The sequence below is a fragment of the Zavarzinella sp. genome (assembly GCA_041399155.1).
Taxonomy (GTDB): domain Bacteria; phylum Planctomycetota; class Planctomycetia; order Gemmatales; family Gemmataceae; genus JAWKTI01.
In genome coordinates, this window is record JAWKTI010000002.1 from 230,687 (window position 1) to 461,372 (window position 230,686).

Genomic DNA, 230,686 nt, shown 5'->3' on the forward strand with positions numbered 1-230,686 from the left:
GCTGACATGCCAAGAAAAGTCCGCAAGACCTGGAAAGATGTTGACACCGAAAAATTAAAAAGTTCTCAGATTGCCAAGATGTACCAAAACAGCGATCCGATTATGCTGCAGGCAATTGATGAAGCCGCCAAAGCCCTGGGTGCGGCAATTGGCAGCGTGGTAAATCTGGTTTCACCGGAAATCATCGTCATTGGTGGGGGGCTGGCAGAGGCACTGGGCGAACCGTTTCGCGAACACGTGTGGGAAATAGCGGAACGCTACATTCTGCCCGATGCGGCACTCAACGTACCGTGCGTATTAGCCAAACTGGGCGATGATGCGGGAATTACCGGTGCTGCTGCCTATGTGCAGGATCATCTGGCCAGCTTGACGCAAGGAGCAACGGAATAATGCACTTACCGCTGCCACTACCTGAAATTGCCCAACGCTATCAGCGAGCCTGCGATGCTACCCGTGCCGCAGGCAATATTGCATTAAAATATTTTCATGATCACCTGACGGTGGAATGGAAAGAAGACGAAAGTCCGGTTACTGTGGCTGATCGTGCTGCGGAAAAAGCCCTCCGCGAACAGTTAAAGCGGTTTTTTCCAAATGATGGCTTTTTTGGCGAGGAATATGGCGAAGAAAGTGGCTCCAGCCCATTTCGCTGGATTATCGACCCCATCGATGGAACGCGGTGCTTCATCCGCGGGATCCCCCACTGGGGAACACTGGTGGGTCTGGAATATCTCGGCCAGATAGTTGCCAGTATCTGTTACGCACCTGCAATGGGCGAATTCTACCGGGCGATGATCGGAGAAGGTGCCTGGCTGAATGATGCCCGCATTGCCGTTTCGCAGGAAAAAGAGCTTTCCAGATCGCTGATGTGTTACACGGGTGTCAAAATCTTCCGCAACTATCAGGTGGGTGATGCTTTTGAACGGGTGCTGGCACAGGTGGAAGGCGCACGAGGTTATGGCGACTACTACGGCTTCATGCTGGTGGCGCGTGGTTCATGCGATCTGTTGGTCGATTTTGGTTTGCACGCCTGGGATATTGCTGGACTACAGATGATTGTGACAGAAGCGGGTGGAAAATTAACCGACTGGTCTGGTGGAATCGATCTTTTCCGCCCGGATGTGGTTGCTTCCAACGGCCACCTTCATGCTGAAGTGCTGCAATTGCTGGATTACCAGAAAAGTAATGCTTAGAGCGAGCTTCGAGTAATTGTGATCATGGCTGTTTAAAGCTTATTGTCTTTCGGCCCCTTCAGGGCCAAAGACAGTTCAATATCTAGCCCTATTTCAATTTAAGATCAGTCGAATTGAAGTCAAAATATTGATTTGCGCTCTAATTGCGCTGGCTGGCGTAGTAGGCCACTTCATGCCCCACCAATAGTGCGAACTGCGGTTCGGGCAGCGTATATAGTGGGCCGGTCCAGGGGTGCAGGTAGATCTGGGCCTGTTGGTGCATGCCTCGGAGCAGATCGTGGTACGCACCGATGCTGATATGTTGCTGTGTGGTAACCGCCTGATACAGTTGTGGCAGGGGGTAATCAGGCGAAGTGCGGTCGCCCATGGCCCACTGCTTGAGTTGGTTCATCACAAAACCGGGAAGTGCTTCCATCGGTTTTGCAGCCTGATCCACCACCTGCGTGGGACGAGAAGGTACTGCGATTTTTCTGTCGGTTGCTAACTGACTGATACAGTCAGTCACCAGCAGTTTCAGGCTGCTGATTGCTGTTTCCAGGTGCTGTAAGGTCCCTTGAATATTGGCCAGTTCTTCCGATTTCAGTTCCAGCACACGAACGCAATCTTCAAGTAGCTGGGTGGGATTGGATTGGGCAACCAGATATTCCCGCCCTGCAGGTGTAATGGTGCAGATTTCGACGGGCTGTTTCCCACGTGTATCTTCACTGATGACCTGAAGCCAGCCAGCATTTTTCGCCTGATCGGCAGCAAATCGGGCAGTGGTATTCGCGGGGAACAACCCAGGTTCCCCTTTGGTGGCGAACAAGGCAAACCCCGCAGGTTCACTGACAGCTTTGCTGAGTGCATCCAGAATCATGCGGGTGGATTTATCAGACACGGAAGCCCCTCCAGGCGGCAGCCCACGCGGGGGAAGACAAATTTGTGCGCAAACGCTTGCTATGCAACCATTTGCAACAAAAAACCGCCCCCCACCGTAACTAGGAACATGGGACAGAAACTGTATTAGTTACTGAACTCAATTCGTCTTTTCGCCAACTGGCCCTGCAGGCGATCGACGATGCTGGAATGCATCTGACTGACCCGCGATTCGGAGAGATTCAATGTGGCACCAATCTCTTTCATCGTCATGTCTTCGTAATAGTAGAGAATGATGATCAACCGTTCGTTACGGTTCAATCCCTTGGTGACCAGCTTCAGAATATCGTTATTCTGTAGCCGGAAGGTGGGATCCACCGCCTTTTTGTCTTCCAGGATGTCAATTTCCCGGACATCTTTGAAGCTGTCTGTTTCGTACCACTTTTTGTTCAGGCTGACCACACCCACCGCGGTGGCTTCGCTGACGAAAGACTGCAGTTGATCCAGTGTGATTTCCAGCCGGGCAGCCAGTTCTTCCGGCCGTGGTGGGCGGCCCAGTTCTGCTTCGAGCGCTTTGCGGGCAGCTTCGAACTTGCTGGCTTTGGAGCGCACCAATCGTGGCACCCAATCCATCATGCGCAGTTCGTCCAGCATGGCACCGCGAATCCGTGGGACACAATAGGTTTCGAATTTTACCCCGCGTTCCAGGTCGAACGCATCGATTGCGTCCATCAACCCGAACGTCCCAGAACTAATCAGGTCGTCCAGATCGACCCCGTCTGGTAGCTTCGCCCAGATTCGCTCTGCGTTGTATTTCACCAGTGGAAAGTATTTTTCCACTAGAAAATTGCGGTATTTCAGGTCACAAGTTTCGCGATACGCTTTCCAAACCTGCATCGTATCCGACATATCCACAGTAGCAAGCATTGGGTTCCTCCCCCTGTGGAAGTGAATTGCACGGCACTCGATAATTGCCCCACCGTGGGAGCAATTCCCCGATCGAGGATGTTTGACCACCTGAAAACCACCCCCGGTTTTCACGTGGGACATCACGCCTGCGAATCCCCTTCCGTCCCCCGATTGTTCCTTACTTGGAACGAACCGTTCTCACCTCATTCGGAAATCTGACGTTGTTAAAAGCATGGAAAATTTTCAAAACCAGTTTTTCCCACTGTCGCAGGATCATCCCTGACCCTGCCACGTGGTACAACCGGCAATGTTTCCCCAGCCACTTCAGCTGAATCACTTTCCCCAAAGTGGTTCAACCAAAATATGCGACTGCTTTTGTGCCAACGGGTGCGGGCAATAACCGTCTTTGTGTGCTCTGTCTATGGAAAATAATTCAATTCTGAGAAGTGCGTGAGACCGGATTGTGAGAGGGATCTCATTTTTGTAGAACTTTCCACTCGCTGGATAGATTGTCTACAATTTAATGGGGATGAAATTTTCTTCAGTGACGTTACCATGGATGAACCTACGCTACCACCGGCAGAGAAGGTAAAGACCTTCCCCACCACACCCGGGGTGTATCTGATGAAGGACCATCAGGGCCGCGTCATTTATGTGGGGAAAGCCAAAAGTCTGCGGGATCGTGCGGGCAGTTACTTTACTGCACAGGCCAAGGTGGATCGACGCACGGCAGAATTGGTCAAACATATTGTGGATATCGATTTCATCCCCACCACCACAGAAGTGGATGCACTGTTGAAGGAAGCCCGCCTGATCAAGGATATTCAGCCACGTTTTAATTCTGATTTGAAAGACGACAAAACCTTTCCCTATCTGCAAATCCGCATTCGGGAAGATTTTCCGCGGGTAGAGTTCACCCGCAAACCCCGCAGGAAGGGGGTAAAGTTGTACGGACCGTTTGTCAGTGCCCGCAGCCTGCGTGCGGCAATCCAGGTGCTGCAACGGGTCTTTCAATTTCGCACCTGTTCGCTGGATATTCGTGAAGATGACCCCAAATGGCGTTTTTTTCGGCCCTGCCTGCTCCACAGCATCCGGCAGTGCACCGCACCGTGTAACAATCGTGTAACAAAGGAAGAATACCGCCGCCAGATCCGTGCGTTGCGGCTGATTCTGGAAGGCAAGCGAAAACGGCTGATTCGGGAAATGACGGAACAGATGCAGGAAGCCAGCAAGGCACTGAATTTTGAAAAGGCGGGGCGAATTCGTGATGAAATTGCCGCACTGAACAAACTGGAATTACGTGGGAAAAGTGACCACGATGTGCAGCCGGAAGCTTTCCATACCGATCCCAAAAAAGGGCTGGTGGGCCTGAAAAAAGTATTAAAACTGCCATTTGTGCCACGCACCATCGAAGGGATGGACATTGCCCACTTTGCGGGGCAGGATACGGTGGCATCGCTGGTGAGTTTTCTGGATGGCTTGCCGTTCAAGTCGGGCTACCGCCACTACAAAATCAAGTCGGTGGCGGGCATTGACGATTTTGCCAGCATGCGGGAAGTGGTCTCTCGTCGTTTTTCCCGCATGAAGCGTGAGGAGGCGGTTTTTCCGGATATTTTGCTGATTGATGGCGGCAAGGGGCAATTAAATGCCGCCTTGCAGGCATTTCAGGCGATCTTTGTTGAGCCACCTGTTCTTATTTCGCTGGCGAAACAGGAAGAAGAAATCTACCAGCCGGGGGAATCGGAACCAATCCGGCTCAGCAAACACTCCGCCGCATTGCGTCTTTTGCAATTTGTGCGGGATGAATCCCACCGTTTTGCCCAGCTTTACCACCACCGATTGCAGCGGAAACGCTTGAAAGAAGACTTCGAAAGTTCTCAGGAAGAATAACCATTCATGTCTCACCTGAACTTCACCACAATTTTATTTCAGATTGTCTCTCGATTGATTACAATTATCTAACAATCTCACATCAAAAGAGTTGCAACATGCAAAAACGGATCATTCTAACAATTGCACTAACCTCATTGAGTTGTTTTCTGGGTTGGTTCGCTGCTTCGGATCATCAGCCGGAAGAAATGCTGGCCCAGCCTGGGAAAACCGCCAGTCTGCAATTACCTAAACCCGATCCGCTGTTCAAAGGGAAGATTGGTGAAACTTACAAAGATTCCACCCCTGACTATCCTCTGCCGGTCAAAGCTCCTAAAGGTGCACCGAACGTTCTCCTGATTCTGCTGGATGATGTGGGTTTCGGAATGTGCAGCACCTTTGGCGGACCAGTACCAACGCCGCACATGCAGATGCTGGCAGATAATGGTTTGAAATACACTCAGTTTCATACAACGGCATTGTGCAGCCCCACTCGAGGTGCATTACTGGCCGGGCGAAATCACCATACCATCGCTACAGGCGTGATCATCGAAATGGGTACCGGTTATCCCGGCTACACCGGGATGATCCCTAAAAGTACAGCACTGATCTCCGAAACACTTCGTGATAACGGTTATGCGACCGGCATGTTCGGAAAGTGGCACAATACACCTGAACCAGATATCAGTCCTGCGGGACCATTTGACCGCTGGCCGACTGGCTTGGGATTCGATTATTTCTACGGCTTCAATCAGGGTGAAACCCACCAGTATTACCCGGTAATTTATCGTAATACGACATGGGTTCCCCAACCAAAAACTCCCGAACAGGGATATCATTTTACCGCAGATATGACCGATGAAGCGATTCGTTGGACGCAGAATGTTCGTGCAACAAGCCCAGACAAACCATGGTTTTCCTACTTCAGCACTGCGGGAGTTCATGCGCCACACCACGCACCCAAAGAATGGCGGGATAAATACAAAGGGAAGTTCAACCATGGCTGGGATAAACAACGAGAACTGACCCACGCTCAGCAACTGAAAGAGAAGATCATCCCTGAAGGAACAAAATTGACTCCACGTCCCTCAGATATCCCTTCATGGGACAGCCGCACTGCAGAGGAAAAGAAGGTCTATTCCGCACTCATGGAAAACTATGCGGCATACATGGAATACACCGATGCGGAAGTTGGACGATATATTGAAAGCTTGCGGAAATCAGGTGAGCTGGATAACACTCTCGTGATGTATGTGGTGGGCGATAACGGTGCCAGCGCGGAAGGTGGTCTCGAAGGTACTTTTAGTGAAATCGCGAGTCTACTAGGTCTGCAACTGGGCCTCGAGAGTACCGCAAAACGAATCGATGAAATCGGCGGACCCAGCAGTGAGCCCCACGTTCCTGTTGGCTGGGCCTGGGCAATGGATTCGCCCTTCCAATGGACCAAGCAGGTGGCCAGCCATTTCGGCGGCACGCGGAATCCGATGGTCGTTCACTGGCCCAATGGAATTAAATCGAAGAATGAGACGCGAACACAGTTCCACCATGTCATTGATGTCGTACCGACAATTCTCGACTGTTGCAACATCCCAGAACCGAAAACAGTGAACGGCATACTCCAGAAGCCGATTGAAGGGGTTTCCATGCGCTACTCCTTCGAGGATGGTAGTGCAAAGAGCAAACGCACGACACAATATTTTGAACTGGCAACGAATCGTGCGATCTATCACGATGGCTGGGTCGCATGTGCTCGTACTGGTGTACCGTGGGTTACTCTGGGTAAGAATCTTGAGATGATGCAGGCTGCACCATGGGAACTTTACAATATTGAAGAAGACTTCAGTCAGGCGGTTGATCTGGCGAAAGAAAAGCCAGAAAAACTCAAGGAACTCCAGGCAAAATTTCTTGAAGAAGCGAAAAAGTATGGGGTATTCCCGCTCGATCCACGTTTCAGTGAACGGATGGATCCAAAATTACGACTAGCAGGTGAGCCAAGAACCAGTTGGACTTATTTTGGCAACAATGTCTGGTTGCCCGAACCGATCGGCCCACAGCTTTTCCCACGTGGCAATACCATTACAGCAACACTCGAGATCCCGAAAGGCGGTGCAGAAGGTGTCGTTACTTGTGCTGGTGCATTCTCTGCAGGTTGGTCGCTCTACGTTATGAATGGCAAGCCAAACTTCCGTTACACAGGATTTGAGGTTTCTGATGTGACGATCAATGGAACCGAGGCAATACCTGAGGGCAAAGTAGAACTCCGCACCGACTTTACCCCTGATCCGGGTTCGAAAACTGGCGGTGGCACCCTCAAGCTGTTTGTGAATGATAAGCCCGCCGGTGAAGGAAAGATCACTCGCACTTTCTTCCGACACGGGCTGGAGCCGTTCGAAGTTGGCCGCGACTCGATCACACCTGTTGACCCTGCATATAAGAATAAGGGCACTTTTCCCTTTACAGGTAAGATCGAAAAGATCGTTTTTCAGCTGAAGAAGTAATTCAATTACATTATTATTGATCAGACAAATCAAAGAGAAACAACATGAGTTTTCGATTTCTGATACCGATCTTTATGGTATCTGGAGCGGGTTTAGTGGGATGGTGGACAGCGACGAATCATTTTGATGATATTGCTGCCCAGGAAAAGCAATCAGAACTGACCCCCGCTCAAAAAGCAACGGTGTTGCCTGTTCCACCAGGCCAGTTTCAAGGCCAGATTGGTGTCCGGGCAAAAGATTCCATACCAGATTTTCCACAGCCAGTGCAGGCACCTAAAGGCGCACCAAATATTCTGCTGGTTCTGCTGGATGATGTTGGCTATGGTGCGACAAGCACATTTGGTGGTCCGTGCAATACTCCTACGTTTACGAAGCTAGCCGAAAAGGGGCTGAAGTACAACCACTTCCACACGACCGCTCTTTGCAGCCCCACACGTGCCGCACTGATTACCGGTCGTAACCACCATTCTGCACACACTGCATGCATTATGGAAGCTGGTACTGGCTTCCCCGGTTACGATACCGTCATGGGCAAGGATACTGCAACGATTGCAGAAGTACTGAAGCAGGCGGGGTACGGAACTTCCTGGTTTGGCAAAAACCACAATGTACCAGACTGGGAAACCAGCCAGGCTGGCCCGTTTGATCGTTGGCCAACTGGTTTAGGTTTTGATTACTTTTATGGTTTCATCGGTGGTGATACCAGCCAATGGCGACCAAACGTTACCGAGGGTACTAAACCAATTGAACCTTACCTTGGCAAGCCGGATTATAACTTCGATTACGACATGGCGGATCAGGCCATTAAGTGGATCAACATGCAGAAAACAGTGGCACCTGACAAGCCGTTCTTCTGTTACTATGCTCCCGGTGCGACCCATGCCCCGCACCACCCCAAAAAGGAGTGGGTAGAAAAATACAAAGGCAAGTTTGACCAGGGGTGGGACAAAATCCGCGAAGAGACCTTCGAGAGACAGAAAAAATTAGGTGTTATCCCCGCCGATGCGAAGTTGACCCCACGTGCCCCCGGGATCCAGGCCTGGGACACCTGTTCGCCAGAAGAAAAAAAAGTCTTCGCTCGATTTATGGAAGTGTATGCGGGCTACCTGGAACAGACCGACCATAACATCGGACGGGTGGTCGACTCAATTGAAAAACTTGGGCAAATGGATAACACACTAGTTATATATATTGCTGGCGATAACGGTGCCAGTGCTGAAGGCAGTTTACAGGGTTTGTTGAATGAAATGACGTTCTTCAATGGCGAAGTCGAAGATATTAAAGAAGTATTAAAACGAGCAGATGAGATCGGTACCTGGAAAGCGTATAACCACTACCCGGTGGGTTGGGCTCACGCCATGTGCACTCCTTTCCAATGGACGAAACAGATTGCCAGCCACTACGGTGGGACAAGAAACGCAATGGTGATGTCTTGGCCAAAGGGAATTGCTGCGAAGAACGAGCTTCGTACCCAGTGGCACCACGCGATTGATATCGTGCCAACTTTGCTCGACGTGGTGGGGCTCCCACAACCAAGTTCGGTAAACGGCGTGACACAAAAACCGATCGAAGGTGTCAGTATGACGTATTCTTTCGCCAATCCCAAAGCGCCTGGCACACGGAAAACGCAATATTTCGAAATGTTCTGCAATTCAGCAATTTATCACGATGGGTGGGTCGCCTGTACCACCCCACCATTGCCGCCGTGGAGCCCCGCAGGCGCCGATAAAGATTTTATCACGGAATACAACTGGGAGCTATATGCCCCTGAAGACTTTTCACAGTCTAATGATCTAGCGAAGAAGATGCCTGACAAATTGTTGGAAATGAAATTGCTGTTTTTTGCAGAGGCAGCAAAGTATAACGTGTTACCATTTGATAACAGCAAAACGTCGAGGCTTGACCCAGCGATTCGTCCCAGCCTGACCCGAGGCCGTAAATCATTCACATATACGCAGGGGCAGAATCGAATCCCAGAGGGTGCCAGTCCGGATACCAAGAATAAATCATGGTCAATTACTGCTGAAGTCGATGTGAAAACAGACACGACAGGGATGATTGTTACACAAGGTGGTTTATTCGCTGGTTGGGGATTATATCTCGACAAAGGTAAACCAGTTTATCATTACAATTATGTCGATGTCAAGCATTACGAAATAGCAAGTAAAGAACCTCTGAAACCAGGCAAACACACTATTAAGATGGAATTTGTTTACGACGGCGGGGGTGCCGGGAAAGGGGGAACGGCGACACTTTTCGTAGATGGAACTGAAATTGCCAAAGGACGAATTGAAAAGACAATCCCTCTCCGGATTACCCTGGATGAAAGTCTGGATATCGGCTCGGATGCGGGCACCCCAGTAAATCTAAACTACGATGTCCCCTTTGAGTTTACCGGAAAGATTGAAAAAGTCGTGATTGAACTGAAGTAGTAAGAGATTTGCTTGTAGATAAAGTCTTTGTCTTCGCTTAGCGAACCTGGCAGGGTGCTTGCCAGTCCTTCTTTTTTCGTTACGATAATTGTCTGTTTGTACGTGCCGACTTAGCTCAGCTGGTAGAGCAATGCTTTCGTAAAGCATAGGTCTGGGGTTCGAATCCCCAAGTCGGCTTCTCTTCTCTCCCGTCATCAGCACCACTCATACGTTCGCAAACGTCGTAATTTGTAGGCTTTTGCGAATTTTCGCCAATTTTCGAGTCAACTTTTCCATAACTGTTCAAATCTTCAGGTATTGTCATAGTTTGCCTTGGATTGTCAGAATCGAAGGCAAACTGCAAGGCAAACTTTTTACCTGTGGGCAAGCCGTTTACTTTTTCCGCCAGGTCACTTAATTTTGTCCGTGCGTACCGTTTCATTGTCAATTTTGGGTCGGAATGCCGTGCCAGGGTCATTACCTGTTTGGTGTCTGCACCGCTCCGAATCAGGTTACTGATGAATGTGCTTCGCAGTGCGTGAAAGTCGCGTACTTCATCCCTTTCCGGCGAAGAAGTTTCAACCGGAATGCCTGCTGCGACCATATCCCGGCGGATCATCTTCGCGGCCTTTTCATTCCAGGTTCCCGGCCAGATCTGTTCGCCTTTCTGCTTTGCGGCCAGAAATGGCCTCAAATCGCTCGCCAGATCGATTGAAATAGGTTGAATGGCTGGTTGCGGTTCTTGCTGCTGCGTGCCTGCAAATGTACGACAGGCGGGCTGGCGGATAGGTCGAACGATTCCGGCTTAAGGATTGCAAGTTCAGATGCCCTGAATCGGTCCCCAGGGCCAGCCGGTACAACATGGCACGATCGGAACCAGAAAGTAATCTGAACGGCTGACCAGATCAGTCGAATCACTGTACTCGTTCGGTGAACGACTTTCATCTCTACTCCGACTTCAAAGCAGTGATAGAGAACGAGCGCTTCCGGTTCACTCCGACCACTGGTAGACACGAATGTAGTCAATCTGCAGGATTTGGGGAAAGGCTTCGGGTGGCAGCAAATCGGCACGTTGGCCGGTCTTTTCAAAGAAGCGACCATCAACAGCCACGTTGACGATCATATGAAATGGCTGGTCGAATGGTGCGCTCGAGTTCTCCTTTGCCGCTTCGGAAAACCACTCGGTTTTTTTTCGCGTCTTACACAAAGTCCCATCGACGTACCACTTGATCTCGTCTGCGTTCCATTCCAGAGCATAAACATGAAAGGCTTCCGCGGCATCTTGCTTTGGAAACTTGTATGCATGAGCAAGATAGGTATTGCGGGGCCAGGTTCCTCCGAAATGGAGTGCGCCGGTAGTTTCATGAACTGCACTGCCGCGAGATTCGATGATATCGATCTCGCCGCCCGCAGCCCAACGCCCATATTTCGACTCGGTGGGCAGCATCCAGACTGCCGGCCAGATCCCCTGGCCTTTGGGCATTTTGGCACGGATCTCGAAGCGTCCGTACTTCCATTCAGCCCGCTTCTGCGTTCTGATTCTGGCGGAGGAGTAGGGCTGCGTCTTGCCATCGCTCGTTGTGTGAGAGTCGCGGTCTACTGCGATCTTCAACATCCCATCCTTCACGAAACAATATTTTGGATCGGTGCGGTAGGCTTGCCGTTCATTGTTTCCCCCTCCGTAGTTGTTCTCTTCCTTCTCCCACTTGCTGTAATCCAGATCGGTGCCGTCGAACTCATCTGCCCATACCAGCACCCATTCGCGAGAAGGAGAGATCACGCGGTACTCACCAGCGGGATAGAGCCCACCAACTGGACTACCTGTGCCTTTCGTTGCAAAACCCACATTTTTCCAATCCGTACCTTTTTTCACCTGGAGCTGGTAATACTTACCGAGTTCAGTGGGGTAGCTCAGCGCAACTGCTGGCGACACAGTCAGTTGCGGTTGTGCATTGGCAACAGCGATGCAAAAAGTGGCGGAGACCAAGGTGAGGAACTTTGTAGCGAATTTCATCAGTTTCTTGTGGCAGAATCGTCCGCGATTGAGCAGAGTCGCGGAAGTTGACACGATGCGATTCCTGCTCCAATCGCCAGCCTGGACTGTATTCATTGTTTTACAACAATCGTCGTCGAGAAAAATACAATTAGGATGTAAGCAGATGGCGACACTGCAGGATGAAAAACGGAATTGTACTTTCAGAGAAGTCCTGGGCGTGCTCTTTTAGTGGGTGGGTTTGAAGCGTTTGGTGAAATCTTCCGGGCTGAGCTTGGCAATTTTTGCCAGTTCTGCCACGTGGCCAGCATCGGCAAAGTCGCTCTCTTCGAGACGCACCATGTAGCGGCGGGCACATTGGAAGGAATCGCTGTGGATGTTCACATTTCGTGTGCGCATCCGCGATGTTTCTGGATTGATCATTTCTTCGAACGGCAGTGGTGTTAACTTGCCGTCGATAATGCTGATGATGGCACCATACTTCGTGGCTTCGTCGCTGGAAAGAAACCGCATGGCACCAAAGCCCAGGTCGCGGGTGTATTCCGCATCGTAGGGAATGGGATCTGCGGAACGAAGTTCGTATCCCAGGTCTTTACTGATGAAATCAACCTTGAGGCCCAGTTCCGACAGACGTGCCCCCAGGTAATCCTTCACGATTCGGCCAAAGTCGAGTTCCCCCAACCGCAAGTGGTTGTGGTCATCGCGTTCGATTTTGCCATAAAGTTTTAATTTATCCGCACCAATCGCATTGATTAAGCCTTTCTCACCAATTGCCTCAATCAAACCTTCGGCCAACACGGCAACGCCATAATTTTTGTCGCCAAGTTTGCGTTTAATAATCGAACCGATGATCAGGTCCGCCACCGATTCCAGTGTAATCGGCTGACCGGCAAATTCTTCCGGAATAATTGTGATGGTGGAAGCACTGGATTTGCCAATGCCCAGTGCCAGGTGGCCTGCGGCTCGTCCCATGCTGATGATGATATACCAGCGACCGGTGGTCTTGGCATCCGCGTGCAGGGCTCGGGTGGTCAGCGTTCCCAGGTGGCGTGCGGTTTCAAAGCCGAAGGTGGGGGTGCCTTCCGGCAGAGGTAAATCGTTATCGATCGTTTTGGGCACGTGGCAGACGCGGATCATTTTGTCTTTACTGCCGGAGCCAGGACCCACCCGTTTGGCCACCTGGCTGCCGGAAAATGCCGTATCATCCCCACCTATCGTCACCAGGCAGGAAATGTTCATTTCATCAAGCACTTTCAGAACATTCTGCATGTCGGCTTCTTTTTTCGCCGGATTGGTGCGTGCCGTTCCCAGAATCGACCCACCTTGCAGGTAGTGCGCAGCTACCTCTTCTACAGTCAGAATGCGATTTTTGGTGGTAGAGCCTTCTACCAGATGTTTAAAACCATTTTGAAAACCGATTACTTCCATGCCGTAGGTCAGAATGGCATCGATGGTAACCGAACTAATCACGCCATTAATTCCCGGTGCGGGGCCACCACCGACAACAATCCCCAGCCGTTTTCCCTTCAACACTGTTTCCATGATTTCCTTGCAGGTTGCTAGTCATTTGAACAATGATGTGAATTTATGATTCCCACGGTACCGTGGGGAGCTGGAAACAGAAATGAGACTATTCTAATATTCTTGGTTGCGGTCCTAACTCCATGCGCGGTAAAGCTTTGGGTGGTTCCGGCGTATCTGCAGGCCGATACACACTTTGCAAAATCTCTGGCAAAGGCTCATCAGAGCGAAAACTGCTCAGGTCGATATTTAATGATTTTCTCACTAATTGATAGGCGGGATCGTCTGGCAGAAGTGCCTGATCTGTTGGCGGAATGGGCTGCTTTGCCTGCATCGAAGGGAAGACAAGTTCGCCCGGTTTCTTCGTGCTTGCTGGAGCAGGTTCCTGGGGTGCAGCAGCTTCTGGTACCTGGATGATGTTGGACACGTGCACTGCAGCAGGTGGCTGAAAATATCTGCCCACACCAAAAGCAATGACCAGCATACCGAAATAGGTAATACTTTGTAAGAATCGATTCATGTCGCACCATCCTGGCGTCGAAAAATCAAGAAAAGTTACCCTATTTTGACATCACTTCCACCATTTGTCCAGTGCAACTCAGAAAAATAGATGAAAATTATCTCACAATTCGAGCAAGCGACGGATTCAAATCAACTTTTGGCTTTTTCTACCAGCAGGCCCGCCAGACCGTCTGAACCCAGATGGATTGATTTTTTTTGAGCAGAAACGCGAATGGTGAAAATATCATCGAGTGAGTGGTATTCAATCACTTTAATTTTTGCACCTGGTATCAGACCAAGCTGCTGCCACCGGCGTAACCGATCAGGGTGGGAATCGGAAACTTCCCGAATCACCAGCGAATCACCCGAGTGGCAGTCCACAATCCTCTTCAATTCCCGTTTCGCCATCTGACCATCCACAGTGGGGATCAGATGACCATGAGGATCTTCTAATGGTTCTCCCAAGTGGGCAGCGATGGCCTGTTCCACGCGGGGCGAAATGGCATGTTCCAGTGCCTCCGCTTCCACATCCACCTCGCTCCAATCCAGCCCCAGCACTTTGGTCAACAGAAGTTCAATCAGGCGGTGCCTGCGTATCACTTGTAATGCCAGCCGAAGGCCTTCAGCAGTCAGAATTGCCCCCTGGCGGGCTTCATATTCGATCAGTGATGCCTTTGCCAGCTTTTTTAACATTCCGGTGACAGAAGAGGCACGGACATTCAGCAGTTCGACGATTTCGTTAGGTGTTACCTGATTACGATCCCCACCCAGACGGTGGATAGCTTTCAGGTAGTCTTGCACGGATCGACTAACAGCAGACATTTGCATCTACAGGGTTCAGGTAATCGCACTCTCAATTTACTAAGGATGGCACGATTGGCGATAGCGGAAATCCCCCACTCAGGTTGTAAAACAACGCAACGATACCAGAACGCCATAGATTGGCAGAAGAGAACAGATATGCTGGCAGGGAAACGTGCATTGATCACTGGGAGCAGCCGCGGGATTGGCCTGGGAGTTGCACAGGCATTTGCGTCGGCGGGTGCCACCATCTTCTGTTGTTCTGAGCAGCCCTATGAAGCCTGTATCGAGCTGCACCCATTATTGGGAAAGCAAACTGATCGTTATTTGCAGGTTGACCTTCGCACCGACCGTGGGGCAATCGAAGTGGTACAGCGGGCAGAGCAGATCCTGGGAGGCCTGGATATTCTGGTCAATAATGTGGGGACATTCAATGAACCACCTTTGCTGGATATTACACGTCACGATTTTGAGCGGATTTTTGGCATTAATGTCTGGTCGGCATTGGCATGCAGTCAGGAATTCGCCAGACTGGCAATCACTGCGAAGCGACCTGGTCGGATTTTGTTCACTTCGTCGCTGAATGGCAGCAGATCGGAACCTGCCCACACGCTGTACGATGCCAGCAAGGGTGCAATGAATGCGTTAATCCGGCAATTGGCGATTGAACTGGCACCCCACAGCATCACGACGGCGGGGATCGCACCCGGTTTGGTAGAAACCCCACTGACCGATTTTGGCCTGCGCTCCGATCCTGCGGTGCGGCAAATGATCGAACATCAAATTCCAGTGGGCAAAATTGCCACCGTGGCTGATATCGCCCACTGGTATGTGTTTTTAGCCAGCGATGCTGCCAATTATGGTACTGGGATCATTATTCCGGTGGATGGTGGGCTGGACGCACAGCAAATGGGCATGAGACCGATTGCGGAATCAGAAAAACATTAATATTTGTTAATAATCGGGTGTTTCGGCACTTACAAGCCAAATACTTTTTCCATTTGCTTGCGGATCGTCGTTAATCGTTCCAGCCCACCCCCACCAACTTCTGCGGTGGCCCAACCCGTAAAGCCAATATCTTTCAAGCCCTGGCGAACTTGATCCCACGGCAGGTCGCCTTCGCCGATATCGGTAAATTTATTGTCCTTACGGCTAAAGCCTTTCACATCGAGTTTCACGCACCGATGGCCGAATTCACGCAGCCAATCGCCCGGTTGACCGTATTTCCAGTGATTGCCGATATCGTAATACATCCCCACCCACGGACTGTTGAAACTATCGACAAATTCAACGAACTTTTTCGCCGATTGTTCAGGCGGGGCGTTGTGATCGTAGTGCATCTGATTCCAGACATTTTCAAACAGAATTGGCTGGCCAAGTGCAGCCGCTAGTGGGAGCAGTTTGCGGATCTCTTCTCGTGCTCGTGCGTCAATCACATCGGCGGCACCGTCTCCCCCACGTCCAATGACAATGAGCACGCCATTCCCACCTGCTGCGTGGGAGACGCGGATGCAATGCTCGATATTCTTCACGCCCGCAGCACGATCTTCAGCGTTTGGACTGGTCAACCTCTTGTTCCAGTGGGCATGGTTGATGGCGTTGTGGACAAACATGCCCGATTCCTGCACCGCCTGACGAGCCTGCTCTGGTGTAAATTCTGCCGCCTGATCGAAATCTACCCCATCAAACCCCGCATCTTTGGCAAGCTTTAATCGTTGTGCGATTGTCAGATCTTTCCCATCAAGTTTCTTGGGGATCATTCCCAACTTACAGGAAAGCAGAATCGTTTTTCCCGTGGGTGGGGTGATGATTGCAGCAGGTTTTTCCTGACCAAGACTGACCGAGTTACCAGCAAGTGCCGCAGCACCCACGGCAAGGGTAGAACCAGTAAAAAATTGACGACGATTGGTATCTGGCAGATTCATGAATGCAACTCTCAAATGGGAAAGAAGTTTTTGTTACAGCATTTTTTACAAAATATTCGCTGAATTGGATCCGTATGAAACTTTTGCCGCAAACTGGCCAACTTGTACCCACGTGGGTTGGAACCGCTAAGATAGATTGTGAAGATTTGTTTAACTATCCGGTAGTTGTGCGGGCCTGAACCATGCGTGATCCGTTTTCGTGGTCGTTGCCGTTGTTTCGCGCGTTTGGCATTCAGGTGCGAATCCACATCATCTATATCATCCTGACGCTGGGGTTGATTCTGCGAGCATATTCGCAGGATCCCCACCATTGGCTCGATTTCGTGCTGATCTGGGTCGTCATGTTGTTTGTCATTATTCTGCTGCATGAATTCGGCCACTGTTTTGCCGCACGCCGCGTGAATGGAGATGCGGAAGAAATTCTGATGTGGCCCCTTGGTGGGCTGGCATATTGCAGTGTGCCCCATACTGCGCGGGCCAATCTGGTTACGGCGGTGGGTGGTCCGATGGTCAACGTCTGGATCTGCCTGGCTGCCACGGTGGCCCTGTTTATTGCAGGCTTTCTGCCACCGATGAACATTTTCCAGTCGCGGCAACTCTACCAGCCGGAACTTCATCATTGGAAAACAGGCACTACCGCACTGCCAGGGTTTGGTAACCTGGCCTACTTTGAGGATGCGAATACTGGAAAATTAATCCACTCTTATCAGTTATTTCAATTAGATGATGGTAGTCTGGTGGCGATGAAGGATTCCAAAGCCATTCGGGTAATTGAACCGGAGGAGGTGCGTTATCCCACCTGGGTACTCTGGACGGCCCGCCTGTTCTGGGTAAGCTGGATGCTGTTACTGTTTAATCTGCTGCCCGCCTTTCCGCTGGACGGAGGGCGGATTCTACAATGCCTGATCTGGGGCCGCACCGACGACTTCAAGCAGGCGACGACGATCGCCTGTTATGCTGGTTTTGCTACCGCCTTTCTATTTCTGTTGATTTCTTTCTGGTTAAATGAAACCATGCTGTTGGCACTGGGCATCTTTATTCTGATTACCTGTTATCAGCAGTTACGAATGCTGGAAATGGGTGGCTATCAGGAAGCGGGAGCCTTTGGTTATGATTTTTCCAAAGGGTATGGAGCGTTTGGAGCAGATGATGACCGCCCACGGAAAAAACGGGAAGGCTTTATCCGCCGCTGGGTGAAAGCCAAGCGGGAAAGGCGACTTCGGAAGGAAAAAGAGCAACAGGCGGCAGATGAAATCCGCCTGGATGAATTGCTGGAAAAAATCAGTCGAGAAGGAAAAGATTCACTGACTTCGGAAGAACGACGTTTTATGCAACGAATGAGCGATCGTAAGCGAGATCGAACCCGCGATAACAGTTAACCTTCTAGTTTATGACGGAGCACCATTGTGGTGCAGCACGTGCCTGACAACCACCAGCCGCCAAAACTCGCCACATGAAATCGAGAAAACCAGGTCCGCTCTACTGGCAAGTGCCACCTTCCGCCACACCTGAGGTGGGGCAATCTCCGGCACCAATTTCGATTATTGTGCGTGCCAAAACGTCCAAATCGCCCCCACCAACACTGTGGGTACTCTCTTCCGATGCCCTCTCCACCTTAACGCAATTCTGCCAGCAGGAACACGAAACAACCATTCTGCAGCTCGATTCTGCCTGGCTGCAGACTCACTCCGGTACCTGTCTGGTGCTGCGAACATCCCGCAATACAGCGGGATTTGCAATTTCCATGCCCCAACTGCAGCCATTTTGCTCGCATGCACGCTTTCCGAACTGTTTTCTGCCAGAACAATGCATTTGGCACCCCCACATCCGGCGGGAATACCTTCGGCAGTGGCTTGATCAGACTGACACGGTATTCTGGTGGGTATTTGATGCTGAAATCCGTCGCTGGGTGATGCACAGCATGCCCAATGAGGCCTTTCTGCCATTAGCACAGCGTGTGCAGCACCTGGTGCCCACCACGATCGTGCGGCCAGAATTCATGCCGGACCTCAATTTTTTCGAGTTGGCCAATTTTATCACCCACGTTCCCTCTACTGAAGGGCAGAAAAAGGAGAAAAGCAGCCAGAAAAATCAGGATGTGGTGGTGCCACTGAGTGCTACCAACGTTCCCGTGGTAACGCCCGGTGTGGTGCCAGTGATGGAGCCGGAGGTAACGGTGACCAAACTGAAGGTGCCGGAAAATGCCCACCGTCCATTACTGGAACAATTAACGGCACTGCAGACCACCTTTGTTGGGATTTCCGGCGATTACCACCATCCCGACCGTAAGGCACTGTGGGAACCACTTGCCCAGCTATATGCCGCCAATGCCATGTGGCCGGAAGCACGTTTATGCAGCACCAATGCTGCCTGGTTAACGCAGAACAGTGCATTTTTGCCAGCAGCGGAACTGGATGAAAATCCGGAAGACCATTGGATTTACGCCTGTGCAATGAATCAACAGCACGCACTGCCCGCACCCGACTTGGTCCGACTGCATCTGGAAGAGCGGGAGAATGCGTTGCCCGTACGGATGGTGTGGCTGGCCTGGAAAAATCTTGCCAGATCCACTGGTGATCTACTGCTTCTGACACGTGCCCGCGACCGCTTATTGGCAGAGATGATGGATCACGGGCTGGTGCGGAATCGTGATTTTCCAGCTTTTGTGACACGAGCTGCCTCGGTGAAAGACCCCACGACGATGGAATCGGACCGGATTTTTGGCATGATTGAACTTTGTCGAAACTGGGCTTCCGCTGGGAAAGTGCTGCACCGCGATCTGCTGATTCGCAATACCTTTGCTGTGACGATGGCCCAGGGGGGCAACATGCAGGTGGCGAACTGGCTGGATACATCGTTGCGCACTGATTTCACAAAAAATAAGGCCATGTTCAACCGTTCGCAGGAATGGCTGATGGCGGCATTTCGCGATCGCATGGAGTTATCGCAACAACAATTGGCCTACAGCACCCCATTGTCAGATTCACGGCGACTGGAAATTGATCAGCTCGATCAGTTAGTTGCTGAAAAAAAGAAACGTGGGCGTTACGATCGACCGGTAGAACCGTCACATGAACAGCGACGCCAGGCAGAACGCTATCTTCAGATGTCCCGGATCCTCGATCCATCCTACCATCAGGACCCATACCGCGACATGCGGAATCAGACCAGTGCGATTCGCCTGGCAATGTATCAGTTGCTTGCAGGTAGCCGAATTACCATTCCGGGCACACGTCATATGCCAAAGCACTCCACCGAAGCGTGGCTGGCATTGATCAAATCAACCGATTCCGAGCAAATGAAAATGATTTTGCTGGAACATGCACTGCCACAAGCAATACGATTAGGAGATCAGTTTTCTCTGGATCTGTTTCAGACAATCGATCGGCTGTTTAAGAATCTGCGTCGCACGTTCGACCATGTGGAAAACGCCCAGCGGGTGCATGTGCTCTGCTGGGGAATCGTGGTGGCAGCGCACTGGGACCGCAACGACTGGTTTCTGCCACTGATCCGTTATTTGAAAAAGCTGATTGCAGAAACCAAGGGTGAAATTGCCGCTCGGCTGGCATCGATGCTGCCCGTAAATATCTTCCGTTTCTGGACCCGCCTGGGGCACAAACAGGCTGCCATCGAACTGCTCGAACAATTATCTGAATTAGTGTTGCAAGGGCTGTCTGTTACAGAATTGTTACAAAAGTCTGGCTTGAACCGCACTGTGTATTATGCGGCGATGCTGAAACTGGCCGAAGGCTGGATTTATTTTGAGCAGGTGGGGAAAGCACGTGAAGTTCTGGCCCACGTGCGTGCAGAATTGCTCAGCGGTCTGGGGGCCAATCCGAGAACCCACAATCAGCTCACGGTCAGCTATTTGAATTGTCTGGTTCAGGACGAACCGGATATTGTGTACCATGATCTGCGGGAATTTTTTACTAAATTGCCCATCTGGGGTATGGCAGACGACTGTTATTACCTGGCAGTGGTGGAAGCCGTGGCACTGGGCATTTCTAACGAACAGTTTAATCTGAACCACCAGCTCAAACGGTGGGTGGATGAAGATGAAATGCAGATCCGCAAGCAAATTCAGCGAGATCTGCAGCACTTTTGATAAATCGTTCGTTCGACTCACATTCTTGATAAATTCAGTTGGCAAACAGACCATCTCTCAGACAGAATAATCTGTGTTGAACTTTTCGAAAGGGGGAAATTCATGCGATTGATATTTGGTGGGTTCCTGCTTGCGGTGTGGGCGTTGTTCCCCACATGGCGAGCAGTTGCACAGGACCAATCGAAAACCACTGCACAGTGGTTAAAAGATTTTCAGGCAAATTGGGATGATTCGACCTGGGAGAAATCGTTTCGCACGGTACCAGGCAAGTTTATGCGCCCTTTAAACGATCAATGCTGGAAATTTCGCTTGATCGCCATGCAGGGGGTGGTAGCGAATGGCAAAGTGGGGATTCCGACATTGTTGGAAGCATTAAAAAGCACCAACGCAGATGTGCGAATATTTGCAGCGCAATCGCTTCGGTATCTGGCACCCGATGTTCCGGTTGAGCCGTTACTGGCTGCAGCAAAAAATGACCCTGATGCCACGGTGCGTCTGTATGCTGTGGATGCTTTGGGAATGAAAGGTGATCCGAAAATTGACTTTGATGCACTGCTGAGTGTTGAAAAGCAACGAGATGTGCGTATGCACCTGAATTACGCAAAAGAGCGTAAAGGCACTGCGGTAGATGCAAAAATGGTGCAACAGTTGATTCAATGGGATCCCAAATCAATTGCCACTGCTGAAGTTGGCAAAAAGGCACCTGATTTTGGTTTGCGATCGGTAACGGGCAAAGAGATCAAACTAAGTGACTATCGTGGAAAATCTGCGGTAGTGCTGGTCTTTATTTACGGCGATACCTGACCAGTCTGCCACGGACAGCTCGCGCAGTTGCGCGGCAAACTGTCCGAAATTAACGAACAATCAGCAGTTCTTTTAGCAGTAGATCCTCATGAAGTCTGGTCGGCAAAGTTTTTGCTGAAAGAAGTGGGCGAATCAACAGACACAATCCATTTTCCCCTTTTAATGGACCCCACCCAGACAGTGAGTGCGATGTATGGAGTCGCAGGTCAGATGAGAATCCATACCGAATGGAGCAATCGGCCTGCCACTTATATTATCGATCAGGAAGGTATCATTCGCTACGGTTTACGTGGTACGACATTCAATGACCGACCCAGTACGGCCATGGTGGTGTCGCAGCTCAAAGCACTACCGAAGAAAAAATAATCTTGGGCATCAATGAAAAATGAGAATTTACCCATAATTATTTAGTTGTATTATAAAACGCAATTTATTTCCCTTGTGATCGGACAGCAGTAAGCACCTTCTGTATTGCTCTAGAAATCCCATTTGTACACTAGTGTAGCATCAGGTGGTTGCGATTTTTGAAAATTTCACAAAAAAGTTTTTCTTTACGTAAGTTCTTGATTCATAAGAATTTGCAAAGAGAGAGCATGGGAGTTTTCGTTCTGATATTGAACAAAATTACATTTTTAATTTTTCACGTGGATATATTATATATGTGAAAACTATTTCACGCTACGATTTGATCTTTGACAACTTGGTTTTTATCTTCCCTCTGATTGGGGAAATTTCGACCACGGTCGATTAATTTCCTTCCGGCTTTTCCGGCAGTGGCAGAGTTGGCACCGTGGGAATGGCAGGTTCAATGGGGCGGTCTTGATCATCCAGCAAACGCACAGGGATAACAGGCACCTTGGGAGATTCGGGTAAATTCGATTTTTCCTGGTTCTTGCGAACTGCTTCCTCCGCCTTTTCGAGCAGATTTTTCAAAGAAACCCGAAAATCAGCGTAATTCACGCTCAGAAAATCCCGCTCTTCCGTGCGGCTTTTCAGCAGCGATTCCTGGGCAGCAACCTGCTCGGAAAGTTGTTTATTGGTGCTGCTCAGGCGGGCATTATCCGATTCAACTACCAGTAGTTTTTTCTTCATTTCGTCGCGGGAGGCCACCAGTTCGCGGTAGTTGTCTTCCACCTGAACAATTTTCTCTTCCATCGCCTTGATTTTTGCATCGTTGGATGGGCGGCTGGCAGTGCTGTCTGAACAGGCACCCAAACTGGCCACGAACCCTACCACAATCACCCGCAACAGCATCTGGCCACCACGCATAGTCAAATCCCCATTTGATTTTCAAAGCCCCCACAAGGACAAACCAACTGGGGCATCAGAACTGGCATCGGCAAATGAGGGTGCGACTCTGTACGCACCATTCTGCTCAGAGTGCAGCACATCATTTCTTCACAACGCACGATTGCACTAACTGGCACGATTGCACGTTGAAGTGTTGCAAGGCATTTTGCAGGCAGTCGCTAACGTCTGTGCCATCCGCACAATCGTTACAAACTGACGGCAGAAAACTTGCCAAAAATGGCTAATGTGCGTAAGAGTAAAAGTTCATGCTGGTCTCCGATCAGCCACTGTTTGCCTGAAAATCAGGCACACTGTGCGCAAACAAATAGCATCAAGAACCAGAATTAGCACCATGATTCACGTCGAAAATCTGACAAAATACTACGGGGACTATGCCGCAGTCCGTGGCATTTCTTTCGATGTCGAACGCGGGCAGGTCGTTGGCTTTCTTGGGCCCAACGGTGCTGGCAAGTCGACGACGATGCGAATCCTGACGGGATACATCACTGCCACTTCCGGTAAAGCCACGATCGATGGGAAAGATGTTTTCTGGAACCCGATTGCAGCTCGTCAACGAATTGGATATTTGCCGGAAAGCTGCCCACTGTATCTGGAAATGCGGGTGGAAGAATACCTGCAATTTCGTGGTGGGTTGAAAGGGCTTTCCCGCACCGAACGCAATCGACGAGTCGGTTATGTACTTGATCGCTGCTGGTTGCGCGATGTGCGGCGACAATTGATCGGCACATTATCGAAAGGTTTTCGTCAACGGGTGGGGCTGGCAGATGCTCTTATTGCCAACCCGCCAGTTCTGATTCTGGATGAGCCCACGGTGGGGCTGGATCCCACGCAGATTCGGGAAACCCGAAAGCTAATCAAAGAACTCGGCAGCGAGCACACGTTGCTGCTTTCGACCCACATTCTGAGTGAAGTGGAAATGACCTGCCAATCTCTGATCATTATCTATCAGGGTAAGGTGGCAGCACAGGGCACACTGGAAGGTGTCCGCAGGATGTATGGAAACAAACCATTAGAAGATATTTTTATTCAGATCACCGGTGCGGTGGATTAGTTCGGCGTATTTTCAACGACCCCAAGAGCCAATCATGAAATCGATGTTAACTCTCGTTCGTCGCGAATTCGCTGCCTACTTTCAATCTCCCATTGCGTATGTCGTGTTCACCGTATTTCTGGTGTGCATGGGGGGATTGTTTCAGACGACAGTCGATCGGTTGACCCCACGTGGCCCCAGCGGTGTGGAGTTTCCGATGCTCGTTTATTTTGAAAACGAGTATTTCTGGCTGATCTTTATTTTGATCCCACCCCTGCTGACAATGCGACTGTTTGCCGAAGAGCGTGGTTCTGGTACGCTGGAAATGTTAATGACGGCACCCATCCGCGACTGGCAGATTGTGGCAGGCAAGTTTATCGCGTGCAGTGCGTTCTATAAGTTTCTGTGGCTGCCCACGCTGATCTTCTGGCCCATTTTCATGGACCTGCACCCCACCTGGAACCTGCAGGCAGGAATCACGGTTTACAGTATTATGATGGCCGTGGGTATTGGGCTTTTGCTGCTGGGTCTGGTGATCATGCCATGGAACCGCTTCTGGACAGGTTACCTGATTGTGGTGGTTGGCACCATCCTGGCAGCAGGCTTCGGCTATCTGCACTACACCAAAAATGTCGTCCACATTGTGGATCTGCAGGCTGGGATCGACCCGTATCCCATCTTCACCTCGTATGTGGGAATCATGTGTGCGGGAATTTTCTTCCTTAGCATCGGCATCTTTATCAGCAGTCTGGTGAAAAGTCAGATGGTAGCTGCATTACTGTCGGTTGTTACAGGCATTCTGCTGGTGGGTGTGGGGAAAGTATTGCTGCCCCAGTTCGATCCGTCTGGTTTGCCCCACCGGATACTTGGGTTCTTTACCGTGTCGGAGCATTTCACCAGCGACTTTGGTCGTGGGTTGATTGATACACGTAATATTGTGTTTTACCTCAGTGGTACATTCATGATGCTGTTTTTAACGGTGCGAAGTGTTGAATCGCGTCGTTGGCGCTAAACTGTTTTTTGAAACGGCTGATATTGATTACCACTGGTTATTTTAGGATCATCCAACCATGAAGAAAGACGAACGACTCAGACTGGGCTTTTCGGGATTTGCCCGTCTTCTAATTCGATTTCTTGGTTTGCTGGGCCTGCTGGCTGCTGCGGTGGGGTTGTTTGTGGCCCGCCCAAACCTGCCCGTGGGTAATATCGATCTGTCCTGGCCATACATTAGCAGCCTGATGCACGATTCCAAACAGGTTGTGCGGGTGGCCATCTGGTGTATCGTCGCAGGCACGGCAGCATTTGCACTGGCCGTAACGATTGAACTTCTTTCGGCCTTGTTTGGCTCCGCCCGTCGCAGTGCAGTGGGCTTTAATGCCACCTTACAGTCCGCACTAATTGTCGGTGTGGTGGTAGTGATCAATATCTTTTCTTTTCAGTATTTTCTGCGATTCGACTGCACCCGTGATAAAAAGTTTACCCTGCCACAGGATGTGGTGCAGCAGCTCAAAGCTCTGAAGCAGAAAACCACTGTGGTAATTGTGCAGAAAAAAGCTCAGGGCCCACGTTTAGGTGGGGAACCAGATCGTTATGATGTGGCTGCAGAACTTAAACAAATTGAAAAAATCAAGGATCTGATTGCCCAGTTCCGCCAATTAGGTGGGCAGTTTTCGGTAGTGTCGCTGAATATTGAATCTGACGACTACGAAAAGGAATACGAAGCACTGACGGCGAATCGCCCAGGTATTGGCGAGACAATCCAGGAACTGCCCCAAAGCAGTATTCTGTTTTACGCAGACGATCTAGTGAAAAAGTTGCCCCTGGCTGAAGCGACCGCACGCAAAGAACAAGGCCTCAAACTCTACCACTCTCGAGTGGAGGGTACTGATGATGCGTTGGTTTATGAAAATACTATCCCCTGGATGTCTTTCGATGAGTTTTATCGCTTAGACAAGAAACTTTCACAGGAAGCCAACAAAGACGCAGAAGGTACCCCACGTGGGAATCTGGTGATGTGGCCCCAGCCGATTCAAGCGTTTACCAATCGGGTGTTTTCTGTGCAGGAAAAGAAGCCACGGATTGCGTTTCTGGCTTCCCACGAATGGCTCTCAACCACTTCATCTACTGGTGCCCAGCAACAATATACTTCAGCTGGCTTACGAAAAACACTGGAAGCCAATGGCTTTGAAGTGGTGGATATCATCCTGAAGAAATTCACCCGTGGGCAGCCACCCAGCCCAGCAGCTTACAACCGCACAGAAACCGAATTTTTCCGTCAGGAAAATACGCTGAATGCCACCAAAGCTAGTCTGGCTGAAGAACGCGAAAGTCTGGAAGAGTTAACCCGCCTGCAAAAAGACTTTCAGTCACTGTCACTAGATGAATTGAAGACGAAGTATTTCAATGAGCAGGCCGGGGAATTGACAGAAGAACTTCGCACAGCACAGTTAAATCGATTTGTGACGGTGATGAAATCCACCCAGGAACGAATTGACAATCTCAATCAACAACTTGCAGATACTGAAGCTCGTCTGAAAATATTGGCAAGCGATGAACGTGCGTTTGAAGATAATCGCGTTAATGACGTTTATTTGAAACTATCAAGACAATTAGCCACGTGTGATATGGTCATTATCCCACGGTGGACACTGATTAACCTCTCTGAAGAAGAATCGATTCCAGCAAGTTTGTACAGCCTTTCCACAGAACAGGTCCGGGCAATCCAGGACTTCATGAAAAGTGGGAAACCTGTAATGGCATTGCTGGGAGCAAACCTGGAACCGAATTCACCCGCACCAACGGGTTATCTGGACGATTTTGAAAAACTGCTCGCTGACCGTGGTGTATACCTCAGCCAGCAGGCGGTGCTGTTTGATCGCGAAATCGAATCATTCAGTGCACGACAGGGTGAAGATCTTCTCGGTGGTGCTGCTGCAGAGATCCCACCTGTTACCTTTCCTGAAAAATCAGACAATCCGATGGCAATGATACTACAACGCGTTGCCGATAGTGTGGCAGGGAAAATGTCGTTGGTGGTGCGCCATCCGATGCCGGTATACGTCCACCAGGCGGTGGAAAAGCAACAGGGTTTCCCTGCCAGCTTTATCGACACTTCTGCAAATAGTTGGAATGAAAGCTCGCCATTTCCAGAAGTCCGGCGTATCAGTCCCACCCAGGCGGTATTGCGTTTACCACGCTATGAGGCCACTGGCTTTGGCGATCCTGCCTATGACACGCTTGCAGCCGAGCGACGTGGCCCGTTCCCAGTGGGTGTGGTTGTCGATGCCCCCATTCCAGTAAGTTGGTACGATATTTCGTTGACCGAACAGATTGGTGCTACCACATTCGCTGCCCCGGGAGACTTTGGGCTTTCCAGTGCTTTGCTTACCGCAGCAGCGTGCGTGTCCAAAGGCGATGCAGATAATTCGACACTGATGAATCGGGCGAATTCCCGCATGATTGTCATTGGGCAGGGGGGTGTTTTCACTGGAAAGGATCTGGAACCCGCACAGGCAGAATTACTTCTGGCCAGCACCAACTGGCTGCTGAATCGCTCCGATCGACTGCCCACCAGTGAAGGGAAGGCCTGGTCCTATCCGCGTGTGCAGTTTCATGGCAAAGCTGCCTACTATTGGAGTTATGGCCCCCTGGCGTTTCTACCAATATTCTTTGGCATTTTTGGTGTCTGTGTCTTGTTACTCCGCAACATCCGTTAGGTTCGTTGTGTTGGAAATTAAAGGTAAGGTCAGCCTCGCAGGAGGAAGAATCTAATGAACCTGAAAACAACGTTTGCTGCAATTATTCTGGCCGCAGGTGCTGGTGCACTGCTGTATTATCAACAGCCGGCCGCGGAAAAATTACGCCTTTCCACCCCCACGGAAAGCCCAACGAAAAGCGACTCGGCGGTGGTGCTGGCAGGTATCACACCAAAGTCGATCACTGCCATTACAGTGTTGGTGCCCAGGCAACAGCCACTCGTACTGGTGCGTAATCCAGCTAGCGGGCAGTTGGAATCGGAAGGGACCTGGCCATTACGTACTCTGGAATTGAATAATCTGGTACAGACGATCTGTTCGCTGGAGACACGTTTTGCCCCGATTCCGATTACCGACAGCACCAAACTTGCCGATTATGGTCTGGCGAATGATCAATCGGTCATCACTATTCGTGTGCTCCAAGGTGAAAAAGAACATCGATTAACCCTGGCACGTCCCAGCCGTAGTGATTCGGACAATCCTTTTCTGGTGCCAAGTTACATTCGTGTGAATGATGCACCAGAAATTTTGCGATTCAGCCCGGAAACTTATGCCAGCTTCGACCGCTCGCCAGAAGACTATCGTCGACGGCAGTTGTTCCCTGCGGTGGAACGGGTAAAGGTGACCGATACGATCAGCAGCGATCTTCAAGCAGCGACTACCAGCTTGTTGAATGATACGGTGGCGGAAATTGAAGTGGATGGTCCAAAGGGGGGATATACCTTGTCCCACCCGGTGCGGATGCCTGTCCCTGCGAATCTTACTGATAAAAACAATGCAGAAAATGCCATTCTGGCAAGCACCCTGGCAGATACATGGGTTATTACCCAGCCAGTTTCCGATAAGGCAGACCCGGAAAAGTTACGGAAGATTCTGGCTGCAATCCCAGATTTGTGGGTAGAGCAATTCCTGGTGAATCCGGATTCCCTGGTGGCACTCAGTAGTATTCTGCCCACGGGTATTGCCGATTCTCCTTTGGCGGGCTTTGCCCGTGCTGGGATGGCAGCAAAACTATTGCAGGAATATCAGACGGCTGGCCCATTTTTAAATCGCGCGGGATTATTGCCTGCATCAAAACCTCATCGCCTGCTGGTACGCTTCAACGATAACACTGAACGTGAACTATGGATCGGAAAAATCAGCCGAACGACAACGCGAGAAGAACCGGGTGCCCCACCAATGTTCCCAGGTGCGCCACCATCACCTGGGCGGACGGTCATCGAAAATTCGTACTATGCCAAACTGGCCAACAACCCACTGGTTTTTGAAATTCGTGGGGATCATATGGAAGAAATTTTCTTCCTGGACAAGCCGTTCGATCCGATGCAGCCCCCACCTGCACCCACAGGTAGTGCGTATACCCAGCTGCGGGATACCAACCCACTGCGGTTTCTGCCCGATCAGGTTGCCAATGTCACCATTCAGGGACCGAAGCAACAATTAGAACTTCGCAAAACATTTGGCAAAGACGATGCAAAAGTGGAAGCCAACCGCAACGATCGCTGGGATATTGTGCAGCCCTTTGCGGGTCTTGCAGAAACGAAACAGGTGGATGATTTGCTGAATCCGCTATCATCACTTTCTCCCACCGCAGAAAATACGGTGGAACGCTCGCTTCTCCACACCTTGACAGGTGGCATGGGTGCTTCTGATCTGGCAGTGCTGGGTTTGGCGAATCCCACCCGCATTACGATTACCAGCAGACCGATCTCTACGGTTGCCCAACGCACCCTGCTGGTTGGGAATACAGCGAACGGTCAAACGGCTTTGCAGCAACCAAACAGCGACCGGGTATTGTTTGTTGAAGAAAGCAGTACCAAGCCTGTATTGAATGATGCCCGAGCTTATCGTTCGTTGAAGCTGTTTGATCTTACAAAAGCCCGTGTAGAAGCGATGAATGTTACCCTGCCAAAATTGAAATACCAATTGCAGGAACAACCGGGCAAGGAAACTACCTGGAAAATTATGGCTCCCGTGGTTGCTGAAGCTGATACAGCCAGAACAAAGAAACTTTTTGAAGATATCGCCAGTGTGGAAGCAACTGAATACCTGGGAGATCCGTTTACAGCCCAGGATAAAGAAGCCATTGTACAGGCGCTTGGTGTCTTTGGTCCCGCTGTGCGGCCAGCTTTGGAACCTCAGTACGGTTTTGAAACGCCCACCGCAAAGGTCCTTTTGCAATTCACTGGCCGCGGTGCATTGCCACCTCAAATGGTCGTGATCGGTGCGGTGCGGCCTGGCAAAGAAGAATATTTCGCCAGAATCGAGAATTCGGCGAATGTCTTTGGGATGAAAAAGGAACTTGTCGATCAGTTGACTGCTGGTTCACTGGCATTGCTTCCCACCCAACTGGTCAAGGCAACTCCCACGGATCTGTCGAATATTCGAATCCAACCCACGGCACCACCCGCCTACCGGCTGAATCAGGTGGGGCCAAGCTGGAATGTAACGGAACCGTTTCAGGCGGTGGCCGATTTTAATGTGATGAACGACATCACAGCAGCACTGGCAACATTAAGCGCAGATCGCTTTATTGCCCACAACGTTGGGAATCCTGCGGAATACGGCTTTGATATGCCCACGTTACAAGTGGAATTTACAGTCGATGAACGCACTGGTGAAGGTGCAAATGCAAAATCGATAATCAGCACCAGAACCTTGCAGATTGGCAAAGCTGTGCCTGAAGGTGCTCCCGGTCGCTACGCCACTTTTGTGGGGGCGAATCAACCAGTATTTGTCCTTTCAGAGGCGAACTTTACCAGTCTCAACAAAGCTGCATTCGATTTGTTGAACAAACGAGTATTAACGTATTTCCCACCCTTGGTGACTTCCGTGGAACTGCAAAAGGGCAAAGACAGCTTTACCCTGCAGCAAATGAATAACGATTGGAAACCTGTGGGTGCGAATTTCCAGGTGGATCGCCCCACAATCCAGTCGGTGGTACAGGCGGGAAGTAACCTGCAGGTTGCCAGATTTGTGGAGTATGGTGCCAACATCCCCTGGGCGAAATATGGCCTGGACGATGCCAGCAATCCCATCAAAGTGGTGCTGAAACTGATGGATGAAACCCACACAATTACGGTGGGCAAAGTGGTCGAAAACAGCACCGATCGGTATATCCGTGTTGATGATTCACCGTTCGTGGCTGTAATGAGTGGGGCAAATGTTAATCCGTTTACTCTGACTAAACTTGACTTTGCCGATCGTACTTTGTTGACGTTTGATCCATTTGATCTGAGCTTGATTTCTCGAACTGGTGCAGGCGGGGAAGTTGAAATTTCGCTGGTCGGTAGCAACTGGAATATTGATAAACCTGCAAAACTGGCTGCCGACAACCAGACACTGGAAGAACTGAGTAATTCCCTCTCGAAGCTGCGTGGTGAAAAAGTAGTGGATGTGGAAGGGAAAGATCTGGCGAAATTCGGTCTGGATCAGCCCACAGCCTCGATTTCACTGGAAATTCTGGGGCGTGCCGGCAAAGTGGAAAACAAAAAGATTTTCCTGGGTAAACAGGTTGATCCCACCAAAGCGGATAGCCCACGTTACGTGCGTGTAGAAGGGAACCCCAGCATCATGGAGTTGTCTGCTTCACTGTCCAACAAGCTGGTGTGGGAACCGATCAAGTTTCGTGATCGCACCCTGGGTGGCTTTATCACTGCGGACAAAGTATCTGTCAAGCGTCCTGGGCAGGATATTTCCTTTGTGCGGATGGAAGGAAACTGGAAAATGACCGCACCTGTGGCTGCGGAATTAGAAGCAGATGCATTTCGCGAACTGTTGGATGCCACAGGGAAATTACGTGCCGAAGAAATTGTAACAGAGAATGTAACCAATCTGGCACCCTTCGGTCTGGATCAGCCCACCACCTGGACGTTTATTAATGGCGATAAAACAGTGTTGACCGTATTGCTGGGTGGGCGAGAAAAGATTGATGGCAAAGATGGTTTCCGCAATTATGCCATGGTGCCCGATAAGAAAATGGTTGTATTGCTGGATATGGCCTTATCTGCCAAGCTGCGGGCAGAATATCGCCAACGTAGTTTGTGGGAGACGCTGGATGTTGCGGAAGCCAACAAAATCGTTGTCGATACGCAAGAAGGGCCTGGGAGTTTCACATTACAGAAATCTCCTTTTGGCTGGATGGATAATAAAGACCCCGCAGACAAGCTGAATGTGAAAGAGATTACTGATTTTCTCGATGCTTTTGCTGGTTTGAAAGCGCAACAAATTGTCGAGCACGATGCCACTGGTAAAGCGAAATTGTTTGGTCTGGAACCACCACAACAAACCATTACCGTGTCCAGCAATAATGGGCAGAAACGCACTCTGCTGGTAGGTCGCCTGAATACTGACAAACAGGTTTATGTAACAACTCCTGATCTGAAAGCGATTGCGGTACTCAGTGCTACCGATACCCGTCGAATCGTTCGAGACCGGAGCAGTCTTTCTGAAACTCCGCCACCAATGCCACCCAAGAAAGTGGATCCTCCTGCGAAGAAGGAGCCGAAAAAAGAGAATCCTCCTGCGAAGACGGAGCCGAAAATAGACCAGCCAAAGAATGAAAATCCTCCGAAGGCAGAGCCGAAAAAGGAAATCCCACCTGCCAAAAAAGATAACAAAAACTAACGGTTCTGTTTTTGACAGGCAAGTCGAAACGCAGCCGATCCCATCCCACAATCTTGGATGGGGGGCTATAATTCCAGCTAGATTATTTTTGCATCAGGTGATTCGATGAGATGGGAAGGACGCGAGCGCAGTAGTAACGTCGAAGATCGGCGTGGCATGGGTGGCAAAGGTAAATTAGCCCTCGGTGGGGGTGGCATCGCAATTGTTGCACTGATTCTCAGCCAGTTGCTGGGCTTCGATGTCCGACCGTTATTGAACATTTTTAATGCCGGTGCTGGCCCGCAGGTACAGCAGCAACAGGGTGCAGAACGCCCACTGACCGAAGAGGAGAAAAAACAAGGCGAATTCGCCAGCGTGGTGCTGAAAGATACGGAAGATGTCTGGACTGATCTGTTTCAGCGGAATCGCAAACAATACAAGAAGCCAAAACTTGTTCTTTTCACAGATTCGGTGCAATCTGACTGCGGTGCTGCTGGTGCCGAAGTGGGACCGTTTTACTGTCCTGCAGATCAAACGGTCTACATCGATCTGGCTTTTTTTGTGGAGTTGGATAAGCGATTCAAGGCACCTGGGGATTTTGCGAATGCCTATGTGATTGCCCACGAAGTGGGGCACCACGTGCAGAAATTACTTGGTTACAGTGATCTCGTCGATAAAAAGCGTCGTGACCCGGATTACAACCAGTATTCCGTGCGTCTGGAACTGCAGGCAGATTATCTGGCAGGTGTCTGGGCACATCACATCCAGAAGAAAAAGAATGTCCTGGATCCAGGGGATATCGACGAAGCGTTAACGGCTGCCAACGCCATTGGTGATGATACACTGCAAAAGAAAGCACGTGGGAAGGTGATGCCCGATTCCTTTACCCACGGTACTTCCGCACAACGCGTATACTGGTTTAAAAAAGGCTTCGAATCTGGCAAATTTGAGGAACTCGATCTGTTGTTTACCCTGCCTTATAACAAATTGTAAATCGGTCTCGATGCCCGCAGTTTCTCCTGTTGGATTCCCATTAGATTGTGATTCTACTTGAGTTTCCATTTCGATTTCGTTAATTTGCATACTTCACTACCAAGCGGTAGTGAGTGACAGCAAACCTTATCCTCACTTTGAATAGAACGATCATGATCAGACAGTTGATTTTCTTTTGTACCTTCTGGCTCATTCCACTTTCTACGGCAGCAGAAATAGTTGTTGCGGAAGGTGAAAAGTTTACTCCGCAAGATCAGCTTGGTTGGAAAATTACCCACCAGGATGATTCCTACGGCAGCCACACTTACGGTGGGATGTGGATGACGCACGGTGGCTGTCTGGGTGCCCCCACTTCCAGCGAAAACAGCATCGCCATTCAGAAAGTAACGATTGCCCAGGCGGGCCAGTACCGAGTCTGGAGTAAATATCAGGCCCCACCGTACTTTCACTATTTGCACCGCGTAGAAGTCATTCAGGGCGGGAAAACTGTTTTTCAGCATGTTTATGGTAAGAAAGGCACTGATCGACTCTGGAGCTTCAGTGGTGTTAGTGATGAACTCTGGTGGCCCTGGGGGGTAGATCACGATGCGGCTGAAGCCCCAAAGAATCTTGCGAATCTGCAGGCGGGAGAAGCGGAGATCCGCTTGATCACAGAAAAAAATCCTGCACCAGGTGGGGATCGATTTATTGACTTCATCTTGCTGACAACGGAACCCGCAGATACTTACGAAGGCTTTAAACCTTACCGTGTTGGATCGCCTTTTACGCTCGAAGCCATGGCCTCTACCCAGCTATATGTGCGTTTTCAACACAATGCCGCCCAGCCACAGGCGTTATCGATTTCCCGCAACGGTCACTACCAGCCCAATTACGGCGGGGCCACAACCAAGTTACCTGTTACCCCACCCGGGCAATGGTCGGAGTGGGTGAATATCGGCCCATTTTGTCGTTTAGTTCACGATGAAGGTTTGCGTTGCCAGTTAGGTAAGGCGGCAAATGGTGCGAAGATTTCTGTGCAGTTTGCCCGCACCGTCAATGGCCAGTCGCCCGCAGGTGTTGCCAGCCTTGAAGAAGGCGACTACGTCGTCGTGCCGATTGATATCACCTGGAATCAAAAATCTGTGGTGATCTCTTCGCAGGAACATGCCCGCAGGATCATTCAGCAAGCACAACAATGGCGTAAAGCGAATCAAGGGAAAAAGCCTCAGCAAATTCTGTTCTACGGCAATTTCTCTGGTCAGGAAAAATGGGTTACCGATCTGAAAAGTACATTGGGTTATAACACCTTACTGCCAGAAGGTTATCCGCAGGTGCATTGTAGTGGACTGCATGCTCATGCCAGCAACCCCGCACTGATCAAACAGGTGGCAGCAAAGCTGACTGATAAGTCGAAGTTCCGCATCATGAGCTTTGGGGATGAAATTGCTCTTGGGAGCATCAATTTCAATGATCCGGAAAATCAAAAGAAGTTTGTTGCATGGTTGAAAGCACGCAACGTGGGAGCAAAAGAATTAGGGATTCCTGCTGACCAGGCAAAATTGATCAAAACTGGTGATCCCCGCCTGGTTTGGTATTCCAACCTGTTTAACGAGGAATCTCGCTTTGCCGATTTCAAAAGCCTGACCGATTTAACCAAAGCAGAAATTGGTAAGCATGTGCTGACAGGTGCCAATTATTCGCCGCACCACCTGGCACTGTATTACGGGCCGATTTATCAGTGGATTGATATTTTCAAAGCACAGGGCATGAGCATGTTCTGGGCAGAAGACTACATCTTCAGCGTGCCGGAAGTGCCGCAAATCATCTCGTGGCATTTTGCCCAGATCCAATGTGCTGTTAAGTACCATCAGCAGTCGATTCACTACTACGTGATGCCACACGCGCCCGGCCAGACACCTGATAATCTGCGTCGTAATCTGCTGTATGCTGTGGGTTCTGGCACTCAGCATGTCGATAATTTCTGGGTGGCACCCGCAGAGCGATTCACCGAAAATTACGTATCTTGGCATTATCCGGAAAACTTCAAAACATTGTCAGAAGCGATCTTCGATACCGCAGAAGCGGAACCTTTTCTGATGACTGGTAAGAATCGACGCAGTCGGATTGCACTGATTACTGGCAAAGCAACCGATTTCAACGAATCACGCCTGCAAGTTGCAAAATCGATCGATCCGTTTACCAGCATCTCCAAGAATGCACCAGAACAACTCAATCAGATCATCTGTCGTAAAGAACAGCAGATGCTGTACCTGGGTCTTACCCAGGCCGGGTACCGCGTTGAACTGATTACTGAAGATGATATTGTTGATCGCAAGGCACTGAATGATTATGATTCTGTTTACTTCGCAGGAGAGTGGATCGACCACCGTGCTGTGCCACTATTGGATGAGTGGGTGAATGCGGGTGGGCAACTGTATGTCAGTGGGGGCAGCGGCCACTTAAACGAATTTAATGCTCCCCACCCGGAAATGTTGAAACTGCTGGGTTTGAAAAGCATTGATACTCGAAAAAATGCGGTCATTCTGCGAACCTTACTGGAACTGCCACTGTTCCCGGCAATTGATCAGATCAATTTTCAGGGCAAAAAAGTAGATGCAATCGGCATGCAACAACGTCTGCAACCATCAGATGCCGTGGTATTGGGTACCTGGAAGGATGGTAGTGGAGCAATCACCCACCGGAAGCTTGGCAAAGGCAATATCTACACCGTGGGCACTTTGATTGGTAATGCCTGGATGAAAACCGGTCTGCGACAAATCCCATACGCACGTGGGGGCAGGCATTGCGTGTATCATCCGGAAAAGTTTGATGAAACCACCAGTACAATTTTGCAGTTAGGTGTGCAGAACATTTCCAGCAGCAAAATGGCTACATTTAATCAGCCCCACGTGGAGGCAGTTATTCGTGATTCTAACCTGGGAAGTGTGGTAACGCTGACCAGTTGGAATAACGCACCCTTGCAGAAACTGGAGTGCCGTATTCCCTGCAGTTTCTCACCGAAATCAGTTCGCTCTGTGCAGCAACAGAAGGATCTGCCTTTTCAGTTTCAGAATGGAGAAGTGGTGTTGACTCTGGACCTGGCCGACAGCGATTTTCTTTTGCTGAAGAAGTAACTGTCATCCCCAGCAACATAGCTACGGTCCTTTGCCGTGGGTTTTGCGATGATTTGTTGGTTAATTAATCGCCAAGAAGCAAAAGTCTTTGTCACTCCAAGAACTGATATTTTGCAGAGATACTATTTCTTTGGCTGGGGTGGTTTCACCACGGGTGCGGTGGGGTCAGCGCTCCATTCTGCCCAACTGCGGTAGTAGTTCTTCACATTTTTCCCACCCATCAGTTCCATGCCAAAGGCCATCACTGCAGCACGTCCGCCCGATTGACAGTGCGTTACCGTGGGACGCTGCAGATCGATCCCCGCTACCTCAAACAGCTTTTGCAGTTCCGCTTTTGGCTTGAATTTCTGCGTATTCGGATCGAGCAGGTCTTTCCACTCCAGCAACTTAGCGCTGGGAATTGCCCCCGCCCGTTTATTCTTCAGCGGGTCCAGCCCACAATGTTCTTTTTCCGATCTGGAATCGACTATCTGAAGTGATTGAGTCTTCAGGCTTTTCATTAATTCTTCTTTGGTTGCCAGCACCGATTGATCGGCTTTGGGAACAAAAGTGGTTTTCTTGACAAACACAGGAACGATAGACGTGGGACCTTTGTTTCCTTCGTATGCGGCCCAGCCACCGTTCAGCAATTTGGCGTTTTCCACACCCCAGTATCGCACAATCCACCAGATCCGTGCTGCATCTTTCGAAAAAGAGTTGTCATAAACCACAATAGTGTCTTTGGCAGAAATCCCCAAGTCGCCCAGTTTAGCTGCCCAGCCTTTCAAATCTTCGCCATCTCCGAATGTTTTGGCCCACGTGGCGTGATCAACCCAGCGGGCACCTGGGATATGTCCTTTTTCGTAATCCGGTTTCGGGCGGGCATCCAGAATGATCCAACTCTTTGCACTATCAGCACTTAGGTCGGATACTTCGACCAGCAGATCCGCTGGATAGGGGTCTGCACGAACGACTGAAGGACTAACGATCCACAAAGTGGCAAAGGCGAGATAACCAACAAGTTTCTGGAGAGAGTTCATCAAGTATTCCTTCATTAGAATGAATGGCAATATTGAAAAATTGCAATATTGCTGATCGGAAATGCAATGCCGGGTTCATTTCCTTCCATCATTTTAGACTTTTGTTGCAGGTGCTACATTCACTACAGGCCAGATTGTGGCTGGATTGGTCCTCAGGAAACATTTCAAGGTGGGTTTCGCACCCCAGATTGCCTAAAATGAAGATTCAATTAATTGACTCAGCGGTGTGCACCATGCTCAAATATATTGTAAACAAAACAGATATTGGATTAATGCTGATTGCTGGTAACACCCAAGGTATATGTCTGGTGGCCTTTGCCGACACAGAACAAGAACTTCACGACGTTTGTGCTGCACGCGTTCCAGGTGCAATTCACCTTTCAGACGAACAATTGCAAATTTGGGCGAACGAAATCATCAAAATGATCGCCGATCCGTTGGCAGAAGTCAATCTCCCGCTTGATTTACAAGGCACCACTTTTGAACGTGCTGTGTGGGAAGCATTACATATGATTCCTGCGGGCGAAACCCGCACCTATTCTGAAATTGCCACGCAGGTTGGCAAGCCCAAAGCGGTTCGTGCAGTTGGGCGTGCGTGCGGCAACAACCCAGTGGCCATTGTCGTGCCATGCCACCGTGTGATTGGCAGCAACGGCAAACTCACCGGTTATCGGTGGGGCATTCGCAGGAAGCAACAACTATTAATGAAGGAAGCCGAACAGTGCCCAGCACTGGTGCAGTAAACGACGTAAATCATTGAGGAGCAGCAACTTGCGATTGATCAGCTTATTTTCTGTTTTTCTTGCCGCCAGCTTCCTGGTGGGGCAAGAGAAAAAAGATCCCCCGAAGTCAACTTCGCCAAAACCGCCCACAGAACTGTTGAAGACCCGTTTGCTGGGGCCCGCAGTCACTTCGGGTCGCGTGGTGGGCTTTGCAATTCATCCCACAACGCCCAGCACGTACTACGTAGCTGTGGCCTCAGGTGGCGTGTGGAAAACGACCAATGCGGGCACCACCTGGACGCCGATTTTCGACCAGCAAGGGTCCTTTTCTATTGGCTATGTAACGCTGGACCCCAAAAACCCCAACGTGGTTTGGGTGGGCACTGGTGAAAACAACAGCCAGCAGCGTTGGTTACGGCGATGGCGTGTACAAATCGGTCGATGCGGGCAAGACCTGGCAGAACATGGGTCTGAAGAAATCCGAACATATTGGCAAAATTATGGTCGACCCACGCAACTCCGATACAGTTTACGTGGCAGCTCAAGGCCCACTATGGTCATCTGGTGGGGATCGTGGCTTGTACAAAACCACGGACGGTGGCAAATCCTGGTCGGCAATATTAACAATTGATGAGAATACGGGTATCACCGACTTCCTGCTTGATCCAGAAAATCCCAATCAGATTGTGGCAGCCAGCTATCAGCGTCGCCGTCATGTCTGGACCCTGGTGAACGGTGGGCCAGGCTCAGCAATTCACCGCACCACCGATGGTGGCAAGACCTGGAAAAAGATTCGCAGTGGCTTACCCAACAGCGAGTTAGGACGAATTGGTCTGGCGCAGGCCGCCTCCCAGCCACAGACGATTTATGCAGTTGTGGAAGCCGCCAGCAAACAAGGTGGGATTTTTCGCAGTGATGATTTTGGCGTAACCTGGCAAAAACGGAATCCCTACGATCAACAGGCACAATATTATGCCCACCTGGTGGTCGATCCCACCGCACCAGACAAAATTTTTGTGATGGGGGTGTACATTCAGGTTTCCATCGATGGAGGGAAAACCCTCACTTCGATGCCGGATCGAAACAAGCACGTCGACAATCACGCCATGTGGATTAATCCCGCCAACACCAACCACTATCTGGTGGGGTGCGACGGTGGAATTTATGAGAGTTTCGACCAAGGTGCTAACTGGAATTTTAAACCCAACCTGCCGATCACCCAGTTTTACGATATTGGCGTCGACCAGAACCCGAAGAGTGGGGAGTACTACCACGTTTATGGTGGCACGCAGGACAACTTTACCCTGGGGGCACCTGTCCGCACCCGTTCCTCGAATGGTATCAACAACAACGATTGGTATGTGGTGCAGGGCGGCGATGGTTTCCACTGTGCGGTTGATCCGGAAGATCCCAACATTGTGTACGCAGAATACCAGTACGGCGGACTGTGCCGATTTGATCGCAGCACGGGGAATCGCGTAGATATCAGCCCGTTGCCACCAGAAGATGGTCCCCCGCTTCGCTGGAACTGGGACGCACCGCTGATCATCAGCCCCCACGCACCCAAGCGGTTATACTATGCTGCCAACCGATTATTCCGGTCTGATGATCGTGGGGATTCGTGGGTGCTGGTCAGCCCTGATCTCACTCGGCAACTTGATCGCAATCAATTACCAGTGATGGGCAAAATTCAGCCACCCGATGCGGTTGCCAAAAACCTCTCTACCTCCATCTATGGCAACATCGTCGCACTGGCAGAATCGCCCAAAGTGGAAGGGTTGATTGCCGTTGGAACCGATGATGGTCTGATTCAATTCACCGAAGATGGTGGGAAAACCTGGCGAAAAATTGAAAAAATCGCAGGCGTTCCAGAAAAAACCTACGTCAGCAAAATTGTTGCAAGTCGTCATGATGAAAGCTTTTACGTTGCATTCGACAACCACAAAAACGGCGACTTTGCCCCTTACCTGTACCGCACGTCCGACCGTGGTAAGACCTGGCAGGCGATTACCAGCGACCTTCCCACTCGTGGGACAGTATATGCCATTGCTGAAGACCATGTGAAGCAGGATTTACTGTTCTGTGGCACCGAGTTTGCGCTGTATGTATCGGTTAATGGTGGCAAAAACTGGCACAGCGTGGGTGGCTTACCTACGATTCAGGTGAAAGATCTTGTTATTCAACGTGCCAATGACGATCTGGTGATTGGTACCTTTGGCCGTGGGATTTATGTGATCGATCACTATACCACGTTTCGCGAAGCGGTTTCGGTGAAATACCAGGAAAAAAATAGTCACATTTTCCCACCACGTCCCGTGGTGCAATATGTACCCTCCCAGCCACTGGGTGGGTCTGGCAATGGCTTCGTTGGAGAATCACATTTTTCAACTTCGCCTGCCAGCACAGGTGCCACCATCACCTATTATGTGAAAGAGTCATTAAAAACCTTGAAAGACCAGCGCAAAGCAAGTGAAGAGAAGGCGAAAGATTCAAAGTACCCTTCGATTGAGCAGTTACGGAAAGAAGAGCAGGAAGAAAAGCCCAGCCGTTTTCTGAAAATTACCGATTCAGAAGGGAAACTAGTGCAATTGCTGCCTGCAGCCAGCACCAAAGGCCTGCACACTGCACGCTGGGATCTGCGTGATCTGCCTTCCTACCTGACAGGTACCAACCCAGGCCGTGGCTTCAGTGTGCTGCCTGGCAAATACCGCGTGGCGCTGTTTGAGCGGGTGAATGGCAAAACCGCCCCACTGGGGGATAGTGTGGAATTGACAGTACTTCCCGATCCATTATCACCAATTACCCCGGCACAAACCGAAAAGATTCAACAGTTTCGTGCTGCGGGCAAAAAGTTGATGCAGCAATCTGCCACCACAGAAGAACTGTTGTCCGACGTCTCGAAAAAGCTAGGAATCCTGAAAGCCGCAGCCACTTTGGTGGATATGCCTGATGACGCCTTGTTGAAGACGATCGTCGATATTCAACTGGAAGTACAACAACTGACCAACGACCTGCGTGGCGATGATTTTCTGGCTGAACGCTATGAAAGTGTACCCACCTCAATAAATGATCGGCTGCGAAAAGCATTGTATGCCAATTCACGATCGATCACACCGCCAGGTGGGACACAGTTGGAAAACCTGAAACTGGCGGAAACCGGTTTGAAACGAATCTCGTCCCGCCTGTCGAACATTCAGGAAGTCGAACTGCCGAAGATTCACGCCCGCCTGAAAGAATTGAACGCACCCAGTTTGCCTGGTGTGGGAAAGTAGTCCGTCCCCATTCTTCAATGATGGAAATATAATCTCTGTTGTGCATTCCAATCCACAACAGAGAACATCATGTATACCAGAAACTGGTATTCCCGCTTTGCTCAGCGTGCATCCCACTTTTGCGGTCGGCCACGTGTGTTCGCCTTGGCGGTCGCTGTCATCCTTATCTGGATTGTCACTGGGCCCTTGTTTGGCTTTAGCGATACCTGGCAACTGGTAATCAATACTGGTACCACCATCATCACCTTTTTGATGGTGTTCCTGATCCAGAATACGCAAAATCGCGATACGATGGCGATTCAGATTAAGCTGGATGAACTGATTCGAGCCACCAAGGGGGCACACAATGCCTTGCTCGACCTCGAGGAGCTTGATGAAAGCAACCTGGATGCGTTTAAGGCAAAGTACCAGGCATTGGCAGCCACCGCACGGGCAGAACTGGGCCTGGGCAATCAGGATACCGGCACCCCAGAACCATGAGCAGGTTACTCTGAGTCATCGGTGCTAGCAACTATCGAAACAACAGCACTGGTACTTCGGATGTGCGAATGAGTGCACTGGTGGTGCTGCCGAGAATCATGCTGCGGATTTTTGAATGTCCGTAAGCACCCATCACCAGCAGATCAATCTGATTCGCAGCGATTGTTTCTGCCACAACAGCATCCACGTGCTTTCCTTGCTTGATACTGGCGTGAACTGTCACCCCGGATGTGGTCAGTTTCTCCATTGCTGCAGACAGGATTGTCTGTGCTTCCGGAGTGGGTTCACTTACTTTCAGCAGATAGCACTCCAGACCTTTCAGTAGCGGATTGCGGGCGGCAAAATCAATTGCCTTCTCTGCTGCTGGGCTGCCATCATACGCAATCAGAAACTTCTGCACATTGCCCACTGTGGGGGTGGCAACCAGCAACGGCTTATGAATTGCACGATCCACACGTTCCAGATTTGCACCCATGTGGTGGGGAACATGCTGTAAATGCTCTCCCCGTTTACCCATCACAATCAGTTCGGCTTCCGCTTCCAGTTCGGCAATCGTTTCCACCAGGCTGCCACGGCGATGCAACACTTCTGGTGGGGGCATGCCCTTTGCAGCCAGCACTTCTTTGGCATGCTCCAGCATCAGCAAACCTCTGGTCAATTCCTGCTTGCCATGTTCTTCATCTGCTTTAGTAAGCACTTCCAGCAGACTGGCGTTGGCACCCAGCCCGATTTGACCACTCATATCGGCGTGCACCACTTCAGTATGTGGTGCAACCACATGCAGCAAAACAATGGGAAGGCCACTTCGTTCCGATGCCCATGCACTCAAGGTGCACACGTGATCGGCAAACTCCGATCCGTCAATACATGCAATGATCCTGCCCATTATGGTCACCCTGGATTAGTGTTTCAGCATCAACTCCATCGCTTCCGGCTTATCGTGAATACCCAACTGCTCCACAATTGTCGCACTTGCTTCATTCATCCCAAGGATGTTCACTTCGGTTCCTTCCCGGCGAAACTTCAGTACTACCTTATCCAGTGCCCCCACGCCAGTTAAATCCCAGAAATGTGCCTGGGTCATATCGATGGTTACCTTCTCCAGAACTTCTTTCAAATCGAACTGGGCAACGAACTGATCTGCAGACGCAAAGAAAATCTGGCCGTAAACATAGTAATACCGGTGCTTTCCTTCATCCAGCAGTTCCGACCGCACCAGCAACAACCGCGATACTTTTCTGGCGAAGAACAACGCACTCATCAATACCCCAATGAACACCCCAAGTGCCAGATTGTGGGTAGCAACAACCACGATTACGGTCACCACCATCACCATGCTGGATGATTTTGGGTAGATCCGAAGATTTTTCAAAGATACCCAACTAAAGGTACCAATTGAAACCATGATCATCACCGCTACGAGTGCTGCCATGGGGATCTGTTTGACCCACTGTGCCAGCACCAGGATCAGGAACAGCAGAAATGAACCTGCAAAGAAGGTTGATAATCTGCCGCGGCCTCCAGACTTTACATTGATTACAGATTGGCCAATCATCGCACAGCCAGCCATGCCACCGAAAAAACCAGCAACGATGTTGGCCACACCCTGGCCAGAACATTCCCGGTTTTTCTGGCTGGGTGTGTCTGTTAAATCATCGATAATCACTGCAGTCATCAGCGATTCCAGCAGGCCAACTGCTGCCAGCGTAATGGAATATGGCAGGATGATCATCAGCGTTTCCATCGTCGCTGGGACGTTTGGAATCAGAAACTGCGGCAGCGTATCTGGTAATTGTCCCATATCGCCGACTGTGCGGATATCCAACCCCACATAAACGCTGAAAACTGTCAGCACCACAATTGCCACCAGTGGCGATGGAACAGCTTTCGTGAGGTAAGGAAATCCGTAGATGATCACGAGACCTGCTGCCACCATCGCGTACATTTGCCAATTGGCACCTTTGAACTCTGGTAGCTGTGCCATAAAGATCAGAATCGCCAGGGCATTCACAAAGCCTGTCACCACAGAGCGGGAAACAAACCTTAGCAGCGATCCCAATCGCAATGCGCCTGCCAGTATCTGGATGATGCCTGTCAGCACAGTGGCTGCCATCAGATAATTCAGGCCGTGCTGTTTCACCAGCGTTACCATGACCAGGGCCATCGCACCGGTGGCAGCAGAGATCATCCCTGGCCGACCACCAACAAAAGCAACAACAACGGCAATGCAGAATGAGGCATATAGCCCCACTTTGGGATCGACACCAGCGATAATGGAAAATGCAATTGCTTCCGGAATGAGTGCCAGGGCCACGACCATCCCGGCAAGCAGATCGCCACGAATATTACCGAACCACTCGGATCGGACACGAGTTAACGACATACGCGCCTTTTTTCAAGATTCACCAAGCGCCGGATTTACTTCGCTTGCGAATACAAGGCGCGTCTTTGTTTCTAACAAAGGGTAACTTCTTAACGATGCGATATTCAAAGTCAAGGTTTTGCAACATCTTCTTCGATCTCCTTAAAATCTTCTCATCTTGAGATTTGCTAAATGGCAGCGCAATCATAACGTTGATTACTTAATCATCTCGCCTGCTGGAAGCAGGTGCCACCTTGCAAAAGCTCATTTCAGAGCATGAACACTTTTTCACACGCTAGATATATATCCTTGTGGTGTCGCTTCTGATGAATTTTTATGCAGAAAACGCAGGAATTCTTGTGCGATTGCCAATCGTAACTACTTGCAGAATAAATACTTGTGAAATTATCAGTTATTTCCGTAAATTTCGAAAAATAACAATCAAACGAATGTGAAAATGATTCGCCGTTCTAATGTGATTGGAACGGGTTTAGCAATATTCTGTTAGTCTGCAATTAATTAGTCAGATAGACAATTATCTTAAGAGTAATCCAGCTATATAATCAGATTGTTATTCAGGCAGGGGCTTCCCTTTCGTCTCCGGTGCCAGCCAGATGACCACAAACCCAACGATGTAGATTAGGCTCAGGAAACTGCATGCGGTGGGGTAGCTCAGGTTGTAGGTCCGCATCATATTCCCCAGTTGCAGCACGCCCACTGCGGCAATAATCCGGCCAAAATTGAAGCCAAAACCCTGCCCAATTGCCCGCATTCGAGTGGGGAATAATTCCGGCAGATATAGGGGTAACCAGCCATAGAACGATGCGGTAATTAGCCCTGCAACAAACGAGGCCAGCACCAGTGCAGCTCCATTTTTGTCGTGCATCCGAAACACATAGAGCACCGCACCGATCGACAGGAAACAGAGTACAGCGTAAGTTTTTCGCCGACCAAACCAGCCCCCACAGAGTGCGGCAACAATGCAGCCCACCACGGCACCAAAGGCACTGGCAATCTGCACGTATGCTTTGGAATATGCGGTGCGATTTGGCAAACTGTCGGCCCAGGTGGGGATCATCTGAATCGAGCCCCATGTTCCCAATAAAGCCACACCACTCAGAAGGGCAGCCAGGGTTAGCCGGCGTTTGATTTCGCGGTTAGACAGTGATCCGGTTGTTTCCGGCATCCGTTTCAGGAAACCAAGAATTGGATACGCAAAACCATAGGCAATCAGTGGGAGGAGCAACACCGATCCTACAATTCGAACAATCAAACTGATATCGTTCGCTGCCCACAGTGCCACAAAGCCACAGGCCAGCAGCGACCCACCTAGCAGTCCAAGTAGTTCACTGCCTTTCCACATACTGGTGGTGCCTTTGGCATTTTCTTTTTCCCAGCTTTTCGATTCAGGCACAAACAGGCGAATTAGAAAGGTGAGAATCGCTGGCGTAGCACCCAGTAACATCAGCACCCGCCAGCCATCGTTTTTGAACAGCCACTGAATTGTGCCATCGCCCATGCCGGTGCTGGCCAGCAAACCTTGTAAATCTTTGGTAACTGTAGTGAGCACCATTCCCAGCAACGCAATCAGCATGTAGCCCACGTTGGCTGCCGCACCAATTACCCCAGCCAGCCAGGCGCGGGAACGGTCTGGCCAGATTTCCATCACCAGGGCCACACCCAGGGACCATTCCCCACCCATGCCAAGCGAGGCAATAAAGCGAAGAATGGCAATCTGGGTAGCACTGGTGGCTAATCCACACAACCCAGAGAACACGGCATAAATAAACACACTCAGCGTCATTGCTTTGACACGGCCAATCCGATCGCCCAGCCAGCCAAACAGCACCCCGCCCGTGGCAGCACCCACCAGAAACATCGCGGTAATTACGGTAAACCATAAACCCACCAGACTGTCGTTTTCCGTCTGTAGCAAATCTTTCAGTGCGGGGCGGGCCACCAGTGGAAACAGGCCCATTTCCAGCCCGTCGAACATCCAGCCCAGCAGTGCAGCCGTCAGTGCGGTCCATTTACCCCGATTCGCCAGTTTCTCTGTGTTCATTTTTTACCCTTACCTAAACATCCAGAAGATACCGTTTTTACCAAAGAAATGCCACGAGAAAGCAGATTTTTTCTTCAGTTTCCGGGCACTTGCAACTGCAGTTGACATCGGGCGGGAATCGATTATTGTCCCATCGCTGTTCGTGGGATGAGGCAAATGTGCCTCCCACCAACACCACAACATAGGCGAATCCTACATGGGAGTTGGCAGGATGTTTAAGCGATTCATGATGGTAGCGGTACTGACAATTGGTGTGAGCTGGAATACCCACGCGGGTCTGATTCCGATTTCCGCCACCAGAACGGCTGAAGGCGATGGATTCCGATATACCTACGGCGTTCAACTCACTTCCAGTTCGTTGCTGCAAAAAGGTGATGGTTTTGTCATTTATGACTTCGATGGTTTTGTCGATGGCAGCAACCTGCAACCGAGCGACTTTATTTTTTCAACCAGCATGACCGGTGGGTCGCTGGGTCTGGATATTCCTGACGATGATGCGAGCATTCCTAATTTAATCTTCACCTATGATGGCGATACGCCTTTGTTTGGCGAAGCATTTCTAGGTGAATTTTCAGCGGCAACGGGCAGCACCGGCGAAGGGAATAGTCAGTTTGCGGGCAGTTCCACCTTTGAAGATGCAGAAGGGAATATTTTTCCTGAAGATAATGTCACCCCGACGATTGCACCAGTGGCAGGTGATCCGTTTGAAGATCCCAATGTCGATCCCACCGATCCGATTGATCCCGGTACCGGTACAGGCACTGGTGGGGAAGAACCAACTTCTCCTCCCGGAGTGCCGGAACCCACCAGCCTGATTCTACTGGCTGCTGGTCTCCCACTGTGGTTGGGTGCAAGAAAATTCCGGAAAGCATAATCGCCAGGTCTCTATCGCTCCAGCTCAATTTTTACCTGTACATTGGGTATCTGCCCATATTCTTCTTCCACGGGCGGCACGTTCTTGCTCAAACAGTTGCGATTGCAAGGTGTGCCGATACCCACAGAAATCGGAAATTTGAAATTGGCTTGGTCGATCTCTACTCACTGGGAAAACTTTCCGGTCGCAAGTACTTAAAAAAGATTCTGCGGGTCTTTTGGGCGTTTTCCTGTAATTGCAGCAGAAATTCTTCCGTAGCACCACCTGTGGGATTGGGGTGATACCCCAGACGACAACTGAATTGTTCCAGAAGCCGGGAGTCTTCAGGATATTCGTTATTGGGCCTGTTCGTTACAATTCGCAAACGGGCTTCTGCAAATCGGTAAAAGGAATAACTTGAAGTCAATTGCTGGTGATCTTCTTCCCGGATCAGTCCCGCGTTCCACAGTGCATCCAGGCATTCCCAGGTATTCGCAAGCATGATTTCCGGGTGCGATTTTCCATAACGCAATTGAAAATACTGCACCAGGAATTCAATATCGTTCATGCCGCCTTCCCGACGTTTTAAACTACGTTTGCTTCCCTTGGCTTCCAGGCGGCTACGCATCTGCACAATTTCGCTGAATAATTGTGGGGACCAGGGCACGGCATGAATGGCAGTGCGACAAGCGTCCATTACCTGTTCCGCAAATGTGGGATCACCATAGATGATCCGCCCACGGGTCAGTGATTGCCTTTCCCACAGTTGTGCGGGGCCATCCGCCTGAAAATACCGCTGGAAACTGTCCAGCGATACTGCCAGACTGCCACTTTGGCCGGTGGGGCGTAAACGCATATCGATTTCATACAGCCTGCCATGCGGCCCCATGTAACTGAGTGTGTGAATCAGCTTGCGGGCATATTCCGTGTAATATTCGTAGCCATCCTGCTGTTGCCGATTACCGGAATCATTGGCATAAACCAGCACCAGGTCAAGGTCGCTGTGGTAGCTCATTTCACGACTCCCCAGCTTGCCCATCGCCAGAATCACAAAAGGTGGTGGTGGCACTTTGCTCTGCCGGCAGATGCGGGATGCAATTTTGGCCGATTCACACAGAATGGCTTCTCCGACATCGCTTAGTGCGGTTGTGACCGAACGGATGTCATCTTTCCCCAGAAGATCCCGCACCGCAATACGCAGGATTTCCTTATCCTGGAAACTGTGCAGAATTGCTTCAATAATCTCTTTGCGTTCCACACCGCGTAATAGTTCAACCAGTTCATTCTGCAGATCATCGCGTGTACGTGGGCGATTCAGAATCAGACTATCGAGCAGTTCATCAATCATCCCGGGATTATTAATCAGAATCTGGGCCAGAAATGGGGAATCGCACACATCGATATATAATTGCAGCGTGGGCGGGTTGAAGCTGAATACTTCCCACAACACTGCTTTGGCACCCAGCGAAGCGGTTACCTGTTCCAGGTTGGTTAGTGCCAGATCGGGGTCGGGCATGGCGGCCACCGCCCGGATTAACTGTGGGGCAATACCTGCGAGAAAATGCCGACAGCGCCTACTTGAAAGAAAAGGCTGTTCCTGTCCCAGCAGACTTAGGTTTTTCCAGGCGGTTTGCACATCTGCAAAGGGATACTTACCCAATACACTTTGGATGGTGGCTGGATCGGGATCGGTTTCCAGAATCAAATCCGATTCCGGTTCGGCAGTAGAATCGTTTGGAAATGCCTGGTGCAGTAAGTGATTGAGAATGGTGCGATTTAGGCGTGTTTTTTCAAAGTAATCATGTAAAAACTGATCCAGTGCCTCGAACAGCAGTGCTTTGGTGCCAGGTGGTGAGTTGGCTTCATCGAGTGGCGAAAATCGTTGTGGGGCAATTTGCCCATCAATACTGACGACAACACGATTGATGCCCGCCTGCACACGATCGCGGTAGCCCAGTCGGGCTGCCAACAAGCGCAGTTCCTGGGTGTCATCGGGCAACTGATGCACCTGCAGATCAAACATCACCTGAAGGCGGTGTTCCACCTTGCGTAAAAAACGGTACGATTCGCTGAGGCCGATTGATTCTGCTACCGTCAGGCAGCCAGCAATTTCCAGTGCCTGAATGGCACCCAGGGTATCTCGTTTGCGAATTTCAAGCAGATCGCCACCGTTGAGCATCTGCAAAAACTGAATTGCAAACTCGACATCGCGAATCCCACCTGGACCAGTTTTTACTTCCCGCGTTCCACCAGCTTTCTGGGCATTATGTTCAATTTTCCGTTTCATCGCCTTGATTTCATTAATTTCAGAAAAACTAAGAAATCGCTTATAAATGATCGGGGAAATGGCCTCTAGAAACTGCTCCCCGAGTGACATGTCACCAGCAACGGGCCGTAACTTGATCAGTGCCTGCCTTTCCCAGGTGCGGCAGCGGGTATCGTAATAATTCAGCGTACTCCGCCAGGAACGTGCCAGTGGGCCATGTTTTCCTTCTGGTCGCAGGCGAAAATCGACGCGATATGCATTCCCACGATCGTTGTGCTGGGACAGTAAGCGGATCAATTCCATCGCACAGCGGGAAAAAAACTCTTCGTTGGAAATTGGTCGTTGAGAATCGGTTTGGCCTTCTTCGCCGTAAATGACCAGTAAATCGACATCGCTGGAATAATTCAGTTCTTCACCGCCGAGCTTGCCGAAGGCAAAGATTGCCGCACAGACGGGCTGGTGCCGCAGATCGCGTGGCTGGCCATAGCGGGCAATCAGTTTCTTCTGAGCATAATCCCACGCCACAGTGATTATCGCATCAGCAATGTGGGACAGGTTCGCCGTAATTTCTTCAATCGGGCGATCATGGATAATATCGTTGACACCCACCCGAAGTTGTTGCCTGGAACGGAAATCCCGCAGGTGCTGCACCACCAGTTCATCGTGGGTCTGTTGCCCCACTTGTTGTTGCAGTTCATCGATTAACTCCTCGCGGCGATACCTTTTTGGGCTGCGAAGCAATAATTCCTGGAGCACATCCGGATGGCGAGCAATCACATCCGCAAAGAATGCTGAACAACTTAGAATGTTCAGCAACTGTTCCAGATCGACCGTCATATCCCCCAACGTAGCAAACAGGATTTCCTGAAACGCACCATCCCCGCAGAGTCTGGTAAAACTTTGCAATGCCAGGTGGGGATCGGATAAACGTGGGACAACCTCTGCCAGGCTGGGTTCCAGTAAGCTGAAACGTTCACCTAATGCAGCCCGGATGTGGTCCCAACTGGGGGCCTGCACGTCGGATTCGCTATCTGGCATTGTCTCGTTCATCTGGAACCACCTGCACTAAAAAAACCATCTTATCACTCAGGTGAAGAAGATGGCATCCAAATGCGTCGTGACGAAGGTACTGGCAGGTGATATTCCAAATTCAATAGGTCAGGGCAAACGGTCAACCTTAAACGTAAGCAAGATTTATCACAAAAATTTGTCTACTACACCGCTTCAGCTTCTTCTTCCTCACGAGACTTCAGGCGAGTTTTTTTTTCGGTGCGGTGGGCCAGAGCGGCGGCGATAAATTCCCGAAACAACGGGTGGGCTTTGGTGGGCTTCGATTTGAACTCCGGGTGACACTGCACCCCGAGGAACCAGGGGTGGTCGTTCAGTTCCAGCACTTCGACCAGTTTGCCATCGGGGCTGGTGCCACTGATGATCATTCCGGCGCGCTCGAACAGTTCCCGATACTTGTTGTTGAACTCGAATCGATGTCGATGGCGTTCACTGACAATATCCTTGCCGTAGGCACGGTGGGCCAGCGAATCACGCACCAGCAGGCAATCGTACGCCCCAAGTCGTTGCGAGCCACCAAGTTGCGTCACTTCCCGCTGCTCATCCATTAAACAAACAACAGGTTCCGGCGTGGCGGGGTTAAATTCAGCGGAGTTCGCCTCCGGATGATTCAGAACATTTCTGGCAAATTCAATCGCCGCACACTGTAAGCCAAGGCAGATGCCGAAAAAGGGGATTTTTCGTTCACGGGCAAAGCGGATCGCATCCAGTTTTCCCTGAATCCCCCGTTTATCAAAACCACCGGGTACCAGAATTGCGTCTGCCCCGCTGAGGACTTTTTCGGCACCTTCCTGTTCAATCCGCTCCGATTCGGTCTTCTTGATGTGAACCTTACAACGATTGGCAATCCCAGCGTGGGCAATCGCCTCGTAAACCGACTTGTAGGCATCGTGGTGCTTCACATATTTCCCCACCACATGAATAAACACCTCGCCATCCGGTTTGCGGATGTTTTCAATAATTGCCTTCCAATCTTCGATTTCGATCGGTTTTTCATTCAACTGGAACCGCTCAATGATGATCCGGTCGAGTTCGTTTTTCATTAAACTGAGAGGAACTTCATAAATTGTCTGCTCTTTATCACGTTCTTCAATGACCGCCCGCAGATCGACGTTACAAAACTGGGCAATTTTCTTCCGTTCCCCTTCCGGCATATCCTTTTCGGTGCGGCAGATCAATACATCGGGCTGAATGCCCAGCTTACGCAGTTCCCCCACACTATGCTGGGTGGGCTTGGTTTTGTATTCGTGGGCCGCTTTCAGGAAGGGCACCAGCGTTAGATGGATGTAAAGGCAGTTCTGTTTGCCCACATCAATGCTGAACTGGCGGATCGCTTCAATGAACGGCATCGCCTCGATATCGCCCACGGTGCCACCGATTTCAGTAATAATTACATCCACATCGGGCGTGGCCAGTTTCTGGATGCTGGCCTTAATTTCGTCGGTAATGTGGGGGATCACCTGAACTGTCTGACCCTTGTAATAACCTGCCCGCTCCTTGTTGATGACCGATTGATAGATTTTGCCCGTGGTGTAGTTACAGTCGCGGCTGAGCGGTGCGGTGGTAAAGCGTTCGTAGTGGCCCAGATCCAGGTCAGTTTCGGCCCCATCGTCCAGCACATAGACTTCGCCGTGCTGGTATGGGCTCATCGTGCCGGGATCGATATTTATGTAGGGGTCAAACTTCTGCAGGCGAACCCGAATTCCACGCCTTTCCAGCAACAAACCGATCGACGCACATGTAAGCCCTTTTCCAAGGGAACTGACCACCCCACCTGTCACAAACACAAACTTGGTCATATATCCACCGAATCAACGTGCCGTCGACACAAAATGCACAATTTTTCTATTGTGGGTGCTTTCGGGTTGATGTCTAGGATGAAAACGGCAACATAGCACAAATCGGTCTGAGTTGGGTAAAAGCAATCTTCTCTTTTCCCCTTATCAAATCAACAGTTAGAGCGATTTTCCTCTTTCATGAAGGATGTTTCTTTTTCGCGACAAGTTGAGATATGAGAATTCTCTCATTTAGCACTGGATTGTAAGGGGGATTATCAAATAAAACAGATAAATCCTACTAATTTGATCGGGATTTACCTGGAATCCACAACACTTCCGCCTGATTCACCACATTGACCACGCGTGCCCAGACGAACAACAGATCAGAAAGACGGTTGAGGTAGATCAGCGAATGTGGGTTGATTGGCTCCGTCTGTTCCAGTGCCACTACACTGCGTTCTGCCCGTCGGCAGATTGCCCGAGCCAGGTGCATCTGTGCCCCCGCCGCATTCCCACCGGGAAGCACAAAACTTTGCAATGTGGGCAGATTCTCGTTCCAGAAATCGATTTGCTGCTCCAGTGCCACCACTTGCTCGGGGATAATTCGTAATTCTGAACCACTGGTATGCGGATCAAATGGCATGCACAGATCAGCACCCAGATCGAACAGCTCATTCTGAATGACGGTCATCTGTTCGCGCATTGGGATTTCCGACTGCAGGAGAATCAGGCCAAGAGCTGAATTCAGCTCATCCACATCCCCCATTGCATGGATCCGGATGTGGTTTTTGGCCAACCGTTCACCATTGCCCATGCTGGTTTCCCCACTGTCGCCCGTTTTGGTGTAAATTCTCGATAAAGTGACAATCGCTGTTCTCCCTGCCTGCAAGCATTATTCAGTATTTTTAGGCAGGGTAGCATGCCATAACCAGCAATTTCAGACGAAATCAACCCGAACTGTTCTGAACGCCGCCTGCTGCGACTGGCAAAAACAGTTTACAGCACCTGCGCTATCCCATTGAAATAACCCTGTGGGCATGATTTCCGTTCCTTGTTGAGATCGATCACACCATATCATTCGTTTTACGCTTGATGACACAACCACTACCCGTGGGCGATTCCTTTTCCACTGATTTCGCATTTTCTACAATTCATTTACCACATACCACGGATAACAACCATGTCTTTTGAACTCTCCCGTCGCCAATTTCTATTAACCGCTGGTAGTGCCACTGTTCTTGGTGCCACAGAAGCGAAGTCTGCGGAAGAGCCAGTCGCATTTTTTTTGGTGGGTGATACCCACGTGCTGGCGAATAAAGACGCACCAACCAAAATCGATCTGAGATCTGCAACGGTTAACAGTCAACTGATCGACCAACTGAATCGCCTGCCTGGCACGGAAATCCCAAAGGAAGCGGGTGGTGGGAAAGTTCGCACCCCACGTGGGCTGATTCATGCGGGTGATTGCATTGATTCTGGCGATAAATCGAATCTCGCAATGCAGGAAACCGAATGGGCAGGTTTCACCGAGTACTTTGGTCTGACAGGAATAGATGGCAAACTGAAACTGCCGATCTATGAAGTGCACGGCAACCACGACAGCCCACGTGGGGATGGCCTGGCGGTGAAAAAGATTATCGAACGGAACAAAAAGCGTCCCGGTGTCACCAACATTTCCAGCAGTGGGGTGCATTATTCCTGGGATTGGGCTGGCGTGCACTTTATTAATCTGGGGATTGTCGTGGGCCAGACGAAACAGGTGGATCGCAAACGACGGTACAATCCACTGGGCAGTCTCGATTTTCTGATCAGTGATCTCGCAAAAAACGTGGGCAACAGCAATAAGCCTGTGGTCATTACCCACCACATCGACTTGCTGCGTTATTCCCAACCCTTACCCGTGGCAGACGCAAAAGCGATATCAATGGAGTGGGATCCCGCTGACGTGCACGCATTTTATGATGCAATCAAGGATTATCGGATTGCGGCAATCCTGTATGGTCATACCCACGCACGTAATGTGTATCAGTGGAATGGTACTAACAAAGCAGTCAAGGATGGAATTGCTGTCTTCAATGTTGATAACAGCAGCCATTTTCACAGCAAGTTACAGGCCTGCTTTTACTTTGAAATCGGTGCCACCGAACTAGTAGTTCGGGAATTTCAGACAACTGATGCCTGGCTGACCGGAAAATGGAACCCACAGGTTTGGAAGACCCCACTGCCTGCCACCAAGTGATAGTTTTTAGTTCAGATTGAACTGAAAATCACTTCGGTGTACTGCGGCCACTTTCGCGAAACTCGTTTAGTTTTGATTTCAACTTGTTCACAATCTCTGGATATTTACTGTAAAGGTTATTCGTTTCACCTGGGTCAATTTCAAGATCATACAACTGCCCGGGTGCATCAACGTCGTTATTGGGGATTGCAAACTGTTTCATGCCCCATTCGCCGCCTGTGGTGTAGTTGTTGCCACCGGAACCTTTATGGTCAAGATACTTCCACTTGCCATGACGAATGGACATGGCATGGGAGATGGTTTGTTGCAACATGTATTCACGCACTGGTTTGTCGCCTTGTTTATCCAACAGCACAGACAGCATGTTGAAACTGTCTTCGGCAGCACGTTCAGGCAATTTGCTGTCCGTAATTGCGGCACAGGTTGCCATGATATCCGTTAAACTGATGAGCTGATCAGAAACTTTCCCACGTGGGGTGTGATTTGGCCAGTAAGCAATCAGCGGTGTGCGATGTCCCCCTTCCCACTGATCCCGCTTCACCCCACGCCAAGGGCGGGCTCCATCGTGTTGGTAGGTTTTTCGCATATCAATCACTGTCGGTACTTCTGGTCCGTTATCGCTGGCGAAAATTACCAGAGTATTTTCTGATACACCTGCTTTTTCTAGCGTTGCCAACAGTTCGCCCACGATGAAATCCATTTCCAGTAGGAAATCGCCGTGCGGCCCAGCTTTGGATTTGCCCTGGAACTGTGGTGCCGCCAGCGATGGAAGGTGCACCGCCTGCATGGCGTGGTACAGAAAGAATGGTTGCTTCGGCTGTTCTTTCACGTGCTTTTCGATGAATTGCTGGCTGTGTTTCAGAAACACCAGATCGACTTCATCGTGCTTGAAATCGTCGGCCACCAGGCCTCGTCGGCAATCGTTGCTGTAGGCATGCCTGGGAATTGTCGCACGATCCAGTAGTTTTGTAGGGGGTTTCCGTATACGATCTCCTTCAACGTATGCATACAGCCAATCCGTTGTGGGACAGCATACTGTACCAAAAAATTGATCAAAACCACGGTGAATCGGTGCATCCGGAATTGGCCTGCTGTAATCAATCTGTTGCACACCTTCAATGCCCTGATTACGAATCGGTTTGCCTGCAGAATCAAAAAATGTCATCCCCACGTGCCACTTGCCAATGCATGCCGTGGCATAGCCTTTGTTTTTCAGCATCTGTGGCAAGGTCAGGCGATCTTTTTCAATCAGGCATGGCCCACCAACTCCAGAGAAAACCCCTTTCATTCCGGTGCGAAACTGCATTCGTCCGGTAAGAATACTGTACCGCGTGGGCGTGCAGACGGTAGAGGGACTGTGTGCATCCGTAAAACGTATTCCTTTCGCTGCCAGTGCATCCAGATTTTTCGTTTGCACTTTGGCCTGTGAATTGTAACAACTTAAATCACCATACCCGAGGTCATCTGCAAGGATCACCACGATATTGGGTAAAGGATCGCCTGCATTTGCGGTTGTGGAAATGGTGAATGCAACGATGCACAAGATGAAGCGAAATAACATTGTTGCCAGTTGGCAACTAAGTGGCTTACTTGAAATGATCTTCAACATGAAATGAATCTCCGGATTTGTTACAAAGTGCTTTCTTTCTTTTGCAGCAAGTGCTTGTGTTCCGATGTGTTAATCTGACTACACAGGGTATCAGCGGCCTTACATCGCGATTCAGCAAAAACAAAGTCGCTGTTGTTGGTTTCTTTATCTGCCATTGAGGCTGATGTAACTGTAACGTACTGGAAAATATCGCACCGCTTACTTTTTGTACACTTTCGGCAGTTTTCTGTCAAACAATTTGCCCTTGAGTTTGCTGGTGATTTTTGGACCAGGGCTTTCTGTGGGCACCGACTGATTGAATCTCGCACTGCGGTCGCTAGACTATTTCAGATAATACGAGTGAAAACTTCTCCATGAGACACGTGCTTTCTGCCTTGGTGCAAAATCAGCCTGGTGTGCTGGCCCATATTTCCGGAATGCTTGCTTCACGCAGCTTCAACATCGATAGTTTGGCGGTGGGGGAAACGGAAAATCCCGATATGTCCCGCATGACTTTCGTGGTGCATGGCGACGACAATACCTTGGATCAGGTTCGTAAACAGCTTGATAAAGTGGTTACGGTTGTCAAAGTAACGGATATTTCCGCTGAAAATTTCGTCGAACGCGACCTGATGCTGATTAAAGTGAAGGCCACCGCCGCACAACGGGTGGAACTGTCGCTGCTGGTCGAAATGTTCCGTGGGCGCGTAATCGACGTCACCTTGGATACATTGATGATCGAAGTCAGCGGTCAGGAAAGCAAAGTGGCGGCATTCGTTGAATTGATGCGTCCGTATGGCATTATCGAACTGGCACGCACTGGTCGGATCGCCTTGATTCGTGGGACACCGGAAGACAGGAAAACTTTATGAGCGCCAGCCCTATTTTTTCATCCACTCGTAAAATCAGCGACGAAAAACTGGAACTGCTGCGTTCATTGAAAGCGGGCGACCAGTTAAAAATTACCCAGACAGTGCGTGTAGGCTCCCGATTATGGACAACGACCGTAAAGGGAACTTATCGCGATCTGAACTATCTGGCCACAGGCGTCACCACCGATCGGGTGCCGGAAGACGATATTATTGTTCCCGTGCTGCACTTTTTGAAGGAAAACAAGGAGCTTTCCAGCATTGCCATCGATGATCGGACAATTGTGGAACGGGTAACAGAATAATGATTCGCATCGGCGTGGGCGGCTTGATGCACGAATCCAACACATTTTCCAGCGCCACCGTGGGCGAACAGCAATTTCGTGAAGGCTCATTGACCACGGGTGACCAACTTCTGGCGACGTGGGAGAATACCCACCATGAACTGGGTGGGGCGATCAGTGCCTGCCGCACCGAAGGTGCAGAAGTGATCCCACTGTGCATGGCGTGGGCGACTCCTTCTGGTATTGTGGAACAAGCGACGTTTGATCGCCTGTGCGAGCAGTTATTTCAACAGATTGCCCAACATCGACCCGATGGTGTGGTGCTGGCACTGCACGGTGCCATGGTCACCGAAAACTGTTTCAGTGGCGATCTGGAACTGGTGCGGCGTTTTCGAGAAAAATTCGGTTACCAGCTTCCTCTGGCGGTCACGCTCGATTTCCATGCAAATAACGACCCACAAATTGCCCAATTAGCCCAAATTATCGTCGGCTACCAGACTTACCCCCACGTGGATCAGTTTCGTTGTGGGGAATTAGCCGGAAAATTGCTGGTGCGAACGCTTCGAGGCGAAATTCAACCTGTCAGTGCGGTCGCCACGTTGCCACTGATTATCAATTTGCTCGGTCAGGCGACGGAACAATCGCCCATGCGCGAGATTATGGTCGCCGCACGCACGCTCGAACAGGAAAATGGGGTACTGGCTGCCAGCGTTTTTGGTGGCTATTACTATGCCGATGTGCCCAACATGGGCCCCAGCGTGGTGGTGGTGACGGATGGGAAATACCAGCAGGCAGAAATGGAAGCGGACCTGCTTGCCGAGCAGTTGTGGGCACAGCGATTCGCGTTGAATGTGATTGCAGATTCGCCAGAAGTTGCTGTCAGCAAAGCAGTTGCGTCGCAACACCCCAACCCGAAACTGCTGATTGATCTGGGCGACAATATTGGCGGTGGGTCGGCAGGCGATGGCACCACGTTGCTGGCAGAATTGCTTGCAGCAAATGCCACCGGTTGGCTGGTGGTGCTGTACGATCCTCAGGCAGTGGCACTTGCGGAACAACTGGGAATCGGTGGTACGTTTTCGGGTGCTGTCGGTGCAAAATCAGATGACTTGCACGGCAAACCAATCCCTATTACTGGCACCGTCAGGAGTATCGACGCGGGGACTTGGGAAGAACTCCAACCACGCCATGGTGGGAAACGCTACCACGATCAGGGGAAAACAGTCGTCCTTCAAGTGGGTGAAAATAACCTATTGGTTATCAATAGCTTGCGGACACCACCATTCAGCCTGGGACAGTTGACATCGCTGGGAATCGATCCCAGCCAACGATCGATCATTGTGGTGAAGGCGGCAGTCGCCTACAAAGCAGCATATGCAGAACTGCACCCAGAAATAATCCATGTGAACACGCCCGGCTTAACTGCGATTGATCCGAAAATGTTTCATTACCAGCGGATTCGTCGTCCGATATTCCCGCTGGATGGCACCACAGATGTGTGAGATTTTTCTCATATCCTCTGCACATGAATTGATGTACTAGATTACTTTTTAACACCCTTGGAAATCATTACTTCCGTATGCAGCTATTTTTTCCTGCACCGATCTTATGGGGCACGCTAGCTGCTTGGATACCACTGCCACCTGAATTTATGGCTGGGTTGCTCTGCACGGTGGTTGTGTACGCCTTTTTGACCCACCTGCTGCACATTCGGGATTGGGAGACAATTGATACCAGAGATCTGGATGACCTGCCAATCTGGGAAACACCAGGTGCCCTGACGTTATCGGGAAAATGAGATTTCTCTCATTGAAAGTGGCTTATATATCAACAATCAAACCCGGAATCAGCACAGGCTTCCAATCTTAGATCAGCGGCAGGATGCCGCTGCTACCTGTATAAAGGTTCAATCTGCGTTGTTTTGATCGGGTTCTTTGGCAAATGCTGCTGCCAGACGCAGGTGGGTAGGGATATCCAGCATTTCCGAACGTTCTGTGCCGCTGATCCCCAGTTCCGCCAGCACAGCATCAACGTGGGCTTTGTCACGTTTGCCACCTGGCCAGCCCACCAGTGCCTGCCGTAAACTTTTGCGGCGTTGGGTGTATAAATCTCTCAGAAAATGGCGAAATGCCAGAATATTGCCCACCTGAGCTCGTTTTTCGGCATTGGGGCGAATCTGGATAATGGCCGAATCTACCTTGGGTCGTGGCCAGAATGCGGTGGGGGGGATTTTGCGGAGAATCTCGGTATCCGCAACCGATTGCGACAAAATGGCCAACGCACCGTAATCCTTCGTGCCCACGGTGGCGATGAAACGCTGGGCAACTTCTAATTGCACCATCACCACAATTCTTTCCAGTGGCACTTCGGCAATCAGCAAATTGGCAATCAGCGGTGTCGCAATTGCATATGGCAGATTCGCAACGAGTTTCAGTCGGTTCAGATTTTTTTCTCGTTGCAGTTGCAGCCAACCTTCCAGCACCAACGGATTAACTTCGTTTTTTCGTTCCAGAATATCGCCGTGGAACTGCAACACATTTTCACGCACCGCGAGTATGCTGCGGGCCAGCCGGAAAAAATCTGCATCCAGTTCAACCGTGAATAATGCCCCCGCCTGGTCTGCAATTCGACTGCTCAGTGCACCGGTCCCAGTGCCCACTTCCAGCACACAATCGTCGGTGGTCAGCTCGGCAGATTGGACAACCACTTCCAGCAGGTTCAGGTCGACAAGGAAGTTCTGGCCCAGTTTATTTTTGGGCCGCAACCCACGCGAACGGAGGAGATCGTGGATGTAGCTAAGTGTTTGACGTGGTTGCGGTGATGAAGACATTTGCAGAATCAATTCTCCCAAAATCGAATGATTGCGGAAATGATCCGCAACAATGCATTATCGGTGGGAAATCAGGTTACTTCAAGTAGAAATGTGGGCAAATGAATCAGGTAATTGTCAGAATCAGCAAAAAGTTACTTTGCTGATGAAATTAGTCGTCTTTACGAGGAGGACGATTGCCACCTGGACGAGTGCCACCACCAAAGCCGAAGCCTTGTTGCATTTCAAACTTTTCACCGGTCATTTCTTTCCAGGTCAGTTTTTGTGCATCGGTCAACAATTCCATGGCTTTTTCGCTGGCTTCTTTCCGCAGGGTAGCACCTTTTTCCTGCATCTTCTGAAATCTTCACGGCTGGGGCGAGCACCACCACGCATCGGACGCAGTTCTGTCAGTTCTTTCTGCAGTTCTTCGTTGAGTGCGGTGAATTTTTCCACCTGACGATCTTCCAGCTTCAACTCTTCAATCACCTTTTTATTGGTGAATGCTGCCAGGCCCATGTTCTGGATCTGGATCTGGTTCAGTCGTTTGATCTGCTCTTCTTTCAGCACTTCTTTCATCACTTTTTCAGCAGCTTCCAAACGTGGCTTCACCATTTCTTTCACAAGTTCTGCTTGTTTTTCTTCTGGTGCTTCCATGATTTTCTGGAAGTCGGCCATCATTTTCTGCATTGCTTCCTGATCGCGGAAGTTTGGCATAATCGACAGAGAAGTGGCTTTTTCGCGAATCGTTGCCTTTTGTTCATCCGTCATTTTCAGTTCGGTCTGAACACTGGCATTCGACAGCAGAACGGCAGGGGTGCTGCCGGCTTCACGCAGCATTGGTCCCATTTTCTGGAACAAGCTGAAATCGAACTTGGGTTGCTGTTTTGGCTGCTGTGCCGCGCCTTGGCCGCCCAGATAGCCAAACATGACAGCGAGTGCTGCCACTACGAGTACTTTACGCATGAGTTTTTCTCCTGCACCAACGGAAAGGGTGATTTGTAAGGTGCAGTTTACCAACTCATTAATGAGAAAATGAGGAAAATGAGACGACTTTTTGAATATTTTCCAAAACGTTCACAACCACGGAATCATGAGATGGGGCACCGAAAATTTGTTCTAACAATTGTCTGATCGTTATTCGGGAAAAATTCACAAAATAGTTCCCTCATCCGTAAGTCTTTATCTTGAAATAGCTTATGTCGATTCAACTATTCTATTGTTTGCACAGTTCGCAATAAAAATGATCTGTGAAGAATCGACGTGGCAATATATAAATATTCACGTGAAATAAAATTCACTGAACATTCGGATATTTAAGAAGGTGAGTTTTATAATAGATCAATTATATAACTAAATCTACCTGATGTGCCTCTGACAGGTCAGGCACTTCCCAACGATCGGTCATGCGATCAATCACGTGTACTGGCACCGGACGTGGGCGTTGGTTATTTTGATGGATCAATTGCTGGTAAGGAGTTTCAATATGCACTATCCGTAAACGTGCGTGGTGGTCGCGACAGACTTTGGCACATTCCGCACGGGAAACCCGTGTCAGGTGGGGGGCATTCCAGATGAAGTTTTCCCCACGCTTCAAACACTGGATCGCTGCATCGAAGGTTAATTGAAAGCCTTTGCCCTGCGGATCACTGGCTGGGATGCGGTTTTTCTGGCGAATCTGCTCCAGGCTGATCATTCTTTTCTGCGGTGCCACCCGCTGAACCCAATAATCTTTGCCAGAACTGGGCAAGCCACAGAGCAGAATTACTTCGCACCGATATGGTTCGGTCGGTGGGTAAGGGCGAGCTTTGCCAGTGAAATTAAAGTAATGGAAACGGTCCCGTTCATTGAGAAATAATCGTGCGTGACCCCAGCAGTTTAATTGCTGGCAGGTCTGGCGAAAATGTTCAATTTGATCCAGCAGTTTCAAGGGATCGGGGCAAATTCGCCCTTTGGCATCGGCAATAGCCATCAGTCGCAGCCAGTCAGCACGCACAGACTGAGTGATTTCGCTGGCAATCTGAACGGGATTATCGCTGTCTACTAGAAAAAAAGGCACCAGGTGGTGGCGGATAATCGCACAGACCTGTTCCCGCTGATGAAAAGGGAAGTTCAGTCGCCACAGGATATTGCGGGCCATAATCGACCCCCGGCGCGAATGCCCACGGAAGGAAATGCGGTCGTCGCTTTCTTTGCGAAACGTGGCAGGTTTGGCAATATCGTGGAACAGTGCGGCCAGAAACAGTATCTGTCGAACATCATGTGGTAGAACACGCCAGGCGGGCATGGCCACCATCTCTTCGACCACCATGTGCACGTGTGTCCACACGTCGCCTTCGGCATGGCGATCGATATTCTGGCTGACCCCACGCAATGCCTGCATCCACGGGTACTGATCAATAGTATCCCAGTCGATGCGCCAATCCGGTGGTATAGGCGTAGGTGGCAGCACAGTCGATTCCTTGCGACATTCCTCTGTAGAGTTTCCAATGGGATGTTTTATAGATAGTTCGCTGAAATGCTTCTTCCCAAGGAAGTTGGCGGGCCATCTGCCCGAAAGTCTGTTCGATTCGTATCAAATGAGCATCGTATTGTTCAGAAATTTTTTGTTCACGGAGACCGTTTGAACATGTCTAAGTATGTGTATTTCTTCGGCGGCAATTCAGCCGAAGGTAATGGTAAGCAAAAAGAACTGCTCGGTGGCAAGGGTGCAAACCTGGCCGAAATGTGTCTGATTGGTTTACCTGTCCCGGCTGGGTTTACAATTACAACCGAAGTTTGCACGTATTACTATGCAAACAATCTCTGCTACCCACCAGAACTGGACGCACAGATTGCCGAGGCATTGGCAAAAACCGAAGCAGCCATGGGTGCTAAATTCGGCGATCCCAAGAATCCTCTGCTGGTTTCGTGCCGTTCCGGTGCCCGCGTTTCGATGCCCGGGATGATGGATACCGTGCTGAACATCGGCCTGAATGAGCAAACGCTGCAAGGGCTGATCGAAAGCACTGGCAACGAACGTTTCGCATGGGACAGCTACCGCCGATTCGTGCAGATGTACGGCGACGTGGTGCTCGACCTGAAGCCACAGCTCAAGACAGAAATCGATCCATTCGAAAAAATTCTGGAAGAACTGAAGCACGAACGCAACGTTGAACTGGATACCGATCTGAACGTGGATGACCTGAAAGAACTGGTCAAACGCTTCAAAGCTGCTGTGAAGCACAAGAAAGGTCGCGAGTTCCCGGATGATCCCATGGAACAGATGAAGGGTGCAATTGCAGCCGTCTTCAATTCCTGGAACAACGACCGGGCAATCGTGTACCGTCGGCAGTATGGCTACCCACACGAATGGGGAACCGCTGTTAACATCTGCTCGATGGTCTTTGGTAACATGGGCGAAGATTCCGGCACTGGTGTCGCCTTCACCCGCGACCCAGCCACTGGCGAAAACGAATTCTACGGCGAATACCTGATCAATGCCCAGGGGGAAGACGTTGTTGCTGGTATCCGCACACCCAAGAAAATTATTGAACTGGCCGATGAAATGCCTGAATCCCACAAGCAATTGATGGAAATTCGGCAGATTCTGGAGAAGCATTACAAAGACGTGCAGGATATTGAATTCACCATTCAACGTGGGAAACTGTGGATGCTGCAGACCCGCAACGGCAAGCGAACTGGCTTCGCTGCGGTGCGATTTGCCGTGGACATGGTGGATGAGGGCTTGATCAGCCAGGAAGAAGCTCTTTCCAGTGGGCGGATTCCTCCTGACGACTTGAACCAGTTGCTGCAACCAATCTTCGACCCGGAAGCAAAACGTACTGCCAAGGTGATCGCGAAAGGGATCAACGCAGGTCCGGGTGCCGCCACAGGTGTCATCAAGTTCTTTGCAGACGATGCAGAGGCTTACGTTCAGCAATACGGCAAACCGGATGCCCACGGCAAGCGTGCACCAGAAGGTCGCGTGATCCTGGTGCGTCGCGAAACCAGCCCGGAAGATATTCGTGGGATGCAGGCAGCCGATGGTATTCTGACCGCATTCGGTGGGGCGTCTTCTCACGCTGCACTGGTCAGCCGTCAAATGGGTAAAGTCTGTATCGTGGGCTGTTCCGCACTGCATATCGATTACGACACGAAAACCGTGACCGTGGGCGACCTGGTGCTGAAAGAAGGCGACTTCATCAGTATCGATGGTTTCACTGGCGAAGTGATGGTAGGCCAGGTAGCAACCAGAGCCAGCGAAGTGGCCCAGGTACTTCTGACCAAAACGCTCAAGCCAGAAGAATCCCACGTGTACCAGCAGTTTGCCAAACTGATGAGCTGGGCGGATAACGTGCGAAAACTGAAGATTCGTACAAACGCCGATAAGCCAGATCAGGCGGTGCAGGCGATTGCACTGGGTGCGGAAGGGATCGGGCTGTGCCGCACCGAACACATGTTTTTCGAACACCTGCAGCCAATGCAGGAAATGATTCTGTCGGGCACGGTCGAATCTCGCCGCATCGCACTGAATAAACTGCTGCCAATTCAGCGGGAAGATTTTTATGGTCTCTTCAAGGCGATGAAGGGCATGCCCGTAACGATTCGTCTGATTGACCCACCGCTGCATGAGTTCCTGCCCAGCCACGAAAAAGATGGCGATTCATACCCCGCAAAGGTAGCAGCAGTTGCTAAAGAACTGAAAGTCAGTGCTGCCGATGTGGAAGCCAAGATCAAATCGCTGCACGAATTCAACCCCATGCTCGGTTTCCGTGGCTGCCGCCTCGGTGTTGTGTTCCCGGAAATCATCGAAATGCAGGCACGTGCCATTTTTGAAGCTGCCTGCAAGTTGAAGAAAGAAGGAATCGATGTGGAACCGGAAGTGATGATTCCTCTGGTGGGCTTCGCCAAGGAATTTAAGAATCAGGCTAAGATTGTTCGTGAAACCGCCGAACGCGTATTTGCTGAAACGGAATCCAAGGTGCACTACCAGATTGGGACGATGATTGAACTGCCACGTGCAGCCATCTGTGCCGATCAGATTGCTGAAGATGCCGAATTCTTCAGCTTTGGTACCAACGACCTCACGCAAACCGGTCTGGGGATCAGCCGCGACGATTACGGTACCTTCATCCGCTTCTACACTGAGAACGATATTGTCCCACGTGACCCATTCCAGGTGATCGATTTCGATGGGATCGGTGGTCTGATGCAGATTGGTGTGGAAAAAGGCCGCAAAGTTCGCAACAATTTGAAAATTGGTATCTGCGGTGAGCACGGTGGCGATCCAGACAGCGTGAAGTTCTGCCACAAAATTGGTCTGAACTATGTGAGCTGCTCGCCAATGCGTGTTCCGATCGCACGTCTGGCAGCAGCCCAGGCAGCCTTAGGGAAGTAATTCCCCAGAGCTTTAGAAGTAACAACACATTCTGAAGTGGCTAGGAAGCCCCAGCTATCAATTCGGGTATTTTGTTTTCAGGGCTTTTCATGAAAACAGCCCACCCAGCCTTCTACCAAAATAAGTTTCAGGCTATTTCGTAGTTCAATCTACCGGATTTTTCTCCAAAACAGTCAATTCTTCTTAAATGCGATCGCGCCTCCGCAGAATAGATTGTTGAACATCGCTCACCAGAATATTGCTGTTTGTAGACTGCGCTTATATGCCGTGTGCAGAACTTCACTGGTGGAAACTTCCTTTGTACTCGCGAGCTTAGGTTACTATGTCAAAACAAATTCGACTGTTATTGATGATTTTGGCAATTGCTGCGTTGCCCAGTGTGGGCATTTACTTCTGGTTCCAATCTGCAGAACGACTACCACCGGTAATTCGTATTGCAGCGGGCAAAGAAGAAGGTTTGTATGACTCTTTTGCAAAGGATTTTGCCCGACAATTGCATGAACGCACCGGTCGTCCCGTACAGGTCATTGAAACAGCAGGAAGCGATGAGAATCTGGAGCTGTTGCGAGAAGGCAAGGTAGAACTGGCACTCATTCAGACAGTATCACTTGCACCAGAGGGAGTGGTGGGTATCGCCCCATTATTCGAGGAACCGCTTTATTTCATCACACGAAAGGACAAGAAGATCCGTTCTATGGTGGATCTCGAAGGGAAGCGGGTGGCATTGGGGCTGAATGGTTCAAGCATGCGTCGCAATTCCCTGACCTTACTAACGCATTATGATTTATCACCAGAAAACATGGTTGATCGAGTAGAACACTTCAGCACACTGGAAACAGATCAAGGGATTGATGCTGCCCTGGTTACGACCGGCTGGATGAATCCGATTATTGAAAAACTGTTACACAACGAACAATTACAGTTGGTAGAAATCGCCGATGCAGATGTCTTAACGCTGCGCTATCCATGGTTGAAGAAAGCAACCATTCCCCGAGGGCTGTATCCCAACAGAACACCCCTGCCACCAGAATCTGTGCAAACCGTTGCTGTTACTGCCTTGCTATCCACAAGAGCAGATACATCAGAACGGCTGGTCGCAGCCGCAATGAGTGTGCTGTACGAAACAGATATTCGGGCTACTTATCCGGCACTTTACAGTGCAAAAGAGGCCAGGGACTATGACGCTGCGGTAATGCACTCCGGGGTGGCAAAATACCACGATCCGAATGCCGATTTCAAGCAGCTATCAGATGCCCTGGAACTGTTATCCAAATCAAAAGAAGCGATCTTCGGTCTGGTGGCATTCACGCTGTTAATCTGGGGATGGATTCGTCGCCGACGCGAGCGAGCTGTTGCAGCAGCGGATGAATTGCAGAAAACGAAGCTTGATCATTACATCGAGATGACCTTGTCTGTTGAACTGGAACAAATGGATTTCACAGAGCCGGAAACGTTAAGGAAATATCTTCGTAAGGTGACCCACATCAAGCAGGATGCCTTGAAAGAATTAACCAGCGAAAAGGTGCGTGGTGATCAACTTTTTGCTATTTTTCTGTCGCAATGTGCGGCACTCAGCGAAAAAATTCAAATGCGGATGATTTACGCGAGAGTGTCTGAAAAGAAATGATTAGATTTGCAGACTTCTTTCCGTGAACGGTGCTGCAAATCGCCTTATTTCTTCGGTTCCAGCAATTTATTAAATTCGTTGGGATCGAACGGGTCCACTTTGGGTGTCAGTTTTTCATTGCTGCGTTCTGCTCCAAAGCCTGTTTTCAGGGTGGCAGTCCCTTGCCCGGCAAAAACATCCGTAGTGGCAGGGACAGTTTTATCTGGCACAGCCTCTTTTGGTGGGGCCACCCCTTCGACTGCTGCCTCCACCCACAGTTGTAGTCGTTGGTAAGCGGGGTGGGTATTATTCTGAAAAGCAGGTTTTGCCGCACCACCGTGGGGCAGCAGGGCCATTTTCAGGATCTTGCTTTTCGCTGGCTGGCGATAATCCACAATTTTCATCACTTCCTGAATATTTTGATTGAGCCCATCGGGTCCATTTCGCCGACTTAGGACAAAAGAACTTTGTTTTTCCTTGGTATGGCACGTGGCACAGGAATTGTTCAGAATGCCCTGAATGTAGCGGGAGAAATATGCGAACGTTTCTGGGTTATACGGTAGGGGCTTTAGTTCTACTACTGTATCCAAATCTGGTGTTAGCGGTGCTGGGTGGGTATTTTTGGCGGCACTTGCTTGATATTCCGCCAATTTTTGCAAATAAGCCAGATAGCGCTCCGCCAGCACAAAACTCGCTCTCATACTGACTGCCTGACGTGCCTCAACAATCGCCTCGGGCAGCAATTCATGCTGAAAACACCACCGAGCAACTCGCAAACGTTCATCCGCATCATCCAGATTAGCCCGTTTCCGAACAATCGCCAACGCCTCAGCTGGGCTGTCAACAACCCCCAGTACTTTTTTGGTTGGAAGTTCCAGACTGCCACCGACAGCCTGGTGAATTCGATACCCACCTGGGATCTGCTCGACCGCACCAATTAACATATTCTCATTATCAAGCAGTAAATATTGGGTTTTCGGTGCCGCTTCAATGGGCAGTGCTGCCACAATCATGAGAAAAGATGGCAAGATCCAGTGGGAATATCGTGATAATCGTTTAGTTGTCTGAATAAAATTCATTGTTCCCCGGTTCGGTTGTGGGGAAAATCGCCTGGTTTTCCCCACTGATGCTTTCGTCTGAGCGCAAAATTCGCGCTTTGCCAATAGGCAGCACCCGAAATCCTGTCAAGTGCGACCTGAATTTCATTGAAAAGTTCGCTTTAGGCAAAAATTGGTCTAGATTTGGTTAAAATAGAATTGGAACTGAGGTTCGGTGGTGCTGAACCTTTCCGATTGCAACGTCGTACAAGCTACATGGTAACTACCAAGTGCATAACTTTATCCCACTAGCACGGGCCAGCGACGAAGATTTACTTCTTCGTTTTTGCAGTGGTCAGAAAGAAGCCTTCAGCGTTCTGGTAAAACGGTACGAAAAGGAACTTTTTGGCTATCTCAAGCAGTATCTTGGCGACGAAAATCTGGCGGAAGATGTTTTTCAGACAACTTTTGTGCAGGTTTTTGCCAAAGCAGGTACGTTCGATCCCACCAGGAAGGTGCGTCCCTGGCTCTATGCGATTGCCACCAATCAGGCAATTGACCTGATGCGGCAGTTGGGCAGGCGAAATGCAGTCAGTATCGATCAGGAGTTTGCTTCCAACCAGGGAAAACACAAGAGTCTGCTCGATACATTGCGTTCCGATCAGCCAGAACCGCTGCAGCACGTGGCCACAGCAGAATTGCAGGAATACGTGCGGGCAACAATTGACAGCTTGCCGCCGCATTCCCGCGATGTGGTGATTCTGGCTTATTTCCAGGGTCTCCCCTATGCGGATATTGCAGAAGTACTTGGCATACCACTGGGGACGGTAAAATCGCGGTTGCATACCGCGATGTTGAAATTACACCAGGCCTGGACCTCGTCCACGGCATTGAGTGAATACTCTTGAAACGAATAGACACCACCATCGAAGAAAACCTGTTAGGCCATGTGATGGGGCTGAACGACCCCGCCACTGATGCCCAGGTAGAGCAGTGGCTGAAGAAACAGCCCGATACTACCAGAATTCTGAATTCTCTGCAAACGTTGTTGTTGCCGCTGGATGTTTTGAAAGATGACAGCGAGCCACCCTCATCACTTTATTTTTCGACGCTGGGCCAGGTGGCGAAGTACATGGTGGATCACCCACACATGGAACCTGTGGCACTGCCAGCTTCCAGTGTCGATACGGTAATCAAGCAGCAGACGCCACCACCGGATGTGCCACTTTATCATTCCGAAGACATCACAGATGACGATGAGCCAGTAGAAATCGAATATGAAAGCACTATTCCCACAGAAGCGGCAATCGTGCTCCCTGGGGATGAACTCGAAGTGAGTGGCTCTACACGGACGATATTTGGCTGGTTAATTGCCGCCTGTTTTCTGCTGATCGGCGTGGGAATTGTGGTACCACTGATTGGTCGTTTTCAATCGAATCGTGAAATTGCCCGCTGCCAGAATTCCCTGCAGCAGATGTATCAGGGGCTGACAACCTACAGCTCTCAGAATAATAAAGGTTTGCCCACGGTGCCGGAAGGACAGCCTGTACGTACGGTGCTGGATGATTTGCTGGCTTCCAGCATATTTACCTCCGAAACATTGCCCCGCTGCAGCAGTAATGCCAGCACCAGTTCTTTTGGTGGCTACACCTACAGTCTGGGTTACCGCGATGATAGTGGGCAGTTACAACTGCATCCTGAGGCCGCCGATCTGAGTTCCTACCCACTGATGTCGGACGCACCCAAGCGGGAACAAACGGTCATTACGCCAATCAATCATTCCACCGGCAGCAATGTCCTGTTTGCCGCTGGTAACGTGCGACTCTGTCGCTCAGTCTACGTGGGCGTTAATGCCGATGACATTTTTCACAATTTGCAGCAAAAAGTTCACGCAGGCATCAGTTCGTGGGATAGCGTCTTAGGCAGTTGCGAAGATCGCCCCTGATTGCCGTTTGTTCGCAAACCTTCCGAACTCCTGTATCTAACAATTTGTGGCACGCACCTGTTCCAGAACATCGTAAAATTGCATCAGGGCTATTTTGAATGCATTCCAGTTTTGGGAGGAATGGTGCATGATCAGCTATGATTTTTCTGGCAAGACGGTGCTGGTAACTGGTGCTTCACGCGGTATCGGTGCCGCAATTGCCAGCCACTTTGCAAATGCGAAAGCCCGAGTGCTGATCAACTATTTTCCAGATGAAACCAGCACGAGTGATGCGACCTCCCTGCAGACAAACTTGCAGGACAACGGTGCATCAGTGGAGCTGTTTGCGTGTGATGTCCGTGATCCGGACAGCGTGCAGACGATGATGAGCAACATCGGCTCCACCGTTGGGAAAATCGATATTCTTGTGAACAATGCAGGCGTGCTGCGAGACCGCACCTTGCGAAAGTTGACAGTCGATGATTTTCGGGCGGTTGTGGATACGAATCTGGATGGCGTATTCCACACCACCAAATTTGCTTTAGACTTGCTGAACGATCAGGGACGGATTGTGAATATGGCATCGGTGGCGGGTCTTTTCCCGTTCCATGGTCAAACGAATTATGCTGCTGCCAAAGCAGGTGTGATCGCCATGACTAAAGTGTGGGCCCGGGAACTTGCCCGCAAAGGGATCACCGTTAATGCTATCGCACCGGGTGTGGTGCAGACGAACATGATCGGGGATATCCGACCTGAAATGATGGAAGAATATCTGAAACAGATCCCACTTGGCCGGTTGGGACAACCTGCAGATATTGCCAACGCCGTGCTGTTCCTTTGCAGTGAAGAATCAGGTTACATCACCGGTCAGGTGTTGCCGGTTACAGGCGGCTGGTTTTAAGCCAGACTTAATGTTAACATTCAAACGCCTGTCTGTGTTCCACGTGGAACGTTTTGGTATTTTCTCAAATTTCAGAAAATAGCTGAAAATTACCTCGCATTTTAGGGATCTTGCCCACCTTTACTGGTTTCCCAACTGCTTCTATCGGCTGAAAGTTCAGGATTAATAGACTATACATTTCCTTTGTGGGATGCAGGAGTCCGAAGAATGGCCGTCAATTTACCACCACAATACCATGATGCCGAAGACGAGTATCGCCGAGCCCGTTCGCCAGAAGAAAAACTGGCAGCCCTCAAGAAAATGTGGGTCATTCTGCCGAAACATAAGGCCAGTGAGAAAGTTCAGGCTCAGTTGAAGAGCAAAATCAGCGAACTTTCGGACGATATCGACCACGCACGCTCCACGGCAAAAAAATCGCCCACCAGTTACAAGATCCCACGTCAGGGTTGTGGGCAAATTCTGCTGCTGGGTGGGCCCAATGGTGGGAAAAGTTCTCTGTTGCGGAAATTAACCAAAGCCACCCCAGAAGTGGCGGCCTATCCTTTCACCACCCGAGAACCAGTGCCTGGGATGATGGATTTCGAAAATGTTCGACTGCAACTGATTGAAATGCCACCGATTACCGCCGATCTCTACGAACCGTACATCAGCGATTTCACCCGCACGGCCGATGCGGTGGCTCTGGTGCTGGATCTGGGCGACGATGATGGCCCTTTTGCTGCAGAAACCGCTGTGCAGGAACTGGAAAAGCGGAAACGGCTACTGGTGGATCAGATGCCCGAAACGGAAGACGATCCCACCATTTATCACGTGCGGGCACTGGTAATTGCCAACAAAATCGATGCGGAAGGTGCCCAGGACCGTCTACAAATGTTTCAGGAGATTTTTCCAAACCGTTTTCAGATTCTGGAAGTGTCGGCAGAACAGGGCAATATGAATGCCTTGCGTGCTGCACTCTACCAGCGACTGGGCCTGATTCGAGTGTATGGCAAACAGCCCGGCAAACAGCCCGACATGACCGCACCGTTCACGATTCCGATTGGCGGGACGGTGCTCGATTTTGCAGAACAGGTCCATACCGAACTGGCGGAAAAATTAAAATCGGCCAAAGTGTGGGGTAGTGCCCAGTTTGATGGTCAGACGGTGAAAAAAGACCACGTGTTGTCCGAAGGCGACGTGGTGGAACTGAGTGTGTAACGACGGTGTAACAACCGGGAGCAATTTCAATGCGTGTGGTGGTCACGGGTGGTACCGGATTAATTGGCAAGGAACTGGTTTCCGCTTTGGCCCAACGTGGTGATGAGGTCGTTGTTTTTACCCGCTCTCAAACAACATCAGAACAGCCGAACGTGCGTTTTCACACCACCCACCTGGGGGATGATGCAGGTTGGCGAGACGAGATTCTGGCAGCAGATGCAGTGATCCACCTGGCAGGGGAAACCATTGCTGGCCGCTGGACGAAGAAAAAGCGAGCCCGGATTCTGCAGAGCCGCACGGTTAGTACACAAAAAATTGCTGAAGTACTTGCCAGCAAACCATTTACAGAATCTGGCACCACGAAATCCTTCATTACCGCGTCGGGCGTGGGGTATTACGGCAGTTACACCGACAACGCCACCAGCTTCATCGAAACTGACCTGCCCGGCCCCGGCTTCCTGGCCGATGTGTGCGTGCAGTGGGAAGGTGCCACTGACATGGCCACGCTGGCTGGCGTGCGCGTAGCCAACGTGCGAACGGGGGTTGTACTTAGTCGCTCTGGTGGGGCTTTGCCACCGATGGCCTTGCCATTTCGCCTGTTTATGGGTGGCAAAGTTGCCAGCGGGAAGCAATGGCTCAGTTGGATTCACTTGCAAGATCTCGTGAGCTGTTATCTGTGGCTGCTTGATCATCCCACAGTTCAGGGGCCGGTGAATGCTGCCGCACCCGAAGCAATTACGAATTGGGGATTTGCGAAAAAATTGGCGAAAGTGCTGCGTCGTCCCTGTTGGTTGCCAATACCAGGGATTTTCCTGCGACTGCTGTTGGGGGAAGCTGCGGAACTGATGACGCACGGACAACGCGTCACCCCCCAGCGCCTGCTGGAACAGAATTTTCCCTTCGAATTCCCAACTCTGGAACCGGCATTGGTGAATTTGCTGAAAAAGTAGCCAACGCTTCACATACACCTTTTCCTCCCACAATGTTGTGCGCTGTCAGGAATCTCGCGCACGTATTTACTGGAAATTCTAAAACAAAGAAAATCTTGAGATATCAGCAAGCGGGTAAGCAAATGCCTTGGCGAGTGGGATTGGATGAAGCAGGATATGGGCCTAACCTGGGGCCGTTGGTGGTGTGCTCGACAGCAATCCGCGTCACTGATCCCACAGCAACCATCTGGAAATTGTTCCCGGAATCGATGCGTCAGGCCGGCGGGAAAAAAGATCAGCGCCTGATTGTGGACGATTCCAAAAAAGTATATTCCGGCGGGCAGGGTCTGGAACAGTTGGAAACTGGTGTGCTGGCACTTTTGGCGTGCAGCACAGGTGCGATCCCCGGCGATCTGGCATCACTGTTGCAGGCAACCACATCTGCCGACTGCCGAGCCGATTTGCAGCAGGAATTCTGGTTCACAGAAGATGTGGCACTGCCCAAGTGGGCTCCGTTGACCGCTATTGATCAGGCCCGTGGTGCCGTGCTGGCCGAGGCCCCCACAGATACTGTTTTTGGCCCAATGCAAGCCATGATTGTGCCCACAGGGCGGTTCAATCAACTGTTGAAGGAATGGCAGGTCAAATCAGGCATTGTTCAACATGCTCTGATTCAACTGCTGGCAGCCACCAACGACCTGCAGCCAAAAAATGAAGATATTTTCATCGCTATCGACCGCCTGGGTGGGAGATTGTACTACACCGCTTTCCTTAGTGAAGCATTCCCAGGGTGCTGGGTGCAGACGGTCAAGGAAACTGCTGGTGAATCGGTTTACGAAATCATTGGGCACGATCGCACGATTACGGTGCGGTTTGCCCCACGATCGGATGCAGATCACTGGAACGTCGCACTGAGTTCGATGCTGGCCAAGTACCTGCGGGAACTGCTGATGGTACAATTTAATGAGTTTTGGCAGCGTGAATTGCCCAACTTGCAGCCCACTGCGGGGTATCCGGTGGATGCGCTGCGATTTATGAAAGAAATTTCATCTATCCAGGAAAAGAAAGGAATCACCCGCGAAGCACTCTGGCGTGAGAAGTAATTTGGCTATTGAGATGTATCCTGGATCTGGTTTGAAAATAATATGTGATGGATACAATTGCCGTTGAACGTTGATTGAAATGAAATCTTTTTAATCAAAGTTTGCCTCCAGGTCGAGCGGAGTTCTTCATGGGATATTTCACCAACGGATTTGTGTTTACCTCCCTGCCTGATTTTGACGCGGCAAGCAATCTCGTTCTCGGTAACTTTGCTCGCGGATATCAGCACAATCAGCACTCCATTTGGCTGCTCGATCTTTGGAAACCGCGCGGGAAGCTGCAGCATCGACATTCTCCATTCTGCGATCCAGCAGCCCAGGGATTTCGCATGGACTTAGCAGGGAGCAGAGATTTCCAGTGTTCACATTGCCCTGGCTGTTGCCACCGCAGCTCGCTGTTCTACCTTTTTCTTCGCAGCAGATGATGATGAAACAGACATCGGTTGCAACGCGGTACCCAACTCGCTTTTTTCATTTGGTTGCCGGTTCGATCGACTCTCTGTTCAATACACTCACGGATATACCGCAGTCACTCCGCTGAATTATCTTGAGGATAACGATGAGGAAGGGCTTGAAGAATTGATTGATTCGGTCAACAAAGTGGGCGGAATCTCAGTTTTAGAACCGCGCATCATTGGAGGCGGCAACGTCTTGTACGAGAACCCAGTTAGTCAATGGCCAAAAGCCGCTGGCAATCCTAAGGAGATTCTCGGTCTTGGAACCTGGGACCCCCTGTTGAACTTTGAAAATGATTTCTCTGTCGTCTTCGAGAAACTAAGCAGTTAGGAGTCACGCAGAAATAATTATCCCAAACCATCCACCAGTGCCAGCCAGGGTGCAGAAGGTGATTTGAACTGGGCAGCTTATGAAGTCAGCTTCAGCAGCCGTCACACCGGTGGGGCTCAATTCGCCATGTGCGATGGTTCTGTTCGGTTCATTCGGGATTCCGCCAGCCAGCAATTGTTGACTGCACTGGGCACCCGCGCTGGTGGCGAAGTTGTCAACGATAACTAATGCTCATCCTGGTTTGTTTTCCAGGTTGAATTTTGTCTCACATTTCATTTTTTGTTCGATCGCCGTGAATCGCTCACCTTCTCAGCATTCATCGGCAATTCCTGAATAATTTTACCCCCTTAATGGCCCAAATGTGGGTGATAAGCTTATCATTTCATTAACAGATTAATTGGGAATGGACATTAATGGCAGGTAAACCTGGAATATTGCTGATTCAACTGGGCACGCCCGAAGCCCCCACGAAAGCAGCACTAAAACCGTACTTAAAGCAGTTTTTGGGCGACCGACGGGTCATTGAAGCCCCACGGGTGCTCTGGTGGTTCATCCTGAGACTGCTCATTTTGCCATTTCGGCCGAAAGAATCTGCCGAAAAATATGCCCGTATTTGGGATCCGGAAACCGGCTCCCCGCTGATGCACTATACCAAACGGCAAACTGCTCTTTTGCAGGAACGCTTTCCCCATATTCCGGTACGGTTTGGCATGCAGATCGGCAGTCCCGCGGTGGGCGATGTGGTCCACGAAATGATCCATGAAGGGGTCGATCGGTTGATTGTTTTGCCGATGTATCCCCAATATTCTGCTACCACCTCCGCTTCAGCCACCGATGTCCTGTTTCACGCACTGATGAAAGAACGATTTGTCCCTGCGGTACGGATTGTCCCGCCAAATTACGATCATCCCGCTTACATTGACGCACTGGTTGATATCTACCACGACAATTTGCAACAGCTCACCTGGAAACCAGACCATATTGTGATCAGTTTCCATGGTATTCCGCAAAAATATGCCCAGCGTGGGGATCCGTATGCCACCCACGTAGTACGGACGACACGAGCATTGGTGCAACGATTAGGCCTGAAACGGGAACAATGGACACAGACATATCAGTCGTTGTTTGGGCGGGATGAATGGCTGAAACCCTACACGGATGATACCCTGCAAAAGCTTGCCAAGCAGGGCAAAAAGAACATTATGGTGCTGTTGCCTGGCTTTACCGCAGACTGCCTGGAAACGATTGATGAAATTGGCCACGAATCGAAAGAAGTGTTTCTGGAAGCAGGTGGAGAAAACCTGCACGCCTGCAGTTGCCTGAACGACCACCCAAGCTGGATCCATGCAATGGAGCAATTGCTGCGAGAAGAAGGAGCAGGTTGGTTGGAAAGTTCGACCGCAGAGCTCGCATTTGAACGAACCTGATTGTTCGTCAGAAACTTGCTCAAATCCTGACCAATAAAACCAACCTCTTTAAGATTCCGATCACCTGTTTTGTCTGGCAATGGCCGCATCGATGATTGCTGCTACCAGATCCTGATAGCTCCAGTGGGCACCCTTCGCAACCAGCACAATATCGCCTGTTTCGGCATTTAAGCCAGGAAGTGGATTTGCTTCGATGAAATAAGGAACTCCATCGCGAACACGAAAGTCGAGTCGGGCAACATCGCGGCATCCCAATGCTGTGTATGCCAGCAACGCTTCATCTTCGATCGCCATCATTACCGAGTTGGGCAGTTTTGCGGGTGCTTCGTACTTGACCATCTCCTGCCAGTTCCGTTTGACTTCCAGGCTGTAGACAAACTCCGGTGTTGGTGTCTGTGGGAGAATACGCATCACACCCAAAACCTGTGGGGGATCATTTCCTGTAATCGCAACCGTTATTTCATCGCCTGCAATAAACTCTTCCAACAGCACAGGCTGTTGGTAATCCTGCCACAACCGTGCTACCACTGGGCCTAATTCTTCTGGCGTTTTAATCAAACTGCGGTTGCGAATGCCTTTGCTGGAACCTTCACAAGTGGGCTTGGCGATCACCGGAAGTGGCAGTTCTGCTTCCTCCAGCAATGGTAAAAATTCGGCAAAATCACCAGAATAAGGTAATTCTGGCACTGGCAGCAGCAATCCTTTCGGAATTTGCACCCCCGCCTCCGCAACCACTTTGCGGGCAAAATCCTTGTCCAGGGCCAGTGCTAACGTCAGCACGTCCGAACCGGTGCAGGGAATATCCAGCATTTCGCATACTGCGGGCACACGTGCTTCACGATTGCGGGAGATCCCATGACCTTCCGCAATATTGAACACCAGGTCCGGTGGCTGCCGCAACAAGGCTTCCAGCATTGGCCGATTATTTCCCAACTCCACAACTTCGTGGCCAAGTGCTTCCAAAGCACCCCGCAGGTGGGCGATTGTTGTGGGGCTATCAAATTCTTCATTCCAGTCATCTGGTCGGTCTGCTGGTTGAAGTTCATCAGATTTCAGATCAAAGGCTATCCCAATAAGCATGGCAGGATTCGCTGGTGGTTATCCGTTAGGAAAGGGGAACACCCTTTCTGGGCACATTGACGCAATAATTTCTTCACATGAAGATGGTTATCACGATTGTATCGTTTCAACAAACACTGAACAGCAAAGGACTTAGGTTGATTTTTTTCTACGCCATTTGACCCAGTGCGGCAGCACGAACAGATGAATGCCGGTAAACCACAATCCGATCAGAATTAGACCGGTGGGGACAAAGATGTACCAGCGGACTGATTCGCTGAAAAAAGTGCCATCGTGCAGTTGCTCTACAAAATCGGATCGGCGGTATGCCACCTGAAGCACTTCGCCAGTGGTGCCATGCAACTGAATTTCCCAACTGTTCTGGCATTTGATTTTGATAATGCCTTTATCCGGTCGAACGTCAAGCCGTTCGACATCTTCCCAGCTTTTCACTTCAGCCTGGGGTATCTCCTGCAATTTTGCCAGCATGGTATCGAAAGAAACCTGCAACTGATTCCCTTTCCCCTTTTGCGTGGGTGGCTGCAACCAGGCAGATTCTTTCTTGAAATGCAGCAAAATGCCTGTAATGAGAACCAGCAACACGGGTGCTGCGGTGAGAATTGACCCCCACCGGTGCAATTTGCGGCTTAAAAAGGATAATTTCATCTCAGGTTCGTGCAATGTTTCATGAGAAAACCCTCATCAATCGAAGATTTTGCGAATGATGAAAATCAGGTAAAGGTAATGGTAATAAGTCTTTGCCTTCCGGGCGAAATGATCACCAAAAAGAACTGAAAATATCAGTGAAGTGATTGACTGATCGGAATGGGTGGGAATTCTTGAAGGATATTACATTTTGAAATGTGAATTTTTTCTAATCAACCTGAGACTCAGTCGTCGATCGGAGGACGTGCGGGAACTGCAGGACGACCACCTTCACCACCGGGACGACCAGGACGTGCCCCACCAGGACCACCTGGTGCACCGGGACCACCAGGACCACCTGGGCCTCCAGCACCGGGACGGGTGCCAAAGCCAGGACGTCCACCACCGAATCCGCCACGGCCTTCTTTCCACTGCTTCATTTGTTCTTCTGTCAGGATTTTCGCCAGTTTCTCATCGATCACCTTTTGGAGTGCTTCGATTTCTTTCTTTTGTTCGTCGGTCAACTTCAGTGCGGTCTGCATGAATTCCGGCATTACCTGTCCGGGTGCGGGACGCTGGAAACCGCCACCAAAGCCACCACCAGGACGACCTTTGCCTTTGGGTTGTTCTTTGGGTTGTTCCTTTGCAGGTGGTTGGGCGTTGGTGCCCGAAACTGCCAGAATCATCGCACCGACCAATGCCAGTGCTGCGAAAATGCGAATTTTTGTCATGAACGATACTCCGGACGTGATTGTTACAATTGTCCGCCAAACCACTTGGCCACAATTCTCATGAGAGAGATACTGCCATAAACTGGACAAAAAGGACAATGAGAAATCCATGAGAATATTTGAGCGGTTTTCAAAGGTCTGATTTTCGCCAACACCATGAGATCGCCAGCAACATCCAGGGGAGCATCGGAATGCGGAATCTTTCGGAACCAATGAGGCCCACACCAGCACAGAACCCACCCAGGATCAGGCAGATCAACAGGAAAAACCGCCACTGGCGGTGCCTTAACAGCCGCACCAGTCCTGCGATGGTGCCGACCAGAATCATCATATTAAGGAGCAGCCAACTGCCAGCGATGATTGCTTCCTTTGCGTGAAACTCCTCTCCTGGTGCAGGGCGTTTGAGTAAAACCCGCGACACGATTCCGGAAGGTCGATAGGGAATGCCCCACAGATCAAGCAGATCGGAAGCTGAGTGGTCGATCAGCAATTTCCCCATCGACTTCACTCCAGCCCGTGCCAGAGCTTTGGGGCGCTGGGAGATTTCTTCCCACGCCAGCCGACGTGAAGCTGCAATTACATCTTCCTGTGGTTTCAGACGTGGGCGGAGCTTTTCTTCAAATTCTTCGATTATTTTTGGCCAATGGTCGCGCCAATCCCACTGCCTTTCTTCGGCAACCGTATAAGCTGCCTGGTAGAACAATAAATTCCAGTCGCCCACGATGGAATAATGCAAACCTTCACCGCGTAAGGAGTTACGTGCTGTCCAGCCTGCCACTGGTGCGAGCACAATCAACACGATCAAAGCGATTTTTGCCCAATTTTGCCGCCAGTTGCCCCACGTCAGGATCAGGATGGCGGGTAGAAAAACCAGCCCCACTGGTCGCAGCAAGGTGGCTGTTGCAAAACCAACCCCTGCCATGAAGCAGATTCTCCACGTCAATGGGCGGGTGAGCTGGTACAGGCCAAAGAGAAAGGCAGCGTTAAACATTGATTCCGTCAGCAGAATATTATCCGCTGACACCACGGCAGGGTGAATGGCATACAGCCACCCAGCCATCAGTGCCCCACGGTGGGAATGGGTGAGCCGGAAAATCCATTGTGTCAGCAGCCAGACGGACGCAATTCCGCACAAAGTTTGCAGGAAAAGCACGATTCGGTAATCGGTGAGGTGCCCCAACATCAGCACTGTAGGATAGCCCGGGGTGCGAATCGCATCGGGATACAATCCATGTTCATCTTTTGGTGGGCGAGAACCATTAGAATCCCGAAGCCGTCCCACCGCTTTGCCGTGATAGCCAGTATCTTCCGCACGCCCAAATGACTGGTGATGAACCATGTTCTGGGCCAATTCCTGATACTGAAAACTGTCTGGTCGCTGGGCACGCTCAATCTCCCACAGTGGGCCGGTGACAAACAGGCCGAGTCGCAATGTCGCAGCCACAACGATCAGCCAGAATATTCTCTTGCCACGGATCAGATCTGCGGTCATGCCGTCTCAACCTCTTGTTCCAGTGCCGCTTCAGCGCGTGTCTTAATTACTTTGGCGGGAATCCCCCCAGCAATCACCCACGTGGGGATCGGTTTGGTCACAATCGCCCCTGCTGCAATCACCGTTTCTTCACCCACATCAGCCATAATAATTGCCCCACTGCCGATCCACACACCTCGTCCAATGGTTACGGTGGTGAATTCACCCGGTTGTTCCCGAATTGGCCTGGTCAGGTCGGCGATTCCGTGCATCTTTCCCCCACTGGGAATCTGCACGGCGGTCGCAATCAGAACATCGCGTTCCACCACCACGTTTCCTAATGAACAATAGGGTCCGATGTAGACGTTGGGACCGATTTTGCATTGAACTCGCGAAAAAATTGTCCCAAATCCAATTGAAGCGGTGGGGTGGCATTCTTCCAGAATCCATGCCAGTGTGGCACGTCGCAGATATTGGCCAATCAGACCAGGGAGAAGTGCCATCAACTGACTGGTGCCTTCCAGTGCCCGATTTTTTCCAAGGAGCGGAATTTTCAGAAAATGCATGAAAAGCAATGGCAGCACCGCGATGGTGGCGAGCCCACGGACAGAAGATTTGATAATTTCGCGTAAGTTCATTATTGATAAGCAGTTGCGTGAAAAGTGATTAATCATCCAGCGACGCACGGTAGCGTTTCTGTTCCGCCTTCAGTGCGACGAGCATTCTGCTGAGCAGTCGCACGTGCAGCACCAGTAACACCAGGGCGTTGATTCCTGCAAAAATGAGAATCATGATACCGATCCCGTCAAAGTCCGCACGAGTGTAGGTAGATCGGTAGCTATTATATCCGTACCCGTAATACGAAAACCTCTCTTCAAAATAACCTAATGGCTCGCCCAGGAAAATGATCATCGCGGACAGGGCGGTGCTTCCCAGAATCATCCAGGTAGCAGTCATCAAAAAATCTTTCAGAGCCGATTCTGGTTCCTTGGCACGCAATTGGCTGGTCAGTCGGGAGAAAAACAGAAAACTCGCCGCTAGATGGCCAAGTAAAAATAGCCCCGCAGCAATCATGGCAAAAATTGAAAGTGCTTCGCGAGATCGATTATCGTAAAGTCCACTAACATTCAACAACAGTGCGAAAAACAGCGGAATGCGTGCCCAAAAACAACAAACCTCGCACCTTAGCCGGTGTGCGTGCAGTGATCTCTTCAGGTAACCAGAACGTGGTCATACGTGAAATGAACAGGATCACCACCAGAATCACGATCGGTGAGGCGGTGATGATGATTAACATCACAATAAACAGGCTTTGCAACAAGCCATCAAACGCTCTTTCGAATAATTCCGTCAGAATAATGGTCACAAAAATCGCAATTGCGGAAATAAAGACCATGAAGATGGAAATTCGCTCGTACTGCACCGATTTGAGTGCCCGCGACCAATTGATTCTGGGCTCTTCTATCGAATCGTCCGGATCAACAATCGGTCTCGAACGCTTCTTTCTGGGTGGGGGCGGCAAATCTTCCGTGGGTCTCGAAACCGAAACACCCACCACCAATACTTCACGACAACCTGGGCAACGTGTCTGTCGACCTGAAAATTCAGGCCGTACAAGAAATTTACGCTGGCAGCTTGAATTTTTACAGACAATTTCCAATGTGTTCATGGGTGCGTGCTCAGTTAGCGAACCGTCACTTCCCCGTTAAGATATCGTCGTACCGCTGCTTTTGCACTGGAAAGTAAAAAGATGTAACGTGCAATAATTGAAATCAGTGCCAGCCACAGTACGCCCAGCCAGATAAACAGGTGTTGTATCTGGGCATCTAGTTTCGCCTGCAGGCGGAAACCCTGAAATACGCGAGCTTCAAGATCTGCCACCAGTGGGCCCATTGGTTTGAAAATGCTGAAAATGATCACGCCAGCCACGATCAGCACGGTACCTGCGTAAAACGCTGCTACTTTTCGTTGTAGTTCTGGTGCCCCCACGCTCCAGCCAATCTGGCCGATGTATTGCAGGAAAAGCAGGTCGGCAATAATTGCACCTGCAATTCCCAGAATCAGTGCCCGCGAAAAACTATAAGTGGGCAGTTGCAGATTTTGCAGTTTGACTGCAATCGCGGGTACATATAAGGCACCAACAAAGCCTAGACCGATCAGTCCAATCAGTGTCCAAAAGGCCGCACCGCTGGCCAATCCCCCCACATGGGCTTCCGCAGGGGTGCCCACGCACCGCAGGCGGCCAAACAGCAGGCACAATGCAAACAGGGTCAGCAGACCACCCACGGAAAGAATCAGGGTTTCCTGCCACAGTGGGGCCCCCACAATGCCAATCAGCCCTGGCCCCACCTTCAACGCGGAAGCAGGGTGGGCACCCAGCCAGATAAAATGTCCTAACACGCTGATGCAAGCCAGAAACAGAAACACCACGGCGGTGCGGATCAGGCCAATGGCTAATTTGATCCCCGCCCAACTGGTATTCACTGGAACCGTGGGACCAGCCTGTTGTGGTTGGGGGGCTGGCATCGGCTGACGGGGTGCAGGTGGCTGTTGGTGTTGTGGATGCTGCTGCTGTTGATAAGGCATCGGTGCGGGTGCTGGGGCCGGAGCTGGTGCAGGACGGTTACCCGGTGCCACGGGAATAGTTCCCCCACGTGCCGGTGGAATGCCGGAAATATCGGGGGTCGATTGAAACGCCTGTTGTTGTGGCATTCGAATCGATGGCGGTGCCGGCAGTGCCGTATTGCCAATATTAAAGTCAATTTCACCCGGACGGGCGCCGGACGCGGGTGGTTCTGCACCAGAAACATCTTCCGCCAACGGGCGACCGCCAGTCAGCATCGATTCCGGTGCCTGCGGAGCCCCCACGTCCAGTCCGAAGTGGGAAACCGGAGCAAGCGTCGCTGGCACCTGCAGCACCGCACCGCAGGATGGGCACCGAACGCGACCGCCTATCGATTCATCACGTACGCGGAAGGGTTTATGACACTTCGGACAGTTCAACGTGATTGGCATGAAATCGGTTCCCGTTCAATTGCGTGTTATCCCCAACAATTCTAGTATTATTCCCCCATGATCAAATCGACGCAATTCATCCGTTCGATTTTTTTGCCATTTTTTGCCATTTTTCTCCCACGGCGGGGAAAATTGTCCGAAAAATAACTCGCCACGCCCACCAGTAGCAATCATTACCCGAAAATATTGGAGTCCGGTACCGAAAATCCTGTGGATTGCCATAACCTGGGCACCATGCAAAGTAACCTTCCCATTGAAGTGTGCTTTGACTTTGAAATATGAGATCTATCTAATATTTTCATTTTTGCTGTTTTGTCGTTGCAATACTTTTTTACATTTGCAACAATTTCAACATCCTTGCTCCGGGAATTTGCCTCGTGTCTTCATCCTTTTCCTGCACTCGATGTTCCACGCCACTTCCAGTGGGGGTGCTGTCCTGTCCCAGTTGTGGTGAGCAGTTCGAACTCGACCAGTTCACCAACACTTTGATCGCCAGGCGTGCCGAAAGTGTTACCATTTCAGAAGTAACTGCACCAACGCAGGATATCACTGTTGGGGATGATGCACCCACCGTCGATGTACCGAGCAAAACTTCCCCCGCGATCCCGGAATACGACGAAGAAGTCGAACAATTGCCCCACGCACCGGTGATTCCGGGCTATTGCCTTTTCAAAGAACTGGGTGCTGGTGGCATGGGGGCTGTTTTTCTGGCTCAACAACGCCTGACCCGCAAGCTCTTTGCCATCAAAGTAATATCCGATCACCGTCGAAATTCGCCGGAACATGTGGAACGCTTCCGCCGCGAAGCCCGTTCCCAGGCACAGATCGACCACCCGAACGTGGTAAAAGTGCACCACGTGGGGGGACCTGACGAGTTGCCCCACTTTACGATGGAATATCTTCAGGCAAATTCGCTCAGCGAATTGCTGAAAACTGGTCCATTGGCAGCGGAACAGGCGGTGAAGATCATCCGCGATAGTTGCCTCGGTGTACAGGCCGCCCACGCGCAGGGAATTATCCACCGCGATCTGAAGCCCGGCAACATTCTTTTGACAACAGATGGGGTTGCGAAAGTTGCTGATTTTGGCCTGGCGAAAGTGAATGGGGATGATTCGTTGACCTTTACTGATGCGGTGATGGGCACACTGCGTTACATGTCGCCGATGCAGGCAAAAGGTGAGAAAGCAACCCCTGCCTGTGATGTTTTTGCATTGGGTGCCACTCTGCATTACGCATTGACAAAGTTCAATCCATTCAAAGACCTCGATGAAAAGCAGATATTACTTGCCAAGGCAACTTCTCAGGAAAGTTTGTTGCTTCCACCAAATCAGTTGAATCATTCGATCTGCCCAATCATCAGCGCGATTGTTGATAAAGCAACCGCACATGAACCTGCTGATCGGTATCAGACTGCTGCTGATTTCGCTGCCGACCTGGAGGCCTGGCTGCAAAAAGAGCCCACCACAGCCAGACCATTAACAGGTTTGCAGAAAATACGCTGGAGGGTAAGGAAGCACCGGAAACAGATTACGATGACGTTGCTGGCGGTAATGGCGACTGCGGCAGTTGGCTTTGCTGCGGCAATGACATTCGGAAACCCAACGTCGCAGTTGCCCCCACAATCGCTGTCAGCACCGCAAGTGGTGGTTGACCCGCTGGCAGAGATGGAAAAAGATTTAGCAGCCCTGCAACCGGGTGAAAAATACGTGGTAGTCGGCCCCACCGGATTGCCAAAGTGGCACCAGTGGCCAGTAGGGGATGCAATACTCGGAAACACAATTTTTGGGGATAATTCAGCAAGCTTTCAGACTCAAATTGTTTCAATGCTCAAGCTGGTTCACAATCCCATGCACGAACGGTATCGAGTACGGTTCGAGTTAAGGCATGGGACATTTCCCGGCAAAGCATCTCGCGTTGGGTTTTTCTTCGGATTTGAAGATGCTGAAACATCCGATGGCGAACGTGCCATGCGTGCAATCGTACTTAAATACAGTGATTTTCTACGAGATGGTGATCAAACACCACCTGCGGTGCTGGCAAGCCATAAAACTTATATTGATGATGAACGTGCATTTCAACACAATGGAAAATGGATCCATCAGGGATCGCAGGTGTTCTCCGGAGGTCCCGGCGCGAGTTTGTTGGGATTTCAGCCAATGAATGCAATCTCCCGCATGAACGATTATCGCACCTTTTGGTGCGATGTGACCCCGGAAGGGATTGCGTTGAACATGCAATTTGCAGATCATGTAAAAACTGCCTTTTATTCAAAAGAAAATCTAGATAGTGGGCACCGTCCCGGTGGGCTGAACCATACTTTCAGTAATGGCGTGACAGCACGCTTTCTACCTTGGAGTCCCAAACGTCCCCTGGGCATCTACGCCAATAATACAACTATTGCATTTCGCAATGTGACTATTGAAAAATTACCTTTAATTAAAGGGAAAAATGAGCAGTAAATCTAAAAATGTTGATATTACAAATCTAACTATCGATTCGCCGAGTTCTGGCGATCCCATCATCAGTTCATTTACTGTGTATGGCACTGGTGACAACGGTGACTTCGTATGGCTATATGTTTACGACAACCAGGATAATCTCCGATTTTCTTCTCAAAATGGCACACTGATTAGCAATGAAGCTTGGTCAATAAATGTAAGCATAGGAAACTGCACCAATTCGCCGCATTCTCTCAGAGCCTATGTCTCAGATGCAGAAGATAGCGAACCCAATCCTGCCGAAGATACATATATCCAAATCAATAACTTAACGATTGCTTGTGTTGGCGCAGAGCCACCTATCACAATCACAATACTTTAAAATATCTCTGCAGTGGAGTTGAAATCATGGGGAATATCAACGTATCAATAAAATTAGATCATCAGCCTGACGTTCATGAGGATATCTACGTTACAATATATGAAATAACTGATGACGTAGAATCTCCAGGCAACTACGAAAGAAGAAAAAGACGAACTTTTCAAACAAAGGAATTTGTAAGTCATGAAGGCTTTCAAAGAGATGAAGATGATCGACGTTATTACTCAAAACAAGTCAGGATCAATTTTCAGGCCGCACAAAATACACCGATCTTGGTTAGAATAACGAATGTTCGCAGATCTACAGTCCATACTGTATCAGTAGTTGATGCTGCAGGTGATTGATCAATTATACTATGGGAAAAATCTTATTTTGTTCGAAAAAATCTATATTTTAATCAGTGCAAGGTTTAGTATTTAGTCGACAATTTTTATCCTTCGCTGCGTTTTTTCTCGCCTGGTTTTGGTTCCGGGTAAGCATCGGGGAGTTCGTTGACCTGGACTTCAGGAACTTCCAGTTCGGAATCGCTGTCCAGCGTATTCGGTTCGTCGCGGTGCTTCAGCAATTGGAGTACTTCTCTTGTGTTCAATTGCTGAGTATGTTCGTTGGAATTGGCGCTGGGTGCTGGTTTGGCAACACCATACGTAACGGAGTACTTGAATGAGGCAATTGACACCTGATCGTTGGGCAACAGTGCGGCTCGACGAATCCGTTGACCGTTCACGTGGGTGCCGTTAGTGCTGCCCAGATCGCGGATCATCACCAGCCCATCAGCCAGCAGCACAGCACAATGGACTTTGGAAATACTTTTGTGATCGATGATCAGATCACAGTTTTCTTTGCGGCCAATGACGGTTAATTCCTTCACCAGTTCAATTTCGGGGCCATCATCTAACGGAATCAGCCGTGCTTTCATTTCTATGCTCCGCCTTGAAAGATCAAGGGGCTATTGGTAATTGACGATTGAGCCCTATGCAATCTGAACAGCCACAGTTACAGGCAAACAGTTCAAAGGCCATTGTACCATTATGCTTCAGGCGCGAAGCGAAGTCTCCATCCATCTTGTACGTAAAATGGGCATATTCTGTCACGGGCGGGACGCCCGTGCTACGATTACACTCATGCGATGTTGCACATAAAATGTGCATCTCCCCATGATGTTATTTCACGGGCGGGACGCCCGTGCTACGATTACGTTTCAGCCATGTTGCACGTAAATAGGCGTAACGCCCATGTAGTTCCATCACGGGCGGGACGCCCGTGCTACTATTTACGTACCAGACATGTTGCACGCAAAATGTGCCTCTCCCCATGGTGTTTTTTTACTGGCGGAACGCCCGTGTTACGATTTTGTTTAAGATATCATATCCCAAGTGCAGCGCGTTTTTGGCTAATAAACTTCAAATGGTGGGGAATGTGGTTGGTGGCTGCCTGAACAACCGCTTCCAAAGAAACCAGCCCCTTGAAACTATGCACCCCAAAGCGGGTGGCCGCATCGGTGGGCAATTTCTTCAGAATGCCGTACATTTTGGTACGCATCGCCTGAATCAGATTCATTTCGGCGGCAATATCCCGCTCGTTCGGGTGGGTGGTTTCGTGAAACAGGTTTTCGTCAGCCACCAGCAGCAACGGGCGTTCGTGGGAGATTACGCGAAACATTCGGTCGCACAGAATTGGCTCAAAATCGGCAATGTGGGAGACCACTTCCATGGTGCTCCACTTCCCAGGTACGGGACGGGCTTTTAATTGTTCGTCCGTCATTCCTGCAATGGCCTCGGCCAATAACTTCGGCCCTTGCTGATAATTTTCGATCAATTCGGAAAACGACATGGTTGTCTCTTGCGTCATGGTATACAGTCAAACGTTATTATAGCTGTTAAATTGTTGCACGCCAACAAATGTATTGTCGGTAAATGTGGTACCCAGATACTCATTAATGGTGATCGGATCGTTAATCAGTTGGGCAGGGGTGCCTTTGGTCACCACTTTGCCATCTTTAATCAAAATAACTGCGGTCAGTAATTTTCAGCAACTATCGTTTAGGGTAACAGTGTGATCAGATTCTGACAAGTTTACGACACCTTCCACCAACAAAATGCTCTAGCCTCACTCCAAAGGTGGGGTAGGGTTCGGTGGGGGATCCTTAGGCTCAAAGAGGCAATTGCCGCATAGTTTGCAGAAGCGAGCATCATTGTCGTTGCGGTGGTTCGCACAGCGGCTGCACGTAAACCGTCCTGTTGTCTGTGAGTGGCTCAATTCTGCCGTGACAATACCGGTGGGAACGGCAATCACGCTATACCCCAGAATCATGACCAGAGAAGCGGCAAATCGCCCTAAACTTGTCTGCGGCGAAATATCCCCGTATCCCACGGTTGTCATCGTGACGATTGACCAGTAAATCGAAGTGGGGATATCGGTGAATCCGTTTTCTTCCCCTTCAATCAGATACATCAGCGAACCAGTAATCGTTAACAATACCAACACAACAAAGAGAAAAACACCAATCTTGCGGCGGGAGGCAATCAGGGCATCTGCCAGTGTCTTTGATTCGCGTAAGTACTGTGTCAGCTTGAGGATACGGAAAATACGCAAGACACGGAGCATCCGAATGATCATAAACCCATGTGCTGTCGGCACAAACAAGCCTACGTACATCGGTGCGATGGATATGAGGTCGACCACACCGAAATAGCTGAAGACATAATGTCTTGGATGACGCACCGAGTAAAGCCGCAACAGGTACTCGATGGTAAAAATGACGGTAAAGACCCACTCGAGCAGGATGATTTCTTTGCCATACACGCGGTGATAACGTGGCACACTGTCCAGAATCACCAGACCGACACTGAACAGAATCCCCCAGATTAATAGCAAATCGAACCATCGCCCTGCGCGGGTGTCTGCAAGAAAGATGATGTCGTACAGTTTTGCCCGCACCGGCGTGGTGGGGCGTTCTTCTGAAATATTCATGAAAAAGCCAGTTTCATCTTGGTGACTGAAAAATGAATGAAAATTCATTAATTCAATTGTTCTGCTGCCACTTTTTTACAATTTCGGCAGAAAGTGGATCTGCTGTTGATTTTTCCTTGGTGGCGTGAAATAATGTTATTGGTTTCACACTAACGTGGTGTGACTGGGTTCGGCCTTCTTTTGACGAGACTTACCATCTCGACTTCAGAAGGGTGGTTCTTCAGAAAAGGAGGTGGTCACGTGTCAAATTGTGGTAAGCAGGTGCGGCTGTTCTGATGCCGCTGACGGGCTGCGTCAGCGCAGTCGCTTTTGTAGAAGGTCACGACTTATCATCGTGGCCTTCCTTTATTTTCGGGCGTCATTTTCATCTTCGAGTGCTGTTTTCAACGCACCAAATATTCGGATATATTCTGAAAAACTAACTCCATCGACAGTGGCAGTGGCCAACGCAGTCACACCATCTACAAATTCACCATTTGCCACCATCTGGTCAAGGTGGTACAGTTCCTGGTTTTCGTCCAGAATCTCATCCAGGGGTAGCTGGTGCAGCCAGGCCAGGGCAGTGCCCAGTGCGTACGCTCCCCAATTGCTGATGCCACATAAAATCAGCTCGTCGGTGGGAATGCGGCAGGCGATCGTTTCACCGTTCGGAATGTTGTCTGGGATTGTTTCCCCGGACAGTTTCCCCATGCCAATTTCGTTGCCACCATCGCCAATGCCAATCGTATGGCACGTGGGAGCCTCAAACAGCCTGTGCAGTGGGGCAGTAAACGCTGTAATGTTGCGTGCAGCCATCGAAAAACAATGTTCTGGAAATTGTCTGCTGGGGCCCACCCGTTCCAGAGCAATCAGGTGCGAAATATCCTTCAGGTGGGTCTGTTGCCAGTCATTGGTGGCAGTTTCTGTAATTTCGGTGGGAAAATAAATCAGATCTGCTGTCAGCCCTGGATACCACTGCTCGCACGTCCGCATCGCACCGTATGTGGGTTCATCCACAATGATTTTGCAGGAGATTTGAAGCTGCTTGCAGACCCGATGCAGAAAAATTGCCCCCAGTGGGCCATCCGTTTCCGGTCGAGGCGGGGAAACTCTGGTAATCGCAAACCCTGTGACAATCGCCAGTTGCGGCCTGGGGCAGGATACGATCGATTGCACTGCGGTGGGAAAATCATCTGGTAAAATTGTTAAAAAATTATGAGATCCTTTCGCCCAGCCACGGTGGGTGATATCGATCTGAATCACACTTGCAAGTCGTTGTAAGCAACGCACCTGGTTCTTCGTGAAGCCGCTAATCATGAAAAATCTTTCATTAAACTTATCGAGTCGGTTGTTGTTTCACTTTTTGGTGCACTCGGCTGTAGGAATGGGTTCCAGGTGCGTTGTAACAGCCGAATATCCACGCGTGCCTGTTGTCCCAACTGCTGTCTCAGGCTTGGCTGGGTAGCAAGCAGATGCAGTTTGCGGGCATACGCTGGAATATCCCCCACCGAAATAATGAAGCCATTCTCACCATCACGCACCAATAGCCGGACTCCGGGGTGGTCATACGCAATCACGGCCTTTCCAGCCCACATCGCCTCCGCAATGGTTCTCAGGCCATCTTTCGACCTTCTGGTAACCGCCACAATATCAGCATCGGCCATAAGCGATTCCCCAATTGTGGGGCCATCCAGAAAGCGGGCCCGGTAGTCTTCATCTCCCATCGCCCGCGTTAACGCTTCAATTTCGCCACGTGCTGGGCCATTGCCGGCATAGACAGGAATTAAAGTAGGATTACCATAACGCAGTAATTCGTAGGCCCAAACGACATCGTAGGCATCGTGAAGGCCATCCCAATGCCCCACCGTCAGCAAAACGGTGGGGTGGGGAGAAATTTCCAACTTCTGGCGAAAATGCACCACTTTTGGGGGACAATCCACGGCAGGTGGGCAAACTGTCTGGGGAACAGTAATTCCTTCCCACCTGGCGGGTGTGATAATCCGTTCGGCACTTTGCAGCACCCACCTGTTGAAAGCGTGGTGAGGTATTGCATGATCCAGAACGGCAAGCCAGCGACGTGGCTTCCCCATCGTTGCCAGCCGGAAATCTCGGGCGGCACGATAGCCAAACACCATCGCAGGTGCGTCGGGTGGTAATTTTCGCAAAATCTTCACGAGTGTGGGAATACCCAGCATCCCAGACGATGTGCGATGCACCGAAATCGTGGCAGGTATCAATACTTGGTCAGCTTGATTGGTGCGACAGATCAGGTGCACCTGATGACCCATTTCAGCTAGCCGCACTGCCCACGTTCGGGCGTGTTGATCCTGTGAGGCCAGAGAAACTCCTTCCGTAACCAGCAGATAGGGCTCAGGCATCCTGATTCAGCACCCCGATGTATGGCAGATTGCGGTATTCATCGTTGTAATCGAGGCCGTAACCTACCACGAATTCATCGGGAATTTCAAACCCAATGTAATCTGGTTCAAATGGGACTATCTGGCGACCGATTTTGCGCAACAGCACGCACGTGCGAACGGACTGCACATTCATTGCGAGTAAATGTTCTTTCAGGTAGGCGATTGTTTTCCCAGTATCCAGAATGTCGTCGATCAGAACAACATCCCGCCCACGCAGATCGGGCAGAAAATCCCGTGAAATCCGGAGTTCGCCCGAAGTGGTGGTTTCCCCACGATAACTGCTGGCCTGGATCAGAGCGATGCGGATCGGCATTTCCAGCCGACGGATCAGGTCCGCCAGCAGCACAATACACCCGGTCAGCACCCCCACAATGGTGATTGGCTGGTTGCCATACTGACTGTTCATCTGGGCCGCCAGTAAATCGACTCGTTGTCGAATGGCGTCTTCGGTAAGCAGGATTTTCATCTGCTTATTGTGATCAAATTGTGGACCGTGTTCAATAGGTGGGTAATTTTCTTGCTCGAGTAAAAATTTCTGATCTTACCACAGACGGTGCGGTATGCGAAAATCCATATCATCACCGTTGGCAGAAATTTTGTTTGAGCGTTAATTTTTGTGAATGTCTAGATTTTTTCGACTCGCAGCAGTTGGTTCGATTACCATCAAAATCCATTGGTCGGTATATATCCTGCCACTGTTTGCGCTTGCGCTGGGCTGGTATCGCTATGGAGGGACAGTTGGCCTGTTCGATCTGGTCAGTCTGTGCCTGGTATTTCTTTCCGTCGCCAGTAAAGAACTGTTGCAGGTGGTTTTGCAGCGTCGGCTTGGAATTCACACGTACCAGATCCTCCTTTACCCTTTTTGGGGCATTCACCGCCTGAATACCATCGATGAACGCTTCCAGTACGAATACCGCCTGGGACTTCTTGGGCCAATCCTGTACGGTTTCTATGCTTCGATTCTGGCACTCGCTGCGGGCGTGCTGCACCAGCCTATCCGGTTTGAGTTACCTGAAAAAGCATTCAACTATACCGCTTTTGGTGCCTACTTTTTCTGGATGAACGTGGTGCTGATGCTGATGAATCTGCTCCCTTTCCTGCCACTTTCCGGTGGCTACCTGTTTCGGGCATCGCTTTCTGCCAATGCCAGTCGTGTGCGGGCAACCACCATCTGCACCTACCTGACCGGTTTTGGGTCTGTTGTTTTCATTCTGGTGGGCTTTTTTGCCGCACAGTGGCTGTTTGTGGCAATCGCAGTTCTGCTCTTTTTCAGTGTGAATGAAGAACTCTGGCTGGAAAAGTGGTTTGTACAGATGCGGGAGGCGGGGGAAACGCCACAAAAAAATGAAAAGAATCTCATTTCTGGCTCCCAATTGATGCATCGTGGCGTTCCGACGCAATTCACCGGCTTTACTTGGTATCATGACCAACGGCTATGGGTATGTTGGCGCAATGGTCAGCCGGTCAGTGCCCACGCCATTGTGGGGGAATAATGGCCATTTTCGACGTTCAAAACGTTCATATTTCGCTGGCTGGGCAGCCCATCCTGCGAAATTTGTCTTTTAGTATCGAAAAGGGTGAATCGGTGTGCATAATTGGCCAAAGTGGGTGCGGCAAAACGGTTTTGCTGAAACTGCTGGTCGGCCTGTTATCCCCCACGGCGGGGGAGCTTGTGTTTGACGGAAAATCGTTGCAAACCCTTACAGGAAAACAACTTCAGGCAATGCGACAACGGATTGGCCTGCTCTTTCAAAGCGGGGCACTGTTCGACAGCCTGTCCGCCATCGACAACGTAATTTTCCCACTTCAGGCACGTGGGATCGGTGTCGCCGAAGTGCTTGCACGCGCCACTGCGGCACTGGAAGAAGTGGGGCTGGCTTCCAATCTGCACCGAAAAATGCCCGCAGACCTGTCTGGTGGACAACGAAAACGGGTAGGACTGGCAAGATCGCTTGCACTGAACCCCGATGTGATGCTGTACGATGAACCCACCACAGGACTGGATCCGGTGATCACCGCTCGAATTAATGAATTGATTGTGCAAACCCGTGAACGGCACCACGTAACCAGTATTGTGGTCACCCACGACCTGAGCACGGTACAGCGGGTTGCGAATCGCGTAATCATGCTCTACCCACTGAATCAATTGCAATCAGACGAGTCGCAGATTCTGTTCGATGGCACACCAGAAGCACTTTTTCAACATTCCGACCCACGAATTCAGCAGTTTGTGACAGGTGCCGCCTGCCCTGCCTGAAACGTCATTCTCGCGAACGCGGGAATCCAAGGCGGATCACCCGAAGTGCCCACCTGAAAATTGATGCCTGCTAGAATCGTCATTCTCGCGAATGCGGGAGACCGAATGGTGAGTACATCTTCTCTGGTGGGAACCTCAACGTACACGGGATGGTCATCACAAGCGAAAGCAAAGTGCTGAGGATACCGCAGGACTGTACGATCACGCCGGATTTTACCAAGCCGGGGGCTGCCACAGTGAACTACAAGAACCCATAGTGAGGGCTAGATGGACAATTGGAACTACGTGAAGGCGGTTGCATTCGTAGCCTCGATCCCCGATTCTGCTTCGAGGAGGCTGACCAAACTGTTTCTGGACAGGTTGACGTTCTTCGTGTCCCAGAAGCGGGGCTTCCCAGAGGGAGATTTCGACTTACTCTTCTTTGCCCAAGTAGTTGCTGAAATATCAGGCGACGGACTACTTCTACGCAGAGTCATCGACGGCGAGGATATTGATCAAGCATGGGCTGCAATTGTTGAGGAAATAGGTAAACCGTGACTTGTATCCTCCGACGTCCTGGCGGCAGTTTGTTCCCATTCCAACCCATCTGTGCGGCCACTGCCACGGAATGGGAGGGTAGTGGAAATAATCACCCACACCTACCAGCACCTAGTTGAAATACCCAGCAATTCGCTTCTTCTTGCTTAGATTTTACAATTCCAATCATAGGTGGTTGAGTTGAGCCGTTTTATTGAGAGTGGAAGAGGTTGAAAATGAACTCTGCTACAGAAATCGCACTTAAGCGGCAGAAGACGCAATCGCGGGTGCATGCTTTGCTCGCCGAACTGACTGGCGATCTGCGCCACTATTACGAGGCGGTTCGGTATCTGCCGGAATCGGCGGCCAGTAAGGCGGCCCTCGGCTGTGCGTTGGCTCGTGCAGGCCATCTGCATTCAGCCCGAGAGTATTTGCAGATTGCCGTAGCAGAGATGCCCTTTGACCAGCAGGCGGCCCGAGCGTATTTCCAGGTTCTGCACGATATTGGAATGCGGATCCAAGCCCGCTGTTATGCCAAAGATCGGAAAGCGTTGCAGAAAGCACACCCCGATCTGTTGCCTGTAGAAGCCTGGTTCGCCGACATGGAACGCACTGGTGCGGAACTGACCAGCATTCTGATCCCCTGTCATAACCAGTGGCAGTACCCGGAAGCCGGCTTGCAAATTGCTTCATAGCCCGAAGCGTAAGCAAGGGTATCTCTGCTCAAACCCTTGTTTTACCTTCGGGCTATGAAGAGAAAACGAATGTAACCCGCACACTGGCCGAAAGTGGTCACCTGCGGATTGTTCGCAATGAGCAGAATCGTGGTTTCCCCACGGCGATTAATCAGGGGTGGCTGTTGCGAAAGGGGAATATCTAACTTGACACCGCTGGCGTCAAAAGGCCTTGAAGGCCTTGAAATTCTTTTGTGGGGGATAACTTTCCCGGCCCTCACGGACCTGGCTAAAACTAGACGGCACTTTGTGCCTAAAAATCAACCGGAAGAATTGCCTTTGTTCGAGATATAGGTACAGAAAAATCATTATGAACAGGCACTTAGCGTGGAGCAACGAAACCGCACCCCCACAACAATTGACTGCAGACTGCCAGCAATTGGAAGAACTACCGCTGTTTGCGATGCAGGTGCAAAAGCAGTATAGCCAGCAGGCACTAAACGCGGAACGACTGAAAAGGTTTCTGCCTGGCGGTGCGACGCGATGTGTTGCAGCAGATCGGCCAGATGGATGAGCAGTTTGGCACCGGCTTTTTTGAGATGATGATTGGAGCGTTACAAGCTGGTTTCCAATTGCTGGTGGCCAGGACCGAGTCTATTAAACATAGCACGGGCGTCCCGTCCTTGGAAAACAACAGATCGGCGCGATGCCATGTTACTGATGGCTGTGCATATTCACCTTTTGGGTAACCGCATTTTCCTGTATTGTAAAACCGGTTCAATAATCAAGGATGCCGGATGAATCTGAAAGGCCAATTGACCCGCAGGCGGTTTTTTTATGCCAGTATCGCTGCCGTGGGGCTGTATACCTGGCGGGTTGAACCCCACTGGCTGGAAATTGTTCACCGCACGCTGCCTGTGCGGCATTTACCTGCTTCGTTGGTGGGTGCCAAACTGGTTCACGCCACCGATTTACACATCGGCCCGCAGGTTGCAGATGATTACCTGACGGATGTTTTTCAGATTATCCGCAATCTGCGACCGGAACTGGTGGTTTACACAGGGGATTTCATCAGCACCAATACAGAATTGCAGAACCACGCACCACACATGATGGATACGCTTCCCCACGGCAAACTTGGCACGTTTGGCGTGCTGGGAAATCATGATTATGGCAATAGTTTCCGTGAAATACATGTGGGTGATCTTGTTGCAAAGCTCGCAGAAAATGCTGGCGTGCGCGTCTTGCGAAACGAAATGGTAAATGTGCAGGGCCTGCAGATCATCGGCCTCGACGACTTGTGGGCACATCTGTATCAGCCGGGCAAGGTTTTTCCGAACGTGAAGCCCAGCGAAGCCGCGATTACGCTGGTACACAATCCTGATGCAGTCGATCAGCCAGGCTGGGACAACTTTACGGGCTGGATTTTGTGTGGGCACACGCACGGTGGGCAATGCAAGGCCCCTTTTCTGCCCCCTCCCATTCTACCGGTCAACAATCGTCGTTATACCCGAGGTGCGTTCGACTTATCGGGAAACCGCCGGCTTTATATTGGTCGAGGTATTGGGCATATCCTGCGCGTTCGATTCAATGTACGACCGGAACTGACGGTGTTTCAACTGGTACAAGGGTAAACATTCGTGATTGAATGCCAATCATCCCAGAAAGGCACTTCCTACCCCACGATGGGCTGGATTACTTTTCCGTGGACGTCGGTTAGGCGGAATTCGCGGCCCTGGTACTTGTAGGTCAGTTTTTCGTGGTCCAGTCCCAGCAGGTGCAGGATGGTGGCATTGATGTCGTGGGTGGCTACCGCGTTTTCAGCGGGATTGAAGCCAAAGTCGTCGGTGGTGCCATAACTGACACCGCCGCGGATTCCCCCACCTGCCAGCCACATCGTGAAGGCATCTTTGTGGTGGTCGCGGCCGGCACTGGTTTTCTTCCCTTCGCCATTGATGCCCTGCCGCAGGGGGGTGCGGCCAAATTCCGATCCCCACACCACCAGTGTTTTTTCCAGAAGCCCACGTCTTTTCAAATCGGCCAGCAGTGCGGCCATCGGCTGATCGATATCCTTCGCCTTGCGTGGCAGGGCAGTTGCCAGATTCGAGTGGTGGTCCCAGTCGGCATCGTACAGTTCTACAATCCGCACCCCACGTTCTACCAGACGGCGGGCCAGCAGGCAGTTGTTCGCAAAACTGGCTTTGCCAGGTTGTGCCCCGTAAAGGTTCAGTGTTTCCTGGGTTTCCTGCTTCAAATCCATCAATTCGGGCACACTGCGCTGCATCCGATAGGCCATTTCGTACTGGCCAATGCGGGTGGCAATTTCCGGGTCGCCAGACTGTTCTAATTTCTGCTGGTTCAATTCCTTCAACGCATCCAGAATATTGCGTCGATCCTTTGCCGATTGACCTGGGGGATCGCTGAGAAACAGTACTGGTTCGCCTGATGACCGCAGTGGGATGCCCTGATAAATGCTGGGGAGAAAACCACTGCCATACACCGCTGTCCCCGCACCACCCAGTGGGCCGGAAAGCATTACCATGTAGGCGGGCAGATCGCGATTACTGCTACCCAGGCCATAGGTTACCCACGAGCCAAGCCCTGGCCTGCCGCCACGGCCAAAGCCGGTGTGCAGAAACAACTGGGCAGGAGCATGGTTGATCTCTTCGGTATGTACTGTGCGGACAATCGCCACATCATCAACCACTTTGCTGAAATGGGGCAGTAATTCCGACAGAACCTGTCCACTTTGACCATGTTTGGTGAATTGGAATGGTGATCCAGCCAGAGACATTGCCCCACCGATAAAGGCAAATCGCTTTCCTTCCAGCAGCGACGCGGGGCATTCCTGACCGTCTCTTTTCTGCAATTCCGGCTTGGGATCATACAGATCAAGCTGCGACGGGGCACCAATCATGTGCAGGTAAATGATGTGCTCTGCCTTTGCGGGAAACATCGGCTTTTTTGCAGCGAGTGGGTTGGCAGGTTCTTCCGCCTGCAGCAGTTGCGTCAGTGCCAGTGCCCCGAGGCCCAGGCCACCTTGCAGGATCGATCGACGGTTCAGTGGGATGGAAAGGTGCATCAAATTACCCCAGCGTAATGGTTTCGTCCAGATTCAGGATGGTGGTAGCAATGGCGTACCACACAGCCAGTTCTCTGGTGCGCTCCGGCGAAAACTTGCCCAACGGTACCACCAACTGCTGAGCTGCTTCTGCCGTAAGTTCCTGTGACTGAAGGTGATAGAGCCTGCTGAGGACCTCCACTTCGCGTGCTGTGGGTGTGCGGGATAATGCCACCTGAAAAGCATAGGTCAGGCGGGCCTGCAAGTCCTTTTCGCCTGACTCATCCAGAATTCGCTGGGCGAATGACAGTGCCAGTTCCACATAAACAGGGTCGTTTAGCAATGTTAGTGCCTGCAAGGGAGTATTCGTGCGTGGGCGGGCGACGCGGCACGCCATGCGGTTGGTGGCATCGAAATTCATAAAGCTGGGGTACGGTGCACCCCGTTTCCAGACCACATAAAGCCCACGACGATAACGTTGTTCCCCAGGACTGACGACATAATTGTATTTTTCCCCACCAACCTTTACCCAGATGCCATCCGGCTGATACGGTTGAATTGGTGGGCCATTTTTGCCGTAGGAAAGTTTGCCGGAAATCGCAAGCAGGTTATCGCGAATTGTTTCTGCCGCCAAACGGTATCGTGGGCCGCGGGCGTAAAGCAGATTCCGATCGTCACGCTCCAATATCTCCGGTGTGGTGCGGGAATCCTGCTGGTAGGTCGCCGACAACACGATCATTTTAATGAGTTTTTTCATCGACCAGCCATTGTCGATGAACTCCAGTGCCAGCCAATCCAACAACTCCGGGTGCGTTGGAGGTTCCCCTTTGATGCCAAAATCTTCCGGCGTAGTGACCAGGCCATGCCCAAACAGTTCTGCCCAGATGCGGTTCACCGCTACCCGTGCTGTAAGTGGGTGGTTTGGATCGACCAGCCAGTGTGCTAAGTCCAGTCGATTTCCGGCTTTCGGTAATGGCACCCCCAGCACTGCTGGAACTCCGGGTGTGACCACCTTGCCTGGGGTGCGGAAGTCCCCACGCTGGAAGATGGTTGTGGGGCGTGCTTCGGGCAATTCCTGCAGCACCAATGTGGTGGGCGAAGTAATCTTCGACAGGTCCGTCTTTTTGATAGCGATTTGATTATATAACCGAATTGCTTCAGGATCGGTCGCTGCTCGGTGTTTCCGGATGAGTTCTGACTGCTGGGGGGTGCGTTTTTCTGCAGACACTTTCAAGGCTGTTTGAACGTCTACTGAAATTGACGCACCGTTGCCGGAAATGGCGGAGAGACGCACCCGACCAATCGTGCGTGCGGTGCCATAATTCTGAATCAACGTGAAGACAATTTTGCCGTTTCCAGCATGGCTGAATGGTTTTTCCAGCTCAAATTCGGCCCAGTGCGGCTGATGAAACTGCGGATTGATTGCCCACGCTGTTTTGGGGTCATCATCAATAGCGTTTGCCACGGGAAAATTCGACTGTGAAAAATCGGCCGTTGCCCGCACCAATTTCAGTGGGGCATTTTTGCCTTTTTTCGGCATATTTACAACACGAAAAGTGTTTAACACAAAATTGGGCGTTTTTTCACTGCCACGCCCAGGCCCTTTACCAGGTAAACGGTCATCCGTCAGGGTTTCCAGGCGAAAACGCCGCACATCTTTCAATGGCGTGGTTATTGTTATCAGGTAAGTATCTGTTGCAGGTGGCTCACCCGTCAGCAGTACGGAATGGTCGGGCAGGATTTCAAAAGTAGACCCACCCTTGGAAACAAATTCGGCAACTGGCAGCACCGTTACCTGGGAATTGCCACCGTTTGCCAACTCCGTTTTCTCCCACATGGGATCGGGTTTCTGCAACAAGGCCTTTCGGTCCGCTAACCGTTTTTCCAGCGATGCAATTTCTGCACTAGTCTGTTGCCGCTGCCAGGTGACTGATGAATCTTCTACAGGGATCGTGGGGCCAATAAAGGCAATCGAACCGGGCACTTTGGGGTTGGTGCGTTGGGCTTCCAGGGCAGTATTATTGAAAAAAGCATACAGCCGATAGTATTCTTCCTGCGAAATGGGATCGTATTTATGATCGTGGCACTGGGCACATTCCAAGGTGGCACCCAGCCAGACCATCCCCAACGTATTCACACGGTCCAGCACCTGATTGGTGCGGGTTTCTTCTGGATCAGTCCCCGCTTCCACGTTGGTGGGGGCGGAACGATGGAAGCCCGTCGCAATTTTTTGTGCCAGTGTGGCCTTGGGCAGCAGATCCCCACCCATCTGTTCAATGGTAAAGCGGTCGTAGGGCATATCACTATTGAAGGCGTTGACTACCCAATCTCGGTATGGCCAAAGACTTCGAAGGTCGTCCCGCTGAAAACCGTGGGAATCGGCATAACGGGCGTAATCGAGCCAGGGGCTTGCCCACCGCACGCCAAATTCGGGCGAAGCCAGCAATTGATCCACCAATTCTTCTGTAGCATTAGGTGCTGAGTTGCCTAAATATTGCCGAAGCAATTCAGGGGCTGGTGGTAATCCTGTCAACGCCAGCGACAAACGTCTCACCAGAGTTTCTTTCGACGCACGTGGGGAAGCTAAGAGTTTTTCCTGGTCAAGTCGGTGCAGAATCCATTGATCAATCGGGTTTACCACCCAATTGGGATTCTTAACGGCTGGTAGTGGGGCGTATTTCGGCGGAATGTACGCCCAATGTTTCTGTTGGGAGGCAGTAGCAGGCCACGGTGCCCCGGCTCCCAGCCACTTTTTAACCAGATCGGATTGCGTGGCAGTTAATCCCTTCCCACGTGGGGGCATTCGTTCGGTATCGGTGGCAGGTAAGTGAATCCGACGCAACAATTCACTTTTTGCGGGTTCTTTCGCATCCCAGGCCAGGCCAGAATCGCCCCCACGGAGAAAATGCTCCCGCGTATCGAGGCGAAACCCACCTTTTTGTTTCTCCGCACCGTGGCACTCCAGACATTGGGATTGCAGCACCAGCCAGGCCTGTTTGGCAAGTAATTGCTCGTCTGCGGACGCATTCAGTCCACTGCATAACAGGGCGATTATATAAATGGTGCGTTTCATCATCTCCCCACTGTCGGCAAAGCCATGCACACGATCAATTGGATACTGTCATTCATTACTTTTTGCGATCTTTTGGTTTGAGTCCAAGTTCGCGGACGATGCTATCCACCACCGGGGGATGGAGTTGCTTATTGTCGAAGTAGAACGGGTCCAAATCCCTTGGGCCTGGCTTATCCATGTCGATGATCGATTTGGCGTAATTGTGCAGATCGTTGATCGGAACCCGGTGCCTAATCATGACTTTCTGAGCGATCTGGTTGTAAGCAATCTCATCGCCAGGTTTGAAGTAACCATTTCGTGAGTATCGAATAGGAGTAGTATTTCCCCAGACAAGTTTGGCGTTCGGGGCTTTCTCTTTTAGTTGTTGAACCAGCATAACCAGATTCTTCTCATACTGGTTGGGGTCTGTACGGACTACTCCGCCCAGGTCGTGGGGCAGGGTGCGGTGAGATTTCAGGTTCGGCACGCAATAGATCAGATCGCCAAAGCCGGCATTAAAGTGGATCAGGTCCCACGTGGGCCGCTTATCTTGAGGCACCTCTTTACCAGCCGCATTACTGATACCTAATAGCAGATCCAGGTGCTGAAGCATGTTGGTCGAGTTGGGTAGAACGTCTTTGGGCCAAACAGCAAGATTTACTGTTGCCTGGTCCTTAAGTTCATCGCGAACACTGGCGAGGACAAACTGCTGGTACACCCGATCACCAATGAGAAGCACGCTCGGCAGCCTGGGCTTGTTTCCTTGCTGACCCGAAGCAACAGGTACACCAATGAAAACAACGAGTAGTACCACCACATCGGTGAGAAGTGACTTCGCCATGGATCAGGCTCGCAGGAGCTGGTTAAGGTTGCCAGTGCTGTCGGCGAACTTGTCCTGGTCGATACCCACGGCTTGCAGCAGAGTGACAAACAGGTTGGCAAGCGGCACCTTTTTGTTGTCAACGAATTCATGCAGGTTGCCATGCTTCAAGCCTAAATTCCTGCCACCAGCCAGTATCAGTGGGTAGTTATAGGCACTGTGCGAACCATGGGGGTGAGCAGAGCCGTAAAGGACGATGGTGTTGTCGAGCATGGTACCCTCTCCCTCTGGTGTGTTTGCCAGTCGTTTGAGGAAGTAGGCATGGTTGGCATTTCGCCACTCGTCCCACTGCCCGGAAATGACTTCCGGTCGTTTGTGGGCAATGTCGTGGGTGGCACCCTTATAGCCGAGCACGTAATTGGCATAGTTCCACAACGGGCTGGATTGGGAATGTTCTGATTCTGTCATGTAAGTGGCGAAGCGGGTCTGGTCGGTGCGGAAGGCAAGGTAGATGAGATCGTACAAGACGCGGATGTAGTCCTGTGGCGAAGCCTGATGATTGACTTCCAGGTTCAGGCCCTTCGTGTCGATATTTGGAAGTTTGATGTTCGTCCATTGGCTGGAGCGTTCGACTCGCTTTTCGATCTCTCGAACAGATTCGAGATACTCAGTCATCTTCCGTTTGTCTTCGTTGCCAAGGAGGTTGTGAAAGCTCTGGGATTCTTCCTGAAGCAGATCGAGGATGCTGGCATCGCGTTTCAGGCCGGCACGCACTTCTTCAACGCCTTTTCCCGCATACGGGTTGAACAGGAGGTTGAAGATTTCCTGTGGCTTGTGCAACGAAGGGATCGCCTTGCCAGGTCCGCGATGGCTCAATGTTTTTGTTTGTTGGTAAGAACCGGTGCCACCTTCGGTACCAAGGACCAATGAGTTGTGACGCGTCAACTGTCCCAGGTGCCGGGCCATCGCCTGATCGAGGGAGATGTTGTTGGTCGGTTCATGCCCTGCCATGTCCGCACCGGTGAGAAAGACATCCCCGGAGCTATGCCCACCAAGCTTGTAGCCACCCTTGTGATCCAGGCCACGCAGGTAAGTGATGTGGTTCTTCAGCTCTTCGAATGGTTTGGTCGATTTATTGAAGGACTTGAGCTCACCGATTTTTGCCTGGGGCCACCAACTCCACTCGTGATGCTGATAGGTGCCATCAGGTTTTTTCTTCGGGATTCCTGTGGGGCCGTCTGGCTGGTAGACGCCATAAGAGATATAGGTCGCCAGGAATCGTTTGGGAGTGATGGTTCCTGTAGATGCATGTAATGCACTTTCCATTGCATTGAGGTAGGGCAATGCCAATGAGATACCCGTCCCACGAAGCATTGTTCGGCGGTTCAGATGCCAGGTTTTCTTCGTCATCGTCAGTCTTCCTTTTTGGGACGCGGTTCTCGGAAAATTTCACTAATACAGATCGAGACGATCATGTCCCGCATGCCAAAGCCTTTCGATTTGGACTCTTTTAACAGTTCGTCTACTGCGATACGGTCACGGAAAGTCAGGTTGCGGCCAAGGCCGTAGGTCAACAAACGCTGGATGACGTTCCTGACAATTTCGTTACTGCGTTCCTTGAGAAGATAGGCCTTGAGGTCCTGTAAACCATCTACTTCGGGGCCGTGTGGAACGCGCGATCTGGCGTCGATCTTGACCACGTTGATCGAGTCGAGGTATTTCTGATAGCCTGCCAAATCCGTGTGTTTATTCCTGTCAAACAGGCTGACTCGTGTACCATCCCTGGGTACCTTTGGCTGATACCTGCCTATCGCGTTGTAGTCTTCGAAGGGAATGCCCCAGGGATCCAGCCGAAAATGACAATCATTGCAGGACTCGACAGTGCGGTGTTTGGCCAGAAGCTGCGCAATCGACAACGACTTCTCAAGCGATGCACCCGCCGAATCACTGAGCGCGGGAACCTCGGATGGTGGTGGGGCGACAGTGTCCCCAAGAATTGCCTCACGCAGGAAAACAGCCCGATAGATCGGGTGTGGTGCGGTGCCTGTACCATTTCCGATCAGCACGGAACTCTGAGTGAGCAGTCCTCCCAGGTGGTGCTCGGGCCTGATGGCAACAGGACGCATCTGCATACCGGTCACCCCTTCCACTCCGTAGTGCTTTGCCAGCCGTTCATTCAATATGGCAAAGTCCGAATCAACGACGTTGAGTGCGCTCTTATTCTCGCGAATCATGTGCTCAACGAACCCAATCGTCTCCTGCATCATGTAGTCTCGCACCGATGTGCGATACGGCACTTCGGACCCTGCCGTTTCACCGATCCGGACCAGATGGAGAAATCGGGGATAAAGTTCAGTGTTGATGGGCACTGTCAATGTTTTCTTGATATCGAGCCACTGTAGTGTGAAATCTTCGACAAACTTCTTCGAACGATCATCCTGGATCATCCGCAGAACCTGTTGTTCAATAACTTTCGGATGATCGATTTTCTTCGATGCAGCTAATTCGAACAACTCAGAATCGGGCATTGAAGCCCAGAGGAAGTACGACAACCGCGAGGCCATTGCATAATGTTCATCGGTAGCGGGGTCCGACTCGGTGTGGTAGAGGAAACGAGGCGAGACCAGCACCAGTGCCAGAGTCTCCCGCATTGCCGCCTCAAAAGAATCCACCCCAGGGCGAACTAGCTGATAGATCCTGAAGTATCTCTCAATCTCCTTGTCCGAGGCGGGCCGGCGATAGGCGCGCGTCATAAATCGCTTAAGCACCTCAGTCACATACGCTTTCGTATCACTCTCCCGCAATGGCGATTCAAACAAAATGTCTGTGTGGTGTTTCGGTGGCCAGGTTTTGTAATATGGCGCTTCCAACTCCACCCAGTGGATCAGTGCCCGGTGGGTCGCAAGCAAGCGTTGGTGGTCAGAGCCCTTGTCGTTGAGGGTTCCATCGTCGAAGGCTGGGGTGAACCAGAGCTCCCGGACCTGCTGGATCGAGCCATCTTTCTGCTTCTCGAGTGCAACCGGGACAGATTCCAGTCGGCCGGTAATCTCATAGATCTTTGGCTCGTCAGGAGAATTGGTCAGGTAAAGGCTGGCTGCATTGATGTATGGTTTGGCATTATGGTCGCCGTTCAACGGTAGCCCCAGGCTGACGTTGAGCCAGACCCCATCGCGTCCTTTCATCGGCAGTGCCGACGCGCTCAACCGAATCCGAAATTCGCCGTGGGTGGGGCCGACTAACTTCATTCCGCGACTTGGAGAGCCAATCGCCCTGCCAGTGAAGGGGTTCAATTCATCACGGCTAGGGCCATTGTCCATCGTCCCGGACAACCAGGCACCGTTTACCTTTACTGTTTTTGGTTTTTCCGGACCAACAATTGCACTTTGCATCACTTTTCGTGCGATCCGCAGATACTCATCCAACTGCTCTGGGCCGATCCGCATCATCTCAGCATTATTGTTGAAGTGATAACGACGTTCGGGGTCTTTCGGAAGTTCGTCGATCACCTTACATTCGAAACCAAGTAGTTCGCTAAGCGTATTTTCATATTCAACATTTGTCAGGCGCCGGGTTTTGGCCGTGGGAAGCTCCCGATTCGCCTTTTCAACAAAGGTGCGCATCCCAGACTTGATCCATGTCTTGACAGCCTTGACTTCATCTTCCTTTGGCTGTGGCGATTTGGCGGGTGGCATCTGCCCGAACTCGAGCATGTCCAGGATCGATTCCCATTTGTCCAGCTCTTGTCCCAACGACAGGTCGCCGTGCAGTGAATGGACGGTGATTCCCCCTTTGCTCTTCTCCGGGCCGTGGCAGGAAACACAGTAGGTCTTGAAAAAAGGTGCGACAACTTGCTTGTAGACTTCGATATCCGTGGGGGTACCTGGCTTTTTCTGCAGTGGAACTTCGGGCAGCTCCGAAATGGTCGCCGCCGCTGCCAGCCGATCAGATACTACAAAACGGTTATACACCATCGCCACAATTAGCAACAGCATGACCAGCAACGTTCCTAGAATCGTCTTCTGACGCTTCATGCTCTTACTCACCGTTTAATTTTTCAGCCTTCACTAGACCCAGCAGCAAGTTCGCCCAGCTAAAAAAATATCATACTCGAAAAATGGTGCGTTCCAAAGTAACAAACTCATTAATTTCTCATCCATTGGTCCATTCTGCACAGAAGATCTGATTATATTTCCCAAAGTGGGTCGTAAGTTGCAGAACGAAAGCAATCTGGCTGCCATCGGGTGAAAATACCACTGCCTCTGGCCGGATCGGTGGGTGATCACTCAGGCCCAGCGGGATAATTTGTGTATGTCCACTATCCAAGTGGGTGCAACAGAGTTGCGTGCCACTGGCGTGGGCGATCCAGCTCCCTGTAGGGTGCCACGAGAACGCCGATGTGACCCCAGGTGCTTTCAATTGACTGATCTGCTGAATCTCACCACCGTTTGGTGAAACCACAAAAAGCTGGACAATTCCGCGTCGATCTTTCATTAAAAAAGCGATTCTGCTGCCATCGGGTGAAGATCGCACCCAATGACGTGGGCCCTGGATGCCCGGAAACGGCAAACGGTGCGTATAGGTCAGGCGACGCTGTACCACCCCCGCAGGTGGATGTGGGCGTAAAGTCGCAGTTCCTTCGATTGGACCAGCACCAGAAACCGTCAAGTCAGTGGGCAGGTCAGAAATGAATAATTCATGAATGTGCTGTCCGTTTTCCAGCACCACTTCGCCTTGAAAAGCAATCGCCAGGTGCTGCAAGGTGCCATCTGTCTTCACATATCCCCTGGTGCCCACCCAGGCATCTTCAAACGCTTTGCAAATTTCATCCGAACCGGGTGCTGGCTGATTCACCGTGCGGGTAACTAACACACTAAAACTACTGCCCGAATGATTTCTGGCGTGGGAATCAGGCACCTGTACCGGTTTCCCTAATAGTGCCACCCCCACGTTCCGCTGATTGACATCACCTTCATACCCAGATGGGGCAGTTGTAGGCAGCACTGCATCGTCGTAAGTAAATGCCACATAAGGACTTGTGGGGTGAAACGTATGAACATGCGTGCCACCTCGTAAGGCACCCGGAGTGAACGGTGTGGTCAGGTTTCGGGCTTCGAGATGTTCCGCACAACGATCGTTTGGCAGAACCGAAACCAGCATTCCCTGTCGATGCGCCGCACCGTATGTCCAATCTGAAGTGGGAAATTCAGGTCCGGCAATAAAAACCACCTGATCCTGGTGGGGTGCTGCAGTAACCACCCCACAGTGGGCCCCGTTTCGAGATTCAAATATTTGTTCGACTGTCCCGGTTTTCACATGCACCCGTTCGATGCGGTTTCCATCGAACAGGCTGCCCGCAGGATCAGAGCGTACATCGTAATAAATCCACTGGCCATCTGCCGACCACACATTGGTGTTGGTTAAGATGTGCCCGCACGGCTTCCGTGTCAGTTGACGAGTGGTTGTGGGGGAACTCATGGTTCTTCAGGTCTTTGGGAACAACGGTAACGCAGATAGAGGTCGTTTTCAAGGGTTTCTGAGTGCGAAAGCCTAAATTGATGAGCGCTTTTTAATTTTTCGACACCGTACCCGGCCACCGGGCCAGGTGCGTGGACGTTCCCAAAGAGTTTCGGTGCGACAAAAACGTGGATTTCATCGACGAGATCCTGGTCGAGCATGCTGCCGTGCAGACCCGCACCGCCTTCGACGAGAATGTTGGTACACTTTCGTTCTGCCAGCACATTCAGCCCATGTGAAAGATTGAGGGTAGTTGATGTAAGTTCAGGCAGAACCAGGATTTGCGCACCAGCCAGTTGCCAGCCGTGCCACTTCGTCACTTGGTCGGCATGCGTCCAGATTTCTACCGGTGCTTCGGCAATCGAGCGAAGCAGTGCTGCCGAATCTGGCACATTTTCCGAGTTCCTGCTGACCACAATCCGCGTGGGAATCCGAGCCCCAGGTGGGCGTGGAGTAAGGAGGGGATCATCTGCCAGCAACGTTCTCATGCCAATCAGAATGGCGTCCATTCGCCCACGCAGGCGGTGTGTGGTGGCAAGTGATTGTTCGTTGGAAATCCACTTCGAATCACCCGTGTGGGTGGCGATTTTGCCATCCAGTGTCATTGCCCACTTCAGATGCACCCACGGCTTGCCACTTTGCAATCGCTTCAGGTAGGGTGCGTTCAATTCAACTGCGTGCTGCTCGCACACGCCTACTGTGCAAGAAATGCCCGCCTGCTGCAAAATGGCAATCCCCTGCCCAGCCACCTGGGGAAAGGGGTCCCGCATCGCAATCACGACGCGGGTGAAGCGAGCAGCCAACACGGCATCGGTGCAGGGGGGCGTTTTCCCAAAATGGCAGCAAGGCTCCAAAGTAACGTAAAGTGTTGCACCATAACAGTTTGCGCCAGCAGCGGCAATGGCATTCACCTCCGCATGATGCTGACCGTAACTCTGATGCCAGCCTTCGCCGAGCAGCTTGCCATCACGCACCACAACGGCACCGACCATCGGGTTGGGCTCTACAAATCCCTCCCCACGTTGGGCCAGGCGGATCGCCTGCATCATCCAATATTCGTCGTCAGGTGCGGCCATTCGTCCATCGGTTTCGTTGTGACGAAGTCTATTAAATTAACTTCGTTCTGATCGATGATTGGAATTTCTGCGAATTGGTGTATTTCATTCTGCCTGAGCCCAGAAACAGATCCCTGTTCACAAATTCTCGAAAGCCGCTCTAATTGCTGCAGTTGACGGTATGTACCATCCACTTGAATCTCATCACTTCTTCGGCATCGGGTGGGGGTTCATGGGTAATTCATAGCCCACTTCCAGGAAGCCCAGCATATCGATGATTTCCTGCTTCGTCAGCACATTGGCCACGCCCAGTGGCATCGGCGACACTTTTGAAGGGAGCTTTTCATCGACATCCTTTTTCAGCACAACCTGCACACTTTTGGGTGTCAGCAGGTTGGTTACTACATGGTATTCGGTGGGTGTTTCTTTGGTAATTACCCCGGTGACACTGCTGCCATCGGCAAGGTTCAAGCGAAAATTCTGGTACTTTTCGTGAATTTCACTTGATGGCAGCAGAATTTGCTGCAGTAATTTTTCCCCACGATAGCGTTTGGAAACATCGCACAAATCCGGCCCAAGATTCACTCCATGGCCATCAATCTGGTGGCACTGGGTGCATTGGGCTTTCATAAATGCCTGCAAGCCGCGTTTCACCGTTTCCGGATCGTGGGCAGTTTTTAAGCCAGCGAAATCGTTCATGGTCCATTCCGCAACAATTGTCGGTTTGCGGGCGGCCAGCATCGCAGGTACATCGGCGAGATCTTTTGCCACCACCATGTCGCCTTTCATCACAATCCAGTGACCTGGGAAGGTGCAGACAAACGGATAAATCCCTGGCTTCTGTGGGGCCTGAAAGCGCAGAACAGCCACCTGCTGGGCACGTGTGGCACCTACCATCGGCGTGTAGTGCAGAATCAGGTGCTTTTTGCTGATCGGAATGAAGTCCGAATTAGCATTGCGTGGGTCTTTTGCCATTTCATTGGCGGCAATGCCCACTTCGGCCAGTGCGTCTGGCTGTACCACCACCAGATTGTGGTCGGTGGCATCAGGATTGGTAAACACAATTTTTACCGGCTGCCCCACGGTCACCGCAAACTGGTCCAGCGTGTACAGCATCCGTTCCGGTAAACAACTGATCCGCACCGTTTTCAGGTTGGGCTGTGCATCAAAACGTGCCTCTGCTGCGGTGGGTTTCGGTTCGATCAGATCGTCTTTGGGTGTTAGGTCTTTCAGGCGTTGGGCAACATTGTACCGTGGGGTGCTTTCCCACAAGGGCTTCATGGTGCGGGAACCCAGGGCACAGCGAACTGCATAATCCAGGTGACCCCCACGTGGGTGACGGAAGACATCCAGCAACGCCTCCAGTGCCTCTCGAGTGCCGATGTAACTGGCAGCAATCACCGCTTCCATCCGCACAACGCCGTTGTTGTCATTGACCGCCTTTCGCAGCAGCACGGTGGCATCAGGCAGCAGATGGTGCCAGTAACGCAGTTGCTGCGTGGCTGCCGCACGTGCGTGGTGATTCTCACATTTTAACAACTCTTTGAGCAAAGCAGTGTTTGTCGCACCGATGCCACGGTATAGCCACAATCCTTCCAACTGGTGATGCCGAATACGTGGGTCTGAGGGTGCCAGTGCAGCCACCCAGGTGTCGAGTTGTGATTTTACTTCGTTATACGGCCGATCTCGTAATTCTCGTTTTGCCCAGTAGCGATAGCGGTATTCCGGTCGTTTCAACATCTCCAGCAGTTCGGCAATCGACATTCTTGCGAAGTTGGGTGCGTCCTGCAGTGGGGCGTCTTTCGTAGTGATTCGCCAGATTCGCCCGGAATGGCGGTCACGGCGTTCATCCCGCAGAGAATATTGCATGTGGCCCTTCACCGGATTGTACCAGTCGCACACATACAACGCCCCACGTGGGCCGAATTGCAGATCTACGGGAATAAAACTGAGATTGGACGAAAAGATCAAATCGCTCACATATTCTTCGGAATATCCGAATGGGCCTTCTTTCCAGCGATGGATTTCTACGCGGTTGGTGGGTTTGTACCGTACTTTGATGAACCCACCCTGCAATTCCTTTGGAAAAGTGGCGAAATCGACGAATTCATGCCCACAGACACCCGAATAAGCCTGCAAACCTTTCGGTGCGGGGTGCTGCACGGGATATTCCGGGTCCAATGCATGAAAAGCAGCCGCATAAACCGGGTGGCTGGCAACATGCTGGCCCCAGTCGTCAAAAGTAACTCCCCACGGATTGGTGCTTGGGTAACTGCCAAAACTGGTCAGTCGCTGGGTTTTAGGATCAAAACGGAACCAACCACTGTTCTGTTGCCGCACCGGGCCGTAAGGGGTTTCCACCTGACTGTGGTGAAAAACCGATTCGCGAAAAATCAGGTCGCCGTCTGGTGTCCAGGTGAAATCATGCAGGGCGTGGTGGGAATCTTCCGTGCCAAAGCCACTGAGCAGAATGGTTCGTTCATCTGCTTTCCCATCCCCATTGGTATCCTTCAAAAAGGTCAGGTGGGGCATTTCCGACAAATACACCCCACCGTTACCCAGTTCGAAAGAGAGCGGAATGTGCAGTTTATCCGCAAAAACGGTGCTTCGATCGGCCTTGCCATCGCCATTAGTGTCTTCCAGAATCACAATTTTATCATCAGGTTCATTTCCCGGATAAACATGGGGATAAGTGGTGGAACAGCTCACCCACAAACGCCCTTTGGCATCCCACCGCATCTGGATAGGGTTGGCAATATCGGGAAACTGCTCCTCACCCGCAAACAGATTGAGATCAAAGCGAGGATCGACCTTGAAGGCGGTTTGTTCTTTCGCTGCCGACAGCCATTCGTTCGCCCCACGTGATTGCAGGGTTTTGGGTAGTGGCGGAACCTTGGAGTCATCTACTTTCTCCGGAACTGGCTTTTTCTGGGCCAGATCCCACAGTCGCTGATCGCGATTGGTCACCATCGCATCAAAATTCCGCATCGCGGGCAGAAAATCGAGGTAGCCGTAATCTTTATTTCGCCCACCGGTGTAATAGAAGGTATTCAGTGGGCGAAAACGGCGAAAATACTGCCGATCCTTGTCAATCACCGTTTGGCGTAGCTTTTCGTCGATTTCCGGTGCGGATTCGCCCACCAGGCCCCGGTAGAGGTGCTGCGCAAACGCTGCATAGCCATCTTCAGTCAAATGGCAGCCATTGTGGGTCAGCGACTTGCTCGATTGGCGAAACGAGTTCGCCATTGGTTCGTACAGATCTAGAAACCCCACCTTTTCCTGTGCGGCGATTTCCTGCATCGCTTGCACATACATTTGAATGTGTTTGTTATTCAGGGTGCCTGCAGGAACATTTGGCACATCCTGATTCGGAATTGGGGAAATCAGCACCACCTGGGGTGCTGTTTTGCCGTTGTAAGCTTTTGTTTTCAGCTTTTGCAGGTACGCGGCCAGATTCTCTTTGAACTTGGGCAGCCCCGCACTGCCTGCGAACGACTCATTAAAACCAAACGCAGCCAGAATCAGATCCACCTTTTCGTGGGTCAGGTGCTGTTCGGTATCGGCAAAGTTCGCGGGAGAGGCTGAATGCCAATTTCATCGGCAGACCAGGCGAGATTCCGCACCACCAGCCGGTGCGTGGGGAAACGCTGCTGCAACAGTGCTTCCAGATGGCCATATTCCTGTGCCCGTTCGAAAAGGGTATTCCCAATCAGGCCGATGCGGGCCCCCACTGGAAAATCGAGTGGAAGTTGCGTTACCATTGGCGCCACAGTTTTCGCACGTGGGGCCGTCTGTTCGTAAATGCCAAATGGAGCAAATTCGCCCGTTGTCATGGATGGGGGCAGTGTTGTTTTGCCTTTCGCTTTGGCCTTTTTGGGCTGTTGCCCCACCATATCGGTGTGATCCGATGCAGAAAAGATGATCCCCACCAGAAGGAGAGGGGGCAGGAAAAGCAGTTTGCGAAAACTCATGCTGGCACCACGTAGTGAAAAACTTTGAGCGTGAAGATTGTAACTTGCCAAGTACGGGAATGCAAACTGCCGAATTTCTCTACGCTGCAGTTATCCAATGAAATCCGCTTGAAAAGTACGTATCTTCGGCCCACAACTGGTATTCATACAATCCAGTCTCTCGTCTCTGGCAATTGGTTCGTGGATACCATCCTACGTAACATGGGTGTCTCGCCCATGAGTTTTTCCCACGGGCGGGACGCCCGTGCTACGCTTAACGAATAAAGTACTTTCTTGCTACCGACTAGCACAAGTCCCTGGTGGAAATTTTGTCCGATATCTCAGTTCATTTCAATCTGATTCGGGTTTCATCACCCACCACTAAATGTGGTGGTAACACTACTGTTCAGTGCGAAAATGCTGCTATAATTCAGTATCGAAACAGGAGATATCATGCCAGATCATAGAAATGAAGAAAAAATGAGAATTCTGGGCCTTTTGGGTGTCGGCCTGGATAATGACGATGAAATGAAGCGCATCACTCGTACCGACGAGTTTCTGTTGGTGGGTGGTTCAAAAGATACCCACGAGCGGATGCAGGAAACCGCAATCAAGTTCGAAGAAGGCCTGGAAAGACGTGGGAAATCGCTGGCCGAAGCGGAAGTGGAAGAAATCATTGATCTGTTGCACGAAGCCCAGCAGTAACCTAGCACATAACAGCAATTCTCATTGATTCTTCATTTTTGCCACATTCTATTCCAGCCTGAAAAATTGCAAATTCTGGTACATTGGGGTGATTTTTTCTATGATGAACAGATAGGCATCAAAACTACCCCCATGTGGGAGTAGTTTGCGTGCCATAGGCAGGCCGGGGCGATCGATCGATCTTCTTCCATGTGGCCTTTGACAGGTTGTTTTCGCACCACGAGTATTTGACTGTTATGCAACGATTCAACGATCCGTTATTGGACTCGATTCTGGATACCAGCTACACCGGTGCCGATAAGGTGGGGCTGAGCCGGCTGCAACTGGATGAGCTGGAATCTTCCGAAGAGATGGATGAACTGCTCGATCGGCTGGGAAATTCCGATCCGGATGAACTTCCCGCTCCATTGACGGAACTCCTCTCAAAATGCCTGGTTACGTATGTTCAGAATGCCCACGTGGGGATCAGTGGCAACCTTGATCGAGTACAGCCCACGACCGACTATTGGCGCACTCGGATGTCTGCGGATACACTTTATCTGCTGGTTCCAGAGACTCGTGCATTTGCCAAAAAGGTTCCTGCGGAAATTCAGGTAGAAACCATTGAATCGGCCACTCGTCAGGGGACGATTACCGATTTGCGTCTGATTCAGATCTTTTTGACCCACCTGGTTGATAAAAAGCCGGAAGCACCGATTGCCAATGCAGTGGCGGTGCATGCAATCCCTGCGTTTGGAGCCCAGATTCTGCCCGCACTGTGGCCAACATTGGGACCGGACAACCGCACCTTTTCCGCAGCCTCGAAGATCGATATTCAGGCGACACTGAAAAAACTGACGGAAAAATCGCCCGATAAGAAAGGGAAAGGTCAGGATAAGCAGAGTCAGGTCACGAAAGCTGTGGAGAAAATCCTGGAAGATGCCGCTGATGGTGGGGCAATTGGCGAAGAATCGCTGCCAATTCTGAAACTGGCACTGAAATACGCACCAGAACCGTCTTTCCGACGCCGCGAAGCTGAGAGTCTGGCGAAAATGGGCGACGCAGGAAAGGAAGCCATCCCCGAGTTGATCGATGCTTTTGAGCGTACCGGCTTCACCCGCGACTACCACCTGATTCGCCACATGATGGTGCTTGGGAAAGAATCAGAAGATGTGGGCGAAACGCTGATTCGTGCCCTGGAAGACCGAGACAGCACCGTGCGTCTGGTTGCTGCCTTCAACATCGGGCAGATGGGGGAGCCCGCTTACAAAGCAATGCCGATGCTGGAAGAAATGGCCGCACGCGATCTGGACAATAAGGTGCGTGAACAGGCAATGAAAACTTTGGATAATCTGCGTTACCGCCTGGAACCAGTGGGAATTGATGATTATGAAGACGAATTCCCAGAAGATGAGCAGTCGCCACTTTAAGATTGCAATATTTTAATATTGCAATTTAGTAACATGACAATTTTACGCTGCACGGTCGGACATCATTTGCCACGTGCGGCCGTCATCGGCAATCATTCGTTCTGCACACTCTGGTCCGGCACAACCCAGGGGATATTCTGGTGGGATTGGGCTTTCCGCTGCTTCGCTGGCGGCAATAAACGGATCCATAATCTCCCACGATCGTTCAATTTCATCCCCACGCATAAATAGAGAGGCATCACCCAGCAGGGCATCCAGCAGTAATCGCTCATACGCTTCGGGCATTTTGCCATAAGCCTGGGTATAATTGAATTCCAGATCCCTGGCATGCAGGTGGGTGCCTTCTACTTCTGGTATTTTGGTCAGAAAGTTCAGGCGAATCCCCTCATTCGGTTGCAGCATCAGCGTAATGCGGTTCGCAGACGGGTCTCCCTCATCAGGATGGGGAAACAAGCGAAACGGCGGTTCCCGAAACTGAATCACCACTTCACTGTAACGGGATTTCAAGCCTTTGCCCGAACGCAGGTAGAATGGCACCCCTTTCCAGCGCCAGTTTTCGACCATCAGTTTCACAGCTGCGTAGGTGGGTGTTTTGCTCTCTTTCGGTACCCCATCTTCCTGATGATACCCCTGATACTGGCCGAGTTTCATCATCGAGTGCGCATCGGCCTGAGATGGCACCAGAATCGAATCCAGCACCTTCATTTTTTCATTTCGCAGACGGTCTGCAGTAATCCGCGAAGGTGGTTCCATCGCCACCATGGTCATTACCTGCAGCAAATGGCTCTGGAACATATCCCGCAGCACACCACTGCCATCGTAGTAGCCCCCACGTCGCCCAACAGTGACCTTTTCTGCCACCGTAATCTGAATGTGGTCGATATAGCGACGGTTCCAAAGTGGTTCAAACATGGAATTCGCAAGTCGGAACACCAGAATGTTCTGAACGGTGTCTTTACCCAGGTAAGGGTCGATGCGGTAGAGCTGGTCTTCTCGAAAATACTGGTGCAGTTGGTGGTTCACCTCACGAGCGGATTTCAGGTCGGTTCCGAACGGTTTTTCGATCACCAGCCGCCGAAAACCAGATTCTTCAAGGTTCAGGCCAGTATCCGCCAGTTGGTGGGCAATTGGGATATACAGATCGGGTGCCACCGACAAATAATACAGCCGATCCCCGCGTCCGTTGGTTTCGCGTTTGGCAAACCATTCCTGTAACGGAATCAGCCCACCTGGGGCGGAGGCATCGGTGGAAATGTATTGCAGGCGCTTTGCGAAGCGGTTCCAGTTACCCGGATACCACGATTCGCCGTGGGAAACGACCGCTTCTTTCACTTTCGGCAGAACATGGTCGCGAAACTGCTCCGAACTGTAGCCAGTACGTGAAATGCCCACAATCTGGGTATCATCCGGCAGTAAGCCCATGGAATCCAGTCGGAACAGGGCGGGAATCAGTTTTCGCGATGTTAAGTCGCCCGACGCACCAAAAATGACGATCGTAGGTGTTTGCATTCGAGATTTATTCGTAAAAATTCAGCACAACAAAGAATCTTTATTGTTGTATTGGCAGGAAATCGGAATGGATGATGTACAAACAGATTTACCGGAACGCCGCACCCGCTGGTCGCAACGACTGGTAATGTTTGCATTGGTGCTGGTTGTGGGCATCGGTGGGGTGGTAATTCTGCGGGAACTGGTCGAAACCAACGTCGCCCAAGTGGCTGAAGTCCCACCTGGTGATGTGGAAATAGCCTGGTTTCACACTTCGACCAACGCCGCCAACTGGGAACGCTTTGTGGCAGGAATCGTGCAGGCCAGACGACAGCACCCCGAAATGGAAGTAGACGATTCGCGGGCCTTTTTGCGGCAAACTGCCAGTATTCCGGAAGTGGTGATCCGATGGAAAGACAAACCGGGCAAAATCTATATCCGCTGGTACAAATTATCCAGTGAATCAACCCTGCAATACTGGATATCGGCACTTGCCAAACGATCTCCCCCACCTGTTGCCGTGGTGGGCGGTGGTTCTAGCGACCGTGCGGTGGAACTGGCCGATGCATTGCGGGAACAAACCACCTGGCAAGGAGAGGCCCCACTGCTGTTGATTACGCTGGCAACTGCTGACAAGGTATATGATGCGGCCTTTGGCGACAGAAACCTGATTGAAATTTATCCTGACCGCACCTTTCGTTTCTGTTTCACCAACAGTGCCGTGGCCAAAGCTGTAGTCGATTTTGTGCAGCAATCGAGCTTTTTACGTCCTCAGGGACCAGTGGTATGTTCCGCTCTCACCGCTTTCAGCAGTATTTCACCCACCGGGTGGGCAGGACTGGGAGGAATGCCCATTTATTCGATTGAGCCACCACCTAAAGCATCGATATTCGAGTGGGAAGACGATCCGTATTCCAGTGATTTATCGAATCAGTTTAAGCAACAATTAGCGGATTATGCGGAATGCACTAATGAGAGCTCTCCTTACAGTGTGGGGTCGACTTCCAAAGACAATGACAAAGAGACGGGAATTATTTATTCCATCGTTTCCAATGCAAATTTCAGTCCGGGTGAGCGGATGATGCTGGTGATGCCGGGTGCGTCGATGCCAGTGCAGCGGGCATTGCGGAAATTTCGCTCGTTTGCCCCACTGTTCGGCAAATCATCGGTGGTACTGACTGGAGACGGGATTTCCTTCAATACACTGTTGCGGGATGGAGATTATGCCTGGCCAGTGCGGGAAATGCCGTTGCCACTGGTCAGTTTCTGCCATTACAATCCGGTGGCGTGGGATCAAACCGACCCACCGAATGGCATCCCACGGTTGTCATCTCCCGTAAGTACCGACGATGTGCTGCTTTACGCCGATCTGATCGGCACAACAGCGAAAGAACTATTTGTTGCCGATCAATTTCCTGATGCCAATGTGTTAAAAAATCGCCTGCAATCCTTAAACCCGCCCATGTTTACATCTGCAGGCGACCGTATCAGCGGACGTGGGGAATATGTGGTGGTCGTTCTCCCACGGTTTACTTCGGATAACCTCATCAGACCAGAAACAACCATCCAGATTTACAAACATACCGACGGCTGGCAGAAGGTGGATGAGCGAATTCGTCCAAATTAATCATGAAACAGAAAACAATTTTCCCCTGGTGGAAGTACATTCGTGCCCTGGCACCCGCGGTTCTGTTCTGGACGGTGCTGGTTGGCTGGCTGGCCTATCTGCTGTTTGTGGGCACGCAGCAAGGCTCTCAGAATGACGAAGCCAATCTGCGGGAATGGCTCGATGAAGCTCGGGTTTTTCGTCGCACGCTGCCTGAGTTGGTGCGTCAATATGATGCCATGTTGCAGGTACCAGGTCAGAATAAGGACTTGCTGGGTCAAAAAGCCACCGAAATTCAGGTGGAGCTCCATGCTCGCACCGATCCAATCCGACTCTATCGGCCCTATTTGCCCATGTTTCCGGAATTTTACTCGTTAAAGATCGAATTTTTGCGGCAACCGAACGCACCAATCACGTGGGATTCGCAACTCCCACGACCTCGGTCGGAAAATCTCAGTCAGATTCGGACGATCGTTCATCCGGTATTGGGGGAAAATCAGCAGGTAATTGCCCACATTCGGCTGGAATATCAACTTCATGCCTACAACAAGTTGCAGCGAGATCAGGATAATCAGCGTGCGATCCAGTGGGTGGCTGCCGGAGTGGTATTGCTGGGCAGTTCGCTTGCCCTGATCTGGGTAATACTGTTTCTGCGCCGTGAAAGACGTCGCGAATTGGCCCGCGAGCATGCGATAGTGGAAATGCTGGCGGCAAAAGTGAATGCCCAGGAAGCTGAGCACCAGAAAGAAGAGGTAATGCGGAAACTACTGGAGCAACGCATTGAAGCAGCCCGTGCCGAAGCCCGGATTGCCCAGGCTGAGCACGAAAACCTGCAGATGAAATCCCAGTTGTACGCCAGCATTGGCATTATGGCGGGTTCCTACGCCCATAATATTAAAAATTTATTAGTGCGACCGAACGACCTGATTTCCCGTTGTCTGGAATCACCCGACAACACCTCTACCCAGGTGGGGATGCTGCACGAGGTACGGGAAACTTTGGCAACGGTGACCGAACGCCTGCAAATGATCCTGCGCACCGTCCGACGTGACCCAACGAAGACGGAACAGGGGGTCATCGATCTGAATCAGCTGGTGGGCGAATGTGGGCGGACATGGGAGAGTACCGCCAGCAGTAAATGGAAGCTGATTGTGAAGCTGGATCTGGCAGCACAGCCCCTGCAGATTCGTGGGGATGCCTCCCACTTGCAGCAGGCACTTGAAAATCTGCTGTTTAACGCCCGCGATGCTACTTTCGAAATGCGTAACCACCTGCGACAGGTGGCCCACGACCAGCAGGACAGCGCCAGTAAGAAGAAGGCCTTGCTGGCAGCATCTGCATGGAAAGGGGAAGTGGTACTCCGCACCCTGATTATAGATAACCAGATAGTTATGGAAGTAGTGGATAATGGCATTGGCATGACTCCGGAAGTGAAAGAATCGTGTCTGGAGACACACTTCAGCACCAAGCGGGACAATGCCCTGTACGAAGGCTACAGTGCGGGGATGGGACTGGGTCTGTCGTTTGTCGCAGTGGTATTGGAACACCACGCAGCGACACTGAAAATCGAATCCGAACCAGAAAGCGGCACTACTTTTCGGATTATTTTCCCAAATGCCCCAGACGAGAATGGACAATAAATCCCGCAAAACCGCTACTTTCGGCAGCACCAATACATAAAACAACATTCTTGTGGTTGTTTGCTGGAGATCGCCGTGGGTAAAGTGGTCGCGTGCCTGTTTCTGTTGTCCATCTTCACTGTGCCGTGCATGGCTTATCCGTGGCCATCTGGCCCCGTGCAATTTTACCCGGTGTACTATCCTAATCCCTACTGCGCCAGCTACCCACCGGTCATTCTGTGGGTGCCCTACTACGTGCCGGGTGCTACGGGCAGCCCCCCCAGCCCATCTGCAGGTGGTTATCAGGTATCACCCACTCAGAATGCGGGTGGAAATCAACAATCCCCCGATTTCCGTTCCGGTGCCAAACTGGAACCACCAGTGCTGCCAAACCCCAAAACAGAATTAAGGCCAGACAAGAAAATTGTACTTCAGCAATATCCCGTAACGGGCAATCGACGGGTAGTAGCATCCGCCGAAGTTAAAGTGGGCTTTTTCAACCATTCCACGACGGAACTTGATCTACTGATCAATGGCGAAAAAGTAGCGCTGCCCAGTCAGCAATATGTGACGATGAAACTCCCACGCACTTTCGAGTGGCAGCAACGTGGCAAAGAAGTCAAAAAAATCACCGTTCCCGATGATGCAGTCGGGATCGAACTTGTTTTCCGCGATGAAGAAGAAATGGAAGAATAAGGAAGGTATCATTTTCGATAGATGCCTCCTTTACCTACTTCTTCACTGGAATCATCGCGATACGGAAGCCAATTTCGGAGTAATGGTATTCTGGCCCGTATGACTCACGTCGAGCCCCACGACAGTCTCCTGGGATGGCTCCCCAATCTCCCCCACGAAGTGCTCGACCAGTATCGTACTCATTATGACACCACTCGATGACGTTTCCACTCATATCGCATAAACCCCACGGGTGGGGGGCCTTTTCCTCATAACTTCCTACAACAGTTGGGCGGCCAACAAAGTTGCCCTTCTCAACTGTTCCAAAAGGATAACCTCCATTCACGTTTGCTTTGTCTCCTCGTAGCTCATTCCCCCAATAAAATGCCTGTTTATTTCCCTTTCCTCCCCTGTAGGCATACTCCCATTCATCCTCATGTGGCAAACGGATCTCATATCCTTCCAGAGAACACTTCTTCAAAAAGTCCTGGCAAGCATTCCAACTGACATTCTCAACTGGAAAGCGACTGGTATCAATTCCCACCACTCTCTCTTCACGAATTGATCCTTTGCGAAAATAGCTGCGATTTGATGGCATTAGTGCATCCCATTCCTGCTGCGTTACCTCAAATTTCCCCAGCCAAAAGCCATTTGTCTTCATTCGTCCGCGCTTTTCTTCTGCTTCAGCAGCTAACCACGCAGGCTCTCCTTTATCTCGAGTAAACTTCATCATTTCAATGAACTTCATCATTTCATCACGCTCACCCTTGACACTACCTAACTGGCATTCTCCTGCTGGAATCCAGCAAAACTTCATCTTTAGCTTGGGGTGGATCTGAAAATCACGCTCTACCCCTGGCTTGGGCTCAGCGCTGCACAACGATAATGGTAAACAGAGCCCGAAAATTACCACGAAAATGGATCGCATTACATCACTCCGAGAATAGTTCGTACCTCAGCGACTCTGATAACACACTTGTTTCAAGTAACGAATTCAACCACAGAAAGTAGCCACTTACTTTTTCGCACGTGGGAGTTCTGGCACATTTTTCGTTGGGAAATGGTTGGCCAGTTCTTTCTTCAGATCGTTGTATTTCTCGTTGTTTGCCAGATTGGTCCATTCATACGGGTCATTTTCGTGATCGTACAGTTCTTCCCCACCGTCGGCATAGCGAGTATATCGCCATTTTTCTGTGCGTACCGAATGGTTATTGCGGTGGTAGGTGGTGAGTGCAGGTTTGGTCCAGGCAGCTTTCGGATCAGCCAGCAGTGGCTGGATGTTTTCACCTTCTACATGTTCAGGACGTTTGATGCCACACAATTGACACAATGTGGGGTAAATACTCATTAAATCGACGGTCCGAGTGCAAACCCCACCCCCTTTCGTGGTTCCAGGTGCCACCCAGATGAATGGCATCCTGGTTGATTCTTCCCATAATGCGAACTTTCGCCAGTGTTCTTTTTCGCCCAGGTGCCAGCCGTGGTCGCCCCAGAACACAATAATGGTATTGTCGCGGTGGGGTGATTGATCGTAGGCATCAAGCAGTCGGCCAATTTGTGCATCGCAGTAGGCAATTGTTGCCAGATAAGCCTGTACCGCTTCTTTCCAGCGACCGGACTGTACCATCAACGCGTGGTCTCCTTCGGGTTTGGCCATTTTTAGCCCCGCCATTGGAATGTCCGACAGATCATTCATTGTGGTTGGTGGCAGTTCAATTTTGTCTAACGGGAACAGGTCGAAATATTTTTTCGGCACATTCCAGGGCATATGCGGTTTGTGCACTCCCACAGCCAGAAAAAAGGGCTTATCGTGCTTCGCACCCAATTGCTTGATGCCGTAATTAACGATGTTCTCGTCGCTCAATTTGGAATCATTCGTCAGTGGGCGAAACTTGATCCCACCAACACCATCAGATTTGCTGTCGGGGTGGGGTGTGGCCTGTTCTTTGCCACCAACCATGTAATCAGTCCATTCACCATCGCGGTGGGCATTCGCGTGATAGATTTTGCCACTGCCGTAGACATTGTACCCCGCACGCAGGAATTGCGTGGTCAGGGTTTTCTCTTTGCCAATTACCGGCTGCCAGTTCTGGCCATTATCGTACACTCCGGTGGTGCTGGGCCGCAAACCAGACATCAGTGCCGCCCGACTGGGGTTACAGGCGGGAGCCGCACAATAAGTGTGGGTAAAAGTGACACCCATCCTGGCAAGCCGGTCGATATTGGGCGTTTTGGCCTGTTTGTTGCGATCCAGGTGGGTTACCCAATGGTTGAGATCATCAACTGCAATAAACAGGACATTAGGCTGTTTTGGTTCTGCAGCCCACGTCGTGGAACCGAAAACGCCCCACATTGCATAGAAAAGGAAGAGGTGTTTTTTCATTTTGGTCTCATATATCTCAACAGTCGTTGAATCATGGTCATACAGCACTCAGAGAAATGATTGAAATCTCATTTTCTGGTCGAGCGTGCCACTTTCTTGGAAAACCGTGTTGATTTTACCACAAAAGAATGTGCTGTCTCACTTCGAAAGTAAAAAATGAGAAATCCATGAAAATGGTTTGCTGGTGGCAAATACCACAACATGGAAACAATGAGTGTTTTCTAAGATTTGAAAATAAAAGTGGGCAGAACCGGGCTTGAACCGGTGACCTAGCGATTTTCAGTCGCTCGCTCTACCAACTGAGCTATCTGCCCCTGTCTATTCGTAATATGCGTTTGTGCGGTAGTTGTCAATTGCCGCACGGAACTTTTTTCGGCCACCTGGGCACCACATTGCCCACTGACAGGCAAGAATTGGGGAAGGTTCACGCACCGGGTTCGCTTGCCCACGTCGGTATCGTAGCGATTAGTCACAATTCGTTGTTTCCCTTCGGAACCGAGCTCCCGCGATGCGGTCAACTTACAACTTCTGAATTGGCAGAAATAGTTTTCCAGCGTCTATTTTCAGGGGAAATCAAATTTGCGGATTATCGGCGGGGCCTGCAGGAATGATTTCAGCATATTTCATCTGCAATTTGTTAATTTGAGCATCGGGAAAATGCAGGAATATTCCACTCAAGCTTGTGGATCGCCTTATTTCAGGGATGAGACCGGTTAAGAACGCAACTTTGGATGCTTGAACGGTAACCATGCAGCGTTCTGTTTACTGCTTTCCACGCACTGCGTAATAAAGAGCATCCCTTCCAGCCCGTCGTAGATATTCGGATAAATCGTATTTACTTTTTCAAACGATTCACCAGAAATCTGTTTAATCATGGCATCAAATGCACTGGAATAAACGTTGGCAAACGCTTCAAAAAACCCTTCCGGGTGCCCACTGGGGATGCGTGCTGCTGCAGTGGCTGCACTGCCCAGGTAAGGCCCACCGGCACGGGTATAGGTCTTGTGGGGCTCACCATTCTTCCGCACAAAGAGCAAATTGGGATTTTCCTGGTGCCATTCCAGCGAAGCTTTGGTGCCATCAATTTCAATGCGCACATCATTTTCCCGACCGTGGGAAATCTGCGAAGCGGTTACCGTGCCCAACGCACCATTGCTGTAGCGAATCACTGCTGTGCCGTAGTCATCCAGAAATCTGCCTTCAGCGAAAATTTTCAGGCTACAGCAAATTTCGCTGGGCAATAATCCCGTCATGTAACGCCCCAGGTTATACGCGTGGGTGCCAATATCGCCAAAACAGCCAGCAGCCCCACTGCGTTTAGGATCGGTACGCCAGGCTGCCTGTTTCTGGTTGTCTGCTTCCAGACGGGTACGGAGCCAGCCCTGAATGTAGTTACTGCGAATTGCGTTAATTTCGCCCAATTCCCCATTGAGGATCATTTCACGTGCCTGCCGCACCATCGGATAGCCCGTGTAATTGTGGGTGACCGCAAACACCACATTGCTTTTTTCAACAGCTGCAAGAAGTTCTTCTGCCTGGGAATAATCGAAGGTCATTGGCTTGTCGCAAATGACATTGAACCCCGCTTCAATAAATGTTTTCGAAATCTCAAAGTGGGTGTGGTTGGGTGTGGCGACACTGACGAAATCTACTTTGTCGACACGGTTGCTTTCCTGCTGAGCCATTTCCTGATACGAAGTGTAAGCACGCTCTTCGGCAATGTCGTAATCTCCGGCGGAAGCTTTGGCACGTGCAGGATCGCTGGAAAGTGCACCAGCCACCAGAGCGGCCCGGTTATCCAGCACACCCGCAGTGGCATGCACGCGACCAATGAAGGCCCCTTGCCCCCCACCGATTAGTCCCATGCGTAATTTTCTGTTCAACGGTGCGTTTGTAGCCATGAGAGGAGTTCCTTTGTGAGAATTTCTTAATCAACCTTGAAAATTTACTGTCGCTGCTTGCAATTGTGGGTTTATTCTACGCACGAGGGGACTGAAAACCACCGAAATGACCCACGTGCAGGTGGGAGCAAACGACATGGCATGGGGGATTTCAAAATTAACCCGACACAAGCGTTTTCCCTAGATGCACCTGAAATGGATGCTGAAAAATGAGTCGGTACGTTGGGAGCGAGAATTCGCAAACTACTTTTTTGCAGGCGACTTGACTCGTTTCATCGTGTGGATCGTATTCCCATTCTTGGTGTTGATGCCATCTGGTCTAACCATTTTTTCTGAGAGTGGATAGGCAAAGCAGAACTTCAATTCATCCCCTTTGATTTCGATTCTGCCAAGCATTTTGTGAAAGCCACTATCTGAGTGATGCACTGTGAAATCAATCTCCCAATGAGTGTCTTTTCTGTTCAATTTGTAAGGGATCGTCTGCACATCAGATTTTCCATTCGGGAATTCGGTACTCAGCACAAAAGAGTCTTTCCCAAAAATGTAGTTCAACTTGAATTTACTGAAATCGCTCTTAGGGCTTCTCGATACTTCTGTAACTTGCCAATCGCCAAGTATTGATTCTGCTGGCAATTTTTCAGGTGGGGGTGCACCAAGAACAAGCGTTAGTCCCACAACGAGTGATGTCATCATTTCAGGCTCCAGATTGTCAGCGATTGACTACTTCTTCTGTGGTGTTTCTCGTTTCAGCGTAAAGAAGATTACATCTGGAGTCCCTTTGAACTCGGTGGGGCGGCCGCCTTTGTCTGGTCGGCTGAAACACAGTTTCATCGTGTCTTCTGTGATTTCGAGGATTCCCTTGATTGTAGGAATGTCAATTTTTACATTTGCTGGCACCTGGCCTGGATTGGGCTTGATGTCGATCTCGTAAGGAGTCTTTTCCCGATTTAGCGTGTAATCGGCCATTTCGGGCTTTTCTTTGCCAGCTTCAATGATCGCAACTTTGTCTTTTTCGAATCGCATGATCAGCCCACCTGGGGGTAATTCTTTCGGGCCGCCATCAATTGCAACGACACGCCATTCCCCTTCAATGACCACTTCCTTGGGTTTCTCTTTTCCTTTGGGAACTGGAGCACCGAGTACCAGTGTTAAACCCACCACTAATGACGTCATCATTTTGAAAGCCCTTTTGATTCAACTAAGTTACCAGCACGGTGGTGCGGAACATTTTTTAACAGACTATCTGATATTCTTGAGATTTTGGCAGCAATTTTGGCAAAATCTGAAAAATATTTGAATTTTTCACGAACGTGGGAGGCGTGTTTGTTGCAAGTCTTTATTCTGCATAGAGTTCCGCAGATTCTGCTCGCAGCCGATTCAGGATCTGGCGAAAATCTTCTGGCAGTGGTGCTTCCCAACGTAATTTTTCACCAGTGACTGGGTGCACCAATCCCAACACTGCCGCGTGCAGCTTAATCCGTTTCGCACCACTTTTATCTGGTAGTGGCTGCCCATTAATGGGGCGATCGTAAATCGTTTCCCCACAAAGTGGTGTCCCCTGTTCCCCCAGGTGGATACGAATCTGGTGCGTGCGACCCGTTTCAAGCTGGCATTCTATGAAAGAAAACTCATGAAATCTTTCTAATACTTTAACTTTGGTGGTGGCTGTTTTCGCACCCTCACCGGTTCCAGTACCCCGTCGGCCATCCCCACGATCACGGACGATGGTGGTTTCAATCTTGCCTGGCTTTACTTTGCCACGTGCCAGCGCCTGATAGCGTCGTTCGATCCGGTGTTCCCGAAACTGTTCGTCCAGGTGTTCCTGGGCAATTTTGGTGCGGGCAAAGACCACCAGACCACTGGTTTCGTTGTCAATGCGGTGAACTGCTTTCACCTGCTTTCCGGGCCGCCCCAACATTGCAGGGAGCATATCTGCCAGCGTTGTTGGCAGAAATTGCTGGGCATGCTCTCCAAACTCCGCAGCTTCTTCCGGATGCCGCATGGTGGTCAGCCCAGTTGGCTTGTCCACCACCACAATGGTATCGTCCGAGTAAATAATGGTGGGGAGTAGCTCATCCGGCTTGCGGATCTTCACCGGTTTGACCGATTTCGTGGGTTTGGCATCGGCCTTTTTGGTGTCTTGAAAGGGCTTGGCCGCCCATTCATTTTCTTTTGCGGCAGGTTTGGGCTGAATAATTTCAACTTTTTTGCCCAGCTTCAGGCGAAATGCCGGATCGCTGACTTTCTGACTGGCGACCCGCACCACTCCGGAAGCCACCAGATTCTTTGCTTCCGACCAGGTCAATTGCAACCGTAAACGCAAAAATGCAGCGACCGTTTGATCGACATCATTTCGCCCCACCACAAAAACATGTTCAGCCATTTTCAATCTACACCACGAAGTAACAACTTATTGTAGCTGAAGACGAAAAAGTGGGTGGGAAGGTGTAAACAATTCCCACTGAAATGTGTTTCGAATTCCTCACGTTTCAATCCACTGATGGGTTGGAAAACAGAAATTACTATTTGCTGGTTTCTTCAATGCAGTACAGGTTTTTATGACCACGCAGGAATAGCGTTTTACCAAGTAATACGGGCGAGGCATCTAATTCGTCTTTCAGCGTGTTGACTGATACCACATCGAATTGATCGCCCAATTTGAGCACCACGGTGGTACCGGTGCGGTCTGGATAATAGATGTGGGATTTGCTTGCAGCGGGTGATGCATAAAAGCTGGTGGCACTGGGTAACCGCTCCCGATCGATCACTGGTTTGCCCGTCGTTGTGTCCAGACTACTGAAGACCGGCTGGGTGGTCTGACTGAAATACAGGCGATTATTCACCAGCAGTGGCGAAGGAACATACGGGGTCGCCTTGTCGTAACTCCAGCCCAGTTGAGACTTTGCGACGTTTCCTTTGGCATCAATCGGAATCGCGACCGCTGCCGCACCCCGATAGCCACTCATCACATAAATCCATTTGTCATCTGCCACTGGCGATGGAATGGCGTTTGTAGTCATCCCAGGGCATTCCCAGATCAATTTCCCGCTCTCTGCGTGGTAACCACGAATCCGCGTGGTGCCGTTCAACACAACTTGGGTAGTTTCGTTGTGGTTAACCAGCAACGGCGTATTCCACGAAGATTTTTCATCGCGATCAACCACCCACCGGGTTTTTCCCGTTGCAGCGTCGAGGCAATAAAGCTTCGAATCCGCCTCCTGATCCCAGTTCAGATACAGGCTGTCCTTGTGGTAGACCGGTGTCACAGCTTCCCCCCACCCCAGGCGAGTGTGCAGTTGACCCAGATTCTGTTTCCAGAGCACCTTGCCGCTGAAATCGAGTGCAAAGATTCCCTGAGAGCCAAAACAGGCATAAATCCTTGTGCCATCGGTAGTTGGGGAACCCGCAGCATACGAATGCGTGGCATGGCACCCTTCGTGGGGCACTGCTTCTGCGACAATAGTCTTCCACAATTGCTTGCCAGTCTGACGATCAAATGAAAAAACGATGAATTGATAGTAACGGTTCGGCCGTTCTGTTCTGGTCTGAAATCGAGGATCGGCTGGGGGCAATTTGTCGGCAATTTTGTCTGTTTCCACAGCCGTCAGCACAATTACCTGGTTTTCCCAAACGATTGGCGTGGCACTGCCCCGACCGACAAGAGGTGCCTTCCAGCGAATATTGGTATTTTCATCCCACTTAGTAGGTGGGTTGGCATCAGGTGCGTAGCCAGTTCCATTGGGCCCGCGCCATTGATGCCACTGTGTGGCTTTTTTATCCAGAAAATCGGCATGCAGTGCGGTGCCGCAGCCCACCGCCAGAATGATCGCCCCTACCACGTTTCGCATCAGTTTCTCCTGTGTTGGTGCGTGTTCTTTTCAGTGTAAGTGAAATCGCCAGTTGGTTTTTGAAAATTTGCTCATTATTTGCGAATGGAGAATCTGGGCAAAAACAAACCAAAGAGAAACAATTTTGGCACTTTTTTGACTATAAGTAGGAAGTTCAAAAGCGAAAATCCCACAAATAACACTGTTTTTGATCTTCTGCCATGTTTGGCACACAAACTGCTCTCGGAACTCTTGTGTGCAATTCAGTTGCAACCAAACGATAAAATTCACCAACCACTTGCCATGGGCAATTGGACTAATACTATGAAACTGAGATTCAGTATCAAATTATGAGAGATAACTACTGTTGCTACTGTTTTACGATAAATTTTTTAGGCAATTTCATAGATTTCTAGCAGGTAACTTCAAAATGTATTCTTTTGCCAAGAACAAACGTATATTGAGACGCGGTTTCACATTGATTGAACTTTTGGTGGTAATCGCCATTATTGCAATTTTGATTGGCTTACTGCTTCCTGCGGTACAAAAAGTGCGGGAAGCTGCCAACCGAACGAAATGCAAGAACAATTTCAAACAGATTGGAATTGGTATTCACACCCACGTGGCAACCTTTGATGGTCAATTACCCCAGGGAGAAGCGACTTTTCCTGGGCCCGCACCCGGTCATGCAAGTATTCCAGCTCGGCGGTTAAGCATGTTCACCCGCCTGCTGCCGTTTATTGAACAGGACAATGTTTACAAAATGATCAACACCGATTGGATCTGGTGTGAATCCCGAAATGGCATTCTCAACCGAGCAGCAGCCAGAACCCGTTTAAAAACCTTTATGTGTCCGTGCAGCCCACGATATGATCAATACGTAATGATCGAAGATCCAAGAGAACCCAGGGGCAACGTTTGAGGCTGGTCAGGCCGATTATGCAGTCCCCAGTTCATTCCGCCTCTCAAACACACCACGTGTCGAATTCGCTGGCACCTTACGGAATCTGGGACAGGGGCGCCAATTCATTCAGGCGATTACGGATGGCACGTCCAACACGATTCTGGTGGTAGAAATGGCAGACAAATCTGCTCGATGGCAAACGGGTCAAATGATCTCCCCACCAACAACACAGATTTACAACAACAGTAATAACGGTGCCTGGGCAAATGGTGGCAGCAACAACAGCCTTCGTGGTTGGGATACTACAGGTACTATTCAGTTTGGGCAATACAGTGTCAACAAATCAAACGGAGCGGATGTCTACGCTTTCCATCCCGGTGGTGCCTACGTGATTATGGGTGATGGGTCAGTGCAATATCTCAAGGAAAACACAACTGCAATCGTAGTAAGCCAACTCATTTCTTACAACGAGGGCGAAGTTGTCACACTCGACTGACCTGACAATTAATTTTTCGCAAGCTTCGAGGAGAATGATGAATCTGCTACGGTTTACAGTTTTGTTGATCATGATGGGCATGGGAGTAGGGTGTGAGTCCAAACGACCAGGTGAATTACAAGTCTATTCGGTGAAAGGACAGGCAACTTTCAACGGCGAGCCAATGGCTTATCTGGTGCTGACGTTCTATCCTGCCGATCAACCAGTTCGAAGTGCAAGGGTTTCCAGAGCATATGCAGACGCAGACGGGCGATTTGAAGTAACCACTTATGAATTGAACGATGGCATGCCATTGGGTGATTACAACGTAATTTTATGGTGGCCGGAAGGGAAACGGAATCCCAGTGATCTCGAAACAGGCGACGAACCTGATCGATTAAAACGTGCCTATAACGATCCTGAAAAATCGACAATTCAATTTACTGTGAAGCCAGAAACAAACACCTTTCAACTGAAATTGCCTTAATGAAAAGGAGCGGAGAATGCCAAGCTGTTTTCGGCGAGCAAGTACAATACCTGGGTTCCTGGTTCTCCTGGCATTTTGCCTGATAATCGGTGGCTTGCTACTCCCAGTCATTCAACTAACCCGCATTAGCAGACATCGCCTTCAGTGTACTGAAAACTTGCGAAAAATTGGTGTGGGAGCGACTGGCTACGCGGATACCCATGGGGTGTTACCTCGTAACGAAGTCCGACCTCCACGACACAGTTGGAATACCGAAATCCTCCCTTACATTGGTGAGGAAAAATTAGCAAGATTATTTTCACCTGATCATGAATGGTGGGATAATGCTGCATCCAACAATCGTAACCTTGCAAGCAAGCAAGTTGCAACATTTCTGTGCCCAGCAGCACCACATCCGAAACGTTTGGTGCTCACGAAAGATCCTAATTCTCCTGAAAAGAGTTTTCCAACTGCTGCCACAGATTATGTTGGTTCCGCAGGTGCCTATTACGAAAATAATGATCCCGATAGCCTGCATGTGGGTGCAATGCACCATCGGAAAGTAAACCAGCGGATTCGGATTGCAGATATTCCTGATGGCACCACAAATACTCTTTTCGTGGTGGAAATGGCGGACAAGCCCAATCGCTGGCAGGCCGGCAAACTATCCGATGATCGCCTCACAGAAGTGCAGATGCCCGCTCTTGCGGGGCAGTAGTGGGCGGCACCAAACTGGAACCATCTGAGGTCGTATTCCACAGATGGCCTGACACCGTTTGGTGTATGTGCTGTTAACTGCAGTAACAGTGCCTCGATTTATGGATTCCATGAAAATGGGGCCAATTGTCTCTTTGTCGATGGTTCTGTTCGGTTTCTGCGTGCTGGCACAACGCAGGAAATGCTGATTGCCCTGGTTAGCATTGGTGGTGGCGAAGTGATCAGTCCGGATGATTTTTAATAACCGAAGGTTTATGTAATGGCACTTTTCATGAAATCGCTGACTCGACAGGGCTGAAAGCACTCTGTGGATTTGGTGCGACAGCAGGGTCGATGTCTGGTTGGCTGAATGTGTTGGCAAATGATGCGCCCGCAAAGCCAGTAAAATCAATCATTCTCCTGTGGCTGAACGGAGGGCCATCGACCATTGATATGTGGGATCTGAAGCCGGACCACAAGAATGGTGGGCCTTTTTGCGAAATTGCTACTACCGCACCAGGGGTGCGAATTGCTGAAAATTTTCCAAGGTTGGCAAAGTTTGGCAAAGAACTTGTGCTCCTTCGCTCGATGAGCACTCGTGAAGGCGATCATTACAGAGCGAATTACCTGTTACGCACTGGGTATACGCCACTGAATGCAATTCATTTTCCTTCATTTGGTGCGATAATTGCCAAAGAGCTGGGCCACGATTCGTCTGATTTACCCAACTTTGTCAGCATCGCACCTGCCCGCATTGCGAGTAATCTTGGGGCTGGTTTTCTAGGGCAAAAATATGCCCCATTGATCGTGGGAGATCAGGCATCTCCCGAGAAAGGCCTCATCATTCCTGATATTGCCAGAAATAACAATATTCCTGATGCTTCTCAACACGCTCGTTTAGCCTTATTGGACGGGATTGAACAGCAATTTAGTGCATCCCACAGATCGGCAGTGATTGAAAGTATTCAATCTGCCACCGCACGTGCCGCACGGATGATGCGTCCCAAGGTGGCAGCAGCATTTCATCTGGAACAGGAAAATCCGGAAACAATTGCCAGCTACGGCAAAGGTCTGTTTGCCCAGGGTTGTTTACTTGCCCGCCGATTGGTGGAACGTGGGGTACCGTTTATCGAAGTAACACTCGATGGATGGGATACCCACAGCAATAATTTTGACAGAGTAAAAGAGCTTTCTGGTATTGTCGATTCTGCATTTGCTGCCCTTCTGGAAGATCTCAAAACGCGTGGTCTGCTGGAACATACTCTCGTGGTTTGTCAGGGTGAATTTGGCAGGACCCCACGAATAAACAATTCTACAGGTCGTGATCATTGGCCTGCTGCCTGGGCACTGGCCATGGCTGGTGGAGGTATTCCAGGCGGACAGATCCTTGGAAAAACAACCACTGATGGAATGTCTGTCGACGGAGAGTCGATTCTGGTGCCGAATCTGCTTGCTACTCTGGCAACCAAAGTGGGTGTCGACCCGCAGAAACAAAACATGTCTAATGTGGGTAGACCAATTCGTATTGCAGACCCGGATGCGAAGCCCATCAAGGAGTTACTGTAATGCGTTGCTGTTTGCTCTTACTTCTGATGTGTGGAATATTATCCGGCCGGGAACCAGTAAAAAGGAAACTCGATGCTACATACACGGATAAGTTGGAATTGCTGCTATTGACAGACCAGCCACAGATAATCACCTTGAAAGTAGAGAACCAAGGCAAACAGATTTCTGCAATCTGGGCTGAAACTTTTGCCAGTATATTTCAGTATTTTGACTACAGTGGAGATGGATTGCTGAACAAAGTAGAAGCTGCTCATCTTCCGAGCGAATTTGCCATTCGGCAGGTGTTATGGGGACAACTGAATCCTTATTTTGGAGCGGCACCAGCGTTTTCTGAATTGGACTGTACAAAAGATGGGCTTGTATCACCACAAGAGTTGGAAAATTACTATCGACGCGCAGGGTTGGGCGGAGTGCTTGTTGGTATTGGAATTGCACCCGATACCCAGCGGTTATCGGATGCACTTATAAAATCACTGGACACTAACCATGATACAATTGTCGATCGTTCCGAGTGGGATCAGGCAGCAACTTTGCTGGCAACGCTCGACAAAAACGGTGATGAGCTGATTGGTCCCGGAGAACTTGTGGAGCGCGCAGTATATCCCGGTGCAACGGGTACGATACTTCTTTCTGCACCAAAGCCCACATCAAAACAAAGTGCCACCATTGACCAATTCCCTTTAATGGTGCTGCCAAGTCGATTGGATGATATTTACTGGCAGACAACGTTGAAAGTACGCCGCAATGCAGCGAAACAGATTCAATGTGATTCGACAACAATCAGGTACACCAAGCCTGCTGTTGCCTGGGAAGTAAGTTTATCTGATCCGGTATCACACACGAAAGTACGAAAATATACCCATTCTGACATCACAATCGATCTCCGAATGGATGCAGGCAAATTAGCATTGCAGACCAGGGATTCCCGACAGCGGTTGATTGGTGAGTATTCGGAAAGAGATACAAATTCTGATGGTACTCTGGACACAAATGAACTGATGGTGCCAAAAGCCTCGCTTTTTCAACAATTACTTGCAATTTCTGATAAAGATAAAAACAATCAACTAAGCAATGCAGAATTTGAAGCATGGTTCAAAGTCCAGCAGCAAATTGCTCGCAGTCATGTGCTTGTGACCATTATTGATCATGGTAAGGGGTTATTTTCATATCTGGATACAAATCAGGATGGCTCATTATCATTGAGAGAACTGAGAGTGGCGAAGAGCCACTTTGAACAGAAAAAAATGATTGTGAATAATACGTTGGACCAGTCAAAAATACCTCACCAACTGTTAGCTACTGTCAGTCATGGGCACCCGTTGTCTGCGATTGGCAAACCGCATCTTGAAGCACCTGACTGGTTCCTGGCGATGGATCGTAACAGTGATGGTGATATTTCCAGAAAAGAATGGATTGGCGAACCGAAATTGTTTCTTTCACTCGATACTGATAAGGATCAACTGTTATCTGTCTCTGAAGCCGCAAAATTGGCGATTAAAAAGTAACAAACACGATGACTACTATTCTCAGAATCATTCCATGGATGCTAGCTGTCACTTTTCCTGCTGTTGCGTGGACAGCAACTCCGCTGGAACTGGCAAAGAAAATCGATGATCACCTGAAAGCACGCTGGGCATTAGAACGGATAACGCCAGCACAGCTCGTGGATGATGACGCCTTTCTACGCCGAATCTACCTCGATCTGGTGGGACGCATTCCCACCATCGCGGAAGTCCGTGATTTCCGACGGGATCGTTCGCCTGATAAGCGAGCACAGATCATTGATCGACTTTCATCAACTAATGGCCATTATCATTTTTTCGCCAGCGTGTTGCGCAGAGACTGGTTTCCACAAACAGATACGCCACAATTCACGAATCTTGCCAGAGAAATTGAGGGTTGGCTCGCACTGAAATTGAAAGAGGCAGCCCCCATGGATGACATGGTGCGTCAACTGATGGTAGCCAGCCGATCGAATTCTGCACCCAAAACCCCCACCACATTTCTGACGGTGAGTGAGAATAAACCAGAAATGCTGGCAGCAAATACAACTCGGGCATTTTTGGGCTTGAATCTGGATTGCGCGCAATGCCACAACCACCCCTTTGCTCACTGGAAACGCACTCAATTCTGGGAAACAGCAGCTTTCTTTACCAGCTTGAACGGCGAATCTGCTGGAAAATTCGAAATTGCGTTGGATGGGACTAAAAACTTAGTTTCAGCCAGGTTTCTGACAGAGAATAGTCCTGTTTGGCCGAGGAAACTCGATTTGTACAGTGGCAGGCAAGTATTGGCAGCCTGGGTGACAGCTCGGGAAAATCCTTACTTTGCCAAAAATGCGGTAAACCGCGTTTGGGCCCACTTTTTCGGCAACGGACTTGTTGAGCCGCTCGATGATTTGAGCGATGAAAACCCTTCAGTTCTACCTGAATTACTGGACTTACTTGCTCAGGAATTCGTGCGGTCGAAATTTAATGTGAATTTTCTCATACAATCCATCGCGAACACACAAGTTTACCAGTTAACCTCCAAAACAGTGGGGACCGATCGCACCAAGCAACAGTTTTTTGCTCTCGCAACCGTACGTGGGCTGACAGGAGAACAATTGTACGATAGTCTTCATGTTGCTGCTGGTTTCCCACCGGAAAGAGATGACCTCAGCAAACCGCTGGGTGCCACCAATCGACAAATATTCGCTGCTAAATTTCAGGTTCCTCGTGCGAATGATGCAGACAGATCAATTTTGCAGGCGTTGTCCTTAATGAATGGATCCATCACCCACAAATTGACCGATCGTACCACTTCTCCCACGCTGCGTGCTGTGGTGGAAGCCCCTTTTCTGGACCCACCTCAGAAAGTTGAAGCGTTGTATCTGGCAGCTTATGGCAGAATGCCGACAGCAAAAGAAATCCAACTGATAAAGGCGCACTTTTCACATGCAGGTGGGGAGAAAGCAGCGTTGTCCGACCTGTTCTGGGCATTACTCAATAGCAGCGAGTTCAGTACCAACCACTGATTCTCATTCTTTTTTCATCCCATAACTCAACTGCACATAAACTCTTTTCAGCAAATTACTTACGAGTGCCGCAGCCCACCGCCAGAAAGATCGCCCCTACCACGTTTCGCATCTGTTTCTCCTGTGTTGGTGCGTGTTCTTTTCAGTGTAAGTGAAATCGCCAGTTGGTTTTTGAAAATTTGCTCATTTTTTGCGAACCCTCGTGCCGGCTTTGTGTCTTACGTGCAGCAGGGTGCAACACGAAAATTGTTTCATTCTGTTTAAGGACACTTGCAGCAACTTTAAACTCAACTGTTAATTGACAAGGGTGTCCTGTTTTTGGTTTAATCGCCCTGTGGCAATGGATGGGGTTCAATTGAGCCCCATTACCCACAAAGGTTAGGAGTCATGTCACAACTTCTGGATCGACTGGCTGCAAATGGTACCACCACCTGGAATGGCGCGCTTGTCTCGAACGCTACAACCGGTTTCGATCAGTTCGGGACAATTCTGGACTACTTTACCAAAGCTGGAACCTACCGCGATCGCCCACAGACAGAAGTGGATGCAGACATGGCTCGCATCTTTGCTGATGATGAAGCCGTTGCTCTGAAAATGGTGCTTGGTCTGCGACTGATTACCCGCACCCCACATGATGTTGAGGAAATTGAAGACGCACAGACTGGTTTTGGTCGAAAGGATGAGTTTTTCAAGGCTGTCGTCTGGCTGAATAATAACAAGCCTGAAATACTATATCGAAATCTTCACCTCATCCCACTGTTCGGATGCTGGAAGGATCTCTTCTCGCTACCACTGATTACGGTACTCGATCGTCAGAAAGTTTACCAACTGGTAAAAGCTAATCTGGATGATCAACTTCTGCGGAAGTATCTCCCACAAATCCGCTCGAAGAACCATATTCGCACGCAGGGATGGTCTGCGGGTTACATGGGCACGAGGATTATGCCGTTTCCTCGGTATCTCGGAGAAAGAATACCGCCTGTTAAAAAGTGCAGGAACGGCCCACCAGTGGCAACAGCAAATGGCTGCCCAAAGCTGGGATGAAATTAATTTCAATGCCATCCCTGGCAAGGCGATGTTGTTACACACCTCACAACTGGGGAAAGACAAGCAGAATGTGTTTGAAAGACACGATCAGATTGAGCGATTGAAAGACTGGGTGCTTCGCCAGCCACGGGTCAAGTTCAATGGTTATCCCTACGAACTGACAAAAGCAGCTGCAATGTCCAGGAATCCAACATTGATTCAGAAACTGATCTACAATCGTCAGTTCGAAACACTGCTCGATTTTCTGCGCGACCACAAATTGGGCAATACTCTGGCATGTCTGGATACTTCAGGCTCCATGAAAATGGAAGTATGTGGACCCACCACAGCCTATGACATCTGCCTCAGCATGGGGCTGGTATTCAGTGCTCTGAATGTGGGCCATTTCAAGGATGTGGTGGTTGCTTTCGACAGTGAAAGTTCGCTGATAAAACTGGCTGGAGAGTTCTGCGATCGATTGCACCACCTGGAACGGATGACGACTGCATGGGGTTCAACCAACTTCCAGAGTGTCATTGATCTGTTGGTGAAAGTACGCACGGAAAGCCCGGAAATCCCTGTGGATCAATACCCGGAAACACTGCTGATCATCAGTGACATGCAGTTCAACCCGGTAGATGGAAACACGGAAACGAACTACACTACAGCGATGAAAAAACTCTCATCTGTTGGTTTGTCGGATGTGCGGATCATCTGGTGGGTTGTCAATGGTGCCGGAACTGATTTCCCCAGCCAGATGCATGACCGCGGCGTGTACATGATTGGTGGTTTTGATCCATCGAATATCAAAGCATTACTTGGTCTGACTACAACCAAGCCAGAAAATGAGAAGAATCTCATCGCTCCTTCCCAAGAGACCCCGCTGGATGGGATGATGAACTTTTTTGACCAACCAATATTCCGCCTGGTCACATAGTCAGGCAGAAAAAGACGCAACCAGCAGTAACAACCATTACCCTTGTGTTTGTGAGAATGGTGGAGAACAGCTCTTGCAGGTAAGCGTCTTGTTGTGTTAATTATTTGCAAGAGTTCTCCGACTATTCCACCCTACTGAAAGACCCTGGCAGTTTCCTGCCAGGGTTTTCTGTTTACGGCAACTTTTGCCATTCATCCTTCCCAAGACAGTATTTCTCCTGGTGCCACGGAATCTGCTTTTAAGTTCACTCAAAACAGCTAAAATGTTTAAAAACAATCACTTTTTCCGTTTTGGTGTGTCCAATGGCCTATGACACCCGAAGTGCGGAGAATCAGGCGTGACCTTAATGCAAGAAACCACATCGCAGCAATTAACCCTCGATAGCAGAGAAGAAGCGGTGCTGTTATTCGGCAACCGAGACCAGAACTTAAAATTGTTGCGGGACAGCCTGGGGGTGCGGGTGGTGGCTCGAGGTTCTACCGTCCACATCGATGGCGACGAAGAGGCTGTGCAACAGGCAATGCGGGCCCTCCACCAGATGCGTGGGGTGATTCGCAAGCATGGCGACATCGCACCTGAAGATGTGAAAACTACGATCGAACTGGTGATGGCAGGTTCCGAACGAGGAACTTCCAACAATCTGACTATTCTGGAAGGTGGAAAATACCTTCGGTCCCGTACCGATGGGCAGGCACGTTATGTCCATGCGTTGCGGGAAAACGATGTGGTGATCTGCGTTGGACCTGCAGGTACCGGTAAAACCTACCTGGCAGTGGGCATGGCTCTCACCTTGTTGCGGCAAGGCACCGTTAAAAAAATTGTTCTGGTTCGACCTGCTGTGGAGGCCGGGGAACGGCTGGGCTTTTTACCAGGCGACCTCGTTGCGAAAATTAACCCCTACCTACGCCCACTGCTCGATGCCCTGAGCGATCTGATGGATCGCGAGCAGGTAAAGAAGTACATGGAAAGCGAGGTCATTGAAATTGTTCCATTGGCATACATGCGTGGTCGAACGCTTAATAATTCGGTGATTATTCTGGACGAAGGACAGAACGCCAGCATTGCCCAGATGAAAATGTTTCTCACCCGAATGGGGATGAATTCCAAGATCATCGTGACGGGCGATGCTACTCAGATCGATTTGCCACCAAACGTCAAAAGTGGTCTGGTCGATGCGGTGCAGCGGTTACGAAATGTAAAAGGGCTGGCGATTGTTCATCTGGATGAAACCGATATCGTGCGACATCCACTGGTATCACGGATTGTGATGGCTTATGAAGCGGAAAGCCGACGGAAAGCCCCACCCCAGGGCAAAGAATAATCGCCCGACTTTTTAACAAAAATAATGCCCTTTCCTGCGAAAATTGGCTCAACAGTTTACCCTTTTCAACGATTGCGCATGTTTCAGATTTGAATGTTACAACCACGAATAAGGGTATTGTGGATCATCATATACCCATGCCTGTTTCGTAGGCAGCAGTGCGGCGAACGTATCCACCATCACTGCCAGTTCGTTGGTGCTGGTCGCATCGCGACTGCCCATAATCGTGCCTGGGTGCGGGCCGTGGGCAATCCCACGTGGGTGCATGGTGAAACTGCCCTGTTCCACCCCTTTTCGACTCCCAAACTGCCCTAACACATAATACAGAACCTCATCAGATTCCACATTCGAGTGGGCATATGGCACTTTGATGGCTTGTGGGTGATAATCCAGTTGACGTGGGGCAAACGTACAAACCACAAAGGCATCGGTTTGAAAAGTCTGATGGATCGGTGGTGGCTGATGAATTTTGCCAGTAATCGGTTCAAAATCAAGTGCATTGAACGTAAACGGATAGTGGCAGCCATCCCAGCCCACAACATCAAACGGGTGGGAAGCCAGCGTATAGATTGTTCGACGTCCACTATCCTGGATCATCACTTCCGTGGGTGATTCATCATCCACCGGAACCAGCGATTTCGGACCTTGCAGGTCGCGTTCAGAAAATGGTGCTCCAAGCTGAAACTGCCCATCCGGATTCAAATATCGATTAGGAAAACGAATTGTGGGACGCGATTCGATCAACAGTAAGTCAGCTTCATTGGGATTATCCCACACAAACTGGTAGGTGGTGCTTCGTGGAATCAGCACGTAATCAAGCTGCCGCACTGGCTGTTCACCAAACATGGTTTTCAGCACGCCACTGCCATGGTGGATAAACCATAATTCTTCGTGGGTGGCATTTCGAAACAACATCTGCTGCTGCGAATCTGGTCGACAACGTGTCAAAGTAACATCGCTGTTACAAAACATCGGTACGCGACCAGAAATAACATCGCCCCCACGTGGCATGGGGGCTGTTTTCAGGTGGATATGCCGAAGTTCTTGTGGGGCAAGCACTTCCGCAGAATAAGGTGCCGCAGCTTCCATTTTCAGCACCCGCGTTGGTGGCCGCAGGTGATAGACAATGCTGTAGGCACGGTGGAAGCCCTCCGTGGTTACTACTTCTTCGTAGTAGATACCTTCCTGCAGAAACCCACCACCTGGATTTGGGAACTGGATATGGCGTTTGGCAGGGATCGTTCCCAGTTGCTGATAATACGGCATGCTGTTGATTTCCCCTTGGCCGGCGAAAAGGATAGCCGAGAACATTTCGCTTCATTTTAGAGAAAAGAGCCAAATCCTGAAAATCAGCTCAAATTCATCATTCGGACACTCGCCTGATCGTTATTTTTCTAAAATGTGGCGAAAATTTTCTATGTTCGTAACACGCTATTTCTAAAGGATTTAAGGGAGAAATGTTTGGTAAAATTCCTCATCCAAATACGAAAAAATAACGCAGCTCGAATATTGCGTGGATATATATTATGTGCGAGAACAAGGATGTGGTTTAGAACTACTCAAGTTGGTTTTGCAAGCAGGAGAGATGTCAGTTTTCGTAGATGAATCTGCTTAGACTTTTGGTGGGCGGGGGCCGATCAGTTGCTCCACTTCATCGCGGTCGAGTTCTTCCTTCTCCAGCAATTTTTCTGTCAGCAATTCCAATTCCTTGCGGTGGGCCTGTAACAGGTTAATGGCCCGGTCTTCCGCTTCACGCAGAATATCTTTGGTTTCCTGATCAATTTCGTGGGCGGTGACATCACTGAAATCACGAGATTCGTGGATTTCCTTGCCCAGGAAGACATGTTCTTCACCAGAGCGGTAATAGACCGGCCCCAGGCGGGAACTCATCCCCAGTTGCGTGACCATGATTCTGGCAATGCGGGTGGCTTGCTTCAGGTCGTTCATTGCACCGGAACGCTCTTCGCCGTAAACCAGATTGTCTGCAGCACGGCCACCCATGATCACCACCAGGCGTGAAATCAGTTCGGTGCGAGACTGATCGATCTTGTCTTCATCGATTTGGGAAACAGTGACCCCCGCTGCCTGCCCACGTGGGAGGATCGAAACTTTCCACAGCGGATCGGCGTGGGGCTCGTACCAGCCACACAACGCATGCCCCGCTTCGTGGTACGCGGTGCGTTTCTGTTCTTCGGGATTGTGCTTATGGTCGCGTTTTGCACCAAAAAGTATCCGTTCTGCTGCACGGTCGAAGTGAACTGCTTTAATTGCTTCGCTCGATTCGCGGGCGGCAAAAATGGCAGCCTCGTTGGCCAGATTTTTCAGTTCTGCCCCACTCATTCCCATGGCATTGCGGGCAATTTTCTCCAGATTCACATCAAAATGGATCGGCTTATTGCGAATATGTAGCTTCAAAATATCCAGCCGGCCCTGCCACGTGGGTCGATCTACGGTCACATGGCGGTCAAAACGGCCTGGTCGCAACAATGCCGCATCCAGAACATCCGGGCGGTTTGTTGCTGCCACCACTATAATTGATTCGGTCTGGGTGAAGCCGTCCATTTCGCCGAGAATCTGATTCAGGGTTTGTTCCCGTTCATCAGACCCACCCCCTACACCAGCCCCACGCATCCGACCGACAGCATCAATTTCGTCGATGAAAATCAGGCAGGGAGCATTTTCCTTGGCGGTGCGGAAAAGATCTCGGACACGACTCGCACCTACACCCACAAACATCTGGATAAATTCGGAGCCGTTGATGCTGAAAAATGGCACGCCCGCTTCACCAGCAACAGCACGTGCCAACAAGGTTTTCCCCGTTCCGGGTGGGCCCACCAGCAGCACACCTTTGGGAACTTCGGCACCCAGACGGACAAACTTGGCCGGTTCCCGCAGAAATTCAACTACTTCTTCCAGTTCTTTTTTGGAATTATCCATGCCAGCCACATCGCGAAAGGTGGTGCGGTTGGAAGTTTTGTCCATCCGGCGGGCACTGCTGCGGGTGAAACTGCTGGCAAAGCCACCACCCATTGGATCGCGCATTCGTGGCAGAATAAACAGGAAGAAAATTGCCAAAAGCACAATTGGGAAAATCAGGTAAATAATCGAACTGAGCAACTGACCGAGATCTTCATCGACCGTGATTTTTATCGGCTTCAGGTTGCCATTTTTAATCGATTTTTCATTAACTTCTGCGTCGGTGCTTGCAATCTTACGGATGTAGATGTTCTGATCTTCCATCTTGGGTAAGACGACAGCGAATGCCCCGTTGGGCAATTTCATTTCTTTAATGAATTCGATGGAATTATCGCGGACTACACCCGTTAATTTTACATCGGATGCGACCACTAGTTCTTTGATGGCACCCGCATTGACCAGTTGGTCGAATTGCTGGAGATCAATATTTCTGGGGCCGGATTTGAAAATCAGGAACACAAAGAACGCTACCAGAAGCAACGCACCACTGATGAACGTCATGGTAATCAGTGGGGATGCCCGTTCCGGACGTTGTGGGTCCTTCCCGGGTTTGGCAGGCTCGGGTTTCAACTGGGGCGGTGGCCCCGATTTTTGTTCAGGTTGATCGCTATTCACGGGATATGGTGGCTAATTATTCTTTGTTGGTCTCATCAGAATCATTGGACTTTGGTTTGCCCTTTGGTGGCTTTTTGGTTTCTTCGTCGGTGGTCTCCCGCGACTTGAAGAACGCTTCTAATGCACCAAAAGTCAACAAGGGTTTCTTCCCATCCAATTCTTCTTTGGTTAATTTGGGCAATGCGCGTGGTTTTTCTGGTTTCCGTGGTGCCGCAGGTGGTCGTGGGGCAGGTTTGTGCATCCCTTCCCCTTCCGAACCGCGTGCCACTGGTTCAGATCGCTGGTGCGAACGTGGCGGCCGGGTATTTGTATTTGGGCGTGGTTGATCGCTGCGTGGGCCTGCCGGTCGAGGTGAAGGTCGCCCACGATCCCTTGGCTGCGATTGCGCTGGTCGTTCCCCACGTGGTGCTGGTGGCCGACGCTCGCCACGTTCCCCACTTGCAGGTGGGCGTGGAGCACCGGGTTGACGTTCCCTTGGTGGACGCTGGTTCCCCTTGGGCCGCTGTTCGCGTGGTTGATCTTTCGGGCGTGGCTGAGCCGGGTCGATCATGGTCAGCGATGCCCGTTTACGGTTGGAATCAATTCCCACCACCCAAACGGTCACGACATCGCCCACACTGACGACATTGTAAGGATTTTTGACAAATTTCGCGGCCAGTTCGCTGATGTGCACCAGGCCGGTGTCTTTCAAACCGATGTCGATAAAGGCACCGAATGGCACTACATTGACAACCGTGCCTGTCAATTTCATCCCCACCTGCAGGTCTTCGAGCCGCAGACTACGGGTCTTTAATACTGGTGCAGGTCGGCTGCTGCGGGGGTCTTCATGCGGATCTGCCAGCCCTTGAATCGCTTCTTCAATCACTGCGGGCTCTACCTGATAGCGGCGTGCAGTGTCTGCGACATCCATTTCGGCCAGAACAGCGCGAATTTTCTGCAGTTTATCGCGATTTCGCAAGTCGTCTGAAATGAATCCCGCTTCGGCCAGCAGTTGGCGGGCAACGGAATAGCAACTCGGGTGCAGCCACGTTTCGTCCAGTGGTTCGGTACCACCATAGACCCGCAGGAAACCGATGCTTTGCTGGTAACGGTTGTCGTTCATCCCTGAAATTGACTTGAGCTGCGTGCGGTTGGTAATCCCGCCATTCGTGCTGCGAAACTGAACGAGATCGTTTGCAACCATCGCATTCAGGCTGGCAACATGCCGCAACAGCACGGCAGGTGCGGTATTGACATCCACCCCCACTTCGCTGACGCAGGCCGAAATCACCGGTTCAACCAGTGTTCGCAGTTGTCTTACCTTTAAATCGTGCTGATAGAGCCCTACACCCAGGTGCTGGGGATCAATTTTAACGCATTCCCCCATCGGATCGAGCAGCCGTCGGCCGATCGAAATAGCGGCGATGGTTGGTTTGTCAAATTCGGGATATTCTTCGCGGGCGTCCGGGCTATTGGCATAATCGGCCGCACCAGCTTCGTTGGCAATAATATACGCCAGTGGTTGCTTTGACTGTCCTTCTTCTGTGGGAAGATCCAGTTTGGCAATCAGTTCCGAAACCAGTTGCTCCAGATCACGACAACCCTGGGCATTGCCAATCGCAATAACGCTAACATCATACTGTTCAATGAGTTGCGTCAATTGTTCCTGAATTGCATCTGCCACCTGTTCGCTCAGCTTTGGTGCGTTGGCTTCGGCCAGCAATTCGCCTTTCGGCCCCAGCACCACCAGTTTGGTGGATTCCCGACCTGCGGGATCAATCACCAGCAAACGACAGGGGGGTAATGGTGGGGAAAGCAGCAGACTGTGGTAGTTCTTGCAGAAAATGTCTACCGCGTGGTCCAGTGCCTCTTCCGTCAGTTCCTTGCGGATTTCTTCGATCAGTTCTGGCACCACAATCTGGTGCACTGCAATAGGCAGTGCCAGTTCCAGCATTTCACGGTGGGGATGTTCTGCAAAATTCAGTTCGCTGCGGGCGGCAGTTTCGACTGCATTGACATCGAATTCAACCCGCACCTGGAGAACGTTGGCTTTTTCCCCACGATTAACCGCCAGAATCCGGTGCGGTGGGATTTCACGAAGCTTTTCCCGAAAATCATAATAATCGCGGTATTCCTGTTCGCGTTGCTGCATGCGTCGCGACTTTGCAGGCTGTCTGGGAGACGGTTCAGCCCCACCTGTGGGCTCGGTGCTGGCAGGTTCTGCGTTTGGTGCACTTTCACTAACTTCTTCACTCGCAGGGGTTTGCGCACTTTCGTGTTCGCCAGTGGCTTCCGTGGGAGTGCTAGCACCTTCGGTAGTCGGTGTGGGGGCAGAATCTGCCTCAACTTCCCCACTGGTGGCAGGTTCTGCTTCCGGCTCACCTGTAGACTTTTTGGAAGTAATAATGACGCCCAAGTCCCACAGTGCCCGACGTGTGGTGGTGCGGACTTCAGGCAGATCGCCCAGAATTTCTGCCAGCAATTGTTCTGTCAGGCGTTGGATCTCTTCCGCACTGTTCAGATTTTTTTCCGGATCAACCATTCCTGCAAGAACATCTGCCAGATTGTCGACCGCAGGATCGCGCTGCCAGACAGCTTTGGCAAGTTCTTCCAGCCCTTTGTCGATTGCTTCCTGGGCAAAATGCACCTTTTTGGGACGGAAGGGATGAAAAAGATCATCCACCTGTCGCTGCGAAATCGCACCTTCCAGTGCGGTACGCAACGAATCGGTCAGGCCGCCCTGCAAATCGATCAGTTTGATGGCCGTTTTTTTCTTTTCTTCCAGATCGGCAATGGCGGCGATGCGCTTGGCAATCGTGCGAATGGTTTCGGCGGATTGCCCACCAACGTCCTTTCGGCGGTAACGGGCAAGATAGCCCGCGTCAAAACCCGCACGCAATAACGATTGAATCCGTTCCAGAAGATCAGATTCCAGCTTCATTTCTGTAGCTAAACGTTGAAAATCGATCTTAAATTCTTCGGTCGTGGTCAGCATTTTTTATTTCTTCGAACCAACGGCGGTGCGTTCGCAACATCCTGCGTGACTAAACATTTTATGATAGAACAGACAAAACAACCGTCCAAGTGGGCAAAAATCCGCAAAAAATGCATAACAATGTCGCAAACTAGCCAAAATTGCCCACTTATTCGAGTTCGACTTTTCAAAAACTTGGTTATTGGGGTAGAATCTACCAAATAGGAAATATTTACGGACAGCCCCAGACGACGGTTTGTGGCACGCACATGGTAGGTGGTATGCAGGTTCAATCATATAGTCAAACGAATGAACAATCGTTGGCGCACCCCCAACAGGTGGGACCAATGTCTGCAAATAATTCCACCACCCAAGGTGGGGAAATGCCACCCAGCTTGATCAGCGTTTTTCTGTCCGAAATACTGAAGCGCAAAGCACTTGTGATTTTCTGGCTGCTAGTGACGGCTGCCGCAGCCTTCATGGCGGTGAAAACTTTTGCCAAACCAGTTTATCGTGCCACAGGCAGCTTCATCTACACGCCCAACTACCGGAACATGGATCCGTTGTACCTGCCACCGAATATCGAAAGCCTCACCGATATCATTGGATCGCCTGCCTGCCTGAAAGAAGTGCGGCAACAGGTGCTGCCCACCGAGACAGATGCAGAATTCACCAAAAATTTACTCATTAAAGTTCGCAGTTCCACAGAACTGGTGGATGCGAGCTACGACCACGCCGATCCCACCATCGCCAAAAAGGTGGTGGATGAAGTGATGAAACGTGGTCTGATGGAGTTCCAGCAATATCAGTCGGGGTTGATTGAACCAGCAATTGCGAAACGCAAAAACGAAATTGACCAGATTATGCTGGAAATGAAATTGCTGAAAAACCAGTATCAGCAGGAGTTGAGCAAGTTCAACATCACTGATTTTGATCTGGCGATGAACGATGAAGTGAACAAGTTACGCACGATGGAAATTGATCTGGCAGAACTGCAGCAGGAAGAAAAACGCTTGAAGGACGGTATTGCTCTGCTGATCAAACGTGCGGATGACCCGATTCCTGAAAATGAGAAACAGGATCTGGAATCGAAATTACGAGATATTGACCGCAAGCAGGGCGAAATCAGCCTGACATTGAATTTATCTCAGGTGGAAGAAGCCAAAAAACAGTTGGAAATTTTGAAGCCACAAGTCCAACAATACCAGGATCTGTTCAAAAGATCGATCATCACGCGTACTGAACTGAATGAACTCCTGACCCGCGTCGCCACAGCAGAATCCCGCCTGCAAAATGGCAACATGCTGGAAGAACAGCTCAAACAATTGCAAAAAGAGCGGGAATCGATCAAGAACGATCCCAAAGCATACAGCCCCAGTGAAATTGCCCGCCTGCGAAAACTGGCTGAAATGCGTACCGATTATGATCTGTTGCCAGGGAAAATTACCGCCAAAGAAGCGGTAGTGAAGCAACAACAAGTGAAAGTGAACGATCTCCGTAAACTTGAATCAGCAATTGTGGCGAAATACCCACTGGAGATGCGGTCGCTGGAACAACGGAAGATTGATCTGGAACGCACCTTGAATCAATATCAATCGAATTCCAACCCCAACCGCAATGACCTGAAGATTTATGCTGCGGCGGATGCGGGCAGTGCACCATTTTCTTCAAATACCTTGCGTCTCGTTGCAGGTGTGGTGGGGCTGTCATTAATTTTACTGCTTTGCTATATTGCAATATTCGCATTACCGCAAGTAATGCCAAGTCGCGTTGCACCCCCGCCTCGCAGTGGGGCACTGGTAACGATCGTGCCCGTGGAAGTGCCACCTGCACCCAGTTTGCAAAGTACACAAGTGCCGGAAGCACAGCCAGTTACGTATCAACAGCCGTCTACAAGCCATATTCCGACCGCACCAGGTTTTCTGCCCCCAGTGGCATCGGAAAATCGGACACCACCTCCAACCCAGGAAGTGGATTTGACCTACCCTGCAACCACACTGAATATCCCCGCACCCGACCTGCAGGTTGCACGTCCGGTAGTTGCAGAGCAATCGGACAGCAATATTAACCTTAACATCCCAGGAATGGATTTGAATCTACCCGATATCAGCCATTCCAGTGCAATGCCGATGCTGCAACTTTCCGATCTGACGCAGCAAACCGCAGCGAAACCAGCCAAACCGAACCACACTCCCCAACCACAAATACGTCCGCCCATGCCAGGCGGCAGTGGCAGTAAGGTAATTCCCAGCCAGGCGTTGAACTTTCTGGCCGAACGGATCCACCAACGTGGGATTTCCGAAGGTGGCATTGTGCTGTTCACGCCCATCAATCACGGGCATTCGCTGGACAAAATGCTTCGGGATTTAGGAAATACATTTACCCAAAACGGGCAACAGGTACTAATTTTTGATGCCAGTGGCGAATCAAGTTACCCAACGTGGGCCACTGGCTCGCCGATCCTGTCTCAACAGGCGATCAGCAACTATGTTTTAGGTAGGTCACAAGACATTGAACCTTGTTTTCAGCCGACAGACCAGCCAGCCGTGTTTTTTGCTCAGGCTTCGATCAATCATCTAATGTCGGGTGTGGAAACTGCCCACCGTTTTCAGCGTTTGCTGAATGAAATGCACGACAAGTTTGATATTGTGCTGATGCTATCCCCACCAATTTCTGCTAAAAACATTGATCCCTCTGTGTACACCACGCTGGCAGAAGGGATCGTGGTGATTACGGAACGGGATGCCACAATGAAAGAAAATGCACCATGGTTTGAATCCTTACGGAAGCAATCCACACCCGTTTTGGGAACTTTGTCACTTCCAAAAATTACTTCTGCCTAAAATCAGTTCCAGATGACCTATCCTTGAGAAGTTGTAACACAGGATCTGACCCCCCATCTGGCTATGAACCGTTTTGATGATGATTTACTGATCAGCTATCTGGCAGATTGTTTATCTGCCGAGGATCGCCGCGCGGTAGAACAGCGACTGAAAACGGACGCAGAATTCGCTGAACGGTGCATCGTTTTTTCCCGAAATGAAGCCATTATTGCGGAGTGGCAACGCACCCAGGGTGGGCAATCCCACACTTTCCAGGTGGGCAAATTTTCTCATCGCCTGCAGCGTCGGACTGCGCCCGCATTGGGAGCCATTTCCGCAGCGATTGTGCTGGGTCTATGTATTTACCTGTTTGCATTCAATCCCAAACAGACTACGACAGATTCTGTGGTAGAAGTGGCCCCCACGCCAATTGCGACCGTGGAAGAACTTTTTGGTGAAGCATTTGTCGTAAACGACGATGGCACTGAGAGTTCCGTTCACGTCGGCAGTTCGATTCTGTCTGGTCAGGCTTTTCGCACCGATGAGATCAGTGGTGCCGTGTTGCTTTTCCCGAACCACCGACGGGTGGAGATTGGCACTGAAACATCGGTACGATTAATCAAGCGTCTGAATGATGCTGAACTACAAGTTTACTACGGGATGATTTTCGGTACCGAAGCGGACAATTCACAAGATCCATTACGAGTAACAACGCCCACTGCCGTCCTGGATGTGGCGGGGTCGTTCGTTTCTGCAATTGATGCCAACCACACCAGCGTGGAGGCGGGTAGTGGTAACGTACAGATGACGGAATTGAGCAGTGGCCACAAAATTGACATTCCTACAGGAAAATTTGCGGTCACCAGACGCACCAATCAGCGGAAAACAACTTACGAAGCCTCCCCACCGAAAATTACCCAGCCAGAACGGATCATCTCGCATCCAAAAATGGCAGTGCGACGAATCTCAATCCACCCCAACGAACCCATGCTGGCATCGCTGATGTGGGACAGTAAATTAAAATTCTTTCATCTCGATCAGCCACAGGATCTGCGTGAAATTACGGTTCCGAACCAGAAGAATCTGAATTATTTGCAGTTTTCGCCCACGGGCGATCAGATTGCGGTGGCAGGAAATGAGAAATTTGTCACAATTATGGATCGCACTTCTGGTCTGCAGACCGCAACCAGCGAAAAATACAAAACCGACATCCATGCATTTGCTTATTCACCTGACGCACGCCAACTGGCTGTGGGCAGCTGGCTCAAGAACAATCTGTACGGCATTCGCTTTCTGAATGCCCAGACAGCCGCCCCCATTCAATCGGTTTCGTTGGGTAGTAGTGCCCTGGATCAGATTGAATACAGTCCCAACGGGCGGTATTTTGCCACTTCGGAGCGTAATGGCCAAGTGAAACTGTGGGCAAGTGCCGACCGTACGGCGTTTGCGGTGCCTGCCAAACATGGTGATGGCCGAACCATCATTGATTTCAGCCCCGAAAGTGACCTGCTTGTCTCTGCGGGGCGGGATCGAACACTATCAATCTGGTCAATCGCCGACCACCGCAACGTTTTTACCAGTGATGTTCTCCCACACGAGGTGCACGCCCTGAAAATATCTCCCAACGGGTTGCAAATGGCAGTCGCCATGGGCCCATTTGTGTGGGTGTACGACCTTCGAACTATGACCGTTCTGTGCAATTATGTGCTGCACCGCTACAAAGTGACCGATGTTGCCTTTTCACCCGATGGTAAACTGGTCATCAGTTCTGGCACTGATGGCAGGATCTGCCTGTGGGCTGCCCCACCTGCGAACGCACTGCCACCTGAGTTGTAGTTGAATCAAAACCCTAATCCTGCAGTACCTTGTCTTCTACTTTGTCAATGCTGGCTAATTTGTGCCTCAATGTGGTGCGGGAAATCCCAAGTATTTCCGCCGCACTGACCTGATTGCCATCGACATGATCCAGCACAATCGAAAGCACGGTACGGTCGAACATGTTGAGCAGGTGGCGGTAAATATCCGACTGACCCGCCTGTAGGAGACGTTTGGTTTCCTGAACTAGGTGGCTGGAATCGTATTCGCTTTCCGGTTGATCCGGAAACCCCCGAATCAGAGCGGGCAGGCATTCCACCGTGATCATGCTGCCAACAGCCTGCACGGCACCATAACGGATAGCCCCCTGCAATTCACGCACGTTACCAGGCCAGTCCCAGTTGAACAGTGCCTGTAAGGCATCATCGGCAATGCTTTTGATCGATTTTCCCAGTTTTTCGTTCGACAGCTTGATGAAGTGATCTACCAGTGGGCGGATATCACTTTTCCGTTCCCGCAGTGGTGGGAGCGTAATGGTGAATCCGTTGAGGCGATAAAGCAGATCCTGTCGAAATTTCCCTTCCTGAGCTTTTTCCTGCAGATCATGGTTGGTAGCAGCAATCACGCGGGTATCGGTAAAAATCTGAGTGTTGCCGCCCACCCGCTCAAACTGGAAATCCTGCAGTACCCGCAACACTTTCGCCTGCGTCATCGGCGACATATCGCCGATTTCATCCAGAAAAATTGTCCCACCGTGAGCCTGCTCAAATTTGCCGATACGCTGGCGATCCGCACCAGTAAATGCCCCACGTTCGTGGCCAAAAAGCTCACTTTCCAGCAGGGAATCGGGAATAGCCGCACAATTGACGGCAATGAACGGTTTATTGGCCCGATTACTGTGGTGGTACAACGCCCGTGCCACCAATTCTTTGCCGGTGCCACTTTCTCCCTGGATCAGCACAGCCACATTCTGTGGGGCAAACTTGCCGATCAATTTGTAAATTTCCTGCATTTCGGGCGACCGGCCCACAATTTCATCAACTTTGGTTTCTCCCGGCCCCACCTGAAAGGATGCCGGTACCGATTGCATTTTGCGCAAGGCCAGAGCTTTTTTGACCAGTTCCCGCAGCGATTGCAGATCGACCGGTTTCAGCATGTAATCGAACGCACCACGTTTCATCGCTTCGATGGTGGTATCGGTGGTGTCGTAAGCCGTCATAATGATGACAGGCAACAGTGGGTCAAACTCGTGAATCTCGGTAAAGGCATCAAGCCCGGATTTGTCCGGCAGGCAAACATCGATCAGCACCAGATCGGGCCGCATTCGCCGCACCAGCTCGATGCCAGCGGTGGCACAATCGGCTGTTTCGGTTTCAATCTGCAAATTTCCGAGCGTTTTTGCCAGCGAATAGCGGATGTTATCATCATCATCAATAATGGCAGCTTTGGGTGATTGTTGGCTCATGCGAGAACTGCTTCCTGTGGAACGTCATTTCGAATGATTGCTTCAATCCATTTTGGCTTTTGAATCGGCAGATGAATGTAAAACACTGCCCCACCTTTCCGTTTATTCATGGCATCGATTCTCCCACCGTGGGATTCGACGATGCGTTTGCAGATTGACAGACCCAGCCCCATGCCAGCCCGTTTATTCGAAACAAAGGCATCAAAAATCTTGATCCCCAGGCTGGTATCGATTCCAGGCCCCTGATCTGCGACCGTAATCAGTAGCCAGGCATCATCAGGATTATTTTCCCGTTCCATGCGTGCACTGACAGCAATTCGCCCACCAGCAGGCTGTACATCCAGTGCATTGTAAAACAGGTTGTACAGCACCTGCTGCAACTGGCGCGGGTCTGCAGCAAAGACAATATCTTCCGGATTCAGGCTGAGTCCCAGTCGCACATTCTGCTTTTTGGCGCGGGCACTGATCCCTTCTAACGTTTGTTTCAACAGTGGGGCCAACGCCACCTGACTGTATTCCATCCTGGGTGGGCGGGCAAAATTCAAAAACGTGTTGATGATGTGCTCCATCCGTAGTATCTCTTCTTCCAACACCCGCAGATCGCGGGAAGACAACGTCCCACGTTGGTTGGGATCGGCGGCATTCTGCACAATCAGCTTGATTGACATCAACGGATTGCGAATTTCGTGGGCAATGCCAGCGGCCATCTGCCCAACGTAGGCCAGCTTTTCTGCCTTCAGTGCATCTCGTTCGGTTTTTTTCAGTTTTTTCAGCACGATTGCGAGCGTGCGTTCCATTTTCTTTAACGCATCGGCATTGCCGGGCATCGTTGAAAGCCCATCCTGCGATGCCATGGCATCCTGTTTTCCGTTTGCGAACCGATTCAGTATTTTGGCGGTCCGAATCAGCCGTTTGTGGGTGCTGCGGATTGCGTGCTTCATTCGACCCAGAAAATACCCACCTGATATTCCTCCCAGCAGCGAGCATATTGCAATAATGCTGAGAAAAAGCGTCATTGTGTTGGAGAATTTTTTATTTGACTCCCCCAGGCTCTCCAGGGATTGGTGCTTGAACATTAAGCATTCCTGCACTGGTTTGAGCACTTCGTTATTCAGTTGGGCATCAATCATGGTCAGAATTTTCAGATAAGCAGCACGATTATGGAATAAATCGATTACTTCGTGGTATTCATCGCAAAAATTGTTAAAGCCAGCCTGAATCTGGGTCAATAATTCCTGTTCGTGAGGGGTTTCTGCGTACCGTTGCATCTGAACAATTGAATTCTGTAACTTACTTTCCAGTTCAGGCACCCCGTCCAGCATTTTCTGGTCGCCAGAAATGAGGTAGCGATCCAGTTGCAGGCGGATTTCGATTGCCGCCAGTTCCAGATCAGTGGCCGCACGTACGCTGGCAATGCCGTTTTCCTGAATTCGGTTCATTTCACCTAATCGCAACCGCATGTGGAGCGTCAGGCCAAAAGTCAGCACCATCAGCACAATACTGACAATCGCAATCGGGTGCTTCAGGAATTTTGGTGAAGGAATCTTCATAGTGCGTACGTCCTGTTGGCAAACTCAGAAGGAACTTCCCTGTTCTGAGTGGGAATGGAGGTATTCTACACAGATTTTTCTGCCTTTACACGCGAAATGTTTGAAAAATTCTCTTGACAAACAGTCGAAAATGAATATACTAATTTACACTATATTTCTGTAATACTATGTCTTACCACAATGCGCTGAAAAGCTATCCTGTTAGTCCAGGTGGCTGCGGAGCATCCAGGCATTTTTCTGGTGCACTTCCGATCGGCGGGTTCCCAGATCGGCTGAAGCCTGATCGTGGACTTTCTCGGCAGAAGCAATCACATCGCGTGCCGCCTGCACCACCGCTTCCTGATCTGCCACGAGTGTGGTGATCATTTCTGTGGCTTTCGGGCGACCCGTTTCCTCTTTTACCACACTCAACTTGCCAAACTCGGCAAAGCTACCCGGTGCATAGGCACCCAGCGTGCGGATCCTTTCGGCAATTTCATCCACTGCCAGTGCGTATTCGGTGTATTGGGTTTCAAACAGTGTATGCAACGTGGTGAACATCGGACCGGTCACATTCCAATGGTAGTTATGGGTCTTCACATAAAGCGTATAAGTTGATGCGAGTAACTTCGTTAACGGTTCGACGACAGGATTGGCAGTAGCCATGTTGATCTCCTAAACTTTTTCAAACGGGCGGTAAGTTGGACGCATCGAATCCCCCAGACGATTCAGATTTCGCCTTGAAATATTCTTGAAGAAAATTCCTACGAAGATTGACAAGCGTGCCGGAAACTGGTCTAACGGCTAAATATGTGAAAGGACTACTCCACCATGAGTGATGACCGAGAGGAGCTGCCACCCGAAAAGGAAATTCGATTTCTGGTCTTCGATATTGAATCGATACCCGATGGAAACTTAATAAAGAATCTCCGGTACCAGGATACTGATCTGACCGATGCAGAAGCGGTGCAGCGTGCACAGGAAGAGGCACGCGAAACTTCGTATACCAGTTCGGACTTTTTGCCTTACTCCCAGCAGATTCCCATTTGCATGGCGATCATTCTGGTGAATCGCGTGTTTGAAATTGCTGAGATGCACGTGCTGGGGCTCCCCGAACATAACACCAGACAGTTGACCGAATTTTTCTGGCGTGGGCGAACGAAAAAGTATCGCTCAGCCAATCTGGTGACGTTCAATGGGCGGGGGTTTGATCTGCCGATGATGGAATTGATGGCGTTTCGCTTCGGCTTACCAATCGCATCCTACTACCAGAACCGTGGGTCACGTTACAACACGGACGATCTGGACCTGTATGACTGGATTACCAACTATGGTGCGTCCCGCCTGACAGGTGGGCTGAACCTGCTGGCAAAAATGATTGGCAAGCCAGGCAAAATGTCGATTGCTGGCGAAAATGTGTACGAAATGTACCTGGATGCGGATTACGAAGGGATCCAGGGGTATTGTCTGTGTGATACTCTGGATACATACTTTGTCTTTTTGCGACGGTGCGTCCTTTTGGGAACCATTACGCCAGATTATGAGCAACAGGTGGTAGAGAAAGCGCGGGCGAAAATTGCCCTGGAAGCGTCCAGGTATCCCATTCTGAATGATTACCTGGCATGCTGGGCAGATGCATTAGGTGATCAGTAAAGAGATGTTGTAAGTATTTATTAATGAACTGGTTACGCTGAAATCAGGGAACAGAAAACTGCACTGCAATGTTTGCGGATCAACCGCCGGGACGACGTCGGCCAAAACCCCCACCGGAAGGAGGACCGCCACCTTCGCTTGATCCACCACGGCCAAAACCACCGCGACCACCAAAGCCACCGGAAGGTGGGCCACCCGTTCCTGGAGCGCCACCCATCGCGGGGGCACCACCACCGAATCGGCTGCCAAAGCCACCGGAAGGTGGGCCGCCTGATCCGGGAGCGCCACCCGATGAAGGAGGACCACCACCAAATCGGCTACCAAAGCCACCGGACGGTGGGCCACCCGTTCCGGGAGCGCCACCCATCGTAGGGGCACCACCACCGAATCGGCTGCCAAAGCCACCAGAAGGAGGGCCGCCTGATCCTGGTGGACCACCCATTGAAGGAGGGCCACCACGGGAACTTTCAGAACCACGGTCGCTGCCTCGATCACCACCTCGGCTTCCACGATCCCCGCGATCTCGACGGTCACCACTTGTTGGAGCACCAAATGTAGATGGTGCACCATTCGTGGTGCCTGCAGAAGCAAGCAGTTTGCCGCCATTTTTATAGCGTAAGTATTCTTCAGCGGTAATAAAACCGTCGTTATTCAGATCGTAAGTGAAAAATTCATCAAACTGTTTACCAGCTTGTTTCCACTCATACATCGCAACCTGCCCATCTTTAATTCCTTTGGCATCCGCGCTGGCAAACCAATCCGGAATTTCTTTTGGCAGACTATCAGCACGGATAATTGTCATCCTTTTTTCGGGTTCGCGTGGTTTTGAAGTAGAGGAGCGGCTGTCACGACTGCTTTCGCTTGTACGGTCGGAACTACCAGATTCGCCGCCACCAAATCGTGCGACAACATATGCACGATATTCCCGCATGTCAATCATCTGATCGTCGTTTTCGTCCCAACGATCCAACTCATCTCTCAAAGAGTCGGCCATTTCATCAATTTGAAGCAATCCATCCTCGTTGCGGTCACGGCGACGGAAAAACCCCTCGATTTGTTCATCTGACATTCCAGAACCACCGCCACCTGCGGGGGCACCACCCATGGATGGCATGCCACCACGCATTTCATTTCGAAGGGTATTGACATCAATTCTGCCAGACTTAAGATCGTCCTGCAATTTATTCATCGCACCCGTAAACTGATCGCGGGTGATTACATTTCCTGTCAGGCCAAAACGGCTAGCAAATCGATCGAACATCCCCTTGGAAAATGTATCGAGTTTATCTACTTCAATGACATCAGAGCCACGTGCAACCATGTCAAAAATCCGGTTTGGGTCCATCGAACCCCCACCAGGAAATTGTGCATTCGTTACGGTGGTGGCTGAAAGAACCAACCCCAGAACAGCACCGAACATCATTTTGATGCGAATCATCTGATTTGCCCGCTTAAAAATTACCACACTTTACAGTACTCGCAATAACGTCATTTTGTCGACTGAATTTTTCCAAAGTCTCATTTCTCATTAATTTTTGCAGTGGTGGCAAATATCCTGCCCACTCGTCATCTTTGGTACAATAACCCCAGGTGCCACAATGTCATCAGCGACGTGCGAGTTTTCACGGAAATATTGCTAGCAAGGCGCGTGCCAAATGGTCGATAAACTGGATTCAGAACACGATTTTTTGCAAAAAAACGTCCATCTAGCGGTACAAGGCGATGCTGGTGCCTTGAATTCGCTGTTGACGCACTACCACGATCGCCTCTGGCGTATGATCGTGGTGCGGCTTGATGCACGGCTGAAAGGCAGACTCGATGCTGACGATGTGATTCAGGAAGCCTTTCTGGAAATCGCTCAACGCATCCGCGAATTCAAAGAAGATGTTCATTTTTACATTTGGATCCGTTTTATCACTTTGCAGCGTCTGCAAATGCTGCATCGGCACCATCTGGGGGCACAGATGCGCGATGCCCGCATGGAGCAGCAACCCAAAGCTCACATGGCAGGCACAGAATCGATGGCAGATATCTTTCTGGGCCACCTGACATCACCCAGCCAGGCGGTGATTCGCCGGGAATTAACGGCCCAACTTCACCAGATTCTCGCCGAAATGGAACCTCTGGACCGAGAGGTGCTTGCCCTGCGGCATTTCGAAGAATTGTCCAATGTTGAAACGGCTGCAGTATTAGAAATATCGCCGGATGCGGCCAGCAAACGCCATCTGCGGGCATTGAAAAAGCTCAAAGATGTTTTTCGCCGCATCCAGGATGAAAGCCAGAGTGGATAAAGTTGAGGCCAAACCATGACGACTGATCGCACCAGCCTGGATGATGTGGTAGAAGAATTTGCACGCGAATTCCGCACCGGTCGTCGACCCGCCATTGAGACGTATCTTCAGAAATATCCTGAACTTGCGGAAGATTTGCCCGACATGCTTTCAGCCGTGGTAATGATGGAACAGGCCAAACCACGTCGGGAATCAGGTGGGAAGGCACCAGAGAAGCATTTTTTTCAATTAGAACGCTTAGGCGAATATCGGATTGTTCGCGAACTCGGTCGTGGGGGAATGGGAATCGTCTACGAAGCCGAGCAGGAAACGCTTGGCCGGCGTGTAGCAATCAAAATCCTTTCTCCCCACCTGGCATCTCGGAAGAAGTTGCAGGTCCGTTTTCAACGGGAAGCTCAGTCTGCGGCAAAGTTGCACCATACCAATATCGTGCCAGTCTATGGCGTGGGGGAATGCGAAGGTCGTTGTTTCTATGTGATGCAATTAATCGAAGGGACGGGCCTCGATCACATTCTGCGAAAATTTCACGCTCAATCACGGCAAGTCACCAGTCAGACGAACTTTCAAAAACAGGATCAGATTTCGCTTACCGCCCCACTGGAAGGGCATTCGCTGTCTTCAACGGATTTCGAGCTACCTGCAACGCAGGCGGGTTCCGCTTCCACTGCGGTTAATCAGACCACAGAATTGGTGCCAAACCTGCCACAAATTCCGCAAGTCAATACGCCACAATACTTTCGGTTCGTTGCAGAGTTGGGAAAACAGGTTGCCTCCGCACTGGCATACGCCCACAGTAAAGGGATTTTGCACCGCGATATCAAGCCTTCCAATTTAATGCTCGACCCACAACTGAATGTCTGGATTACTGATTTTGGGCTGGCGAGAGCCATTAGCGACAGCAACCTGACAGAAACTGGCGACATTATTGGCACATTGAAGTACATGCCGCCAGAACGATTCCAAGGAAGTTCCACACCACAAGGTGATGTGTACAGTCTGGGTATTACTTTGTATGAGCTCGCCACCCAGCAGATGGCCTTTCCGGATACCAATCCGCAGCAGATGCTGAAGCTGATTACTCAGAAGCAGCCCGATCGCCCTCGAAAACGTAACTCTTTAATTCCAAAAGACTTAGAAACTATTATCCTGAAGGCGATTGCGTTAGACCCCAAAGAACGATACGCAGATTCTGCATCATTGGAAGAGGATCTGGACCGTTTTCTGGATGATCGAACGATTCTAGCCCGACGCACCACATCGTGGGAACAGGCCCGCAGGTGGTGCAAACGAAATCCGGTCATGTTTGGGCTGATTGCCACCGCATTGTTGTTAATGGCAACCACCACAATCGTGTCGTTCGGTGCGTATCGCCGCACTGCAAATGCCAAAGAAGAGGTGGCATCTGCACTGGCGCTGAGAGAAAAGAGCAACCAACAATTACAGCGGACCTTGCAGGAAACCAGAGAACTCCGGGATCAGGCAGAAGCATCGTCGCGCGATGCGTTCGAAGTGCTCAATCGGATTTACGAACGTCTGGCACCCAACCGAGTCTATAACTCAACCGAATTACTGCTCGATGACAGCGATGAGGACACCATTACATTGCCCACACAACCGTTTTTGAGCAAAGAACTGGTGCCTTTCATGGAAGAAATTCTGGTCTTTTATGAAGGCAGTGCCCAGCGTGGGGCAAAATACCCCCAGCTTCGACTTCAATCGGCAGAAGCCAGCCAGCGAATTGGTGATATTCGCCAGCGGATGGGCGAAGAAGCGGTCGCTGTCCCAGCTTATGTGCGAGCATTGGAGATTTATGAGGAAGAATTCATTAAAAATCCTCATCAAGTAGACCTGGGACTGAAAATGGCCCGCACGTGGAACGAGCTGGGTGTCACGTACCGCATTCTGGCAGAAATCGAGTCAATGCTGAAAGCCCACTCTGAAGCGGAAAAATTGCTAGTATCATTGGCCGATGATGCCCACCAACGGCCAGAATATCTGTTTGAGTTGGCCCGCACCTATTTCTTTCTGGCCCAGCGTGGCATACCGGGCCGAACTTCCAGTTCCGTCAGCGAACGCTTTCTTGGTTTTGGCCCACCGCACGGAGGACCAATGGGATCCCCACGTGGGCCGGGACCGGGAGGCCCAGGCGGACCGGGCAGAAAACCACCATTTGGTGGGGGATTTGGCAAAGACCGTGGACCTGGGGGCAAACCATCAGAACCGCCCCCACAGCCGTTAGATGATAATTATCTGAAAAAAGCAATTACTTTGCTGGAAGACCTGCGGGAAAAATATCCTACGGTACCGGATTACCAGCACCTGCTGGCGTGCTGCTATCGAGAGCAGCCGCCATCATTCCGCTCCCGCACCAACGATAACCAGCGAAAAGCAGTAGAGTTACTTCAGGTACTGGCAAAAAATCATCCGGATGTTTCCGATTATCAGTTCGATCTCAGCGAAACATTGGCCCGCGTTGATTCTGCACAGATCTTATTCGAAGGTTTTCGTGGTGATAATCGCAAGCGGGATCAATTGACAGAAGCTCTCAACATTTCCACGAAACTGTACCAGAACTATCCAGGAGTGCCCAAATATGCAGCACTTCATGCCCAAAATCTCAACAAGGTGGGAATGTTGCGGTTGGGCACCGATAAATCCACTACCGCTGCAGAAAAGATGATCCATGATGCTCTGACCATTCAAACAAAATTAACAGAGCAGAATCCCACGATAGCGGCAAATCAATTCTGGTTGCAAATGATCGAAAATTCTTATGTCATGGTTCTGAGCAAGCAGAAAAAATGGCCTGAAGCAAAAGCAATTCTGGAAAACGGAATTGCTAAAGCAGAAAAAGAAAGCGAAAGTGCCCAGGAGGCGAATCGCTGGTTGCTCAGTCGGCAATATTTCACACTTGGTACCGTAATGATCGCCTCAGGCGACAAAGAAGGTGCGGCAACTGCCTTTCGCAAAGCAACAGAACTGTCACCATTTGGGAAACGTCCAGACGACCGCCGTCCGACTGAGAAGAAAAATCCCCCACCGAAAAAGTAGTTAGTCCAGATTTAGGCCCCACGTTCCAATGACAAAATGAGTTTTATCTCATAATATTGCGAGCCACCCTGTTTTGCAGTTCCCATACGATGAAATGGTTCTCATAATTCACAAGAAGATCTTCTTAAAAAAATTGTTGATGGATACTGGGGATTTTTCTCGCTGATCAGGTGGAGGGTAGGTCATGACCGAAGAAACACTTTTTGAAGCAGCGTTGAATTTGCCTGAAAACCAGCGGCTGGATTTTCTACGTAAGGAATGTGGCAGCAATCTTGCCTTTTTCAACCGCATGCAGGAACTTCTGCAAGCCCATCTGAAACCTGAATTGCCGTTGGATCAGACAGTAGACTCCCCACCCGCAGGGAACGAACTTTCTACCAGCATCCATGTCTCATCAGAGTCAAAAATAACCGTCATTGATGAAAAATATCAGTTGAAAGAACTGATTGGTGAAGGCGGGATGGGAACCGTTTGGCTTGCAAAACAAATTTCCCCACTGAAGCGTCTGGTCGCCATCAAATTGATCAAACCAGGCATGGATTCACGCCAGGTGATGCTGCGATTTGAAGGGGAACGTCAGGCGTTGGCAATGATGGATCACCCGAATATTGCCAAAGTACTGGATGGCGGACTGCACGAGAACAGGCCTTATTTTGTCATGGAACTGGTGAAGGGCGTTCCGATTACCGAATATTGCGACCAGAGAAAATTAACGCCCCATCAGCGGCTCGAACTGTTCATACAAGCCTGTCAGGCAATTCAGCATGCCCACCACAAAGGGATTATTCACCGCGATATCAAGCCTTCGAACGTGCTGGTTGCCCTGTATGATGACAAACCAGTCGTGAAAGTCATCGATTTTGGGATTGCCAAAGCCACGGGATCATCGCTGACAGAGATGACCATTGAAACGAGTTTCGGTGGTGTGGTGGGAACCCCACAATACATGAGTCCTGAACAGGCCACTTTTAACAATCTGGATATCGACACCCGATCCGATATTTACGCATTGGGAGTATTGCTTTACGAATTATTAACAGGTAATCCGCCATTCACTGATGAAGAACTGAAAAGAAAAGGCATATTGGAAATTCTTCGTGTTGTTCGCGAAGAGGATCCCCCACTGCCAAGCACAAGATTAAGCACTGCCGATGCACTTCCCAGCATCAGCGCCAATCGTAGCACCGAGCCAAAAAAGTTAACGGGCATTCTCCGATCGGAGCTGGATTGGATTGTCATGAGGGCGTTAGAAAAAAGCCGCACGCGTCGATACGAAACTGCCAACGGTTTTGCGTCAGACATCCTGCGTTATCTGGCGGGAGAACCAGTACAGGCTCACCCACCTTCAAAGGTGTATCGTTTGCGAAAATTCATCCGGAAGCACCGAAAACCTTTATTAGCTGCAAGTGCGTTATTCTTAACGTTGTTTTGTGGCGTGCTGGGCACCTCATTTGGTTTAGTCCAATCGATCCGGGCCACGAAGAGGGCGAATCTTGCACGTCAGGAATCTGTTACACAAGCTTTGATTGCAGCAGAAAACGAACGCGTGGCAGTACTTGAGGCAGACCGTGCAGATCGGAACGCTGCCCAGATGAGGCACCATCTGAATCTGTTTCGGCTGAAGGATGCTCAGTCTGGGTATCGTGCAGGAAATATCCGCTACGCCAGAGAAACACTGCTGGATGTAGAACCCGAATACCGCTCGGTGGCGTGGGGAATCACCAAAAGACAACTGGAAGGAAGCGATATTACTTTCTTTGGACATACAGATAAGGTGAATTGTGTCGCGTGGAGTCCTGATGATTGTTACATTGCAACTGCCAGTGATGACTGCACCGTATGTGTGTGGGAATTAGCAACCGGCAATCTGGTTCATCGTTTCGCAGACCACAACTACCTGGTTTTAACAGTGTCCTGGAGCAGCGATGGGAAACAACTGGCGAGTGCGGGTGCAGATGGCCGTATTATTATTTGGAATCTGCTTAATGGTGGAGTATTGAAAAGTTGGAATGCCCACAGTGATTGGGTAAATTCTCTTGAATTCAGTCCGGATTGCAAACTCCTCTCCAGTAGCAGTAGTGATCGTTCGATTGCCATTTGGGATTGTGAAACCGGCAAGATTGTAAAGCGATTCAACGATTTTCCCTATGCGATGCACCGTGCGACATGGAATAAAGATGGTTCGCTACTTGCAGCTTATGGTTTTTTTGAGAAACAAATTTCTGTGTATTCCACTACAGACTGGAGCAAAAAGTCTACGATTACCAGTGATAGCGATGAATTGACAGCAATCTCATGGCATCCAGACGGTAGACATGTCGGTGCATTGATTGCCTGGAGCAACTCAATTGCTGTCTGGAACGCAATCAGTTCCAAAAAAACAGAATCGATTAATTTGCCAGGATTATCACGAGCATCTGTAGCACTAACATGGCACACAGATGGCAAATCGTTTGCCTGTGTTTCCAACGATATTGATATTATTGTGATGATGGACAACGAGTGGCGGGAACCATTGCGTGGTCATGAAACTGGAATCAATAATTTGACTTGGAGCAATTCTGGAAAATATCTTGCATCTGTCAGTGCGGATCTTTCGATCCGAATCTGGAATCCACGACATGGGCAGTTTGCAGTAACCTTAGATCACGATGATGCCTTGATTTCATCATGCTGCTGGAGCCCGAACGGAAAGATGATTGCGTCATGTTCGAATAATAAAACTGAACAGGTCCGGATTTTCGATTCTGCAACGGGCAAAACACTCCATACTCTTTCGGGTCATGAAGAATCTGTTACGGCGGTTGCCTGGAGCCCGGACGGCAAACGTTTGCTGTGTGTGGGCTGGAATCACAAGATCGATATCTGGGATTGCGATTCCTGGAAAAAAATCACTACTATTGCCAGTAATCTGGACCATGGAATTGATTCAATCGCCTGGGCACCAAATGGAAAAATGTTCGCTAACAACTGTGGCAACTATCTGGAGATTCGGGATAGCACTACGCTGCAAGTATTGCATCAGCTTCGATGTGGGGAGCAAAACTTAGTGGAAATCGCCTGGAGTCCTGACAGCACGGCAATCAGTGTGGGTGATTTTGATGGCAAAGTAATTATCTGGGATGCAGGTAGCGGAAAAGAATTAATTGCGAAACAATGTCACTTCGAATATCTCCGTGGACTGTGCTGGTCTCCTGATGGAAAATATCTTGCAACCAACAGCGTTGATTTTCCTGAAGTGGTGATCCGTGATCCCAACACTCTGAATCCTGTACTTACCCTGCGGGGAGATTTTACTGCTCCACATGCGTTGGATTGGAGCCCGGATGGTAGAACGTTGGCATCGGTTGGCCCAGAACAAGTAATCATCTGGGACACGAAAACGTGGACCCGTGTTTACGAATTGTGGGACAACCGTCCCAGGGGTGTGGTGAAGTGGAGTCCGCAAGGTAATCGGCTGTTGCTGGGAAATCTCCATGACATTGCTGTTATTCTGGAACCAAATGACACACCACTACCTGTCCGATTAAAAAATCATCATGATCGTATTAACGCAGTCGTGTTGAGTCCGGATAGCAAACTGCTCGCTACAGCAGGAAATGATCGCAGAATCGTGATTTGGGATACAGACTCCAGAACAGTCGTGCGAGAAATACCTGCCCACTCAGATGCAATTCACGCACTTGCATGGAGTCCGGATTCCAGAAAACTAGCTTCTGGTGGGATGGACACTTCGGTGCGAATCTGGGATGTATCGACGGGAAAAAAATTACATGATTTCCTTAAGCATGAAAACATTATTGTTCACTTGATCTGGAGCAAGGATGGCAACAGATTATGGTCCCAGTCATATAGCCCAGAATCTTACCTGTGGGATGTCAGCACAGGTAAAATGTTACAAGAGAATCTCAAACATTTGCCAGATAAGTTTATACAGAACATCAATCCCCAGGATTTCTATTTCATACCCGATGGGGCCGATATCGTTATTCATCCAAAGAAATTACCAGAATCGGAATTGTTGCGACGAAAAAGGATCTACACGCCACACGAAATTGCACCGACGAAACCACCAAGATGACCATTTGAAAGAGAAGTTTCGTTGATCAGCCCCCGATTAGGTGGTGGGTTACTTCGCTCCGAAACAATAGACTGTGCCCTTTTCGGTGGTGATCAGCAGTTTGCCATCGGAGAAAGCGGGAGAGCCCAGAATAGCCCCATCAAGTTCCAGTGAAGTGACTTTTTTGCCGCTGTCCCGTTCAATGACGTACAAGTTCTGATCCAATGAGCCGACGACGACCCGATCTCCCACAATGATTGCGGAACCATCCACCTTATGTTCGGTGGTGTAAAACCACTTTGGCTTACCGGTTTTGGTATCCAGTGCCCAGACGTTTTTATCTCGACTGCCAATAATCAGCGTCCCTGCATCAATCGCTGGGGAAGCATAAAACGCCTGTGCCCGGCGTGGGGCTTCGAATTCCCACAGAATTTTCATTTTTTCGAGATCAACGGCCAGCACCTGGTTCGACATCGTGCCCACGTAAAGCGTTTTGTCCACAATGGCCGCGGATGCACCGGTTTGCCCTTTCAGGTCGACGGAACCCAGCTCTTTTCCAGTTTTGGTATCGATGGTGTGCAGTAAACTGTCGCACCCCGCCAGATAGGTGCGGTCACCCACCACAGCAACACCACCATATACGGGGCCTTCTGTCAGAAATTCCCACACTTTTTTGCCGTTCTGGTCCAGACAGTACAGCGTTGAATCGTGGGATGGGATTAAAATGTACTCACCGGCAAAATTGGCAGCAGCAGAAATTTCGCCCCCAGCCTCAAATGCCCACAATTCTTTGCCCGTAACCGCGTCGAGACAAACGAACTTACCATCCAGATTCCCCACAAAAAGCTTCCCTTTGCGGTAGGCAGCAGAGGCACGCACGAGACCGATTTCGGTTTTCCAAAGTTCTTTGCCTGTTTTCAGATCGATGGCGTAGAATTGTTTGTCAAAATTGCCGACAAATACTTTCCCTTCTGCAATCACCGGCGTGCTTTCAAAAGCACTTTTAGCTTTGAACCTCCATAGTTCGTTCAAAGTATCGGGAATTTTGCCTGCAATCACCGCTGTCTGTGCGGCATTTCCACGTGCCAGTGGCCAGTCTGCCTTCGCACTGAGGGTGGGCACGAAAACGCAAACCGCAAGTATCGTAATATTTCGTAATATCATTTCCAGTCTCCCACGTGCACAGTTGATTAAACCATTATAAGCACGCACATAGGTTAGACGTATGTGATGTGGGCGGGATTTTACCAGTAGAATGTGAGAGAATTCTCACAATGATTGCGTAAAAAGTGAATTATTACAGTAAATAACAATTCGGCGGCAAATTAGCCTGCAACCACCGCATAAACAGGTGGTAAGGGGCTGCAAACCGGTTGCCAGTCATTCCCCTGGTTGTTACTTGCCCAAACATTGCCAGTGGTGCTGCCAAACATCAGTTCCTGCCCAGCAGCATCAATTGCCAATGCGTGTCGATAAACTACATCATAGGCATGTTCCTGAGGCAGTCCGCTTGTTAATGTGTCGAAACTCTTACCTCCATCGCGGGTGCGGGTAACGGCTAATTTTGCATCGACGGGAATCCGCTTTTCATCTTTGATTCCTGGAACAAACCATGCAGTGCCTGGATCTGTGGGATGCACTGCCACGGCAAACCCGAACGTGGAAGGCACCTTATCTAACCCCTGCACCTCCCAGGTACGGGCATTGTCCTGGGAATAAAAGATACCATTGTGGTGCTGTACCCACAAATGATCTGGCTGTGCAGCACAACGCACCATCAGGTGGGGGTCTTGTGCCACGGGATCTTCCCGTTTATCGGGTGGCATGTATTCTGCATACATGCCCGTGCCATCGCAGTACCAGCTTGCACCGGCATCGTTGGTTTTCCATACCCCACCACAGGAAACTGCTACCGCCAGTTCCAATTCATTTGCAGGATTCAGGCAAATAGAATGGATACCCGGCTGATCCATGCCACCACCAGACCACGATTTACGTAATGGGTGGTTCCAGAGTGACTCAACCAACTGCCAGCTTGCTCCAGAATCATCAGAACGAAATAGCCCGCCGGGCAACGTGCCGCACCATATGGTGCTGGGCTGGCTGGAATGCCCAGGTGCAAACGCCCAGATTTTTTCCAGCTTCCATTCACGCGGTGTTTGTCGCCAGGGATCCAGGTCCACTTCACCTTCTGGCTTAGGCGGGTAGCTCGGTGTGGCTATTTCCTGCCAGGTGTTGCCGCCATCCAGCGACCGATGAACCTTCGTTCCGAAATGACTATGCTCCAACGAAACATACAGCATGCCGTCGCGCGGATCGAACATCACCAGGCCTACGTTATCTGCTGCAAACGATACGTTCTCAATATTCCAACGTCCCTGCATGCCACTAGTGATCGTAAACAAGCCCTTTCGGGTTGCCACATAGAATCTGCCTGCCATCTGCATTCCCTCAAAAACCAGATATGAAAGTTTGGATAGAAATTAGCTTATTCGGTCGTTGATGCAAATGTCGGTAGGAAGTTACAATCCAACGATTTCGCTGGCATTTTGATCCAGTTCAATTATAATTGTCGTTCTAGCTTACATCATCACGAGGACAGCGCATGTTACGTCTCTCCGGAATTCTTCTGCTCGCAAGTGCCACCTGGTTACAGGCAGCAGATGTCGACATTCCAAAGGGTTTTACCCCACTTTTTAATGGCAAAGATCTTACCGGCTGGCATGGGTGGGCAATTCATGCAAAGGGTGCCAACCCTTACGATATTGCCAAAGCCGACCCTTCTGCAGTGGCCAAAATGGTTGAGGACTTTACTGCGGATGCCAAGGCACACTGGTCGGTTCAGAATGGTGAACTGGTCAACGATGGTAAAGGTGCCTATCTGGCAACTGCCAAAGAATATGGCGATTACGAATTGCTGATCGATTATAAAACCGTTGCAAAAGCCGACTCTGGCATTTACCTCCGCAACACTCCTCAAGTGCAGATCTGGGATTACACAGATAAGGGTAAATTCAACATCGGTGCAGACAAAGGCAGTGGTGGGCTGTGGAATAACAGTGCGAAAACACCTGGCAAAGACCCATTGGTGCTGGCCGACAAGCCATTTGGCGAGTGGAACTCCTTCCGCATTATTCAGGTGGGTGAACGCACCACGATTTACCTGAACGGTAAATTGGTGGTGGATCATGCCCGCATGGAAAACTACTGGAACCGTGCCATTCCGTTGGCTCGAAAAGGCAAAATTCTGCTGCAGACCCACGGTGGGGAGATTCGCTGGCGGAATATCTTCATTCGCGAAATCGGTGGCGAAGAAGCCAACAAAATGCTCGCTGAAAAGAATGCATCCGGCTTCACAGAGATCTTCAATGGCAAAGACTTCACTGGCTGGCAGGGTGCCACCGCGAACTACGAAGTAGTTGACGGTGCCGTTCGCTGCCAGAAAGGCAAAGGCGGCGTACTCTACACCAAAGAAGAGTACGCAGATTTCCAGGTACAACTGGAATTCAAATTGCCCAAGAATGGCAACAACGGCCTGGCCATTCGTTACCCAGGTGGTTCCGGCGACGGTGCCTACATTGGCATGTGTGAACTACAGGTGCTGGACGATGACTACAAAGGCATCGATCCTCGCCAGGCGCACGGTTCTGCATATGGCATGGTTGCCGCAGCACGTGGTTACCACCGTCCCGTGGGGGAGTGGAACTATCAGGTGGTCACCGTGAAAGGCCCCACCATTCAAGTGGAACTGAACGGCACGCGGATTCTGAATGCTGATCTTTCCAAAGTCACAGAATACATGGGGAAACGCCCACACCCTGGCAAAGACCGTACGACAGGATTTTTTGGGTTCTGTGGGCACAGTGATCCAGTTGAATTCCGCAATATCAAAATCAAACCACTGAAAGATTAATCTCCTTTTGCTGTCTTTTCAGGTGGCACTATCGACCTGTTCAGCGATCTCCGTTCTACCAACCGTGCCAGTGCCAAGCCTCTGGCGGCCAGGATGCGACCACGCACCCTGGATGAATTTGTGGGGCAGGAGCACTTCATTGGTGAAGGCAAACTGCTGCGTCGGATGCTGCTGGCAGATCGCCTGAACTCCCTTGTTTTCTATGGCCCGGCTGGCACGGGCAAAACTGCTCTGGCGCAGGTTATTGCCCATCATTCAAAAAGCCATTTTCAGCCAATGAATGCGGTTTCTGCGGGCAGCAAAGAAGTACGTGAGGTACTGGAACATGCCCGCCAACGCCTGGACCTGCATGGCGAACGGACCATCCTGTTTCTTGACGAAATCCATCGCTTCAACAAGGCACAGCAGGATATTCTGTTGCCAGATGTTGAAGATGGGGTGGTTATTCTGATCGGTGCTACCACAGAAAATCCATTCTTCTCAATCAATACTCCCTTGCTGAGCCGCAGTCAGATTTTCACGTTTGAGCCGCTCAGCAAAGAACATATCAAACGATTGATTCAGCGTGCACTGAAAGATACCGAGCGTGGGTTCGGTGAACTTCAGATTCAGCTTGATCCCGATGCACTGGAGTTCCTGGCAACAATGGCCGATGGCGACGCGCGTCGAGCATTGACCGCATTGGAAATCGGTGTCCGATCTTCGCTGGAAGAGCCAATCCACATTACACTGGAAGTGGCCCAGGAGAGCATCCAGCGAAAGCTGATCGGCTTCGACCCCACGGGGGATACGCACTACGACCTGGCCAGTGCCTTCATCAAAAGCATGCGTGGCAGCGATCCCAACGCAGCGATGTACTGGCTGGCACGAATGCTGGAAGCTGGCGAAGATCCTCGATTTATTGCCCGCCGGATCGTCATCTGTGCGTCCGAAGATGTTGGCAACGCCGATCCAATGGCTCTACTCGTGGCCCACGGTGCCTGGCAATCGGTTGAGGCGGTCGGGCTGCCGGAATGTCAATTGGCATTAGCCCAGGCGGTGGCCTACATCGCCTGTGCCCCAAAATCAAACCGAGTGACACTGGCCATCATGCAGGCGCGAAAAGATGCCCGCGATGGACAGACTATCCCCGTACCAAAGCATTTGAAAGACGCCCACTACGCGGGTGCAAAAACGTTTGAGCACGGTGTGGATTATCAGTATGCCCACGATTTTTCCGGGGGCTTTGTGCAGCAGGAATACCTTGGTGTCGAACGGTGCTATTACGAACCAACAGATCGCGGCAAAGAAGCAGAAATGCTAGCCACTCTGCAGCGACTGTTTCCCCAGCTGTACAAGCAAACTGGTGGCACTCAGGATTCACCACCCTCAACAATTGAACAGAACGACAACCCATAATGATGAGCGGATTTAATCAGTTTTGAAATTCATGGCGCATTTTCTCCTGAATAAGTTTGTTCATTGTTACCGATTCGCGACAACAATTGAGCATGAAATTATTTTCATGCATATATAATATATCCACGTGCCTGTAAAAAAATACAATTTTTCTTGCAAAACGACTGAACACACCAAGAATCATTTGTCACAAGACTATATCCTGAAGTAACTTACATTCATCAAAACTTTTTTGTGAATTCTTGCAAAATAGCGATCACCCCCACTGTTTTGCAGTTGGGATTCCGCAAAATTCATCACTTTCTCATGAATTCCTGATCAACTTCACAATGGCATCATGTCCATGCAAAGATGCCATTGAAAGCGTTCCTTAACTATCTCAACAACGTGAATCGCAAGTGAAGCACGTAATGCCCTGACCAGGATCGCAGGTTTGCGTAATCGTTAAAGTCGCTACATTTGGTCTATTTTCGCACACGAACTGCGAAAAATTGTGCTTGCCACGACGAAAAAAGCGTTTAGCCTGAAGATATTGGGAATAATCCGCACAGATTGCCCAACAGGAACTATACTACACGCACATACATCCAGGAGTAACGATGATTCGAACACAATATCGGCAGTGGCTATTTGCTTCTGCCTGCCTGCTGGCAATATCCACGTCAACCATGGGTGCAGAACCCACCACGGCAGACTTGCAAAAAGCTGTGGACAGTTTGAACCAAGCCACCACAGAACTTAAAAAATTGCAGGCAGAATTGCAGAAAATCCCTGTTCTGGAAACAAGTATCGATGATAATCGCCGTCGCTTAATTAAGCTTGAAAACGATATCAAAATGCTGACAGAATCGGTGGAATCATTGAAGGCAGCTAAGAAATCGACATCGTTACGTCCGGATAACACCGCAACAAAAGGCATGGGGCGTTTTCGCCTGATCAACGATTTTGTAGAAGAGCAATCGGTGCTGGTGAATGGCGTTGCCTATCGCCTGCTACCCGGTGAAGAACGAGTGATTCCTGTAGCTGCGGGCGAATTCAGCTATCAAGTGCTGCAAGTTCAACGCCGCCCTCAGGTGCGTCAGATCAGTGTCGATGAAATCAAAACGGTCCGCATCTATCCCGTCGACTAAGCCATTCGTAACTGCTTACCAAACAGGCAGTTCAGTCTAATGATCACACCACGTTCCCGTGCCCGCAGGTGGGGCCTGCTACTCAGTAATTTTGCCGTCTGGGCGATTCTGCTGGTTGAATTTGTGATCATCATTCCAGCTTATGAGAAATTTTTCATCAAAGAAGGGCAGCCAATCGATCAATCCATTAATTGGATGTGGAAATTGTCTCACTGGTGCACCACACACCTGATTCAGGTGGGGTTGGCATTTCTGATCTTCATTCTGTTTGCCTGGTTTCTGCTTGGAAAAGCGGAAGATGCCTACCAGCAAGCAGTTGCGACCAATTTACCCACCCGCAAACCGCTGTTGGTGCGAAACCTCGTCTGCCTGATCCTTTTTGGTTTCCCAGTGGGAATCTTTTTGTATTGCTGGTTCCGTCTGGCCCCACTTCTGTAAAAAAACTGCATTGTCATGCGGATACTTTGATGAAGGCACCAGAACCTTGGACAATCACGATCGATGGGCCCGCCGGTTCTGGCAAAAGCACCGTTGCCAAGGCACTTGCGGCAGAACTTGGCGTCACCTATCTCAATACGGGTGCCATGTATCGTGCGGTAGCGTTGGCTTGTCAACGGGGCAATATTGCTTACGACCAGCAGGATCAGGTGACTGACCTGCTGCAGACCACCACGCTGGCCCAAGTGGGTGACCGAATCATCCTGAATGGCACTGATGAAACGGAAACCCTGGATGCGTACGGTACCGAAGCAAGCAAAATTGCCGTGTTTCCATACGTCCGCACCTTTCTGGTGAACATTCAACAACAAATTGGACAGCAGCAGAACCTGGTTTCCGATGGTCGAGATCAGGGTACGGTGGTATTTCCAAACGCTGCACTAAAATTTTACATTATCGCCACTGCCGAAGTGCGTGCAGAACGACGACTCCAAAAACTAAAGCTGGATGGAAGAACAGCCGATTTCGAGCAATTGCGTCTCGAATTCATTGAACGCGACTGCCGCGATATGACCCGTAGCGCTGGCCCACTGGTACGCCCACGTGGGGCAACGGTTATTTGCACCGATCATTACAGCGAAACCGAATTACTGAACCTACTATTGAAGGAAGTGCGTGCATGTTGCCTTGGATAGCACGTCGTTGGTACGATTTTGCCTATTTTGCCTGTACTGGCTGGGCCAGCATCATGCACGGTCTGCGTGTCGCAGGTACTGCAAATATCCCACGGACTGGTCCGGTGATGCTGCTGTCGAACCACCAGTCGTTTATGGATCCCCCTCTGGTGGGCCTGGGGGCGAATCGCTACCTCAGTTATCTTGCACGCCGCACCCTGTTTCGGAACCCGCGCTTTAAGGCGTTTATCGAAAGCCTGGATGCCATTCCGATCGATCATAAAGGGTTTTCAAAAGAAGGTATCCAGATTGTGCTGGATAAACTGGACAAAAATTGTGCCATTCTGATGTTTCCGGAAGGCGAACGCACCCACGATGGGGAAGTTCACCCAATTAAGCCTGGAATTTCATTAATTTTGCGGCGATCTAAGGCCCCAATTGTACCGGTGGGTATTGCAGGTGCCTATTACGCACTGAACAGGTTTATGAAAATCCCCCGCCTGGCACCGATTTTTTTACCGTGGTGCTCAGCACGGATTGCGGTGTGCTACGGGAAGGCAATCTATCCCCACGAAATAGAACATATGGGCCGCGAGGAATTATTAGATTTTCTTCACAAAAAAATGGTGGAACAGTTCGAACGGGCAAAGATGCTGCAACTAGGTGTGCAGAAACAGTTTCTGGAACAGGAATAGATCATTAAGGTTTCTTAATGATTAAATTACAGATTCATCCCAAGCAGAAACTCGGCATTGGTCTTGTTGCGTTTCAGGCGGCTCAGCAACATTTCCATCGCTTCAGTGGGGCTCATATCTGAAAGTACCCGACGCAACAGACGGCTGCGTTCGAGTTCTTCCGGGTGCACCAACAATTCTTCTTTACGAGTTCCAGAGCGTGTAACATCGATTGCAGGCCAGATCCGTTTGTCGACCAGACGGCGATCGAGGTGGACTTCCATGTTACCGGTACCTTTGAACTCTTCAAAGATCACATCGTCCATGCGGCTGCCAGTATCGATCAGTGCGGTAGCAATAATCGTCAGCGAACCACCTTCTTCCACGTTACGTGCTGCACCGAAGAAGCGTTTGGGTTTCTGCATGGCGTTGGAATCGAGACCACCAGAGAGCAGTTTCCCGCCCCCAGGTGCTTCGGTATTGTAAGCACGTGCCAGACGCGTGATGGAATCCATCAGAATTACCACATCCTTTTTACGTTCCACTAATCGTTTCGCTTTTTCAAGCACGATTTCGCTGACGCGGATATGTTGATCGGAAGGTTCATCAAAGGTGCTGGCAACCACTTCGACGTTTTTGCCCACCACCACGCGTTGCATGTCCGTCACTTCTTCTGGTCGTTCATCGATCAGCAGGATGATGACATAGCAATCGGGGTGGTTCTTCAGGATGGATAATGCCATCCGTTGCAGCAGAACTGTTTTACCCGCACGTGGGGGAGAAACGATCAGACCCCGCTGTCCCTTTCCAATCGGTGTCGTCAGGTCGACCACGCGACCGGAATATTCTTCCGGCGTGGTTTCCAGAATAAACCGTGCATCGGGGTGAAGCGGTGTCAGGTCTTCGAAGTTGGTGATGTTGTTCGATTGCTCGGGAGATTCGTTGTTGACGAGTTCAACCTGCATCAAAGCAAAGTTGTCCTGGCCTTCCACGGGTAAGCGAATCGGCCCTTCCACCACAAGACCGGTTTTCAGGCCCATACGACGGATCTGGCTGGGAGATACGTAAATATCTTCCGGTGATGCCAGATAGCTGTGAGCCTGGCTACGCAGGAAGCCGTAACCATCGGTCAGGACTTCCAGGGTACCAGAACCACGAACCACTTCGCCACGTTCGATCTGACGACGGACAATCGCCACGATCAGTTGTGCACGGTTCATACCAGAATGTTCGCCAATCCCTTCGGCTTCTGCCTGTGCAAACAGTTTTTGCATGGGCAGGCGGTACAGGTCGTCGAGTTTCATCCCACTGCCCGCACCCGTGGCTGTGGGATCACCACTGGGTACAGGGTTGGAATGCATCGACATGGGGCTACTGGTTGGTGGACGGCGAATAATACGATCCCCACTCATGGGTGTACGACGGCGAGCGGGTGCGGCCTTTTGGGGGCCTTCGTCGCTGTTGGCGACGGGCATAGGATCTTCCTCAAGTAAAAGTGAATAAAGGTTAACTGGCGATTAAGTTCTCGTTAAGTCGGTTCATTATCACATGAAATGAACATGTCCAGGTAGCTGCGCGATCAGTTGTTGATTGTCCAAGTAACAAGGAGTTTATCATCCGTTTTCCATCCATGGAACAATCAGAATCTACCAGAAAAATCTTCGATTTGCCCAACATTGGGACAAACGAACAAGTATCGAATATTGGTGCCGTGTCGTGCCAAAATGGAAAAAATACCGATCAACAAGTGCTTAATACCTAAGTTGGTAGTACCCAAATGAAACGAACCGGAAACAATACACGGTTTATGGTAGTGGCATATTGCCGAAACAAAAGTGGCATTCGACCAAACTGGTCATCGCATCCACGATAAAGGGATCATAACAGCAAATTGGAATTTTGTCCAGAGAAGAAAATGCTGATCTGGAAAAAAAATGAAATTTGTGAAAATCAGCAATGTGCAAATTGATCAGATTTATTTGCATACCACCACTGCCAAGTACAAAGTTTTTCGATTGATTCTTGTAACCTATTCATGTCCAGCTGTGTTATTTCATTGGCATCATCCGGTGTAGTTCAGCAGAAACTGAACCGGTACTTTTTTCATCCGAACAAGCGTTTGCGGTAGTGGCAAATACTGATCTTGCGATTACAGCAACAACTTTCCATAGAGAGTGTCAACATGATTTGGATTTCCACTGTAACAAGCACTCACCGTCGATATACCTGGATCTTGGTGGTGGGCATGATGTTCACTTTCACGACACACCCACCAGCAATTTTTGCCCAGGAAACAAGTACAAAACGATGGAAAGTGGGTGGGGTTGATCGTGAAGGGCTTGTCTACGTACCTACAAAAGCGAAAACTGCTCCGACTCCGATTGTTTTTGTCTTTCACGGTCACGGTGGGTCCAGCAGGAATGCATTTAACAGTTTTGCGATGCACAAAGCATGGCCAGAAGCAATTTCAGTTTATCTGCAGGGGTTGAATACACCAGGTCAACTCACGGATCCCGAAGGAAAGAAAACTGGCTGGCAAAGTAAAGCCGGAGACCAGAATGATCGCGACTTGAAATTTTTTGATACAGTTCTCGATTCCCTGAAAGCAGAATTCAAAGTGGATGAGAAACGCATTTACTCAACCGGCCATTCCAATGGTGGTGGCTTCACATACCTTCTGTGGGCAGAACGAGGCGATCGTTTCGCAGCTATGGCCCCTTCTGCAGCGGTTGGCATGCGGAGTTTGCCAAACCTGAAACCGAAACCGATGTTCCATATCGCCAGTGAGAATGATCCTCTCGTGAAATATGCCTGGCAGAAAAGGATGATCGAAAGTATCCAGAAGCTCAATGCCACGACAGGTTCAAAGCTCAGCGAAACGAGCAAGAACTGCACACTTTATCCCTCCAAAGACGGAAACGATGTGGTCGTTTTCATGCACGATGGAGGCCACAAATTTGCTGGCAAGGATGCTGTTGCTGCAATGGTGCAGTTTTTTCAGCAACATCCCAAAAAGTGAGTGAAGAGAGAACTTCAATGCTCGGCTGGATCTTCAGATTATTCAGAAAACGTTGTCCGCAATGTGGTTGTCGCAGACTCCGGGAGTCGCGATTAGAAAACCAGAAATCGACAATCTGCTACATACCAACAAATGTATTGTCGGTAAATGTGGTGCCCAGGTACTCGTTAATAGCAATCGGATCGTTAATCAGTTGGGCGGGGGTGCCTTTCGTCACCACTTTGCCGTCCTTGATCAGATAACTGCGGTCGGTAATTTTCAGCACCTCGCGCACGTTGTGGTCGGTCAGGAGGATGCCGATGCCATGTTCCGCCAGGTCGCGGATATTTTTCCGGATATCTTCCGTGGTTTTGGGGTCCACTGCCGCAAACGGCTCATCCAGCAAAATCAACAGTGGCTCGCATGCGAGACAGCGGGCAATTTCCAGTCGGCGTTTTTCCCCACCAGAACAGCGTGCGGCTGTATTGTGCCGCACGTGCGTCAGTTGAAAACGCTCCAGCATCTCTTCGGTGCGGTCCCACCGTTCTTTCCTGGTCAGCTTCCTTTGCAGGCTTCTACTCTGAGGCAGTGCCTCCAGAATTGCCAGTAAGTTCTTTTCCACAGTCAACTTACGGAAAATACTCTGTTCCTGTGTCAAATACCCCATCCCCAGACGGGCCCGACGAAACATCGGCAGGGTGGTGACATTTTCACCAGCAAACGTCACCAGCCCATCGTTCGGGGTAATCTGCCCAGTGGTCATCCGAAAGCTGGTGGTTTTCCCAGCACCGTTGGGGCCCAGCAATCCAACGACCTCGCCCGCATTTACTTCAAACGAAACTCCATCGACAACTTTTCGTTTGCCGTAAATCTTCACCAAACCTTGTGCTTCCAGCAACGCCATCGGTGCACTCCTGCAACCTGGTTGACAATATGACGATACAATGATGCCGCAATAACACGATATTGCTATGTGCCAATATCGTTACGCAGTGCGATCGTTTGATCGAAATCACCGACTATTCTAATAAGCGCGGGCAATGATCACTCGTTTCTTTGACGGTTTACCCGTGACGATGCATTTCCCTTCCGATTCTGGTTCATCAAATGGAATACAGCGAATGGTGCACCGCGTTTCTTCCTGAATCCGGTCTTCCGTTTCGCGAGTACCATCCCAGTGGGCCAGCGCAAACTGGGTCCGTGCCCCACTACCATCTTCCTTTTCGCTCGGGAACATCGCCTGTAATTCTTCGTAACTACTTACAGGAACGATATTTGCATCGCGAAACTCTTTTGCACGCTGGAACAGATTTGCCTGAATTTCGTGCAGCAGGTTTTCAATGAAATCGCTTGCTGATTCCATCGAAACACCCATCGTTTTGCCCGCTTTGCCTGGGATATCCCGTCGTGCAACAACGCACGCCTGCTTTTCCAGGTCTTTGGGGCCAATTTCGACACGCACCGGCACCCCACGCAGTTCCCATTCGGCGAAACGGAAGCCAGGCATATTGGTGAAATCGCGATCGATCTTCACTTGAATTGGCTGGTAGCCAAAAAACTCGGTGCGTTGGCGTTGCCGTAATTTTTCTGCCAGTTCTTCCGCCACAGCAATACATGGTGCACGTTCGGCATCGTTTTTGCCCAGCGGACAGATCACCACGTGCGTGGGAGCCAATCGAGGGGGAATTACCAGGCCGTTATCGTCGGAGTGCGTCATAATCAGCCCACCGATCAGGCGAGTAGAAACGCCCCAACTGGTGGCCCACGCAAAATCTCGATTGCCCTTTTCGGTGGTGAATTGAACATCAAACGCTTTGGCGAAGTTCTGACCCAGAAAGTGGCTGGTGCCCGCCTGCAGGGCTTTGCCATCCTGCATCATCGCTTCAATACAAAGCGTGTAGACCGCACCGGGGAACTTCTGGCCATCGCTTTTGGTGCCAACAATCACGGGCATGGCCATCCATTCTTCCGCAAACTGCTGGTACACTTTCACCATCCGGTGCGTTTCTTCTTCCGCTTCTTCGGCAGTGGCATGGGCCGTGTGGCCTTCCTGCCACAGAAACTCCGCCGTTCGCAGAAACAGGCGAGTTCTCATCTCCCAACGCACCACGTTGGCCCACTGATTAATCAGCAGGGGCAGGTCGCGGTAGCTTTCAATCCACGATTTGTATGTGTTCCAGATAATCGTTTCGGATGTGGGACGGACAATCAGTTCTTCGGTTAATTTTGCTTCCGGATCAACTTCAATCACCCCATCTTTCGAACGCAGCCGATAATGGGTGACGACAGCACACTCTTTGGCAAAGCCTTCCGCCATCTGCTCTTCCCGCTGGAAAAAACTTTTGGGAATAAACAGCGGGAAATAGGCATTGGAATGCCCGGTAGCCTTGAACAGGCCATCCAAACCGCGTTGCATATTCTCCCACAGGGCGTAACCGTTCGGTTTGATGACCATGCAGCCACGTACGTCCGAATTTTCCGCCAGCCCCGCCCGATCAACGATTTCCAGATACCACTTGGAATAATTTGTTTCTCGAGAGGTGATTTTTTTGTCGTCCGCCATACCAGCCTGTTTCCGGAAATTAAGATGGTCTTCATCTTATGAAAATCATCGCCCACCAAAAGAAGGAGGGTGGGCAGAGATCGAAAAGCCTTGGGCAGATTGAAAGATGAGAAAATTTTGCTGAAATTGGTGCACCACAGAAAAATTAACGACTCAAGTTCAGGAATAAAGGTGGGATATTAACGATGAGTCAGGCACGAATTCACGTGCAAGAAGAATATTTTGCCCAGACTGTTCAAATTAACTCCATTTTTAGGTATACTAACTAAGTTAAACCTACCACTGATGAGACACATTCTCATGAATAAGACCTCCATCCTGATTCGACCTTTGGAAATTCTCGAAGATCGCTCGGTTCCAGCAGTTTTTTCTTTTGCTGGTTTCGATTTTGAACAAGATAGCACTCCCGATGTGCAGACTTTATTAGCTGCCGGCACCTATTCGGGAGCAATTGTAACCAACGTACCGACCTCGGCGACTGGCTCCATCAGCAACTTTCCTGACTCAACTACTGGTTTTACTAACAGCCTTTCCTTCGGGAACCTGGTCAATAACACTGGCACGGTACGTGCGTTGAATCTTCCCAACGGGAATAACGGAACCGCCAATCGAAGTGGGCTGGAACTGAGTTGGTCGGGTAACCGTGGTTTAACAAATGCCACTGGCGACGATTTTGTCGTCTACGAATCCGGCTCCAACAGCACCACCCCAGAGGGGTTTATGGTGCAGGTACGCAATTTTTCTACTGGGACCTGGTCGAGCTGGTACCACCAACCTGCAGATTCATTCGCGGTGACCAATGGTGCAGAAGGTGGGTTTGCCCACGCTTTTGATCTCAGCGACATGGGTTTGGGTGCCACCGATATCATTGATCGAATTCGCATCGTAAATCTGACAGATGAAGACCGGATGGTGGATAGCAGTGGTGCAGGGGAAGTTATCCCAGAGGATAACGATGCTACAAGTACATTTCTACCTGATCCCGGCTCACTGGCGGGATTCACAAATTTCGGTGCATCTACTTTGGATCCCGATCCGATCTATCTGGGGGTATTCAACGCTCTGACTGATTTGCCATCCCCATTCACATTTGCTGGTTTTGAGTTCTACCAGGAGAACACCCCCGATATATCCAATCCTTTGCAGCCGGGCACGTTTAACGGGGTTACCGTTACCAACATTCCCAGCAGTGCAACAGGATCCGTGGGTTTTCCAGATTTACCTGCGACAGGATTTACAACCTCATTGACTTTAGGAACGTACCTGAATAACACCGGAACTTCCCGCGCGTTGAATTTGCCAGCAGGAAACAACGGCTCTACTACTCGCAGTGGACTGGAACTGAGTTGGTCTGCCAATAGGGGCTTTGCAAACAATGCAGGTGACGATCTCGTTTTCTACGAATCTGGATCGTTGAATACACCTGAAGGATTCATCATTCAGGCATTCAATTCGAGCACCCAATCCTGGTCGCCTTGGTATTATGAGCCTGCGGATGCATTTTCAAACTATACAACTGGTTCCGATGGAGCGTTTGCCACAGCGATCGATTTGAGCGATCTAGGAATTGCAGATGGCGAGATTATCAGTCGCATCCGTATTGTCAATTTGATCCTCTCTGACCGCACAGTGAATTCAAGTGGTATCGGCGAAATTCTGCCGGAAGATAACGGTGCCACCAGTTCTAATTTCCCTGATGCTGGCCCACTAGCGAGCTTTAGTAACTATGGCTCCAGTACGTTAGACCCAGACCCGTTATACGTCGCAGTACTGCAACCACTGAGTGAAACACTGGTTGATGTATCCGTAACCAATACGAACAATCAAGTCGCGGTAGCAGTAGGCCAGGAGATCACCTACACCATCGTTGTCAGCAATGCTGGACCCGCTGCAGCAAACAATGTTACCTTGACGGATACTTTTCCAACGAATTTAACTGGCGTCAGCTATACCAGCGTTGCCAGCGGTGGGGCATCTGGGAATACCGCTGCAGGATCGGGTAATCTCAACGAAACCTTGAATCTGCCCTTAGGTGCGAGTGTAACCTACACTGTTACTGGGACTGCCACCACAAACACGCCGAATCCATTAGTGAATACTGCTACCGTTACTGTGGATCCTGGAAATACCGACAGCAATCTGACAAACAATACGGCCACCGATTCCGATCCATTTGTGGTTGCCCCGGTGATCAATAATCAGTCATTCTTTTTAGAAAATAACCCTGAAAACGGTCGGATTATTGGAACAGTAGTTGCAACGGATGCCGATGTTGGTGACACGCTTACCTATGCGATTACCGCGGGGAATGGGGACAATATTTTCGCAATCAATGCGAATACCGGTGAATTATCAATCAGCGACAATACTCTCTTTGAACTGACTCCCGCAGGTTATCAGTTAACGGTCCAAGTGACAGATAGTTTCAATTTAACCGATGATGCAGTTATTTCGGTATTGCCCCCAGCATTACAACACGGAATTACGGAACTCGAAATCGATCTGAGTTCCATCTCTCCATCCGGCGGTACTTACACGGTGGAAATCGTTGATCCTGTGTTTACCTTACAGCAGGAACTCGGATTAACGAATCCAGTTGTTCAAGGTGCATTCAATTTTCGGGGCTATCAGGAACAGTACTTCATTAGTACAAATGGCAGCAATGCTGCGGGCCAAGGTTATTACGTATTGATGCCGGATAATAAGCTCTACGCTTATGCCGATCCTTTTGTCGGCCCACTCACTCTGGCAAATACGTTAGCCAGCACTCCAGTTGCAGATTTTTCTGCAGCACCGTACAGCACCGGGAATACATTGGATGTCTATCAGACTCCAACGTTGCTATCAGATAATGATGGAACTCCCAAGGTTGTACAAGAAACAGCACTGAATCGCATCAGCAAGCAGTATGGTTTGACCAATCCTCCACATAGTTTCAATTTTGCAGGAGCGAAGGAGTACTACTTTACCAGTAGTAACGACAGCAATCCAAACCACTTTAACTATTTTGTGCTTTTACCGAACAACACCTTAGTACGATTTAATGGCGTGTCTGCCACCACGAGTGATCTGGTTGTGGACTTTACAGCAGAAGGACTTGGCAACGTTTATGACAATCCTGCCATCCTGCATAATCCTCCTGCTTTGGTTGATGCAGTTACTGCAAGTATTACTGGCGATCTGTTAACAATTGATGCAGTACCTGAGTTTGATCGTACCGTTCAGGTTAAAGTTACGAAAACTGATGGAAATACAACAACAGAAAGTACGTTTGATTTCAGTGTGATCAATACTGTACCTATGATAGGTACTCTAAATGATATCGTGATTGATCATGATGATGATACTGTAGATTTCAACTTGAACCTTACTGATCCTGATCCCGATGGTTCATTCCGCAGAATATTTGTTCAATCAGAAGGTTATAACCCACTCTTTGACCTGAAAAATGAAATTGGTATCACAGAACCACCGTACGCAACCAACTTTTCTGGGCAGGGTGAACGCTGGTTTGAAAGCACCAATAACAGCAATTCTGCGAACGACTCCCTTTATGTACTGACCAGCGATAACAAGCTGTTTGCATGGGATGGCAACACTTTTGCAACAACAATTGGTGGGTCTGCAATTGCCGATTTCAACACCGCCCTGTACGACAACACTGCAGTGTATAACAATCCAGCCCTGTTATTTGCTGCTGAACCCCCGGCAAAACCTGCAGTCTTCTTGAATCGTGGACCGTTGTACGATGTCAAAATTGATCTCGGCTTTACAAACCCACCTTACACATTCAACTTTGCAGGAATGCAGGAATTCTGGTTTGAAAGCACCAATGGATCAAATCATCTGGGGAATCACCTCTTTGCGTTACTTCCAGACGGGAAACTGTATGCTTTTGACGGTTTTTCGTTGGCGACTTCGATGAATCGTACTCCTGTTTACGATCTGGCTGACACTGGTGCATACCAGAATCCCGCTTCGATTGCCAATTCCCGGCCTTCATTTATCAATGATCCCGTATTCGAAATTAAGGACAAATACGGCATTACGAAGGCAGATTTTGCATTTGATTTCCGCGGGGAAGGTGAAAAATACTTTATCAGTACGAATGGTAGCAATGCAGCCAATGGTGGTTTCTACGTGCTGATGCCGAATGGTGATTTTAAGGCATGGAATGGCGTTGATCTGCCCACCAGTCCGGTAGTTGCAACGGTACCTGTCGATGTCTACAACGACCCAGCGTTACTCTATGCAGCAACTGGTCAAAAAGCTGTGTTGAGCGTGGATTCAAACACCAATACGGGTGATGTCGAATTAGATCCGACAGTCGAATTTGCAGGAACCATCCGAGTAACGACAACGCTCACAGATCGTGCCGGCAGTGACACGGAAAGTTTCCTGTTGACTGTGAACAATCAGTTACCAGTATTAAGTGCAATTTCAACGTTCATTGGTACTTCTGCAGCTGGAAGTGGGAATGTGAACTTGGTTGCTTCCGATGCGGATGTAGGTGATGTTGTTGGGTTTGCTGCAATGATTTCACCATACAGCCCACTTTATGAAATTAAACGTACCTATGGTCTGACGAATCCAGCCTATGCGTTTAATTTCTTTGGCTTCGGGTCGTTCTATTTCCAAAGCACGAACGGCAGCAATCCTTCAGGAAACGGGATTTATCTGTTAACTTCTGACAACAAGTTATTCGCATGGGATGGTGTCGGCCACGCAACCACAATTGCCCAACAACCTGTGGCAGATTTTGCTGATCCTGAATACCTGGGAACAAATGTCTACGCCAATCCGAACCTGATCAACAATGCCACCAAGCCGACAGTAACTCCAGAGATCGGTACAACAATTGTTGGTAATACATTGACACTGGATTGGGACACTTCGTTTGTGGGCACGTTTCTAACGACAGTTTATGCCAGCGATGGCAGCAGCACCGTGCTCCAGAGATTTGTTGGCGTGGTAAGCTGAATGTCTGCACACACTTCTGTGTAACCGCACCTCATTCTGAAGACCTTCTAAATAGTTGAAGCCCAATTGAAAGAACCGGACATTCAACTTAATTTTGGCAGAAATGTGAGGAATATTTCATGATAATATTCTCATCATTCTGTTATCGAGCTTTCATCGGTGGGTCAGCAATCAGTTTATGGTTGGCATTTAAAAACAACGCACTGATTCCGGCCAGGGCATAACTGATCGCACAGGCCAGCATAATCAGATTCCATCCGTTATGGGTGATTGTTTTCGACCAGAGTAAACCCAGTGCAACAGGTGATACCGCAGCCCCCAGATTGCCCCACATATTGCCCCAGCCCAGTGCGGCACCGGCAAACTTACCCCCCACGTCCTGCGAAAATGCCCACAGTGGGGGATTTCCCAGATCAGATGACAGAGAAACAATGCACAACATAATCATCAGTGGGATCAGGCTGCCAATCCACCAATAGGCACCCAGGTAGGCTAGCGATGCCAGAAACAGCACAAACGCCAGTGGGAGGGATCTTCCCCAGCGCACCCCCATTCTTTTACCCACGTAATCGGTGGTGATTCCGCCTAAAAACAGGCCCAGCACACTGACCATCGCGGGTAACGCGGAATAGACTCCACGTTGAGCTGCCGAGACGCGAAACAGTTCATCCAGCATTTGTGGCAATTTGGTGATCAGGAATACCCAGCCCACATTGATTGCAAACTGAATAAAGCCGTAAATCCACATACTGTAACTACTTAAGATCGTTTTCCATGGGAAAGGGTCCTGCGATAGTTTGGTACTCGGCCCCACCAGGGCGGCTTCGGCAGCGTTCGATGCGGGATGTTCCGTGGGGTGATCTTTCGCCAGACGCAGATAAAAGAAGCCCCAGATGATGCCAATCAGACCAAAAAAGATCATGACCAGCCGCCAGCCATATTTATTGGCCGTTTCTGTGCTGTTGCCCAGCCCCAAAATGATTGAAATGAACAACACCATCAGCAGTGGGGTAACAAACTGGGAACAGGCCCAGCCCAGTCGCCCACCGAGGGCCACGATACTATTGGCCCGCCCACGACTGGCCACGGGAAACCAATTGCGGATAATTGCAGCCGAATTGGGATAGGCACCCGCTTCGGTTACCCCAATCGCCAGACGTGCTGCCAGCAGTGCGGCAAAACCAGCAGCCATTCCACTGACCGCAGTGAAGAACGACCACAAAATCAACAACATCCCCAGCGTGCGTGTAAAGCCCAGCCGCACCCCAAGTAACCCTGCAGGCACCTGTGCAAGCGCGTACGACCAGAAAAACGCACTTAACACCCAATCCCATTGGCCGGGACTCAGGCCAAGATCCCGCTTCACTTCGGTTGAAAACTGGGCCAGACAGGCGCGATCGTTGTACATGAAAAAGGCCACGCACATGGTGAAAAACATCATGCGGAAGCGGATGCCGGTGGGCTTCTGGCTGGGGCTCTCCTGCGAATTGGTGGTCATAATACTCCAAATTGCTCGAACGCTGCCGTGGCAGACATCCCGTTTTGAATGGCGGTGCGGACCTGATTTTCGGCTAGTACTTTGTCCCACGCCCGCTGGACGACGCTTGCTTCCACGTGGGTGGGCACCACGACGATACCATCCTCATCAGCAACCACCAATGCACCAGGTTCAAACAGGATGCCATCGATTTCAACGGGAATATCGATGTCGATCACGCGTTGGCGATCTCTGCTGTCGTAAATACATACACTGCGAGCAAAACATGGAAACTGCATCTGCCGAATCTGTCGACGGTCTCGAATCGCACCATCGACAATCACTCCTGCGCACCCCGCACGTCGTGCTGCGGTAGAAAGCAGTTCGCCCCAGATGCCGGAACGGATGGAGCCACCCGCTGCAGCAATCAGCACATCGTCTGGCTGGCAGCTGTCTACTGCTTGCAGTTCAAGAGCATACGGTTGTGGGTCGACATGGGCCATATCTGCCCACAAGGTTGTTTTACAGCGACCAATCAGCACACCACTGTCCCACATGGGCTGAATGGGTAACCGTGGGGACTGGCGACGATATCCTTCCGCATCCAGGGCGTCGCACACCACCGCACTGGTGAAGTGCTGCCGCATTAATTCAATTGTGATGCCCATGGTTCTCCTTCCAAGCAGCCACCCAGTAAAACACGTTCGGGACCGTTTTTCAACCACCAATCACTGTTCAGGTGGGGCATTTTCGCCAAATAGGTGCTCGTAACCGTGCGGCGAAAGTTTTGTGAGGCTGTTCTCATTTTTTAGCCAGAAACCATTTGCAACGATTTCGCCAATTCGAAACAGCGTGGGCGGCAATGGCGATTGAGCATGTGCAGCCACCAGTGCGGGAATATCGCTCTGTGCAATGGTAAACAGCAATTCGAAATCCTCCCCATCGTGCAAGGCATGTTCCAGAGACGTTTTGCCTGTTTTTGCCGCAAGTTCCTTTGCTGCAAGGGTAATCGGTATTTGCTGTGCAAATAATTCTGCCCCAACGTGGCTTGCCTGGCAAATTTTCAGCAAATCACATGCCAAACCATCAGAAATATCCAGCATCCCTCGCACGGGGTGCTGCCGGAGAAAAGAGATCCAATCCGTTTTCGGTTGAAAATCGAGATGGTGCCCAAGAATGCTGCCACCCAGTGGTCCGGTTACGAAAATTCCATCCCCCACCTGGGCGTGGGATCGCAAGGGCGAACCACCTGCAGGTGCCTCACCCAGTGCCGTGACCGAAATGGTTAACGGGCCTTCCCAACTGTTGGTATCGCCCCCAATGATCACCACGTCGTGATGATTACAGGCATTTTTCATGCCCAGGTATAAATTTTTTATTGTCTCAAGCGAAAAAGAGCGCGGGATACCCAAACTAATGAGAACGTATTTCGGAATCGCCAACATTGCTGCCAGGTCGCTTAGGTTGACATGGATCGCTTTCTGCCCCACGCGATAAGGGCCGGCATCGTGCAGCAGAAAACAACTCCCCTCCATTAACATGTCAGTCGTGCAGACCAATCCATGCACCATGGGGCGAACCACCGCCGCATCATCGCCGATACCCACAATCACATCCGGGGTGGGGCATTGCTGCTGGCTCAGCCAGGAAATGAAATCAAGTTCGCTGCCCACAACACCTTCCCTGCCTGGTTTTCTTACAGAAGCGATGCAGATACGATATAAAAACAATCGGGCAGATATCAGTGAGAGAAGCAGATGAAACAAGTGCGTTATATTATGTTGGGCGGATTTCTAGGTGCTGGTAAGACCACTACGATTGCCCGTTTAGCCCAGCAATTCATCCAAAAGGGACATATTGTGGGTGTGGTAACCAACGATCAGGCTCAGGATCTGGTGGACACCAACAATCTTCGTTCGCAGGGCCTGACCGTGGAAGAAGTACCAGGGGCTTGTTTTTGCTGCAAATTTGATGAGCTGATCGACAAAACCAAAACCTTGGATGCTGCCACCCGCCCCGATATTCTGCTGGCAGAACCTGTGGGAAGTTGCACCGATCTGGTTGCCACTGTCATCCAGCCACTGCGGGATCTCTATCAGGATCGGTTTTCGATTGCACCGTACGCAGTGCTGTTCAAACCCAGCCACGGCCTGCGAATACTGAAGAACGAATCAAGCGGTTTTTCACCGAAAGCCGCTTATATTTTTCGCAAGCAGTTGGAAGAAGCCGACCTGATTGTCATCAACCGAAAAGATGAACTGGAAACGGAAAAACTGGCCGAATTACAGGAATTGCTGGCCGCACAGTTCCCCACCACGCCCCATCTGGCAATTTCAGCAAAAACTGGGGAAGGTTTTCAGGAATTGACCGAATTTCTGAATCAAGAAGGGCGTTTCGGTCAGCGAATTCTGGAGATTGACTACGACATTTATGCCGCTGGTGAAGCGGAATTAGGCTGGCTGAATTCGAGCGTGCGTGCGACTTTTCAGCATCCCACCGATATCGATGCGTTTATTCTGGAACTGGTGCGTCGATTGCATCATCAACTGGTCGAAGTGGGAGCAGAAATTGCCCACCTGAAGGTGATCGCAATGGAAGATGGGGGAAGTTTTGCAGTTGCCAACGTGGTCAGTTCCGATGATCTGCCCAAAGTGTCGCTCGCTGCACAACAGCAGTGGCAGGAATGCGACATCGTGGTGAATGCCCGCGTTGCTATCGATCCGGAAATTCTGGAAAAAATGGTACAGGAAACGCTGCAAACTCTTGCCCAGCAACAGGATACGACGATTGACTGGCGTCAGACTCAAAGCTTCCGCCCCGGCAGGCCAACCCCCACCCACCGCTACGATAGTGCCGTGAACTCATAATTCGTTCAAGATGGTTCATGCAGCGCGTTTCAAACTTTATGGATGTCTCTTGGGGTGTTTCTATCTTATCTGAAAGTTGTTTATGTTGAGTTGCTAAATGGCTAAAAAGAAGAATACTGCCAAAAGCTCCAGTTTTGATGATATCAAAAGAGCCATCATTATTGGGCTGTTTTCAATTGATCAGCTACTCGACAAGCTAGTGCTCAAAGGAGGCAACGCACTTTCTTTAGTTTACGATATTTCAACACGAGCTTCACTTGATATTGACCTCTCCATTCCTGGTGAATTCGATGACTCCAAAGAAGTATCTTCGCTTATTGAGTCCTCCCTGCAAGCTAGCTTTGATGATCTTTCGTTCCAATTATTTGATTTTTCGATGACAGAAGAGCCTCGTGAGGTAACAAACGACCTTACAGGATTTTGGGGTGGTTACAGTGTAATGTTCAAACTCATTGAAAAAAGCAAGTACTTCGAACACCCCCATGAACTCGATTGGCTCCGAAGAAACAGTATTACCTTAGGAAACAGTAATGTGCGAAAGTTTACAGTAGACATTAGTAAACATGAATACTGCAAAGAGAAGCGAGATCACCAAATAAATGGTTATAAGATTTACGTTTATACTCCTGCAATGATTGTCTGCGAAAAATTGCGTGCAATCTGCCAGCAAATCGATGAGTATCGGAAAATAGTTTTCAAGCACAAAGCGAAGCGAGCACGTGATTTTCTTGATATTTTTCAAATCTGCGAATTGGAGGAGATTGATCCTAAGCAAGACTCATTTAGATCAACACTTTTGAATGTATTCACCATTAAAAATGTTCCTTTGCGTTTGTTGAATAATTTAGAAAATGAACGTGATTTTCACAAATCAGACTTTATATCTGTAAAGGCGACTGTTGCGAATTCCAGCGAGTTGAAGGATTTCGATTTCTACTTTCAATTTACGCTTGATTTTATTCAAAAATTAGAAACCTTTTGGAATGAATAGCCGCCATTTTTCAACATATTCAGTTGCCGTCATTTGGTAGTCGAGCATAAAATTAAATTCAATATTAAACTCTTCAAGTTGACTAATCTGTGACTTTGTGTAGTTGCCACTTCTTTCCAGGTAATAACCAATTGACTGATGGTAAGGATAAGTGTAAGCAATTTTCCTCAGGTATGCACATAAGCGGTTGATGGATACCCGATCAGAAGCTTCTGCAAAAGCTTTCGCCACTTCAGCAATACCACCGGAATAAACCGGCCGTACTGTAATGTCGATTAATGTACGCTCAAGATTTGTCATCCTCAGCGTAGTGCCCTCATTGCTTACTTTTTCAACGACTCCCAATTGATCTGTGTTGCCACCATTTAACAGATACACAGTGTATTCCCGAAATGATGCGATGTTGTTGGTTGTTCTACATGCAGTGGCAAACGAGCGGTTTATTCCAGCTTGCGTGAGTTCTCCTCCCCCGGGCCGCAGATTCTGTTCGATGTTGAAGTATATCGACTTGGGAATTTGCTCAGTGAGTCCATGGAAGTGCATTGCAGTATAGTGGCTATAATATCCATCCTGGTTGATTGATTGAATCAGTGCAAAATGTCCAATTTCGCCTAACGTGTATCTTACTACAGGGCGTGGAAACTGAAAAATGTGTGATTGAAGATTGGCGTTCTTCTGCAAAAACTGCACAAACTGATTTACAGTTGTTTTCTGAGCAAGTCGCCAGAAAGATCGATTTTCAGCTAGAAGCTCTTCAAGGTCCGCTCTGGAGAAGGCGTACTTTTGGGTTTTGGCAAGTGCGGCAAGTATGTCCGCTTTCGCGATGGTTAATCTCGTTCTTGGAGCCATTTTCTGGTAACCTGGAAACGTCGTTTTATACATTATATATACCACCAAAAATGACGTCCTATTCAGTGTTCTTTTTCAGGACGACGACTGTCGTTGGTGGGAATTGCCTGTGGTTACACACCACGCAGACCATTTTGGTACGAAAGTTAATAGGCGTCGTTGTAGTATATATACTACAACGACCGACATTTTCCAGAACTACTCACTTCATCGCTTGTTTTAGCAGCAGATCGTTCCGAATTTTGGAAAGCCAGACTTGCTTTTCAATGGATAATGTGCTAGAATCAGTATATATACTGATTCTAGCGACTATAAAATGGCTTGTCTATTTGCGTATGGCTGTGAAGCGAGTTCGGGATTCCACTGCAACAGCATTTTGTTTAGCGACGAGCCTGCGATATTGCCAACAGCGCCAGGGCTGAGCTATCAGGATCTGGATGCGGCGATTACGCCAAAAAACAGATAATCGGATTCTTAATACGTTTGTGTTTTGGTCAGGATGGATCCTAAGCGATCCAGCACCTGTTCATTTGCTGTGGTGCTCAGTTCGCGCATGGCTGCAGCGACAGTCGGGTTTTCAAATTCCTGATGCCAATGTAGCAGCGTTTTGTTTTCGCTAGGAGAAAGAGTCACCGTCAGGCGAAACCAGGGCATCACAATATGTTCAATAACAAGCCGCTCATTGGGTACTAATTCCCGAAAGATGCTGTCGTTTAAGTAATTGGCACCGTTGGGCGCATGCATTGTAAATACCCAGCGTCCTTCAGGCACGAATTCAAACTGAGAGAACGTATTGGTGAAACCCTCAGGTCCCCACCATTGTGCCAGTAAGGCAGGATCTTCAAATGCGCTGTACACCTCTTGTGGGCTGGCATTCAACAGACGTTCTGTCTGCACCGAACAATCAAGTTGTTCTTTCATCCTTAATTCACCATCCGGTTCATGATTGGGGCCATTTCGCGAAGTGAGGTCAGTAACTGCTGAAAACCGACAAAATCGAGCGACTGGGCCCCATCGGACATTGCCTGTTCGGGTGTGGGGTGGATTTCAATCAACAACCCATCCGCACCCGCTGCCAGGGCTGCCTTGGCCATTGCGGGTACGTAGGCTCGTTTCCCTGTCCCATGACTGGGGTCCACAAATATCGGTAAGTGGGAGAGTGCTTTGGCAGGTGGGATCACGGACAGATCCAGCGTATTCCGGCTATGATCGGAAAATGTCCGTACACCACGCTCACAGAGGATCACCTGATAATTCCCACCTGCCAGGATATATTCTGCCGACATCAACCATTCATCCAGAGTGGCACTCATTCCACGTTTCAGCAGAACAGGAACCCGCATCTGCGAAACACGTTTCAGCAACGAATAATTCTGCATGTTTCGGGTGCCAATCTGCACCATATCAATCTGATCTTCAAATGCCGCAGCATGTTCCACATCCATCAGCTCGGTAACAATTCCAATGCCACTTTCCTGCCTTACCCGCTTCAGGATTTCAATTCCTTGCAGGCCCATTCCCTGAAAACTGTAGGGGCTGCTGCGTGGTTTGAACGCGCCCGCCCGCAGGAAATGGACGCCGTTTTCCAGTAGAAAACGGGCCGTATCTGCGATCATCGCTTCATTTTCAACCGAACAGGGACCTGCAATGATCGTGAAATGCTGCGAGCTGATCCTGGACTGTGGAAAATCGATTACAGTATCCGCAGGGTGCATTTCCCGCCCGGTAAGTTTGTACGGTTTGGTCACCCGAATACATTCCTTCACGCCATCCAGGACTTCCAGTTGCCGTGAATCAACCGCACCCGTATTGCCGGTGATTCCAATTGCTGTGCGAGTCGCCCCGGGTAATGGGTGGGGGGTCAGCTCCAGGCGGCAAATTGCTTCTATCACGCGATCAATCTGCTGTTGAGTTGCCTGATTCTGCATCACTACGAGCATGACTTATCCCCACATCGGTGGTGTATGAACTGGTTTCTGTTGGTGTCTTTCAGTAATTCCTGATATTATACTGCCTGATGCGATGAACAAGCCACTGAACAATTACGGCACGGATCGACTTTCATGCAACGACTGAATGATTTGGAAATGCTCCCCGGCTGGCCAGACCACTTGACCGTGGTTATCCAGGAGTTGGGGCTGCCAGAGGAAATTTACTCCATTTCCGAACTCAAAAATCGTCGTCGCCTGATTGCGGGTGCCTTGCTGCTCGTTGCGGCCGCCTTGGGCGGGCTCTACATCTACGTCCAACAGATCGAAAACTCCATTCTGGAGATCATTGCCTGCATCAGCATGGCAATTGCCGGGTTGTCGCTGGTCGGAGTTGCTCGTTCAGAACGTGGCTTGTGGGTGCTGCAATATCCCCATGGATTACTTCGCTGGCAAAACAATGCCCTGATTTCTTTCAATTGGGACGAAGTTGTTTGCCTGCAACTGACTGGTGTGACCCACTGTGGGCCATTTCAGGGCGAAGCGGATGCCAATGGCGAACCACGAAGCGCATGGATCCCGGTGGATCGCTCTGTATCTGCTCTGGTGGGTCCCAGTATGCTGTTAGTCCGTCGAGATGGTGGGCTGGCAATTTTTCCCTCGTCGCTCAACAATTTTGCCACACTGGTGAAAGTGGCTCAACAGCAGACTTTTCAACGTCTCTGGCCAAAGCACCTCGAACAATTCCGCCGGAAAGGGAAGGTGGAATTGGGCGAAATGACCATTCGTCGACGTGGAGTCCAGAGCACCACCAGCGAAATCGACTGGAACCGAATACGTGAAGTATTGATCTGTGGTGGCAACTTTATGATTCAGGACAAAAACCACCACCGCCCGTGGGGAATTGTGCCACTGGAGCGAATTCTGAATCCGCATGTGCTGATGGCATTTATTGCGATGGGAATCTCCCCACGCACCGAACGCCCGACAGCAACACGATAAGTGTCTTCCACTTATTCTTTGGTGGGGGTTTTCAATTCCGACTTTGGTTCTGGTTTCTTGCCCACCAAAGGCTTCAATTCGCGTATCCAGATATTGCGAAACTTGACCGGATTACCGTGGAACTGCAGATTGATCGTACCACGTGGTTCGTGGGGCGTATATGCTGCTGGCCGATCGTAATAAGTGCCTCCCTCGCATTCAAAATGATTCTGCACCACTACCCCATTGTGCAGCACGGTAATTGTAGTCGGCTTGATCAGTTTCTTCTGTTCGTCAAACCGAGCTGATTCAAAAATAATGTCATAGGTCTGCCATTCCCCAGGTCCACGGCTGGCATTTACCATCGGTGGGTTCTGCTTGTAGATGGAAGCACACTGGCCATCAAAATAGGTTTTGTTCTGGAATGAATCGAGAATCTGTACTTCATAACGCCCCATAAAGTAAATGCCGCTGTTTCCACGCCCCTGACCTTCACCTTTCACCTCTGCCGGGGTAGCAAACTCCAAGTGAAACTGGCAATCACCAAACATTTCTTTGGTGGTAATGCCCGATTTTTTGGCGATGGCATAACCATCTTCAATAACCCAGTTTTCACCGTTCTTCCACTGGCTCAAGTCTTTACCATCGAAAAGCACTTTGGCATCAGAAGGTGGCATGCCAACCGTACTGCCAGGCGTTACCACAGGTGGTTCCGGCCAGACAATTCCCGATTTATACTCCCGCTGGGCATACACATTCGTTCGCCACAGATCGTAACACCACATGCTGGCACCAAAGCCAACTGTTACCAGAATTCCAGGCCACCAACGTTTCATCGCATACTCCTTGTTGCATTTCTAATAATTTCAATCAGATTTTCTGAACATTCACTATTTTGCCGTTTTCACTTCATCTCGCCAGAGCCACATCAGTGCTTCCGGCATCGTTTGCCCACCCTGTTTGCCGTTGTGGCCACCATCGCCAAACTCAAAGCGATAATCGTACCGCATATATTTCAGTGCGGCTGCCATTGACAGATTCATCAACGGCCAGGAACCGTGCAGGTTGTCCAGGTCGTTGGCTCCGTCCTGCAGCCAGACACGGATTGGTTTGCGCTGGGTCTTTCGAATCATTCCGGGGTATACATCTCCGCCACGAATGTTGGTAAAACTGCCCACGTGGCTAAGTACCTTGCTGAACAGATCGGGGCGTTCCCATGCAGCGGTAAAGGCACATATGCCGCCTGAACTGATCCCGCAGATGCCACGCCCGGCAGCATCGGTCCGAAGTTTGTATTTCTTGCCCAATTCCTCCAAGATTTCTTTTTCCAGAAACTCAGCGTACTGCGGGGAAAGAGTGTCGTATTCGAAACTGCGATTCCGACGATTTTCACCCCCACCCTCTGCAGAAATATTGCCTGGGTTAATAAATACCGCAATAATGACGGGTAATTTTCCGGCATCGATCAGATTGTCCATCACGATGGGCACGCGGTATTGGCCTTTTGGCTGCTGATACCACTCTCCATCCTGAAAAATCATCACACAGGCCGGTGTACTTCCATCGTACTGTGCGGGAACGTAAGTCCAGTATTTGCGATTGGTTCCCGCAAAAACCTTGCTTTCCCAGATGGCTTCGGTTACCTTCCCTTTGGGTACATTTTCTTTGGGCTCTGCCCATGGACCTGGCTTGTAATCATCAGCAGCAGAAATGATGCCTGAACATGCCAGAAAACAGCAGTAGAACAATGGTTTCATGCAATTACCCTTCGGAAGTTTCTCTATTCTCACAACCATACTCGATGGATGGAAAGAGAGGCAAGAAGATTTTTCCGTAATACAATGGAACTTCTCAATGTATCTAGTGGATACAGGATTGTAATTACCCACCTTGAGGAACATCTGATGACACGAAGTTGGACGATCGCCTTTGTTGCAGTTTACTGGGCAATTCTGGCACACACTGCCGTGGGGGATGATATTTCCACCCAGTTACGTTCTGCCCAGGAGCAATTGAAACTAGGTCAATTCAAAATAGCGCAGGATCATGTGGATGCTGCGCTGAAACTGGATGACAAAAATGCCCAGATCCACTTTATGCAGGGCGAAATTTTCGCTGCGATGCGTAAGCATGATCCTGCGATCAGTGCTTACGAGAAAGCATACCAGTTGGATAACAAAATGATCATCGCCGTCGATCGACGTGGGGGTGAGCAGTTCAAACTGGGTAAAGTGGCAGAATCCATTGTTGATTTTGACCGTTACCTGAAAGTATTTCCTAAACAGGAAGCCGCCCACTGGCGACGTGGGATTTCCTACTACTACGTGAAAAAATTTGCAGAAGGTGCCCGCCAGTTCGACATCGGCCAGGAAGTGTTTGGTGCAGATGTGGAAAATGCATTCTGGTACTGGCTCTGTCTGTGTGGCAAAGATGGTGTACAGAAAGCCAATTCCAAAATCCTGAAGCTCAGCGCACCCGATGCCCGTATTCCAATGATGGACATTTATGCCATGCTGCAAGGCAAAGCTAAGCCCGAAGATGTGATTGTCACAGCTACGAACGCCAAATTAAGTGCGGATGATAAAAACGAGGCAATGTTCTACGCCAACCTCTACGTGGGGCTTTATTACGAAGGCATTGGTAAACCCAAAGAGAGCCTGAAACACATTGAAACTGCTGTCGAAAAATATGTGATTAGCCACTATATGTGGGATGTGGCTAAGGTTCACCATCTGCTGCGTACAGGTAAGAAAGATTAGGGACAATCAGAAGTACCCAATCAAATTTCAAGATTCAACGTACTTCTGTTCGGAATAGAGGCTTGACCTTACTTTGCGTCCCAAACAAATTCTCGTGACACTACTTCGCCATAGCCCACGCTTCATAGTGAATGAAAAGCAGTTTGCGCCCACTGGAGCAATCGGTGCGTAGGAAAAAGCACTCGCAAAAAATGAAATATCTTTCATTTTTGTCAGAATGTCACGCTGTGGGGATTATTTATTAGATGAGTTTAGCCAGAATCGTGAAGGTTGCTTCTGGCGTTAGCTGATCGGAAAGGAATCAGCCTTTGTTGACGAACTCTTTCGCGTCAGCTTCAGTAATCTGCGTGATTGGCTTGCCAAGTTCAGCACTGAGCCAGCTTTGTATCACGGGAGTGTAAGGAAACGTGCCGGCCTTCATTAACTGCAGGAGACGATTGTGACGACGTGCACGCTCTTCCCGCTTGAAGTGGCCATTGCGAATCCGCGATTCTTGTTTTAACCGAAGTCGGAGATTCAAACGATCACGACGAACGCCCATTGTCCCACCTGCAAACTAAAAGTCTATCAATAAGAAAAAACCAAAAAGTTAAGATAGGTTTTCAGTAACAGGCGGCAATGGAATATTAAAAAATTGAAAAAAGTAACAAGGTGTGGTCAGGAGAAAATATCTCGCTCAAGCAGCATCAATCGAAGATGCCCGGTTTTCCACCCATCGGATCGGCAGATTGATTGAGCTTCTGCGTCGCGATGTTGACCTGATTGACCCAGTCGTGCCAGGCTTTTTCCCGCTCTTTGCGAACATCATCGGCAGCATCAACCGCAGCAGTTTGCAGCACCAACTGCCCATCAATCAGCAGCAGCACTTCAGAGGCAGAGGTATCGGTCATGGTTTTCGAGAAACCAGACCCCACAGGTTTGAGGTACTGCGATACTTTGCCACCAGAGATATCGACCGCCAGAATCCGTCGTGGTGCAACCGGTTCGAAGAATACCCCACGTCGCTCGGGATCTTTCTCATCTTTTTTTCGCACGGGCCGAGTGGCACCTTCAGGCGGTGGTCGCAGTTCAAACGTGGTGTAAATCGACGACCACAATGGCAGTGGGGTAAATGATTTTCCGTAAACATACTTGCCACGTTCTGCCACCAGTTCCCCAATCACCCAGTCGCCTACTGGTTCGGTCAAGGTGCCGCTGTTCAGTTTGATGTGGTCGTACCAGCGATGGAACTGCAGCAGTGCCTGACCTTCTTTCAAGTCAGTCACTTTCTGTGGTTCTTTCTTCTCTTCTGCAGAAAGTGGCAGCGGGTTCGAAGTTTTTTCGTTCATCACATACATGTAGCTGGATTGTGGCACCGAAATCACATCTTTCAGTTCAAACCAGTCTGCCGGTGGCAGTTCTTTCATTAATGCATGAGAAGTGATGGATACATCATCTTTGCGACCGAAGTTGGGGTTCTTCAGACGCACCCGCATCCGGTATTCGTACTTGTAACCTTCTTCGATGGTGTTATCGAACACACGAATATACAAGTGGGAAGGTGGGGTGACATTAGTCATGGTCACGCCGGACCCACTGCCTTCCTGGCCACCTGGCATCCCCACACCTGGCCCCATGGGGGATGATGGCAACTGGAAGCTGCCTTCGCCCTGACCATAGTTAAAGGCATCGGAAGGGATCCCACCACCGAGGTTGCCGAAAGAGGGATCTTCGGAAGAATCTTTAAACCACGATTCCGGTGGGCCATTATCTGTTGGCTTGCGGGTGCGGTTATATTGTTCCTGTTGTTTCTTGATGGCATCCGCAATGGTAGACAACTGACACTTCGGATACGTACCAGAAACCTGTTGTGGCAGGCTGGGGGTGGTCAGGCTGGGCTGAATCACCACATAGTAGTAGTCGTTTTCCAGTGCTGCTGGTGCAATACCAAAGCGGAGGAAACGGCTGTTTTCCTTGTAATCAATGTTGGTCCAGTCGGAGACCACCTGAGTGCCACGTTTGGTGCGGCGTTCCAGGTCGATCCCGGCAAATACCGGCATATCGTATGGACGGGTATAGAGATCTTCGGGCTTAGCGTAACGCAGATGCTTGGCAAATTCGCGTAATTGCTCTGCATATGGAAACGAAGCCTGCAGAATCGCCATCCGTTGTGGTTTGATGGTAACTGCCAGTTTGCTGGTGCTGAGGATCTGTTTCAAATCATCAGCAGATTTGACTTCCACATATTCCACGCCATAACGTTGGCCGGAATCGTAGCCAGCATCAGCACCACTGCCACCGAATCCCAGACCACCTTCACCTTCGGGCATGCCGAAGCCTGGGCCACCTGGAGTGGGAGGTGCACCAGGTACACCAGGACCACTACCACTACCCCGTCCTGGGCCACCGATACCGGGACCACTACCGCTGCCCATGCCTGGCCCACCGGGGAATCCAGGGCCACCAATACCTGGGCCACCACCTTCCGGTCCACCTGGGAAGCCACCCGGGAACTGTGGGGGCTGCGGTCGACGGGGCGGGGGTTTACCATTGAACAGATTCTTAATCGCATCTTCTGCTTTTTTCGAAGCAGGTTTTTCGTTTTTCTGTAATTTGACAACCGCCACCTTGGGGTTTTGCCCTGGGGTGAAAATAATGTCTGGTGCGACCAGTTTCAACCAGGCCAGATTCGCCTGTGCTTCCACCAACGATAATACTGGTGGGTTGCGCCGACGACTGTCAGGAGGCAAAGTTGGGTCAAATGGTTGGGTTGCGGGCAAGCCACCTGCGATTTCTGGCAGTTTCACCTGTTCTACAATCGCACCTTTCAGTGGATCAATCGTGACGTTGTCCGATTGCATCTGACTGCGGAGCGTCATAATTTTATTGTTGATTTCCTTAGCATAGGCATCCGGATCCTGATCAGATCCTGAAGTAGCCATCAGGCCAAGTGCCAGAAAAACGACACCCACTACTCCACCGATGCCGAGGAGTAATTTGTCGCCTTTGTCCAGAAACAGCTTGAGGAGTCCATCACCTCCCCCTTTCTTTGCTTTTGCCATCATCTATCTCCTGGTGGGCTAATCCATTCATCACAAGTTCAGTTATCAAAAACCATCAACATTATACACCACCCTTGGGAGCTGGGATTGCCGGCCCTGGGGGCGGTATGGCTGGGCCAGCCGGGGTTTTGGGCAGCGGATTGTTCGGATTGTTATTATCCTTTTGCGTCGCAGGCTCGACATATTTTTCATAGACCGAAGCAATTCCATACACCGAGTATTCTACCAGACTTCCTATGACCGCGTCTTCATCGCGACTGGCAGCATTGCCCAGCCAATCGGAAGAGCCTGTATAACCACCAGAGCCTGGGCCAATCGAACCTGGGCCTTCGCCACGTCCATCCTGATCACCCGGCATCGGTGGCAGAAAACCTTCTCCACCACCTGGAACACCTGGCATGGGGAAGCCTGGGCCACCTTCCGGTGAACCAATACTCCCACCGGGATTGCCATAACTGGAATTGGCACCAATCGAAGAACGGTTGATGCGGGTCCAGTGAGTTTGCACAATTTGCATTCTCAAATCAGAGTTTTCCAGTGCGGCCAGAAAGTCCAGAGTGAACGCCTGATCGACTAACACAGACAAACCAACAGGAATCGCCCGTACCTGTTCTGTGCGGGAAAGATACCGGCGACGTGGCAACATATTGGTGGTGTAGTCACCTACGGCAGCCTGTTGTGCACCTCCAGAACCAGGACCACCTGGGATTCCAGGGCCGCCACCTGGGCCACCAATGCCAACTCCGGCGGGTGCACCACCTGGGCCGGGCATTCCGCTACCCATTCCATCTGCTCCACCAACGGGTGCGGCGGCGGCTTTCTCTGCTTCCGCTTCTTTTTCACTGAATGGAGTCATCTGAAGCTGGGCATTAGCGTGCTTGGCACTTAACTTTGTCAAACTGATTTTGTTCAACTGCTTCACTGGTGCAGTTCGTGGATCGAACACCTGTTCGACCCGCACAATCCTGTTCACACTGCGAAACAGCGAATGCTTCGATTGCACAAAAGGTATTTCCATCGAAGCCAACGAGTCCAGATGGCCCGGTAACTGGGTGCCTTCCACATGGAACTCAAATGGTTTTTCCTGTTCATCATCGGTAAACCAAACATTGAAGATCAGGTCTCGAGTGGCGTTAAACGATTGCAGGCGATTGGTAAGATTAGTCAATCTGCCCTTCAATAACTGTGCCCCACCCATGCCGGCTTCCAAACGCAGATCCAAACGCCAGATTCTGTTGTATACGGTCACATTACGTTCTGTATTCGTGGGTGGGGGATTTGTTAAGCGGTTGGCCATCAGCACTTTAGGTGCGTTGGGTGCCCCTACACGGTGCATGATTGATACATCTTTGTTTACTTTGGCAATTGCCCGCACCACTGCTGCCTGCACGGAAAGATCTTCGCGAGCCAGCCAGATTTCTTCAGAAGATGGCCTCTTGGCCCACTGCATGATTGGGCGATCGAAGGCATACTGCCAGCCACCACCGAATTGTAGTGGGGCAACATCCTTCGCAAGTTGTTCGTAACCTTCAATGAAGCGATCTTTCACAGCATCCGCAAAGGAACTGTCGTTGATTGGATCACCGAATTTTTTCCCAGTAACTTTATTAATCTGTTCTTCACCCAGCGATTCAGGCCAGTAAAACAGGCCGCTTTGCAGCTTGGCCATTTCCTGCCAGCGCTGGTTCCGCAGTTTAAACAGTTCTTCTTTCTGAGCTTCGTGCTGCGCAATCAGTTTTTTCGATTGCGACTGCAGGCTCAGAAATTCCTTTTTGTTTTTGTCGTTTTCTTCAGTCTTGGCGACGATGGTGCTGTCAACGTCTAAAAACACCCCGGCCCAGATCAGAACGATGCCGATGACCACTGCAATGAGCAGTAACCAAAACATCTGCTTTTTCATCTTGTCAGCATTTGCTTTTGCCATGTGTGCTCTACTCCCACGCTGAACAGGTCAGCATGTTTTGGCAATCGGGTTATCTGTATCCACCATTCGGGTCGGTCCCTGCAGGTGCGGCTTCCAGGATTTTGATTTCACGTAACTGGTCGGAAGGTGTCGGTTCTTTCCAGACAAATGTAATGATAAATTCGTATCGGGGCTTTGCTTTGACAGTGGAAAGCGTACTTCCTGAACCAGGCACACCCGGGCCCGGAATTCCAGGTCCACCGGGGCCAGGTATCCCTGGTCCGGGACCACCTGGCATAGGAATGCCTGGAAATCCAGGCGAAGGAGATTCACCACCAGGACCACCTGGTCCTCCGGGAATTGCACCACCAAAGGGACTGCCTGCACCATTGGTGGCACTGCTGCCAATCGGCGTCCAGGGTGGGGCAGCAGGTGCCGCAGCACCGCCACCACCAGGATTGTTGGGGTCGCCACCGGGCATCGCCATGCCTGGGCTGCCACCAGGGCTACCGACGCCACCTGGCATTCCAGGTCCTGCACCCTGTGCGGCTGCGGGACTGATCAAGGAATCGAGCAGGCTGTTGCCGATGTACATGAAACGATCTTTGGCTGGGTTTTTATCTTCCCATACATTGAACATGGTAATGTGGCTGATTTTGCCCAGAATAGGATCGGTTGTGATCGGTTTGCCATCCAGTCCGTTGGGTGCAATCCGACCTTTACTGATCAGATTCCACAGAATCGTATCGCGAATGAAGCGTGCCGTTTCCGAAGTAGGCAGTGGCTTCCAGAAGGTTGAGCCGCGGATTTCAACGATCCAGCCTTCCCCTTCGGGCCGAAGTTCTTCTGCTACTTCTTCGCCAGGTGCCTGATTGTTCGTAATCTTGTCTGCCGGCCACCAATCCTGGGGATAATAATCTGAACCAGGGAAGCGACGGCCAGGTCCGATCTGCTTCAAGTGCAGCTCGCCCATGCGATCATAGACACCTTTCAGATCTTTGGTGTAGCGGGTGTGCACCGTTTCCAGATCGATCATGGCCAGGAACTGGCGAAGATCATCATCGGTCAGTGCGGTTAATGGGTCGATCCCTTTGCCAAGCCGTTCCTGAAACTTCTGAATTGCCCGCACGCCGGTGGGGGGATTGTCTGCACCGACACTCCAATAAGACTGCAATTCCGGTGAGGTCATGTTGCCGTTGGGGCCAGGCACTGGCAGGCAGCCAATAACGAAGCGATTCAGTTCCACCCAGTTGGGGCGTTCTGCCTGACCAGCAATAATCGATTCGACCTGCTTCTGGGTAGCAGCCACTTCTGCTTTGCGGCCTTCAATATTGGTCTTAATCGTACCAACTTCTGTTTTCAGTGGTGCGGTCAGTTTTATTGCTTCTTCGATTTTCTTATCAGTTACCTGCTTGTACGGAATTGAATACCCATATGCCAATACGGTGGAACCAAGCAGCATACTGGCTGCGGCAACCACTGCGTAAGGCTTCTTGGCACGGATTTTTCGCTCCACCGTAATTTCCGGTGGGAGCAGGTTGGTGCCCAGGCGGGCCAGCCCTAAACCTTGCAGTGCCAGACCGTAAGCCACTGGGTAGCTGAGGATATTTTCCTGGAATACCTGCGATTGCTGCACCACCTCGCCTTCCAAACGATCGAATTTGGCAGGTTTTTTAACTTCGATGTTCAGTTTGTCTGCTAGATATTTCTGCAAACCGGGCAGCTTAAAGGCACTGCCCAGGCCCACCATAAAGCTAACGTGGGCATCTTTGTGTGTGCTGGTAAAGTAACCCAGCGAACGGGTCACTTCCCCCACAAATTCACTCAGCACTGGTTTTAGTGATTTCAGAATATTCTGAAGTTCGGGCGATTTGGCTGCGTTGCGCTTCAGGTGCTCTGCTTTCGCGAACGTTAATTTCAAATCGCGAGTCAGTGCGCGGGTAAAGTGGTTGCCACCTAACGGAATAGGACGCTGCCAGATAATCCGGAAGCCGTCTGTAATGACCAGGTTTGAAGCGTCCGTTCCCATGTCCAGGGCAACAGCACATGGCTTTTTGCCCACGGTGGTGGCTGGGGAGGTGTCGCCATCGGCACCACCCCGCTTCAGGATCTCGTAAGTCAGGAAGTTCAGCAGGGCCAGTGGCACCATCTGAATCTGGTGGATTTCGAGTTTCACCTGTTGAAAATGGCCCATGTACCGGCTGATCACGTCGCGTTTCATCGCGAACAGACCGATTTCGGTATCCATCGCGAAACCATCTGCGACGGTGCCTTCGCCAATTTTCTGAAAATCCCACACCACTTCTTCCAGTGGGAAGGGGATCTGCTGGCGGGCTTCAAATTTCACAATGTCGGCAATTTTCTTTTCTTCGACTGGTGGCAGCTTCACAAATCGCGCCAGACCGGACTGTCCGGGTACACCCAACGCCAGAATGTCCCCCTTGGTGGGGTTCCGTGAAATGAACTTTTCCAGTGCGTCCCGTGTCAGTTCATCCGGGTTGGCATCCGGCTGCGACAAAATCTTCGGATGTTCCACGTAATCAAACGCGGTGGCAGTCAATTTGCCATCAATCATCTGCATCCGTACTGCCTTCAGGGCACACTGACCAATGTCGATTCCCCAAACGCCTGGATCTACTGCCATATCAATTCACTCCAAAAGGATGAAACGACGACCCAAAATGTACCGACGATACCCACCAGGTAAACACCTGGCTGCCATTATTAATGTAGGTAAGTTGGCACGTGGGCTAGATGTCCCATCTCATTGATTGTCACCTATTTTCAGGATACAGGAAGCCAGAACATCCAATCCATAAAAATTTAACCGATTTCTCATGATTTGCCAATTGATCGGCCGGTTCAACCCGATCAGTTGGGATGATTTTCGCTATTCGCCCATACAGACTATCATTAGACGGGATAGTTTGTCAACTAACACAACGATTTTGAAGCCAAAACGTTTGTAACGATTTGCAATATTTTGCCAAAAATGTCAATTTTTTAACAAATCAGCCACTGCTTTCTCAATTGCAGCCAAATCATCTGCGGTGGAGCCTTCCGAACGGAATACCCAGCGGTGCCGGATTCGGAAGTCGTTGTACAGCAATACCACAATGTCGTCTTCCGGGCCAAAACCAATCGCCTGCACTTCTGGTGGCACTACAGGTGCTGCAGCACCATCGGGCGTAATCGTGGCGGAAGCCAATCCAACCGTTAATAATTTGGCACCCAAGCCGTTTGCGAATGTTTCCAGTTCGGTCTTTTTTGCGTCGCGGGTTTCATCTTTCCGATATTCATTCGTCAATGTCAGAAAAACCGAATAGGTTCCCAGCCGACTGCGGGCGTGTTTCACAGCCAGTTCATCCTGTTTTTTCAGCAGTTGTACCGTGGGACTATCCGCATCTTTCGGAACTTGCCGCACAAATGTCGCCAGTGTGGGGCGCAACCCATGATCGTTCACCAAATCGTGAAACTTATTCTTGCGATTGTGCACATCTGTTTCGGGAAAACGTGGCTCGCTGATAATGAACGCCGAAAACCCACGAGTAAGGCTACTTCCCACCTGACCTGGTGCGGGGGCAGGTTCCTGAGCAGAGATATTGGCCGCTGCAGCAATTAATATTGTTGAGAATGCAAAAAGTTTTTGAAAATACATGAATTTCTACCCCAGATATACTTTCAGGTTGGCAGGTTTCCCACGGTGCGTCAAGTGTATCTGGCCGGCGAAGTGGTGAGAATTGTATGAAAAGGTCTGCTTGCACCGATCAGCCACCAGAATTGAGATGAAAATGATTGCTTGGAACTACTTTTTGCTGAAAAGATTATCCATTTAGGCGGCAGGATATGTGGACAATTGTATTCTATTAATTTCGAACAACACCCCAATTACCCATGTTCGTGTAGGTGATGTCGCTCACGATAAACTTGAATTACGGCTAATGCGACCGAAGCGACTAAGAAAAAGAGGCAGACAAGGGGGCTCTGGTCTATGAAGAATTGGAGCTTCACAAGGTCTGTAAAGTTCAAAAATACCTTTAAGGAGGGGAGCATCGCTGTCGCCGCCGCAGTAGAAACGCATATGTAGATTAGGATTTTCGGCCAGTTAGCGGACCTCCACGCATAACGCGTTTGAACGATGTATACAACAGCGAACGCCACTGATGCGATCAATAACAATACGGCCACCTTTTGGTTAGCTCCGAACAGGTACATTGCGGCAAGCACCGATACGACGATAGCAGCAACAATTGGACCGACGAGTGCTGACCACCACGGCTTTATCGGTGGGCGTTTCCCAAAAGGATCCTCGTTGTGATTGCCACTATTGATGATGTTTTTTGCTTGCGTTCTTGCGCTTTTGCCGATTGCGCTACCTGCCATCGTACCAGAGTTGTTCACGGTGATGTTGTTCACATCCCCTTCTTGCGGCTGGTGGTTGATCGTGACTGGCCCATGGATTTTGAAATTAGTTCCACCACTGTCGCGTGCAGCCAATAGTTCCTCCTCTTTATCAGAGAAACGATGCGGTTCTGGGCCGATGCCGGCAAGGAGACGATTGATTTCAAATCGACTGTTGCTCCCAGGAAAAGTCACTTGCTTTACTCCGTCGCTTTCCAGGGAACACAAGAACTCAAAATCAAAAGCAGCGTCGGGACATTCAGGCACTTCGACCGGCACTTTCAAATAAACATCAGTGCCGACCTGAAGATTGTTGAGATCATGAACTTTAGCGAAGTGTTCTCGTGCGATCGCCAACGCACTTCGGCGATTCGCTTCAGGACCTCGCACTGTAATTCCGATACGACGGTCATGTTGTTGCACTTTAACCAACACTTCGCACTCTTGAATCGCCAGCACAACTCCATTGAGCCACAAGATGCGCGGGTTGGTAAGGTGTTGGTGGGCAAGAACCACGAAGCGAGGAAGTAGGCCACGGTTTGGTGTTTGATGGTACTCGTAGCGGAATCTAAGCAGTCCTTTCTCTGCCCAACCGGGTAGATTCGGTTCTGCCACGTCCGACCGATTCGGCACGAGGTAAGTCTTCGCAGTAAGTGGAAGGCGAAATGCCAGTCCGAACCGCTCCATCATTTCGATAATAAAGGGCCACCGCTCTGGCTTGTAATCACTTGGATTCAGACCGGTGAGTAACTTGCCCAACTGATCTGCAACGAACTCACCGTTAGCTTGCCCGACATCCGGGTGGGTGAGAATACGGTAGACTGCAGCGGTAAGCCAGTTCGGATCAAGCAGTGTGGTATCGTTGAGTGTCACGACTATGCCGATGCGGTCGAGGAGTGTAAGCAGGTTTTCCTGTTCTGCTCGTTCATGCACCCCAGCACTGCGGCATTTCTTACGGTAGGTTTCCCGTGTGAGGATTGACGAGCGTCGTGCCGTTATTGCTAACTGTTCCTTCACTTGAAAGTAGCTGGCGGGGAATTGATCACGGACATGCGGCAATTCGGTACGTATCACTTCCACGATGGACTTACGCAGTTCAGCAATTCCGCATCCATAATATTTCTTTTCGCATGATGTGCGAAGGAACCGCTTGATTGCTGGATGCTCACGCTGGAGTCGTGCTTCGTCGATTTTTAGTTGCTGGTCACCTTCACTCTTATTGATCACGACAATGACGGGAACTTCTTCTATCGTTCGAGAACGGATCGAACGAAGCCAAGCTACTAGGTTTGTTTCTTGCTCATTCTCGTTCTCTTTCCGTGCCGAGAGTACAATCAGGTATAATGAGCGCGCGGTAAGGAAAAACTGGTGGGTTTCTGCGAGCACCTGCTGCCCACCGAAATCCCAAACGTTCAGCTTTAGTGGTGTTTTCCCAGTAATGTGCTTCTCCATATACCAACTCTGAACATCCACACCCTCTTCGATTGCAACACCGGGGGTCTTCGCAGTTTCTGTGCAAGGTGTATTGCGGATGAGATAGTTTACAAGCGACGTTTTTCCGACGGCCTCGTTGCCGACGAGGATTAGCTTCGCTTCATTAAGAGTTCGCTTTTCCTCTTTGCTCAATCTTGCAAAATAATCCCGAATAGCAGAGACCTTAACAAAGTCCCGCACAAACTCCTTTGGGATCGTCAGATTTTTACACCCTTCCACGTGTAGCAAGGTGAGGTTGGTGAGTCTGTCAGCGATGGCCTTCACCCCAGCGTCAGCGACCTTTGTACTGCTGAGATCGAGGCTATTGAGGTTGGTGAGTCTGTCGGCGATGGCCTTCACCCCAGCGTCAGCGACCTTTGTACCGCTGAGGTGTAGCGTGGTGAGATTGGTGAGCCTTTCTGCGATGACCTTCACCCCAGCGTCAGCGACCTTCGTACCGCTGAGGTGTAACGTGGTGAGATTGGTGAGCCTTTCTGCGACGGCCTTCACCCCATCGTCTGTGACCTGTGTATTGGTGAGGTGTAGCTTGGTAAGACTGGTGAGCCTTTCTGCAATGGCCTTCACCCCAACGTCCGTGACCTGTGTATTGGTGAGGTCTAGGTTGGTAAGACTAGTGAGCTGGGTGGCAATTTTCTTCACCCCAACGTCCGTGAACTTTGTACCGCTGAGGTCTAACGAGGTGAGGTTGATGAGCTGCTCTGCGATGACCTTTACCCCATCGTCAGTGACCTGGGTATGGGTGAGGACTAGGTTAGTAAGACTGGCGAGCTGCTCTGCAATGACCTTTACACCAGCGTCAGTGACTTGCCCGCCCCAGAGAGTGAGGCTGGTAAGGTTGGTGAGTTTGTCGGCGATGGCCTTCACCCCATCGTCAGTGACAAGTGTACCGCCGAGGAATAGCGTACTGAGATTGCTGAGCCTTTCTGCGATTGCTTTTACCCCAGCGTCAGTGACTTGCCCGCCCCAGACAGTGAGGCTACTGAGGTTGGTGAGTTTGTCGGCGATTGCTTTCATCACATCATCAGTGAGCTCGCTCCAGAGAGAGAGTCTACAGAGGTTGGTGAGCCTGTCTGCGATCGCCTTCAACCCGTTTACCGTAACTTTCTCAGCCCAGAGAGTGAGGCTGTTAAGGTTGGTGAGCCTGTCTGCGATCGCCTTCAAGCCAACGTCCGTAACCTGCTCCCCCCAAAGATCGAGGATGCTGAGTTTGCTGAGCCGATTGGCGATGGCATCTACCCCAACGTCCGTGATCTGCGCTCTTTCGAGGTAGAGGCTAGTGAGGTTGGTGAGCCGGTTGGCGATGGCATCTACCCCAACGTCTGTCACCTTCTGGGTTTGCGTCATGTTCAGAGTCGTAAGTGCAGAGAGTTTTTCACTGATGAGAATAAGGTCCGCATCATTGACTGATTCTGCATACAAATGTCTGAGATTGGGCAAACAACAAGCAAACTGGACAATGACAGATGTTGGTACAACCTTCAATACGACTCTGAGGCTTACAACTTGATGAAGGTCGTTGGCAACTTCTAATAGTGTTGCCCAGTTTTGGTCTGTCATTTCATAGCAACTTAAATCTAAGTCTTTACCAGAAGTGGCATGGTAAGCTGCCAAGATTTGGTCAATTTGTTTGGTAGGCATGGAATTCACACAAAAGGAATCTAAATTTCGCTACTACTTTTTGCTGTGGCTGAGGAGCCAGGTGTACAATTCGGCAGTGCCGTAGGCTTTATCCCACGAATTGTGGCCCACTCCAGGGTATTCCGTGTACTTGGGTTCTGCTTTGGCTTCTTTCAGTGCGGCAATCATCTGCTGCGAAAGTTTCACATTCACTGCTTTATCGGCATCACCATGGAAGCACCAGCATGGAATATCTTTGATCTTCGAAGCTGCCTTGGGATCTCCACCACCGCAGACGGGGGCGATTGCTGCCCAGCGTTCGGGGTGGGCGGCGGCCAGACTCCAGGTGCCAAAGCCACCCATCGACAGGCCAGTCAGGTAGGTGCGTTTGGGATCGCCATTAAACTCTTTGGTCACTTCGTCCAGAATTGCCAGAGCCCGTTTGGCATCTTTGGAACCCGCACGCCAGGTGCGTTCCTGCGATTGTGGGAAAATAGTAATGAACGGGAAAGTTTTTTCCTGCTTGCGGATGGCATTCCCCAGACCAGTTTTGGCCTGTTTTAAGCCATCGGTACCTGTTTCGCCCGATCCGTGCAGAAACAGAATCACCGGGGCGGGCTTATTTTTGTCCAGTTCGTGGGGCACAAACAGCACATATTTGGCCATTTTGCCATCTGCATCTTTGAATTCGCGATTCAAAAAGCCGGTGGTATCTGCACCCAGAAGCATGGGAGCACCTGCCAGAAAAAGAACAAGTGATAATTGACGCATGGAGAGCCTCGAGAAAGTTGTGAATCTGGAACAAGGCACCTTCGTGCCTATTTACTTTGTAGCCAAAGTTGGTCAATCGACAGTCCATTTGGGTGGGAAAAGCGAACCACTTTCGAAATTGCCCCGCTGGTGCCCACGATCTGGAAGGTGGTTGCGGGCATGCCACGTTCATACTTCGCATTGTGGGCTCAGATGCTCAAGCCCCAGGTGGGGTCGCCGACGAAGTAGGTGTGGTAGTCGCTGATGCGGAAGTTATAACCCGTTTCGACTTCGCAACTGTCGGCCACGCCTTCGACAGGCAGATACTGTTGATCCTCCGTCTGTAGCAGGTCCCCGGGCTGCAGGAACTTCGCGGGCACCCACCCCTGATCTTGCACATAAAACGGATGCTCGGCCGTGGTGCGGATGATCCTGCCACCCAAATGCAGATTCAGAATCGGGGCAACGCGAATGAATACTTCTTCAACCGCTTTTGCTTCAATCCCGCCGTTCGGATCGAATTCGTCTTGCGACAGTAACAGATCGCCTATAGCAATCCCGTCGGCTCTCATACTGCCAGTTGGCGTCCGCAAAGGCGTATCGCCCTTGAAGCAGGTGTTGGCGAAAGCAGCGTTGAGCGTGCCCCCGAGTGCGGTGGCTGCAATGAACTGGAACCAACTGAAATCCTGCTGATCCCCACGGCGGATGGCGTTGGACTGGTAGGCCAGGTCGAGCATGGCCCACTCGCATCAGTGGAATGCGTAGATTGTATACCTAATTATCAAAGATCTACCAGGGCACTATCCATGAAGCTGCCCCTTAGTGTTTGGGCGTTGTTTTTGCTGAATAAAACTCAACCAGCAAGGGTGCTCTTTTCAAGCCCTATTGGAAGCTACAGCAGATAATGGCACATCATACCCCATTCAGGGCTTGTTTTTGCGCACCACAGCGATCGCACCCGTCATGTCTCATAAATGTCATACTGAATCCTATTTTGCTCTTCTACAGAAGTCGGAGTATACTTTTCTAAGGAATCCAGCTTGGATAAGCAGAATCGCTCAGGTGAATCATCTTTAACGTCGAACACAAAAATTGTACCATCGTACGCAGAACTTACAAATTTCCCAGATGTATATGATATATCAATGGATGTTAATGGATTACTTGATATGGACACTTGCTTGGTGATACGACCAGTTTTGCAGTTAAAATATTGTAACATACCGTTCATATCTGGCACTAGAAGAATAGATGTGTCGAGAAAGCAAGCGCGTTCAATTAGTGGAGACTCATCAGATGCCTCTGCTTCATCAATTGCAGTGCAAAAATACTGAGGAACTCGAGGATCAGTCATTGCCATTCTACGTGACCATCTTGTAACTTCGAAGTTATGCATATTAATTACTGAGCAATCATATGGTGGGATTCCGCCAGTAGCACTTAAATAAGAGTGCAACCGGTCATTCGGGAGGGTTGGGTGACTGATTTAGCAAATTGGGGTGTAAAAAGATGGGTCTTTCTGCGATATCAGGGGTTCTAACAACCAAACATCGCAGGAGACCCAATAATGATTATCCCAGACACATCTTCTTCAATCAACCCCAACTTCCTGTTTGGCCTATTTGATCGACTCGCATCAGAAGTCAATCGTGCTGTACAGGAATGCATGCCGATTCGTGATTTCGAGCAACATGTTCAACAATCGGTTGCTCAAATTGGCGCTTCAGCAATCTCGTTGTACCTGGAAATGCTTGGCGATGGCGACTTGGGAGATAAGATCCAGACAGAAACTGGTGAAGTGCTTCATCGCAGCGAAGAACCCCGACAACGGTCCATCCGAACGATCTTTGGTGAGCATCAGTTTGAGCAGTATGTTTATGGCGTTGATCTTGGCCGCAAGATTGATTTGTATCCTGTGGATGTCATGATTCAGATGCCAGCCAACACATATTCGCCGTGGTTTCGCGAGGTAATGCATTATCTCAGTACAAAGATGTCGTATCAGGAATCATCAGATGTGATTTCTTTGTTGTATCTGCAAAAGAGTCCGGTCGATACTCTGGAACGAAATATCCACAATCTGAGTGAATCTGCAGAACAGTTTCTGAATGAGATCCCAATTCCTGCACCAACAGCAGAGGGAAAGATTCTGGTGGTGAGTGCCGATGCCAAAGGAGTCCCCATGGTTCGCAAGACGAAGGCGATTCCAGCGTTTGATCAACGGTATTTTCCTGGTAATCGGCGTATGGCGACGCTGGCGACCGTATATTCCGTGAATGAATATTTTCGAACGGCTGAAGAGATTGTCGCAGCGTTATTTCGAGAAAACTCGAATCGTGAGGAGAAACGCCCCGAACCGGTGGGCAAAGTGGTTGCGGGATTTTTGTCGCAATGTGATGCGGAGGGGGTGCTGATCAGAGGCACGCACCACGCGATGGTGTGGGCAGCAGAACAGGTCGAACGTCGCCACCAATCAGGTCAGCCTTTGGTACGGCTGATGGATGGTCAGACCAGTTTGTGGGAAGCATCTGATGTCAATTTCGATTCATACGAAACAATTGATATCCTGGATATCATTCATGTTGCCAGTTATGTGTGGGATGCGGCAAAAGTGTTTGAGTCTCACCGTGAACATCAGGAAGCGTTTGCTCGAGACCGCCTATTGAGAATCCTGAAGGGAGATGTGAAAAGTGTGGTTTCGGGAATCCGTCAGAAAGCGACAAAAAGCGAATTGAAAGCAGAAAAGTTAAAGAAGATTAATCAGGTTTGCAACTACTTTGAAAAGAACTACCACCGGATGAGATATGACAGCTATTTGCAGCAGGGGCTGCCGATTGCAACCGGGGTGATTGAAGGGGCTTGTCGGCACCTGGTGATGGATCGAATGTGCCGCACGGGAATGCGCTGGAAAACGAAAGGAGCCCAGGCAATGCTACACGCCCGAGCAATTGATCTGGCAGGTCGAACTAGAGAATTTCATATTTACCTGGCTAACCAGGAATACCAAAGAACAAACAGGTTCCGCAAACAGCTCAATCTATCCCACTTATTACCCTTGCCCGGATGACCGGTTGCGCTCCTTAAATAAGAGCCACAAGGACTAAATGTTATGCCTTGTACAATAAAATTAAACATAAACTGAATAGGAACAATGAAATATTTATTGTTAATAATCTTAAAAACTCTTATACATGAATTCTTAAGCCCGCTAAAGCTAGCAAAAATATGGTCGCCCGAAGGATGCACTGCGTATGAATTAACAGCATCCTGCTTCCATCGCTGTACTCGTTCGCGAGAATTTAAGTCAAACACTTCTGTTGTTTGTGTGCGAAAGTTTGAAGCGATAATCTGATTTCCAGTCTTTGAGAACATCGCAGCGGAATAGCCATCTTCAATAGTATTACCTTTACCGATTTGAAAAAGCTATTTGCCTGATGCTGCCTCAAATGCAGTCAATTTCTTTGCACGACCAACACAGATCACTATGGGTTTTTCAGAGTGATATGCTAAATCATAGTAGCGAATACGAGGATTGTTATTGGTTTCAGAATGATGCTGCCAGACAAGCTCTGGTTCTGATGTGTTTTCTATTCGCCATGTTGCAATACGATCTTGTTCGCCATAAATTGCTGTGAGATACACACCACACGGTGAAAGACGCACTTTAGCTATTGGTGAATGAGTATGTATTTTTGTAGTTTTTTTCATATAATAAACCAATTTTTAATATCTAGAGTTTTGGAAATAGCTTGCTAATATATGTGCCAAAACCTGGATCTTGGGGCCCTGTGAACGAGTATCTTACTTTACTTTGAGGCAGATTCATCATTATCCTGCTTGATCCTTTTCCTGAAAATGAGTTTTCGCATCCTTTGCAAGGCTTAAACTCTGTATAAATTCCTTTAATGTATTTGTTTGGTTTCTCTTGCACATAACGCGGAAGTTTATTAAATGCATCCTTTTCAGCATGGTACCCGTACCGCACAGCTCGACCATATACATGTTTGATCGTTCCATTTTTAGTTATATATCTTATGACCGCAATATTAGTATCCTTTGAAAAAATGTTGTTCGTTACCCTATACTTTGCTGCCATTTTACTCAAACTTCGGCCGTCATTGGCTCTTACTTGTTTGCCATAATTATGTGCCCAGACGCCGAAGCCCCAGGTGGGGTCGCCGACGAAGTAGGTGTGGTAGTCGCTGATGCGGAAGTTGTAAACCGTTTCGACTTCGCCACTATCAGCCACGCCTTCGACAGGCAGATACTGTTGATCCTCCGACTGTAGCAGGTCGCCGGGCTGCAGGAACTTCGCGGGCACCCACCCCTGATCTTTCACATAAACGGATGCTCGGCCGTGGTGCGGATGATCCTGCCACCCACAAGCAGATTCAGAATCGGGGCAACGCGAATGAATACTTCTTCAACCGCTTTTGCTTCAATGCCACCGTTCGGATCGAATTCGTCTTGCGAAAGCAACAGATCGCCAAGAGCAATCTCATCAGCCCTCATACTGCCAGTAGACGTCCGCAAAGGCGTATCGCCCGTGAAGCAGGTGTTGGCGAAGGCGGCGTTGAGCGTGCCACCAAGGGCGGTGGCGAATACGAACTGAAACCAATTGAAATCCTGCTGATCACCACGTCGGATGGCATTCGACTGGTAGGCAAGATCGAGCATGCCCGCCGCAAACGCTCCTGTGGCGAAATTAAAGGTGTGGCGGACCAGGCATGTTCAGTTTTCGCCCTGGATTCCCGCCTACGAGAGAATGACGGATTTCAGTATTACTTCGCGTCTTTGTGGCTTGGCGTGAGAATGTTGTAAGAAATTCCCTTGCTAGCGCTGCGGGCTATGAAGGCAAGAAAACAAAAGCAAACCGCGGCTCACGATGCAATTTCCGGCGTTCTTGCGACTCGGGGCGGCAAAGCAGATTTCCGTCGCTGACGCTTCCGGCTCGTGATCCCAAAGTGCGGTTACAGGGAAATCCTGTCCCGTGGTGAGGTTCCGGTCATTAGAAACGAATTGTCGGACAACTTCACCACAGGGCAGTACTTGTATCGTTTTTCGAGTTGTCAAAGACCAGTTCAAAGCATGGACTTAATTCCATGCACATATAATATATCCTCGTGCCTGCCGATTTTGGCAATTTTTTTCTCGATAAGACGACTTTTTGCCAAAATTTGCCGTTGTAACTGCTTATTCGGTATCGACTTGCGTCAAATGAAACTTTTTTGTGAATTTTTGCAAAATTGATATCACCTTCGTAGACCAAGTGTCGCTATGGTGGAATTGATTTTGTGTAGACAGGATGTCTGCTGCCCCAGGGAATGCAAACCGGCTAACAATTCATTTGTATGTAGTGCCATTATCCATCGGTTTACCCTCGATTCCCGCCCTCGCGGGAATGACGGTTGTTTTCACAACCGTCTGAAGAAATCCGCAGTTAACGTATTTGTTCCAATTTCTGCTACGCGACTTCGAGTGAGATTTTTTAAGAAATTCCCTTGCTTAACGGCAGCCTGATTCCAGGTGCGGCACGGCAGGGCCTAATTACTTTGTAGCCAAAGTTGGTCAATCGACAGTCCATTTGGGTGGGAAAAGCGGACCACTTTCGAAATTGCCCCACTGGTGCCCACGATCTGGAAGGTGGTTGCGGGGAACGCTTTTTTTGCACGCAGGCGAATGGTGACCGGATCGGTAGGTTTTTTCCCTGCTGGCAGCACCTCAAGCCCCACGTCGGCTGGCAAACCGGTCACTTTCCATTCAATGGGATCGCGATAACCGTCTTTTTTCTCGACTTTCACTGCCAGGTCCAACTGGCCTTTCAGTGGCAGCACCCAATGGTCTTCGGCAATGATGGCTTCGAAATCGGGTTTGGGCTGCACGATCCTCACCGCAAATGAAGAGCGCGGGGAAGCCTGCTGATAGAGATCCCGCACTTCAAGGGTGTATTGGCCAGCAGTGCGGATGACAGTGCTCAGCACCGGTTTGTCGATTGGGGTGCGTGGTTCCACATAAATTACTTGCTTCTGGGCAGCATCCAGCAATCGCATCGTGGGTGTGATCGCACGATCGGGCGTTCCAGGAAAACAGTCAATCTGCAACCGCCCAGGCTTGGCGAGGAACTGCACTCTCACCACTTTCTCATTTTCTGGCAACTGACAACTGCAGGTGACAGGCAATTCCAATGGTTCGTGGGGTGTTTTCAGAACCAAGGTGGGGTGGTTTTCCAGCAATACGGTTGCAAAATTCCCCCCACCTGGCAGTGAAACGACTCCCGCAGGCTGGCTGGGTGCCATCATTGTACCCTGAGGGATGTTCCAGCCGATCAATTTTACTTTTTCTGCTTTGCTCTCCTGCACCGCCAGTGGCCAGGTAGAATCCAGCCATGGTCCTGTTGTTAACGACAGGCGATACACCGAATCAGTGGAACCAAAAAAGCGGATGCTGCTGCTAGGTGTTGCTGGAAACGCAAAAACTCGCACCACATACTGCCCATCTTTTGCCACCGGGAAGGCTATTTGTGGGTCTAATCCCTGATGATCGTGATTTTGCTGCAGCACATTCCCCTGCAGGTCAGTCAGTTGCAGAATCGCATCCACCGGTGCCCCGAGAATATTGTTCGCCTGCAGTGAAGCAACGATGGTCTGCCCGGCTTTGGCATCAATCGCAAAGCAATCAACATCGCCATTTTTCTGTAAACTGCCGTTGAAAACAACATTCTGATCGGTGGCATTCGCCTGCTCGGTGCGATCATTGGGTTCTTTCTCATTTTTTTCTAATAACTGCCCTACGATGAACGGTTTGGCAATGGATGCACCGTCCGCATTGTACACACGCAACCAATGCATGCCAGGTGGGGTATCTTTGGCAATTGTGACCGAGATTTCACCCGCTTTTTTTGCCGCTTTGGCAGTAATTCCGGAATGGCTGGCCCAGATTTCTGCTGGCCAGGGTGCGACACTGCCTCCCAGCGTGACTTCGACCGTGGTGCCAAGCTGCCCACCTGCGGGGTAGAGGAAATCCACCTTGGGCGGTGCTGCGAATGCAGAAAGTTGGGAGACGTACAAAAGTGAGAAAACAATGAGGATTCGCCCCACGGTGGGGGTGATTTTGGGAGTGTCTTGCATAATGCTTAGAAGTCGGCGAGATGTTCGGAAGAATTGCCGTAGCTTTCCATCGGCAGGCCCATTCGATCCATAATGTTCAAGTAGAGACTGCTCATTTTGCGATTTTTGCTGTTTTCAAAATCGAGAGCACGCCCTGTTTTGAACTTCCCACCCAGGCTGCCTGCCATCAGCAGTGGCACCTTCGGTGCATTGTGGGCGGTCCATTGTTCGTTGGCCAGCATAATGCAGCTATGATCGAGAACGGTACCATCGGCTTCTTTCATCGCGTCCAGCCTGTTCAGCAGATAGGCATACTGCCCCACCCAGAACTGGCTGATGGCGGCAAATTCTTTGCCATTCCAGTTGTGGGAATAATTGTGGTGGTCACTTCGCAGGCCCAGAAACGGATATACCTGACCAGAGAGGTTATTCGTCAACAATAAAGTGGCAATTCGCGTTCGATCGGTCTGGAAAGCCAGAGCAATCACGTCGCACATCAGGCGGGAATGCTCGTCGATTGTTTCCGGCAGCCCTTCAGGCGGACGTTTCCCTTTCAAAGCCTGTTTATCGTTCGTTTTGTCTGGCGATTGCTTCTCCAGTTTTGCCAGTCGCTGTTCCACTTCCCGCACCGATGTGGTGTATTCATCGATTTTGGCTTTATCCGCACCCGAAACCTTGCCGGACACGTCTTTCAACTGGTCCATTACCTGATCAAGCACGCTCAGGTGAACTTTATTGCCTTTGCTTTCAAACAGGCTGTCGAAAGCTAGTGCGGGGTAAAGTTCCGCTGGCACGGGTGAAACCGGTGAACTCCACGATACGTGGGAAGAATACATCATTGAATAGCCCGACTCGTGGAAGCCACTGACGGAGCGTTCGCACGCCAGCACCAGACTGGGCAGCACGGTGGCATCACCCAGTTTTTTGGCAAAGTGCTGATCTAGGCTGGTTTCGGCACGGATTTCGCGGCCACCTTTCGGTTGGATACCTGTTAAAATGCCCGCGGCACCTTTGGCATGCCCCCCCACCACATTACTGGGGTGGCACAAACCATTAATGAAGTTGACTTTGTGCTGGATCGATTTCAGCGACTGGAATGCTTCGCCCAGTTCGAGCTGCTGGCCAGTGCCTTTCGCCCACCATTGTGGTGGGTGAATACCATCGCCGAAGAAGAGAAAGGCAAATCGTTTCGGTGGAGCATCATCGACGCTATCTCCTTTGGCTGCAAGCACTTTGGCAGATTCCAACCAGGGTAAAGCCACTGCAGCAGTCAACCCACGCAGCACCACACGACGACTGATCTGGTGTTCCGACATGAAAACCTCGCTCTCAATCCGCTGAATATAAGAATGTAGTTTACCGCACCGGTGGGAGGAACTCAATTGAAATTCGTCGATGAAAGAATTCTCACCTTTGAGGTGCCTTGAACAAAGTTAGGCAATTTACCTGATTACTCGAAAAAGGCGGTCAACATACAAGATCTGAACTGGGGCAGAAAGTTTCCCTGCGTCTCTTTCGAGGGGAATAAAATTCGCGGCTCATTCTGGGGCTTTTGGAAATGATATAAGGGAGATTCCCTGATTTGCTGCGGGGGATGGTGTTGGCGGTATCACTTCATCAGCAGTTTCTTCACTTCTGCTTCGTATTCCGGGTCAACGGCCACTGCAGGAGTGTCGAGCACTTTCAGTTTGGCTGGTAGCACCATTCTCTTAGGTGGCAGACAGTTGTTTTTGTCGCACGCCAGCAAGGATGCTTTCAACTCCACAGTAACTTCGCCTGGTTTTGCTTTTGGGTGCACGACGACTTTGCGTTGAAAAACGGCTTTGGTGGGGAATTGCAGGATCGAAATCTCCCCTTCTTCTTTCACGGTCCCACCTTTCGGGTCGATCATCGTGCGGACGAACAGCAACTGTTCCACCGTGGGGAAGGTGATTTTGTTCGTCTGGAAGCGGGCACCTTTATCTGGCTGCGTAAACGGATAGGTAAACCAGCCATCGAACAGTTCTACTTCCAGATTGAGGGTAACCACCTGGCCTGGTTTAGCTTCTGTGGGTTCAAACCAGGCACGGGCTGCCTTGATTCCTTCCTGCTTTTGCCCGTAGCCGACAGAACAAATTGCCAGCATTACGAAGAGAGGTAATTTCAACATCGTTACTCCTTGCTCTGTTTCCGTGGGCGGCTCTCAAAAAAATATCGTCCTGATATTGTACCACAGCAGCCAAGAATCAGTTCCCGGTCACCGGCTGCACGTTTGACAACGTTAATGTGGTTAATGCTTTGGTTTTCAAATCGTATACTCGAATCCGGTGGGCATTGGTGTCGGCAATATAAATCTTGCCACCGGCAATCGAAAGTCCACCTGGCTCGTTCAATTCTGGTGCCTTGGCATCTTTCCCAGGTCCCAGAATTGTGGTTACCTTGTTGGTTTTCAGATCGATAGTTTTTAGTTTGCTGTTGTAGGTATCAGCCACATAAAGCAAACCCTCGTGGTATAGAACTCCCAGGCAGTGCTGCAATTTGGCTTCCTTTCCTACACCGTCTTCATCACCAAAATCAAACAGCCCGGTGCCCACCAAGGTGGAAACACGGCCTTCTCCATTCATTGGCACTGCACGGATGGAAGAGGTTTCGCTGTCTGCTACAAATATCGTTGTGCCATCGGTGGTCAAGCCACTGGGTTGGGCAAAGTTCGCAAAATAGTGGGGACCATCCTTGATATTTTCGCGTCCGTTGCCAGCAAATGGCTTGGTGTCTTTTTTGTCCATGTCTACCACCCAGATCTGGTGGAAGCCAGCCATCGCCACGTACATCTGCTTGCCGTTGATCAGCAACGCCCAGGGTGAATTGAGTTTGGTTTCGGCAATCGGTCCACCGAGTTCACGGTCCTCTCCCTGCATACCAGTGCCTGCGTAGGTGGTCACTGTTTTAGCCTTCAAATCCACTGCACGGATCGAGTGATTCTTGCGGTCTGCTACGAACAGGGTGTCGCCCAGCAATGCCATTCCCTGGGGATCATCGAATTGGGCATCGGCAAAGGAACCATTCTTATACCCGGGCTTGCCAGTACCAACGACTGCGGAAACCTTTCCTGCCAGATCACTGATCACAATTCGGTGGTTGGTGCTGTCTGCCACAAAAAGACGGTTCGATTTTTCATCAGCCAACAACTTCCCAGGAAAGTACAGTGGGGAATCCACTTTATCCCGAAACTGGGCGGTATCGAAGCGAATCGGCTTCTCATCTAAGGTGCCTTTCTTTTTATGTTCTTCAATTACCTTACCGATCACCTTATCCAGCAATTCGTAATTCCCTTCGCCGGATGTAGCACCCAGCACGTTTCCTTCTGGATCAATCAGCACGAAGGTGGGCCAGGAATTCGCACCGTAGCTATCCCAGATTTTCATCTCGGCATCGTTCACAACGGGGTGCTGAATCTGATATCGCAGAATTGCCTTGCGGATGCTTTCGCTGTTCTTTTCGTTTTCGAACTTAGCGGAATGCACTCCGATCACCACCAGTTCCTTTTCGTATTTCTTTTCCAGTTTGGCCAGATCGGGCATCACGTGGATGCAGTTGATGCAGCACAACGTCCAGAAATCGAGCAGCACCACTTTGCCTTTGAGGTCTTTGGCAATGGAAATGGGCTTCCCGGTGTTTAGCCAGGCAACGCCACCTTCCAGTTCCGGTGCCTTGGTTTTCTTTTCTTCTGGTGGGGGCGGATCTTTTTTTTCCTGGGCAACGAAGTACCCACCCACGCCAACAGATAACGCTGCTACAGCACACACGGCCATCACGAGCCATTTTCGTTGATTCCACATCTTGCCAGCACTCCTCACCTGGTTCGTTTCGGTAACTTATGTTAGTCGATTTGGCTCATAATTCAAAGTGAATTCACGGCCTGTTCGATCCAGCCTCCCCCCAGCACCCGATTTCCGTGGTAGAACACCACTGCCTGCCCGGGAGTTACCGCACTTTGGGGATCTTCAAACGTTACATGCACCTGATCTTCTTCTACCACCACAGATGCGGGCACGGGCGTGTGTCGGTAGCGAATTTTCGCCAGGCATGCCAGTGGTTCCGTGGGTGGTTCGATCAGCCAATTCACCCGACTGGCCACCAGACCGGATGAATCCAGATCTTCCGAATCACCCAGCACCACCGTATTCGTGGTGGGCAGAATTGCCAGCACATACCGCTTGCGATCGGTGGCAATTCCTAATCCTTTCCGTTGGCCAATGGTGAAGCGTTCAAAACCATCGTGTTCACCCAGCACGTTTCCTTCCGGGTCGACCACGTTGCCTGCGGTTTGCAAATTGGGTCGACGTTGTCGAATCAGCCTTGCGTGGTCACCATCGGGCACAAAGCAGATTTCCACAGAATCGGGCTTGTTGGCCACATTTGTCAGACCGGCCTGGGCTGCGTAGGCACGGATCTGTTCTTTTTGAAAGCCTCCCACCGGAAATAACAGGTGGGGCAAAATTTCCCGCTTGATGCCATGCAGCACATACGACTGATCTTTGCCCGCATCGACGCCACGGTGCAACTCTGGTCCATCGGGGCCAGCAATAATCTGTGCGTAATGTCCGGTTGCAATGAAGTCTGCCTCCAACTGCTGGGCAAATTGCCACAACTTGCCGAACTTCAACCAGTTATTACAAACCACGCACGGATTCGGGGTGCGGCCCGCCAGATATTCATCGGCAAAGTAATCGATGATCTGGTCAAACTCGTGTTCAAAATCGAGTGCGTAAAAGGGAATATCCAACCGATCGGCAATCGTGCGTGCATCGCCAGCGTCGATTACAGAGCAGCACCCTTTTTTGTTATCTCGTCGATCGTCTGGCTGTTCCGAGTGCGTACCCGTCCGCATGAACAGGCCAATCACATCGTACCCTTGTTCTTTGAGAAGCACGGCGGAGGCAGAACTATCAACGCCCCCACTCATTGCCAGTACCACCCGTGGCATGAAAACCCCTTTCGCCAACAACAAACCATTATGATAGACGAATCTCGCACCACAGATATTGGTGGGGAAGAAAAAGCGACAACCGATGAGTGGTTTCTCATCTTTTCTGCACGCCTGTACTATATAGACGATCATAGTGACATTTTGTTCCCTAAAATTTCTAAAAAAATACAAAATATCTGTAAATACTTACTGTAAAAGCGCTTGCGGAAATCGCACCAGGAAAATCGCTGGGCAGCAGTGCCGAAACCTGGGCTTACGAGTGCTTCAAACGGCACATTTGACATGTTTTTGCAAGTTAATTGTTGTAATGAGACCACAATCAAACGATTGTGCCAGCAACCGTCATTCCCGCGAAGGCGGGAATCCAGTGCGAAGACTTGAAGTATCATGGACATAGCCTTAATTTCTTGTAGCGCGTGCGTCTCACTGCATCTTGTCCGCGTTCCCAGTTAAAGGGCCTCACATTCAAACTTCATAGATCGAAAAGAGTGTTTGAACTGATTTCCCGCCCGCGCGGCAAAGACGGTTGTGGGCACAACCGTCTTAAAGTCGCCCTTCGGACGACTTTCGAAGCCGCACGGAATACGATGGCACTTTAACCCTTGTGTCGACCGAGCGATACGGGTATGATGTTTGGAAAACGGTAGACGGCGGCTGCCATTTCATCGGGAACGATAATTTTTCCGATCAATTTGGGTGAAAGAAAGTGTCAAGTTACTGCTATCTCGTTTCATATCGATGGGGACTCAAAATTTACTCTCAGTCTACATCGATTTGGACAGTACCAATGATGTGGTTGTTCGGCGGATCCGGTAGGCAACGACTGCCTTTAGACAGGTCAGACAACCCTGTATGGGATTATACTGTAGCAGTCACGGTTGCTGACGATTATACGTTTAAAGAAGATCAACATGGTACTAGAAACATTTTTGACTCGAATGGTGCTGCAAGATATCTTCAGTTGGTGCACGGCTATAAGCCATTTAATCACACGTAACTTTTGATGAGAATTTTTCAGCAACTCTCCCTGTTACCTTTCCTTCGGAATTTATGTTATGGATAAGCTAGCAAAATCAAAACTACGATTTCTACCCACTTGGGTCGTTAAATGTCTGGTCGTATTTGGTCTTCCCTTGTTTGTGATTTTATCACTAACATTTTGTATATTGCTTTCAATTTACTCAAGACAAAATATCGAGGACGCTTATCTGCTTAAGTCTAATCCTGAAATGTTAGCAAGTGTATCCCTTACTGGCTGTAATGGAAACACATGGCACTCACACGACGCTCATGAAATTGATCTTTTTAAATCGGCATTTCAATACTCTAGTTTTGAATCAGGCGCTTACTCTCTTCGCCATATAGGTTGTTTCTCATTTGTTCTTAGTAATAAGTCGATAATCAAAGGAAGAGTTTTGCTATCTAATGGCATACTAATTTTTAGACTGCATGGAGATGATACCGGATATGATTTTGGATGCTTTCCAAAGGATAAACTACCAGTATTTTTGCAGGAATTCGTCTTGAACAGCTAATTCTACGATTGCTTTTTAGCTACTCCTCTTCGATGCTGTAACACTGTTATGCTAGATATTCTTACGTTTCAAAGATTCTTATTATAAAAAATAATCACTATCAGGTGCCAATCTTCAAGGCTATTGTGGCTGGGAATCGCAGGCTTGCTTATACGGGGATGAAGTAGTTTTCATCTAGCCAAGCTGAGCGTTGCTGACTAAGTGTTTAATCCTAGTTCTTAGTGAAATTTGATGCTTAATTCAAGTAAATATTTCCAGATGCGTATTATTAATTACTGGCAATTACATACCCAAATTGCTGACCATACTGACGACCTTCACCACTATTACGAAGCTGTGAAGTATCTACTAGATTCGGCAACTAGCAAGGCTGCCCTTGGCTGTGCCCTGGCGCGGGGGGGTCATTTGCATGCTGCCCGTGAATATTTGCAAATTACTCTTGCGGAGATGCCCTTTGACCAGCAGGCTACTAGGGCCTATTACCAGGTACTGCACGATGTTGGAACGCGGATAGAAGCCCGTTGTTTTGCCAAAGAACGGAAGGCTTTGCAAGCAGCACACCCTGAACAGTTGTAAGTGGATGCCTGATTTGCCGAAAGCTCAAAGTTAAATTCTTTCGCTGACGCTTCAGGCTCGTTATCAACTCAGGTGCTCTTCGCGTCCTCGCGACTTCGCATGAGATTTCAAATAGAACCTTGCTGCCGACGGCGATAGAAGCAAAAATAACCCGCGGTAATTTACAAACTGAACTGGATTCCCGCCTGCGGGAATGACGGTTGTTGGCACAACCGTATGAAGGTAAACCGCGGCTAATGCCGACGGCTCATCAAAAATTTGAAACAGGTACTTCCCAAAGTGGTCAATGTGGGGGCCGATGAGTATCGAAACCGCACCCACACAGCAAGTGTAATCAGGCTACCAGCAACTGGATGAGTTGCCGTTGTTTGCGATTCAAGTGCAGAAACAGCACAAATTGGGTATTTTAATACAAGTGGAATAATTTCCATTTGTCAATTTCAGCGGTCACTTTGCCCTCGCGGCTACTAAAATGACAACGGTAAAACCAAGGAGGAACGAAATGCGTTACATGCTGACTTCTCTGTTGATTCTGGGCTGCTCGGGGGTGATGATGGCTGCGGAACTGAAAACCAAAGTGGTTGAATACGAATACCAGGGCACCAAGCTGAAAGGCTTCATGGTCTATGAAAATGTGGATGCAAAAAGGCCCGGCGTGCTGATTGTTCACGAATGGTGGGGGCTGAACGATTACGCCAAAATGCGTGCAGAAATGCTGGCCAAACTGGGTTACGTGGCATTCTGTGTGGATATGTATGGCGATGGTAAAACAACGGAACACCCCAAAGAAGCGGGGGAATTTGCTGGGAAGGTGCGTGAAAATCTGGAAGTATGGCGTGGGCGAGCCGAAGCAGGTTTGAAGACTTTTCAGGCACAGCCCCAGGTGGATGCCACAAAGATTGCTGCAATTGGTTACTGTTTCGGCGGTTCTACAGCCTTGCAACTGGCTTACACAGGTGCCGATTTGAAAGCGGTGGGCACTTTCCATGCCGCATTACCAATTCCCACCGAAGCGGAAGCAAAAGCAATCAAATGCCCACTGATGATCTGCCATGGTGCCGATGATAGCTTCATCCCGGAACAGGTGATCAATTCTTTTAAAGGAAAAGTCACCGATGCGAAAGTGAAGCTGGATTTCATTGCCTACCCAGGTGCGAAGCATTCTTTCACGGTGAAAGGTGTTGATGCTAAAGGTGTCAACGGTCTGGCGTATAATGCCGATGCGGATGAAAAATCGTGGAAGTCGCTGCAGGAATTGCTGAAGACCACGCTGAAGTAACGGCTCCAAGCACTTTCTCATTAAGCTTACCAACTCGTCATTCAGGATGTTTCCCACAAAATTACGAATTGGCGTGGGTGATGCTGGTTGCAACTCTTTGCAAAACCCTTAAAATCACCCCTATTACATCAGTGGGGCAGGTGGTTTTACGTGTCAGTCAAGGCGGAACAAACAGGTTATATCGTACGTCATGGCAGAATGCGACGTCTGGGACACTTCACCCCTACCAACGAAAGCACTTACGAACGCCACGATCAGGTCATTATCAAGACTGAACGTGGCCTTGAGGTGGGTGACCTGTTAACGAAAGCCACTCCACAAGTTGTGCAGCAACTCGAAGACCCCAGTGTGGGTGAAATTCTTCGCAAATTAACAACTGACGACCAACGGAAGCTGCAGGAGCAACAGGCAAAACAATCGGAATATGTCGAAACCAGCAAGCGGCTCATAACTGAACATCGGCTGGCAATGCAGGTGGTTGACATCGAAACCACGTTCGGTGGGGAACGATTCGTACTTTATTTTCTGTCCGAAGGGCGGGTCGATTTTCGCGAGCTGGTGCGGTCGATGGCCAGAGCGTTCCACACCCGCATCGAACTGCGGCAGATTGGGGTGCGGGATGAGGCCAAATTGCTGGCCGATTTCGGCGATTGTGGGAAACCTGTTTGTTGCAATACCCACCTGGCAGTAATGCCACCGGTCTCCATGCGGATGGCCAAAATCCAGAAATCCACTCTGGATCCTTCGAAAATCTCAGGCCGTTGTGGACGGTTAAAGTGCTGTTTACGCTTTGAACAGGATGTCTACGACGAATTTCTGAAAGAATTGCCCAATGTGGGGGCACGCATTGTAACTGGTAAAGGGCAGGGGCGTGTCATTGCCCAGGAGATTCTTGCCAGACGATTGCTGGTGGAATTTGAAGATGGTCGCCGCCTTCCCGTGGCCCAATCCGAAATTCTGACCGTGCTGAGTAACCCCAAAAATGCCCACCATGACAGCTAAGTGAGATAGAACCAGACGCGACGCACCCAGAGCACCCATGAATTACACCGAATTACTCGATATTGTGCGATCGGATCCTCGCTATCCTGTTGCTGCGTATGTATTTACGATCGAATCACTCGATTATACCTCTGCCAAAATCACCCATGCAGAAGAGGTGGGCGACCGCACCCCTGGCCATATTACCGGGCGCGAATTTGTGCTGGGCATGATTGAATTCGCCCGCAAAGAACTGGGGGTTTTTGCCCGCACCTTTTTTGAATTGTGGAACATTCAGACCCGTGATGATATCGGCGAAATCGTTTTCAATCTGATTGATGCAGAGTTTTTGTCGAAAACCGAGAGCGACCAGCGTTCCGATTTTCACAATCTTCTGTCACTGGAACAAGCCTTAACGGAAGGTGTTACCATTCATTGGGACAGCACCGCCGCCCTGAGACGGAGAGTTCGATGAAAATAGGTCGTATGCCCATGTACATCGTGGGGGCTGCTTTCGCGGGCTGGCTCTGCTGGCTTGGTTATCTGGCGTTTACAAAAACCAGTCCGGTGGTGGTATCTCGGGCACAAATGCTGGACGCCAGCCATTTTCTGCTGGTAAACGTGACAGTGAACGAGAAAGGTATCCCCTCACCCGTGGTGGACGTGGTGGAAGATATTCGCCCCACTCAGGCTGGTGCAGTCAGTGGTAAAATAAGTGTGCTGAACATTGAAGATGCCCGCCTGCATGGCAAAAATCAGATTTTACTTCGTGATACCGTATATCTGTTTGTGCTGCAACAGGTTCAGGGTGATCAGTACCGATTGGTGCCCATGCCACGGGCACCGGGTTCCCGCTATGGCTTGAACAGTCCACTGGCAAAACCGTGGGTTTATGTCTGGAATGATGAAGTACAGCGGCAATTGAATCAGTTAGTCCCACAATAAATGAATTAATTTTAATTAATTAGTTTTCGTTCATTTAGTCATTCTGGAGTGTGCGTGCGTATTGTCATGATGGGAACGGGCGGTTTTGCCGTCCCCACCTTTCAAAAATTGCTGACCGCCCCCACCATACAGGTGGTGGGGCTGTTTACCCAGCCCGACCGCAACGTGGGTGCAAGACGTTCCAGCACCCGTCAGGCCGTCGTGGGCATGAAAGATGTTGCTTTGGAACACAACATTCCAGTTTTTCAGCCAGAAAATATCAATCTCCCACCGTGGGAGGAGCAATTACGCGAACTTCAACCGGATTTGTACGTGGTGGCTGCCTACGGGCAAATTCTGAAGGCCCACATTTTGAACGTGCCCACCCATGGTGCGATCAATGTCCACGCTTCGCTTCTCCCCAAATACCGTGGGGCATCGCCCATTGTGCGTGCCATACAGGCAGGTGATGCTGAATCGGGCGTCACTATTATCCGACTGAATACCGGCCTGGATGCGGGGGAAATGTTAGCCAGACAAAGCACCCCCATCGGTGCGACAGAAAATGCGGGAGAACTGGAAGAACGTCTGGCAATGATTGGTGCGGACCTGGCCTGTCAGACGATTGACCAGATTCGGCTTGGCACCACCCACGGCATCCCACAGGATCTTTCTTTGGTTACCAAGGCACCCAAGTTGACGAAAGAAGAAGGTTTGATTCCGTGGGAACGCAGTAAACAAGTGGTGGATTGTCACATTCGGGCAATGCAGCCATGGCCGGCTCCCTTTACCTGGCTACACCGCCCCGGAAAGCCTTCTTTGCGGATTATTGTACCGCGGGTGGGAGTACCTGCTGCCCCACCTGCGGATGAAATGCCAACTACACCAGGTGGGCTGATTGCCACACCAAAACAGCTAAAGGTACGCACGGGTGATGGTTGGCTGGAAATTCTGGAAGTACAGCCCGCCGGAAAAAAACGGATGCTGGCCGAAGAATTCCTTCGCGGCCATCCAATTGGCCCAGGAGACTATGTCGGGCCAGAGTTTTCGACTGACCCACCAGTTTCCAGTACTACCTGAAGGTTGGCTTCAAACTCTGCAACACTTTGAAAGCGATTTTCGGGCATTGGTGCCATCGCCTGATGCACAATCCGGACCAGTTCTTCTGGTAAGTCGCCACGGATTTCACTCAGGTGCGTGGGAGGATTGGCCAGCATTTCACTGATTAACTGGTGATCACTGATCGACGGATATGGTTCCCGATTGCCCAGCAGCGCATAAATAACCGCAGCAAGAGAATACTGATCCGTCAAATGGTTGACCAGGTTATAGTTCAATAGCAATTCTGGTGCTGAATAACGATTAATCAGCGAATGATCGGACAGCAGGGTGATCCCACTCATTTCGCTGGAAAAATAATCCTGATTTATGCCAAATTGCGATAACAGAACGCTTTCGGAGCCCTCGTGGGAGTGCAGATAAATGTTTGCGGGCTGGATATCACGGTGGATCAGCCCCACTTCATGGATTGGCTTGAGGATCTGGCACAATTTCATCCCTAAACTTACCACATTCTGCCATGGCATCCCCATGCCATACTTCAGAAATTCTAGAAGCGGCGTGCTCATGATGGGTGGGCTGATCAAATACACTCGATTTTTTTCCACAAAGCAGTTCTGGTACGTAATGAGATTGCGCACCTGCAATTGCATCGCTTGCTGTAACGATTGGATTAACTTCTGGCGGTGGGATTCCTGGTAGATCGGCTGATGCAACTGGGTCAATTCCAGAAGATTGTCATCAGAATCCTGGGCATGAAATACCCGCCCCAGGTGCGTTTCTCGAATCTGTCGCAGAATCCGAAAACCATTGAGCTGGGGTAGTTTTGGCTCGGCAGGTGATAATAGATCGCGTAGTTCAGGCAACTTTGCTTTCGGTGCCGCATTGATCTGCATTGTCTGATCAGGCGCTTCATTGGCATAATCAGCAAGCAGCATTCTTACTGCCGTGCGTAATTCCGGAAATCGCTTTTCATATTCGGCGGCAGTAGGTGTGTCCCCAAGCAGTTTTCGCAAACGGCATTCATTGTCAATTAATTCCAGCAGTTGCCCACGTTCTAAAATCAATTCGGGATATTGGGATTGATAGTTTTCTACTTTTGTACAAATCTGCACGAGCCAATCCTGTTCCTGCTGAATCAGTAATTCATCAAAAGTGTTGATGACGTGGTTTGGATCAGCGGTAATTTCTACCTGAATGGTGGTTTTGCCAGCACGTAATTCATCGCCGTGCCGCAGATTTGCTTCATGTACCTGCAGAGTATTCAGGAATGATCCGTTGTGGCTGTCCAGATCTCTCACTCGGCAATAAGGCGGATTCACCTCGATCACCAGGTGATACCGGGAGATGTAAGGATCGTGACGGATGCTGATATGAGCCTGGCGCGATCGTCCCACAACAAAAGTACGGTGGTTGTGAAACTCGAATGTTTCGCCAGCATGTTCACCAGCAACAACTTTCAGAATAATGGGCATAAAATTTCGTTCAAACCTATTCGAAAATTGCTAGACGGCAAAAGATTGAAAGTCCACAAATTATAAAAATTTCCATGATTCTTTCAATTGGGGTAGCTAAACGAATACTTGTAAAGAACTAACGATTATGTAATTGTAACTTATAAGTTTTGCTTACCTGCCCATACCTTGCAGGAGACACCTTTCCATGAATTACAAACCCAGAAACAATCGCTGGGTGGTTTCGGCTGTGCTGTCAATGGCATTGATTGCCATTCCTACCTGGGCACAAACCACATTCGAACAACTGCCTGAACGGGCACCATCCCAACCTGTTGGGAAAGCCCCACCAGATCAGGTATTTCAAACCTTACCTGATTATCAGGTGGAAAAGCTCTTTACGGTCCCCAAAGACAAATTGGGTTCGTGGGTATGCATGACCGTCGATCCGAAAGGTCGGTTAATCGTTTCGGATCAGGGGAATCAAGGATTATGCCGAGTGACACTGCCAGCAATCGGTTCGAAAGATCCGGTTCGTGTGGAAAAACTACCCGTGAAAATGAGTGCTGCGCAGGGCATGCTTTTTGCATTTGACAGCCTGTACGTATCTGTCAACGGTGGGCAGGGGAGCGGTCTCTATCGCCTGCGAGATACCAACGGTGATGACCAGTTTGACGAAGTTAAACTTCTCCGAAGCCTGCGTGGTGGTGGCGAGCATGGACCACATGCGTTACGGCTTTCGCCAGATGGGAAATCGATCATTATTGTCTGTGGCAATCACACCGATCCACCCGAGCCATTGGCCCACAGCACCAATCCGTTACCCTGGGGTGAAGATCTGTTGCTGCCACGCCACTGGGATTCCCGTGGACATGCCCGCGGACGGATGGCACCTGGCGGATGGATTGCCAAGGTTGATCCAGAAGGAAAAACCTGGGAAGTCATCAGCAGTGGTTTCCGAAACACCTATGAAATCGATTTTAATGCCGATGGCGAGCTGTTTGCTTACGATTCCGACATGGAGTGGGATCTGGGGTCACCATGGTACCGCCCGACGCGTGTAATGCATGCCACCAGTGGGAGTGAATTCGGCTGGCGAAGTGGTACCGGCAAATGGCCCACCTGGTACCCAGACAGTCTGCCCGAACTGGTGAATATTGGCCCTGGTTCACCCGTGGGGGTGACGTTTGGCTACGGTGCAAAGTTCCCTGCAAAATATCAGAAAGCACTCTATATCTGCGACTGGACTTTCGGCACCATCTATGCCCTGCATTTAACCCCGAAGGGGAGCAGTTATTCCTGTATCAAGGAAGAATTTCTGTCGCGTACACCGCTGCCATTGACCGACGCTGTGGTGGGGCCTGATGGCGATGTACTTTACCATCGGTGGGCGTGGTATTGCATCGGAACTGTATCGTGTTACCTATACCGGTAAGGAATCTACCGCGAAAGCGGACTACAAAGATGCCCAAAACGCTGACCTGCGTCAACTGAGGCATGATCTGGAAGCATTCCATCGTCCCGGTGGAGATGCTGCTAAGGCGATTGCGTTGGCAATTCCTAATCTGAAGCACGAAGACCGCTTTATCCGTTATGCTGCTCGCGTCACGCTGGAGCATCAACCCCTGAACCAATGGAAAGACTTGGTATTAGCTGAAAAAGACCCCACCGCACTGATCAATGGTGCGATTGCCTTGGCACGCAAAGGTGGCAGTGCAAATCAGGCCGATCTGTTGGTTGCACTTGATAAGCTCGACCTGGCAAAACTGCCTGTGAGCGAGCAGACCGATCTGGTGCGTGTCTACCAATTGATCTTTATTCGCATGGGTGAAGCCAGTCCCGAGTGGGCAGAAAAGCTTGCCAAGAAATGGGATCCCCTCTATCCCGCTGCAAGTGATGCTCTGAATCGTGAGCTGGTTCAACTGCTGGTCTACGTAAAATCCCCCACCGTGCTGGCAAAAACAATTGAGCTGATGAAGAAACCTTCGAAGCCGATTTCCCGTGCGGAAATTGATGAACTGATTGCCCGCAATAAAGGGTATGGTGCAGCCATCGAAAAGATGATGAAGAACGCACCCGATGACCAGAAAACCCATTACGCCTTTGCCTTACGTAATGTAGAAAAAGGCTGGACGATGGAACAACGCAAGTTCTTCTTTGAATGGCTGAACGAAGCTCGCCAGAAAAGCGGCGGGAACAGCTATATCGGCTTCATTAACTTCATCGATAACGATACCTACAACCTTGCAACGGATGTGGAACGTGTTGCGATTGAGGCAGCGAAACTTCGCAAACCTTACGTGCCCAAGGAACTGCCCAAGCCAAAGGGACCCGGCAAAAAATGGACAACGGAAGAAATTCTGAAGCTGATTGAGAAGCCGCTGACTGGACGCAATTTTGTGAATGGCCAAAAAATGTACTCTGCAGCACGTTGCGTGGTGTGCCACCGTTTTGCTGGTGAAGGTGGGGCCACCGGACCTGATTTGAGCCAGTTAGCAGGTCGCTTCAACAACAAAGACCTGACTGAAGCATTAATTGATCCAAGCAAGGTGATTTCAGATCAGTACAAATCACTGAAAATCACTACATTATCAGGCCAGACCTATGCAGGTCGGATTGTCAGTGATGCAGGCGGTGTTTACACCGTGCTGACCGATCCAGAAGATTCCACCAAGATCGTTGATATCAAAAAAGACGATGTGGAAAGCATGGTCGATTCGAAAGTATCGATGATGCCAGTGGGGCTGCTCGATGGGCTCTCAGAACGGGAAGTGCTGGACCTGTATGCTTACATGCTGTCGCGTGGTGATCCCGGCCACCCAATGTTTGCAAAACAGAAGAAAAAGTAGAACAATTTGCAAAATCGAACTGCTGGCAGTATCTGAATTACTTCGGTGCCAGCATTTTCAACATCGCCGTTCCCATTGATTCACCAATCAGGTAATACGTTTCCGCATTACTGTTCCAGTGATACCCCTGCCCATTTGGCGAAAGTTCTACCGAGCGCCAGAACGCTTGTGTGGGAACAAACGCCACATTACCTTGGAATTCCTTCTGTTTTGCAACGGCGGCCTGAGCTTTCATCAGCGACAGTGCCCGGGGATGTTTTTCCTCCGGTCCGGTCATTCCCGTTTCAGCAATGACAAAGGGCAAATTGGGTACACCCAGTTCTTTACGAACATCCCGGATGAAATTCGCCATATTGGATTCGTATTCATCATTAAACTTCTGGTTGATGCGGTCGTTCCAGCCCTGGTGCCAGCCAAAACCCACCAGTTCGTGCGAACGACCTTTCCATTCGGGAAACTGCTTGCCAAGATCAGCCAGAATCTCTTTCGTACGGGAAATTACTTCTTTGTAATATGGTCCTACTTCCCCACCAGCACTGGGTGGGCGAAAATCCTTGCCAAGGCTTTTGCCACCCCAGGCCAATTTGATCAACAGAACCGGGTCTTCGATGGCATCGCCAACAATCTGCCCGAATGCAAACTCTGGTCCAATCCTGTCTGCACCGCTCCCATAGCCGACGGTTAATTTGCCTTTGCGTTCGAGATAGTGGATCAGCACATCA

At 50.1% G+C, this 230,686-nt stretch carries 179 protein-coding genes, 2 tRNA genes and 1 pseudogene (2 of these 182 cut by a window edge); 88 read left to right on the forward strand and 94 right to left on the reverse strand.

Annotated elements, in window-relative coordinates:
- Both R3B84_11075 and R3B84_11080 read left to right on the forward strand, forming a co-directional pair.
- Window positions 1-390: the end of an ROK family protein gene (locus R3B84_11075; protein MEZ6141102.1), read on the forward strand. 582 nt of this gene lie to the left of the window's left edge; 390 of the gene's 972 nt are visible here — the last part of the coding sequence; the start codon falls outside the window, past its left edge; its stop codon occupies window positions 388-390.
- Window positions 390-1,190 carry an inositol monophosphatase family protein gene (locus R3B84_11080; protein MEZ6141103.1) on the forward strand — a complete coding sequence of 267 codons (801 nt, stop codon included), beginning with the start codon at window positions 390-392 and terminating at the stop codon, window positions 1,188-1,190. Before R3B84_11075 ends, R3B84_11080 begins: the two co-directional genes overlap by 1 nt.
- Window positions 1,191-1,329: 139 nt before the next feature.
- On the opposite strand, the gene R3B84_11085 is transcribed toward R3B84_11080, so the two are convergent.
- Both R3B84_11085 and R3B84_11090 read right to left on the reverse strand, forming a co-directional pair.
- Window positions 1,330-2,067: a hypothetical protein gene (locus tag R3B84_11085; protein ID MEZ6141104.1), complete on the reverse strand. Its 738-nt coding sequence runs from the start codon at window positions 2,065-2,067 to the stop codon at window positions 1,330-1,332.
- A 125-nt stretch (window positions 2,068-2,192) separates the two neighbouring features.
- Window positions 2,193-2,972 carry a FliA/WhiG family RNA polymerase sigma factor gene (locus R3B84_11090; GenBank protein MEZ6141105.1) on the reverse strand — a complete coding sequence of 260 codons (780 nt, stop codon included), beginning with the start codon at window positions 2,970-2,972 and terminating at the stop codon, window positions 2,193-2,195.
- A 537-nt stretch (window positions 2,973-3,509) separates the two neighbouring features.
- Here R3B84_11090 and R3B84_11095 point away from each other — a divergent pair.
- The 4 genes from R3B84_11095 (at window position 3,510) to R3B84_11110 (ending at window position 9,930) form a co-directional block, all read left to right on the forward strand.
- Entirely contained in the window at window positions 3,510-4,844 is a 1,335-nt protein-coding gene (locus tag R3B84_11095; protein MEZ6141106.1) for an excinuclease ABC subunit UvrC, read from the forward strand.
- Window positions 4,845-4,942: 98 nt separating this feature from the next.
- Window positions 4,943-7,321 (forward strand): arylsulfatase, encoded by a 2,379-nt coding sequence (locus R3B84_11100; protein ID MEZ6141107.1) that lies wholly within the window; start codon window positions 4,943-4,945, stop codon window positions 7,319-7,321.
- 44 nt (window positions 7,322-7,365) lie between these two features.
- On the forward strand, window positions 7,366-9,753 hold the full coding sequence (locus tag R3B84_11105) for an arylsulfatase (GenBank protein ID MEZ6141108.1): 2,388 nt from the start codon (window positions 7,366-7,368) through the stop codon (window positions 9,751-9,753).
- 104 nt (window positions 9,754-9,857) lie between these two features.
- Window positions 9,858-9,930, forward strand: a tRNA-Thr gene (locus tag R3B84_11110).
- Window positions 9,931-10,422: 492 nt separating this feature from the next.
- On the opposite strand, the gene R3B84_11115 is transcribed toward R3B84_11110, so the two are convergent.
- From R3B84_11115 to R3B84_11135, 5 genes are all read right to left on the reverse strand, one after another.
- Window positions 10,423-10,677 (reverse strand): hypothetical protein, encoded by a 255-nt coding sequence (locus tag R3B84_11115; GenBank protein MEZ6141109.1) that lies wholly within the window; start codon window positions 10,675-10,677, stop codon window positions 10,423-10,425.
- A gap of 46 nt (window positions 10,678-10,723) precedes the next feature.
- Window positions 10,724-11,800, reverse strand: coding sequence for a glycoside hydrolase family 16 protein (locus R3B84_11120; protein MEZ6141110.1), 1,077 nt, complete (start codon window positions 11,798-11,800; stop codon window positions 10,724-10,726).
- Window positions 11,801-11,953: 153 nt separating this feature from the next.
- Window positions 11,954-13,267 (reverse strand): diphosphate--fructose-6-phosphate 1-phosphotransferase, encoded by a 1,314-nt coding sequence (gene pfp, locus R3B84_11125; GenBank protein MEZ6141111.1) that lies wholly within the window; start codon window positions 13,265-13,267, stop codon window positions 11,954-11,956.
- An 88-nt stretch (window positions 13,268-13,355) separates the two neighbouring features.
- On the reverse strand, window positions 13,356-13,766 hold the full coding sequence (locus R3B84_11130; GenBank protein ID MEZ6141112.1) for a hypothetical protein: 411 nt from the start codon (window positions 13,764-13,766) through the stop codon (window positions 13,356-13,358).
- A gap of 131 nt (window positions 13,767-13,897) precedes the next feature.
- Complete coding sequence (locus R3B84_11135; GenBank protein ID MEZ6141113.1) at window positions 13,898-14,569, reverse strand: metal-dependent transcriptional regulator; 672 nt, start codon at window positions 14,567-14,569, stop codon at window positions 13,898-13,900.
- A 138-nt stretch (window positions 14,570-14,707) separates the two neighbouring features.
- Between R3B84_11135 and R3B84_11140 the strand changes: the two genes are divergently transcribed.
- Window positions 14,708-15,496: an SDR family oxidoreductase gene (locus R3B84_11140; GenBank protein MEZ6141114.1), complete on the forward strand. Its 789-nt coding sequence runs from the start codon at window positions 14,708-14,710 to the stop codon at window positions 15,494-15,496.
- 29 nt (window positions 15,497-15,525) lie between these two features.
- Here R3B84_11140 and R3B84_11145 read toward each other — a convergent pair whose 3' ends face one another.
- Complete coding sequence (locus tag R3B84_11145) at window positions 15,526-16,473, reverse strand: sugar phosphate isomerase/epimerase family protein (GenBank protein MEZ6141115.1); 948 nt, start codon at window positions 16,471-16,473, stop codon at window positions 15,526-15,528.
- 182 nt (window positions 16,474-16,655) lie between these two features.
- Between R3B84_11145 and R3B84_11150 the strand changes: the two genes are divergently transcribed.
- The 4 genes and pseudogenes from R3B84_11150 to R3B84_11165 all read left to right on the forward strand — a co-directional run bounded on the left by R3B84_11150 (window position 16,656) and on the right by R3B84_11165 (window position 21,748).
- Window positions 16,656-17,852 carry a site-2 protease family protein gene (locus R3B84_11150; GenBank protein ID MEZ6141116.1) on the forward strand — a complete coding sequence of 399 codons (1,197 nt, stop codon included), beginning with the start codon at window positions 16,656-16,658 and terminating at the stop codon, window positions 17,850-17,852.
- 74 nt (window positions 17,853-17,926) lie between these two features.
- A complete protein-coding gene (locus R3B84_11155) occupies window positions 17,927-20,578 on the forward strand; it encodes a hypothetical protein (GenBank protein ID MEZ6141117.1) in 2,652 nt (883 codons plus the stop codon).
- Window positions 20,579-20,680: 102 nt separating this feature from the next.
- The gene (locus tag R3B84_11160) at window positions 20,681-21,382 is read left to right on the forward strand and encodes a HEAT repeat domain-containing protein (GenBank protein MEZ6141118.1); all 702 of its coding nucleotides are present in this window, start codon (window positions 20,681-20,683) and stop codon (window positions 21,380-21,382) included.
- Between the two features lie 12 nt (window positions 21,383-21,394).
- A pseudogene (locus tag R3B84_11165) lies at window positions 21,395-21,748 on the forward strand (redoxin domain-containing protein).
- Between the two features lie 381 nt (window positions 21,749-22,129).
- On the opposite strand, the gene R3B84_11170 reads toward R3B84_11165, so the two are convergent.
- Window positions 22,130-22,651, reverse strand: a complete 522-nt coding sequence (locus tag R3B84_11170) for a hypothetical protein (protein MEZ6141119.1) — start codon at window positions 22,649-22,651, stop codon at window positions 22,130-22,132.
- Window positions 22,652-23,024: 373 nt separating this feature from the next.
- Between R3B84_11170 and R3B84_11175 the strand changes: the two genes are divergently transcribed.
- From R3B84_11175 to R3B84_11200, 6 genes are all read left to right on the forward strand, one after another.
- On the forward strand, window positions 23,025-23,744 hold the full coding sequence (locus tag R3B84_11175) for an ATP-binding cassette domain-containing protein (GenBank protein MEZ6141120.1): 720 nt from the start codon (window positions 23,025-23,027) through the stop codon (window positions 23,742-23,744).
- Window positions 23,745-23,778: 34 nt separating this feature from the next.
- Window positions 23,779-24,735, forward strand: coding sequence for an ABC transporter permease (locus R3B84_11180; protein ID MEZ6141121.1), 957 nt, complete (start codon window positions 23,779-23,781; stop codon window positions 24,733-24,735).
- A 58-nt stretch (window positions 24,736-24,793) separates the two neighbouring features.
- Window positions 24,794-27,439 (forward strand): hypothetical protein, encoded by a 2,646-nt coding sequence (locus R3B84_11185; GenBank protein MEZ6141122.1) that lies wholly within the window; start codon window positions 24,794-24,796, stop codon window positions 27,437-27,439.
- A 54-nt stretch (window positions 27,440-27,493) separates the two neighbouring features.
- On the forward strand, window positions 27,494-32,104 hold the full coding sequence (locus R3B84_11190; protein MEZ6141123.1) for a DUF4340 domain-containing protein: 4,611 nt from the start codon (window positions 27,494-27,496) through the stop codon (window positions 32,102-32,104).
- 105 nt (window positions 32,105-32,209) lie between these two features.
- A complete protein-coding gene (locus R3B84_11195) occupies window positions 32,210-33,076 on the forward strand; it encodes a neutral zinc metallopeptidase (GenBank protein MEZ6141124.1) in 867 nt (288 codons plus the stop codon).
- Between the two features lie 152 nt (window positions 33,077-33,228).
- On the forward strand, window positions 33,229-36,189 hold the full coding sequence (locus R3B84_11200) for a beta-galactosidase trimerization domain-containing protein (GenBank protein ID MEZ6141125.1): 2,961 nt from the start codon (window positions 33,229-33,231) through the stop codon (window positions 36,187-36,189).
- 122 nt (window positions 36,190-36,311) lie between these two features.
- Here R3B84_11200 and R3B84_11205 read toward each other — a convergent pair whose 3' ends face one another.
- On the reverse strand, window positions 36,312-37,208 hold the full coding sequence (locus R3B84_11205) for a sulfurtransferase (GenBank protein ID MEZ6141126.1): 897 nt from the start codon (window positions 37,206-37,208) through the stop codon (window positions 36,312-36,314).
- A 233-nt stretch (window positions 37,209-37,441) separates the two neighbouring features.
- Here R3B84_11205 and R3B84_11210 point away from each other — a divergent pair, with 233 nt between their 5' ends.
- The 4 genes from R3B84_11210 to R3B84_11225 all read left to right on the forward strand — a co-directional run bounded on the left by R3B84_11210 (window position 37,442) and on the right by R3B84_11225 (window position 41,682).
- On the forward strand, window positions 37,442-37,951 hold the full coding sequence (locus R3B84_11210; protein ID MEZ6141127.1) for a methylated-DNA--[protein]-cysteine S-methyltransferase: 510 nt from the start codon (window positions 37,442-37,444) through the stop codon (window positions 37,949-37,951).
- Between the two features lie 28 nt (window positions 37,952-37,979).
- Window positions 37,980-38,561: a hypothetical protein gene (locus tag R3B84_11215; GenBank protein MEZ6141128.1), complete on the forward strand. Its 582-nt coding sequence runs from the start codon at window positions 37,980-37,982 to the stop codon at window positions 38,559-38,561.
- A complete protein-coding gene (locus tag R3B84_11220) occupies window positions 38,464-41,202 on the forward strand; it encodes a hypothetical protein (GenBank protein MEZ6141129.1) in 2,739 nt (912 codons plus the stop codon). The genes R3B84_11215 and R3B84_11220 overlap by 98 nt, the downstream gene beginning before the upstream one ends.
- A gap of 69 nt (window positions 41,203-41,271) precedes the next feature.
- On the forward strand, window positions 41,272-41,682 hold the full coding sequence (locus R3B84_11225) for a low affinity iron permease family protein (GenBank protein MEZ6141130.1): 411 nt from the start codon (window positions 41,272-41,274) through the stop codon (window positions 41,680-41,682).
- 31 nt (window positions 41,683-41,713) lie between these two features.
- On the opposite strand, the gene R3B84_11230 is transcribed toward R3B84_11225, so the two are convergent.
- The 3 genes from R3B84_11230 to R3B84_11240 all read right to left on the reverse strand — a co-directional run bounded on the left by R3B84_11230 (window position 41,714) and on the right by R3B84_11240 (window position 46,106).
- A complete protein-coding gene (locus tag R3B84_11230) occupies window positions 41,714-42,568 on the reverse strand; it encodes a universal stress protein (protein ID MEZ6141131.1) in 855 nt (284 codons plus the stop codon).
- A 15-nt stretch (window positions 42,569-42,583) separates the two neighbouring features.
- The gene (locus tag R3B84_11235) at window positions 42,584-44,065 is read right to left on the reverse strand and encodes a SulP family inorganic anion transporter (GenBank protein ID MEZ6141132.1); all 1,482 of its coding nucleotides are present in this window, start codon (window positions 44,063-44,065) and stop codon (window positions 42,584-42,586) included.
- Window positions 44,066-44,615: 550 nt separating this feature from the next.
- Window positions 44,616-46,106 carry an MFS transporter gene (locus tag R3B84_11240; protein ID MEZ6141133.1) on the reverse strand — a complete coding sequence of 497 codons (1,491 nt, stop codon included), beginning with the start codon at window positions 46,104-46,106 and terminating at the stop codon, window positions 44,616-44,618.
- A 211-nt stretch (window positions 46,107-46,317) separates the two neighbouring features.
- Between R3B84_11240 and R3B84_11245 the strand changes: the two genes are divergently transcribed.
- Window positions 46,318-46,980 (forward strand): PEP-CTERM sorting domain-containing protein, encoded by a 663-nt coding sequence (locus R3B84_11245; protein ID MEZ6141134.1) that lies wholly within the window; start codon window positions 46,318-46,320, stop codon window positions 46,978-46,980.
- A 160-nt stretch (window positions 46,981-47,140) separates the two neighbouring features.
- On the opposite strand, the gene glnE is transcribed toward R3B84_11245, so the two are convergent.
- The 3 genes from glnE to R3B84_11260 form a co-directional block, all read right to left on the reverse strand.
- Window positions 47,141-50,275 carry a bifunctional [glutamate--ammonia ligase]-adenylyl-L-tyrosine phosphorylase/[glutamate--ammonia-ligase] adenylyltransferase gene (gene glnE, locus R3B84_11250; protein MEZ6141135.1) on the reverse strand — a complete coding sequence of 1,045 codons (3,135 nt, stop codon included), beginning with the start codon at window positions 50,273-50,275 and terminating at the stop codon, window positions 47,141-47,143.
- 164 nt (window positions 50,276-50,439) lie between these two features.
- Window positions 50,440-52,092, reverse strand: a complete 1,653-nt coding sequence (locus R3B84_11255; protein MEZ6141136.1) for a CTP synthase — start codon at window positions 52,090-52,092, stop codon at window positions 50,440-50,442.
- 277 nt (window positions 52,093-52,369) lie between these two features.
- A complete protein-coding gene (locus tag R3B84_11260; GenBank protein ID MEZ6141137.1) occupies window positions 52,370-52,960 on the reverse strand; it encodes a cob(I)yrinic acid a,c-diamide adenosyltransferase in 591 nt (196 codons plus the stop codon).
- 291 nt (window positions 52,961-53,251) lie between these two features.
- Here R3B84_11260 and R3B84_11265 point away from each other — a divergent pair, with 291 nt between their 5' ends.
- The gene (locus R3B84_11265; GenBank protein ID MEZ6141138.1) at window positions 53,252-54,310 is read left to right on the forward strand and encodes a metallophosphoesterase; all 1,059 of its coding nucleotides are present in this window, start codon (window positions 53,252-53,254) and stop codon (window positions 54,308-54,310) included.
- Window positions 54,311-54,338: 28 nt separating this feature from the next.
- Here R3B84_11265 and R3B84_11270 read toward each other — a convergent pair whose 3' ends face one another.
- The gene (locus R3B84_11270) at window positions 54,339-55,919 is read right to left on the reverse strand and encodes an arylsulfatase (protein ID MEZ6141139.1); all 1,581 of its coding nucleotides are present in this window, start codon (window positions 55,917-55,919) and stop codon (window positions 54,339-54,341) included.
- 353 nt (window positions 55,920-56,272) lie between these two features.
- Between R3B84_11270 and ilvN the strand changes: the two genes are divergently transcribed.
- The 4 genes from ilvN to R3B84_11290 all read left to right on the forward strand — a co-directional run bounded on the left by ilvN (window position 56,273) and on the right by R3B84_11290 (window position 58,849).
- Window positions 56,273-56,770 (forward strand): acetolactate synthase small subunit, encoded by a 498-nt coding sequence (gene ilvN, locus R3B84_11275; GenBank protein ID MEZ6141140.1) that lies wholly within the window; start codon window positions 56,273-56,275, stop codon window positions 56,768-56,770.
- Window positions 56,767-57,072, forward strand: a complete 306-nt coding sequence (locus R3B84_11280) for a hypothetical protein (protein ID MEZ6141141.1) — start codon at window positions 56,767-56,769, stop codon at window positions 57,070-57,072. The genes ilvN and R3B84_11280 overlap by 4 nt, the downstream gene beginning before the upstream one ends.
- Window positions 57,072-58,553, forward strand: a complete 1,482-nt coding sequence (locus R3B84_11285) for a M81 family metallopeptidase (protein ID MEZ6141142.1) — start codon at window positions 57,072-57,074, stop codon at window positions 58,551-58,553. The genes R3B84_11280 and R3B84_11285 overlap by 1 nt, the downstream gene beginning before the upstream one ends.
- A gap of 77 nt (window positions 58,554-58,630) precedes the next feature.
- Complete coding sequence (locus R3B84_11290) at window positions 58,631-58,849, forward strand: hypothetical protein (GenBank protein MEZ6141143.1); 219 nt, start codon at window positions 58,631-58,633, stop codon at window positions 58,847-58,849.
- A gap of 108 nt (window positions 58,850-58,957) precedes the next feature.
- Here R3B84_11290 and rsmA read toward each other — a convergent pair whose 3' ends face one another.
- The 4 genes from rsmA to R3B84_11310 form a co-directional block, all read right to left on the reverse strand.
- The gene (gene rsmA, locus R3B84_11295) at window positions 58,958-59,881 is read right to left on the reverse strand and encodes a 16S rRNA (adenine(1518)-N(6)/adenine(1519)-N(6))-dimethyltransferase RsmA (GenBank protein MEZ6141144.1); all 924 of its coding nucleotides are present in this window, start codon (window positions 59,879-59,881) and stop codon (window positions 58,958-58,960) included.
- A gap of 151 nt (window positions 59,882-60,032) precedes the next feature.
- On the reverse strand, window positions 60,033-60,167 hold the full coding sequence (locus R3B84_11300; GenBank protein ID MEZ6141145.1) for a hypothetical protein: 135 nt from the start codon (window positions 60,165-60,167) through the stop codon (window positions 60,033-60,035).
- Window positions 60,155-60,826 carry a hypothetical protein gene (locus R3B84_11305; GenBank protein ID MEZ6141146.1) on the reverse strand — a complete coding sequence of 224 codons (672 nt, stop codon included), beginning with the start codon at window positions 60,824-60,826 and terminating at the stop codon, window positions 60,155-60,157. Before R3B84_11305 ends, R3B84_11300 begins: the two co-directional genes overlap by 13 nt.
- A 379-nt stretch (window positions 60,827-61,205) precedes the next feature.
- Entirely contained in the window at window positions 61,206-62,312 is a 1,107-nt protein-coding gene (locus tag R3B84_11310; GenBank protein MEZ6141147.1) for an AAA family ATPase, read from the reverse strand.
- A 177-nt stretch (window positions 62,313-62,489) separates the two neighbouring features.
- On the opposite strand from R3B84_11310, the gene ppdK reads away from it, so the two are divergent.
- Both ppdK and R3B84_11320 read left to right on the forward strand, forming a co-directional pair.
- A complete protein-coding gene (ppdK, locus tag R3B84_11315; GenBank protein ID MEZ6141148.1) occupies window positions 62,490-65,240 on the forward strand; it encodes a pyruvate, phosphate dikinase in 2,751 nt (916 codons plus the stop codon).
- A gap of 322 nt (window positions 65,241-65,562) precedes the next feature.
- Window positions 65,563-66,867: a TAXI family TRAP transporter solute-binding subunit gene (locus R3B84_11320; GenBank protein ID MEZ6141149.1), complete on the forward strand. Its 1,305-nt coding sequence runs from the start codon at window positions 65,563-65,565 to the stop codon at window positions 66,865-66,867.
- A gap of 44 nt (window positions 66,868-66,911) precedes the next feature.
- On the opposite strand, the gene R3B84_11325 is transcribed toward R3B84_11320, so the two are convergent.
- Window positions 66,912-67,925 (reverse strand): hypothetical protein, encoded by a 1,014-nt coding sequence (locus tag R3B84_11325; GenBank protein ID MEZ6141150.1) that lies wholly within the window; start codon window positions 67,923-67,925, stop codon window positions 66,912-66,914.
- A 248-nt stretch (window positions 67,926-68,173) separates the two neighbouring features.
- Between R3B84_11325 and R3B84_11330 the strand changes: the two genes are divergently transcribed.
- The 8 genes from R3B84_11330 to hemH all read left to right on the forward strand — a co-directional run bounded on the left by R3B84_11330 (window position 68,174) and on the right by hemH (window position 76,147).
- Window positions 68,174-68,791, forward strand: coding sequence for an RNA polymerase sigma factor (locus R3B84_11330; GenBank protein MEZ6141151.1), 618 nt, complete (start codon window positions 68,174-68,176; stop codon window positions 68,789-68,791).
- On the forward strand, window positions 68,788-69,828 hold the full coding sequence (locus tag R3B84_11335; GenBank protein MEZ6141152.1) for a hypothetical protein: 1,041 nt from the start codon (window positions 68,788-68,790) through the stop codon (window positions 69,826-69,828). Before R3B84_11330 ends, R3B84_11335 begins: the two co-directional genes overlap by 4 nt.
- Window positions 69,829-69,955: 127 nt before the next feature.
- Window positions 69,956-70,708, forward strand: coding sequence for a 3-oxoacyl-ACP reductase family protein (locus tag R3B84_11340; GenBank protein ID MEZ6141153.1), 753 nt, complete (start codon window positions 69,956-69,958; stop codon window positions 70,706-70,708).
- A 207-nt stretch (window positions 70,709-70,915) separates the two neighbouring features.
- Window positions 70,916-71,905, forward strand: a complete 990-nt coding sequence (locus tag R3B84_11345) for a TGS domain-containing protein (GenBank protein MEZ6141154.1) — start codon at window positions 70,916-70,918, stop codon at window positions 71,903-71,905.
- A gap of 29 nt (window positions 71,906-71,934) precedes the next feature.
- Window positions 71,935-72,855 carry a TIGR01777 family oxidoreductase gene (locus tag R3B84_11350; protein ID MEZ6141155.1) on the forward strand — a complete coding sequence of 307 codons (921 nt, stop codon included), beginning with the start codon at window positions 71,935-71,937 and terminating at the stop codon, window positions 72,853-72,855.
- 95 nt (window positions 72,856-72,950) lie between these two features.
- A complete protein-coding gene (locus tag R3B84_11355) occupies window positions 72,951-73,937 on the forward strand; it encodes a hypothetical protein (protein MEZ6141156.1) in 987 nt (328 codons plus the stop codon).
- 846 nt (window positions 73,938-74,783) lie between these two features.
- On the forward strand, window positions 74,784-74,948 hold the full coding sequence (locus tag R3B84_11360) for a DUF1559 domain-containing protein (protein ID MEZ6141157.1): 165 nt from the start codon (window positions 74,784-74,786) through the stop codon (window positions 74,946-74,948).
- A 185-nt stretch (window positions 74,949-75,133) separates the two neighbouring features.
- Window positions 75,134-76,147, forward strand: coding sequence for a ferrochelatase (hemH, locus tag R3B84_11365; GenBank protein ID MEZ6141158.1), 1,014 nt, complete (start codon window positions 75,134-75,136; stop codon window positions 76,145-76,147).
- A 60-nt stretch (window positions 76,148-76,207) separates the two neighbouring features.
- Here the strand turns inward: hemH and R3B84_11370 are convergent, their stop codons facing one another.
- From R3B84_11370 to R3B84_11405, 8 genes are all read right to left on the reverse strand, one after another.
- Complete coding sequence (locus R3B84_11370) at window positions 76,208-77,227, reverse strand: D-alanine--D-alanine ligase (GenBank protein ID MEZ6141159.1); 1,020 nt, start codon at window positions 77,225-77,227, stop codon at window positions 76,208-76,210.
- A 132-nt stretch (window positions 77,228-77,359) separates the two neighbouring features.
- A complete protein-coding gene (locus R3B84_11375; GenBank protein ID MEZ6141160.1) occupies window positions 77,360-77,872 on the reverse strand; it encodes a PepSY-associated TM helix domain-containing protein in 513 nt (170 codons plus the stop codon).
- Between the two features lie 224 nt (window positions 77,873-78,096).
- On the reverse strand, window positions 78,097-78,582 hold the full coding sequence (locus R3B84_11380) for a hypothetical protein (GenBank protein MEZ6141161.1): 486 nt from the start codon (window positions 78,580-78,582) through the stop codon (window positions 78,097-78,099).
- A gap of 130 nt (window positions 78,583-78,712) precedes the next feature.
- On the reverse strand, window positions 78,713-80,074 hold the full coding sequence (locus R3B84_11385) for a hypothetical protein (GenBank protein ID MEZ6141162.1): 1,362 nt from the start codon (window positions 80,072-80,074) through the stop codon (window positions 78,713-78,715).
- Window positions 80,071-80,691, reverse strand: coding sequence for an acyltransferase (locus R3B84_11390; GenBank protein MEZ6141163.1), 621 nt, complete (start codon window positions 80,689-80,691; stop codon window positions 80,071-80,073). Before R3B84_11390 ends, R3B84_11385 begins: the two co-directional genes overlap by 4 nt.
- Before the next feature lie 28 nt (window positions 80,692-80,719).
- Window positions 80,720-81,187: a hypothetical protein gene (locus tag R3B84_11395; protein MEZ6141164.1), complete on the reverse strand. Its 468-nt coding sequence runs from the start codon at window positions 81,185-81,187 to the stop codon at window positions 80,720-80,722.
- A complete protein-coding gene (locus R3B84_11400) occupies window positions 81,174-81,722 on the reverse strand; it encodes a hypothetical protein (protein MEZ6141165.1) in 549 nt (182 codons plus the stop codon). Before R3B84_11400 ends, R3B84_11395 begins: the two co-directional genes overlap by 14 nt.
- Before the next feature lie 14 nt (window positions 81,723-81,736).
- Entirely contained in the window at window positions 81,737-83,068 is a 1,332-nt protein-coding gene (locus R3B84_11405) for a hypothetical protein (GenBank protein MEZ6141166.1), read from the reverse strand.
- Window positions 83,069-83,445: 377 nt separating this feature from the next.
- Here R3B84_11405 and R3B84_11410 point away from each other — a divergent pair, with 377 nt between their 5' ends.
- The 3 genes from R3B84_11410 to R3B84_11420 are packed head-to-tail and all read left to right on the forward strand — an operon-like array spanning window position 83,446 to window position 86,232.
- Window positions 83,446-85,527 (forward strand): serine/threonine-protein kinase, encoded by a 2,082-nt coding sequence (locus R3B84_11410; GenBank protein ID MEZ6141167.1) that lies wholly within the window; start codon window positions 83,446-83,448, stop codon window positions 85,525-85,527.
- A complete protein-coding gene (locus R3B84_11415; protein MEZ6141168.1) occupies window positions 85,517-85,888 on the forward strand; it encodes a hypothetical protein in 372 nt (123 codons plus the stop codon). The genes R3B84_11410 and R3B84_11415 overlap by 11 nt, the downstream gene beginning before the upstream one ends.
- 26 nt (window positions 85,889-85,914) lie before the next feature.
- Complete coding sequence (locus tag R3B84_11420) at window positions 85,915-86,232, forward strand: hypothetical protein (protein ID MEZ6141169.1); 318 nt, start codon at window positions 85,915-85,917, stop codon at window positions 86,230-86,232.
- An 86-nt stretch (window positions 86,233-86,318) separates the two neighbouring features.
- Here R3B84_11420 and R3B84_11425 read toward each other — a convergent pair whose 3' ends face one another.
- The 7 genes from R3B84_11425 to hpt form a co-directional block, all read right to left on the reverse strand.
- Window positions 86,319-86,804, reverse strand: a complete 486-nt coding sequence (locus tag R3B84_11425) for an FHA domain-containing protein (protein ID MEZ6141170.1) — start codon at window positions 86,802-86,804, stop codon at window positions 86,319-86,321.
- 446 nt (window positions 86,805-87,250) lie between these two features.
- The gene (locus R3B84_11430; protein MEZ6141171.1) at window positions 87,251-87,718 is read right to left on the reverse strand and encodes a DinB family protein; all 468 of its coding nucleotides are present in this window, start codon (window positions 87,716-87,718) and stop codon (window positions 87,251-87,253) included.
- 27 nt (window positions 87,719-87,745) lie between these two features.
- Complete coding sequence (locus R3B84_11435) at window positions 87,746-87,892, reverse strand: hypothetical protein (protein MEZ6141172.1); 147 nt, start codon at window positions 87,890-87,892, stop codon at window positions 87,746-87,748.
- A gap of 102 nt (window positions 87,893-87,994) precedes the next feature.
- Window positions 87,995-88,858: an ion transporter gene (locus R3B84_11440; GenBank protein ID MEZ6141173.1), complete on the reverse strand. Its 864-nt coding sequence runs from the start codon at window positions 88,856-88,858 to the stop codon at window positions 87,995-87,997.
- A 345-nt stretch (window positions 88,859-89,203) separates the two neighbouring features.
- Complete coding sequence (locus tag R3B84_11445) at window positions 89,204-90,154, reverse strand: DUF4392 domain-containing protein (protein MEZ6141174.1); 951 nt, start codon at window positions 90,152-90,154, stop codon at window positions 89,204-89,206.
- Window positions 90,151-91,215: a glycosyltransferase family 4 protein gene (locus tag R3B84_11450; GenBank protein MEZ6141175.1), complete on the reverse strand. Its 1,065-nt coding sequence runs from the start codon at window positions 91,213-91,215 to the stop codon at window positions 90,151-90,153. The genes R3B84_11445 and R3B84_11450 overlap by 4 nt, the downstream gene beginning before the upstream one ends.
- Complete coding sequence (hpt, locus tag R3B84_11455; protein ID MEZ6141176.1) at window positions 91,208-91,723, reverse strand: hypoxanthine phosphoribosyltransferase; 516 nt, start codon at window positions 91,721-91,723, stop codon at window positions 91,208-91,210. The genes R3B84_11450 and hpt overlap by 8 nt, the downstream gene beginning before the upstream one ends.
- 154 nt (window positions 91,724-91,877) lie before the next feature.
- On the opposite strand from hpt, the gene R3B84_11460 reads away from it, so the two are divergent.
- The 6 genes from R3B84_11460 to R3B84_11485 all read left to right on the forward strand — a co-directional run bounded on the left by R3B84_11460 (window position 91,878) and on the right by R3B84_11485 (window position 96,338).
- Window positions 91,878-92,750, forward strand: a complete 873-nt coding sequence (locus R3B84_11460; protein MEZ6141177.1) for a hypothetical protein — start codon at window positions 91,878-91,880, stop codon at window positions 92,748-92,750.
- Window positions 92,750-93,514 (forward strand): ATP-binding cassette domain-containing protein, encoded by a 765-nt coding sequence (locus tag R3B84_11465; protein MEZ6141178.1) that lies wholly within the window; start codon window positions 92,750-92,752, stop codon window positions 93,512-93,514. Before R3B84_11460 ends, R3B84_11465 begins: the two co-directional genes overlap by 1 nt.
- Before the next feature lie 267 nt (window positions 93,515-93,781).
- Window positions 93,782-94,051: a hypothetical protein gene (locus R3B84_11470; GenBank protein ID MEZ6141179.1), complete on the forward strand. Its 270-nt coding sequence runs from the start codon at window positions 93,782-93,784 to the stop codon at window positions 94,049-94,051.
- Window positions 94,052-94,266: 215 nt separating this feature from the next.
- Complete coding sequence (locus tag R3B84_11475) at window positions 94,267-94,725, forward strand: hypothetical protein (GenBank protein ID MEZ6141180.1); 459 nt, start codon at window positions 94,267-94,269, stop codon at window positions 94,723-94,725.
- Between the two features lie 349 nt (window positions 94,726-95,074).
- On the forward strand, window positions 95,075-95,278 hold the full coding sequence (locus R3B84_11480) for a hypothetical protein (GenBank protein MEZ6141181.1): 204 nt from the start codon (window positions 95,075-95,077) through the stop codon (window positions 95,276-95,278).
- Window positions 95,279-95,501: 223 nt separating this feature from the next.
- A complete protein-coding gene (locus R3B84_11485; GenBank protein ID MEZ6141182.1) occupies window positions 95,502-96,338 on the forward strand; it encodes a metallophosphoesterase in 837 nt (278 codons plus the stop codon).
- 41 nt (window positions 96,339-96,379) lie between these two features.
- On the opposite strand, the gene R3B84_11490 is transcribed toward R3B84_11485, so the two are convergent.
- The 9 genes from R3B84_11490 to R3B84_11530 form a co-directional block, all read right to left on the reverse strand.
- The gene (locus R3B84_11490; protein MEZ6141183.1) at window positions 96,380-97,786 is read right to left on the reverse strand and encodes a DUF1501 domain-containing protein; all 1,407 of its coding nucleotides are present in this window, start codon (window positions 97,784-97,786) and stop codon (window positions 96,380-96,382) included.
- A 4-nt stretch (window positions 97,787-97,790) separates the two neighbouring features.
- Complete coding sequence (locus R3B84_11495; GenBank protein MEZ6141184.1) at window positions 97,791-100,841, reverse strand: PSD1 and planctomycete cytochrome C domain-containing protein; 3,051 nt, start codon at window positions 100,839-100,841, stop codon at window positions 97,791-97,793.
- 52 nt (window positions 100,842-100,893) lie between these two features.
- Window positions 100,894-101,658 (reverse strand): SGNH/GDSL hydrolase family protein, encoded by a 765-nt coding sequence (locus R3B84_11500; GenBank protein MEZ6141185.1) that lies wholly within the window; start codon window positions 101,656-101,658, stop codon window positions 100,894-100,896.
- Window positions 101,659-101,661: 3 nt separating this feature from the next.
- The gene (locus tag R3B84_11505; GenBank protein ID MEZ6141186.1) at window positions 101,662-103,047 is read right to left on the reverse strand and encodes a DUF1552 domain-containing protein; all 1,386 of its coding nucleotides are present in this window, start codon (window positions 103,045-103,047) and stop codon (window positions 101,662-101,664) included.
- A gap of 2 nt (window positions 103,048-103,049) precedes the next feature.
- Window positions 103,050-105,668 (reverse strand): DUF1592 domain-containing protein, encoded by a 2,619-nt coding sequence (locus R3B84_11510; protein ID MEZ6141187.1) that lies wholly within the window; start codon window positions 105,666-105,668, stop codon window positions 103,050-103,052.
- A 118-nt stretch (window positions 105,669-105,786) separates the two neighbouring features.
- Complete coding sequence (locus R3B84_11515) at window positions 105,787-107,112, reverse strand: DUF3748 domain-containing protein (GenBank protein ID MEZ6141188.1); 1,326 nt, start codon at window positions 107,110-107,112, stop codon at window positions 105,787-105,789.
- Window positions 107,109-108,227: a bifunctional diaminohydroxyphosphoribosylaminopyrimidine deaminase/5-amino-6-(5-phosphoribosylamino)uracil reductase RibD gene (gene ribD / locus R3B84_11520; protein ID MEZ6141189.1), complete on the reverse strand. Its 1,119-nt coding sequence runs from the start codon at window positions 108,225-108,227 to the stop codon at window positions 107,109-107,111. Before ribD ends, R3B84_11515 begins: the two co-directional genes overlap by 4 nt.
- A gap of 183 nt (window positions 108,228-108,410) precedes the next feature.
- Window positions 108,411-111,737 carry a GDSL-type esterase/lipase family protein gene (locus R3B84_11525; GenBank protein ID MEZ6141190.1) on the reverse strand — a complete coding sequence of 1,109 codons (3,327 nt, stop codon included), beginning with the start codon at window positions 111,735-111,737 and terminating at the stop codon, window positions 108,411-108,413.
- 11 nt (window positions 111,738-111,748) lie between these two features.
- Window positions 111,749-112,177 (reverse strand): hypothetical protein, encoded by a 429-nt coding sequence (locus tag R3B84_11530; GenBank protein ID MEZ6141191.1) that lies wholly within the window; start codon window positions 112,175-112,177, stop codon window positions 111,749-111,751.
- Between the two features lie 432 nt (window positions 112,178-112,609).
- Here R3B84_11530 and R3B84_11535 point away from each other — a divergent pair, with 432 nt between their 5' ends.
- Window positions 112,610-112,861 (forward strand): hypothetical protein, encoded by a 252-nt coding sequence (locus R3B84_11535; GenBank protein ID MEZ6141192.1) that lies wholly within the window; start codon window positions 112,610-112,612, stop codon window positions 112,859-112,861.
- 236 nt (window positions 112,862-113,097) lie between these two features.
- Window positions 113,098-114,270 carry a hypothetical protein gene (locus tag R3B84_11540; GenBank protein ID MEZ6141193.1) on the forward strand — a complete coding sequence of 391 codons (1,173 nt, stop codon included), beginning with the start codon at window positions 113,098-113,100 and terminating at the stop codon, window positions 114,268-114,270.
- A 42-nt stretch (window positions 114,271-114,312) separates the two neighbouring features.
- Here R3B84_11540 and zwf read toward each other — a convergent pair whose 3' ends face one another.
- Window positions 114,313-115,779, reverse strand: a complete 1,467-nt coding sequence (gene zwf / locus R3B84_11545) for a glucose-6-phosphate dehydrogenase (GenBank protein ID MEZ6141194.1) — start codon at window positions 115,777-115,779, stop codon at window positions 114,313-114,315.
- A gap of 67 nt (window positions 115,780-115,846) precedes the next feature.
- Between zwf and R3B84_11550 the strand changes: the two genes are divergently transcribed.
- The 3 genes from R3B84_11550 to R3B84_11560 all read left to right on the forward strand — a co-directional run bounded on the left by R3B84_11550 (window position 115,847) and on the right by R3B84_11560 (window position 119,679).
- Window positions 115,847-117,385, forward strand: a complete 1,539-nt coding sequence (locus R3B84_11550; GenBank protein MEZ6141195.1) for a hypothetical protein — start codon at window positions 115,847-115,849, stop codon at window positions 117,383-117,385.
- A gap of 2 nt (window positions 117,386-117,387) precedes the next feature.
- Entirely contained in the window at window positions 117,388-119,004 is a 1,617-nt protein-coding gene (locus R3B84_11555; GenBank protein ID MEZ6141196.1) for a HAMP domain-containing sensor histidine kinase, read from the forward strand.
- A gap of 75 nt (window positions 119,005-119,079) precedes the next feature.
- Window positions 119,080-119,679, forward strand: coding sequence for a hypothetical protein (locus R3B84_11560; protein ID MEZ6141197.1), 600 nt, complete (start codon window positions 119,080-119,082; stop codon window positions 119,677-119,679).
- Window positions 119,680-119,713: 34 nt separating this feature from the next.
- Here R3B84_11560 and R3B84_11565 read toward each other — a convergent pair whose 3' ends face one another.
- The 8 genes from R3B84_11565 to R3B84_11600 form a co-directional block, all read right to left on the reverse strand.
- The gene (locus R3B84_11565; GenBank protein ID MEZ6141198.1) at window positions 119,714-120,586 is read right to left on the reverse strand and encodes an SUMF1/EgtB/PvdO family nonheme iron enzyme; all 873 of its coding nucleotides are present in this window, start codon (window positions 120,584-120,586) and stop codon (window positions 119,714-119,716) included.
- An 87-nt stretch (window positions 120,587-120,673) separates the two neighbouring features.
- Window positions 120,674-122,041: a sulfatase gene (locus R3B84_11570; GenBank protein ID MEZ6141199.1), complete on the reverse strand. Its 1,368-nt coding sequence runs from the start codon at window positions 122,039-122,041 to the stop codon at window positions 120,674-120,676.
- Window positions 122,042-122,282: 241 nt separating this feature from the next.
- Window positions 122,283-122,355: transfer RNA gene (locus R3B84_11575), tRNA-Phe, on the reverse strand.
- A gap of 399 nt (window positions 122,356-122,754) precedes the next feature.
- Window positions 122,755-123,942, reverse strand: a complete 1,188-nt coding sequence (locus R3B84_11580) for a Gfo/Idh/MocA family oxidoreductase (protein ID MEZ6141200.1) — start codon at window positions 123,940-123,942, stop codon at window positions 122,755-122,757.
- Window positions 123,943-124,185: 243 nt separating this feature from the next.
- A complete protein-coding gene (locus R3B84_11585; GenBank protein MEZ6141201.1) occupies window positions 124,186-124,635 on the reverse strand; it encodes a hypothetical protein in 450 nt (149 codons plus the stop codon).
- 27 nt (window positions 124,636-124,662) lie between these two features.
- Window positions 124,663-125,118, reverse strand: a complete 456-nt coding sequence (locus R3B84_11590) for a TIGR03067 domain-containing protein (GenBank protein MEZ6141202.1) — start codon at window positions 125,116-125,118, stop codon at window positions 124,663-124,665.
- A gap of 160 nt (window positions 125,119-125,278) precedes the next feature.
- Window positions 125,279-126,325 (reverse strand): RluA family pseudouridine synthase, encoded by a 1,047-nt coding sequence (locus tag R3B84_11595; protein ID MEZ6141203.1) that lies wholly within the window; start codon window positions 126,323-126,325, stop codon window positions 125,279-125,281.
- 139 nt (window positions 126,326-126,464) lie between these two features.
- Complete coding sequence (locus R3B84_11600; protein ID MEZ6141204.1) at window positions 126,465-127,790, reverse strand: PQQ-binding-like beta-propeller repeat protein; 1,326 nt, start codon at window positions 127,788-127,790, stop codon at window positions 126,465-126,467.
- 409 nt (window positions 127,791-128,199) lie between these two features.
- Here R3B84_11600 and R3B84_11605 point away from each other — a divergent pair, with 409 nt between their 5' ends.
- The 10 genes from R3B84_11605 to R3B84_11650 all read left to right on the forward strand — a co-directional run bounded on the left by R3B84_11605 (window position 128,200) and on the right by R3B84_11650 (window position 138,176).
- Window positions 128,200-128,691: a DUF1559 domain-containing protein gene (locus R3B84_11605; protein MEZ6141205.1), complete on the forward strand. Its 492-nt coding sequence runs from the start codon at window positions 128,200-128,202 to the stop codon at window positions 128,689-128,691.
- Window positions 128,692-128,806: 115 nt separating this feature from the next.
- Window positions 128,807-129,169, forward strand: coding sequence for a DUF1559 domain-containing protein (locus tag R3B84_11610; GenBank protein MEZ6141206.1), 363 nt, complete (start codon window positions 128,807-128,809; stop codon window positions 129,167-129,169).
- A 34-nt stretch (window positions 129,170-129,203) separates the two neighbouring features.
- Window positions 129,204-129,635 carry a hypothetical protein gene (locus tag R3B84_11615; GenBank protein ID MEZ6141207.1) on the forward strand — a complete coding sequence of 144 codons (432 nt, stop codon included), beginning with the start codon at window positions 129,204-129,206 and terminating at the stop codon, window positions 129,633-129,635.
- A 16-nt stretch (window positions 129,636-129,651) separates the two neighbouring features.
- A complete protein-coding gene (locus R3B84_11620) occupies window positions 129,652-130,332 on the forward strand; it encodes a DUF1559 domain-containing protein (protein ID MEZ6141208.1) in 681 nt (226 codons plus the stop codon).
- 332 nt (window positions 130,333-130,664) lie between these two features.
- Window positions 130,665-131,876 carry a DUF1501 domain-containing protein gene (locus R3B84_11625; protein ID MEZ6141209.1) on the forward strand — a complete coding sequence of 404 codons (1,212 nt, stop codon included), beginning with the start codon at window positions 130,665-130,667 and terminating at the stop codon, window positions 131,874-131,876.
- On the forward strand, window positions 131,876-133,381 hold the full coding sequence (locus R3B84_11630) for a hypothetical protein (GenBank protein ID MEZ6141210.1): 1,506 nt from the start codon (window positions 131,876-131,878) through the stop codon (window positions 133,379-133,381). The genes R3B84_11625 and R3B84_11630 overlap by 1 nt, the downstream gene beginning before the upstream one ends.
- Window positions 133,382-133,389: 8 nt before the next feature.
- Entirely contained in the window at window positions 133,390-134,892 is a 1,503-nt protein-coding gene (locus R3B84_11635; protein ID MEZ6141211.1) for a DUF1553 domain-containing protein, read from the forward strand.
- A 387-nt stretch (window positions 134,893-135,279) separates the two neighbouring features.
- Entirely contained in the window at window positions 135,280-135,936 is a 657-nt protein-coding gene (locus tag R3B84_11640; GenBank protein MEZ6141212.1) for a hypothetical protein, read from the forward strand.
- The gene (locus tag R3B84_11645; protein ID MEZ6141213.1) at window positions 135,914-136,855 is read left to right on the forward strand and encodes a DUF2828 family protein; all 942 of its coding nucleotides are present in this window, start codon (window positions 135,914-135,916) and stop codon (window positions 136,853-136,855) included. The genes R3B84_11640 and R3B84_11645 overlap by 23 nt, the downstream gene beginning before the upstream one ends.
- 346 nt (window positions 136,856-137,201) lie before the next feature.
- Window positions 137,202-138,176 (forward strand): PhoH family protein, encoded by a 975-nt coding sequence (locus R3B84_11650; protein ID MEZ6141214.1) that lies wholly within the window; start codon window positions 137,202-137,204, stop codon window positions 138,174-138,176.
- 96 nt (window positions 138,177-138,272) lie between these two features.
- On the opposite strand, the gene R3B84_11655 is transcribed toward R3B84_11650, so the two are convergent.
- The 3 genes from R3B84_11655 to R3B84_11665 all read right to left on the reverse strand — a co-directional run bounded on the left by R3B84_11655 (window position 138,273) and on the right by R3B84_11665 (window position 144,741).
- Window positions 138,273-139,442: a homogentisate 1,2-dioxygenase gene (locus tag R3B84_11655; protein MEZ6141215.1), complete on the reverse strand. Its 1,170-nt coding sequence runs from the start codon at window positions 139,440-139,442 to the stop codon at window positions 138,273-138,275.
- A gap of 345 nt (window positions 139,443-139,787) precedes the next feature.
- Window positions 139,788-141,722, reverse strand: a complete 1,935-nt coding sequence (gene ftsH / locus R3B84_11660; protein ID MEZ6141216.1) for an ATP-dependent zinc metalloprotease FtsH — start codon at window positions 141,720-141,722, stop codon at window positions 139,788-139,790.
- Window positions 141,723-141,783: 61 nt separating this feature from the next.
- The gene (locus R3B84_11665; GenBank protein ID MEZ6141217.1) at window positions 141,784-144,741 is read right to left on the reverse strand and encodes a Tex-like N-terminal domain-containing protein; all 2,958 of its coding nucleotides are present in this window, start codon (window positions 144,739-144,741) and stop codon (window positions 141,784-141,786) included.
- Window positions 144,742-145,067: 326 nt separating this feature from the next.
- Here R3B84_11665 and R3B84_11670 point away from each other — a divergent pair, with 326 nt between their 5' ends.
- The gene (locus R3B84_11670) at window positions 145,068-147,563 is read left to right on the forward strand and encodes a hypothetical protein (GenBank protein ID MEZ6141218.1); all 2,496 of its coding nucleotides are present in this window, start codon (window positions 145,068-145,070) and stop codon (window positions 147,561-147,563) included.
- Window positions 147,564-147,626: 63 nt separating this feature from the next.
- Window positions 147,627-149,378, forward strand: a complete 1,752-nt coding sequence (locus R3B84_11675; GenBank protein MEZ6141219.1) for a FecR domain-containing protein — start codon at window positions 147,627-147,629, stop codon at window positions 149,376-149,378.
- Window positions 149,379-149,391: 13 nt separating this feature from the next.
- On the opposite strand, the gene R3B84_11680 is transcribed toward R3B84_11675, so the two are convergent.
- From R3B84_11680 to R3B84_11690, 3 genes are all read right to left on the reverse strand, one after another.
- Window positions 149,392-150,822, reverse strand: a complete 1,431-nt coding sequence (locus tag R3B84_11680; GenBank protein ID MEZ6141220.1) for a sigma-54 dependent transcriptional regulator — start codon at window positions 150,820-150,822, stop codon at window positions 149,392-149,394.
- Entirely contained in the window at window positions 150,819-152,372 is a 1,554-nt protein-coding gene (locus R3B84_11685; protein ID MEZ6141221.1) for an ATP-binding protein, read from the reverse strand. Before R3B84_11685 ends, R3B84_11680 begins: the two co-directional genes overlap by 4 nt.
- Before the next feature lie 201 nt (window positions 152,373-152,573).
- Window positions 152,574-153,017 carry a Dps family protein gene (locus R3B84_11690; GenBank protein MEZ6141222.1) on the reverse strand — a complete coding sequence of 148 codons (444 nt, stop codon included), beginning with the start codon at window positions 153,015-153,017 and terminating at the stop codon, window positions 152,574-152,576.
- 165 nt (window positions 153,018-153,182) lie between these two features.
- Between R3B84_11690 and R3B84_11695 the strand changes: the two genes are divergently transcribed.
- Window positions 153,183-154,004 carry a 3'-5' exonuclease gene (locus R3B84_11695; protein ID MEZ6141223.1) on the forward strand — a complete coding sequence of 274 codons (822 nt, stop codon included), beginning with the start codon at window positions 153,183-153,185 and terminating at the stop codon, window positions 154,002-154,004.
- Between the two features lie 79 nt (window positions 154,005-154,083).
- Here the strand turns inward: R3B84_11695 and R3B84_11700 are convergent, their stop codons facing one another.
- Entirely contained in the window at window positions 154,084-155,442 is a 1,359-nt protein-coding gene (locus tag R3B84_11700) for a hypothetical protein (GenBank protein ID MEZ6141224.1), read from the reverse strand.
- Window positions 155,443-155,659: 217 nt separating this feature from the next.
- Here R3B84_11700 and R3B84_11705 point away from each other — a divergent pair, with 217 nt between their 5' ends.
- The 3 genes from R3B84_11705 (at window position 155,660) to R3B84_11715 (ending at window position 163,427) form a co-directional block, all read left to right on the forward strand.
- Window positions 155,660-156,295: a sigma-70 family RNA polymerase sigma factor gene (locus tag R3B84_11705; GenBank protein ID MEZ6141225.1), complete on the forward strand. Its 636-nt coding sequence runs from the start codon at window positions 155,660-155,662 to the stop codon at window positions 156,293-156,295.
- 15 nt (window positions 156,296-156,310) lie between these two features.
- Window positions 156,311-159,346: a serine/threonine-protein kinase gene (locus R3B84_11710; GenBank protein ID MEZ6141226.1), complete on the forward strand. Its 3,036-nt coding sequence runs from the start codon at window positions 156,311-156,313 to the stop codon at window positions 159,344-159,346.
- A gap of 184 nt (window positions 159,347-159,530) precedes the next feature.
- Window positions 159,531-163,427: a protein kinase gene (locus tag R3B84_11715; protein MEZ6141227.1), complete on the forward strand. Its 3,897-nt coding sequence runs from the start codon at window positions 159,531-159,533 to the stop codon at window positions 163,425-163,427.
- A 48-nt stretch (window positions 163,428-163,475) separates the two neighbouring features.
- Here the strand turns inward: R3B84_11715 and R3B84_11720 are convergent, their stop codons facing one another.
- Both R3B84_11720 and R3B84_11725 read right to left on the reverse strand, forming a co-directional pair.
- Window positions 163,476-164,570: a PQQ-binding-like beta-propeller repeat protein gene (locus R3B84_11720; protein MEZ6141228.1), complete on the reverse strand. Its 1,095-nt coding sequence runs from the start codon at window positions 164,568-164,570 to the stop codon at window positions 163,476-163,478.
- A 161-nt stretch (window positions 164,571-164,731) separates the two neighbouring features.
- Window positions 164,732-165,847 (reverse strand): sialidase family protein, encoded by a 1,116-nt coding sequence (locus tag R3B84_11725; protein MEZ6141229.1) that lies wholly within the window; start codon window positions 165,845-165,847, stop codon window positions 164,732-164,734.
- A gap of 164 nt (window positions 165,848-166,011) precedes the next feature.
- On the opposite strand from R3B84_11725, the gene R3B84_11730 reads away from it, so the two are divergent.
- The 6 genes from R3B84_11730 to R3B84_11755 all read left to right on the forward strand — a co-directional run bounded on the left by R3B84_11730 (window position 166,012) and on the right by R3B84_11755 (window position 171,654).
- Window positions 166,012-167,319 (forward strand): DUF1080 domain-containing protein, encoded by a 1,308-nt coding sequence (locus R3B84_11730; protein MEZ6141230.1) that lies wholly within the window; start codon window positions 166,012-166,014, stop codon window positions 167,317-167,319.
- Window positions 167,320-167,412: 93 nt separating this feature from the next.
- Window positions 167,413-168,717, forward strand: a complete 1,305-nt coding sequence (locus R3B84_11735) for a replication-associated recombination protein A (GenBank protein ID MEZ6141231.1) — start codon at window positions 167,413-167,415, stop codon at window positions 168,715-168,717.
- 599 nt (window positions 168,718-169,316) lie between these two features.
- The gene (locus tag R3B84_11740) at window positions 169,317-169,847 is read left to right on the forward strand and encodes a hypothetical protein (GenBank protein ID MEZ6141232.1); all 531 of its coding nucleotides are present in this window, start codon (window positions 169,317-169,319) and stop codon (window positions 169,845-169,847) included.
- Between the two features lie 39 nt (window positions 169,848-169,886).
- On the forward strand, window positions 169,887-170,285 hold the full coding sequence (locus R3B84_11745; GenBank protein MEZ6141233.1) for a hypothetical protein: 399 nt from the start codon (window positions 169,887-169,889) through the stop codon (window positions 170,283-170,285).
- Window positions 170,286-170,314: 29 nt separating this feature from the next.
- Complete coding sequence (gene cmk, locus R3B84_11750) at window positions 170,315-170,980, forward strand: (d)CMP kinase (protein ID MEZ6141234.1); 666 nt, start codon at window positions 170,315-170,317, stop codon at window positions 170,978-170,980.
- Complete coding sequence (locus tag R3B84_11755; GenBank protein MEZ6141235.1) at window positions 170,965-171,654, forward strand: lysophospholipid acyltransferase family protein; 690 nt, start codon at window positions 170,965-170,967, stop codon at window positions 171,652-171,654. Before cmk ends, R3B84_11755 begins: the two co-directional genes overlap by 16 nt.
- Window positions 171,655-171,680: 26 nt before the next feature.
- On the opposite strand, the gene rho is transcribed toward R3B84_11755, so the two are convergent.
- Window positions 171,681-172,937, reverse strand: a complete 1,257-nt coding sequence (gene rho / locus R3B84_11760; protein MEZ6141236.1) for a transcription termination factor Rho — start codon at window positions 172,935-172,937, stop codon at window positions 171,681-171,683.
- Window positions 172,938-173,815: 878 nt separating this feature from the next.
- Here rho and R3B84_11765 point away from each other — a divergent pair.
- Entirely contained in the window at window positions 173,816-174,652 is an 837-nt protein-coding gene (locus tag R3B84_11765; GenBank protein MEZ6141237.1) for a prolyl oligopeptidase family serine peptidase, read from the forward strand.
- Between the two features lie 118 nt (window positions 174,653-174,770).
- Here the strand turns inward: R3B84_11765 and lptB are convergent, their stop codons facing one another.
- A complete protein-coding gene (gene lptB / locus R3B84_11770) occupies window positions 174,771-175,535 on the reverse strand; it encodes an LPS export ABC transporter ATP-binding protein (protein MEZ6141238.1) in 765 nt (254 codons plus the stop codon).
- A gap of 120 nt (window positions 175,536-175,655) precedes the next feature.
- Entirely contained in the window at window positions 175,656-177,194 is a 1,539-nt protein-coding gene (gene proS, locus R3B84_11775) for a proline--tRNA ligase (protein MEZ6141239.1), read from the reverse strand.
- 300 nt (window positions 177,195-177,494) lie between these two features.
- On the opposite strand from proS, the gene R3B84_11780 reads away from it, so the two are divergent.
- The gene (locus tag R3B84_11780) at window positions 177,495-182,174 is read left to right on the forward strand and encodes a cadherin domain-containing protein (protein MEZ6141240.1); all 4,680 of its coding nucleotides are present in this window, start codon (window positions 177,495-177,497) and stop codon (window positions 182,172-182,174) included.
- Window positions 182,175-182,316: 142 nt separating this feature from the next.
- Here the strand turns inward: R3B84_11780 and R3B84_11785 are convergent, their stop codons facing one another.
- From R3B84_11785 to thiL, 3 genes are read right to left on the reverse strand one after another with little or no spacing between them, the layout of a single operon-like run.
- On the reverse strand, window positions 182,317-183,672 hold the full coding sequence (locus tag R3B84_11785) for an MFS transporter (protein ID MEZ6141241.1): 1,356 nt from the start codon (window positions 183,670-183,672) through the stop codon (window positions 182,317-182,319).
- A complete protein-coding gene (locus R3B84_11790) occupies window positions 183,669-184,319 on the reverse strand; it encodes an RraA family protein (protein ID MEZ6141242.1) in 651 nt (216 codons plus the stop codon). The genes R3B84_11785 and R3B84_11790 overlap by 4 nt, the downstream gene beginning before the upstream one ends.
- Window positions 184,320-184,379: 60 nt before the next feature.
- Window positions 184,380-185,324 (reverse strand): thiamine-phosphate kinase, encoded by a 945-nt coding sequence (thiL, locus tag R3B84_11795; protein ID MEZ6141243.1) that lies wholly within the window; start codon window positions 185,322-185,324, stop codon window positions 184,380-184,382.
- 84 nt (window positions 185,325-185,408) lie between these two features.
- On the opposite strand from thiL, the gene R3B84_11800 reads away from it, so the two are divergent.
- On the forward strand, window positions 185,409-186,518 hold the full coding sequence (locus tag R3B84_11800) for a GTP-binding protein (GenBank protein MEZ6141244.1): 1,110 nt from the start codon (window positions 185,409-185,411) through the stop codon (window positions 186,516-186,518).
- 97 nt (window positions 186,519-186,615) lie between these two features.
- Window positions 186,616-187,509: a nucleotidyl transferase AbiEii/AbiGii toxin family protein gene (locus tag R3B84_11805; protein ID MEZ6141245.1), complete on the forward strand. Its 894-nt coding sequence runs from the start codon at window positions 186,616-186,618 to the stop codon at window positions 187,507-187,509.
- Here the strand turns inward: R3B84_11805 and R3B84_11810 are convergent.
- The 3 genes from R3B84_11810 to aroF form a co-directional block, all read right to left on the reverse strand.
- Window positions 187,486-188,391 (reverse strand): type IV toxin-antitoxin system AbiEi family antitoxin, encoded by a 906-nt coding sequence (locus tag R3B84_11810; GenBank protein MEZ6141246.1) that lies wholly within the window; start codon window positions 188,389-188,391, stop codon window positions 187,486-187,488. The genes R3B84_11805 and R3B84_11810 overlap by 24 nt on opposite strands.
- 441 nt (window positions 188,392-188,832) lie before the next feature.
- The gene (locus R3B84_11815) at window positions 188,833-189,279 is read right to left on the reverse strand and encodes an SRPBCC domain-containing protein (protein ID MEZ6141247.1); all 447 of its coding nucleotides are present in this window, start codon (window positions 189,277-189,279) and stop codon (window positions 188,833-188,835) included.
- Between the two features lie 2 nt (window positions 189,280-189,281).
- Window positions 189,282-190,298 carry a 3-deoxy-7-phosphoheptulonate synthase gene (gene aroF / locus R3B84_11820; GenBank protein MEZ6141248.1) on the reverse strand — a complete coding sequence of 339 codons (1,017 nt, stop codon included), beginning with the start codon at window positions 190,296-190,298 and terminating at the stop codon, window positions 189,282-189,284.
- Between the two features lie 123 nt (window positions 190,299-190,421).
- Between aroF and R3B84_11825 the strand changes: the two genes are divergently transcribed.
- Window positions 190,422-191,288 (forward strand): DUF6585 family protein, encoded by an 867-nt coding sequence (locus R3B84_11825; protein ID MEZ6141249.1) that lies wholly within the window; start codon window positions 190,422-190,424, stop codon window positions 191,286-191,288.
- 11 nt (window positions 191,289-191,299) lie between these two features.
- Here the strand turns inward: R3B84_11825 and R3B84_11830 are convergent, their stop codons facing one another.
- Together R3B84_11830 and R3B84_11835 are read right to left on the reverse strand one after the other, a co-directional pair.
- Entirely contained in the window at window positions 191,300-192,103 is an 804-nt protein-coding gene (locus R3B84_11830; GenBank protein ID MEZ6141250.1) for a DUF1080 domain-containing protein, read from the reverse strand.
- A 54-nt stretch (window positions 192,104-192,157) separates the two neighbouring features.
- Window positions 192,158-193,024, reverse strand: coding sequence for an alpha/beta hydrolase-fold protein (locus R3B84_11835; GenBank protein MEZ6141251.1), 867 nt, complete (start codon window positions 193,022-193,024; stop codon window positions 192,158-192,160).
- A 147-nt stretch (window positions 193,025-193,171) separates the two neighbouring features.
- Here R3B84_11835 and R3B84_11840 point away from each other — a divergent pair, with 147 nt between their 5' ends.
- Window positions 193,172-194,026 (forward strand): tetratricopeptide repeat protein, encoded by an 855-nt coding sequence (locus R3B84_11840; protein MEZ6141252.1) that lies wholly within the window; start codon window positions 193,172-193,174, stop codon window positions 194,024-194,026.
- Window positions 194,027-194,327: 301 nt separating this feature from the next.
- On the opposite strand, the gene R3B84_11845 is transcribed toward R3B84_11840, so the two are convergent.
- The 9 genes from R3B84_11845 to R3B84_11885 form a co-directional block, all read right to left on the reverse strand.
- The gene (locus R3B84_11845) at window positions 194,328-194,567 is read right to left on the reverse strand and encodes a hypothetical protein (protein ID MEZ6141253.1); all 240 of its coding nucleotides are present in this window, start codon (window positions 194,565-194,567) and stop codon (window positions 194,328-194,330) included.
- A gap of 145 nt (window positions 194,568-194,712) precedes the next feature.
- Entirely contained in the window at window positions 194,713-197,070 is a 2,358-nt protein-coding gene (locus R3B84_11850) for a hypothetical protein (GenBank protein MEZ6141254.1), read from the reverse strand.
- 58 nt (window positions 197,071-197,128) lie between these two features.
- Window positions 197,129-198,991 carry a hypothetical protein gene (locus tag R3B84_11855; protein ID MEZ6141255.1) on the reverse strand — a complete coding sequence of 621 codons (1,863 nt, stop codon included), beginning with the start codon at window positions 198,989-198,991 and terminating at the stop codon, window positions 197,129-197,131.
- 49 nt (window positions 198,992-199,040) lie between these two features.
- Complete coding sequence (gene pilM / locus R3B84_11860; protein MEZ6141256.1) at window positions 199,041-201,614, reverse strand: type IV pilus assembly protein PilM; 2,574 nt, start codon at window positions 201,612-201,614, stop codon at window positions 199,041-199,043.
- A gap of 351 nt (window positions 201,615-201,965) precedes the next feature.
- Window positions 201,966-202,628: a hypothetical protein gene (locus R3B84_11865; protein MEZ6141257.1), complete on the reverse strand. Its 663-nt coding sequence runs from the start codon at window positions 202,626-202,628 to the stop codon at window positions 201,966-201,968.
- Window positions 202,629-202,858: 230 nt separating this feature from the next.
- Window positions 202,859-206,503, reverse strand: a complete 3,645-nt coding sequence (locus tag R3B84_11870) for a COR domain-containing protein (protein MEZ6141258.1) — start codon at window positions 206,501-206,503, stop codon at window positions 202,859-202,861.
- Window positions 206,504-206,536: 33 nt separating this feature from the next.
- The gene (locus R3B84_11875; GenBank protein ID MEZ6141259.1) at window positions 206,537-207,253 is read right to left on the reverse strand and encodes an alpha/beta hydrolase-fold protein; all 717 of its coding nucleotides are present in this window, start codon (window positions 207,251-207,253) and stop codon (window positions 206,537-206,539) included.
- Between the two features lie 188 nt (window positions 207,254-207,441).
- Window positions 207,442-207,969 (reverse strand): polymorphic toxin-type HINT domain-containing protein, encoded by a 528-nt coding sequence (locus tag R3B84_11880; protein ID MEZ6141260.1) that lies wholly within the window; start codon window positions 207,967-207,969, stop codon window positions 207,442-207,444.
- A 224-nt stretch (window positions 207,970-208,193) separates the two neighbouring features.
- Window positions 208,194-208,586, reverse strand: a complete 393-nt coding sequence (locus R3B84_11885) for a hypothetical protein (protein MEZ6141261.1) — start codon at window positions 208,584-208,586, stop codon at window positions 208,194-208,196.
- A 213-nt stretch (window positions 208,587-208,799) separates the two neighbouring features.
- Between R3B84_11885 and R3B84_11890 the strand changes: the two genes are divergently transcribed.
- A complete protein-coding gene (locus R3B84_11890) occupies window positions 208,800-210,299 on the forward strand; it encodes an ISKra4 family transposase (protein ID MEZ6141262.1) in 1,500 nt (499 codons plus the stop codon).
- A gap of 356 nt (window positions 210,300-210,655) precedes the next feature.
- Here the strand turns inward: R3B84_11890 and R3B84_11895 are convergent, their stop codons facing one another.
- The 8 genes from R3B84_11895 to mnmA form a co-directional block, all read right to left on the reverse strand.
- Window positions 210,656-210,940, reverse strand: a complete 285-nt coding sequence (locus R3B84_11895) for a hypothetical protein (protein ID MEZ6141263.1) — start codon at window positions 210,938-210,940, stop codon at window positions 210,656-210,658.
- Between the two features lie 22 nt (window positions 210,941-210,962).
- Window positions 210,963-211,571 (reverse strand): polymorphic toxin-type HINT domain-containing protein, encoded by a 609-nt coding sequence (locus tag R3B84_11900; GenBank protein MEZ6141264.1) that lies wholly within the window; start codon window positions 211,569-211,571, stop codon window positions 210,963-210,965.
- Window positions 211,568-211,909: a hypothetical protein gene (locus R3B84_11905; GenBank protein MEZ6141265.1), complete on the reverse strand. Its 342-nt coding sequence runs from the start codon at window positions 211,907-211,909 to the stop codon at window positions 211,568-211,570. Before R3B84_11905 ends, R3B84_11900 begins: the two co-directional genes overlap by 4 nt.
- A gap of 866 nt (window positions 211,910-212,775) precedes the next feature.
- A complete protein-coding gene (locus tag R3B84_11910) occupies window positions 212,776-214,359 on the reverse strand; it encodes a PPC domain-containing protein (GenBank protein MEZ6141266.1) in 1,584 nt (527 codons plus the stop codon).
- 5 nt (window positions 214,360-214,364) lie between these two features.
- Window positions 214,365-215,654, reverse strand: a complete 1,290-nt coding sequence (locus tag R3B84_11915; GenBank protein ID MEZ6141267.1) for a DUF1552 domain-containing protein — start codon at window positions 215,652-215,654, stop codon at window positions 214,365-214,367.
- A gap of 293 nt (window positions 215,655-215,947) precedes the next feature.
- Window positions 215,948-216,487: a hypothetical protein gene (locus R3B84_11920; protein ID MEZ6141268.1), complete on the reverse strand. Its 540-nt coding sequence runs from the start codon at window positions 216,485-216,487 to the stop codon at window positions 215,948-215,950.
- A gap of 76 nt (window positions 216,488-216,563) precedes the next feature.
- Window positions 216,564-218,156, reverse strand: coding sequence for a thioredoxin-like domain-containing protein (locus R3B84_11925; protein MEZ6141269.1), 1,593 nt, complete (start codon window positions 218,154-218,156; stop codon window positions 216,564-216,566).
- A gap of 62 nt (window positions 218,157-218,218) precedes the next feature.
- A complete protein-coding gene (gene mnmA, locus R3B84_11930; GenBank protein MEZ6141270.1) occupies window positions 218,219-219,439 on the reverse strand; it encodes a tRNA 2-thiouridine(34) synthase MnmA in 1,221 nt (406 codons plus the stop codon).
- Window positions 219,440-221,073: 1,634 nt separating this feature from the next.
- On the opposite strand from mnmA, the gene R3B84_11935 reads away from it, so the two are divergent.
- The 6 genes from R3B84_11935 to fmt all read left to right on the forward strand — a co-directional run bounded on the left by R3B84_11935 (window position 221,074) and on the right by fmt (window position 225,682).
- Complete coding sequence (locus R3B84_11935) at window positions 221,074-221,418, forward strand: hypothetical protein (GenBank protein MEZ6141271.1); 345 nt, start codon at window positions 221,074-221,076, stop codon at window positions 221,416-221,418.
- A gap of 502 nt (window positions 221,419-221,920) precedes the next feature.
- Window positions 221,921-222,697, forward strand: coding sequence for a dienelactone hydrolase family protein (locus R3B84_11940; protein MEZ6141272.1), 777 nt, complete (start codon window positions 221,921-221,923; stop codon window positions 222,695-222,697).
- A gap of 150 nt (window positions 222,698-222,847) precedes the next feature.
- Complete coding sequence (ricT, locus tag R3B84_11945; GenBank protein ID MEZ6141273.1) at window positions 222,848-223,699, forward strand: regulatory iron-sulfur-containing complex subunit RicT; 852 nt, start codon at window positions 222,848-222,850, stop codon at window positions 223,697-223,699.
- A gap of 37 nt (window positions 223,700-223,736) precedes the next feature.
- Window positions 223,737-224,153, forward strand: a complete 417-nt coding sequence (locus R3B84_11950) for a hypothetical protein (protein MEZ6141274.1) — start codon at window positions 223,737-223,739, stop codon at window positions 224,151-224,153.
- Complete coding sequence (locus tag R3B84_11955) at window positions 224,150-224,623, forward strand: hypothetical protein (GenBank protein MEZ6141275.1); 474 nt, start codon at window positions 224,150-224,152, stop codon at window positions 224,621-224,623. Before R3B84_11950 ends, R3B84_11955 begins: the two co-directional genes overlap by 4 nt.
- Window positions 224,624-224,677: 54 nt before the next feature.
- Window positions 224,678-225,682 (forward strand): methionyl-tRNA formyltransferase, encoded by a 1,005-nt coding sequence (gene fmt, locus R3B84_11960; protein MEZ6141276.1) that lies wholly within the window; start codon window positions 224,678-224,680, stop codon window positions 225,680-225,682.
- Here fmt and R3B84_11965 read toward each other — a convergent pair.
- Entirely contained in the window at window positions 225,631-227,136 is a 1,506-nt protein-coding gene (locus R3B84_11965) for a serine/threonine-protein kinase (GenBank protein MEZ6141277.1), read from the reverse strand. The two genes, fmt and R3B84_11965, sit on opposite strands and share 52 nt — an antisense overlap.
- A 187-nt stretch (window positions 227,137-227,323) precedes the next feature.
- Here R3B84_11965 and R3B84_11970 point away from each other — a divergent pair, with 187 nt between their 5' ends.
- Together R3B84_11970 and R3B84_11975 are read left to right on the forward strand one after the other, a co-directional pair.
- Window positions 227,324-228,550 carry a hypothetical protein gene (locus R3B84_11970; GenBank protein ID MEZ6141278.1) on the forward strand — a complete coding sequence of 409 codons (1,227 nt, stop codon included), beginning with the start codon at window positions 227,324-227,326 and terminating at the stop codon, window positions 228,548-228,550.
- The gene (locus tag R3B84_11975) at window positions 228,480-229,964 is read left to right on the forward strand and encodes a c-type cytochrome (GenBank protein ID MEZ6141279.1); all 1,485 of its coding nucleotides are present in this window, start codon (window positions 228,480-228,482) and stop codon (window positions 229,962-229,964) included. Before R3B84_11970 ends, R3B84_11975 begins: the two co-directional genes overlap by 71 nt.
- A gap of 37 nt (window positions 229,965-230,001) precedes the next feature.
- Here R3B84_11975 and R3B84_11980 read toward each other — a convergent pair whose 3' ends face one another.
- On the reverse strand, window positions 230,002-230,686 hold the 3' portion of the coding sequence (locus tag R3B84_11980; protein MEZ6141280.1) for a sialate O-acetylesterase. 245 nt of this gene lie beyond the right edge of the window; the window shows 685 of its 930 coding nt (coding positions 246-930); its start codon lies off the right edge, out of view; its stop codon occupies window positions 230,002-230,004.

Coding starts and splice junctions, on each gene's coding strand:
- R3B84_11080 (MEZ6141103.1), top strand. CDS start 390: ATGCACTTACCGCTGCCACTACCTGAAATTGCCCAACGCTATCAGCGA.
- R3B84_11090 (MEZ6141105.1), bottom strand. CDS start 2,972: ATGCTTGCTACTGTGGATATGTCGGATACGATGCAGGTTTGGAAAGCG.
- R3B84_11095 (MEZ6141106.1), top strand. CDS start 3,510: ATGGATGAACCTACGCTACCACCGGCAGAGAAGGTAAAGACCTTCCCC.
- R3B84_11100 (MEZ6141107.1), top strand. CDS start 4,943: ATGCAAAAACGGATCATTCTAACAATTGCACTAACCTCATTGAGTTGT.
- R3B84_11105 (MEZ6141108.1), top strand. CDS start 7,366: ATGAGTTTTCGATTTCTGATACCGATCTTTATGGTATCTGGAGCGGGT.
- R3B84_11115 (MEZ6141109.1), bottom strand. CDS start 10,677: ATGAAAGTCGTTCACCGAACGAGTACAGTGATTCGACTGATCTGGTCA.
- pfp (MEZ6141111.1), bottom strand. CDS start 13,267: ATGGAAACAGTGTTGAAGGGAAAACGGCTGGGGATTGTTGTCGGTGGT.
- R3B84_11130 (MEZ6141112.1), bottom strand. CDS start 13,766: ATGAATCGATTCTTACAAAGTATTACCTATTTCGGTATGCTGGTCATT.
- R3B84_11135 (MEZ6141113.1), bottom strand. CDS start 14,569: ATGTCTGCTGTTAGTCGATCCGTGCAAGACTACCTGAAAGCTATCCAC.
- R3B84_11140 (MEZ6141114.1), top strand. CDS start 14,708: ATGCTGGCAGGGAAACGTGCATTGATCACTGGGAGCAGCCGCGGGATT.
- R3B84_11145 (MEZ6141115.1), bottom strand. CDS start 16,473: ATGAATCTGCCAGATACCAATCGTCGTCAATTTTTTACTGGTTCTACC.
- R3B84_11150 (MEZ6141116.1), top strand. CDS start 16,656: ATGCGTGATCCGTTTTCGTGGTCGTTGCCGTTGTTTCGCGCGTTTGGC.
- R3B84_11155 (MEZ6141117.1), top strand. CDS start 17,927: ATGAAATCGAGAAAACCAGGTCCGCTCTACTGGCAAGTGCCACCTTCC.
- R3B84_11160 (MEZ6141118.1), top strand. CDS start 20,681: ATGCGATTGATATTTGGTGGGTTCCTGCTTGCGGTGTGGGCGTTGTTC.
- R3B84_11170 (MEZ6141119.1), bottom strand. CDS start 22,651: ATGCGTGGTGGCCAGATGCTGTTGCGGGTGATTGTGGTAGGGTTCGTG.
- R3B84_11175 (MEZ6141120.1), top strand. CDS start 23,025: ATGATTCACGTCGAAAATCTGACAAAATACTACGGGGACTATGCCGCA.
- R3B84_11180 (MEZ6141121.1), top strand. CDS start 23,779: ATGAAATCGATGTTAACTCTCGTTCGTCGCGAATTCGCTGCCTACTTT.
- R3B84_11185 (MEZ6141122.1), top strand. CDS start 24,794: ATGAAGAAAGACGAACGACTCAGACTGGGCTTTTCGGGATTTGCCCGT.
- R3B84_11190 (MEZ6141123.1), top strand. CDS start 27,494: ATGAACCTGAAAACAACGTTTGCTGCAATTATTCTGGCCGCAGGTGCT.
- R3B84_11195 (MEZ6141124.1), top strand. CDS start 32,210: ATGAGATGGGAAGGACGCGAGCGCAGTAGTAACGTCGAAGATCGGCGT.
- R3B84_11200 (MEZ6141125.1), top strand. CDS start 33,229: ATGATCAGACAGTTGATTTTCTTTTGTACCTTCTGGCTCATTCCACTT.
- R3B84_11205 (MEZ6141126.1), bottom strand. CDS start 37,208: ATGAACTCTCTCCAGAAACTTGTTGGTTATCTCGCCTTTGCCACTTTG.
- R3B84_11210 (MEZ6141127.1), top strand. CDS start 37,442: ATGCTCAAATATATTGTAAACAAAACAGATATTGGATTAATGCTGATT.
- R3B84_11225 (MEZ6141130.1), top strand. CDS start 41,272: ATGTATACCAGAAACTGGTATTCCCGCTTTGCTCAGCGTGCATCCCAC.
- R3B84_11230 (MEZ6141131.1), bottom strand. CDS start 42,568: ATGGGCAGGATCATTGCATGTATTGACGGATCGGAGTTTGCCGATCAC.
- R3B84_11235 (MEZ6141132.1), bottom strand. CDS start 44,065: ATGTCGTTAACTCGTGTCCGATCCGAGTGGTTCGGTAATATTCGTGGC.
- R3B84_11240 (MEZ6141133.1), bottom strand. CDS start 46,106: ATGAACACAGAGAAACTGGCGAATCGGGGTAAATGGACCGCACTGACG.
- R3B84_11245 (MEZ6141134.1), top strand. CDS start 46,318: ATGTTTAAGCGATTCATGATGGTAGCGGTACTGACAATTGGTGTGAGC.
- glnE (MEZ6141135.1), bottom strand. CDS start 50,275: ATGAACGAGACAATGCCAGATAGCGAATCCGACGTGCAGGCCCCCAGT.
- R3B84_11255 (MEZ6141136.1), bottom strand. CDS start 52,092: ATGACCAAGTTTGTGTTTGTGACAGGTGGGGTGGTCAGTTCCCTTGGA.
- R3B84_11265 (MEZ6141138.1), top strand. CDS start 53,252: ATGTCTTTTGAACTCTCCCGTCGCCAATTTCTATTAACCGCTGGTAGT.
- R3B84_11270 (MEZ6141139.1), bottom strand. CDS start 55,919: ATGTTGAAGATCATTTCAAGTAAGCCACTTAGTTGCCAACTGGCAACA.
- ilvN (MEZ6141140.1), top strand. CDS start 56,273: ATGAGACACGTGCTTTCTGCCTTGGTGCAAAATCAGCCTGGTGTGCTG.
- R3B84_11280 (MEZ6141141.1), top strand. CDS start 56,767: ATGAGCGCCAGCCCTATTTTTTCATCCACTCGTAAAATCAGCGACGAA.
- R3B84_11285 (MEZ6141142.1), top strand. CDS start 57,072: ATGATTCGCATCGGCGTGGGCGGCTTGATGCACGAATCCAACACATTT.
- R3B84_11290 (MEZ6141143.1), top strand. CDS start 58,631: ATGCAGCTATTTTTTCCTGCACCGATCTTATGGGGCACGCTAGCTGCT.
- rsmA (MEZ6141144.1), bottom strand. CDS start 59,881: ATGTCTTCATCACCGCAACCACGTCAAACACTTAGCTACATCCACGAT.
- R3B84_11300 (MEZ6141145.1), bottom strand. CDS start 60,167: ATGGAATTGTTGACCGATGCACAAAAACTGACCTGGAAAGAAATGACC.
- R3B84_11305 (MEZ6141146.1), bottom strand. CDS start 60,826: ATGCGTAAAGTACTCGTAGTGGCAGCACTCGCTGTCATGTTTGGCTAT.
- ppdK (MEZ6141148.1), top strand. CDS start 62,490: ATGTCTAAGTATGTGTATTTCTTCGGCGGCAATTCAGCCGAAGGTAAT.
- R3B84_11320 (MEZ6141149.1), top strand. CDS start 65,563: ATGTCAAAACAAATTCGACTGTTATTGATGATTTTGGCAATTGCTGCG.
- R3B84_11325 (MEZ6141150.1), bottom strand. CDS start 67,925: ATGAATTTTATTCAGACAACTAAACGATTATCACGATATTCCCACTGG.
- R3B84_11340 (MEZ6141153.1), top strand. CDS start 69,956: ATGATCAGCTATGATTTTTCTGGCAAGACGGTGCTGGTAACTGGTGCT.
- R3B84_11345 (MEZ6141154.1), top strand. CDS start 70,916: ATGGCCGTCAATTTACCACCACAATACCATGATGCCGAAGACGAGTAT.
- R3B84_11350 (MEZ6141155.1), top strand. CDS start 71,935: ATGCGTGTGGTGGTCACGGGTGGTACCGGATTAATTGGCAAGGAACTG.
- hemH (MEZ6141158.1), top strand. CDS start 75,134: ATGGCAGGTAAACCTGGAATATTGCTGATTCAACTGGGCACGCCCGAA.
- R3B84_11370 (MEZ6141159.1), bottom strand. CDS start 77,227: ATGCTTATTGGGATAGCCTTTGATCTGAAATCTGATGAACTTCAACCA.
- R3B84_11375 (MEZ6141160.1), bottom strand. CDS start 77,872: ATGAAATTATCCTTTTTAAGCCGCAAATTGCACCGGTGGGGGTCAATT.
- R3B84_11380 (MEZ6141161.1), bottom strand. CDS start 78,582: ATGACAAAAATTCGCATTTTCGCAGCACTGGCATTGGTCGGTGCGATG.
- R3B84_11385 (MEZ6141162.1), bottom strand. CDS start 80,074: ATGACCGCAGATCTGATCCGTGGCAAGAGAATATTCTGGCTGATCGTT.
- R3B84_11390 (MEZ6141163.1), bottom strand. CDS start 80,691: ATGAACTTACGCGAAATTATCAAATCTTCTGTCCGTGGGCTCGCCACC.
- R3B84_11400 (MEZ6141165.1), bottom strand. CDS start 81,722: ATGAACACATTGGAAATTGTCTGTAAAAATTCAAGCTGCCAGCGTAAA.
- R3B84_11405 (MEZ6141166.1), bottom strand. CDS start 83,068: ATGCCAATCACGTTGAACTGTCCGAAGTGTCATAAACCCTTCCGCGTA.
- R3B84_11415 (MEZ6141168.1), top strand. CDS start 85,517: ATGAGCAGTAAATCTAAAAATGTTGATATTACAAATCTAACTATCGAT.
- R3B84_11420 (MEZ6141169.1), top strand. CDS start 85,915: ATGGGGAATATCAACGTATCAATAAAATTAGATCATCAGCCTGACGTT.
- R3B84_11425 (MEZ6141170.1), bottom strand. CDS start 86,804: ATGAAAGCACGGCTGATTCCGTTAGATGATGGCCCCGAAATTGAACTG.
- R3B84_11430 (MEZ6141171.1), bottom strand. CDS start 87,718: ATGTCGTTTTCCGAATTGATCGAAAATTATCAGCAAGGGCCGAAGTTA.
- R3B84_11440 (MEZ6141173.1), bottom strand. CDS start 88,858: ATGAATATTTCAGAAGAACGCCCCACCACGCCGGTGCGGGCAAAACTG.
- R3B84_11445 (MEZ6141174.1), bottom strand. CDS start 90,154: ATGATTAGCGGCTTCACGAAGAACCAGGTGCGTTGCTTACAACGACTT.
- R3B84_11450 (MEZ6141175.1), bottom strand. CDS start 91,215: ATGCCTGAGCCCTATCTGCTGGTTACGGAAGGAGTTTCTCTGGCCTCA.
- hpt (MEZ6141176.1), bottom strand. CDS start 91,723: ATGAAAATCCTGCTTACCGAAGACGCCATTCGACAACGAGTCGATTTA.
- R3B84_11460 (MEZ6141177.1), top strand. CDS start 91,878: ATGTCTAGATTTTTTCGACTCGCAGCAGTTGGTTCGATTACCATCAAA.
- R3B84_11465 (MEZ6141178.1), top strand. CDS start 92,750: ATGGCCATTTTCGACGTTCAAAACGTTCATATTTCGCTGGCTGGGCAG.
- R3B84_11470 (MEZ6141179.1), top strand. CDS start 93,782: ATGGACAATTGGAACTACGTGAAGGCGGTTGCATTCGTAGCCTCGATC.
- R3B84_11475 (MEZ6141180.1), top strand. CDS start 94,267: ATGAACTCTGCTACAGAAATCGCACTTAAGCGGCAGAAGACGCAATCG.
- R3B84_11480 (MEZ6141181.1), top strand. CDS start 95,075: ATGAACAGGCACTTAGCGTGGAGCAACGAAACCGCACCCCCACAACAA.
- R3B84_11485 (MEZ6141182.1), top strand. CDS start 95,502: ATGAATCTGAAAGGCCAATTGACCCGCAGGCGGTTTTTTTATGCCAGT.
- R3B84_11490 (MEZ6141183.1), bottom strand. CDS start 97,786: ATGCACCTTTCCATCCCACTGAACCGTCGATCGATCCTGCAAGGTGGC.
- R3B84_11495 (MEZ6141184.1), bottom strand. CDS start 100,841: ATGATGAAACGCACCATTTATATAATCGCCCTGTTATGCAGTGGACTG.
- R3B84_11500 (MEZ6141185.1), bottom strand. CDS start 101,658: ATGGCGAAGTCACTTCTCACCGATGTGGTGGTACTACTCGTTGTTTTC.
- R3B84_11505 (MEZ6141186.1), bottom strand. CDS start 103,047: ATGACGAAGAAAACCTGGCATCTGAACCGCCGAACAATGCTTCGTGGG.
- R3B84_11510 (MEZ6141187.1), bottom strand. CDS start 105,668: ATGAAGCGTCAGAAGACGATTCTAGGAACGTTGCTGGTCATGCTGTTG.
- R3B84_11515 (MEZ6141188.1), bottom strand. CDS start 107,112: ATGAGTTCCCCCACAACCACTCGTCAACTGACACGGAAGCCGTGCGGG.
- ribD (MEZ6141189.1), bottom strand. CDS start 108,227: ATGGCCGCACCTGACGACGAATATTGGATGATGCAGGCGATCCGCCTG.
- R3B84_11530 (MEZ6141191.1), bottom strand. CDS start 112,177: ATGAGTTTTCGCAAACTGCTTTTCCTGCCCCCTCTCCTTCTGGTGGGG.
- R3B84_11535 (MEZ6141192.1), top strand. CDS start 112,610: ATGCCAGATCATAGAAATGAAGAAAAAATGAGAATTCTGGGCCTTTTG.
- R3B84_11540 (MEZ6141193.1), top strand. CDS start 113,098: ATGCAACGATTCAACGATCCGTTATTGGACTCGATTCTGGATACCAGC.
- zwf (MEZ6141194.1), bottom strand. CDS start 115,779: ATGCAAACACCTACGATCGTCATTTTTGGTGCGTCGGGCGACTTAACA.
- R3B84_11550 (MEZ6141195.1), top strand. CDS start 115,847: ATGGATGATGTACAAACAGATTTACCGGAACGCCGCACCCGCTGGTCG.
- R3B84_11555 (MEZ6141196.1), top strand. CDS start 117,388: ATGAAACAGAAAACAATTTTCCCCTGGTGGAAGTACATTCGTGCCCTG.
- R3B84_11565 (MEZ6141198.1), bottom strand. CDS start 120,586: ATGCGATCCATTTTCGTGGTAATTTTCGGGCTCTGTTTACCATTATCG.
- R3B84_11570 (MEZ6141199.1), bottom strand. CDS start 122,041: ATGAAAAAACACCTCTTCCTTTTCTATGCAATGTGGGGCGTTTTCGGT.
- R3B84_11580 (MEZ6141200.1), bottom strand. CDS start 123,942: ATGGCTACAAACGCACCGTTGAACAGAAAATTACGCATGGGACTAATC.
- R3B84_11585 (MEZ6141201.1), bottom strand. CDS start 124,635: ATGATGACATCACTCGTTGTGGGACTAACGCTTGTTCTTGGTGCACCC.
- R3B84_11590 (MEZ6141202.1), bottom strand. CDS start 125,118: ATGATGACGTCATTAGTGGTGGGTTTAACACTGGTACTCGGTGCTCCA.
- R3B84_11595 (MEZ6141203.1), bottom strand. CDS start 126,325: ATGGCTGAACATGTTTTTGTGGTGGGGCGAAATGATGTCGATCAAACG.
- R3B84_11600 (MEZ6141204.1), bottom strand. CDS start 127,790: ATGCGAAACGTGGTAGGGGCGATCATTCTGGCGGTGGGCTGCGGCACC.
- R3B84_11605 (MEZ6141205.1), top strand. CDS start 128,200: ATGTATTCTTTTGCCAAGAACAAACGTATATTGAGACGCGGTTTCACA.
- R3B84_11615 (MEZ6141207.1), top strand. CDS start 129,204: ATGATGAATCTGCTACGGTTTACAGTTTTGTTGATCATGATGGGCATG.
- R3B84_11620 (MEZ6141208.1), top strand. CDS start 129,652: ATGCCAAGCTGTTTTCGGCGAGCAAGTACAATACCTGGGTTCCTGGTT.
- R3B84_11625 (MEZ6141209.1), top strand. CDS start 130,665: ATGTCTGGTTGGCTGAATGTGTTGGCAAATGATGCGCCCGCAAAGCCA.
- R3B84_11630 (MEZ6141210.1), top strand. CDS start 131,876: ATGCGTTGCTGTTTGCTCTTACTTCTGATGTGTGGAATATTATCCGGC.
- R3B84_11635 (MEZ6141211.1), top strand. CDS start 133,390: ATGACTACTATTCTCAGAATCATTCCATGGATGCTAGCTGTCACTTTT.
- R3B84_11640 (MEZ6141212.1), top strand. CDS start 135,280: ATGTCACAACTTCTGGATCGACTGGCTGCAAATGGTACCACCACCTGG.
- R3B84_11645 (MEZ6141213.1), top strand. CDS start 135,914: ATGGCTGCCCAAAGCTGGGATGAAATTAATTTCAATGCCATCCCTGGC.
- R3B84_11650 (MEZ6141214.1), top strand. CDS start 137,202: ATGCAAGAAACCACATCGCAGCAATTAACCCTCGATAGCAGAGAAGAA.
- R3B84_11655 (MEZ6141215.1), bottom strand. CDS start 139,442: ATGCCGTATTATCAGCAACTGGGAACGATCCCTGCCAAACGCCATATC.
- R3B84_11665 (MEZ6141217.1), bottom strand. CDS start 144,741: ATGCTGACCACGACCGAAGAATTTAAGATCGATTTTCAACGTTTAGCT.
- R3B84_11670 (MEZ6141218.1), top strand. CDS start 145,068: ATGTCTGCAAATAATTCCACCACCCAAGGTGGGGAAATGCCACCCAGC.
- R3B84_11675 (MEZ6141219.1), top strand. CDS start 147,627: ATGAACCGTTTTGATGATGATTTACTGATCAGCTATCTGGCAGATTGT.
- R3B84_11680 (MEZ6141220.1), bottom strand. CDS start 150,822: ATGAGCCAACAATCACCCAAAGCTGCCATTATTGATGATGATGATAAC.
- R3B84_11685 (MEZ6141221.1), bottom strand. CDS start 152,372: ATGAAGATTCCTTCACCAAAATTCCTGAAGCACCCGATTGCGATTGTC.
- R3B84_11690 (MEZ6141222.1), bottom strand. CDS start 153,017: ATGGCTACTGCCAATCCTGTCGTCGAACCGTTAACGAAGTTACTCGCA.
- R3B84_11695 (MEZ6141223.1), top strand. CDS start 153,183: ATGAGTGATGACCGAGAGGAGCTGCCACCCGAAAAGGAAATTCGATTT.
- R3B84_11700 (MEZ6141224.1), bottom strand. CDS start 155,442: ATGATTCGCATCAAAATGATGTTCGGTGCTGTTCTGGGGTTGGTTCTT.
- R3B84_11705 (MEZ6141225.1), top strand. CDS start 155,660: ATGGTCGATAAACTGGATTCAGAACACGATTTTTTGCAAAAAAACGTC.
- R3B84_11710 (MEZ6141226.1), top strand. CDS start 156,311: ATGACGACTGATCGCACCAGCCTGGATGATGTGGTAGAAGAATTTGCA.
- R3B84_11715 (MEZ6141227.1), top strand. CDS start 159,531: ATGACCGAAGAAACACTTTTTGAAGCAGCGTTGAATTTGCCTGAAAAC.
- R3B84_11720 (MEZ6141228.1), bottom strand. CDS start 164,570: ATGATATTACGAAATATTACGATACTTGCGGTTTGCGTTTTCGTGCCC.
- R3B84_11725 (MEZ6141229.1), bottom strand. CDS start 165,847: ATGGCAGGCAGATTCTATGTGGCAACCCGAAAGGGCTTGTTTACGATC.
- R3B84_11730 (MEZ6141230.1), top strand. CDS start 166,012: ATGTTACGTCTCTCCGGAATTCTTCTGCTCGCAAGTGCCACCTGGTTA.
- R3B84_11735 (MEZ6141231.1), top strand. CDS start 167,413: ATGCGACCACGCACCCTGGATGAATTTGTGGGGCAGGAGCACTTCATT.
- R3B84_11740 (MEZ6141232.1), top strand. CDS start 169,317: ATGATTCGAACACAATATCGGCAGTGGCTATTTGCTTCTGCCTGCCTG.
- R3B84_11745 (MEZ6141233.1), top strand. CDS start 169,887: ATGATCACACCACGTTCCCGTGCCCGCAGGTGGGGCCTGCTACTCAGT.
- cmk (MEZ6141234.1), top strand. CDS start 170,315: ATGAAGGCACCAGAACCTTGGACAATCACGATCGATGGGCCCGCCGGT.
- R3B84_11755 (MEZ6141235.1), top strand. CDS start 170,965: ATGTTGCCTTGGATAGCACGTCGTTGGTACGATTTTGCCTATTTTGCC.
- rho (MEZ6141236.1), bottom strand. CDS start 172,937: ATGAAACTCGACGACCTGTACCGCCTGCCCATGCAAAAACTGTTTGCA.
- R3B84_11765 (MEZ6141237.1), top strand. CDS start 173,816: ATGATTTGGATTTCCACTGTAACAAGCACTCACCGTCGATATACCTGG.
- lptB (MEZ6141238.1), bottom strand. CDS start 175,535: ATGGCGTTGCTGGAAGCACAAGGTTTGGTGAAGATTTACGGCAAACGA.
- proS (MEZ6141239.1), bottom strand. CDS start 177,194: ATGGCGGACGACAAAAAAATCACCTCTCGAGAAACAAATTATTCCAAG.
- R3B84_11780 (MEZ6141240.1), top strand. CDS start 177,495: ATGAATAAGACCTCCATCCTGATTCGACCTTTGGAAATTCTCGAAGAT.
- R3B84_11785 (MEZ6141241.1), bottom strand. CDS start 183,672: ATGACCACCAATTCGCAGGAGAGCCCCAGCCAGAAGCCCACCGGCATC.
- R3B84_11790 (MEZ6141242.1), bottom strand. CDS start 184,319: ATGGGCATCACAATTGAATTAATGCGGCAGCACTTCACCAGTGCGGTG.
- R3B84_11800 (MEZ6141244.1), top strand. CDS start 185,409: ATGAAACAAGTGCGTTATATTATGTTGGGCGGATTTCTAGGTGCTGGT.
- R3B84_11805 (MEZ6141245.1), top strand. CDS start 186,616: ATGGCTAAAAAGAAGAATACTGCCAAAAGCTCCAGTTTTGATGATATC.
- R3B84_11810 (MEZ6141246.1), bottom strand. CDS start 188,391: ATGTATAAAACGACGTTTCCAGGTTACCAGAAAATGGCTCCAAGAACG.
- R3B84_11815 (MEZ6141247.1), bottom strand. CDS start 189,279: ATGAAAGAACAACTTGATTGTTCGGTGCAGACAGAACGTCTGTTGAAT.
- aroF (MEZ6141248.1), bottom strand. CDS start 190,298: ATGCTCGTAGTGATGCAGAATCAGGCAACTCAACAGCAGATTGATCGC.
- R3B84_11825 (MEZ6141249.1), top strand. CDS start 190,422: ATGCAACGACTGAATGATTTGGAAATGCTCCCCGGCTGGCCAGACCAC.
- R3B84_11830 (MEZ6141250.1), bottom strand. CDS start 192,103: ATGAAACGTTGGTGGCCTGGAATTCTGGTAACAGTTGGCTTTGGTGCC.
- R3B84_11835 (MEZ6141251.1), bottom strand. CDS start 193,024: ATGAAACCATTGTTCTACTGCTGTTTTCTGGCATGTTCAGGCATCATT.
- R3B84_11840 (MEZ6141252.1), top strand. CDS start 193,172: ATGACACGAAGTTGGACGATCGCCTTTGTTGCAGTTTACTGGGCAATT.
- R3B84_11845 (MEZ6141253.1), bottom strand. CDS start 194,567: ATGGGCGTTCGTCGTGATCGTTTGAATCTCCGACTTCGGTTAAAACAA.
- R3B84_11850 (MEZ6141254.1), bottom strand. CDS start 197,070: ATGATGGCAAAAGCAAAGAAAGGGGGAGGTGATGGACTCCTCAAGCTG.
- R3B84_11855 (MEZ6141255.1), bottom strand. CDS start 198,991: ATGGCAAAAGCAAATGCTGACAAGATGAAAAAGCAGATGTTTTGGTTA.
- pilM (MEZ6141256.1), bottom strand. CDS start 201,614: ATGGCAGTAGATCCAGGCGTTTGGGGAATCGACATTGGTCAGTGTGCC.
- R3B84_11865 (MEZ6141257.1), bottom strand. CDS start 202,628: ATGTATTTTCAAAAACTTTTTGCATTCTCAACAATATTAATTGCTGCA.
- R3B84_11870 (MEZ6141258.1), bottom strand. CDS start 206,503: ATGCCTACCAAACAAATTGACCAAATCTTGGCAGCTTACCATGCCACT.
- R3B84_11875 (MEZ6141259.1), bottom strand. CDS start 207,253: ATGCGTCAATTATCACTTGTTCTTTTTCTGGCAGGTGCTCCCATGCTT.
- R3B84_11880 (MEZ6141260.1), bottom strand. CDS start 207,969: ATGCTCGACCTGGCCTACCAGTCCAACGCCATCCGCCGTGGGGATCAG.
- R3B84_11885 (MEZ6141261.1), bottom strand. CDS start 208,586: ATGACTGATCCTCGAGTTCCTCAGTATTTTTGCACTGCAATTGATGAA.
- R3B84_11890 (MEZ6141262.1), top strand. CDS start 208,800: ATGATTATCCCAGACACATCTTCTTCAATCAACCCCAACTTCCTGTTT.
- R3B84_11895 (MEZ6141263.1), bottom strand. CDS start 210,940: ATGAAAAAAACTACAAAAATACATACTCATTCACCAATAGCTAAAGTG.
- R3B84_11905 (MEZ6141265.1), bottom strand. CDS start 211,909: ATGCTCGATCTTGCCTACCAGTCGAATGCCATCCGACGTGGTGATCAG.
- R3B84_11910 (MEZ6141266.1), bottom strand. CDS start 214,359: ATGCAAGACACTCCCAAAATCACCCCCACCGTGGGGCGAATCCTCATT.
- R3B84_11915 (MEZ6141267.1), bottom strand. CDS start 215,654: ATGTCGGAACACCAGATCAGTCGTCGTGTGGTGCTGCGTGGGTTGACT.
- R3B84_11920 (MEZ6141268.1), bottom strand. CDS start 216,487: ATGTTGAAATTACCTCTCTTCGTAATGCTGGCAATTTGTTCTGTCGGC.
- R3B84_11925 (MEZ6141269.1), bottom strand. CDS start 218,156: ATGTGGAATCAACGAAAATGGCTCGTGATGGCCGTGTGTGCTGTAGCA.
- mnmA (MEZ6141270.1), bottom strand. CDS start 219,439: ATGATCGTCTATATAGTACAGGCGTGCAGAAAAGATGAGAAACCACTC.
- R3B84_11935 (MEZ6141271.1), top strand. CDS start 221,074: ATGCTTAATTCAAGTAAATATTTCCAGATGCGTATTATTAATTACTGG.
- R3B84_11940 (MEZ6141272.1), top strand. CDS start 221,921: ATGCGTTACATGCTGACTTCTCTGTTGATTCTGGGCTGCTCGGGGGTG.
- R3B84_11950 (MEZ6141274.1), top strand. CDS start 223,737: ATGAATTACACCGAATTACTCGATATTGTGCGATCGGATCCTCGCTAT.
- R3B84_11955 (MEZ6141275.1), top strand. CDS start 224,150: ATGAAAATAGGTCGTATGCCCATGTACATCGTGGGGGCTGCTTTCGCG.
- R3B84_11965 (MEZ6141277.1), bottom strand. CDS start 227,136: ATGCCCATTATTCTGAAAGTTGTTGCTGGTGAACATGCTGGCGAAACA.
- R3B84_11970 (MEZ6141278.1), top strand. CDS start 227,324: ATGAATTACAAACCCAGAAACAATCGCTGGGTGGTTTCGGCTGTGCTG.
- R3B84_11975 (MEZ6141279.1), top strand. CDS start 228,480: ATGGCGATGTACTTTACCATCGGTGGGCGTGGTATTGCATCGGAACTG.